This is a genomic window from Nocardioides luti (assembly GCF_014212315.1).
Classification (GTDB): domain Bacteria; phylum Actinomycetota; class Actinomycetes; order Propionibacteriales; family Nocardioidaceae; genus Nocardioides; species Nocardioides luti.
Map to the genome: position 1 here is coordinate 1 of NZ_JACKXE010000002.1, position 227202 is coordinate 227202.

211 protein-coding genes, 4 tRNA genes, 1 pseudogene and 2 riboswitches (1 of these 218 only partly in view) are annotated in these 227202 nt (G+C 72.6%); of the genes and pseudogenes, 50 read left to right on the forward strand and 166 right to left on the reverse strand.

The features are described from left to right. Positions 1–457 precede the first annotated feature (457 nt). The 10 genes from H5V45_RS18975 to argC are packed head-to-tail and all read right to left on the reverse strand — an operon-like array spanning position 458 to position 10240. Positions 458–1045: a DNA-3-methyladenine glycosylase gene (locus H5V45_RS18975; RefSeq protein ID WP_185254748.1), complete on the reverse strand. Its 588-nt coding sequence runs from the start codon at positions 1043–1045 to the stop codon at positions 458–460. Continuing rightward, positions 1029–2456 carry an argininosuccinate lyase gene (gene argH / locus H5V45_RS18980; RefSeq protein ID WP_185254749.1) on the reverse strand — a complete coding sequence of 476 codons (1428 nt, stop codon included), beginning with the start codon at positions 2454–2456 and terminating at the stop codon, positions 1029–1031. The genes H5V45_RS18975 and argH overlap by 17 nt, the downstream gene beginning before the upstream one ends. Then, complete coding sequence (gene argG, locus H5V45_RS18985) at positions 2456–3886, reverse strand: argininosuccinate synthase (protein ID WP_185254750.1); 1431 nt, start codon at positions 3884–3886, stop codon at positions 2456–2458. Before argG ends, argH begins: the two co-directional genes overlap by 1 nt. 54 nt (positions 3887–3940) lie before the next feature. Beyond that, complete coding sequence (locus tag H5V45_RS18990; RefSeq protein ID WP_185254751.1) at positions 3941–4468, reverse strand: arginine repressor; 528 nt, start codon at positions 4466–4468, stop codon at positions 3941–3943. After that, complete coding sequence (argF, locus tag H5V45_RS18995; RefSeq protein ID WP_185254752.1) at positions 4465–5391, reverse strand: ornithine carbamoyltransferase; 927 nt, start codon at positions 5389–5391, stop codon at positions 4465–4467. The genes H5V45_RS18990 and argF overlap by 4 nt, the downstream gene beginning before the upstream one ends. Beyond that, a complete protein-coding gene (locus tag H5V45_RS19000) occupies positions 5388–6686 on the reverse strand; it encodes an acetylornithine transaminase (protein WP_185254753.1) in 1299 nt (432 codons plus the stop codon). Before H5V45_RS19000 ends, argF begins: the two co-directional genes overlap by 4 nt. Then, positions 6683–7618, reverse strand: a complete 936-nt coding sequence (gene argB, locus H5V45_RS19005; protein WP_185254754.1) for an acetylglutamate kinase — start codon at positions 7616–7618, stop codon at positions 6683–6685. The genes H5V45_RS19000 and argB overlap by 4 nt, the downstream gene beginning before the upstream one ends. Continuing rightward, positions 7615–8766 (reverse strand): bifunctional glutamate N-acetyltransferase/amino-acid acetyltransferase ArgJ, encoded by a 1152-nt coding sequence (gene argJ / locus H5V45_RS19010; RefSeq protein WP_185254755.1) that lies wholly within the window; start codon positions 8764–8766, stop codon positions 7615–7617. The genes argB and argJ overlap by 4 nt, the downstream gene beginning before the upstream one ends. Next, entirely contained in the window at positions 8763–9215 is a 453-nt protein-coding gene (locus tag H5V45_RS19015) for an ACT domain-containing protein (RefSeq protein WP_185254756.1), read from the reverse strand. Before H5V45_RS19015 ends, argJ begins: the two co-directional genes overlap by 4 nt. Beyond that, positions 9212–10240 carry an N-acetyl-gamma-glutamyl-phosphate reductase gene (gene argC, locus H5V45_RS19020; RefSeq protein ID WP_185254757.1) on the reverse strand — a complete coding sequence of 343 codons (1029 nt, stop codon included), beginning with the start codon at positions 10238–10240 and terminating at the stop codon, positions 9212–9214. Before argC ends, H5V45_RS19015 begins: the two co-directional genes overlap by 4 nt. A 90-nt stretch (positions 10241–10330) precedes the next feature. Here argC and H5V45_RS19025 point away from each other — a divergent pair, with 90 nt between their 5' ends. Next, on the forward strand, positions 10331–11125 hold the full coding sequence (locus H5V45_RS19025; protein ID WP_185254758.1) for a maleylpyruvate isomerase family mycothiol-dependent enzyme: 795 nt from the start codon (positions 10331–10333) through the stop codon (positions 11123–11125). Here H5V45_RS19025 and pheT read toward each other — a convergent pair whose 3' ends face one another. The 8 genes from pheT to H5V45_RS19065 form a co-directional block, all read right to left on the reverse strand. Beyond that, entirely contained in the window at positions 11126–13609 is a 2484-nt protein-coding gene (gene pheT / locus H5V45_RS19030) for a phenylalanine--tRNA ligase subunit beta (RefSeq protein WP_185254759.1), read from the reverse strand. It lies immediately after the preceding gene. Then, complete coding sequence (gene pheS / locus H5V45_RS19035) at positions 13609–14712, reverse strand: phenylalanine--tRNA ligase subunit alpha (protein WP_185254760.1); 1104 nt, start codon at positions 14710–14712, stop codon at positions 13609–13611. The genes pheT and pheS overlap by 1 nt, the downstream gene beginning before the upstream one ends. Positions 14713–14806: 94 nt before the next feature. Next, positions 14807–15868, reverse strand: a complete 1062-nt coding sequence (locus H5V45_RS19040) for a sensor histidine kinase (RefSeq protein ID WP_343061646.1) — start codon at positions 15866–15868, stop codon at positions 14807–14809. 32 nt (positions 15869–15900) lie between these two features. Next, positions 15901–16719 (reverse strand): TrmH family RNA methyltransferase, encoded by an 819-nt coding sequence (locus tag H5V45_RS19045; protein WP_343061647.1) that lies wholly within the window; start codon positions 16717–16719, stop codon positions 15901–15903. Between the two features lie 8 nt (positions 16720–16727). Then, a complete protein-coding gene (gene rplT, locus H5V45_RS19050; RefSeq protein WP_185254761.1) occupies positions 16728–17114 on the reverse strand; it encodes a 50S ribosomal protein L20 in 387 nt (128 codons plus the stop codon). A gap of 69 nt (positions 17115–17183) precedes the next feature. Next, complete coding sequence (rpmI, locus tag H5V45_RS19055; RefSeq protein WP_185254762.1) at positions 17184–17378, reverse strand: 50S ribosomal protein L35; 195 nt, start codon at positions 17376–17378, stop codon at positions 17184–17186. A gap of 84 nt (positions 17379–17462) precedes the next feature. Then, positions 17463–18146, reverse strand: coding sequence for a translation initiation factor IF-3 (infC, locus tag H5V45_RS19060; protein ID WP_185255110.1), 684 nt, complete (start codon positions 18144–18146; stop codon positions 17463–17465). Positions 18147–18451: 305 nt separating this feature from the next. Then, positions 18452–18964, reverse strand: coding sequence for an SseB family protein (locus H5V45_RS19065; RefSeq protein ID WP_185254763.1), 513 nt, complete (start codon positions 18962–18964; stop codon positions 18452–18454). A gap of 143 nt (positions 18965–19107) precedes the next feature. On the opposite strand from H5V45_RS19065, the gene H5V45_RS19070 reads away from it, so the two are divergent. Genes H5V45_RS19070 through H5V45_RS19100 form a run of 7 tightly spaced genes read left to right on the forward strand, consistent with a single transcriptional unit; the run spans position 19108 to position 25233 of the window. Next, complete coding sequence (locus H5V45_RS19070; protein WP_185254764.1) at positions 19108–19920, forward strand: ABC transporter permease; 813 nt, start codon at positions 19108–19110, stop codon at positions 19918–19920. Next, positions 19908–20717 (forward strand): ABC transporter ATP-binding protein, encoded by an 810-nt coding sequence (locus H5V45_RS19075; RefSeq protein WP_185254765.1) that lies wholly within the window; start codon positions 19908–19910, stop codon positions 20715–20717. Before H5V45_RS19070 ends, H5V45_RS19075 begins: the two co-directional genes overlap by 13 nt. Beyond that, positions 20714–21760, forward strand: a complete 1047-nt coding sequence (locus H5V45_RS19080; RefSeq protein ID WP_185254766.1) for an ABC transporter substrate-binding protein — start codon at positions 20714–20716, stop codon at positions 21758–21760. Before H5V45_RS19075 ends, H5V45_RS19080 begins: the two co-directional genes overlap by 4 nt. A 1-nt stretch (position 21761) precedes the next feature. Then, positions 21762–22940 carry an LLM class flavin-dependent oxidoreductase gene (locus tag H5V45_RS19085; protein WP_343061648.1) on the forward strand — a complete coding sequence of 393 codons (1179 nt, stop codon included), beginning with the start codon at positions 21762–21764 and terminating at the stop codon, positions 22938–22940. 43 nt (positions 22941–22983) lie between these two features. Beyond that, entirely contained in the window at positions 22984–23427 is a 444-nt protein-coding gene (locus H5V45_RS19090) for a cellulose synthase (RefSeq protein ID WP_185254767.1), read from the forward strand. Then, entirely contained in the window at positions 23427–24647 is a 1221-nt protein-coding gene (locus H5V45_RS19095) for an amino acid deaminase/aldolase (RefSeq protein ID WP_185254768.1), read from the forward strand. The genes H5V45_RS19090 and H5V45_RS19095 overlap by 1 nt, the downstream gene beginning before the upstream one ends. Further along, entirely contained in the window at positions 24631–25233 is a 603-nt protein-coding gene (locus H5V45_RS19100) for a uridine kinase family protein (RefSeq protein WP_185254769.1), read from the forward strand. The genes H5V45_RS19095 and H5V45_RS19100 overlap by 17 nt, the downstream gene beginning before the upstream one ends. On the opposite strand, the gene H5V45_RS19105 is transcribed toward H5V45_RS19100, so the two are convergent. Both H5V45_RS19105 and H5V45_RS19110 read right to left on the reverse strand, forming a co-directional pair. After that, positions 25184–26167 carry a GNAT family N-acetyltransferase gene (locus tag H5V45_RS19105; RefSeq protein WP_185254770.1) on the reverse strand — a complete coding sequence of 328 codons (984 nt, stop codon included), beginning with the start codon at positions 26165–26167 and terminating at the stop codon, positions 25184–25186. The genes H5V45_RS19100 and H5V45_RS19105 overlap by 50 nt on opposite strands. Positions 26168–26182: 15 nt before the next feature. Beyond that, positions 26183–27283: a TDT family transporter gene (locus H5V45_RS19110; protein WP_185254771.1), complete on the reverse strand. Its 1101-nt coding sequence runs from the start codon at positions 27281–27283 to the stop codon at positions 26183–26185. A 93-nt stretch (positions 27284–27376) separates the two neighbouring features. On the opposite strand from H5V45_RS19110, the gene H5V45_RS19115 reads away from it, so the two are divergent. Together H5V45_RS19115 and H5V45_RS19120 are read left to right on the forward strand one after the other, a co-directional pair. Continuing rightward, complete coding sequence (locus tag H5V45_RS19115) at positions 27377–28315, forward strand: LysR family transcriptional regulator (RefSeq protein WP_343061649.1); 939 nt, start codon at positions 27377–27379, stop codon at positions 28313–28315. A 9-nt stretch (positions 28316–28324) separates the two neighbouring features. After that, on the forward strand, positions 28325–29248 hold the full coding sequence (locus H5V45_RS19120; RefSeq protein WP_185254772.1) for an aldose 1-epimerase family protein: 924 nt from the start codon (positions 28325–28327) through the stop codon (positions 29246–29248). On the opposite strand, the gene H5V45_RS19125 is transcribed toward H5V45_RS19120, so the two are convergent. The 10 genes from H5V45_RS19125 to rpe form a co-directional block, all read right to left on the reverse strand. Next, the gene (locus H5V45_RS19125; protein ID WP_185254773.1) at positions 29245–29709 is read right to left on the reverse strand and encodes a PH domain-containing protein; all 465 of its coding nucleotides are present in this window, start codon (positions 29707–29709) and stop codon (positions 29245–29247) included. The two genes, H5V45_RS19120 and H5V45_RS19125, sit on opposite strands and share 4 nt — an antisense overlap. Beyond that, positions 29693–30565, reverse strand: coding sequence for an ATP phosphoribosyltransferase (gene hisG / locus H5V45_RS19130; RefSeq protein ID WP_185254774.1), 873 nt, complete (start codon positions 30563–30565; stop codon positions 29693–29695). The genes H5V45_RS19125 and hisG overlap by 17 nt, the downstream gene beginning before the upstream one ends. Before the next feature lie 6 nt (positions 30566–30571). Then, on the reverse strand, positions 30572–30835 hold the full coding sequence (locus H5V45_RS19135; protein WP_185254775.1) for a phosphoribosyl-ATP diphosphatase: 264 nt from the start codon (positions 30833–30835) through the stop codon (positions 30572–30574). 70 nt (positions 30836–30905) lie between these two features. Next, on the reverse strand, positions 30906–31394 hold the full coding sequence (gene ribH / locus H5V45_RS19140; protein WP_185254776.1) for a 6,7-dimethyl-8-ribityllumazine synthase: 489 nt from the start codon (positions 31392–31394) through the stop codon (positions 30906–30908). Beyond that, on the reverse strand, positions 31391–32689 hold the full coding sequence (locus tag H5V45_RS19145) for a bifunctional 3,4-dihydroxy-2-butanone-4-phosphate synthase/GTP cyclohydrolase II (protein WP_185254777.1): 1299 nt from the start codon (positions 32687–32689) through the stop codon (positions 31391–31393). Before H5V45_RS19145 ends, ribH begins: the two co-directional genes overlap by 4 nt. After that, a complete protein-coding gene (locus H5V45_RS19150) occupies positions 32686–33384 on the reverse strand; it encodes a nicotinamide mononucleotide transporter family protein (RefSeq protein ID WP_185254778.1) in 699 nt (232 codons plus the stop codon). The genes H5V45_RS19145 and H5V45_RS19150 overlap by 4 nt, the downstream gene beginning before the upstream one ends. Further along, positions 33384–34019, reverse strand: coding sequence for a riboflavin synthase (locus H5V45_RS19155; protein ID WP_185254779.1), 636 nt, complete (start codon positions 34017–34019; stop codon positions 33384–33386). The genes H5V45_RS19150 and H5V45_RS19155 overlap by 1 nt, the downstream gene beginning before the upstream one ends. Beyond that, positions 34019–35080, reverse strand: coding sequence for a bifunctional diaminohydroxyphosphoribosylaminopyrimidine deaminase/5-amino-6-(5-phosphoribosylamino)uracil reductase RibD (gene ribD, locus H5V45_RS19160; RefSeq protein ID WP_246416617.1), 1062 nt, complete (start codon positions 35078–35080; stop codon positions 34019–34021). The genes H5V45_RS19155 and ribD overlap by 1 nt, the downstream gene beginning before the upstream one ends. Before the next feature lie 87 nt (positions 35081–35167). Then, a riboswitch (FMN riboswitch) is annotated at positions 35168–35320 on the reverse strand. Between the two features lie 63 nt (positions 35321–35383). Then, positions 35384–35854, reverse strand: coding sequence for a maleylpyruvate isomerase N-terminal domain-containing protein (locus H5V45_RS19165; protein WP_246416634.1), 471 nt, complete (start codon positions 35852–35854; stop codon positions 35384–35386). 21 nt (positions 35855–35875) lie between these two features. After that, positions 35876–36541, reverse strand: a complete 666-nt coding sequence (rpe, locus tag H5V45_RS19170; RefSeq protein ID WP_343061651.1) for a ribulose-phosphate 3-epimerase — start codon at positions 36539–36541, stop codon at positions 35876–35878. Positions 36542–36633: 92 nt separating this feature from the next. Between rpe and H5V45_RS19175 the strand changes: the two genes are divergently transcribed. Beyond that, entirely contained in the window at positions 36634–37266 is a 633-nt protein-coding gene (locus H5V45_RS19175) for a phosphatidylserine decarboxylase (protein ID WP_185254782.1), read from the forward strand. Then, a complete protein-coding gene (locus H5V45_RS19180) occupies positions 37263–37982 on the forward strand; it encodes a CDP-alcohol phosphatidyltransferase family protein (protein ID WP_185254783.1) in 720 nt (239 codons plus the stop codon). The genes H5V45_RS19175 and H5V45_RS19180 overlap by 4 nt, the downstream gene beginning before the upstream one ends. Positions 37983–37993: 11 nt before the next feature. Here H5V45_RS19180 and ligD read toward each other — a convergent pair whose 3' ends face one another. Beyond that, positions 37994–38962, reverse strand: coding sequence for a non-homologous end-joining DNA ligase (gene ligD, locus H5V45_RS19185; RefSeq protein ID WP_185254784.1), 969 nt, complete (start codon positions 38960–38962; stop codon positions 37994–37996). 59 nt (positions 38963–39021) lie between these two features. On the opposite strand from ligD, the gene H5V45_RS19190 reads away from it, so the two are divergent. Together H5V45_RS19190 and H5V45_RS19195 are read left to right on the forward strand one after the other, a co-directional pair. Continuing rightward, the gene (locus H5V45_RS19190) at positions 39022–39762 is read left to right on the forward strand and encodes an AAA family ATPase (protein WP_185254785.1); all 741 of its coding nucleotides are present in this window, start codon (positions 39022–39024) and stop codon (positions 39760–39762) included. Between the two features lie 49 nt (positions 39763–39811). After that, on the forward strand, positions 39812–40423 hold the full coding sequence (locus H5V45_RS19195) for a hypothetical protein (RefSeq protein ID WP_185254786.1): 612 nt from the start codon (positions 39812–39814) through the stop codon (positions 40421–40423). 12 nt (positions 40424–40435) lie between these two features. On the opposite strand, the gene H5V45_RS19200 is transcribed toward H5V45_RS19195, so the two are convergent. The 21 genes from H5V45_RS19200 to H5V45_RS19300 all read right to left on the reverse strand — a co-directional run bounded on the left by H5V45_RS19200 (position 40436) and on the right by H5V45_RS19300 (position 62254). Continuing rightward, complete coding sequence (locus H5V45_RS19200) at positions 40436–41830, reverse strand: RsmB/NOP family class I SAM-dependent RNA methyltransferase (protein WP_185254787.1); 1395 nt, start codon at positions 41828–41830, stop codon at positions 40436–40438. Then, positions 41823–42227 carry an MmcQ/YjbR family DNA-binding protein gene (locus tag H5V45_RS19205; protein WP_185254788.1) on the reverse strand — a complete coding sequence of 135 codons (405 nt, stop codon included), beginning with the start codon at positions 42225–42227 and terminating at the stop codon, positions 41823–41825. Before H5V45_RS19205 ends, H5V45_RS19200 begins: the two co-directional genes overlap by 8 nt. 25 nt (positions 42228–42252) lie before the next feature. Beyond that, entirely contained in the window at positions 42253–43179 is a 927-nt protein-coding gene (fmt, locus tag H5V45_RS19210; RefSeq protein WP_185254789.1) for a methionyl-tRNA formyltransferase, read from the reverse strand. A 1-nt stretch (position 43180) separates the two neighbouring features. Further along, on the reverse strand, positions 43181–43726 hold the full coding sequence (gene def, locus H5V45_RS19215) for a peptide deformylase (protein WP_185254790.1): 546 nt from the start codon (positions 43724–43726) through the stop codon (positions 43181–43183). Between the two features lie 51 nt (positions 43727–43777). Further along, positions 43778–45838 carry a primosomal protein N' gene (locus H5V45_RS19220; protein ID WP_343061652.1) on the reverse strand — a complete coding sequence of 687 codons (2061 nt, stop codon included), beginning with the start codon at positions 45836–45838 and terminating at the stop codon, positions 43778–43780. A 173-nt stretch (positions 45839–46011) separates the two neighbouring features. Beyond that, a complete protein-coding gene (metK, locus tag H5V45_RS19225; protein ID WP_185254791.1) occupies positions 46012–47202 on the reverse strand; it encodes a methionine adenosyltransferase in 1191 nt (396 codons plus the stop codon). Between the two features lie 83 nt (positions 47203–47285). Continuing rightward, on the reverse strand, positions 47286–48545 hold the full coding sequence (coaBC, locus tag H5V45_RS19230) for a bifunctional phosphopantothenoylcysteine decarboxylase/phosphopantothenate--cysteine ligase CoaBC (protein WP_185254792.1): 1260 nt from the start codon (positions 48543–48545) through the stop codon (positions 47286–47288). A gap of 24 nt (positions 48546–48569) precedes the next feature. Further along, positions 48570–48902, reverse strand: a complete 333-nt coding sequence (gene rpoZ, locus H5V45_RS19235; protein ID WP_185254793.1) for a DNA-directed RNA polymerase subunit omega — start codon at positions 48900–48902, stop codon at positions 48570–48572. Between the two features lie 9 nt (positions 48903–48911). Beyond that, on the reverse strand, positions 48912–49526 hold the full coding sequence (gmk, locus tag H5V45_RS19240) for a guanylate kinase (protein ID WP_343061653.1): 615 nt from the start codon (positions 49524–49526) through the stop codon (positions 48912–48914). Beyond that, on the reverse strand, positions 49519–49839 hold the full coding sequence (gene mihF / locus H5V45_RS19245) for an integration host factor, actinobacterial type (RefSeq protein WP_185254794.1): 321 nt from the start codon (positions 49837–49839) through the stop codon (positions 49519–49521). Before mihF ends, gmk begins: the two co-directional genes overlap by 8 nt. A 143-nt stretch (positions 49840–49982) precedes the next feature. Beyond that, positions 49983–50438 (reverse strand): hypothetical protein, encoded by a 456-nt coding sequence (locus H5V45_RS19250; RefSeq protein WP_185254795.1) that lies wholly within the window; start codon positions 50436–50438, stop codon positions 49983–49985. Then, positions 50435–51265: an orotidine-5'-phosphate decarboxylase gene (gene pyrF / locus H5V45_RS19255; RefSeq protein WP_185254796.1), complete on the reverse strand. Its 831-nt coding sequence runs from the start codon at positions 51263–51265 to the stop codon at positions 50435–50437. Before pyrF ends, H5V45_RS19250 begins: the two co-directional genes overlap by 4 nt. Continuing rightward, complete coding sequence (locus tag H5V45_RS19260; RefSeq protein WP_185254797.1) at positions 51262–52104, reverse strand: tRNA-dihydrouridine synthase; 843 nt, start codon at positions 52102–52104, stop codon at positions 51262–51264. The genes pyrF and H5V45_RS19260 overlap by 4 nt, the downstream gene beginning before the upstream one ends. A gap of 8 nt (positions 52105–52112) precedes the next feature. After that, positions 52113–52934 carry an iron-sulfur cluster-binding protein gene (locus H5V45_RS19265; RefSeq protein ID WP_185254798.1) on the reverse strand — a complete coding sequence of 274 codons (822 nt, stop codon included), beginning with the start codon at positions 52932–52934 and terminating at the stop codon, positions 52113–52115. Then, the gene (locus tag H5V45_RS19270; RefSeq protein WP_185254799.1) at positions 52931–53977 is read right to left on the reverse strand and encodes a quinone-dependent dihydroorotate dehydrogenase; all 1047 of its coding nucleotides are present in this window, start codon (positions 53975–53977) and stop codon (positions 52931–52933) included. Before H5V45_RS19270 ends, H5V45_RS19265 begins: the two co-directional genes overlap by 4 nt. Further along, on the reverse strand, positions 53974–57303 hold the full coding sequence (gene carB, locus H5V45_RS19275; protein ID WP_185254800.1) for a carbamoyl-phosphate synthase large subunit: 3330 nt from the start codon (positions 57301–57303) through the stop codon (positions 53974–53976). Before carB ends, H5V45_RS19270 begins: the two co-directional genes overlap by 4 nt. A gap of 1 nt (position 57304) precedes the next feature. Next, positions 57305–58648 (reverse strand): glutamine-hydrolyzing carbamoyl-phosphate synthase small subunit, encoded by a 1344-nt coding sequence (gene carA / locus H5V45_RS19280; RefSeq protein ID WP_246416618.1) that lies wholly within the window; start codon positions 58646–58648, stop codon positions 57305–57307. Further along, positions 58648–59949: a dihydroorotase gene (locus H5V45_RS19285; RefSeq protein ID WP_185254801.1), complete on the reverse strand. Its 1302-nt coding sequence runs from the start codon at positions 59947–59949 to the stop codon at positions 58648–58650. The genes carA and H5V45_RS19285 overlap by 1 nt, the downstream gene beginning before the upstream one ends. After that, positions 59946–60887, reverse strand: coding sequence for an aspartate carbamoyltransferase catalytic subunit (locus tag H5V45_RS19290; RefSeq protein WP_185254802.1), 942 nt, complete (start codon positions 60885–60887; stop codon positions 59946–59948). The genes H5V45_RS19285 and H5V45_RS19290 overlap by 4 nt, the downstream gene beginning before the upstream one ends. Continuing rightward, positions 60884–61477 (reverse strand): bifunctional pyr operon transcriptional regulator/uracil phosphoribosyltransferase PyrR, encoded by a 594-nt coding sequence (gene pyrR / locus H5V45_RS19295; RefSeq protein WP_185254803.1) that lies wholly within the window; start codon positions 61475–61477, stop codon positions 60884–60886. Before pyrR ends, H5V45_RS19290 begins: the two co-directional genes overlap by 4 nt. Before the next feature lie 132 nt (positions 61478–61609). Beyond that, entirely contained in the window at positions 61610–62254 is a 645-nt protein-coding gene (locus tag H5V45_RS19300) for a TetR/AcrR family transcriptional regulator (RefSeq protein WP_185254804.1), read from the reverse strand. 60 nt (positions 62255–62314) lie between these two features. Here H5V45_RS19300 and H5V45_RS19305 point away from each other — a divergent pair, with 60 nt between their 5' ends. Next, positions 62315–62914 carry a class I SAM-dependent methyltransferase gene (locus H5V45_RS19305; RefSeq protein ID WP_185254805.1) on the forward strand — a complete coding sequence of 200 codons (600 nt, stop codon included), beginning with the start codon at positions 62315–62317 and terminating at the stop codon, positions 62912–62914. A 22-nt stretch (positions 62915–62936) separates the two neighbouring features. On the opposite strand, the gene H5V45_RS19310 is transcribed toward H5V45_RS19305, so the two are convergent. The 31 genes from H5V45_RS19310 to H5V45_RS19460 form a co-directional block, all read right to left on the reverse strand. Then, entirely contained in the window at positions 62937–63482 is a 546-nt protein-coding gene (locus tag H5V45_RS19310) for a cytochrome b/b6 domain-containing protein (RefSeq protein WP_185254806.1), read from the reverse strand. Next, a complete protein-coding gene (locus H5V45_RS19315) occupies positions 63479–64186 on the reverse strand; it encodes a molybdopterin-dependent oxidoreductase (RefSeq protein WP_185254807.1) in 708 nt (235 codons plus the stop codon). Before H5V45_RS19315 ends, H5V45_RS19310 begins: the two co-directional genes overlap by 4 nt. Continuing rightward, positions 64170–65195: an NADPH:quinone reductase gene (locus H5V45_RS19320; protein WP_185254808.1), complete on the reverse strand. Its 1026-nt coding sequence runs from the start codon at positions 65193–65195 to the stop codon at positions 64170–64172. The genes H5V45_RS19315 and H5V45_RS19320 overlap by 17 nt, the downstream gene beginning before the upstream one ends. Before the next feature lie 48 nt (positions 65196–65243). Continuing rightward, positions 65244–66692 carry a MinD/ParA family ATP-binding protein gene (locus H5V45_RS19325; RefSeq protein WP_185254809.1) on the reverse strand — a complete coding sequence of 483 codons (1449 nt, stop codon included), beginning with the start codon at positions 66690–66692 and terminating at the stop codon, positions 65244–65246. A gap of 126 nt (positions 66693–66818) precedes the next feature. Then, positions 66819–68183, reverse strand: coding sequence for a dihydrolipoyl dehydrogenase family protein (locus tag H5V45_RS19330; RefSeq protein WP_185254810.1), 1365 nt, complete (start codon positions 68181–68183; stop codon positions 66819–66821). 42 nt (positions 68184–68225) lie between these two features. Next, positions 68226–69056: a DUF1206 domain-containing protein gene (locus H5V45_RS19335; protein WP_185254811.1), complete on the reverse strand. Its 831-nt coding sequence runs from the start codon at positions 69054–69056 to the stop codon at positions 68226–68228. A gap of 36 nt (positions 69057–69092) precedes the next feature. Next, a complete protein-coding gene (locus tag H5V45_RS19340) occupies positions 69093–70481 on the reverse strand; it encodes a dihydrolipoyl dehydrogenase family protein (RefSeq protein WP_185254812.1) in 1389 nt (462 codons plus the stop codon). 50 nt (positions 70482–70531) lie between these two features. Next, positions 70532–70942 carry a transcription antitermination factor NusB gene (gene nusB, locus H5V45_RS19345; protein WP_185254813.1) on the reverse strand — a complete coding sequence of 137 codons (411 nt, stop codon included), beginning with the start codon at positions 70940–70942 and terminating at the stop codon, positions 70532–70534. After that, positions 70942–71505, reverse strand: a complete 564-nt coding sequence (gene efp, locus H5V45_RS19350; RefSeq protein WP_185254814.1) for an elongation factor P — start codon at positions 71503–71505, stop codon at positions 70942–70944. Before efp ends, nusB begins: the two co-directional genes overlap by 1 nt. Positions 71506–71600: 95 nt before the next feature. Further along, the gene (locus H5V45_RS19355; protein ID WP_185254815.1) at positions 71601–72392 is read right to left on the reverse strand and encodes an SIMPL domain-containing protein; all 792 of its coding nucleotides are present in this window, start codon (positions 72390–72392) and stop codon (positions 71601–71603) included. 87 nt (positions 72393–72479) lie between these two features. Beyond that, positions 72480–73235: a class I SAM-dependent methyltransferase gene (locus H5V45_RS19360; protein WP_221634656.1), complete on the reverse strand. Its 756-nt coding sequence runs from the start codon at positions 73233–73235 to the stop codon at positions 72480–72482. Positions 73236–73416: 181 nt separating this feature from the next. Next, a complete protein-coding gene (locus tag H5V45_RS19365; RefSeq protein ID WP_185254816.1) occupies positions 73417–73857 on the reverse strand; it encodes a type II 3-dehydroquinate dehydratase in 441 nt (146 codons plus the stop codon). Next, a complete protein-coding gene (gene aroB / locus H5V45_RS19370; protein WP_185254817.1) occupies positions 73854–74954 on the reverse strand; it encodes a 3-dehydroquinate synthase in 1101 nt (366 codons plus the stop codon). The genes H5V45_RS19365 and aroB overlap by 4 nt, the downstream gene beginning before the upstream one ends. Then, positions 74951–75457, reverse strand: coding sequence for a shikimate kinase (locus H5V45_RS19375; RefSeq protein WP_185254818.1), 507 nt, complete (start codon positions 75455–75457; stop codon positions 74951–74953). The genes aroB and H5V45_RS19375 overlap by 4 nt, the downstream gene beginning before the upstream one ends. Further along, positions 75454–76632 carry a chorismate synthase gene (aroC, locus tag H5V45_RS19380; RefSeq protein ID WP_185254819.1) on the reverse strand — a complete coding sequence of 393 codons (1179 nt, stop codon included), beginning with the start codon at positions 76630–76632 and terminating at the stop codon, positions 75454–75456. Before aroC ends, H5V45_RS19375 begins: the two co-directional genes overlap by 4 nt. A gap of 34 nt (positions 76633–76666) precedes the next feature. After that, positions 76667–77410 carry a prepilin peptidase gene (locus H5V45_RS19385; RefSeq protein WP_185254820.1) on the reverse strand — a complete coding sequence of 248 codons (744 nt, stop codon included), beginning with the start codon at positions 77408–77410 and terminating at the stop codon, positions 76667–76669. Further along, positions 77407–78255, reverse strand: coding sequence for a shikimate dehydrogenase (locus tag H5V45_RS19390; RefSeq protein ID WP_185254821.1), 849 nt, complete (start codon positions 78253–78255; stop codon positions 77407–77409). The genes H5V45_RS19385 and H5V45_RS19390 overlap by 4 nt, the downstream gene beginning before the upstream one ends. Then, positions 78255–79397: an endolytic transglycosylase MltG gene (gene mltG / locus H5V45_RS19395; protein WP_185254822.1), complete on the reverse strand. Its 1143-nt coding sequence runs from the start codon at positions 79395–79397 to the stop codon at positions 78255–78257. The genes H5V45_RS19390 and mltG overlap by 1 nt, the downstream gene beginning before the upstream one ends. After that, a complete protein-coding gene (ruvX, locus tag H5V45_RS19400; RefSeq protein ID WP_185254823.1) occupies positions 79390–79851 on the reverse strand; it encodes a Holliday junction resolvase RuvX in 462 nt (153 codons plus the stop codon). Before ruvX ends, mltG begins: the two co-directional genes overlap by 8 nt. Further along, on the reverse strand, positions 79851–82535 hold the full coding sequence (alaS, locus tag H5V45_RS19405) for an alanine--tRNA ligase (RefSeq protein ID WP_185254824.1): 2685 nt from the start codon (positions 82533–82535) through the stop codon (positions 79851–79853). The genes ruvX and alaS overlap by 1 nt, the downstream gene beginning before the upstream one ends. Further along, the gene (locus tag H5V45_RS19410; RefSeq protein ID WP_185254825.1) at positions 82535–82855 is read right to left on the reverse strand and encodes a DUF6167 family protein; all 321 of its coding nucleotides are present in this window, start codon (positions 82853–82855) and stop codon (positions 82535–82537) included. Before H5V45_RS19410 ends, alaS begins: the two co-directional genes overlap by 1 nt. Beyond that, entirely contained in the window at positions 82852–83376 is a 525-nt protein-coding gene (locus H5V45_RS19415; protein WP_185254826.1) for a hypothetical protein, read from the reverse strand. Before H5V45_RS19415 ends, H5V45_RS19410 begins: the two co-directional genes overlap by 4 nt. 253 nt (positions 83377–83629) lie before the next feature. Next, complete coding sequence (locus H5V45_RS19420; protein WP_185254827.1) at positions 83630–84997, reverse strand: AAA family ATPase; 1368 nt, start codon at positions 84995–84997, stop codon at positions 83630–83632. 45 nt (positions 84998–85042) lie between these two features. After that, complete coding sequence (locus tag H5V45_RS19425) at positions 85043–86152, reverse strand: ABC transporter ATP-binding protein (protein WP_425491474.1); 1110 nt, start codon at positions 86150–86152, stop codon at positions 85043–85045. A gap of 170 nt (positions 86153–86322) precedes the next feature. Further along, the gene (locus tag H5V45_RS19430) at positions 86323–87423 is read right to left on the reverse strand and encodes an oligopeptide/dipeptide ABC transporter ATP-binding protein (RefSeq protein ID WP_185254829.1); all 1101 of its coding nucleotides are present in this window, start codon (positions 87421–87423) and stop codon (positions 86323–86325) included. Further along, positions 87420–88427 (reverse strand): ABC transporter permease, encoded by a 1008-nt coding sequence (locus H5V45_RS19435; RefSeq protein WP_185254830.1) that lies wholly within the window; start codon positions 88425–88427, stop codon positions 87420–87422. Before H5V45_RS19435 ends, H5V45_RS19430 begins: the two co-directional genes overlap by 4 nt. Before the next feature lie 120 nt (positions 88428–88547). After that, positions 88548–90305 carry an ABC transporter substrate-binding protein gene (locus H5V45_RS19440; protein WP_185254831.1) on the reverse strand — a complete coding sequence of 586 codons (1758 nt, stop codon included), beginning with the start codon at positions 90303–90305 and terminating at the stop codon, positions 88548–88550. Between the two features lie 65 nt (positions 90306–90370). Beyond that, complete coding sequence (locus tag H5V45_RS19445; protein ID WP_185254832.1) at positions 90371–91399, reverse strand: ABC transporter permease; 1029 nt, start codon at positions 91397–91399, stop codon at positions 90371–90373. Between the two features lie 147 nt (positions 91400–91546). Then, on the reverse strand, positions 91547–93325 hold the full coding sequence (aspS, locus tag H5V45_RS19450; RefSeq protein ID WP_185254833.1) for an aspartate--tRNA ligase: 1779 nt from the start codon (positions 93323–93325) through the stop codon (positions 91547–91549). Next, the gene (gene hisS, locus H5V45_RS19455) at positions 93322–94668 is read right to left on the reverse strand and encodes a histidine--tRNA ligase (protein ID WP_185254834.1); all 1347 of its coding nucleotides are present in this window, start codon (positions 94666–94668) and stop codon (positions 93322–93324) included. The genes aspS and hisS overlap by 4 nt, the downstream gene beginning before the upstream one ends. A 5-nt stretch (positions 94669–94673) precedes the next feature. Beyond that, positions 94674–95384, reverse strand: coding sequence for an MBL fold metallo-hydrolase (locus H5V45_RS19460; protein ID WP_185254835.1), 711 nt, complete (start codon positions 95382–95384; stop codon positions 94674–94676). 148 nt (positions 95385–95532) lie between these two features. Here H5V45_RS19460 and H5V45_RS19465 point away from each other — a divergent pair, with 148 nt between their 5' ends. Together H5V45_RS19465 and H5V45_RS19470 are read left to right on the forward strand one after the other, a co-directional pair. Further along, on the forward strand, positions 95533–96762 hold the full coding sequence (locus H5V45_RS19465; RefSeq protein WP_185254836.1) for a DUF349 domain-containing protein: 1230 nt from the start codon (positions 95533–95535) through the stop codon (positions 96760–96762). 303 nt (positions 96763–97065) lie between these two features. Next, the gene (locus H5V45_RS19470; protein ID WP_185254837.1) at positions 97066–97347 is read left to right on the forward strand and encodes a GIY-YIG nuclease family protein; all 282 of its coding nucleotides are present in this window, start codon (positions 97066–97068) and stop codon (positions 97345–97347) included. A 279-nt stretch (positions 97348–97626) separates the two neighbouring features. Here H5V45_RS19470 and H5V45_RS19475 read toward each other — a convergent pair whose 3' ends face one another. The 18 genes from H5V45_RS19475 to H5V45_RS19560 form a co-directional block, all read right to left on the reverse strand. Beyond that, positions 97627–99858 carry a RelA/SpoT family protein gene (locus H5V45_RS19475; protein ID WP_185255117.1) on the reverse strand — a complete coding sequence of 744 codons (2232 nt, stop codon included), beginning with the start codon at positions 99856–99858 and terminating at the stop codon, positions 97627–97629. Positions 99859–99958: 100 nt separating this feature from the next. Continuing rightward, positions 99959–100516 (reverse strand): adenine phosphoribosyltransferase, encoded by a 558-nt coding sequence (locus H5V45_RS19480; protein ID WP_185254838.1) that lies wholly within the window; start codon positions 100514–100516, stop codon positions 99959–99961. Then, positions 100513–101745 carry a protein translocase subunit SecF gene (gene secF, locus H5V45_RS19485; RefSeq protein ID WP_185254839.1) on the reverse strand — a complete coding sequence of 411 codons (1233 nt, stop codon included), beginning with the start codon at positions 101743–101745 and terminating at the stop codon, positions 100513–100515. Before secF ends, H5V45_RS19480 begins: the two co-directional genes overlap by 4 nt. Continuing rightward, positions 101745–103490, reverse strand: a complete 1746-nt coding sequence (gene secD / locus H5V45_RS19490) for a protein translocase subunit SecD (protein WP_185254840.1) — start codon at positions 103488–103490, stop codon at positions 101745–101747. Before secD ends, secF begins: the two co-directional genes overlap by 1 nt. Position 103491: 1 nt before the next feature. Next, positions 103492–103812 carry a preprotein translocase subunit YajC gene (gene yajC, locus H5V45_RS19495; protein WP_185254841.1) on the reverse strand — a complete coding sequence of 107 codons (321 nt, stop codon included), beginning with the start codon at positions 103810–103812 and terminating at the stop codon, positions 103492–103494. A 117-nt stretch (positions 103813–103929) separates the two neighbouring features. After that, the gene (ruvB, locus tag H5V45_RS19500; protein ID WP_425491475.1) at positions 103930–104958 is read right to left on the reverse strand and encodes a Holliday junction branch migration DNA helicase RuvB; all 1029 of its coding nucleotides are present in this window, start codon (positions 104956–104958) and stop codon (positions 103930–103932) included. A gap of 51 nt (positions 104959–105009) precedes the next feature. Then, positions 105010–105606: a Holliday junction branch migration protein RuvA gene (gene ruvA, locus H5V45_RS19505; protein WP_185254843.1), complete on the reverse strand. Its 597-nt coding sequence runs from the start codon at positions 105604–105606 to the stop codon at positions 105010–105012. After that, entirely contained in the window at positions 105603–106130 is a 528-nt protein-coding gene (gene ruvC, locus H5V45_RS19510) for a crossover junction endodeoxyribonuclease RuvC (RefSeq protein ID WP_185254844.1), read from the reverse strand. Before ruvC ends, ruvA begins: the two co-directional genes overlap by 4 nt. A gap of 86 nt (positions 106131–106216) precedes the next feature. Then, positions 106217–106981: a YebC/PmpR family DNA-binding transcriptional regulator gene (locus tag H5V45_RS19515; protein WP_185254845.1), complete on the reverse strand. Its 765-nt coding sequence runs from the start codon at positions 106979–106981 to the stop codon at positions 106217–106219. A 44-nt stretch (positions 106982–107025) separates the two neighbouring features. Then, on the reverse strand, positions 107026–107628 hold the full coding sequence (pdxT, locus tag H5V45_RS19520; RefSeq protein WP_185254846.1) for a pyridoxal 5'-phosphate synthase glutaminase subunit PdxT: 603 nt from the start codon (positions 107626–107628) through the stop codon (positions 107026–107028). Positions 107629–107654: 26 nt separating this feature from the next. Next, positions 107655–108641: a signal peptidase I gene (locus tag H5V45_RS19525; protein ID WP_185254847.1), complete on the reverse strand. Its 987-nt coding sequence runs from the start codon at positions 108639–108641 to the stop codon at positions 107655–107657. Beyond that, positions 108638–109264 carry a TasA family protein gene (locus tag H5V45_RS19530; RefSeq protein ID WP_185254848.1) on the reverse strand — a complete coding sequence of 209 codons (627 nt, stop codon included), beginning with the start codon at positions 109262–109264 and terminating at the stop codon, positions 108638–108640. Before H5V45_RS19530 ends, H5V45_RS19525 begins: the two co-directional genes overlap by 4 nt. A 2-nt stretch (positions 109265–109266) precedes the next feature. After that, on the reverse strand, positions 109267–109773 hold the full coding sequence (locus tag H5V45_RS19535; RefSeq protein ID WP_185254849.1) for a hypothetical protein: 507 nt from the start codon (positions 109771–109773) through the stop codon (positions 109267–109269). Then, positions 109773–110330, reverse strand: coding sequence for a signal peptidase I (locus H5V45_RS19540; RefSeq protein WP_246416619.1), 558 nt, complete (start codon positions 110328–110330; stop codon positions 109773–109775). The genes H5V45_RS19535 and H5V45_RS19540 overlap by 1 nt, the downstream gene beginning before the upstream one ends. 49 nt (positions 110331–110379) lie before the next feature. Then, positions 110380–110943 carry an alternate-type signal peptide domain-containing protein gene (locus H5V45_RS19545; RefSeq protein ID WP_185254851.1) on the reverse strand — a complete coding sequence of 188 codons (564 nt, stop codon included), beginning with the start codon at positions 110941–110943 and terminating at the stop codon, positions 110380–110382. A gap of 158 nt (positions 110944–111101) precedes the next feature. Then, entirely contained in the window at positions 111102–112016 is a 915-nt protein-coding gene (gene pdxS, locus H5V45_RS19550; RefSeq protein WP_185254852.1) for a pyridoxal 5'-phosphate synthase lyase subunit PdxS, read from the reverse strand. A gap of 49 nt (positions 112017–112065) precedes the next feature. After that, positions 112066–112683 carry a phosphatidylinositol phosphate synthase gene (pgsA, locus tag H5V45_RS19555; RefSeq protein WP_185254853.1) on the reverse strand — a complete coding sequence of 206 codons (618 nt, stop codon included), beginning with the start codon at positions 112681–112683 and terminating at the stop codon, positions 112066–112068. A 12-nt stretch (positions 112684–112695) separates the two neighbouring features. Then, entirely contained in the window at positions 112696–113490 is a 795-nt protein-coding gene (locus tag H5V45_RS19560) for an inositol monophosphatase family protein (RefSeq protein WP_185254854.1), read from the reverse strand. A 93-nt stretch (positions 113491–113583) separates the two neighbouring features. On the opposite strand from H5V45_RS19560, the gene H5V45_RS22475 reads away from it, so the two are divergent. Both H5V45_RS22475 and H5V45_RS19565 read left to right on the forward strand, forming a co-directional pair. After that, on the forward strand, positions 113584–113706 hold the full coding sequence (locus tag H5V45_RS22475) for a hypothetical protein (protein WP_281386068.1): 123 nt from the start codon (positions 113584–113586) through the stop codon (positions 113704–113706). Next, positions 113703–114650: pseudogene (locus tag H5V45_RS19565) on the forward strand (Rossmann-fold NAD(P)-binding domain-containing protein); the annotation flags it as partial. The gene H5V45_RS22475 and the pseudogene H5V45_RS19565, both read left to right, overlap by 4 nt. 221 nt (positions 114651–114871) lie before the next feature. Here H5V45_RS19565 and H5V45_RS22070 read toward each other — a convergent pair. Further along, positions 114872–115414 carry an HIT family protein gene (locus tag H5V45_RS22070; RefSeq protein WP_185254855.1) on the reverse strand — a complete coding sequence of 181 codons (543 nt, stop codon included), beginning with the start codon at positions 115412–115414 and terminating at the stop codon, positions 114872–114874. A 23-nt stretch (positions 115415–115437) separates the two neighbouring features. Here H5V45_RS22070 and H5V45_RS19575 point away from each other — a divergent pair, with 23 nt between their 5' ends. Then, positions 115438–115920 (forward strand): GNAT family N-acetyltransferase, encoded by a 483-nt coding sequence (locus H5V45_RS19575; RefSeq protein ID WP_185254856.1) that lies wholly within the window; start codon positions 115438–115440, stop codon positions 115918–115920. 13 nt (positions 115921–115933) lie between these two features. Here the strand turns inward: H5V45_RS19575 and H5V45_RS19580 are convergent, their stop codons facing one another. The 5 genes from H5V45_RS19580 to H5V45_RS19600 all read right to left on the reverse strand — a co-directional run bounded on the left by H5V45_RS19580 (position 115934) and on the right by H5V45_RS19600 (position 122632). After that, positions 115934–116890, reverse strand: coding sequence for a glycoside hydrolase family 25 domain-containing protein (locus H5V45_RS19580; RefSeq protein WP_185254857.1), 957 nt, complete (start codon positions 116888–116890; stop codon positions 115934–115936). A 14-nt stretch (positions 116891–116904) separates the two neighbouring features. Continuing rightward, the gene (gene thrS / locus H5V45_RS19585; RefSeq protein WP_185254858.1) at positions 116905–118893 is read right to left on the reverse strand and encodes a threonine--tRNA ligase; all 1989 of its coding nucleotides are present in this window, start codon (positions 118891–118893) and stop codon (positions 116905–116907) included. Positions 118894–118996: 103 nt separating this feature from the next. Next, positions 118997–121171: a glutamine synthetase III domain-containing protein gene (locus H5V45_RS19590; protein ID WP_185254859.1), complete on the reverse strand. Its 2175-nt coding sequence runs from the start codon at positions 121169–121171 to the stop codon at positions 118997–118999. A gap of 137 nt (positions 121172–121308) precedes the next feature. Beyond that, positions 121309–122004, reverse strand: a complete 696-nt coding sequence (locus H5V45_RS19595) for an NADPH-dependent F420 reductase (protein WP_185254860.1) — start codon at positions 122002–122004, stop codon at positions 121309–121311. 28 nt (positions 122005–122032) lie between these two features. Next, positions 122033–122632: a TetR/AcrR family transcriptional regulator gene (locus H5V45_RS19600; RefSeq protein ID WP_185254861.1), complete on the reverse strand. Its 600-nt coding sequence runs from the start codon at positions 122630–122632 to the stop codon at positions 122033–122035. A gap of 26 nt (positions 122633–122658) precedes the next feature. Between H5V45_RS19600 and H5V45_RS19605 the strand changes: the two genes are divergently transcribed. Then, the gene (locus H5V45_RS19605) at positions 122659–124887 is read left to right on the forward strand and encodes a lipase family protein (protein ID WP_185254862.1); all 2229 of its coding nucleotides are present in this window, start codon (positions 122659–122661) and stop codon (positions 124885–124887) included. Positions 124888–124948: 61 nt separating this feature from the next. On the opposite strand, the gene H5V45_RS19610 is transcribed toward H5V45_RS19605, so the two are convergent. After that, a tRNA-Val gene (locus H5V45_RS19610) sits at positions 124949–125020 on the reverse strand. A gap of 179 nt (positions 125021–125199) precedes the next feature. On the opposite strand from H5V45_RS19610, the gene H5V45_RS19615 reads away from it, so the two are divergent. After that, positions 125200–125634: an SsgA family sporulation/cell division regulator gene (locus tag H5V45_RS19615; protein WP_343061654.1), complete on the forward strand. Its 435-nt coding sequence runs from the start codon at positions 125200–125202 to the stop codon at positions 125632–125634. A 6-nt stretch (positions 125635–125640) separates the two neighbouring features. On the opposite strand, the gene H5V45_RS19620 is transcribed toward H5V45_RS19615, so the two are convergent. Next, the gene (locus H5V45_RS19620) at positions 125641–126462 is read right to left on the reverse strand and encodes an aminotransferase class IV (protein WP_185254863.1); all 822 of its coding nucleotides are present in this window, start codon (positions 126460–126462) and stop codon (positions 125641–125643) included. Between the two features lie 137 nt (positions 126463–126599). On the opposite strand from H5V45_RS19620, the gene H5V45_RS19625 reads away from it, so the two are divergent. From H5V45_RS19625 to H5V45_RS19640, 4 genes are all read left to right on the forward strand, one after another. Further along, positions 126600–126672 (forward strand) — tRNA-Gly (locus tag H5V45_RS19625). A 21-nt stretch (positions 126673–126693) separates the two neighbouring features. After that, positions 126694–126764 (forward strand) — tRNA-Cys (locus H5V45_RS19630). 33 nt (positions 126765–126797) lie between these two features. Further along, a tRNA-Val gene (locus tag H5V45_RS19635) sits at positions 126798–126872 on the forward strand. 267 nt (positions 126873–127139) lie between these two features. Beyond that, positions 127140–128798: a CHAP domain-containing protein gene (locus tag H5V45_RS19640; protein WP_185254864.1), complete on the forward strand. Its 1659-nt coding sequence runs from the start codon at positions 127140–127142 to the stop codon at positions 128796–128798. A gap of 117 nt (positions 128799–128915) precedes the next feature. Here the strand turns inward: H5V45_RS19640 and H5V45_RS19645 are convergent, their stop codons facing one another. Together H5V45_RS19645 and H5V45_RS19650 are read right to left on the reverse strand one after the other, a co-directional pair. Continuing rightward, entirely contained in the window at positions 128916–129221 is a 306-nt protein-coding gene (locus tag H5V45_RS19645) for a hypothetical protein (protein ID WP_185254865.1), read from the reverse strand. A 487-nt stretch (positions 129222–129708) separates the two neighbouring features. Continuing rightward, complete coding sequence (locus H5V45_RS19650) at positions 129709–130380, reverse strand: helix-turn-helix transcriptional regulator (protein ID WP_343061655.1); 672 nt, start codon at positions 130378–130380, stop codon at positions 129709–129711. Positions 130381–130507: 127 nt separating this feature from the next. On the opposite strand from H5V45_RS19650, the gene H5V45_RS22775 reads away from it, so the two are divergent. Then, positions 130508–131119, forward strand: coding sequence for a response regulator transcription factor (locus tag H5V45_RS22775; protein ID WP_343061656.1), 612 nt, complete (start codon positions 130508–130510; stop codon positions 131117–131119). Here the strand turns inward: H5V45_RS22775 and H5V45_RS19660 are convergent. The 5 genes from H5V45_RS19660 to H5V45_RS19680 form a co-directional block, all read right to left on the reverse strand. Next, positions 131116–131721, reverse strand: a complete 606-nt coding sequence (locus H5V45_RS19660) for a LuxR C-terminal-related transcriptional regulator (protein WP_185254868.1) — start codon at positions 131719–131721, stop codon at positions 131116–131118. The two genes, H5V45_RS22775 and H5V45_RS19660, sit on opposite strands and share 4 nt — an antisense overlap. 371 nt (positions 131722–132092) lie before the next feature. After that, positions 132093–132380: a hypothetical protein gene (locus H5V45_RS19665; protein WP_246416620.1), complete on the reverse strand. Its 288-nt coding sequence runs from the start codon at positions 132378–132380 to the stop codon at positions 132093–132095. A 73-nt stretch (positions 132381–132453) separates the two neighbouring features. Next, positions 132454–134505: an ATP-binding protein gene (locus H5V45_RS19670; RefSeq protein ID WP_185254870.1), complete on the reverse strand. Its 2052-nt coding sequence runs from the start codon at positions 134503–134505 to the stop codon at positions 132454–132456. Positions 134506–134581: 76 nt separating this feature from the next. Continuing rightward, on the reverse strand, positions 134582–135682 hold the full coding sequence (locus H5V45_RS19675; RefSeq protein ID WP_185254871.1) for an NAD-binding protein: 1101 nt from the start codon (positions 135680–135682) through the stop codon (positions 134582–134584). A gap of 9 nt (positions 135683–135691) precedes the next feature. Continuing rightward, positions 135692–136708, reverse strand: a complete 1017-nt coding sequence (locus H5V45_RS19680; protein ID WP_185254872.1) for a YihY/virulence factor BrkB family protein — start codon at positions 136706–136708, stop codon at positions 135692–135694. 18 nt (positions 136709–136726) lie between these two features. On the opposite strand from H5V45_RS19680, the gene H5V45_RS19685 reads away from it, so the two are divergent. Further along, on the forward strand, positions 136727–138385 hold the full coding sequence (locus H5V45_RS19685; protein ID WP_185254873.1) for an acyl-CoA dehydrogenase family protein: 1659 nt from the start codon (positions 136727–136729) through the stop codon (positions 138383–138385). A gap of 722 nt (positions 138386–139107) precedes the next feature. On the opposite strand, the gene H5V45_RS19690 is transcribed toward H5V45_RS19685, so the two are convergent. Together H5V45_RS19690 and H5V45_RS19695 are read right to left on the reverse strand one after the other, a co-directional pair. Then, positions 139108–139407 (reverse strand): GIY-YIG nuclease family protein, encoded by a 300-nt coding sequence (locus H5V45_RS19690; RefSeq protein ID WP_185254874.1) that lies wholly within the window; start codon positions 139405–139407, stop codon positions 139108–139110. A 290-nt stretch (positions 139408–139697) separates the two neighbouring features. Continuing rightward, positions 139698–141041: a cation:dicarboxylate symporter family transporter gene (locus H5V45_RS19695; RefSeq protein ID WP_185254875.1), complete on the reverse strand. Its 1344-nt coding sequence runs from the start codon at positions 141039–141041 to the stop codon at positions 139698–139700. A 122-nt stretch (positions 141042–141163) separates the two neighbouring features. Here H5V45_RS19695 and H5V45_RS19700 point away from each other — a divergent pair, with 122 nt between their 5' ends. The 3 genes from H5V45_RS19700 to H5V45_RS19710 are packed head-to-tail and all read left to right on the forward strand — an operon-like array spanning position 141164 to position 143872. Continuing rightward, positions 141164–142780: a sensor histidine kinase gene (locus tag H5V45_RS19700; RefSeq protein WP_185254876.1), complete on the forward strand. Its 1617-nt coding sequence runs from the start codon at positions 141164–141166 to the stop codon at positions 142778–142780. After that, positions 142777–143457: a response regulator gene (locus tag H5V45_RS19705; protein WP_185254877.1), complete on the forward strand. Its 681-nt coding sequence runs from the start codon at positions 142777–142779 to the stop codon at positions 143455–143457. Before H5V45_RS19700 ends, H5V45_RS19705 begins: the two co-directional genes overlap by 4 nt. A 40-nt stretch (positions 143458–143497) precedes the next feature. Then, positions 143498–143872, forward strand: a complete 375-nt coding sequence (locus H5V45_RS19710; RefSeq protein ID WP_185254878.1) for a DUF4267 domain-containing protein — start codon at positions 143498–143500, stop codon at positions 143870–143872. 4 nt (positions 143873–143876) lie between these two features. Here H5V45_RS19710 and H5V45_RS19715 read toward each other — a convergent pair whose 3' ends face one another. After that, positions 143877–145319 (reverse strand): glycine hydroxymethyltransferase, encoded by a 1443-nt coding sequence (locus H5V45_RS19715; RefSeq protein WP_185254879.1) that lies wholly within the window; start codon positions 145317–145319, stop codon positions 143877–143879. A 428-nt stretch (positions 145320–145747) separates the two neighbouring features. On the opposite strand from H5V45_RS19715, the gene H5V45_RS19720 reads away from it, so the two are divergent. From H5V45_RS19720 to H5V45_RS19735, 4 genes are all read left to right on the forward strand, one after another. Next, positions 145748–147463, forward strand: coding sequence for a nitrite/sulfite reductase (locus H5V45_RS19720; protein WP_185254880.1), 1716 nt, complete (start codon positions 145748–145750; stop codon positions 147461–147463). Further along, positions 147460–147657, forward strand: coding sequence for a hypothetical protein (locus H5V45_RS19725; RefSeq protein WP_185254881.1), 198 nt, complete (start codon positions 147460–147462; stop codon positions 147655–147657). Before H5V45_RS19720 ends, H5V45_RS19725 begins: the two co-directional genes overlap by 4 nt. After that, positions 147654–148400, forward strand: coding sequence for a phosphoadenylyl-sulfate reductase (locus tag H5V45_RS19730; RefSeq protein WP_185254882.1), 747 nt, complete (start codon positions 147654–147656; stop codon positions 148398–148400). Before H5V45_RS19725 ends, H5V45_RS19730 begins: the two co-directional genes overlap by 4 nt. Before the next feature lie 61 nt (positions 148401–148461). After that, a complete protein-coding gene (locus H5V45_RS19735) occupies positions 148462–149205 on the forward strand; it encodes a sirohydrochlorin chelatase (RefSeq protein WP_185254883.1) in 744 nt (247 codons plus the stop codon). 3 nt (positions 149206–149208) lie between these two features. Here H5V45_RS19735 and H5V45_RS19740 read toward each other — a convergent pair whose 3' ends face one another. The 13 genes from H5V45_RS19740 to H5V45_RS19800 all read right to left on the reverse strand — a co-directional run bounded on the left by H5V45_RS19740 (position 149209) and on the right by H5V45_RS19800 (position 159026). Continuing rightward, positions 149209–149592 (reverse strand): DUF3037 domain-containing protein, encoded by a 384-nt coding sequence (locus tag H5V45_RS19740; RefSeq protein WP_185254884.1) that lies wholly within the window; start codon positions 149590–149592, stop codon positions 149209–149211. After that, positions 149589–150368: a HipA family kinase gene (locus H5V45_RS19745; RefSeq protein WP_185254885.1), complete on the reverse strand. Its 780-nt coding sequence runs from the start codon at positions 150366–150368 to the stop codon at positions 149589–149591. Before H5V45_RS19745 ends, H5V45_RS19740 begins: the two co-directional genes overlap by 4 nt. Before the next feature lie 7 nt (positions 150369–150375). Beyond that, complete coding sequence (locus tag H5V45_RS19750) at positions 150376–151218, reverse strand: PPK2 family polyphosphate kinase (protein ID WP_185254886.1); 843 nt, start codon at positions 151216–151218, stop codon at positions 150376–150378. Positions 151219–151230: 12 nt separating this feature from the next. Further along, on the reverse strand, positions 151231–151704 hold the full coding sequence (locus tag H5V45_RS19755; RefSeq protein WP_185254887.1) for a phosphoribosyltransferase family protein: 474 nt from the start codon (positions 151702–151704) through the stop codon (positions 151231–151233). Between the two features lie 34 nt (positions 151705–151738). After that, positions 151739–152350, reverse strand: coding sequence for a regulatory protein RecX (locus tag H5V45_RS19760; RefSeq protein WP_343061657.1), 612 nt, complete (start codon positions 152348–152350; stop codon positions 151739–151741). Next, positions 152340–153389, reverse strand: a complete 1050-nt coding sequence (gene recA, locus H5V45_RS19765; RefSeq protein WP_185254889.1) for a recombinase RecA — start codon at positions 153387–153389, stop codon at positions 152340–152342. Before recA ends, H5V45_RS19760 begins: the two co-directional genes overlap by 11 nt. A 214-nt stretch (positions 153390–153603) precedes the next feature. Further along, complete coding sequence (locus H5V45_RS19770) at positions 153604–154749, reverse strand: sensor histidine kinase (protein WP_185254890.1); 1146 nt, start codon at positions 154747–154749, stop codon at positions 153604–153606. Next, on the reverse strand, positions 154746–155429 hold the full coding sequence (locus H5V45_RS19775) for a response regulator (RefSeq protein ID WP_185254891.1): 684 nt from the start codon (positions 155427–155429) through the stop codon (positions 154746–154748). The genes H5V45_RS19770 and H5V45_RS19775 overlap by 4 nt, the downstream gene beginning before the upstream one ends. After that, a complete protein-coding gene (locus H5V45_RS19780; RefSeq protein WP_185254892.1) occupies positions 155404–155856 on the reverse strand; it encodes a hypothetical protein in 453 nt (150 codons plus the stop codon). Before H5V45_RS19780 ends, H5V45_RS19775 begins: the two co-directional genes overlap by 26 nt. After that, positions 155853–157013: a molybdopterin-dependent oxidoreductase gene (locus H5V45_RS19785; RefSeq protein WP_343061658.1), complete on the reverse strand. Its 1161-nt coding sequence runs from the start codon at positions 157011–157013 to the stop codon at positions 155853–155855. Before H5V45_RS19785 ends, H5V45_RS19780 begins: the two co-directional genes overlap by 4 nt. After that, a complete protein-coding gene (locus H5V45_RS19790) occupies positions 157010–157699 on the reverse strand; it encodes a methyltransferase domain-containing protein (protein WP_185254893.1) in 690 nt (229 codons plus the stop codon). Before H5V45_RS19790 ends, H5V45_RS19785 begins: the two co-directional genes overlap by 4 nt. After that, complete coding sequence (locus H5V45_RS19795) at positions 157696–158370, reverse strand: TIGR04282 family arsenosugar biosynthesis glycosyltransferase (RefSeq protein ID WP_221634659.1); 675 nt, start codon at positions 158368–158370, stop codon at positions 157696–157698. The genes H5V45_RS19790 and H5V45_RS19795 overlap by 4 nt, the downstream gene beginning before the upstream one ends. Next, positions 158367–159026, reverse strand: coding sequence for a glycosyltransferase family 2 protein (locus H5V45_RS19800; RefSeq protein WP_185255120.1), 660 nt, complete (start codon positions 159024–159026; stop codon positions 158367–158369). The genes H5V45_RS19795 and H5V45_RS19800 overlap by 4 nt, the downstream gene beginning before the upstream one ends. Positions 159027–159138: 112 nt before the next feature. Between H5V45_RS19800 and H5V45_RS19805 the strand changes: the two genes are divergently transcribed. Then, a complete protein-coding gene (locus H5V45_RS19805) occupies positions 159139–160488 on the forward strand; it encodes a hypothetical protein (protein ID WP_185254894.1) in 1350 nt (449 codons plus the stop codon). A 15-nt stretch (positions 160489–160503) separates the two neighbouring features. Here H5V45_RS19805 and H5V45_RS19810 read toward each other — a convergent pair whose 3' ends face one another. From H5V45_RS19810 to H5V45_RS21590, 5 genes are read right to left on the reverse strand one after another with little or no spacing between them, the layout of a single operon-like run. Beyond that, positions 160504–161547: an NAD-dependent epimerase/dehydratase family protein gene (locus H5V45_RS19810; RefSeq protein WP_185254895.1), complete on the reverse strand. Its 1044-nt coding sequence runs from the start codon at positions 161545–161547 to the stop codon at positions 160504–160506. Further along, complete coding sequence (locus H5V45_RS19815; RefSeq protein WP_185254896.1) at positions 161544–162362, reverse strand: S-methyl-5'-thioadenosine phosphorylase; 819 nt, start codon at positions 162360–162362, stop codon at positions 161544–161546. The genes H5V45_RS19810 and H5V45_RS19815 overlap by 4 nt, the downstream gene beginning before the upstream one ends. Further along, positions 162352–163614 (reverse strand): MFS transporter, encoded by a 1263-nt coding sequence (locus tag H5V45_RS19820; protein ID WP_185254897.1) that lies wholly within the window; start codon positions 163612–163614, stop codon positions 162352–162354. The genes H5V45_RS19815 and H5V45_RS19820 overlap by 11 nt, the downstream gene beginning before the upstream one ends. After that, on the reverse strand, positions 163611–163805 hold the full coding sequence (locus H5V45_RS19825; RefSeq protein ID WP_185254898.1) for a DUF3046 domain-containing protein: 195 nt from the start codon (positions 163803–163805) through the stop codon (positions 163611–163613). Before H5V45_RS19825 ends, H5V45_RS19820 begins: the two co-directional genes overlap by 4 nt. 24 nt (positions 163806–163829) lie before the next feature. Then, positions 163830–164975, reverse strand: a complete 1146-nt coding sequence (locus H5V45_RS21590; protein WP_221634660.1) for a class I SAM-dependent DNA methyltransferase — start codon at positions 164973–164975, stop codon at positions 163830–163832. A 35-nt stretch (positions 164976–165010) separates the two neighbouring features. Between H5V45_RS21590 and H5V45_RS19840 the strand changes: the two genes are divergently transcribed. After that, positions 165011–165499: a GNAT family N-acetyltransferase gene (locus H5V45_RS19840; protein ID WP_185254899.1), complete on the forward strand. Its 489-nt coding sequence runs from the start codon at positions 165011–165013 to the stop codon at positions 165497–165499. On the opposite strand, the gene H5V45_RS19845 is transcribed toward H5V45_RS19840, so the two are convergent. Genes H5V45_RS19845 through H5V45_RS19855 form a run of 3 tightly spaced genes read right to left on the reverse strand, consistent with a single transcriptional unit; the run spans position 165492 to position 168065 of the window. Further along, positions 165492–166304 (reverse strand): ABC transporter permease, encoded by an 813-nt coding sequence (locus H5V45_RS19845; RefSeq protein WP_185254900.1) that lies wholly within the window; start codon positions 166302–166304, stop codon positions 165492–165494. The two genes, H5V45_RS19840 and H5V45_RS19845, sit on opposite strands and share 8 nt — an antisense overlap. A gap of 1 nt (position 166305) precedes the next feature. Next, complete coding sequence (locus H5V45_RS19850) at positions 166306–167121, reverse strand: ABC transporter permease (protein ID WP_185254901.1); 816 nt, start codon at positions 167119–167121, stop codon at positions 166306–166308. Continuing rightward, the gene (locus tag H5V45_RS19855; protein WP_425491467.1) at positions 167121–168065 is read right to left on the reverse strand and encodes an ABC transporter ATP-binding protein; all 945 of its coding nucleotides are present in this window, start codon (positions 168063–168065) and stop codon (positions 167121–167123) included. The genes H5V45_RS19850 and H5V45_RS19855 overlap by 1 nt, the downstream gene beginning before the upstream one ends. 71 nt (positions 168066–168136) lie before the next feature. On the opposite strand from H5V45_RS19855, the gene H5V45_RS19860 reads away from it, so the two are divergent. Beyond that, a complete protein-coding gene (locus H5V45_RS19860) occupies positions 168137–169285 on the forward strand; it encodes an MFS transporter (RefSeq protein ID WP_185254902.1) in 1149 nt (382 codons plus the stop codon). 164 nt (positions 169286–169449) lie between these two features. Here H5V45_RS19860 and H5V45_RS19865 read toward each other — a convergent pair whose 3' ends face one another. Further along, complete coding sequence (locus H5V45_RS19865; protein ID WP_185254903.1) at positions 169450–170916, reverse strand: protein adenylyltransferase SelO family protein; 1467 nt, start codon at positions 170914–170916, stop codon at positions 169450–169452. A gap of 88 nt (positions 170917–171004) precedes the next feature. On the opposite strand from H5V45_RS19865, the gene H5V45_RS19870 reads away from it, so the two are divergent. Genes H5V45_RS19870 through H5V45_RS19880 form a run of 3 tightly spaced genes read left to right on the forward strand, consistent with a single transcriptional unit; the run spans position 171005 to position 177093 of the window. After that, positions 171005–171661 (forward strand): VOC family protein, encoded by a 657-nt coding sequence (locus H5V45_RS19870; protein WP_185254904.1) that lies wholly within the window; start codon positions 171005–171007, stop codon positions 171659–171661. 49 nt (positions 171662–171710) lie between these two features. Beyond that, entirely contained in the window at positions 171711–176285 is a 4575-nt protein-coding gene (locus tag H5V45_RS19875) for an ATP-dependent helicase (protein ID WP_185254905.1), read from the forward strand. Continuing rightward, positions 176278–177093: an Fpg/Nei family DNA glycosylase gene (locus H5V45_RS19880; protein ID WP_185254906.1), complete on the forward strand. Its 816-nt coding sequence runs from the start codon at positions 176278–176280 to the stop codon at positions 177091–177093. The genes H5V45_RS19875 and H5V45_RS19880 overlap by 8 nt, the downstream gene beginning before the upstream one ends. Here H5V45_RS19880 and H5V45_RS19885 read toward each other — a convergent pair. Genes H5V45_RS19885 through H5V45_RS19895 form a run of 3 tightly spaced genes read right to left on the reverse strand, consistent with a single transcriptional unit; the run spans position 177090 to position 181744 of the window. Then, positions 177090–180878 (reverse strand): reprolysin-like metallopeptidase, encoded by a 3789-nt coding sequence (locus H5V45_RS19885; protein ID WP_221634662.1) that lies wholly within the window; start codon positions 180876–180878, stop codon positions 177090–177092. The two genes, H5V45_RS19880 and H5V45_RS19885, sit on opposite strands and share 4 nt — an antisense overlap. A gap of 18 nt (positions 180879–180896) precedes the next feature. Then, entirely contained in the window at positions 180897–181214 is a 318-nt protein-coding gene (locus H5V45_RS19890; protein WP_185254907.1) for a helix-turn-helix domain-containing protein, read from the reverse strand. Between the two features lie 44 nt (positions 181215–181258). Continuing rightward, a complete protein-coding gene (locus H5V45_RS19895; protein ID WP_185254908.1) occupies positions 181259–181744 on the reverse strand; it encodes a CinA family protein in 486 nt (161 codons plus the stop codon). Between the two features lie 34 nt (positions 181745–181778). Between H5V45_RS19895 and H5V45_RS19900 the strand changes: the two genes are divergently transcribed. Then, positions 181779–183587: a glycoside hydrolase family 15 protein gene (locus H5V45_RS19900; RefSeq protein ID WP_185254909.1), complete on the forward strand. Its 1809-nt coding sequence runs from the start codon at positions 181779–181781 to the stop codon at positions 183585–183587. Here the strand turns inward: H5V45_RS19900 and H5V45_RS19905 are convergent. The 7 genes from H5V45_RS19905 to H5V45_RS19935 form a co-directional block, all read right to left on the reverse strand. Further along, positions 183574–186705: an ExeM/NucH family extracellular endonuclease gene (locus tag H5V45_RS19905; RefSeq protein WP_185254910.1), complete on the reverse strand. Its 3132-nt coding sequence runs from the start codon at positions 186703–186705 to the stop codon at positions 183574–183576. The two genes, H5V45_RS19900 and H5V45_RS19905, sit on opposite strands and share 14 nt — an antisense overlap. Positions 186706–186816: 111 nt before the next feature. Further along, complete coding sequence (pgsA, locus tag H5V45_RS19910) at positions 186817–187434, reverse strand: CDP-diacylglycerol--glycerol-3-phosphate 3-phosphatidyltransferase (RefSeq protein ID WP_185254911.1); 618 nt, start codon at positions 187432–187434, stop codon at positions 186817–186819. Continuing rightward, positions 187431–188936: a 30S ribosomal protein S12 methylthiotransferase RimO gene (gene rimO / locus H5V45_RS19915; protein WP_185254912.1), complete on the reverse strand. Its 1506-nt coding sequence runs from the start codon at positions 188934–188936 to the stop codon at positions 187431–187433. Before rimO ends, pgsA (H5V45_RS19910) begins: the two co-directional genes overlap by 4 nt. Positions 188937–188998: 62 nt before the next feature. Continuing rightward, positions 188999–189397 (reverse strand): universal stress protein, encoded by a 399-nt coding sequence (locus H5V45_RS19920; protein WP_185254913.1) that lies wholly within the window; start codon positions 189395–189397, stop codon positions 188999–189001. Then, positions 189394–190935, reverse strand: coding sequence for a tripartite tricarboxylate transporter permease (locus H5V45_RS19925; RefSeq protein WP_185254914.1), 1542 nt, complete (start codon positions 190933–190935; stop codon positions 189394–189396). Before H5V45_RS19925 ends, H5V45_RS19920 begins: the two co-directional genes overlap by 4 nt. Next, positions 190935–191447: a tripartite tricarboxylate transporter TctB family protein gene (locus tag H5V45_RS19930; protein WP_185254915.1), complete on the reverse strand. Its 513-nt coding sequence runs from the start codon at positions 191445–191447 to the stop codon at positions 190935–190937. The genes H5V45_RS19925 and H5V45_RS19930 overlap by 1 nt, the downstream gene beginning before the upstream one ends. Further along, the gene (locus H5V45_RS19935; RefSeq protein ID WP_185254916.1) at positions 191444–192451 is read right to left on the reverse strand and encodes a Bug family tripartite tricarboxylate transporter substrate binding protein; all 1008 of its coding nucleotides are present in this window, start codon (positions 192449–192451) and stop codon (positions 191444–191446) included. Before H5V45_RS19935 ends, H5V45_RS19930 begins: the two co-directional genes overlap by 4 nt. A gap of 111 nt (positions 192452–192562) precedes the next feature. Here H5V45_RS19935 and H5V45_RS19940 point away from each other — a divergent pair, with 111 nt between their 5' ends. Together H5V45_RS19940 and H5V45_RS19945 are read left to right on the forward strand one after the other, a co-directional pair. Further along, on the forward strand, positions 192563–194155 hold the full coding sequence (locus tag H5V45_RS19940) for a sensor histidine kinase (RefSeq protein WP_185254917.1): 1593 nt from the start codon (positions 192563–192565) through the stop codon (positions 194153–194155). Continuing rightward, the gene (locus H5V45_RS19945; RefSeq protein ID WP_185254918.1) at positions 194152–194841 is read left to right on the forward strand and encodes a response regulator; all 690 of its coding nucleotides are present in this window, start codon (positions 194152–194154) and stop codon (positions 194839–194841) included. Before H5V45_RS19940 ends, H5V45_RS19945 begins: the two co-directional genes overlap by 4 nt. 19 nt (positions 194842–194860) lie before the next feature. On the opposite strand, the gene H5V45_RS22780 is transcribed toward H5V45_RS19945, so the two are convergent. Together H5V45_RS22780 and H5V45_RS19955 are read right to left on the reverse strand one after the other, a co-directional pair. Next, positions 194861–196792 carry a helix-turn-helix domain-containing protein gene (locus H5V45_RS22780; protein WP_221634663.1) on the reverse strand — a complete coding sequence of 644 codons (1932 nt, stop codon included), beginning with the start codon at positions 196790–196792 and terminating at the stop codon, positions 194861–194863. After that, positions 196789–199452: a DNA translocase FtsK gene (locus H5V45_RS19955; protein ID WP_185254919.1), complete on the reverse strand. Its 2664-nt coding sequence runs from the start codon at positions 199450–199452 to the stop codon at positions 196789–196791. The genes H5V45_RS22780 and H5V45_RS19955 overlap by 4 nt, the downstream gene beginning before the upstream one ends. A gap of 237 nt (positions 199453–199689) precedes the next feature. On the opposite strand from H5V45_RS19955, the gene H5V45_RS22480 reads away from it, so the two are divergent. Both H5V45_RS22480 and H5V45_RS19965 read left to right on the forward strand, forming a co-directional pair. Next, positions 199690–202587, forward strand: a complete 2898-nt coding sequence (locus H5V45_RS22480) for a M4 family metallopeptidase (RefSeq protein ID WP_185254920.1) — start codon at positions 199690–199692, stop codon at positions 202585–202587. A 222-nt stretch (positions 202588–202809) separates the two neighbouring features. After that, positions 202810–207594 (forward strand): Ig-like domain repeat protein, encoded by a 4785-nt coding sequence (locus tag H5V45_RS19965; RefSeq protein WP_185254921.1) that lies wholly within the window; start codon positions 202810–202812, stop codon positions 207592–207594. 236 nt (positions 207595–207830) lie between these two features. On the opposite strand, the gene H5V45_RS19970 is transcribed toward H5V45_RS19965, so the two are convergent. From H5V45_RS19970 to gcvT, 10 genes are all read right to left on the reverse strand, one after another. Continuing rightward, complete coding sequence (locus H5V45_RS19970) at positions 207831–208280, reverse strand: hypothetical protein (RefSeq protein WP_185254922.1); 450 nt, start codon at positions 208278–208280, stop codon at positions 207831–207833. An 82-nt stretch (positions 208281–208362) separates the two neighbouring features. Continuing rightward, positions 208363–210048: a ribonuclease J gene (locus tag H5V45_RS19975; RefSeq protein WP_185254923.1), complete on the reverse strand. Its 1686-nt coding sequence runs from the start codon at positions 210046–210048 to the stop codon at positions 208363–208365. A gap of 9 nt (positions 210049–210057) precedes the next feature. After that, positions 210058–210957 (reverse strand): 4-hydroxy-tetrahydrodipicolinate synthase, encoded by a 900-nt coding sequence (dapA, locus tag H5V45_RS19980; protein WP_185254924.1) that lies wholly within the window; start codon positions 210955–210957, stop codon positions 210058–210060. A gap of 29 nt (positions 210958–210986) precedes the next feature. Further along, entirely contained in the window at positions 210987–211913 is a 927-nt protein-coding gene (locus H5V45_RS19985) for an LLM class F420-dependent oxidoreductase (RefSeq protein WP_185254925.1), read from the reverse strand. Between the two features lie 138 nt (positions 211914–212051). After that, on the reverse strand, positions 212052–212534 hold the full coding sequence (locus tag H5V45_RS19990; RefSeq protein ID WP_185254926.1) for a dihydrofolate reductase: 483 nt from the start codon (positions 212532–212534) through the stop codon (positions 212052–212054). Beyond that, a complete protein-coding gene (locus H5V45_RS19995) occupies positions 212531–213325 on the reverse strand; it encodes a thymidylate synthase (RefSeq protein ID WP_185254927.1) in 795 nt (264 codons plus the stop codon). Before H5V45_RS19995 ends, H5V45_RS19990 begins: the two co-directional genes overlap by 4 nt. 17 nt (positions 213326–213342) lie before the next feature. Further along, positions 213343–214170: a PhzF family phenazine biosynthesis protein gene (locus H5V45_RS20000; RefSeq protein ID WP_185254928.1), complete on the reverse strand. Its 828-nt coding sequence runs from the start codon at positions 214168–214170 to the stop codon at positions 213343–213345. Between the two features lie 33 nt (positions 214171–214203). Continuing rightward, a complete protein-coding gene (locus H5V45_RS20005; RefSeq protein WP_185254929.1) occupies positions 214204–215751 on the reverse strand; it encodes a SigE family RNA polymerase sigma factor in 1548 nt (515 codons plus the stop codon). A gap of 7 nt (positions 215752–215758) precedes the next feature. Beyond that, complete coding sequence (locus H5V45_RS20010) at positions 215759–216016, reverse strand: hypothetical protein (protein WP_185254930.1); 258 nt, start codon at positions 216014–216016, stop codon at positions 215759–215761. Positions 216017–216021: 5 nt separating this feature from the next. Then, on the reverse strand, positions 216022–217149 hold the full coding sequence (gene gcvT / locus H5V45_RS20015) for a glycine cleavage system aminomethyltransferase GcvT (RefSeq protein ID WP_185254931.1): 1128 nt from the start codon (positions 217147–217149) through the stop codon (positions 216022–216024). A gap of 56 nt (positions 217150–217205) precedes the next feature. Between gcvT and H5V45_RS20020 the strand changes: the two genes are divergently transcribed. Next, complete coding sequence (locus tag H5V45_RS20020; RefSeq protein WP_185254932.1) at positions 217206–218702, forward strand: leucyl aminopeptidase; 1497 nt, start codon at positions 217206–217208, stop codon at positions 218700–218702. Positions 218703–218730: 28 nt separating this feature from the next. Here H5V45_RS20020 and H5V45_RS20025 read toward each other — a convergent pair whose 3' ends face one another. Continuing rightward, positions 218731–219099, reverse strand: coding sequence for a hypothetical protein (locus H5V45_RS20025; RefSeq protein WP_246416621.1), 369 nt, complete (start codon positions 219097–219099; stop codon positions 218731–218733). 130 nt (positions 219100–219229) lie between these two features. Between H5V45_RS20025 and lpdA the strand changes: the two genes are divergently transcribed. Further along, positions 219230–220609 (forward strand): dihydrolipoyl dehydrogenase, encoded by a 1380-nt coding sequence (gene lpdA, locus H5V45_RS20030; RefSeq protein ID WP_343061659.1) that lies wholly within the window; start codon positions 219230–219232, stop codon positions 220607–220609. Between the two features lie 50 nt (positions 220610–220659). Then, entirely contained in the window at positions 220660–222480 is a 1821-nt protein-coding gene (gene sucB, locus H5V45_RS20035) for a 2-oxoglutarate dehydrogenase, E2 component, dihydrolipoamide succinyltransferase (protein ID WP_185254934.1), read from the forward strand. A 140-nt stretch (positions 222481–222620) separates the two neighbouring features. Here sucB and H5V45_RS20040 read toward each other — a convergent pair whose 3' ends face one another. Both H5V45_RS20040 and H5V45_RS20045 read right to left on the reverse strand, forming a co-directional pair. Then, positions 222621–223652, reverse strand: coding sequence for a ribonucleotide-diphosphate reductase subunit beta (locus H5V45_RS20040; RefSeq protein WP_221634664.1), 1032 nt, complete (start codon positions 223650–223652; stop codon positions 222621–222623). Then, positions 223649–226018, reverse strand: coding sequence for a ribonucleoside-diphosphate reductase subunit alpha (locus tag H5V45_RS20045; RefSeq protein ID WP_185254935.1), 2370 nt, complete (start codon positions 226016–226018; stop codon positions 223649–223651). Before H5V45_RS20045 ends, H5V45_RS20040 begins: the two co-directional genes overlap by 4 nt. A 131-nt stretch (positions 226019–226149) precedes the next feature. Next, a riboswitch (cobalamin riboswitch) is annotated at positions 226150–226391 on the reverse strand. A 72-nt stretch (positions 226392–226463) separates the two neighbouring features. Between H5V45_RS20045 and H5V45_RS20050 the strand changes: the two genes are divergently transcribed. Beyond that, on the forward strand, positions 226464–227202 hold the 5' portion of the coding sequence (locus tag H5V45_RS20050) for a TIGR01777 family oxidoreductase (RefSeq protein ID WP_185254936.1). The gene runs 152 nt beyond the window's last position; the window shows 739 of its 891 coding nt (coding positions 1–739); the start codon lies at positions 226464–226466; the stop codon falls past the right edge of the window.

The window sequence follows — 227202 nt, forward strand, 5'->3', positions numbered from 1 at the left end:
CAACCACCCAAAGGCGACTGCGGAAAAAGAGATGCCCCTGACAAGAACAAAACCCTGACAAAATTTTGCCAGAATCATTGTCTTACCAAAGAAACCATCAACCACCACCACCACAACCCCAAAAGAGCTGCAAAAGCAATGATCGACGGGGCATAACAAACTAATTCGTCGACTATGACACACTGTTGAGTTCTCAAGAATCAGACGCTCTCCGTCTCCGGTCCTGGTGGACCGGCGGCGGGGCAACCTGCAGAAACTTACCGGTGATGATCGAGCGAGTCAACTCGGTTCGATCTGAGCCGGTGCCGGGCGCGCAACTACCCACCGTTTTCGGCCTCTCGGCCCGGGTGGGAGTCGCTTGCGGCGACAAGAAGAACGTTAACAGCATGTGTCCGGGGAGCTCAAATCGGGGGTCCCGGAGGGGTCCCTCCACGCTCAGCGCACGCTCCGGGGGCCGTCAGCGAGGCTTCGCGGGACGGTAGGCGGACACCGTCGGCTCCCCCGTGAGCCAGAACCGCCACGGCCGGTCGGGTGCCCCGCGCAGGCCCACCCGTGGGCCGGTGCTGACCAGACCAGTCGACGCGCCGCAGCCCTCGAGGACGACCGGACCCGACACCAGGTCGGCTCCGTCCAGGTCGAGGCCGATCCCCAGGGCGTTGCACAGCCGGGCCGGGCCGCGCGCGAGGTCGCGGTCCGACGAGCGGGGCCGGCGCTCCCGGACGAGGTCCACGCCCTCGACCACCTCACCCGCGCGCAGGAGCACGGCGCCGGGGACGCCCTCGCCGCCGGTGACGACGTTCGCGCAGACGTGCATGCCGTAGGTGAAGTAGCAGTACAGGTGCCCGGCCGCCCCGAACATGGTCGCGTTGCGACGGGTCCGGCCCCGGTAGGCGTGCGAGCCCGGGTCGTCGGCCCCGGCGTACGCCTCCACCTCGGTGATCCGGACGGCGACGGCCCCGTGGCGGAGCACCGCACCGAGCAGCGTCGGGGCGACCTCCGGCACGGGGCCGTCGAGGAGCGCGGCGAGGTCAGGCGAGGCGCTCACGGTGTGCGGCGACCACGCCGCCCAGCTCGTCGAGCTGCTCGCGGACCCGCTGGGGGGCGGTGCCGCCGCGACCGTTGCGCGAGGCCACCGACCCCTCCGCGGTGAGGACGTCGCGCACCGCGGGGGTCAGCTGCGGGGAGATCTCCGCGAACTGGTCGTCGGTGAGGTCGGCCAGCTCGATGCCGAGCTCCTCGCACCGGCGCACGCAGGCGCCCGCCACCTCGTGGGCCACGCGGAACGGCGTGCCCTCGCGCACCAGCCACTCGGCGACGTCCGTCGCGAGCGAGAAGCCCTGGGGGGCGAGGTCGGCCATCCGGGCGGTGTTGAACGTCAGCGTCGCGACCATGCCGGAGAACGCCGGCAGCAGCACCTCGAGGGTGTCCACGGAGTCGAAGACCGGCTCCTTGTCCTCCTGCAGGTCGCGGTTGTAGGCGAGCGGCAGGGCCTTGAGCGTGGCGAGCAGCCCGGTGAGGTTGCCGACCAGGCGGCCGGCCTTGCCCCGGGCGAGCTCGGCGATGTCGGGGTTCTTCTTCTGCGGCATGATGCTCGACCCGGTCGACCAGGAGTCGTGCAGCTTCACGAAGTCGAACTCCCGCGTCGACCAGAGGATGACCTCCTCGGCCAGCCGGCTGACGTCCACGCCGATCATCGCGGTCACGAACGCGAACTCCGCGACGAAGTCGCGAGCCGCCGTGCCGTCGATGGAGTTGGCCGACGAGCCCGTGAAGCCCAGCTCCCGCGCCACGGCGGTCGGATCGAGGCCGAGGCTCTGGCCGGCGAGCGCACCCGAGCCGTACGGCGAGTCCGCGGCCACGCGGGCGTCCCAGTCCCGCAGCCGCTCCACGTCGCGCAGCAGCGGCCAGGCGTGGGCCAGCAGGTGGTGCGCGAGCAGCACGGGTTGCGCGTGCTGCAGGTGCGTCCGCCCCGGCATGATCACGTCCAGGTGCCCCCGCGCCTGCGTCGCCAGCACCTCCACGAGGTCGAGCACCTGCGCCGCGACCACCCGGGCGTGGTCGCGCAGGAAGGCCTTGAACAGCGTCGCCACCTGGTCGTTGCGGCTGCGCCCGGCCCGGAGGCGGCCGCCGGTGTCGGCGCCGACCTCCTCCAGCAGCAGCCGCTCGAGCGCGCCGTGCACGTCCTCGTCCGAGGGGTCGGGCAGCAGCGTGCCGGCGGCGTACCGCTCCCCCAGCGTGTCCAGGCCGCGGTGCAGCTCGGCGTGGTCGTCGTCGGTGAGCAGGCCGGCCGCGTGCAGCACGTTCGCGTGGGCGCGCGACCCCGCGAGGTCATACGGCGTGAGCCGCCAGTCGAAGTGGGTCGAGCGCGACAGGGCCTCCAGCTCGGGGGACGGTCCGCCCTCGAAGCGACCGCCCCAGAGCTTGCCGGTGTTGGTGCCGCCGGGGTGCTGGGCCATCAGTCGGTCCCGAACTCCATCGCGGCGTGGTCGAGGGCCTCGTCCTCGGCCGACCGCGCGGTGGGGTTGGACGCGATCCGGTCCGCTCCCCCGGCCTCGAGCTCGCCGTAGAGGGTGCCGTGCTCGACGAGCACCTGGCCCTGGTCGAGCGGCTGGGCGGCGTACAGCTCCAGCTTGGCGCGCGAGTCGGCGATGTCGAGGTTGCGCATCGTGAGCTGGCCGATCCGGTCGTTCGGGCCGAACGCGGCGTTCTCGGTGCGCTCCATCGAGAGCTTGTCGGGGTGGTAGGAGAACGCGGGGCCGTCGGTGCGCAGCACGGTGAAGTCCTCGCCACGGCGCAGCCGCAGCGTCACCTCGCCGGTGACCAGCGAGGCGATCCAGCGCTGGATCGACTCTCGGATCATCAGCGACTGCGGGTCCAGCCAGCGGCCCTCGTAGAGCAGCCGGCCGAGCTGGCGGCCCTGGGCGTGGTAGTTCGCGATCGTGTCCTCGTTGTGGATCGCGTTCAGCAGCCGCTCGTAGGTGTTCCAGAGCAGGCCCATCGCCGGCGCCTCGTAGATGCCGCGGGACTTGGCCTCGATGATGCGGTTCTCGATCTGGTCGGACATGCCGAGGCCGTGGCGACCGCCGATCACGTTCGCCTCGTGGACCAGGTCGACGGGGTCGTCGTAGCGGACCCCGTTGATCGCGACCGGGCGACCGGCCTCCCAGCGGACGGTGACGTCCTCGGTGGGGATCTCGACGGCCGGGTCCCAGAACTTCACGCCCATGATCGGCTCGACCATCTCGAGCGAGGCGTCGAGGTGCTCGAGGACCTTGGCCTCGTGGGTGGCGCCCCAGATGTTGGCGTCGGTGGAGTACGCCTTCTCCTGGCTGTCGCGGTAGGGCAGGCCCCGCTCGACGAGCCACTGGCTCATCTCGGCGCGGCCACCGAGCTCGTGCACGAACTCGGCGTCCAGCCACGGCTTGTAGATCCGCAGGTCCGGGTTCGCGAGCAGGCCGTAGCGGTAGAACCGCTCGATGTCGTTGCCCTTGAAGGTCGAGCCGTCGCCCCAGATGTCGACGCCGTCCTCGTGCATCGCCCGCACCAGCATCGTGCCGGTCACGGCGCGGCCGAGCGGGGTGGTGTTGAAGTACGCACGGCTGCCGGAGCGGATGTGGAAGGCGCCGCACGCGATCGCGGCGAGGCCCTCCTCGACCAGCTGGCGACGGCAGTCGACGGCGCGCGCGATCTCGGCGCCGTACTCCTTCGCGCGGGCGGGCACGCCCGAGATGTCGGGCTCGTCGTACTGCCCGATGTCGGCGGTGTACGTGCACGGCACGGCGCCCTTCTCGCGCATCCAGGCCACGGCGACGGAGGTGTCGAGGCCGCCCGAGAAGGCGATGCCGACGCGTTCGCCGACGGGGAGGGAGTTGAGGACCTTGCTCACAGCGTGGGTTTCCTTCGTTCGGGGATGTCCGGTGGTCCGGGGAGTCAGCGGGGGTCAGGGCGCGGGCGGCACGTGCGTGTCGGCCAGCGCCAGGAATCGTCGGGCCAGGGCCTCCCCGCCGAGCGGGTCGCGCCCGATCACGAGGACCGTGTCGTCGCCGGCGATGGTGCCGAGCAGGTCGGGGAGGTCGGCCTTGTCGAAGGCCGAGGCGAGGTACTGCGCGCCGCCGGGCGGCGTGCGCAGCACGACCATGTTGGCGCTGGCCTCCGCGCTGACGAGCAGCTCCGAGCAGAGCCGGGCCAGCCGCTGGGAGCCGGCCGCGGTGTCGCCCGGTGCGGCGGGGCGCCGGTCGCCGCCCTCGGCCGGGACGGCGTAGACCAGCCCACCCGCCGACGAGCGCACCTTGATCGCGTCCAGTTCGACGAGGTCGCGCGAAAGTGTGGCCTGGGTGACGTGCACGCCGCCCTCGGCGAGCAGCGCGGCGAGCTCGGACTGCGAGCGCACCTCGTGGTGGGTGACCAGCTCGACGATGCGCTGGTGACGGGCGTTCTTGGTCGCGGGGCGCAGGGAGGCGTCGCTCATGACGGCTCCTCCAGCAGCCAGGCCAGGATCGCCTTCTGGACGTGGCGGCGGTTCTCGGCCTCGTCCCACACCACGCTGCGCGGACCGTCGAGGACGGCGGCCTCGATCTCCTTGCCGCGGTACGCCGGCAGGCAGTGCAGCACGATGGCGGCGGGGTCGGCGAGGGCCAGGAGCGACTCGGTGACGGCGTACGGACCGAACACCTCGGCGCGGGCGGCGGCCTCCTCCTCCTTGCCCATCGAGATCCAGGTGTCGGTGACGACGACGTCGGCCCCCGCTGCGGCGGCCTGCGGGTCGCGCTCCAGGACGGCCGAGCCGCCGGTGCCCGCGGCGATGGCGGCGGCGGTCGCGACCACCGCGGCGTCGGGCTCGTAGCCCTCGGGCGAGCTGACCCGGACGTGGAGTCCGGCGGTCGCGCCGGCGAGCAGCCAGGAGTTGCCCATGTTGCAGGCGCCGTCGCCGAGGAAGGCCACGGTGAGCCCGGCGAGCTCGCCCCGGTGCTCGCGGATCGTGAGCAGGTCGGCGAGCAGCTGGCAGGGGTGGAAGTCGTCGGTCAGCGCGTTGACGACCGGCACGGCGGCGTGCTCCGCCATCTCCTCGAGCCGGGCCTGCGCGTAGGTCCGCCAGACGATGGCGCTGGCCTGGCGGTCGAGGATGCGGGCCACGTCGGCGACCGACTCCCGCACGCCGATGCCGGCCAGGGCGCCGTCGACGAGCATCGGGTTGCCCCCGAGCTCGGCGATGCCGGCGGCGAACGACGACTGCGTGCGCAGGGTCGGCTTGTCGAAGATCATCGCCACGGTGCGCGGGCCGGCGAGCGGCTTGGCGTCGTACGGCGCCTGCTTCATCGCGGCCGCGAGGTCGAGGACCCGGGCCTGCTCGGCGGGCGACAGGTCGTCGTCGCGGAGGAAGTGCCGGGTCATGGCTGCTCCCCCGGCACCGGCCCCAGGGCCTCGTCGAGGATCGCGGGCCAGGCGGCGAGGAAGGCGGAGGCGTCGTCGTCGGTCAGGACCAGCGGCGGCGCGAGCCGGATCCGCCCGGGCGTGGGGTTGTTGACGATGAAGCCGTGCCGCATGGCCGCCGCGAACACCTCGGCGGACGCGTCGGTGGCGAGGTCGAGCCCGATGAGGAGTCCCTCGCCGCGGACCTCGGTGACCCGCGGGTCGGCGGCGAGGCCGTCGCGCAGCTTCTGGCCGAGCACCGTGACGTGCTCGAGCAGGTCCTCGGACTCGATCGTGCCGATCACCGCCAGCGCCGCGGCGCAGGCGACCGGGTTGCCGCCGAAGGTGGTCCCGTGGTTGCCCGGGTCGAAGAGCGTCGCCGCGTCGCCGAGGCCCAGGCAGGCGCCGATCGGGAAGCCGCCGGCAAGGCCCTTGGCGACGGTGACGATGTCGGGGGTGACCTGGTTTCGAGCCCTTCGAGACGGGCGCAGAGCGCCCTCCTCAGGAACCAACGGTTGCTGCGCAACCTCCTCAACCGGCGAGTGGTGCGCGAACCAGCGGCCGGTGCGGCCGATGCCGGTCTGCACCTCGTCGAGCCACAGCAGCGCGCCGTGCCGCGTGGTGATCTCGCGGGCGGCCCTCAGGTAGCCGTCGGGCGGCAGCACGACGCCGGCCTCGCCCTGGATGGGCTCGAGGAGGACGGCCGCGGTCTCGTCGGTGACGGCCGCGGCGAGCGCCTCGACGTCGCCGTAGGGCACGAAGGTCACGTCGCCGGGGAGCGGCTCGAACGGGGTCCGGTACGCCTCCTTGGAGGTCAGCGCGAGCGCGCCCATGGTGCGCCCGTGGAAGCCGCCCTCGGCCGCGACGACGTGGGTGCGGCCGGTGCGCCGGGTCAGCTTGAAGGCGGCCTCGTTGGCCTCGGCGCCGGAGTTGGTGAAGAAGACGCGCCCGGTCGCGACGGGCCCACCGGCAGCGGAGACCAGCTCGAGCAGCTTCTCGGCGAGGCGGACCTGAGGCTCGCTGGCGAAGAAGTTCGAGATGTGGCCCAGGGTGCCGAGCTGGGCGGTGACGGCCTCGACCAGCGCGGGGTGCGCGTGGCCGAGCGCGTTGACGGCGATGCCGCCGAGGAGGTCGACGTACTCCGTGCCGTCCTCGTCCCACACGTGGGCTCCGGAGCCGCGCACGAGCGTGGCCTTGGGCGGCCCGAAGGTGTTCATCAGGGCGCCCTCGTAGCGGCCCTGCCAGGCGGCGTTGGTGGCGTCGGTCGCGTCGCTCATGCGCGGGCCTTCCTGATCTTGGTCGTCACACCCGGGAGCACCTGGGTGCCGACGCCCTCGTCGGTGAACAGCTCGAGGAGGACGGCGTGCGGGGTGCGGCCGTCGACGACGGTGGCCCGCGGGACGCCGTCGCGCACGGCCTTGAGGCAGGCGCCCATCTTCGGCACCATGCCGCTGGCCAGCGAGGGCATCAGATCGGCGAGCGACTCGGGGCTGATCTCGTAGATCACGTCGTCGCTGTCCGGCCAGTCGCGGTAGAGGCCCTCGACGTCGGTGAGGACGAGCAGCTTCTCGGCTCCGAGGGCCGCAGCCAGCGCGGCGGCAGCGGTGTCGGCGTTCACGTTGTGGACGGTGCCGTGCTCGTCGGGGGCGACGCTCGAGACGACCGGGATCCGGCCGGCCTCGATGAGGTCGACGACGGACTCGGGCCGAACCGAGGCGACCTCGCCCACGAGGCCGAGGTCCACCTCCTCGCCGTCGACGACGGTGTTGGTCTGCTGGGCGGTGAAGAGGCCCGCGTCCTCGCCGGAGCAGCCGACGGCCAGCGGGCCGTGCTCGTTGATCAGGCCGACCAGCTCGCGCTGGACCTGGCCGACGAGGACCATGCGGACGACGTCCATCGCCTCGGGGGTCGTGACGCGCAGGCCGCCGCGGAACTCCGACTCGATGCCGAGCTTGTCGAGCATCAGGGAGATCTGCGGACCGCCGCCGTGCACGACGACCGGCTTGAAGCCGGCGAAGCGCAGGAAGGCGATGTCCTCCGCGAAGGCGCGCTTGAGCACGTCGTCCGTCATGGCGTTGCCGCCGTACTTCACCACCACGATCTTGCCGTGGTAGCGCTTGAGCCACGGCAGGGCCGCGGCCAGCGTGGCGGCCTTGCTCGGGTCGGCCGGCGTCGGCTGGTAGGGCTTGTCGTCGGTGTGGTCGCTCATGAGGAGTACGCGCTGTTCTCGTGGACGTAGGCGTGGGTCAGGTCGTTGGTCCAGATCGTGGCCCGCTCGGGACCGGCCTTGAGGTCGATGGTGACGCTGACCTCGCGCGGCTCGAGGTCCACGGTGGCGGGGTCCGCGTGCGGGGTGGACGTCCGGCAGACCCAGACGCCGTTCATGGCGACGTCGAGGTCCGCAGGGTCGAACGCGGCCTGCGTCGTGCCGATGCTCGCCAGCACGCGGCCCCAGTTGGGGTCCTTGCCGAAGACGGCAGCCTTGAAGAGGTTGCTGCGGGCCACGCTGCGACCCACCTCGACGGCGTCGTCCTCGCTCGCGGCGTTCAGCACCGTGATCGCGATCTCGTGGTCGGCGCCCTCGGCGTCGCGGAGCAGCTGCATGGCCAGGTCGGTGCAGGCCTGGGTGAGCGCCTCGGTGAAGTCGGGCAGCGCGGGCGTGATGCCACTCGCTCCGCTCGCCATGACCGTGACCGTGTCGTTGGTCGACATGCAACCGTCGGAGTCGAGGCGGTCGAAGCTGACCCGGGTCGCTGCGCGCAGCGCCTGGTCGAGGTCGGCGGCCGGGACCACCGCGTCGGTCGTGAGGACCACGAGCATCGTGGCCAGCTGGGGCGCCAGCATGCCGGCGCCCTTGGCCATCCCGCCGATCGTCCAGCCGGCGCCCTCGACGACGACCTTCTTCGAGACCGAGTCGGTCGTCATGATCGCCTCGGCGGCGTCGTCGCCGCCGGCGGTGCCGAGGCCGGCGTACGCCGCGTCGACCCCGTCGAGGAGGTGCTGGCGCGAGTTGGCCAGGCCGATCAGCCCCGTCGAGCAGACGACGACGTCGATCGCACCGATGCCGAGGTGGCCCGCGACCTGCTCGGCGACCGCGTGGGTCGTCTGGAAGCCGTCGGCGCCGGTGTAGCAGTTGGCGCCGCCGGAGTTCAGGACGACTGCGCGGACGGTGCCGTCCTTGACGACCTCCTGGCTCCAGAGGATCGGGTTGGCCTTGCAGCGGTTGGCGGTGAAGACGCTGGCGGAGTCGTGGGTCGGCCCGTCGTTGACGACGAGCGCGAGGTCCTTGGCTCCGGTGGACTTGAGGCCGGCGGCGACGCCGGCGGCACGGAATCCCTGCGGGGTGGTGACGGTCATTTCTTGTTCTTCCTGGGCGGCTTGACGGGGACGGCGGCGACGACGGTGTGGCCTCGTCGTCGCCAGGCCTCGGCCGCGCGGTCACCGTCGGTGACCGGCACCAGGAACCAGTTGGTCTCGTGGGTGGAGATCGTGAAGACGCTGATCTGCTCCTCGGCCAGCGGGGCGAGCAGCGCCACCAGGACGCCGGCCTCGGTGGGGTCGAGGTCGCCCTGCAGCGCGAAGCCGGTCAGGCCCTTCACGCCCGTCACCTTGGTGGGGATGCTGCGGCCGGCGCAGACGACCGAGGTCTCGGTCGCCGTCGCGGTGATCGAGAAGAGCGAGGACGACTCGGCCCAGGTCGGGATCTCGGCGCCGGGGGGCAGCTTCACGACGGCCAGCTTCTCCGGGAACTGCTGCAGCGTGTGGACCCGGGCGGTCGCGTCGGTGGAGGTGGCGTCGTCGGTCATGGGGCGAGTCCGATCGTCGTGAGGCCGAGGCCCTCGGGGAGTCCGAGGGCGAGGTTCATGCACTGGACCGCGGCGCCCGCGGTCCCCTTCGCGAGGTTGTCGACCGCGCCGACGGCGACCAGCTTGCCGGCCGCCTCGTCCACGGTGACCTGGACGTGCACGGCGTTCGAGCCGATCACGGACTTGGTCTGGGGCCACTGCCCCTGCGGGAGCACGTGCACGAACGGCTCGTCGGCGTACGCCTCCCGGTAGGCGGCGTACGCGTCGTCGGCGCTGAGCGGAGCGGCGAGCGGCGCCGTGCAGGTGGCGAGGATGCCGCGGGGCATCGGCACCAGCAGCGGCGTGAAGCTGACCTTCACGGTGCCGTCGACGAGCCGCGAGAGGTTCTGGGTGATCTCGGGGGTGTGGCGGTGGCTGCCGCCGACGCCGTACGCGCTGGCGTTGCCCATGATCTCGGAGCCGAGCAGGTGGGCCTTGGCGGCCTTGCCCGCGCCGCTGGTGCCGGAGGCCGCGACGACGGTGACGTCGGGCTCGACCAGGCCCGCCGCGACGGCGGGGGCCAGGGTGAGCGTCGAGACCGTCGGGTAGCAGCCGGGGACCGCGATCCGGGTCGCGCCGGCCAGGAGGGCACGCTGCCCGGGCAGCTCGGGGAGGCCGTAGGGCCAGGTGCCGGCGTGCTCGCCGCCGTAGAACTGCGCCCAGGCGGCGGGGTCGGCGAGCCGGAAGTCGGCGCCGCAGTCGATGACGACGACGTCGTCGCCCAGCTGCGCGGCGATCGCGCCCGACTGGCCGTGCGGGAGCGCGAGGAAGACGACGTCGTGGCCGGAGAGCGTGTCGAGGTCGGTGGGCTCGAGCACCCGGTCGGCCAGCGGCACCAGGTGCGGCTGGAGGGAGCCGAGCGCCGTGCCGGCGTTGGAGGCCCCGGTCAGCGCCCCGATCTCGACCTCGGGATGGGCCAGCAGGTGGCGGAGGAGCTCTCCCCCGGCGTAGCCGCTGGCACCGGCTACGGCGATGCGTGTCGTCATGTGCATGACTATACGGGCATGCGCATGGGTATGTGTAGCCGGGTCTGGTCCGGCTGCGGCCGTCGGCGCCCCCGACTAGGTTCTGCGGTCATGGCGATGCTGACCTCCACCGACTACCTCGGCCACCTGCGCACCGAGTCGCGACGCTTCCGCGACGTGCTCGCTGCCTGCGACCCTACGGCGCCCGTACCCACCTGTCCCGCGTGGAATGCGTCCGACCTGCTCTGGCACCTGACCACCGTGCAGGGCTTCTGGGCCGAGATCGTCGCGACGCGGCCGGCCGCGCCCGGCGAGCGCGTCCCGACCGAGCGCCCGGACTCCCACGAGGCGATGCTGGCCCTCTTCGACGAGGCGTCGGCCGCGCTGGTCACCGTGCTCGGGACCGCGGACCCGGCCGAGCCGGCCTGGACCTGGGCCCGGGAGCAGACGGTGGGGTTCACGTTTCGCCGCCAGGCGCACGAGGCGCTCATCCACCGCCTCGACGCCGAGCACGCGACCGGCCTCTTCTCGCCGCTGGACCCGGCGCTGGCGGCCGACGGCGTCCAGGAGGCGCTGGACGTGATGTTCGGCGGCACCCCGGCCTGGGGCGAGTTCCACCCGCTCCCCCGGCACGTGCGGGTCGACTGCACCGACACCGGCGACGCCGTGTGGGTCCAGCTCGGAACGTTCACGGGCACCGACCCCGACACCGGGACGTCGTACGACGAGGGCGACATCGGCGTCGTGCCCGATCCCGGCACCCCGCCGGACGCGGTCGTCGCCGGTCCGGCGGGGGCGCTCGACGCCTGGCTGTGGCGTCGTGGGGACGACCGCGACGTGAGCGTCACGGGCGACCGGGAGGTCTACGACCGCTTCCGGGCCGCGGTCGACCACCCCATCGACTGATCAGCGCTGGACGGCGCCCGTCCGCTCCGCCGCCAGGGCGACGGCAGCGTCGCGCGCGGCGCTGGTCTCCTGCTCGGTCAGGGTGCGGTCCGGGGCCCGGAAGCGCAGGGCGAACGCCAGCGAGCGCTTGCCCGCACCGATCTGCTCGCCGGTGAACACGTCGAAGAGCCGCAGGGACTCCAGCAGCTCGCCGGCCCCCTCGCGCAGCGCCGCCTCGACCTCGGCTGAGGTCACCCGCTCGTCGACGACGAGGGCGACGTCCTCCTTGGCGACCGGGTAGCTCGAGAACTCCGGGCCGGGCACCACGTCGCGGGCGTGCCGCATGAGGAGGTCCAGGTCGATCTCGACCGCCGACGTCCGCGGCGGCAGCCCGAAGGCCTGGCAGACCCGCGGGTGCAGCTCACCGGCGTGACCGAGCTCGAGGTCGCCGACCAGCACCCGGGCGCAACGCCCGGGGTGCCACGGCATCCGGGCCGCCGAGGCCACCTGCACCTCGACGCCGAGCTCGTCGCCGAGACGGCGTACGACCCCGACGGCGTCGGACCAGGCCGCCGCGCGACCCTCGCCCCACCAGCCCGAGCGCTCGCGCTCGCCGGCCAGGACGACCGCGAGGTGCAGGGGCTGCTCCGGGACGGCGTCGAGGAGCTTCGCCAGCTCGTCGTCGCTGGGGCGCCAGTCGACGCCGTAGATCGGGGCCGGGCCGCGGTCGGCCGGGAAGGCGACCGTGCCGGTCTCGAAGAGCGCGACGCCGGGTGCACCACGACTGAGGTTGCGGGCGGCGGCCTTGAGCAGGCCGGGCAGCAGCGTGGTGGTGTAGCCCGGCTCCTCGCTCGACATCGGGTTCGCGAGCCGGACGGTGTGCCGCAGCACGTCGTCGTCGGGCAGCCCGAGCGCGTCGAAGGCGGCGTCGCCGACGAAGGGGAAGCTCAGCACCTCCACGCAGCCGGCGCCGGCCAAGGTGCGGCCGATCCGGCGACGCAGCCGCTGCTCACGGGTGAGCCCGCGACCGGCACCCGCGTTCGGCAGCACCGAGGGGACGTTGACGTAGCCCTCGATCCGGGCGACCTCCTCGACGAGGTCGAAGGGGTCGGTCACGTCCGGGCGCCACGGGGGCGGGGTGGCCTCGAGCCGGTCGCCGTCGACGACGACGGCGCAGCCGACGGCCTCGAGGTTGCGGACGGTCGTGGCGGCGTCGATGGCCATGCCGCTCACGCGCGCGGGCAGGTCGACGGCCATCGCGATCGCGGGGACCGACGGGGCCGTGCCGACCACGGTCACGCCGGGCTCGGCGGTGCCGCCGCCGTGCTCCACGAGCAGCTCGACGACGCGGTCGGCGGCGGCCTCGCAGATGAGCGGGTCGACGCCGCGCTCGTTGCGCTTGCCGGCCTCGGAGGAGATCTTGTGGCGCTTGCCCGTGCGGAACATCGAGGTCGCGTCCCAGTGCGCCGACTCCACGAGCACGCGGGTGGTGGTCCCGGACATCTCCGTGGTCTGGCCGCCCATCACGCCGCCGAGGCCGATGATCCCGGAGTCGTCGGTGACGACGAGGTCCTGCTCGGAGAGCTCGCGGCGGGTGCCGTCGAGCGTGGTGAGCCGCTCCCCCGCGCTCGCGCGGCGGACCCGGACCGTCCCGGCCAGCTTGTCGGCGTCGTAGCCGTGGATCGGTCGCCCGAGCTCGAGCATCACGTAGTTGGTGACGTCGACCGCCAGCGAGATCGGCCGCATCCCGGCCTGGGTCAGGCGGTGCGCCATCCAGTCCGGGGTCGTGGCGGCCGGGTCGAGGTCGCGCACCGTGCGCGCGACGAAGACCGGGCAGCCCGCCGGGTCCTCGACCACGATCGGGTGGCCCGCGACGTCGGCGGCGGGGGTCGGGCGCTGCGCGGGGTCGCGGTACGGCGCGTCGTACGCCAGCGCGGCCTCGCGGGCCACGCCGCGCAGGGACAGCGCGTAGGCGCGGTCGGGGTTGATCTCGAACTCGATCACCTCGTCGCGCAGCCCGAGCACGTCGAAGGCGTCGTCGCCCGGCTGGCCGGCGTCGGCCGGCAGCACGATGATGCCGCCCTGGCCGTCGTCGCCGAGCCCGAGCTCGGCCGAGGAGCAGATCATGCCGGCCGAGACGTGGCCGTAGGTCTTGCGCGCGGCGATGGCGAAGTCGCCGGGCAGCACGGCGCCGGGCAGCACCACCACCACGAGGTCGCCGACCCCGAAGTTGTGGGCGCCGCAGACGATGCCCTGGGGCTCGCCGGTGCCGTTGGCCTCCCCCACGTCGACCGTGCACCAGTTGATCGTCTTGCCGTTCTTCTGCGGCTCCGGCTCCTGCGTCAGGACGCGGCCGAGCACCAGCGGACCGGTGATCTGGTCGCCGGGCTTCTCGATCGCCTCGAGCTTCAGCCCGAGGGCGGTGAGCTCGGCGGCCAGCTCCTCGGTGGTCACGTGCGCCGGGAGGTCGACGTACTCCTTGATCCAGGAGACAGGGGCCTTCATCAGATTTCCGTTCCGAAAGCAGTGGTGAAGCGGACGTCGCCCTCGAAGAACCCGCGCAGGTCCTCGATGCCGTGGCGGAACATCAGCGTGCGGTCGATGCCCATGCCGAAGGCGAAGCCGGTGTAGCGCTCGCTGTCGACGCCGCAGGCGGTCAGGACGCGCGGGTTGACGATCCCGCAGCCGCCCCACTCGATCCAGCCCTCGCCCCGGCAGGTCCGGCAGGACTCGACCTCGCCCGGGACCCCGCGGCACACGAAGCAGATGAGGTCGACCTCGGCGCTGGGCTCGGTGAAGGGGAAGTACGACGGGCGGAACCGCGTCGTGATGCCCTCGCCGAACATCGCGGTCGCGAAGTGGTCGAGGGTGCCCTTGAGGTGGGCCATCGTGATGCCCTCGTCGACCACCAGGCCCTCGACCTGGTGGAACATCGGGCTGTGGGTGGCGTCGTACTCGTCGGTGCGGAAGACCCGGCCGGGGCACACGACGTAGATCGGGGGCTCGCGCGTGAGCATGGTGCGGGCCTGGACCGGCGAGGTGTGGGTGCGCAGCACGATGCCGTTGTCCTGCGGGTCGGTCCAGAACGTGTCCTGCATGGTGCGGGCCGGGTGGTCCGGGCCCAGGTTGAGGGCGTCGAAGTTCAGCCACTCCGCCTCGATCACCGGCCCCTCGGCGACCTCCCAGCCCATCGCGAGGAAGACGTCGGCGATCCGCTCGGAGCCGGTGGTGATCGGGTGCCGGGCGCCGCGGGCGACGCGCTCGGTGGGCAGCGTGACGTCGACGGTCTCCTCGACGAGCATCCGCTCCTCGTGCTCGACCTCGAGCACCGCCTGACGCTCCCCCAGGGCCTTGTTGACCGCGCCCCGGGCCTGGCCGATCCGCTGGCCGGCCTCCTTGCGCGCCTGCGGCGGCAGCGCGCCGATCTCGCGGTTCGCCAGGGCGAGCGCCGACCGGTCGCCGGCGTGCTCGAGGCGGACCCGCTTGAGGTCCTCGAGGTCGGTCGCGGCGGCGATGGCCGCGAGCGCGGCGTCGCGGGCGGACTCCACCTCCTCGGGCTTCAAGGGAGTGACCTCCACGGGGTCGTAATCGGTGTTCGGTCCCGACATGGCTGCCTTTCGGGCTGGTGCTCGCGGGCGGGGGCTGCCCGCCAAGTCTAGGAAGCGCGCACGCCGTGCCGCGACCGGGTTGCCGCGCGCGGGATCAGGCGGCGCGTCGGTCCTCGGTGGGCCACGCGATCACGATGCGCGCGCCGCCGCCGGGGGCGTCGTCGATCACGAGCGTGCCGCCGTGCGCGCGGATCAACCCGTTGACGAGGTACATGCCCAGGCCGGAGCCGCCGCGCTCGCCGTGCTTCCAGAACTTCGTGAACACCCGGCGCCGGATCTCGGGGGCGATCCCCTCGCCCTCGTCGTCGACCGTGACGCGGACCCCGGGGAACTCCGCGTCCTCCCCGAGGGCGTCGAGGGTGACGAGCACCCGACCCTCCCCGTGGCGCACGGCGTTCTCGATCAGGTTCGTGACGACCTGGGTGAACTTGTCGGGGTCCGCGTGGACCTCCGGCAGGTCGTCCGGTGCGGTCAGCTCGATCGGGCGCGAGGTGCTGGCCCGCACCGACTCGACCACGCGCCCGACGAGGAGTGCCGCGTCGGAGGGGCGCGGGTAGAGCGCGAGCCGGCCGGTGTCGATGCGCGCGACGTCGAGCAGCTCGGCGATCAGCCTGCTGAGCCGCTCCGAGTCGGCGTGGACGGTGGTGAGCATCAGCTTCTTCTGCTCGTCGTTGAGCTTGTCCCAGCGGTTCAGCAGTGCCTGGACGAACCCCTTCACGCCGGTCAGCGGCGAGCGCAGCTCGTGGGCGACGGTGGCGACGAGGTCGGAGCGCTCGCGGTCCAGGCGGGCTCGACCGCGTCCCGACCGCAGGGTCAGCGCGACCTGGTCCACGGGGCCGTCGAGGGCGGGCCGGTGGATCCGGGCGGAGACGAGGACCTCGGTGCCGTTGGGGAGCAGCCACGGCTGCTCGGGCACACCGGTGCGGGTCACCAGGCCGTCGTACGGGCAGTTCGTGGCGCACCAGGTCTGGCCGTCCTGGTCCTGCAGGCGGAGCACGTCGGCGAGGGGCAGCCCCAGGCTGGCGACAGGATCGAGGGCGAGCATCCGCGCGGCGACCGAGGACACCAGCGTCACCTGCCCGCGGGTGTCGGCCAGCACGACGCCGTCGGGCAGCACGTCCGCCAGGGCCTGGGCGCTTGCTCGGGCGTCGTCCACCCTCGCAGCCTACTGGCGCACGAGCGGTGGGGTCAGGCGCGTTGGGCGCGGGCCGAGGCGAAGAGGCACAGCGCCGCGGCCGTGGAGAGGTTCAGGCTCTCGGCGCGCCCGTGGATCGGGATCCGGACCCGGTGGTCGGCCAGCGCGGCGAGCTCGGCGGGCAGGCCCCAGGCCTCGTTGCCGAAGAGCCAGGCGGTGGGGCGCGCCAGCAGGTCGTCGGCACGGTCGAGGTCCACCTCGCCGGCACCGTCGGCCGCGAGCACCACGAGGCCGGCCGCCTGCGCCGCCCGGACCGCGGCGACCGGGTCGGGCTCCGTGGCGACGGGCAGGTGGAAGACGCTGCCGACGCTGGCCCGCACGGTCTTGGGGTTGTAGAAGTCCACCGACTGCCCGGCGAAGACGACCGCGTCGGCTCCGGCCGCGTCGGCGCAGCGCACGACGGTGCCGGCGTTGCCGGGGTCGCGGATGTCCGCGCAGAGCGCGACGAGGCGCGGGTCGCGGTCGAGGACGTGGTCGACCGGCCGATCGAGGAACCGGCAGACGGCGACGACGCCGGCGGGGCTGACGCTGTCGCTGAGCGAGGCCAGGGCCCGCTCGTCGACAAGGGTCCACGCGTCCCCCGCGGCCGCGGCCAGCGGGGCGTACGTCGTGGTGGCGGCGGGCGTCGCGAAGACCTCGACGACACAGCCGTCGACGCCGAGCGCGCCCTCGACGGCCTTCGGGCCGTCGGCAAGGAAGAGCCGCCGCTCGGAGCGTTCCGAGCGGCGGCTGAGCTTCCGTGCGTCCTTGACGCGGGCGTTGCCCGCCGTCAGGGGGTGTCGAGACGGGTGCTGCGCACCCTCCTCAACCACCGATGGCCTCAGGCCGAGACCTTGGGCGCGTTGACGTCCTCGGGCAGGGCGGCCTTGGCGGCCTCGACGAGCGCGTTGAACGCGGCGACGTCGTTGACGGCCAGCTCGGCCAGGATCTTGCGGTCGACCTCGATGCCGGCGAGGTTGAGGCCCTGGATGAAGCGGTTGTAGGTCATCCCCTGGGCGCGGGCCGCAGCGTTGATCCGCTGGATCCACAGCTTGCGGAAGTTGCCCTTGTTCTTGCGCCGGTCGTTGTAGCTGTAGACCAGCGAGTGGGTGACCTGCTCCTTCGCCTTGCGGTAGAGCCGCGAGCGCTGCCCGCGGTAGCCGCTGGCGCGCTCGAGGACGACCCGACGCTTCTTGTGGGCGTTGACTGCCCGCTTGACGCGTGCCATGAGTGTTACTCCTTCAGATCTGTGCTGCGTGGTCGAGACAGAGCGACCACCGCTGGGGGTGGGGCTCGGTCAGCGACCGAGAAGCTTCTTGGCTCGGGCGTTGTCGTTCTTGGCGACCTCGACGGTCCCGGTCAGGCGACGGGTCACCTTGGAGGCCTTCTTCTCGAGGTTGTGACGCTTGCCGGCCTTCTCGCGCAGGATCTTGCCCGAGCCGGTCACGCGAAAGCGCTTGCTGGCACCGGAGTGCGGCTTGTTCTTCGGCATCTTCTCTTCCTCTACTGGGTGCGGGTGGTCGTGCCGTGGCGCGACCACCGCGGTCTGGTGGTCAGGACCACCGTCGGGGGTGGGTCAGGCTTCGATCTCGGGGTCGAGGTTCTCGGAGCGACCCCGCTCCTTCTTCTGGGCGACCGGGCCGGCGGCGTGCGCCGCGTCCCGCTCGGCGCGCTCGTCGGCCTCGAGGGCGGCCCGCTCGGCGGCCTTGGAGTCCTTCTCGGCCTTCATGTCGACCTTGGCGTCGGCCTTCTTCTTGTGCGGGCCGAGCACCATGATCATGTTGCGGCCGTCCTGCTTGGGGGACGACTCCACGAAGCCCAGCTCCGTGACGTCCTCGGCCAGGCGCTGGAGCAGGCGGTAGCCCAGCTCCGGGCGGTGCTGCTCGCGGCCGCGGAACATGATCGTGATCTTGACCTTGTCACCGGCACGCAGGAAGCGGACGACGTGACCCTTCTTGGTCTCGTAGTCGTGCGCGTCGATCTTGGGACGAAGCTTCATCTCCTTGATGATCACGTTCGTCTGGTTGCGCCGGGCCTCACGGGCCTTCTGCGCGTTCTCGTACTTGAACTTGCCGTAGTCCATGAGCTTGCAGACCGGCGGGCGCGCCATGGGGGCGATCTCGACGAGGTCGAGGTCGGCTTCCTGCGCAAGGCGCAGCGCGTCGGCGGTGGGAACGATGCCGACGGTCTCGCCACTGGGGCCAACGAGCCGGACCTCGGAAACCCGGATCCGGTCGTTGATACGGAGCTCGGTGCTGATGTGTCCTCCTGAAAGAGCGTGGTCGGAGGTCGTCGCCCGGTCCGGGGGGAACCCCCGAAATCAACAACGGCTTCCGCTGAGTCACAAGCGGAAGCCAGTCATGACACGTCCCCCTGGGGGGAAAGCATCGCGAGTGCCACGGCCTGTCGTGGCGGGTGCCACGGCCGGAGCCCTCGGACCGGACCCGACGACCTGAGGCGGCCGATGCGGGTGGGAGGACGGATCGTGCTCGACCTCCGCTTGTCAGATCGGTCCTGCCGTGCGGGCACGGCGGAACTGATCGGTCAACACGGGATGCTAGCGGATCATTCCGGCGCCGGGCCAATCCACGCCGGCCGGTCGCCCGCGCGCGTGAGGACCCACCGGGACGCCAGGCCGCGCAGGTCGTCCCCCTCCACCACCAGGGTCGTGGGACCCGCGACGTCGACGACCAGGGCCGCCGCGTCGTCCTGCAGGGCCGCCTGGGCCGCGAGGTCGGCGGTCACCGGGACCGGACGCGCCTCGGGGTTCCAGCGCGCCAGGGTCTCGGTGCTCGTGAAGGCGAGCAGCGCCAGCCGGCCGTCGGCACCCCGGAGCAGGACGGCCGCCATGTCGCTGGACTTGTCGCGCGCCAGGCCGTCGGCGCCGACCTCGACCTCGCCGAGGACCGCCACGACCGGCACCAGGAGCCGTGACTGCCGCAGCTCGTCCAGCGCGTCGACGTACGCCTTCGGATCGCGGGCGTACGCCGCCAGTGCCTCGACCAGGTCGGGCGAGGCCGCTCCGGAGTCGTCGCCGAAGCCGGTGTCGAGCAGCTCGCGGGGCGGCGGGAGGTCCATGCCGACGATTGTCCCGCAGGGCTCTCCGCGCGGCCCAGCCGCACCGGCCGGGCGTGGCGTGCGCCACACCCGCCACGTAAAGTCCGTGTTAAGTCGAGTGTTCAACTTGATTTACGCGGCTTACTTCCGTAGACATGCTCGCCATGACCACCACGACTCTGGCGGCTCCGACCGCTCCACCGCGACAACGGCGCGCCCGCTCCCGCGGCTCGCGCCTGTCCTTCCTGAGGCGCTGGATCTCCCCCGTCGTCCTCGTCGGGCTCTGGCAGCTCCTGAGCAACGCCGGGGTGATCCCCGAGCGCAAGCTCGTGGCCCCGAGCCAGGTCTTCGCGACCGCCGTCGAGCTCGTCCGCAACGGCACCCTCGGCTCCGAGACCCTGGTCTCGGTGCAGCGTGTCTTCATCGGCTTCGCGATCGGCGCCAGCGTGGCGCTGGTGCTGGCGGTCGTCGCCGGGCTCTCGCGGATCGGTGACGACGCCATCGACCCGCCGATGCAGATGCTGCGGACCCTGCCCCACCTCGGCCTGGTCCCGCTGCTGATCATCTGGATGGGCCTGGGCGAGACCCCGAAGGTCACCCTGATCTCGCTGGGCGTCGCGTTCCCGCTCTACCTCAACACCCTCGCCGGCATCCGGGGCATCGACCGCAAGACCGTCGAGGCGGCCCGGTCGATGAACCTCAGCTGGTCGCAGCGCATCCGCCACGTCATCGTCCCGGGCGCCCTGCCGCAGACCCTCGTCGGGCTGCGCCAGAGCCTGGGGATCGCGTGGCTCACCCTCATCGTCGCGGAGACGATCAGCGCCAGCTCGGGCATCGGCTACATGATCAACCACGCCCGCGACTTCCTGCAGACCGACGTCATCGTCGTCGGTCTCGCCGTCTACAGCATCCTCGGCCTCCTCACCGACGCCGTGGTGCGACAGCTCGAGAGAAGGGCACTCGCATGGCGTTCCTGAAGTCCAGCCCCGACCCCGGCCCGACGACCGACGGCGCGACGGACCACGTCGCCCGCGTCCGGTCGCACAACCGGTCGTTCGGCTCCACCCACGTCCTGAGGTCGATCGACCTCGACATCCGCCCGGGCGAGTTCGTCGCCCTGCTCGGCCGCAGCGGCTGCGGCAAGTCGACGCTGCTGCGCAGCCTGTCGCGCCTCGACAAGGCCCCGGCCAGCGAGGTCCAGGTCAACGGCCGCTCGGCCGTCGCCTTCCAGGAGCCGCGGCTGCTGCCCTGGCGCAAGGTGCACGAGAACGTCGCGCTCGCGCTGCTCAACACCCCGCAGCGCAAGGACCGCTTCGAGCTCGCCGAGCAGGCGCTGGCCGAGGTCGGCCTCTCCGACAAGCTCGACGCCTGGCCGCTGGAGCTCTCGGGCGGACAGGCGCAGCGCGTCTCCCTGGCCCGGGCCCTGGTCAGCAACCCGTCGCTGCTGCTGCTCGACGAGCCGTTCAGCGCCCTCGACGCGCTGACCCGGATCGAGATGCACCAGCTCGTCATCGAGCTGTGGCGCCGCCACTCGATGGCGATCCTGCTCGTCACCCACGACGTGGACGAGGCCCTCGCCCTCGCCGACCGGCTCTACGTGCTCGACGAGGGCAAGGTCCGGCAGAGCTGGGACATCAGCCTGCCGCGCTCGGACCGCGCCCCCTCGCAGCCCGAGATCGCCGGCGCCCGCGCCGAGATCCTCGCCTCCCTGGGCGTCAAGCCCACCCCGCCCAACCCCAAGCGGAACCCCCTGAAGAACCAAGGAGCAGCATGAACACGCACCACGCCCGACGACGTACGGTCCTCACCTCGGCGGTGGGCCTCGTGGCCGCGGCCGTCCTCGCCGCCTGCGGCGGCTCGTCCACCGGCAACGAGTCCGCGATCAAGGACGACGGCAGCGTGGACCTGTCGAAGGTGACGCTGATCGTCGGTGACCAGAAGGGCACGAGCGCGAAGGCGCTGCTCGAGGCCGCCGGTCTCGACGACACCGACTACACGATCGAGTGGAAGGAGTTCACCTCCGGTCCCCCGATGCTCGAGGGGCTGAACGCGAACGCCATCCACGTCGGCATGGTCGGCAACACCCCGCCGATCTTCGCTGCCGCCGCCAAGGGCGAGTTCAAGATGGTCCAGGCGATCACCTACACCGGCAAGGGCGACGCGATCCTGGTCCCCGCCGACTCCCCGCTCAAGAGCGTCGCGGACCTCAAGGGCAAGAAGGTCGGCGTGGCCGAGGGCAGCTCCGCCAACTACAACCTGCTGGCGCAGCTCGACAAGGCCGGCCTGAAGTACAGCGACGTCTCGGTCGAGAACCTCCAGCCCGCCGACGGCCTGGCCGCCTTCACCTCGGGCCACCTCGACGCCTGGGCCGTCTGGGACCCCTTCACCTCGCAGGCGGTCGAGTCCGGTGACGCCCGGGTGCTGGCCGACGGCGCCGACGTGGTCAACGGCTACAACTTCCAGGTGGCCTCCGACGCCGCGCTGGACGACAAGGCGACCAAGGCCGCCCTCCAGGACTACCTCGGCCGGATCACGCAGGCCCAGCTCTGGGCGAGCACGCACCAGGACGAGTGGTCGAAGGTGTGGGCCGAGCAGACCGGTCTGACGCCGGACGTGACCCTCGCGGCCGCGAAGCAGCGCCCCGTCACCGTGGTCCCGATCTCGCAGGAGGTCATCGACTCCGAGCAGGAGATGGCCGACGCGTTCAGCGAGAACAAGCTGCTCCCCGGCGAGGTCAACGTGTCGGACTACTTCGACGACGAGTTCAACGACTACATCACCGAGCAGGCCGACAAGGCCAGCCAGGCCGGTAGCTGACGTGCCGGGACCGACCGGACCGATGCGGCTGCACTGGTTCCTCCCCACGTCCGGCGACAGCCGGTCCCTCGTGGGGGCGGGTCAGGGAGTCCCGCAGGACGTGCGCAACGGCCTGCGGGACACCGCGACCCACGGCTTCCGTGACCCCTCGATCGACTACCTCGCCGACGTCGCCCGCACGGCCGAGAAGCTCGGCTTCGAGGGCGTGCTGACGCCGACCGGGACCTTCTGCGAGGACGCCTGGCTCACGACCGCGGCCCTGCTGCGCGAGACGACGACGCTGAAGTTCCTCGTGGCCTTCCGGCCGGGCGTCATCAACCCCGTCCTCGCCGCGCAGATGGCAGCGGCCTACCAGCGGATCTCCGGCGGCCGGCTGATGCTCAACATCGTGACCGGCGGCGAGCCCGTCGAGCAGGCCCGCTTCGGGGACGACGCGCCCAAGGACGTGCGCTACGCCCGGACCGACGAGTTCCTGTCGGTCCTGCGCGGCGCGTGGCACGAGGCGCCGTTCGACTTCTCGGGCGAGCACTACAGCGCCACCGGCGCGATGGTCAGCGGCGGGGTCGACCCGGCCCCGGACATCTACTTCGGCGGGTCCTCGGGCCCGGCCGGCCCGGTGGCGGCCCGGCACGCCGACGTCTACCTGACGTGGGGCGAGCCCCCGGAGCTGGTGGCCGAGAAGATCGCCTGGATGCGGGAGCTCGCCGCGGCCGAGGGGCGCACGCTGCGCTTCGGGCTGCGGATCCACACGCTCTCGCGCGACACCAGCGAGGCCGCGTGGCAGCACGCCCAGTGGCTGCTGGACGGGCTCGACCCGGCGACGATCGCCAAGGCCCAGGAGGCGCTCAGCAAGAGCGAGTCGACGGGCCAGCAGCGGATGCTGTCGCTGCGCGGCGGCCGGTCGTCGTACGCCGACGCGCACGACCTCGAGGTCGCCCCCAACCTGTGGTCGGGCGTCGGCCTGGTCCGCGGCGGCGCCGGCACGGCGCTCGTGGGCAGCCACGAGGAGGTCGCCGACCGGCTGGAGGAGTACCACCGGATCGGGATCGACGAGTTCATCCTGTCGGGCTACCCCCACGTCGAGGAGGCCTACTGGTTCGGCGAGGGCGTCATGCCCGTGCTGCGCCGGCGCGGTCTCTTCGGCCGGACGGCCGCCGCGCCGGTGGCCGTGTCGGCCTGACGCAGTCCGCTCCACGCCCCCAGCCGTGTGTCAGGCTGGGGGCGTGGACGACGTGACCTGGGGCGCCCTCACCCTGACCCTCACCGTCCTCGGGGCGATCTGGACCTGGCTGTCCTTCCGCCGACGGGGACTCGCCTCCGGCCTGCGCGCGCTGGCGTTCACGCTGCTGCCCGCCGCGGCGTACCTCACCAAGACCCTGCAGATGTTCACCCGCATCGTCGACGCGGTGGCCGACTGGGCCACCAACCTCGTCTTCAACCCGTTCGTGTGGACCGGTGTCGTCCTCGCCGGCGTCTCCGCTCTGCTCCTCAGCGTGTCGTCGGTCCTGCGGGCCCGGCAGCTGGCGCGCACGCCCGACGCCGGCAGCACGAAGCGCACCCGCGGCACCGCGCTGCCGCCCGCGGGCCGCGGCCAGGGCACGCCCGCGGTCGGCGACGACGACATGGCGGACATCGAGGCGCTGCTGCGCCGGCGCGGCATCTCCTGATGGGCGCCTCCCCCGTGGATCGCAACCGGCTGCGGTCCCGGCTCGACGCGGCCGTCGCCCAGCACGACGGACCCCTGCCGACGCCGCTGATGCTCGTCGACCTCGACGCCTTCGACGCCAACGCCGACGACCTGGTCCGCCGGGCCGGCGGCAAGCCGCTGCGCGTCGCCTCCAAGTCGCTGCGCGTCCCGGCCCTGCTGCAGCGCGCCCTCGCCCACGACGGCTTCTCGGGCGTCCTCGCCTACACGCTGCGCGAGGCGCTCTGGCTGCACGAGCAGGGCCTCAGCGACGACATCGTGGTCGCCTACCCCTCGGTCGACCGCGGTGCCCTCGCCGACCTGGTGGCCTCCCCGTCGGCGGCCGCCCAGATCACGCTGATGGTCGACGACCCGGCCCACCTCGACCTCGTCGACTCGCTCCGCGCCTCGCGAGCCGTGCCGGTCCGGGTCGCCCTCGACGTGGACGCCGGCCTGCGGATGGGCGGCCAGCACGTCGGCCCCAAGCGCTCGCCGCTGTACGACGCCGGCTCGGTCGTCGCGATGGCCCGGACCGTCGCGGGGCGCGAGGGGTTCCGCCTCGTCGGCGCGATGACCTACGAGGGCCAGGTGGCCGGCCTGCCCGACGACCTGCCGGGCGCGGGCCGCGCCCGCTCACTCGTGGTGCGCCGGATGAAGTCGCTCTCGATGCACCAGGTGGAGGCGCGGCGCCGCGAGATCGCCGACGCGCTGGCCGCGGTCACCGAGCTGGAGTTCTGGAACGCAGGCGGCTCCGGCTCGGTCGAGGCCTCGTCCGCCGACCCGGTCGTCACCGAGGTCGCCGCGGGCTCCGGCCTGCTCGTGCCGACGCTGTTCGACCACTACCAGGCCTTCGAGCCGCGCCCGGCGTCGTACTTCGCACTCCCGGTGGTCCGCCGACCCTCCGCGGAGGTCGCGACCGTGCACGGCGGCGGCCTGGTCGCCTCCGGCCCGGCCGGCGACGACCGCCTGCCCCAGCCGTGGGCGCCCGCGGGGCTGCAGCTGCTGGGTCTCGAGGGGGCCGGCGAGGTCCAGACGCCGTTGACCGGCCACGCCGCGTCGCTGCTGGCGATCGGCGACCTCGTGTGGTTCCGCCACGCCAAGTCCGGCGAGCCCTTCGAGCACACCACCACCGTGCACCTGCTGGCCGCCGACCGGATCGTCGACTCGGTGCCGACCTACCGCGGGCATGGCCTCGCCTTCTGACCCGTCCGCCGTCGTGCTGGCGCTGGCGGAGTCCCGTCCGCCCACCCTGGGTGCCGGACGGCTCGTGTGCGTCGACGGCCCCGCCGGCTCGGGCAAGACCACGCTGGCGGCGGCGCTGCTGGCGGCGCGCCCGGACGCCCGGGTCGTGCACCTGGACGACCTCTACGACGGGTGGGACGGGCTCCCCCGCATCACCGACCAGCTCGACAGCCTGCTGCGCCCGCTCGCGGCCGGGGGGCCTGGCCGCTACCGGCGCTACGACTGGGTCGCCGGCGCCTACGCCGAGACCGTGGTGGTCGAGCCGTCACCGCTGCTGGTGCTCGAGGGCGTGGCCTCCGGCTCGCGCGCGCACGCCGACCTGGCGACCGTGCTGGTGTGGGTCTCGGCCCCGGCGGACCTGCGGCTCGCCCGCGGCCTCGAGCGGGACGGCGCCGAGCTGGCCGGGCCCTGGCGGCGCTGGATGGCCGACGAGGCCGCGCTGTTCCTCCGGGAGGGCACCGAGGCCCGGGCCGACGTGCTCGTCGACGGGACCGGCGTCAGGCCTCCGCGGGCGCCGGGTCCTCCGGCTCCGGGGCCGACTCCCTGAGGGCGTACTCCACGAACGTGTGGTGCACCCGGAAGCCCGACCGCTCGTAGATGCCGGACGCGCCGTCGGGGTTCTCCATGTCGACGTCGAGGCTGGCCGCGGTGAACCCCTCGGCGGCCGCGGCGTGCAGCGTGCGGGCCACGAGAGCCGAGGCGAGGCCCCGCCCGCGGTGCGGCCGGGCGGTGCCGATGTAGGGGAAGTAGACCTCCCGGTCCTCCGCGCGGCCGGACGCCGGGGCGCCGTACTCGTGCGCGAAGGCGTAGGCCGCCACCGCGCCCCCCGCGTCGCTCAGGACGTACGACAGGTGGTGACGCGCGTGGCCGGCCAGCATGAAGCCGGCCCAGTTGTCCTCGTCGGCCGTGGCGCCGTTGGGGTAGTCGCGGAACACCTCGTTGTGGGCCCGCCGCAGCCGCTCGCTGTCGTCGTCGGAGAAGGTCGTCAGCACCAGGTCGTCGGGCAGCGCGGGCGGCTCGGGCACGTCCGCGAGGTCGGCCAGCATGAGGTAGCGGTAGCGCTCGGGGGCGAAGCCCAGGCCGGTGACGAGGCGTTCGTGCGCGGTGCGCCCCTGGGCGGCCCGGTTGACGAACAGCACCGGCAGGTCCGGCTCGGTGTCGACGTGCCAGGCGCGGGCCGCGTCCAGCGCGGTGGCGAGCAGGGCGGCCGGCAGCTCACCCGCGGGACGGGCGGGGTCGTGGTCGCCGTCGACGAGGAACCGCTGGCAGGCCGGCTGGACGCTGGCGAGGAAGCCGGACCACCCCACCATCGTCGGGCCGTCGAAGGCGCCGAAGAAGCGGGTCCCGGGCATCTGGCCCATCTCGCGGAAGTCGTCGGCGGTGAGCCGCAGCGGTGTCGGGTGGTCGCGCTCGACGGCGGCGCACAGCCGCCCGAACTCGTCGGCGTCGGTGCTGGTCAGCGTGCGGATGTCGTCCCCCATGGGGCGGAGGCTAGGTCACGACAGCAGCGAGCGGTCGAGAACCCCACGGATCGTGCGCACGGCCACGACGCCCCAGGCCACGACGAGCCCGGCGTAGAGCGCGACCGCCGCGACGACGAGCACCGTGGCCCCGGTCAGGTCCGCGAGCCCGGAGGTGCCCGTCACCAGGGTGCCGACCGGGAAGGTGAAGGACCACCACGTCATCGAGAACGGCAGCCCGGCGCGCAGGGTGCGCACCGTGATCGCGGCGGCCAGCGCGAGCCAGAGGAGGGCGAAGCCCCACATCGGGAGCCCGAAGGCGAGGGCGAGGACCGGGAGGCCGGCGCCGTACGGCGCGGGCAGCACGCCCGGGGCCGCCAGGGCGATGGTGTGGGCAGCCGTGACCGACTGGCCGAGCGGGCCCAGCACGATCCAGAACGTGGGAACCGCGGCCGCCGCGCCCACGCCGTGGTGGACCAGCCGCGACCAGACCTGGCCGATGACCACCAGGCTCGCGACGAGCGTGAGGCCGAAGAGCGCGGCACAGAGCACCAGCAGGGTCAGTCGTGGCTGCCCGGCCGGCAGGTGCGGCAGCAGGAGCGGTCCCGTCGCGGCGCTGACCATCGGGGGCACGACCGGCATGAGCCACCCGCCGAAGGCGGAGTCGGGCGCGTTCTCGTGGCGGGTGAACGCCTGGAACGGGACGACCACCGCGGTGCCGATGCCCAGCAGGGTGCCGGCACTCCACAGGACCGCGTCGAGGGTGACCGCCGCGGTGTGGCCGACGACGGGGACCCCCAGGAGCAGCGCCCCGGCACCGACCGTCATCAGCGCCATCGCGGGCGCGCCGTAGAAGTGCGCCATCACCGGGTCGGCGAGGTGACGGCGTGCGCGCTCGCGGTGGTGGACCCAGTGCCCGGCGGTCGCCGCCGAGACCACCACCAGCAGCAGGGCCGCCAGCACCCACACCACCCGAGCGGCCAGCACGAGGCCCGGCACCTGCAGCGGCAGGGTCGCCACGGCGTTCGCCACGATGCCCGTGCCCATCACGGTCGCGAACCAGTTCGGCCCGAACGACGCCAGGAGGCCGACCGGTGCTGTCGTCGTCGGGCGGGGAGCGGTCGTCGTCGTGGTCATGCCTCCAGCCTGGGTGCCACGGTGCGGACGCAGTAGACGACCTCGTCCTGTGGGTCCACAGGTTCCCCCTGTGTGTGCACCTAGGATGTGCCTGTGACCAGCCTGAGCTCCCACCTCCCGGACCTCGCCTCGCTCGACCTGCTCGTCGCCGTGGCCCACAGCGGGAGCATCGGCGCCGCCGCGCGCCGGCAGGGCATCAGCCAGCAGGCCGCCTCCGAGCGACTGCGCGGGGTCGAGTCCCAGGTGGGCGTCACCCTGCTCGACCGCGGCGCCCGTGGCACCGCGCTCACCGCGGCCGGGGCGGTCCTGGTCGAGTGGGCCGAGCGGATCCTCGAGGTCGCCCAGGAGGTCGACGGCGCCATCACCGCACTGCGCTCCGACGTACGCCGGGAGCTCAACGTGGCCGCGAGCATGACCGTCGCCGAGCAGCTGCTCCCCCGCTGGCTCGTGCACCTTCGGGCCCGCCAGGTCGCCACCGGCGTGGAGCCCGCCTCGGTGAGCCTGGTGGCCACGAACTCGCGCCACGTCGTCGAGGCCGTGCTCGACGGGAGCGCCGACGTGGGCTTCGTGGAGGGCGCCCAGCGCGAGCGGCGGCTGCGCAGCCGCGAGATCGGCACGGACGAGCTGGTCCTGGTCGCTCCCCCGGACCACCCGTGGGCACGACGCCGCGGCGGCGTGCTCGCCGAGGAGGTCGCCGCGGTGCCGCTGGCGAGCCGCGAGCAGGGATCCGGGACGCGTGAGGTGCTGGAGCAGGCGCTCGCCGCGCACGGGCTGGCGCTGCGGACCCCGACCGTGGAGCTCTCGACCGCGACCGGGCTGCGGCAGGCCGTCCGCGCCGGGAGCGCCCCGGCCTGCATGAGCCGGCTGCTCGTCGCGGCCGACCTGGCGTCCGGCGCCCTCGTGGAGGTGCCGATCCGGGACCTGGTGCTGACCCGCTCGCTGCGCGCCGTGTGGCGGGGCAGCGCCACGCCCCCCGCGGGACCGGTCCGCGACCTGCTGGACATCGCCGAGGCGGGCCGCCGGACTCCCTAGGGTGGGGGCATGCTTCCTCCCAGCGGCGACCAGTTCGAGATCTCCGGCGGCGGCTACCGCGCCGTCGTGACCGAGAGCGGCGGGGCCCTCCGGCACCTGTCGTACGCCGGCCGGCCGCTGCTCGACGGGTTCGAGGAGGACCAGATGTCGTCCGGGGGCCGGGGGCAGCTGCTGATGCCGTGGCCGAACCGGATCCGCGACGGCTCCTACTCCTTCGGTGGCCGGGACCTCCAGCTCGCCCTGTCCGAGGCCTCCCGGCACAACGCCTCGCACGGCCTGGCCCGGTGGGTGGCCTGGTCCCGCGAGGAGCACTCCCCCGGCTCGGTGTCGCTCGTCTACCGGCTGATGGCGCAGAGCGGCTACCCGTGGACCCTCGACCTGCACGTGCTCTACGACCTGTCGGCCGACGGCCTGACGGTCACCCAGACCGCGACGAACATGTCGGGCGAGCCGGCGCCGTACGCCTCGGGGGCCCATCCCTACCTGACGCTCGGGACGGCGACGGTGGACGGGGTCGAGCTGACGCTGCCGGCGGCCACGCGCTCCGAGGTCGACGACCGCCTGCTGCCCGTCGGACGGTCGGGCGTCGAGGGCACGGCGTACGACTTCCGGGTGGCGCGACCGGTCCGCGACACCGTGCTCGACCACGCCTTCACCGACCTCGAGCGCGACGAGCAGGGCATCGCCACGACGGTCCTGCACGACCCGGCCTCGGGGCACGCGGTGGCGCTGTGGGTCGACGAGCACCACCGCTGGCTGCAGGTCTACACGGCCGACGACGTGCCCGCGACCGCGCGCCGCTCGGTGGCGGTCGAGCCGATGACGGCCCAGGCCGACGCGTTCCGCACCGGCGAGGACCTGCTCACGCTGGCGCCGGCCGGGGAGGACGGCGACGAGGTGTCGGTCTCCTGGGGCGTGCGCGCCCTGGACTAGGAGTCGCGCGAGGCCGACGACGCGGCGACGAGGGTCCGCAGCGTGCGGACCGCGCGCTGGGCGCGCCCGCCGTCGGAGCCCTGGATCGCCAGGGCGGAGGCGGTGGTGCCGTCGGCGAGGTCGAGGGTCACCCAGGGGGCGCCCGGGGGCAGCCGGACCGCGATGATCTCGGCCCAGTCGTACTCGTGGTGGCGGTAGCCGTTCACGACGACGAGCCGGTCGGTCGTGGCCACGACGCGCGAGCGCACCAGCGCGAACCACGCCGAGAACGCCAGCAGGCCGAGGAAGACGAGCGTGCCGCGCTGGAAGACCGTGAACTTCGCCCTGGTCTCGTCGTCGAAGCCGAACCAGGCTGCGGCGCAGACGACCAGCAGCATCCCCCCGAACAGCACCCCCGCCACCCGGGCGCCGAAGGGGCGCCAGGTGTGCGGGAGCCGCACGGGCTCAGAGCCGGCAGGCATGGATGTCGGTGAGCAGGATGCCGCGGGCACCCAGGTCGAAGAGGTCGTCCATCAGGCGCTGGGAGCCGGCGCGCGGCACCATCGCGCGGACCGCGACCCAGCCCTCGCGCCGCAGCGGGGCGATGGTCGGGCCCTCGATGCCGGGGGTGAGGGCGACGGCGGCGGAGACGTGCTCGTCGCGGACGTCGTAGTCCATCATCACGTAGCTGCGCGCCACCAGGACGCCCTCGATGCGCCGGCGGAAGACGTCGAAGCCGGCGGGCACCGAGCCGGCGCGGGTGATGAGGACCGCCTCGGACTCGAGGATCACCTCGCCGAAGACCTCCAGCCCTGCCTGGCGCAACGTGCTGCCGGTCTCGACGACGTCGGCGATCACGTCGGCGACGCCGAGCTGGATGCTGGTCTCGACCGCGCCGTCGAGGCGGGTCACGGTCGCGTCGATGTTGCGCTCGGCGAGGAACGACTGCACGACCCCGACGTACGACGTGGCGATCCGGGTGCCCTGGAGCTGGGCGAGGTCGGTGAACCGGCCGGCAGGCCCGGCGAAGTGGAAGCGGCTGCGACCGAAGCCGAGCCCCAGCACCTCGTCGGCCTTGGCACGGGAGTCGAGCAGCAGGTCGCGGCCGGTCACGCCGACGTCGAGGGTGCCCTCACCGACGTACAGCGCGATGTCGCGCGGGCGCAGGTAGAAGAACTCGACGCCGTTCTCGGCGTCGATCAGCGTCAGCTCCTTGGAGTCCTGGCGCTGGCGGTAGCCGGACTCGCGCAGGATCTCGGAGGCGGACTGGGACAGCGACCCCTTGTTGGGGACGGCGACCCGCAGCGGGCGACCGGCGGGGGCAACGGGTGTCGACATGGTTCCTCAGAGGTGGGCGTAGACGTCGTCGAGCGAGAGGCCGCTGGCGATCATGAGGCACTGGGCGTGGTAGAGCAGCTGGCTGATCTCCTCGGCCGCGCGCTCCTTGCCCTCGTGCTCGGCCGCCATCCAGGACTCGGCGGCCTCCTCGACCAGCTTCTTGCCGATGGCATGGACGCCGGCGTCGAGCTGTCGGACGGTGCCGGACCCCTCGGGTCGGGTCTCGGCCTTCTCGGTGAGCTCGGCCCAGAGCTGCTCGAACGTCTTCACGGTCGACCAGCCTAGGCGGTCCGCCGCCCCGGCTCCTGCGCGGGACCGGGACGCGGACCTCCGGCGTGACTCAGGCCTCGTAGCCGCGCTTGATCGTGCGGATCGTCTGCGCGGTGACGAGTGCGGCGGAGGCCGCCTCGTAGCCCTTGTCCTCGTGCGAGCCGTCGAGCCCGGCCCGGTCCAGCGCCTGGTCGTCGGTGTCGCAGGTGAGTACGCCGAAGCCGACCGGCACCTGGTGGTCGACCGCCACCCGGGTCAGGCCGTCGGTCGCGGCGTTGCAGACGAAGTCGAAGTGCGGGGTGCCCCCGCGGATCACCACGCCGAGGGCGACGATCGCGTCGTACCCCTGGGCCGCGAGGGCCGCGGCGACGACGGGGAGCTCGAAGGCGCCCGGGACGCGCACGACGTTCGGGGCGTCGACGCGGTAGTCGCGGCAGGCGCGGAGCGAGCCGTCGAGCAGCCCGTCCATCACCTCGGTGTGCCAGCTCGCCGCGACGATCGCGACCCGGAGGTCGTGGCAGTCGACGGGCTTCTGGTCGGGTGCTCCGGCGCCGCTCATGCGTGGTCTCCTTCGTGGGTCGGGTCGTTCAGCGAGGCCGCGGAGGCGGCCAGGTCGGGCATCTCGTGCCCCATCCGGTCCCGCTTGGTCAGCAGGTAGGCGAGGTTGTGGTCGTTGGGCCGCGGGGTCAGTCCGACCCGCTCGGCGACGTGCACGCCGAAGTCCTCGAGGCTGGTGGTCTTGTCGGGGTTGTTCGTCATCAGTCGGACGCTGCCGATGCCCAGGTCGCGCAGCACCTGGGTGGCGGTGCCGTAGTGGCGCGCGTCGGCGGGCAGCCCGAGGTCGAGGTTGGCGTCGACGGTGTCGCGGCCACCGTCCTGGAGCTGGTAGGCCTGCAGCTTCGCCACCAGCCCGATCCCCCGGCCCTCGTGGCCGCGGAGGTAGACCACGACGCCGCGGCCCTCCTCGACGATCCGCTCGAGCGCCTCGTCCAGCTGCGGGCCGCAGTCGCAGCGCGCGCTCCCGAAGACGTCACCGGTGAGGCACTCGCTGTGCACCCGGGTCAGCACCGGCTCGTCGCCGCTGACGTCGCCGTGCACGAGCGCGATGTGCTCGGAGTCGTCGACGGTGATGCGGTAGCCGTACGCCGTGAAGTCGCCGTGCCGCGTGGGCAGCCGGGTCTCGGCGACGCGCTTCACCAGCACCTCGTGCCGGCGGCGGTAGCGGACCAGGTCCTCGATCGAGATCATCGCCAGGCCGTGCTCGTCGGCGAACGCCCGCAGTTCGGGCGCGCGCTTCATCGTGCCGTCGTCGTTCACGACCTCCACGAGCACGCCCGCAGGCGTGAGACCGGCCAGGGTGGCGAGGTCGACGGCGGCCTCGGTGTGCCCCCGGCGTACGAGCACGCCACCCTCGCGGTAGCGCAGCGGGAAGACGTGGCCGGGCCGGGTGATCTCCCACGGCTCGGTGGCCGAGTCGGCGAGGACCCGGGCGGTGTGGGCGCGGTCGGCGGCGCTGATGCCGGTGGAGACGCCGTCGCGGGCGTCGACCGAGATGGTGTACGCCGTGCGCAGCTTGTCCTTGTTGTGCGGCGTCATCAGCGGGATCTCGAGACGGTCCAGCATGTCGGCCGGCATCGGCACGCAGATCACGCCGCTGGAGTGCCGGATCGTGAACGCCATCAGCTCGGGGGTGGCCTTCGAGGCCGCGAAGATGATGTCGCCCTCGTTCTCGCGGTCCTCGTCGTCGACGACCACGACGGCCTTGCCCTCCGCGATGTCGGCGATCGCGCGCTCGACCGTGTCGAGACGCACCTTCTCGTGCGGCGCGGGGCTGTCCGGGGCGGGCTCGGTCATGCGCGTGCTCCTTGCTGGGGGGTGGTCCCGACGGGCGGGACCGTGGGGGTGCGGGCGGCGCGCTCGGCGCGCCACCACGTGATCAGGCCGACGACGCAGAAGCCGCCGTAGAAGAGGTACATGCCGGCGGTCGGGTAGTAGCCGGCCCGGACCAGCGTGGTGACGCCGACGACGTCGACCGCGATCCAGACGAGCCAGAACTCCACCCAGCCGCGGGCCATGCCGTAGGTCGCGAGCAGCGAGCCGGCCAGGATCCAGGCCTCGGTGGCCGGGCTGTAGGAGCCGATCCGGAGCAGCAGCGCGTAGGCGAGGCCGTAGCCGGCCGCGGCGAGGCCCAGCAGGACCAGGCGCTCGGGCCCGGTGGCCCAGCGCGGGGTGAGGACGGCCCCGTCGGTGTCGCCGGCCGCGCGCAGGCTGCGCCAGCGCCACCAGCCGTAGACGCTGGCGACCACGAAGAAGACCTGGCGGCCGGCCTGGCCCCACAGCGGCTCGCCGCCGGTGTGGCCGCTGAGCTCGCCGCTCACGAAGACCGTGAAGAGCAGGACGTTGCCGACCAGGCCCACGGGCCAGGCCCAGACCAGGCGGCGCATCCCGAGCAGCGCGCTGGCCAGCCCGAAGAGGTTGCCGACGACCTCGCGCACCGAGAGCGCGCCGTCGCCGACGGGGATGGTGCCGTGCAGCAGCCAGTCCAGCATCAGGCGTCCCCGTCCCGGTCGTCGGCCGGGGCCGTCGGGGCCGCGTCGCGCCAGGCCAGGAGCTTCTCGACGTGCTTGGCGAGGATGTCGACCTCGAGGTTGACCCGGTCACCGACGCGGCGGGTGCCGAGGGTGGTCCGGGCCAGGGTCTCGGGGATCAGGCTGACGGTGAACCGGTCGCCGCGGGTCTCCACGACGGTCAGGCTGACGCCGTCGACGGTGATCGAGCCCTTGTCGACGAGGTAGCGGCCGAGGTCGGCCGGCATCGTCACCTCGACCAGCTCCCAGTGCTCGCTGGGCGTCCGGGAGGTGATGGTCCCGACGCCGTCGACGTGGCCCTGCACGATGTGGCCGCCGAGCCGCTTGTCGGCGGTGACGGCGCGCTCGAGGTTCACGCGGTCGCCCCCGCTGACGCCGTACAGGCTGGTCTTGTCGAGCGTCTCCTGCATGACGTCCGCGGTCCAGAGGTCGCCCTCGAGCGTCGCGACCGTGAGGCAGCAGCCGTTGACGGCGATGGAGTCGCCGAGCCCGGCGTCCCCGAGGACGGTGGTGGCGCGGATGGTGAGGCGGATCGCGTCACCCTGGTCCTCGACGGACTCGACGGTGCCGAGCTCCTCGACGATGCCGGTGAACATCAGGTCTCCGTTCGTGGTGCGGGGGTCAGGGTGAGGCGGACGTTCGGCTGCTCGCCGTCGAGGCCGGGCAGCACGGTGATGTCGGTGACCGTGGGACGGAACGCCTGCGTGATCGTGGTGATTCCGAGGTCGGCGACGGCCGGGAGGCCGGCGCCGAGCAGGGCGGGTGCGACGTAGACGACGATCTCGTCGACGAGGCCCGCGGCGAGGAAGGCGGCGGCCAGCGTCGGGCCGCCCTCGAGGAAGACGTGCTGACGGTCCCGGACGAACAGCTCGGCCAGGGCCACGTGCGGGTCGCGGGTGCGCAGGTGGACGGTTTCGGCGCCGCCGGCGAGGGCGGCGTCGAAGATCCGTCGGTCCGCCGCGAGGTCGCGCAGCCCCATGACCGCCCGCAGCGGCTGCCGGGCGAGCGGCTGGTCCTCCTCGTCGCGGACGGTCAGGGCGGGGTCGTCGACGGCGACGGTGGCCGTGCCGACCAGCATCGTGTCGCTGAGCGCCCGGAGGCGGTGGGTGTCGAGGCGGGCGGCCCGGCTGGACACCCAGCGGCTGGTGCCGTCGGCCGCGGCGCTGCGGCCGTCGAGCGTGGTGGCGAACTTCCAGGTGACGAACGGGCGGCCGTGCTCGACCGCGAAGGTCCAGACGCGGTTCAGCGCCCGCGCCTCGTCGGCGAGCAGGCCGGTGGCCACGTCGACGCCGGCCGCGGCGAGCGTCGCCGCTCCCCCGGCGGCGACCGGGTTCGGGTCGCTCTGCGCGAGCACCACCCGTCGTACGCCGGCGGCGAGGAGCGCCTGCGCGCACGGGCCGGTGCGTCCGGTGTGGTTGCACGGCTCGAGCGTGACGACGGCGGTCGTGCCCCGGGCGGCGGCACCGGCCCGGGCCAGCGCGTCCGCCTCGGCGTGGGGCGTCCCCGCACCCCCGTGGAAGCCCTCGGCCACGACGGAGCCGTCGTCGGCCAGCAGGACGCAGCCGACGCGCGGGTTCGGGCCGAGGGGGACGCCCGGGGTGGCCGCGAGCTCGAGGGCGCGCGACATCGCGCGCTGCTCGGCAGCGGTGAACGTCATGGGCCCCTCCGGTCCGTCACGGACTCCGGGGCCTCAGGAAAGGGTCGCCGCGCGCTCGTCGGGGACGGACGTCGGGGCGGACCTCACCTGCGTGCGCTTCCCATCCGGACTTTCACCGTCGGTCCAGGATTCCCACCTGGTCAACCGCTCACTGGCTGTGAGCGGGTCGCGGACTTCGGGGCGAAGGATCTCCGCCTCGTCACCGCCGGCTCGGAATTACACCGACCCCAGAGCACGCGAGCTTTGGTCAACTCGATCGGTCCAGTTTGCCACAGCAGCCGGGCGGGGTCGGCATGACCCGGGTCACAGGCGGCGGCCGAAGGGCAGCAGGGCCAGCCCCTGGCGGTCCAGGCCGCTCGGGTCAGCCCGCTCACCCTCGAGCCGCACGAAGCCGTCCTCCTCGACGTAGAGCCGGTCCCCCGCCTCCGCGGCGAACGCCTCGAGGAAGGCCAGCTGGTCGTCCCCGAGACGCAGCTCGACGCCGCAGGCCAGCGCGATGTCCCAGGCGTGCAGGGTGAGGTCGACGGTGTCGAAGGCGGCGCTCGCAGCCAGGTCGGGGGCGTCGGGGATCGCCAGGGCGTACGCCGCCATCACGTCGTCCACGTCCGAGCGCTCGGGACCGAGGGCGACGACGTGGTTGTCGTGGACGTGGGTGACCACGTCGGACACCGTCCACCCCGGGCAGGACGGGACCGGTCGCGTGAGGTCGTCGGCGCGGAGCTCGTTGAGGACCTGGCGGAACAGGTCGGCACCGCGGACGTAGACGGTCTGCATGTTGGGCACGGTCGGCTCCCCTCAGCCCGCGACGGCGGCCTCGGCCGCGGCGCGCAGCTCGGCGACCATCCGGTCGGGGTCCTCGGCGGAGTAGACGGCCGACCCGGCGACGAACACGTCCGCCCCGGCCTCGGCGCAGCGCTCGATGGTCTCGAGCGAGACGCCGCCGTCGACCTGGAGCCAGGTCTCCACGCCGTGCTTGCCCATCATCGCCCGGGCCCGGCGGATCTTGGGGAGGACGAGGTCGAGGAACTTCTGGCCGCCGAAGCCGGGCTCGACGGTCATCAGCAGCAGCATGTCCAGCTCGCCGAGCAGGTCCTCGTAGGGCTCGATCGGCGTCGCCGGCTTGAGCGCCATCGAGGCGCGCGCCCCGTGCGCCCGGATCTCGCGGGCCAGCCGCACCGGCGCGGCCGCCGCCTCGACGTGGAAGGTCACCGACGCGCAGCCGGCCTCGACGTACGTCACGGCGTGCCGGTCGGCGTCCGCGATCATCAGGTGCGCGTCGAGCGGCAGGTCCGTGGAGCGGGCCAGCGCCTCGACCATCGTGGGCCCGAAGGTGAGGTTCGGGACGAAGTGGTTGTCCATGACGTCCACGTGCACCATGTCGGCGCTGCCGATGCGCGCCACCTCCGCCCCGAGGTCGGCGAAGTCGGCGTTCAGGATGCTCGGCGTGATCTGGATACCCACGAGGAACGATCCTAGAGGTGGGGGGATCCACATGCCGGGAAGGCCTCGTGGATGCCTCGCAGGACACCTCGCTGTGCCACACTTCGGCGGTCATGAATGCACTCCCGGCCCGTGGAACCCCGTGGTGGATCGCCCTGTTCTGGGTGCCCGCCGCGGTCGTCCGACCCCGCGTGCTGCGCCTGCTCGCCGTGCTCGGCGCCGGCGCCGTGACCTCCTTCTTCCGCGATCCCGACCGCACCCCCCGGGGCGAGGGCCTGCTGGCCGCCGCCGACGGGCTGGTGCGCGAGGTGGAGCAGCGCGAGGACGGCCGCTGGTTCGTCTCGACCTACCTCGCGCTCTACAACGTGCACGTCGGCCGGATGCCCTGCGACGCCACGATCGTGTCGCAGGAGCACTTCGAGGGTGAGCACCGGATGGCCTTCGACTCGAACGCGCACGTCAACGAGCGCCTCGAGTGGCGCATGGAGACGGAGTACGGCGACCTCGAGATGGTCCAGTTCTCCGGGGCCGCCGCGCGCCGGATCGTGCCCTACGTCGGCGTCGGCACCCGGGTGCGCCGGGGCGAGCGGATCGGCCTGATCCGCTTCGGCTCGCGCGTCGACCTCCTGCTCCCCCGCGGCCTGCGGCCCACCGTCGCCGTCGGCGACCGGCCCCGCGGCGCCCAGGACGTGATCGCGGTGCCCGACGGCCCGCACGCCGTCGACAGCTCGGCAGGGGTCGCATGAGGCTCCTCGGCATCGAGCGCCCCTCCTCCGCCGACGTGATGACGCTCGGCAACGCCGCCTGCGGTGCGGCCGCGGTGCTCGTGGTGATGTCGTACGCCGGCCGGCCGGTGCACGAGCTGACCCACTCCGGCGTCCGCCTGGTCGTGATCCTGCTGATGGTCGGCACCATCTTCGACGTGCTCGACGGCCGCTTCGCGCGCCGCAGCGGCGGCAGCCGGCTCGGCCCCGTCCTCGACTCGCTCGCCGACGCCCTGTCCTTCGGCCTCGCGCCCGCCGCCCTGCTCGCCGAGGTCGCGATCAGCGGCGCCAGCCGGGCCGGGCACGTCGCGGTCTTCGCCGGCTTCGTGCTGTACGTCTGCGGGGCGCTCCTCCGCCTCGCGGACTTCTCGTCCTGCCGGCAGGGCGACACCCGCTTCACCGGGCTCCCATCGCCGCTCGCGGCCGTGATGCTGCTGTCGCTCGCCCTGCTGACCGCCAACACCGCGGTCATCGCCGTGGGCATGGGCGTGGTCGGGCTGATGATGATCAGCCGGCTGTCCTACCCCCTCCAGCGCGGCCCGGTCGTCGGCATGGCCGTGGTGGGCTGGGTCTTCGGCTTCGCCGGCACCCTGGGCGTCTACGACGTGCGGATCTTCGCGGTCTTCGTGCTGCTGCTCGTCGGACTCGTCATGCCGCTGATGCCGCGGCTGCGGCCGCACTTCCGCCACGCCACCTGAGGGCCTGCGGGTCAGTCCTCGTCGGGCTCGGCGGGGGTCTCCTTGCCGTCCCGCTCGTCGCGCTCGGCCCACGCCAGCAGCGGCGCGAGGTCGAAGACGTGGTCGTCGATGTCGGCGTGCAGGTCGCCGAGCGCGGCGAACCGCTCCGGGACGGTGAAGATCGTCAGGTCGTGGGGGTCGACGTCCGCGACCTCGTCCCACCGGATCGGCGTGGAGACGCGGGCGTCGGGCACGCCGCGGACGGAGTACGCCGCCGCGATGGTGTGGTCGCGGGCGTTCTGGTTGTAGTCGACGAACAGGTGGTGCGGGTCGCGGTCCTTGCGCCACCACGCCGTCGTGACGTCCGCGGGGGCCCGCCGCTCGATCTCGCGGGCGAACGCGAGCGCCCCCCGTCGTACGTCCTGGAAGCCGTGGTCCGGCGGGATCCGCACGTAGACGTGCAGGCCCGAGCCGCCGCTGGTCTTCGGGAAGCCGGTGGCGCCGAGCTCGTCGAGCACCTCCTCGACGACGCCCGCGACCCGCTGCACGGTGGCGAAGTCGCAGAGGGGGCCGGGGTCGAGGTCGATGCGCCACTCGTCGGGCTTCTCGGTGTCCGCGCGGCGGCTGTTCCACGGGTGGAACTCGACGGTGGACATCTGCACCGCCCAGATGACGCTCGCGAGCTCGGTCACGCAGAGCTCGTCGGCGGTGCGGTTCCAGCGCGGGAAGTGCAGCCGGACGGTCTCCAGCCACGGCGGCGCACCGTGCGGGACGCGCTTCTGGTGCACCTTGTCCCCGGCGAGGCCCTTCGGGAAGCGGTGCAGCATGCACGGCCGCTCGAACAGCGCGTTGACGATGCCGGGCCCCACTGCGAGGTAGTACTCCACCAGGTCGAGCTTCGTGGCCCCCGACTCCGGGAAGTAGACCCGGTCGGGGTTGCTGACCCGGACGACCTTGTCGTCGACCTCGATCTCGACGGACGGCGACTTCGCGGCAGGCACGAGGACGACGGTACGGCGTCGCCGGGTGCCGTGTCGGCGGCACGACGTAGCGTGCGCGCATGAGGTTCGACCAGTCGCCCGTGGTGCGGGTCAGCCACGACCCGGCGTCACCTCTCGAGCCCGGCGCCTGGCCGCTGACGGTCCCGGCCGTCGCCCAGCTGGTGCGCGACGGGCTGGACCTCGACCCGGGCGTCACCTTCCTCGTCGGCGAGAACGGCTCCGGCAAGTCCACGCTGGTCGAGGCGGTGGCGACGGCGTACGGCCTGGGCGCCGAGGGCGGCTCGACCGGCAGCCGGCACAGCACGCGGGCGTCGGAGTCCCCCCTGGGCGACGCGCTGCGGCTCCAGCGCGGGCTCGGTGCCGGGCGGTGGGGCTTCTTCCTGCGGGCCGAGACGATGCACGGCTACTACAGCTACCTCGAGGAGAACCCCGGCGGACCTCGGCGCGGTCCGCCCGAGCCGGTCTTCCACGAGATGAGCCACGGGGAGTCGTTCCTGGCGGTGCTGGCGACCCGCTTCGACTCCGCGGGGTTCTACGCCCTCGACGAGCCCGAGGCGGCGCTGTCCTTCTCCTCCACGCTCGGGCTCATGTCGACGCTGGCCGGCGTGGTCGCGGACGGCGGCCAGGTGCTGTGCGCGACGCACTCCCCCGTGCTCGCCGCGATGCCGGGCGCCACGATCCTCGAGGTCGGCGAGTGGGGGCTGCGGCGCACGACGTGGAACGACCTGGAGCTGGTGCAGCACTGGAAGGCCTACCTCGACGCCCCGGGGCGCTACCTGCGGCACCTGCTCGAGCCGTAGGCGGCGTCCTGCCGCTGCTGCCGTCGGGAACCCCGCTATCGTCGCGGTCGTGTCCGGCCACCAGCGCATCTACGTGGTGAGCACCGGGGCGAGCGACACCGAGCTCGTGGACGTCCGTCGAGGCGTGGGGCGGGCCCCCGTGGTCCTCACCGCCCCGACGGCCGAGGCGAAGCGCGTGGTGAGCGGTGTCGGGGTCGAGCCCCGCGTGGAGGTCCTGCTGGCACCGGTGCGCTTCCCCCCGACCGACCGGGGCCACCGGCTCGACGAGCTGGTCCGGCGCCACGCCCTGCAGGACCGCTTCCGCGACGTCGTGGTCGTGACGGACCCGGCCAGCGCCACGCTGCTGCTCCGGGTGCTGGCCCCCGACCAGCTGGCCGCCGGCGGAGCCGTGACGATCGTGGGGCTCGCCCGCGGCGACCGCCCCGTGCCGGTCCGCCGCGCGCTCGCCGCCGGTGTCGTGCTGGGGCTGGTCGCCGGGACCGCCGAGCCGCTCGCGCCGATCCTGCTGCTGCCCGCGCTCACGGCCCTGGTGGGGCTGGTCCTGCTGCTGGTCCCCCCTGCCCGCCACCTCGGCCGCGCCGCGCTGCTCGCGGCCGCCGTCGCCCTGGGCCTCGAGCTCCTGGCGATCGCCAGCTCCGCGCGCTTCCCGGGTGGGTGGTGACGGCCCGGGCCGTCAGACCTTGCGCAGCAGCGCGACGAACATCGCGTCGGTGCCGTGGCGGTGCGGCCAGAGCTGGACGGTGCCGGGGACGGGCCCGGCGCAGCCGGGGATGTCGGGGAAGAGGGCCGTGGCGTCCTCGAGGACGACGTCCGAGCGGGTCTGCAGGACGGAGTCCACGACTCCCCCGGTCTCGGCGACCACGGGCGAGCAGGTGGCGTAGACGACGACGCCGCCGGGGCGGGTCAGGTCGAGGGCCGAGCCGACCAGGCTGCGCTGGAGGAGCACCAGGGTGAGCACGTCGTCGGCCTTGCGCCGCCAGCGTGACTCCGGGCGGCGGCGCAGGGCGCCGAGGCCGGTGCAGGGTGCGTCGACGAGCACGCGGTCGAAGGAGCCGTGGGCGTACGGCGGGTGGGTGCCGTCCGAGGTGACGATCCCCAGCACGCCGGGGGCACCCGCCAGCGAGCGCGCGACGAGGGTCGAGCGGTGCGGCTGGCGCTCGTTGGCCACCAGGCGCGCGCCCTGCTGGTCGGCCAGTGCGGCGAGCAGCGCGGCCTTGCCGCCGGGCCCGGCACACAGGTCCAGCCAGGTCGCGTCGGGGCCGGTGAGCGGGGCGGCGGCGAGCGCCATGGCGACCAGCTGGGAGCCCTCGTCCTGGACGCCGGCGCGCCCGTCGCGGACGGCCGGGAGCTCACCGGGGTCGCCGCCGTCCAGCACCACGCCGTACGGCGAGAAGGCGGTCGGCTCGCCGGGCAGCTCCTCGCGCGTGGCGCGACCGGGACGGGCCACGAGGGTGACCTTGGGCGGCTCGTTGTCGGCCGCGAGCAGGTCGTGCAGCTCGGTCCAGCCGACGGCCTGGCGCAGCTCCTCGACGATCCACTGGGGGTGGCTGTAGGCGATCGAGGCGAAGCGGACCGGGGCGACGCGGGGGTCCGGTGACACCAGCCCGATCCACTCGGCCAGCTCGTGCGCGGTCACCTTGCGCAGCACCGCGTTGGTGAAGCCGGCCGCACCGGAGCTCACCTTGGCGCGGACCAGGTCGACGGTGGTGCTGATCGCGGCGTGGCTGGGCACCCGCATCGACAGCAGCTGGTGGGTGCCGAGCCGGAGCGCGTCGAGGACCTTCGCCTCGACCTTGCTCAGCGGGCGGTCCACGCAGGCGGCGAGGATCGCGTCGTAGGTGCCGCGGCGCCGGATCGTGCCCGAGGCCAGCTCGGTGACGAAGGCCGCGTCGCGCCCCGACAGCCCGTGGTGGCGGAGCACTGCGGGCAGCACGAGGTTGGTGTACGCGTCGTCGACGCGGACCGCCTTGAGGACGTCCAGCGCGGCGGCGCGGGCGGGGTCGAACGCGGGTCGGGCGGCCGCCGGCCGTCCTCCCTGTCGCGTCCCCCGACGACGGGGGTCACTCATCAGCGAAGAACTTCTTCACCAGCGTCTTCGGCGCCTTGGCGGCCCAGGCGTCCGTGATGACCTCGGCGAGCTCGTCACGGTCGATCTCGCCCAGCCGCGACTGCTGCACGAGCACCGCGTTGTAGCTGCGGAAGTGGTCGATCGTGAAGAACGGCAGCCGCTCGTCGTCGACCAGCGCCTGCTTCTCGACGGCCGTCGGCGTCGTGATGACCACCAGGTCGTCGTACATCTCCCCCGTCGCCGGGTCGACGGCCGTCGCGTGCGGGGCGCGGAAGAGCAGGAAGCCCTTGCCGCGGACCTTGTACGTCGGGCGGTCGCCCCACGAGGTGCCGAGCTCCACCTCGGGCAGCGACGAGCAGATCGCGTCGAGGTCGTCGACCGTGGCCCGGCGGGTCATGGTGGAAACGGTAGTCCCCGGCACGTCACACGTCCCCGAAACGGGTGCCGGTGGCCAGCCGTGCGCCACGCGCCCAGTCCGCGGCCGACATCTGCTTCTTGCCGAACGCCTTGACGTCGCCGAGCATGACGGCGGTCGAGCCGGTGCCGACGATGACGTAGTTCTTCGCGACCTCGACCAGGCCGGGCTCGAGGGTGACGTCGGTGTGGCGCACCGGGCCGATCTTGATCCGCTCGCCCTCGTGGGTCGACCAGGCCCCCGGACCGGGCGTGCAGGCACGGATCCGCCGGTCGACGGCGACCGCGTGCTCGGTCCAGACGACGCGGGCGTCGTCGACCTGGATCTTCGGCGCGAGGCTGACCCCGTCGAGGGGCTGCTCACGGGCCTCGAGCGCGCCGTCCTCGATCCCGTCGAGGGTCGCGACCAGCAGCCCGGCGCCGCCCTCGGCGAGCCGGCCGAGCAGGTCGCCGGCGGTGTCGGTCGGCCTGATCGTCTCGGTCATCAGGCCGAAGGTCGGGCCGGCGTCGAGCTCCTTGACGATGCGGAACGTCGTGGCGCCGCTGACCTCGTCGCCGGCCCAGATCGCGTGCTGCACGGGAGCCGCGCCGCGCCAGCTGGGCAGCACCGAGAAGTGCAGGTTGATCCAGCCGTGCGGCGGGATGTCGAGGGCGCTCTGCGGGAGGAGGGCGCCGTACGCCACGACCGGGCAGGCGTCGGGCGCCAGGGCGCGCAGCGCCTCCTGGAAGTCCGGGTCGCGCGGGTGCGCCGGCTTCAGGACGGGGAGGCCCAGCTCCTCGGCGCGCAGGCCGACCGGGCTGGCGACCAGCTTGCGGCCGCGGCCGGACGGGGCGTCGGGGCGGGTGACGACGCCGACGAGCTCGTGGCGCGAGTCGGCGAGCGCGTCGAGCGCGGGGACGGCGACCTCGGGGGTGCCGGCGAAGACCAGCCGCACCTCAGAAGCCCAGCCCGTTGGTGGCGTGCGGGGAGACCTTGACGGTGGGCTTGTCGAGGCCGAACCACTCGGCCTCGCGGATCGCCTTCATCGCGGCCTTGCGGGCCTCGGTGTCGAGCCGGTCCACGAAGAGGATGCCGTCCAGGTGGTCGGTCTCGTGCTGGATCGCGCGGGCGAGGTAGTCCGAGCCCTCGATGGTCACGGGCTCGCCGTGCAGGTCGAAGCCGCGGGCGACGACGTGGAGCGCCCGCTGGGTGTCGAACGTCAGGTCCGGGATCGACAGGCAGCCCTCGGGACCGTCCTGGCACTCGACGCTGAGGTCGAGCTTCGGGTTGACGAGGTGGCCGAGCTCGCCGTCGACGTGCCACGTGAAGACCCGCAGGCCGACCCCGATCTGCGGGGCCGCGAGGCCGGCACCGGGGGCCGCCAGCATCGTGTCGGTCAGGTCCTCGACGAGCTTGCGCAGCTCCTTGTCGAAGTCCACGACCTCGACGGCCGGCTTGCGCAGGACCGGGTCGCCGAAGAGGCGGATCGGCTGGATGGGCACGGAACTCCTCGAGCAGGCAAACGACAGAAGCCCCAGTCTAGGGAAGGACGATCACGCGATCGACTGCGGATCGACCTGGATGCGCACGGCGTCCAGCTTGCGGCTGGAGCGCAGCCGCTGGAGGTCGCCGAGGGCGGCGCTCAGCTCCGCGCCGTGGCTGCGCGGGACCCGGATCACGACGCGGTTCTCCCCCTCGTCGCCGACGTCGACCGGGCCGAGCACCTCGGCGGACGGCGGTGCCACCAGGAGCGTCAGCGCGTCGTCGACGGCCCCCGGGTCGCCGACCACCGTCGCGAGCCGGCTGGCGGGCGGCAGGTGCGCCTCGACGCGCTCGCGGGTCTCGCGGGCGGCGTACCCGCCCATGTCCCAGCGGACCAGCGCCTGCACGGCCGGGTGGGCGGGGTCGCCGACGACCACCGCGGACCCACCGGGCCGGACCAGGCCGACGGCGTTCGCCCAGCGGCGCAGCGCCTCCTCGTCGGCCCGCAGGTCGATCCGGCCGAGCGTGAGCCAGCTGTCGAGCAGCACGACGGCGGCGTACCCGCCGGCCGCGACCGGCTCGGCGCCCGGCGTCGCGACCACGATCGCGGGAGCGTCGTCCACGTCGGTCAGCACCCGGTCGCCGCTGGAGGTGCGCACCCGGGTGCTCGGGAAGGAGCGCCCCAGCTCCTCGGCGGTGCGGGCGTCGCCCAGCACCGGCGCCCGCAGCCCGCGGTGCCCGCAGGCGGAGCAGGCCCAGGCCTCGTCGGGGGTGCCGCACCAACGGCAGGCGGGCGACTGCGTCGGGGCCGGGATCGCCAGCGGTCCGGTGCAGGTCGTGCAGCGGGCCGGGGTGCGGCAGCGCTCGCAGGCCAGCGAGGTGGCGTAGCCCAGGCGCGGGGTCTGCACCAGCACCGGCCCCGTGGCCAGGGCCTCCCGCAGGGCCGCGTGCACCTGCCGGGGCACCCGCGAGGCCCGGGCGTGCGTGTCGCGCTCGAGGTCGACGTCGGTGGCCCCGGTGACGCTGACCCGGACCCGCCCGCGCAGCACGCCGCGACCGACGCTCAGCTCGTGGGCCCAGCCGGTGCGGAGGAGGTACTCCGCCTCGACGGTACGGGCGAAGCCACCGAGCAGCACCGCCGTGTCCTCGTGCTCGGCACGCAGGAGCAGCGTCTCCCTGGTGTGGGGGTACGGAGCGCGCGGCTCGGCGTGCAGGTCGTCGCCGTCGTCCCAGATCACCACGAGCCCGAGGTCGTGCACGGGCGCGAAGGCGGCGGCACGGGTGCCGACCACGACCCTGCGGGCCCCCCGGCTGACCGCCAGGAAGTCGCGGTAGCGGCGGGCCGGACCGGCGTCGGCGGTCAGCGTGACGTGGTGCCCCTCGCCGAGGACGGCGGTCAGGGCCGCGTCGACGCGGGCGACGTCCTTGCCGTCGGGCACGCAGACGAGGACGCCGCGGCCGGAGGCGTACGTCGCGGCCACCGCGTGGGCGACCAGCGTGGGCCAGTCGGCGCCGGGGGCGACCCCCCAGACCGCGCGCGGGCTGCCCCCGCCGGCGAGGTGGTGCAGGAACGCCTCGGCGTGCTCGTGCTCGCCCCAGGCCGCGGCCGCGGCCGTGGGGTCGTACGCCGTGGGCGGGGGCGCCGGGGCCGACGGCTCCTTCTCGCTGGTGGCGTGCCGGGGCGGCACGGCCAGCCGCAGCACGTCGGACCGCGTGCCCGCGTAGCGCGCGGCGATCTCCGCGCTGAGCCGCTCGACGGCGGGGCTCAGCACCGGCTCGGCGCTGACGACCCTGCGCAGGTGCGTCAGCCGGCCCTGGTGGTCGGTCGTGGCGGCCCGCTCGACGACGTACCCGTCGACGTCCTGCCCGGCGAAGCGGACCTTGACCCGGGCACCCGGGACCGCGGTGGCGCCCATCGCGGCCGGGACGGAGTAGTCGAAGGGCCGGTCGAGGTGCGCGAGGGGGACGTCGACGAGGACCCGGGCGACCGGGTCCTCGTCGGTGGTCTGCTGCTCGGCGGCCTTCGTGGCGCGGGTGGCGCGGGCCTTCGCCCGGGACGCCCTGACCGTCGCCCGGACCATCCCGGGCAGCAGCTCGGGCTGCTCCTCGGAGGGTCCTGGCGGCGCGGTCACGGGCAGATGTCTACCAGCCCTCGCCGACGGTGGTTTCGAGACGGTTGCTGCGCAACCTCCTCAACCACCGGGAGGCCGCTGCTGCGCAACCTCCTCAACCACCGGGAGGCCGGTACTGCGCAACCTCCTCAACCACCGGGAGGCCGGTACTGAGCGACCTCTTCGACCACCGATCAGCCGGCGACGGCGGCCTTGAGCGCGTCGGCGCGGTCGGTGCGCTCCCAGGTGAACTCCGGCAGCTCGCGGCCGAAGTGGCCGTAGGCGGCCGTCTTGGCGTAGATCGGCCGGAGCAGGTCGAGGTCGCGGATGATCGCGGCGGGACGCAGGTCGAAGACCTCGAGCACGGCCTGCTGGATCTGCTCGTCGGGGACGGTGCCGGTGCCGAAGGTCTCGATGAAGACGCCGACCGGCTGGGCCTTGCCGATGGCGTAGGCGACCTGCGCCTCGCAGCGACGGGCCAGGCCGGCGGCCACGACGTTCTTGGCGACCCAGCGCATGGCGTAGGCGGCCGAGCGGTCGACCTTCGACGGGTCCTTGCCGGAGAAGGCACCGCCACCGTGGCGGGCCATGCCGCCGTAGGTGTCGACGATGATCTTGCGGCCGGTGAGGCCGGCGTCGCCCATCGGGCCGCCGACGACGAAGCGCCCGGTCGGGTTGACCAGCAGGCGGTAGCCCTCGGACGGCAGCGAGAAGGTGTCGAGCACCGGGTCGATGACGTGCTTCTTGATGTCGGCCTCGAGCGTGTCGAGCTCGGTCTCCTCGGAGTGCTGCGTGGAGAGGACGACGGTGTCGATGCGGACGGGGGTGTTCTCGGCGTCGTACTCGATGGTGACCTGGGTCTTGCCGTCGGGACGCAGGTAGTCGAGCGTGCCGTCCTTGCGGACCGCGGTGAGCTGCTCGGCGAGGCGCTGGGCGATCACGATCGGCAGCGGCATCAGCACGTCGGTGTCGTCGCAGGCGTAGCCGAACATCAGGCCCTGGTCGCCGGCACCCTGCTTGTCCATCGCGTCCACGGAGCCGGTGCGGCTCTCGTGGCCGGTGTCGACGCCCTGGGCGATGTCGCCGGACTGGCCGCCGATCGCGACCATCACGCCGCAGGAGTCGCCGTCGAAGCCCTTGAGGGAGGAGTCGTAGCCGATCTCGAGGATCCGCTCGCGCACGACCTTCTTGATGTCGACGTAGCCGGTCGTGGTGACCTCGCCCGCGACGACGACCAGGCCGGTGGTCAGGAGCGTCTCGACCGCCACCCGGCTGTACGGGTCCTGCTCGAGCATCGCGTCGAGGACGCTGTCGCTGATCTGGTCGGCGATCTTGTCCGGGTGACCCTCGGTCACGGACTCCGACGTGAAGAGACGTCCAGGCACAGTGCTACTCACTCCCAGTTGTTGGCGGGCGTTGCGGGTGGTGCGGAAACGATATACGGCGTCCCGGATGGCGGAACGCGGTCTCAATCCTGCAGCCTCGCAGCAACTTCGTCCCAAATGACGTGCGCGAGGGCGGACTTCGAGCCGCGGGGCACCTCGGTCGCGGCCCCGTCGGCGCCGAGGATCACGCCCTCGTTGTCCGGGCTCCCGAAGACCGCTCCCCCGCTGACGTCGTTGACGACGAGGAGGTCGCAGCCCTTGCGGGCCAGCTTGGCGCGGGCCAGGTCGAGCACGGACCCGGTGTCGTCCCCGGTCTCGGCCGCGAAGCCGACGACCACCTGGCCGGCGCGGGCGCGCTGGGTGCTGATCTCGTGGAGGATGTCGGGGTTCTGCTCGAGCTCGATCGCGGGCGCCGAGCCGTCGGCGGCCTTCTTGATCTTGCTCGTGCTGACGCCGGTGGGGCGGAAGTCGGCGGGCGCCGCCGCCATCACGACGGCGTCGGCGGACGCGGCGGCCGAGACGACCTCGTCGCGGAGCTGGGCCGTGGTCTCCACCCGGACGACCTTGACGCCGGCGGGGTCGGCCAGGGCCACGTTGGCGCTGACCAGGGTCACCTCGGCGCCGCGCGCGACGGCGGCGCGGGCCAGGGCGTAGCCCTGCAGGCCCGAGGAGCGGTTGCCGAGGAAGCGGACGGGGTCGAGGTACTCGCGGGTGCCGCCCGCGGAGACGACGACGTGGCGCCCGGCGAGGTCGTGGCCGGCCACGGCACCGCGGGCGAGCACCTCGAGGCAGACCTCGAAGATCTCGGCCGGCTCCGGCAGCCGGCCCTTGCCGGTGTCGGCGCCGGTCAGCCGGCCCTCGGCCGGCTCGACGACCAGGGCGCCCCGGGCGCGGAGCGTGGCGACGTTCGCCTGCGTGGCCGGGTGCTCCCACATCTCGGTGTGCATCGCGGGCGCGAACACCACCGGGCAGCGGGCGGTGAGGAGCGTGCTGGTGAGCAGGTCGTCGGCGAGGCCGTGCGCGGCCTTCGCGAGCAGGTCGGCGGTCGCCGGGGCGACCACGACGAGGTCGGCCGACTGGCCGATCCGCACGTGCGGCACCTCGTGGACCGAGGTCCAGACGTCGGTGGCGACCGGCTTGCCCGACAGCGCCGACCACGTGGGTGCCCCGACGAACTTCAGGGCGGCGGCGGTCGGGACGACGGTGACGTCGTGGCCGGACTCGGTGAAGCGGCGGAGCAGCTCGCAGGACTTGTACGCCGCGATGCCGCCGGAGACCCCGAGAACCACACGGGGCCGCGCCCCGGTGGGGGGCACGGCCTCGGGTGCGGTGCTGGTGCTCATGGAGAGCAGCCTGTCAGACGTGGGTCACTCGGTGCCGCGCGACGACGCGTCGGCGGCGGCGGCCTTGGCCGCGGCCTCCTCGGCGGCGAGCTCGGCGGGGTCGACGTCCTCGCAGGTCAGGAGGTCCTCGTTGATCTCGCGGAGCGCGATCGAGAGGGGCTTCTCCTGCACGTGCGTGTCGACGAGGGGGCCGACGTACTCGAGCAGGCCCTCACCGAGCTGCGAGTAGTAGGCGTTGATCTGGCGCGCCCGCTTGGCGCTGTAGAGGACCAGCTTGTACTTGCTGTCGGTCTTGGTGAGCAGGTCGTCGATCGAGGGGTTGGTGACACCCTCGGCGGCGATGTTGGGCGAAGACACGCGTGAGCCTCACAGATTGTTGATGGTGGGACCGTCCTGGTGGGGATGCACGGACGGGTGCACCATCAAGGCTACCAACTCGTCGGCTGCAGCGTGAACTTCGTGGTTCACGATGGTGACGTCGAACTCCGGCTCGGCGGCCAGCTCCTCCTCGGCGGTGGCCAGGCGGCGGGTCCGCTCCTCCTCCGTCTCGGTGCCCCGGCCGACCAGCCGGCGCACCAGCTCGTCCCACGACGGGGGCTTGAGGAAGACGAACAGCGCCTGCGGCATGGTCTCGCGGACCTGCCGCGCGCCCTGCAGGTCGATCTCCAGCATGGCGGGGCGGCCGGACGCCAGGGCCAGGTCGACGGGCTGGCGCGGGGTGCCGTAGCGGGCGGCCTTGTGGACGACGGCCCACTCGAGCAGGTCGTCCTCGGCGATCATCCGGTCGAACTCCTCGTCGGAGACGAACCAGTAGTGGACGCCGTTCTCCTCCCCCGGCCGCGGCGCGCGCGTCGTGGCGGACACCGAGATCCAGACCTCGGGGTGGGTGGCGCGGACCTGGGCCGCCACCGTGCCCTTGCCGACCGCGGTGGGCCCGGCGAGCACGACGAGTCGCGAGCGGCCCGCGGCGGGCTCAGTCACGCCCGGCGAACTCGCGCTCGAGCGCAGCGACCTGCTTGGTGCCGAGCCCGCGGACCCGGCGGCTCTCGGCGATGCCGAGCCGCTCCATCACCTGGCGGGCGCGGACCTTGCCGAGCCCGGGCAGCGACTGCAGCAGGTCGACGACCTTCATCTTGCCGATGACCTCGTTGCGCTGGCCCTCGTGCAGGACGTCGACGATGGAGGCGCCGGAGTTCTTGAGGCGGTTCTTCACCTCGGCCCGTTCCCGACGGGAGGCGGCGGCCTTGTCCAGGGCCGCCTGGCGCTGTTCGGGGGTGAGCGGGGGCAGGGCCACGAGCGGGGTCCTTCGGTCGGCGGTCGATCACCGGATGGGGCCGGTGAAGGGGCCAATCTAGTCAGAAGCGGGACGAGCGAGCAATTGCCCTGTCGGCCATGCTCGGAGCCGCCGGTGCGACCACGGGCAGGACGGCACCGGGACTACGACGGGGCCGACAGCGTCAGGGGCGTCTGGCAGACGTCCCGGGCCTCCTGGTCGACGGCCTGGAGCGCCGCGAGCGTGGGGCCGCTGCCCAGCTCGCGCGCCGCGGCGTCGATGGCGGCCCGCTGGTCGTCGTCGAGCCCGGCCGGCGGCTTGTCACGGTCGTACGACGCCGGGTCGACGCCCGCGTCCTCCAGCGCGCCCTGCAGCGCCTTGATGCGGGAGACCACCTGCTGCCACTCGTCGGCGATGTCGCTCAGCGCCTTGTCCTGCAGCTCCTCGAAGATCGGCAGCGCCTTGATCAGCGCGTCGTCCCCGCCGCTGCCGACGAGGTCGGTGAGCTCGGCCTGGTGGTCCTTCACCGCCGCGCAGTACTCCTCCTTGGGCGTGCCCCCGCAGGCCGAGGCCAGGGGCAGCAGCGCCAGCACGGCGACGGCGACCGCGGTGCGCCTCACCGGGCCAGCCCCGCCAGCTCGTCGTTCGTGCGTCGGGCGGCGTCGGCCAGGCGGCCCACGTCCGGCCCGTGCCGGAGCAGCTCGCGTGAGGAGGACGGCAGCACCGAGCCGGCCGCGCGGCCGAAGATCCGGCGCAGGTCGGCGACGGTGCCACCCTGGGCGCCGTAGCCGGGCGCCAGGACCGGCCCGTCGATGTCCAGGTCCTCGTGGGTCTCCCCGATCGTCGCGCCGACGACCGCGCCGAACGAGCCGAGCGGGTCGGCGCCGGCATTGAGGGCCCGCAGGTGGTCGAGGACCCGGCCGGCGACGGTGCCGCCCCCGGACGCGACCGCGTGCTGGACCTCCGGCCCCTCCTTGTTCGAGGTGAGGGCCAGGACGAACACCCCGGCCCCGTGGGTGCGGGCGGTGTCGATCATCGGGGTCAGCGAGCCGAAGCCGAGGAACGGGCTGGCGGTGATCGCGTCGCAGGCGAGCGGCGACGTCGGGTCGAGGTAGGCGTCGGCGTACGCCTGCGACGTGGAGCCGATGTCGCCGCGCTTCACGTCCAGCAGGACCAGCGCCCCCGCCGCGCGCGACTCCGCGACCACCCGCTCGAGGACGGCGACGCCGCGGCTGCCGAAGCGCTCGTAGAACGCCGACTGCGGCTTGACGACCGACACGTGCGGGGCCAGCCCCTCGACGGCCGTCAGCGCGAACCGCTCGAGGCCGGCGACGTCGTCGTCGAGCCCCCACTCGCGGAGCAGGCCGGCGTGCGGGTCGATGCCGGCGCACAGCGGCCCGCGGGCGGCGACGGCGGCGTGCAGGCGGGTGCCGAACGGCTCGGTCATGGCGCTCCTCGGAGGTCGGCCGCGATCCGCGCGGCGGTGGTGGGGTCGTGCAGGAGGGCGGCGCCGACCTGGACGGCGGTCGCGCCGGCGGCGAGGAAGGCCCGGGCGTCGTCAGCGGTGGCGATCCCGCCGGCCCCGACGACCTGGGCGTCGGGCAGCCCCGCGCACACCTCGGTCACGCAGCGCAGCGCCAGCGGGGCGATCGCCGGGCCGCTGAGCCCGGCCGGACGCCCGTCGGGCATCGCGGCCGGCAGGGCGTTGCCGACCACGACCGCGGCCGCGCCGGCGTCGAGGACGCTGCGCGCGGACTCCACGACCCGCACGAGGTCGGTGCGCACCTTGGCGAGCACCGGCATCCCGCGCGGGAGGTCGCGGTGGACGGCCGCGACGACGCTCGCGGCGTGGAACGGCTCGCGGACGTCGAAGACGCCGGTGGTGGTCGCGTCGGGCGCGGAGAGGTTGACCTCGATCGCGGACACCCCCGGCGAGCGGCCCAGCCGACGGGCCAGCTCGGCGTACTCCCCCAGCGTGGCGCCGGCGATCGACACGATCACCCGGGTGCCCTGCTGCGCCAGCCACGGCAGCTCGAGGCTGAGGAAGTGCTCGAGCCCGGGATTCTGCAGGCCCACGGCGTGCAGCAGGCCGGACGGGGTCTCCACGATGCGCGGCAGCGAGCCGCCCGCGCGGGCGTTGAGGGTGATCGAGCGGGTGACGAAGCCGCCGAGGTCGGCGAGCGGGCCGTACGCCGTCAGCTCGCGCCCGCTGCCCCCGCAGCCGCTCGCGACGAGGACCGGGCCGGACAGCGTCAGGCCGGCGAGCTCGGTCACGGGGTCACTCACGCGGTCACTCACTGGGCCTCCAGGTCGTCCCAGCGGACCCGGTCCCCGCGGAAGACGGGACCGTCCACGCAGCCGCGGACCAGGCGCGCGACGCCGTCCTCGCCCACGACCGGCACGGGGCAGCCCTGGCACAGGCCCGTCGCACAGGTGAGCGGCCGCTCCACGGCGGTCTGGCTCCAGGCACCGTGCCGCTCGGCCGCGGCCGCGACGGCGTGCAGCGTCCGTGAGGGGCCGGCGGCGTAGACGACCTCGGCGCCGGAGCGGGTCAGGACCTCGTCGATCACGTCGGCGACCTCGCCGCGCTGGCCGACCGAGCCGTCCCGGGTCACGACCGTCACCGAGCGGGCCGAACGGCGGGCCTCCAGGGCCGAGAGCAGGTGCGCCTCGTCGTCCCCGGCGACCACGAGGGTGACCGGGCAGTCCCGCTCGCGGAGCCGCTCGGCGAGCGGGAAGAGCGGCGCGGCGGCGTACCCCTCGCCGACGAGGAGGCAGCCGACCTTCTCCTGCGGCAGCGCGAAGGCGCGGCCGAGCGGACCGGTGACCTCCAGGCGCGCGCCGGGTGCCAGCGCCGCGAGCCAGCCGGTGCCGACCCCGACGGGCTCGACGACGATCTCGAGGGTGGCGCCGTACCCGCCGACGGGCTTGACCCGGTGGATCCAGAACGCGCGTCGGGCCAGCCGGGAGCGGGCGGCCTCGCCGCCCACCGACAGGGCCACGAACGTCCCGGGGCGGAAGCGCTCGGGGATGCCGGGCGCGACCAGCGTGAGGTGCCGGTAGGCGCCGACCTTCTTGCTGGCCAGCACCTCCCCCGTCACGTGCAGAGGCTTCATGCAGGCTTCCGGGCGCCGGGGTCGCCGAGACCCCGCACGATCCGGGCCGGCCAGGTCGGCCCCTCGTAGATGAAGGCGGTGTAGCCCTGGAGCAGGTCGGCCCCGGCGTCCAGCCGGGCCCGGGCGTCCGCGACCGAGGTGATGCCGCCGACGCCGACCAGGGTGAGCTCGGGTCCGACCCGGCCGCGCAGCAGCCGGAGCACGTCGAGGCTGCGCTCGGTGAGCGGCTGCCCCGACAGGCCCCCGGCACCGGCGGCCTCGACCACGGAGTCCGGGGTGTGCAGGTCCGCGCGCGAGATCGTGGTGTTGGTGGCGATCACGCCGTCGAGCCCGATCGCACCGGCGAGGTCGGCGACCGCGAGGACGTCGTCGTCGTCGAGGTCGGGCGCGATCTTCACCAGCAGCGGGATCCGGCTCGCGGTGACCGCGTCGGCGGTGCGCCGCACGTGCTCGAGCAGCGGCTGCAGCTTCTCCACGGCCTGGAGGTTGCGCAGGCCCGGGGTGTTCGGCGAGCTGACGTTGACGACCAGGTAGTCGGCGTACGGCGCGAGCAGGCGGGCGCTCTTCGCGTAGTCCGCCTCGACCGCCGCCTGGTCGTCGTCGGGGACCAGCTTGGTCTTGCCGATGTTCACGCCGAGCACGACACCCGGGCGCCGGCCGCGCGCCGCGAGGCGGGCGGCGACCACCTCGGAGCCGTCGTTGTTGAAGCCCATCCGGTTCACGACCGCCCGGTCGGCGGGCAGCCGGAACAGCCGCGGCTTCGGGTTGCCGGGCTGGGCCTCCCCCGTCACCGTGCCGATCTCGACGTGCCCGAAGCCCAGGGCCGCGAGCGCGTCGATGCCGACGGCGTTCTTGTCGAAGCCCGCCGCCAGCCCGAGGACGTTGGGGAACGTCAGCCCCATCGCCTCCACGGGACGGCTGCGCCGCGGCAGCCGGCCCAGCACCGGCGCCGCCGCGCGGATCCCCGCGAAGCCGAGGTGGTGCGCCTGCTCGGGGTCGCTGCGGGTGAGGACGTGGTCGAACAGGAGGCGGTACGGCGTCACGACGACACCCGGGACCCGCCGCGCTCCCGGGCCCAGTCCTGCAGGCTGCGGACGCCGATCTCGCCGCGCTTCATGGCCTCGATGCCCTGGACCGCGGCGCCCAGCCCCTGCACGGTGGTGATGCAGGGGATGTTCGCCATGATCGCGGCCGTGCGGATCTCGTAGCCGTCGACGCGGGCCGAGCCCCCGCCGGACGAGCCGTGCGGGGTGTTGATGACCAGGTCGATCTCGCCGGCCAGGATCATCGCCACGGTGGTGGGCTGGCCCTCCGGGCCGGTGCCCTCGAAGTGCTTGCGCACGACCTCGGCCCGCACTCCGTTGCGGCGCAGCACCTCGGCGGTGCCCTGCGTCGCGAGGATCTCGAAGCCGTGGTCGGAGAGCACCTTGATCGGGAAGATCATGTGCCGCTTGTCCCGGTTGGCCATCGACACGAAGACCCGGCCGGTGGTCGGCAGCGGGCCGAACGCCGCGGCCTGCGCCTTGGCGAAGGCGGTGCCGAAGTCGGCGTCGAAGCCCATCACCTCGCCGGTCGACTTCATCTCCGGGCCGAGCACGGTGTCGACCTGCTGGCCGTCGGCGGTGCGGAACCGGTTGAACGGCATCACCGCCTCCTTGACCGCGATCGGCTGGTCGCCGGGCAGCGTCCCGCCGTCGCCGGTCGCCGGCAGCACGCCCGCGGTCCGCAGCGAGGCGATCGACTCCCCCAGCATCACCCGGGCGGCCGCCTTCGCGAGCGGCGTGGCCGTCGCCTTGGAGACGAACGGCACCGTCCGGCTGGCGCGCGGGTTGGCCTCGAGGACGTAGAGCACGTCGGAGCCCAGCGCGAACTGGATGTTCAGCAGCCCGAGCACCCCGACCCCGCGGGCGATCCGCTCGGTCGCCTCGCGGATCCGCAGGATCTCGGCCGCACCGAGGGTGATCGGCGGCAGGGCGCACGAGGAGTCGCCGGAGTGGATCCCGGCCTCCTCGATGTGCTCCATCACGCCGCCCAGGAACAGCTCCTCGCCGTCGAAGATCGCGTCGACGTCGATCTCGACCGCGTCGTCGATGAAGCGGTCGACCAGCACCGGGTGCTCCGGGCTGATCTCGGTCGCGCGCTCGATGTAGCCCTCGAGCGCCGCGTCGTCGTAGACGATCTCCATGCCGCGGCCGCCCAGGACGTACGACGGGCGCACCAGCACCGGGTAGGCGATCTCGGCCGCGATCCGCTTGGCGTCCTCGAAGCTGGTCGCCATGCCGTGCTTGGGCGCGGGCAGCCCGGCCTCGGCGAGCACCCGGCCGAAGGCCCCGCGCTCCTCCGCCAGGTCGATGGCCTCGGGCGAGGTGCCGACGATCTGGACGCCGTTCGCCTTGAGCCCGGCCGCGAGGCCGAGCGGCGTCTGGCCGCCGAGCTGGCAGATGACGCCGGCGATCGGGCCGGCCTGCTCCTCGGCGTGCACGATCTCGAGCACGTCCTCGAGCGTCAGCGGCTCGAAGTAGAGGCGGTCGGAGGTGTCGTAGTCGGTCGACACGGTCTCCGGGTTGCAGTTGACCATGATCGTCTCGTAGCCGGCCTCGCTGAGCGCCAGCGACGCGTGCACGCAGGAGTAGTCGAACTCGATGCCCTGGCCGATCCGGTTCGGGCCCGAGCCCAGGATGATCACGGCGGGCTTGGTGCGGGGCAGCACCTCGCTCTCGTCGTCGTACGACGAGTAGTGGTACGGCGTCGCCGCCGCGAACTCGGCGGCGCAGGTGTCGACGGTCTTGTAGACCGGGCGCACGCCGAGCGAGTGCCGCACGCCGCGGACCACGTCGGCGCTCATGCCGCGGATCCGCCCGATCTGCTCGTCGGAGAAGCCGTGCCGCTTGGCGCGGCGCAGCAGCTCGGGGGTGAGCTGCGGGGCGGCGGTGACCTCGGCGGCGACCTCGTTGATCAGGAAGAGCTGGTCGACGAACCACGGGTCGATCTTCGTGGCGTCGAAGACCTCCTCGGGGGTCGCACCGGCCCGGATCGCGTCCATCACCCGCTTGAGTCGGCCGTCGGTCGGGACCTTGACCTCCTCGAGGATCGCCTCCTTGTCGAGCTCGACCCACTCCTTGCTCCAGTCGAAGACCGCGCTGCGGCTCTCGAGGGAGCGCAGGGCCTTCTGCAGGGACTCGGTGAAGCTGCGGCCGATCGCCATCGCCTCGCCGACCGACTTCATGTGCGTCGTGAGCGTGGGATCGGCGCCGGGGAACTTCTCGAACGCGAAGCGCGGCACCTTCACCACGACGTAGTCGAGGGTGGGCTCGAAGGCCGCCGGGGTGCTGGAGCCGTCGGCGCGCATCGTGATGTCGTTGGGGATCTCGTCGAGCGTGTAGCCGATCGCGACCTTGGCGGCGATCTTGGCGATCGGGAAGCCGGTGGCCTTCGACGCGAGCGCCGAGGACCGCGAGACGCGCGGGTTCATCTCGATCACGATCAGCCGGCCGTCGGCCGGGTTGACGGCGTACTGGATGTTGCAGCCGCCGGTGTCGACGCCGACCGAGCGGATGATGCCGATGGCGAGGTCGCGCATCGACTGGTACTCCCGGTCGGTGAGCGTCATCGCGGGCGCCACCGTGATCGAGTCGCCGGTGTGCACGCCCATCGGGTCGAGGTTCTCGATCGAGCAGATGATCACCACGTTGTCGGCGGTGTCGCGCATGACCTCGAGCTCGTACTCCTTCCAGCCGATGATCGACTCCTCGAGGAGCACCTCGGTGGTCGGGCTGGCGGCCAGGCCGGCGCCGGCGATGCGGCGCAGGTCGGTCTCGTCGTAGGCCATGCCGGAGCCGGTGCCGCCCATCGTGAACGACGGCCGCACCACCATCGGGTAGCCGAGCTCGTCGGCCGCGCCGAGGCAGTCCTCCATCGTGTGGCAGATGACCGACTTGGAGCACTCGCCGCCGAGCTCCTCGACGATCTTCTTGAAGACCTGGCGGTTCTCGCCGCGGTCGATCGCCTCGATCGAGGCACCGATCAGCTCGACGCCGTACTTCTCCAGCACGCCGGCGGCGTCCAGCGCCATCGCGGTGTTGAGGGCGGTCTGGCCGCCGAGCGTCGCCAGCAGCGCGTCGGGGCGCTCCTTGGCGATCACCTTCTCGACGTACTCCGCGGTGATCGGCTCGACGTAGGTCGCGTCCGCGAACTCGGGGTCGGTCATGATCGTGGCCGGGTTGGAGTTCACCAGGATCACCCGGATGCCCTCGGCCTTCAGGACCCGGCACGCCTGGGTGCCGGAGTAGTCGAACTCGCAGGCCTGGCCGATGATGATCGGCCCGGAGCCGATCACCAGGACGCTGTTGATGTCCTCGCGCTTGGGCATGTCAGTCCTCGCTTCGTTGGTCGAGCGGGGCGCCCTGACCCTCGCCTCGTTGGTCGAGCAGAGCGCCCTGACCCTCGCCTCGTTGGTCGAGCAGAGCGCCCTGACCATCGCTTCGTTGGTCGAGCAGAGCGCCCTGACCATCGCTTCGTTGGTCGAGTAGAGCGCCCTGACCATCGCTTCGTTGGTCGAGTAGAGCGCCCTGGCGCTCGTATCGAGACCCCATGAGCTCCACGAACCGGTCGAAGAGGTACGCCGCGTCGTGCGGGCCGGCGGCGGCCTCGGGGTGGTACTGCACGGAGAAGCTCCGCAGCGCGCCGTCCGGCGCGCGCAGCTCGAGCCCCTCGACCACGTCGTCGTTGAGGCAGACGTGGCTCACCGACGCCACGCCGTACGGCGTCTCGACCGTGTCGTCGAGCGAGCGCCCCTCGGGCCACGCGACGGCGAACCCGTGGTTGTGGGCCGTGACCTCGACCTTGCCGGTGGTGCGGTCCAGCACCGGCTGGTTGATGCCGCGGTGGCCGTAGACCAGCTTGAAGGTGCCGAGCCCGAGGGCCCGGCCGAAGAGCTGGTTGCCGAAGCAGATCCCGAAGTAGGGCAGGCCCTCGGCGAGCGCGCCCTGCAGCAGCTCGACCTGGCCGACGGTCGCCGCCGGGTCGCCGGGGCCGTTGGAGAAGAAGAGCCCGTCGGGGCGCACCGCGAGGACGTCGTCGAGCGAGGCGGTCGCGGGGAGCACGTGCACCTCGATCCCCCGCTCGGCCATCCGCTGCGGCGTCATCGCCTTGATCCCGAGGTCGAGGGCCGCGACCGTGAAGCGCTTCTCGCCGACCGCGGGCACGACGTAGGCCTCGGTCGTCGAGACCTCGGCGGCCAGCTCGGTGCCGGCCATGCCGGCCTGCTCGCGCACCCGCGCCAGCAGCGCGGCGGCGTCGGTCTCCGTCGAGGAGATCCCGACCCGCATCGCGCCGCGCTCGCGCAGGTGGCGGGTCAGCGCGCGGGTGTCGATGCCGGAGATCCCGACGACGCCCTGGGCGCGCAGCTCGTCGTCGAGGCTGCGCTGCGAGCGCCAGTTGGACGGGCGGCGGGCAGGGTCGCGGACGACGTACCCGGCCACCCAGATCCGCGACGACTCGCCGTCCTCGTCGTTGACGCCGGTGTTGCCGATGTGCGGGGCCGTCATGACGACCACCTGGCGGTGGTACGACGGGTCGGTGAGCGTCTCCTGGTAGCCGGTCATGCCGGTGTTGAAGACGGCCTCGCCGAAGGTCTCGCCCTCGGCGCCGTAGGCGTCGCCGTGGAAGGTGCGCCCGTCCTCGAGGACGAGGATCGCGGGGCTCGTCGCGCCCATCAGGCCAGCTTCCCGTCGAGCACGGTCGCGGTGCCGCGGAGGAAGGTCGCGACCACGCGCCCGGGCAGCTCGCGGCCGGCGTACGGCGTGTTGCGCGAGAGCGAGGCGCTCTCGGACGCCTCGACGGTGCGGCGGACGCTCGGGTCGTAGAGCACGACGTTGGCGGGGGCGCCGACCTCGATCGGGCGGCCGTGGTCGGTGACCCGGCCGATCCGGGCGGGGGCGTAGGAGAGCCGCTCGGCGACCCCGGCCCAGTCGAGCAGGCCGGTGTCGACCATCGTCTCCTGCACGATCGACAGCGCGGTCTCGAGGCCGAGCATGCCGAAGGCAGCCGCGGCCCACTCGCAGTCCTTGTCCTCGTGCGGGTGCGGCGCGTGGTCGGTCGCGACGATGTCGATGGTGCCGTCGGCCAGCCCGGCGCGCAGCGCCTCGACGTCGGCCTGGGAGCGCAGCGGCGGGTTGACCTTGTAGATCGGGTCGTAGGTCGCGGCCAGCTCGTCGGTCAGCAGCAGGTGGTGGGGGCAGGCCTCGGCGGTGATCTCCCAGCCGCCCTCGCGCTTCGCCCGCGCCTTGGCGTCGCGGACGATCTCCACCGACCCGGCGGTCGAGACGTGGCAGACGTGCAGCCGCGAGCCGACGTGCGCGGCGAGCAGGCAGTCACGGGCGATGATCGCCTCCTCGGCGACGGCCGGCCAGCCGGTCAGCCCGAGGCGGCCGGACAGCTCGCCCTCGTTCATCTGGGCGCCCTCGGTGAGCCGCGGCTCCTGGGCGTGCTGGGCGATGACGCCGTCGAAGGCCTTGACGTACTCCAGCGCCCGGCGCATCAGCACCGCGTCGCTCACGCACTTGCCGTCGTCGGAGAAGACCCGGACGCGCGCGGCCGAGTCGGCCATCGCACCGAGCTCGGCGAGCCGCTCGCCCTGCAGGCCGACCGTGACGGCACCGACGGGGTAGACGTCGCAGTGGCCGGCCTCGCGGCCGAGCCGCCAGACCTGCTCGACGACGCCGGCGGTGTCGGCCACCGGCTCGGTGTTGGCCATCGCGTGCACGGCGGTGAAGCCGCCCAGCGCCGCCGCCTGGGTGCCGCTGTCGACGGTCTCGGCGTCCTCGCGGCCCGGCTCGCGCAGGTGGGTGTGCAGGTCCACCAGGCCGGGCAGGGCGACCAGTCCGGTCGCGTCGACGACCTCGGCACCCGCGGCCTCGAGACCGCTGCCGATCTCGGCGACGACCCCGTCGGCGAGCAGCAGGTCGGTCGGCTCACCGCCCAGGATCGCGACGTTCTGGATGAGGTAGCTGGTCACTCGGCTTCTCCGATCGACGGCTCGGACCCACCGAGCAGGAGGTACAGGACGGCCATCCGCACGGCGACGCCGTTGGTGACCTGCTCGACGATCACGGAGCGGTCGGAGTCGGCCACGTCGGCCGTGATCTCCATGCCGCGGACCATCGGGCCGGGGTGCATCACGATCGTGTGGTCCTGGAGCTGGCGCATCCGCTTGCCGTCCAGGCCGTAGCGGCGGGAGTACTCGCGCGCGGTGGGGAAGAACGAGGCGTTCATCCGCTCGCGCTGGACCCGCAGCATCATCACGACGTCGGCCTTCGGGAGCACCGCGTCGAGGTCGTACGACGTCTCGACCGGCCAGCCCTCGATGCCGACCGGGAGCAGCGTCGGCGGCGCGACGAGCGTGACCTCGGCGCCGAGCGTGCGCAGAAGCAGCGCGTTGGAGCGGGCCACCCGGCTGTGCAGGACGTCGCCGACGATGGCGACCCGGCGGCCGTCCAGCGAGCCGAGGTGCCGCCACATCGTGAAGGCGTCGAGCAGCGCCTGGGTGGGGTGCTCGTGGGTGCCGTCCCCGGCGTTCACGACGCTGGAGCGGACCCAGCCCGAGTGCGCGAGCCGGTGCGGGGCGCCGCTGGCACCGTGCCGCACGACGACCGCGTCGGCGCCCATCGCCTCGAGCGTGAGGGCGGTGTCCTTGAGGCTCTCGCCCTTGGAGAGCGAGGAGCCCTTGGCCGAGAAGTTGATGACGTCGGCCGAGAGCCGCTTGGCGGCGGCCTCGAACGAGATCCGGGTGCGGGTCGAGTCCTCGAAGAAGAGGTTGACCACGGTGCGGCCGCGCAGGGCGGGCAGCTTCTTGATCGGCCGGTCGGCCAGGGAGCGCAGCTCCTCGGCGGTCTTCAGGACCAGCTCGGCGTCGTCGCGGGTCAGGTCCGCGGCGCTCAGCAGGTGGCGCTTCACCGGTCGCTCCGCTCGTGGATGGTGACCGCGTCGACGTCGTCGATCCCGGCCATGGTCACCCGCACCCGCTCGACGAGCGAGGTGGGGAGGTTCTTGCCGACGAAGTCGGCGCGGATCGGCAGCTCGCGGTGGCCGCGGTCGACCAGCACCGCGAGGCGTACGGCGGTGGGCCGGCCCAGGTCGTTGAGCGCGTCCAGGGCCGCCCGGATGGTGCGGCCGGAGAAGAGGACGTCGTCGACCAGGACGACCGTCCTGCCGTCGATGCCGCCCGCCGGGATCTGGGTCGGCAGCAGGGCCCGCGCCGGCTTGAGGCGGAGGTCGTCGCGGTACATCGTCACGTCGAGCGAGCCGACGGGGACGTCGTACCCCTCGACGGAGGCGATCCGCTCGGCGATCCGCTCGGCCAGCGGCACGCCCCGGCTGGGGATGCCGAGCAGCACGAGGTCCTGGGCGCCCTTGTTGCGCTCGAGGATCTCGTGCGAGATGCGGGTGAGGGCCCGGGTGATGTCACGGGCGTCGAGCACGGTGCGACCGGTCTCGGGGCTGCCGGGTCCCGAGGGATCGGCGGGGGTTTCCTGGGGCGCGGACATGCGAACCGCGGACCTCCTTCTCCGCCTCACAGGACGGCTCGTTAAAGGATGTCGAACGCCGCCCACCCTAGCCCGCGCGGACGGTCGCGGGCCAACCGCCGCCCCGGCTTCTCGTCCTGCGGACCGATCCGCTCACCCGAGGAGCGCGGCCTCGAGGTTGGTGCGCAACCAGGCGACGTACTGCTCGGGCGCCCAGCCCCAGCCGTCGGTGAGCATGTGGTGCACCTCGGGGCTGGTGAGCGTCCAGACCAGGGCCGCCGCCTCGTCGACCTCCTGGCGCAACGGGCCGCGCGCCGCGATCCAGCGGGTGATGGTCGTCATCGCCTCGCGGCGCTGGCGCAGCTGCAGGTCGGCGCGAAGCCCGGCGAGCTCGTCGTCGACGACGGCGGCGCTGCGCAGCATGTCGTCGAGCGGGCGCACCCGCTCGAGCTGGGCGCCGACGCCGGCGGCGAAGACCTCGATCTGGCGACGCTGGTCCACCTCGTCGCGCACCAGCAGCGGCTCGGGCCGCTCGAGCAGGGCGACGTCGGCGTCGTCGCCGCCGATCCCGACGTCCATGACCTCCTTGAGCAGCCCCCGCTTGCTCTTGAAGAGGTGGAAGACCAGGTCCTCGCTGACCGCGGCGTCCTCGGCGATCCGGCGGATCGGCGCCCGGGCGTAGCCGAGCTCGAGGAAGCGGGCGGCCGCCGCGTCGAGGATGCGTCGGCGCGTCTCCCGGGCCCGCTCGTCGCGCACGGCGGAGCGGTAGGGGCGGCGTTGCTTGACAGGCTCGGTCATCGCGATCACTGTAGACACAGATTCATTCCAGTAGCACCCGAATCAATGATGGAGCCCGCCATGAGCACCGGATACGCCCTCGCCTACCGCCTCGGAGTCACCCCCTGGGAGAAGGCCGGAGCCGGTGCGGACGCGGCCTTCCAGGCGCTGCTCGACCGCGAGGAGGCGGACCGGGTGCGGCCGTGGGGCCGGGCCCTCGACCTCGGCTGCGGCACCGGCGCGCACACCCGCCAGCTCGAGGCCCGCGGCTGGGACGCGCTCGGCGTCGACAACGTGCGCCAGGCCGTCGACACCGCCGTACGCCGGGGCGGACCCGACAGCCGCTTCGTCATCGGCGACGTGGCGCACCTCAAGGGCTGCGGCGTGGGTGCCGACTTCTCGCTCTTCCTCGACGTCGGCTGCTTCCACGGCCTCAAGGACGCCCAGCGGCTCGCGATGGGCCGTGGCGTCACCTCGATCGCGGCCCCGCACGCGACGCTGCTGATGCTGGCCTTCACCCCGCACCGCAACAAGCTCCTCCCCCGCGGCGCGGACACCGCCGCCGTCACGACGGCCTACCCGGACTGGGACGTGCTGAGCGTCGACGACGCGGACACGTCGGGGATGCCCGCACCGCTGCGCAAGCACACCCCGCGCTGGTTCCGGCTCCGCCTGCGCTGAGGGCCGCCCTCGCTGCAGCGGCTCAGTCGCCGGTCCCGTAGCGCATCGCGAACCACACGTGGCCGGCGACGAGCAGCCCGAGCCCGAGCGCGAACCAGTCGTGCACGAAGGTCGCCCCGGAGCGCCACGACAGCCGCACGAGGCCGGTCCAGCCCATCAGCACCCCGGTGCCGAGCAGCACGAGCACCGACCCCACGACCAGCGCGGCGTTCAGCTTCTGGCCGGCGTTGAACCTGTCGACGGGAATGCTCCCGTCGCGCCGCCGCCGGCTGCGCAGCCACCGCCAGTCGTCGCGCGTGAGGCGCTCGAGGCGCAGCACGTCGGCGCGGTAGGCCGCCGACGCCGCACCCAGCAGCATCGGCACGGGCAGGGCCAGGCCGCTCCACACGTGGACCAGCTCGACGAGGTGGCGGTGCCCCACGAGCAGCGCTAGGGAGCCGTTGTAGAGCACGGCCGCGGTGGCCATGCAGGTGAACATCAGGACGGCCACCGCGCGGTGCACCTCGCGCTCCGCCCGGCTGAAGCGGGGCGTGCTCGGTGCGGCGGCGCTCGGGCGGGACGCGCTCACGTCTCGATCGTCCCGTCGAGGGAGTAGCCGCGGCGCTCCCAGTAGCCGGGCACGTTGGTGTCGGTCAGCTCGATGCCGGACAGCCACTTGGTGCTCTTGTAGCCGTAGAGCGAGGCGGCGTAGACCCGGACCGGGCCGCCGTGCGCGTGCGTCACGGGGGCGCCGTACATCCCCAGCGCGACGAGGACGTCGGAGCGACGGGCCTGCTCCAGCGTCATGTTCTCGGTGTAGGTGCCGTCGAAGGAGCGGAACCTGATCGCGACGGCCTCCGACGTCGGGGCCGCCGCGTCGAGCAGCACCGACAGCGGCACGCCGCTCCACGGCACGTCCGGCACCCGCCAGCCGGTGACGCACTGGAAGTCCCAGGTGTGGTCGACCTGCGGCAGCGCCCGCAGGTCGGCGAGCGAGTACGTCGTCGGGTGCTCGACCAGGCCGGTGACGGCGAGCTCGTAGGTCGACGCGTCGCGCGGCGTGACGCCGCCGGTGACGGAGTAGTAGCGGAACGCGTCGCCCAGCGGGACCAGCGACGTGAGCCCGGTGGGGTCGTGCAGCTGGACCGGCGCCAGCGCCCGGCTCAGGGCGTCGGGCACGGTGCGGCCGCCGAGCACGCCGGCCGCGCCGAGACCGAGCAGGCCGAGCACGACGCGTCGGCCGACCGGTGCGCCGCGGGGGCCCTCACCCGGAGGGTCAGGCGGGGTCGGCATCGCCGACCTCGAGCAGGACCTTGCCGACGGCCCCGCCCTCGACCGCGTCGTGCGCGGCGGCGGCGTCCGCCAGCGGGAAGTGGTGAAGCGGGACGCCGGCCTCGTCGCCGACCCGCAGGGCGCCGGCCGCCACGGCCGCGTTGATGTCCGCCGCGGCCGCGTCGACGAGGTCCCGGCCGAGCGTGTAGAGCAGGAGGAACTGGTAGCGCAGGTTCTTCGAGAAGGTCGGCCGGATCGGGATCGTGAACTCCTCGCCGCCGTTGTTCGCGTAGATCGCGATCGTGCCGCGGTTGCGGACGACCGCGAGGTCGAGCGCGTTGTTCGGGGCGGGCGCCACCTCGACGGCGATGTCGACGCCGTCCGGGGCGATCGCCAGGATCGCCTCCTCGGCGCCGCCGGCCGTGTAGTCCACGGTGTGGTGCGCGCCGGCGGCCGTCGCGAGGGCGGCCTTCTCGGAACCGCTGATCGTCGTGACCACGGTGGCACCGGACCAGCGGGCCAGCTGGATCGCGGCGTTGCCGACCGCCCCGGCTCCCCCGTGCACGAGCACGACACGGCCGTCCAGGGCGCCCGGCCCGAGGCGCGTGGGGCCGCCGTCGGACGCGGTCAGCGCCCGGTGCGCGGTCACGGCCGGCACGCCGAGGCTGGCGCCGAGGTCGAAGGACGCGTTGTCGGGCAGCGGGACGACCCGCTCGGCCAGCTGGACGGTGTGCTCGCCGGCCGAGCCGTACGCCCGGCCCGACTGCGCCAGCACCAGCCAGACCCGCTGGCCGACCTCCAGCCCCTCGACGCCCTCACCCACCGCGTCGACGACACCGGCGCCGTCCTGGCCGGGGCTGACCTCGTCGTACGCCGGCGTCGCGCCGGCACGGAACTTCCAGTCCGTGGGGTTGACCCCGGCCCGCACCACGCGGACCCGCACCTCGCCCGGACCGGGCTCGGGCAGGTCGCGCTCGACGAGCCGCAGGACGGAGGAGGGACCGGTCTCGGAGTAGACGACTGCACGCATGACGTCGACGCTACCCGGGGCCGGTCAGCCCCGCCCGGGCCCGGCCGCTCAGAGCGCGGAGGCCATCCCGGCGCACGCCTTGAGCCACTGCATCCGGGTGTTCGACGACAGCTGGGCGTAGGGCATCGCGGAGCCGGCGACCAGCGCCGGGTCGTAGGGCACGCGGTAGACCCCGCGGGTGCGCTGCTGGTAGACGTCGACCAGGTCGGCGGCCAGCTTGCTGTCCACCTGCGCGGACGGGTCCGAGAGCACCGTGACGGTCTTGTGCTTGAGGTTCTGGTAGCCCGCGTCCTGCAGCGCGTCGAGCATCCACAGGCCGCTGTAGCCGGTGTCCTCGCGCACCGTGCTGGTCACGACGAGCAGGTCGGCGGCGTCGGCGGCGGCCAGCCAGTTCTCGGCCCGCATGTTGTTGCCGGTGTCGACCAGGATGATCCGGTAGAACCGCTCGAGCAGCTTGTGCACCGCGTTGAAGTCGCCGGCGTGGATCATGCCGGTCACGTCCGGGCGCTCGTCGGAGGCGAGCACGTCGAAGTGTGCGTCGCCCTGGGAGCGCACGAACGCACCGAGGTCGCCGATGCGCGACTGGTAGACGTCGCTGAACTTCTCGAGGTCCTCGAGCAGCTCGCGGGTGGTGTTGCGGTGCGTGCTGCGGGTGCCCCGGATGCCGAGCGTGCCGCGGGTCTCGTTGTTGTCCCAGGCCACGACGCCCCCGCCGCGGACGGTGCCGAAGGTGTAGCCGGCCGCGAGCACGCCGGTGGTCTTGGCCGCGCCGCCCTTGGGGTTGATGAAGGCGATCGTGCGCGGGCCGTCGAAGTCGCGCTGGATCGTCGAGCGGTCCTGCTCGTAGGCCAGCTCGGCCGGGCCCATGCGCGGCTTGATCAGGCCGCCGCTCCAGCGGCGCACGTTGCCGCGCCAGCCCCAGGTCGCCGGGCCGGTCTCCTTGTCCTCGTCGCGCCGGTCGAGGAAGTCGGTGGCGCTCATGAAGCGCCGGACGTCGCCCTCGTCGCCCTGCTGCCCCTGCTGGTCCGCGGTCGGCACCAGGGCCGAGCCCGGCACCACGGCCGGGGACGTCGACACCGGCGGCCGCGGCGGTGCGGGCTGCTGCGCCTGCACCGGCGGCTGGGCCTGGACGGGCGGCTGGGCCGGCTGCTGGGGGTAGAGCTGCGGCACCTCGCGGGTGCCGCCGTCCTCGGGGACCGGCGGCTGGGCGGCCGGCTGGGTGGGCGGCTGCACGGGCGGCTGGGCGGCGGCCTGCGGGGCCGGCGGGGTCCAGCCGGCGGGCGGCGCGGTCGGCCGCTGCCCCGGCAGCGGGTCGGTGAGCGGGTCGCCGTACACGCGCGACTGCGGCGGACCCGAGGGCGGCTGGCCGAGGCGGGCCTGCTGGCCGGCGGCGTAGGCGTTGAGCTCCTCGGGCGTGTAGAGCCGGTCGCTCGTGTCCGAGAGGTCGTGCTCGGCACGGCCGCCCGCGGGGGCGGGGTCCTGCGGCGTCTGGCTCATCGGGGGTCCTCCGTGTGGTGCGTGACGGTGCACTCGCGGTGCAGTGCTGGTCTTCCCACTTCCGGGGCGGCCCACACGCGAACGCGGGGTCGACCTCGGGGCAGGGGCACAGGCTAGTTGGTCGGGTCAGGCGAGGTCGCGGAGCGCGGTCAGGATCGCGCTGTGCAGGGTGGGGAACGCGTAGTGCATCTCGAGCAGCACCGCGACCGGCACCTCGGCGTGCACGGCGGTCGTCAGCAGGCCGACGATCTCGCCGGCGTACGGCGCCACGACCGTGGCCCCGACGAGGATCCCCCGGTCGGCGTCCGCGACCACCTTGACCACGCCCTCCGCGCCGTGGATCCAGCCGCGGCTGGAGTCCGAGACGTCGGAGGTGCCGGTGAGCACCCGGATCCCCGCCTCGCGGGCCTGCTCTTCGGTGAGGCCCACGCCCCCGACCTCGGGGTCGGTGAAGGTCACCCGGGCGACCGCCCGGTAGTCCGCCCACGGGCCGTCCTCGCCGAGCAGGTCGCGGCAGGCGATCCGGGCCTGGTAGGTCGCGACGTGCGTGTAGGCACCCTCGCCGGTGATGTCGCCGAGCGCCCAGAGCCGCTCCCCGGCCCGCATCCGCTCGTCGGTCGCGAGCCGGTCGGCGTCCTCGTCGAGGCCGAGGGTGTCGAGGCCGATGCCGGTGAGGTTGAGGTGCCGGCCCGCGGCGACCAGGACCTGCTCGGCGGTCAGCGTCTCGTCGTCCAGGCGGACGTGGAAGCCGTCGTCGTCGTGGTCGACGCGGCCGACCTCGACCCCGGTGCGCACGGTCACGCCCTCGGCCTCGAGCACCGACCGCACGACGCGGGCGGCCTCCGGCTCGTCCTTGCCGAGCAGCTGGTCGAGCGTCTCGACCAGCGTGACGTCGACGCCGAAGCGCGCGAACACCTGGGCGAGCTCGGCGCCGATCGGCCCACCACCGACCACGACCAGGCTCGCCGGCAGGTCGGTGACAGCGACGACCTCGCGGTTCGTCCAGTACGGCGTGTCCGCCAGCCCGTCGATCGGCAGCACGGCCGGCGCGGTCCCGGTGCCGAGCACGACGCCGCGCCGGGCGACGTACGTCGTGGTGGCGCCGTGCGACGCGACGAGCACCCGTCCGGGTCCGTCGAGCCGGCCGCGGCCGTGCACGACCGTGGCACCGGCCTTCTCCAGGTCGGCGACGTGGTCGTCGTCGGTCCAGTCCGCCGTGACCTCGCGGATCCGGGCCGCGACCGGCGCCCAGTCGGGGCGCACGTCGGCCGCCCCGGCGAACCGCGGCACGCGGCGGGCCTCGGCGAGCACGTCGGAGGCGCGGATCATCAGCTTCGAGGGCGTGCAGCCGTAGAACGGGCACTCGCCCCCGACCAGGTTCTCCTCGATCCCGACCACGTCGAGACCCGCCTCGGCGAGGGTGCGGACGGCCGCGGAGCCACCCGGTCCCAGTCCGATGACCACGACGTCGACCTCGCGCTGGTTCGTCATGCCCGCCAGCCTGTCATCCCCCCGGTGACGGCGAGGGCCGCGTCAGCGCGCCATGTAGCGGGCGCGGGCGAAGCAGAACAGCCCGTAGCACCCGATGCCGATGCCCATCAGGATCAGCAGCACCTGGCCGAACGGCTGCTGCAGGACCTTGTGCAGCGCCGTGTCCAGCCCACCGGACTTGCCGGCCTCGTGCGTGATGCCGGCGTAGGCGAACAGGCCGCCGACGATCACGGTGGCGATGCCCTTGGCCATGTAGCCGGCCTTGCCGAACCAGATGTACGCCGTGCCGGCGTCGCCGCTGGTGCCCTCGGCGGTGAGGTTCTCGCGGAACTTCTCGGTCCAGGCGCGGACCATCAGGCTGATGCCGTAGCCGATGATCGCGAGGCCGACGACGGTGATGATGAACTGGCCACCGGGCCAGTTCATGACCGTCGCGGTGGTGTCCCCGGAGCTGCCCTTCTTCTTGCCGCCGCCGCCGCTGCCGACCGCGATCTTGAGCGCGCTGAACGCGATGGCACCGTAGATGACGGCCTTGCCGACGTCGACGGCCTTCTTGCGCGCCTTCTTGCCGCCGTCCTCCTCCTGGTGGCCCAGCGCCGCGTCGAGCAGCTTCCAGATCACCAGCAGGACCATCCCGAGCGCGACCAGCCACACCAGGAGCTTGCCGAAGCCCTGCTGCGCCAGCTGGTGCAGCGCTCCCGTGCTGCTCGCCTTGCCGGAGCTCTCGCCCAGGGCCAGCTGGATCGCCAGCCAGGCGATCACGAGGTGCACGACGCCGTACACGACCATGCCGAAGCGGATCCCCCGGTCGACCCACTCGTTGTTCTGCGCGCGTCGGCCCGCGGCCTCGGCGCTGCTCTTCATGTCTCCCATGCCGCTGACCCTAAGGCGTCCGGGGTCGGCGGTGCGTCAGGCGAGCTCGCCCAGCGCCGTCTCGATCGCGCGGTGGAAGGTCGGGTAGGCGTAGATCATCGAGCGCAGCGTGTCGGTCGGCACCGCGGCGTGCACGGCCACCGCGAGGAAGCCGAGGATCTCGCCGCCGGCCGGTCCGACCGCGGTCGCGCCCACGAGCACCCCGCGGTCGGCGTCCTCGACCACCTTGACCAGGCCCGTGGCCCCCGGTCCGTGGGTGAAGCCGCGCGACGACTGCTCCAGGGGCGTGCTCCCGACCCGGACGGTCAGTCCGGCGTCGCGGGCCTGCTGCTCGGTCATGCCGACGCCGCCGACCTCGGGATCGGTGAAGGTGGCGTGCGGGACGGCGTGGTATGCAGCCGGCGGGCCGTCCTGGCCGAGGACGTCGCGCAGCGCGATCGCCGACTGGTACATCGACACGTGGGTGAAGGCGCCCTTGCCGGTCACGTCGCCGATCGCCCAGAGCCTGTCCCCCGCACGCATCCGCTCGTCGACCTCGACGGTGCGGGCGGTCGGGTCGAGGCCGACCGTCTCGAGGCCGACGTCGTCGAGGTTCGGGGTGCGGCCCGCGGCGACGAGCAGCTTGTCGGCGACCACCTGCTGGTCGCCGTCGTCCCCGTCGAGGGTCAGCGTGAAGGCGCCGTCGGCGTAGGAGACCGCGCTCAGCTCGACCCCGGTCAGCACCCGGATCCCCTCGTGGGCGAACACGTCGGCGAGCAGCGCCGAGGCCTCGGGCTCGTTGGCGGGGATCAGCCGCGGCCCGTGCTGGACGACGGTCACCCGGACGCCGAAGCGCGCGAAGACCTGGGCCAGCTCGCAGCCGATCGGGCCGCCCCCGACGACCGCCAGGGAGCCGGGCAGCTCGGTGACGCGGACCGCGTCGCGGTTGGTCCAGTACGGCGTGTCCGCGAGCCCGTCGACCGGGAGCTGCGCCGGGCGGGTGCCCGGGTTGAGCACGACGCCGCGGCGGGCGGCGTACGTCGTGGTGGTGCCGTCCGGGAGCTCGACCGCGACCCGGCCGGTGCGGGCGAGGCGCGCGACGCCGTGGTGCACGGTCGCGCCGGCGTCCGCGAGCCGGTCGACCGCGATGGTGTCGTCCCAGCCGGTCGTGGCCTCCTCGTCGATGCGCTTCGCGACCGGCGCCCACGACGGGGTGACCGTCACGTCCCCGGCGAGCTGCGCGACGCGACCGGCCTCGGCCAGGGCGTCGGCGGCGCGCACCATCATCTTCGAGGGGATGCAGCCGTAGTACGGGCACTCACCGCCGACGAGGTGCTTGTCGACGACGACCACCTCGAGCCCCGCCTTCGCTGCTCCCGTGGCCAGGGCCTCGCCCCCGGGTCCTGCGCCGATCACGACCAGGTCGACCTCGATGTCCTCGCTCATGGCCCCAGCATGGCCGAGGGGTCAAGCGCGTGGTGCCGCCGGCGTACGTCTCAGGCGGTGTGCGTGGCCTTGTCGCGCTGCACGGCGCCGAGGACGCCGTTGACGAAGGCCGGCGACTCGTCGGTCGACAGCTCGCGCACGAGCGTCATCGCCTCGCTGACGGCGACGGCGTCCGGGACGTCGTCGGCGTACAGCAGCTCGTAGACGCCGAGCCGCAGCACGTTGCGGTCCACGGCCGGCATCCGCTCGAGCGTCCAGCCCTCGGAGAACGAGCGCAGCAGCTCGTCGATGCGGGCCTGGTGCTCGACGACGCCGCGCACCAGCACGGCGGTGTAGTCGTGGGTCGGTCCCTCACCGTCGGCGATGGCGCGGTCGAGCGCGACGACCGCGCTCTCCGAGCGGAGCTCGGAGGCGAAGAGGACGTCGAGGGCGCGCTTGCGGGCCTTGGTGCGAGCACTCATCAGGACTTGACGCGGCCCATGTAGGACGAGTCGCGCGTGTCGACCTTGACCTTCTCGCCCTGGTTGATGAACAGCGGCACCTGGATCTCGTGACCGGTCTCCAGGGTGGCCGGCTTGGTGCGGCCGGTGGCCGAGTCGCCGGCCAGGCCGGGCTCGGTGAAGGTGATGACCAGCTCGACCGAGGCGGGCAGCTCGACGAAGAGCACCCGGCCCTCGTTGGTCGCGACCACGACCTCCTGGTTCTCGAGGAGGAAGTTGGCGTTGCCGCCGAGGATCTCGGGGGTCACCTCGAGCTGCTCGTAGCTCTGCACGTCCATGAAGACGTACGACGAGCCGTCGTTGTAGAGGTACTGCATCGAGCGACGGTCGACCGTGGCGGTCTCGACCTTGGTGCCGGCGTTGAAGGTCTTGTCGACGGTCTTGTTCGACTCGACGTTCTTCAGCTTGGTGCGCACGAACGCGGGGCCCTTGCCCGGCTTCACGTGCTGGAACTCCACGACGGCCCAGAGCTGACCGTCGATGTTGAGAACCATGCCGTTCTTGAGGTCGTTGGTCGATGCCATGCGCGCGTGTCAGCCTTCGTGTCGTCAGATCGGGGACGTCGCCCCAGGACCTCGCTACGGGGTCCGGGCAACAGCCGCCGAGTCTATCGCCAGACTCACTCAAACTCCCAGACGACCTGCACCGTCACGCCCAGGTCGTCCTTGCCCGCCCGGATCGGCACCGGCAGCGCCGCCGCGGCCCGGTCCATCAGGCCGTTGAGCTCGTAGGTGTTCGTGAGCGCCGAGCGGTTGCTCGTGGTGACCTCCTTGAGGGTCAGCACGTCCCCGAGGTCCTGGCCGGCGGCGGCGGCGTACTGCTCGGCCTTGGCGGTCGCCGCCTTCACCGCGGCGGCCCGGGCCTTCGCCATCACCGCGTCGGGGTCGCCGACCTGCAGCCGGATGTCGTTGACCCGCACCGCGTTGCCGCCCGCCGCGACGGCGGCGCTGACCGCCTTGCCGCCCTGCTTCAGGTCCTTCACGAGCACCCGCGCCCGCTGGTTGACCTTGTAGCCGCGGAGCGTGGGCGGGCCGTAGGAGTGGTAGTCGTAGACCGGGTACATCGACAGTCCCGTCGTCTGCACGTCGGCCTTCGCCACGCCGTACGCCGTCAGCGAGCCGAGCACGCGGTCCATGGTCCGGCTGGCGTCGGCCAGCGCCGTCTCGAGGTCGTCGCGCGTGGCGCCCACCGCCAGCGCGAAGCTCAGCTCGTCCGGCACCGCGCTGGCCTCGCCCTTGCCGACCATCGTCAGCGTCCGGGCCTGAGCCGCGGTCGTGCCCGCGGCGGCCGGTGCCGCGAGCGGCTGCCCCGCCGCCTGCGCCGGCGCGGCTCCCCCGTCGTTCCCCAGCAGGTAGGCGACCACCAATGCCAGGAGCACCAGACCCGCCAGCAGCACGCTCTTCACGCTCACCGTCATCGTCGAGTTCATGGGGCTGGGACGGCCGCCGTCGCCGGCGGGTTCCGCCGAGTCGGCGCATCTGCAGACGCGGGAGGGTCCTCAGCGGGGCTCGCACACGCAGAGCTGGAGCGGCGAGGCTCCGTCGAACGGCGTGCCCGACCAGTCGCCGTACCTGCTGACGAGCCGCAGGCCGCCGAGCTCCAGCAGCAGCGGCAGCTCCTGCGGGAAGATGCTCCGGAGCTCCAGAGGGGCGACCACGACCGCCGGGTCGGTGTCGGTCGACAGGTGCCAGGTGCCGCGCGTCACTTGGGCGAGCGCGTCGTACGTCTCCGCCACCTCGACCCGCACCCGGCCCAGGTCCGGGTCGGTGAACGAGAGCGACTCCCGGTTGCGACGCACGCCGTCGGCCTCCGCCAGCATCCGCACGCTCGGGTTGAACACGTCGAGGACGAGGCGTCCCCCGGGTGCGAGGTGGCGCCGGACGGACGCGAGGCAGCTCACGAGGTCGTCAGCCTCGAGCAGGTGCAGCAGGGAGTTGGCCGCGATGACCACGAGGTCGAACGTGCGGCCCAGGTCGAAGGCCGTCATGTCCCCCTGCACCCACTCGAGCACGACACCGTGCTCGTCCGCCTTGCGACGGGCCTCGGCCAGCATCGACGCGGACAGGTCCAGGCCCACGCACGAGCTCCCGTCGGCGGCGATGGGGATCAGCTTGTGCCCGGTGCCGCAGCCGAGCTCGAGCACCCGGCCTCCCGACCCGGCCGCCTGGGCGCGATAGAACTCCACCGAGGCACCGCCGCCCGGGAACATCAGGTCGTAGAGCCGCGCCTCTGCGTAGAACGCTTCCTCCACCACGACGTGTGCTCCTGTTCGACGGCTCCGCAGGCAGGCTCCTGCACCAGGACTACATCACGGGCTGGGGTGCGGCGCCGGCACGACGCACGCGACCCCGAGTCGGCGCGTCTGCAGACGCCAGTTTCTGCAGATGCGCCGACTCGGCGGTCCTGGGAGCTGCAGATGCGCCGACTCGGCGGGCTCAGGAGCGGGCGACGACCTCGAGGGCCAGGCGGTAGCCCTCGACGCCGTGCCCGGCGATCACCTCGACGGCGTGCGGGGTGACCACCGAGGTGTGGCGGAACTCCTCGGGCCGCTGGAGCGGCTCGGAGAGGTGCACCTCGACGAGCGGGGCGACGAGCTGGGAGCAGGCGTCGTACAGCGCGTAGGAGTAGTGGGTCCAGGCGCCGGCGTTGAGGACGACCGGGACGACGTCGTCGGCGGCGGCGTTGAGCCAGTCGAGCAGGTCGCCCTCGTGGTTGGTCTGGCGCACCTCGACCTCGAGCCCGAGGTCGGCGCCCCAGGTGACGCACCGGTGCGCGAGCTCGGCGTGGGTGGTGGTGCCGTAGATCTCGGGCTGGCGGCGGCCGAGGCGACCGAGGTTCGGCCCGTTGAGCACCAGCACCCGCCGCGGCGTGCTCACGCGCGCCCGCCCACGAGGACGTCGAAGGCGCTGCGGAGGTCGACCTCCGACGGCCCGGCGAGCACGGTCGGCACCGCGAGGTCGGAGAGCACGACGAAGCGCAGCTGCGAGCCGCGGGTCTTCTTGTCCACCTTCATGGCGGCGTGCAGCTCGTCGAAGGAGGCGCCGTCGTACGTCGTGGGCAGGCCGACCCGCGCGAACGCCGCGTGGTGCCGCGCGACGATCTGGGGCGCGAGGGTGCCGGCCCGGCTGGCCAGCTCGGCGACATAGACGCAGCCGAGCGCCACCGCCTCGCCGTGCCGGATGCCGTAGTTCTCGGCGCGCTCGATCGCGTGCGCCATCGTGTGGCCGTAGTTGAGGACCTCGCGTCCGGGGTGGCCGCCGAAGCCGCCGGTCTCCTTGAGGTCGGCCACCACGACGTCGATCTTGACGCGGATCGCGCGCTCCACGAGCTCGCGCAGGACGGGCGAGTCCGCGGTCAGCGTCTCGGGATCGGTGGTCTCGACCAGCTCGAGGATCCGGGGGTCGGCGATGAAGCCGCACTTGACCACCTCGCCGAGCCCGGCGACGAGCTCGGGGCGCGGCAGCGTGGCCAGCGTGGCGAGGTCACAGAGCACGCCGGCGGGCTCGTGGAAGGAGCCGACCAGGTTCTTGCCGCTGCGCGTGTTGACGCCGGTCTTGCCGCCCACGGCCGCGTCGACCATGGCCAGCAGCGTGGTCGGCACGTGCACGACCCGGACGCCGCGCAGCCAGGTCGCGGCGACGAACCCGCCGAGGTCGGTGGTGGCGCCGCCGCCGAAGGTCACGATCGCGTCGGAGCGGGTGAATCCCGCCTCGCCGAGCGCGTCCCAGCACGCCACGGCCACCGCGGCGCCCTTGGCGCGCTCCCCGTCGGGGATGGGCAGCACCATGACGTCGTACGCCGCCGCGAGCGAGTCCAGGACGGGTCGGACCAGGTCGCCGAGCGCGTCGGAGAAGACCACGGCGACCCGCTGGACGCCGACGCCGAGCATGCCGGGCAGCCGCTCGGCGAGGTCGCTGCCGACCACGACGTCGTACGGCGACGCTCCGCCCACCGAGAGCACGGTGTCGTTCATGCGAGCCCCTCCCTGATCTCCCTCGCGACATCCTCGGGGGTGCGCCCATCGGTGTCCACGACCAGCATGGCGACCGAGGCGTACACCGGGGCGCGTTCGTCGAGAAGGGCCTTGATCCGGGAGCGGACGTTGCCCAGCAGCAGGGGCCGGCCGGTGCCGAGGCCGACCCGCTTCACCGCGTCGGCGAGCCCGACGCGGAGGAAGACCACGCGGTGCCCGGCGAGCAGCGCCCGGGTGTCGGGGTCGAGCACGGCGCCGCCGCCGAGCGACAGCACGCCGTCGTGCTCGGCCAGGGCCGCGGCGACCGCGGCCTTCTCGAGCGACCGGAAGTGCGCCTCGCCGGGGTCGAGGAAGATGTCGGCGATCTCCCGGCCCTCGGCGGCGACGATGTCGGCGTCGGTGTCGCGGGCGGCCACGCCCCACTCACGGGCCAGCAGGCCGGCCACCGTGGACTTGCCGGCTCCCGGCGCTCCGACGAGGACGGCGCGCGGGGCGCCGGTCACCGGAACCTCAGCGTGTCCAGGTAGCTCTGGTGGTTGCGGCGGGTCTCGGCCACGGAGTCGCCGCCGAACTTCTCCAGCACGGCGTCGGCCAGCACCAGCGCGACCATCGCCTCGGCGACGATGCCGGCGGCGGGAACCGCGCAGACGTCGGAGCGCTGGTGGTTCGCGACGGCTTCCTCACCGGTCGCGACGTCGACGGTGCGGAGCGCCCGCGGGACGGTCGCGATCGGCTTCATCGCGGCCCGCACGCGCAGCACCTCACCGGTGGTCATGCCGCCCTCGGTGCCGCCGGAGCGGCCGCTGACCCGACGGATGCCGTCGGCGGTGGGGACGATCTCGTCGTGCGCCTTCGAGCCGGGGGTGGCCGCGAGCTCGAAGCCGTCGCCGACCTCGACGCCCTTGATCGCCTGGATGCCCATCAGGGCGCCGGCCAGCCGCGAGTCGAGGCGGCGGTCCCAGTGCACGTGCGAGCCGAGGCCCGGCGGCAGGCCGTGGACGACGACCTCGACGACGCCGCCGAGGGTGTCGCCGTCGGTGTGCGCCTGGTCGATCGCGGCGACCATCGCGGCCGCGGCGTCGCGGTCCAGGCAGCGGACCGGGTCCTCGTCGAGGCGGGCCACGTCGTCGGGCTCGGGCCACAGGCCGGCCGGGGCGCGGACGCCGCCGAGCTCGATCACGTGCGACACGATCCGGGCGCCGACGGCCTGCTCGAGGAAGTTGCTGGCCACACGGCCGAGCGCCACGCGTGCGGCGGTCTCGCGGGCGGAAGCGCGCTCGAGGACCGGGCGGGCCTCCTGGAAGTCGTACTTCTGCATGCCGGCCAGGTCGGCGTGGCCGGGGCGCGGACGGGTCAGGGCGGCGTTGCGGGCCAGCGCCTCGAGCTCGACCGGGTCCACGGGGTCGGCCGACATGACCTTCTCCCACTTGGGCCACTCGGTGTTGCCAACCTCGATCGCCACCGGACCACCCATGGTCCGGCCGTGGCGGATGCCGCCGGTGAGGGTGACCTCGTCCTGCTCGAACTTCATCCGGGCGCCGCGGCCGTAGCCGAGGCGGCGCCGCGCGAGCGACTCCTGGATGTCGGCGGTCGTCACCTCGACGTGGGCCGGGAGCCCCTCGAGGATCGCGACCAGGGACGGGCCGTGGGACTCGCCCGCGGTGAGCCAACGCAGCATGCGGTCAGTCTTTCACGGGTGGCGGGCGCCGCCCTCAGGCTCCCCCGCCGACGAGATGCGACCAGAGCGCCCCGCCCCAGACGATGCCGACCAGCGCGCCCACCAGCATCGCCGGGCCGAAGGGGAACGGCGTCCGCAGCAGGGCCCGGTCCCGCCGGACGACCGCTAGGAGGAGCCCGGGCAGCCCGAACACGACGAACGCCGCGTAGGTCCCCACGACCACCTCGCCCCACCCCAGGTGGCCCAGGACGAAGCCGAGCAGCGCGGAGAGCCGCACGTCGCCGTACCCCATCCCCGTGGAGCGGACGAACCACAGCACGAAGAAGAACGCCCCGACCACGGCCATGGCGACCAGCCCGCGCAGCAGGGGCCGCGCGTCCTGCTGGACCAGCGCGAGCACCCCCGCCAGCACCACCACCGTCACGTGCACCGGTCGGACCACCCTGGTCGGCAGCAGCCGGGTCCGCAGGTCGACGTACGCGAGCAGCACCCCCGCAGGGACGACGGGTACGACGACGAGCAGCGCCCACGTGGCCCCGAGCGCACCCCCGACGACGGCGCCGGCCAGGCCGGCGACCGCGGCGCAGCGGACCGCCAGGCCGGGAGCGGCGGCCAGGTCGGTGTAGAGCGGCTTGAGGCCCTCGCGGGCGACCTGCTCGGGGTCCTCGTCGGGATCGGGCGCCGGCTCCGGCAGCAGCGCCAGGACCCGCGGCACCATCAGCCCGGCCAGGGCGCACCCCAGCGCGACCAGGACCGCCGTGAGGACGGCGCTGCTCACCCCGCGGCCCGGCGTCCGGCGAGCGCCTCCTCGCCCGCGGCGCGCATCGCGTCGCGGGGGCACGGGAGCCCGGTGAACAGCTCGAACTGCAGGGCGGCCTGGTGCACGAGCAGGTCGAGCCCGCCCACGAGCACCGCGCCCCGCGACGCGGCAGCCGCGGCGAGCGGCGTCGGCCACGGGTCGTAGAGCACCTCGAAGACCACCAGCGCACCGGAGCAGCGCTCCACCAGCCCGGAGTCCTGGGCCTCGGGCGGGATCGTGGAGACCACGACCTCGCCGTCGACGACGCCGTCGGCGAGCGAGCCGACCTCGACCCGGGGACGCGCGGGGTGGCGGCCGAGGGCGGCCAGGGCCTCGGCGGCGCGCTCGGGCGACCGGACGAGCAGGGTGACCCGCTCCGCGCCCAGGTCACAGAGGGCCAGCCCCGTCGAGGCGGCCGTGGCGCCGCCGCCCAGCACGGTGCCGGCGGTGACGGGTCCGGCGTACCGCTCGCGGACCGCGGCCGCCGCACCCGGCAGGTCGGTGTTGTCCGCAAGGACCACCGCGCCGTCCTCGAGCAGCAGCGTGTTCGCGGCACCCGCCAACGCGGCCCGCTGCGAGACGACCGGTGCCAGCGCCATCGCGGTCCGCTTGAGCGGCATGGTCAGCGAGAGGCCCCGCCAGTCGGCACCCAGCCCGGCGAGGTGCGCCGCCAGGTCGTCCTCGCCGACCCGCTCGGCGCCGTACGACCAGCCCAGCCCCGTCGCGGCGTACGCCGCCCGGTGCAGCACCGGCGACAGCGAGTGCGCGATCGGGTCACCGAGCACCCCGCAGCGTCGGGCCTGGCCCGGGTCGACGGCCGCCATCAGCAGGCGTCGGACGTCTCGCAGTACTGCTCGAACTCCCGCTTGTACGACAGGAACTCGTCGTAGGTCGTGGCGAACTTGGTCTCGCCCGTGCGCAGGTTGACCGTCACGTAGTAGAACCACGGGCCCTCGGTGGGGTTCGCGGCCGCCGCGATCGCGGCGTCGCCCGGCGCCTCGATCGGCGTGGGCGGGAGGCCGGGGCGCGTGTAGGTGTTGTACGGCGTGTCCTGCTGCAGCTGCTCGGTCGTCAGCGCGACGCCCAGCTTCTGCTGCAGGCCGTAGTTCACCGAGGCGTCGATCTGGAGCAGGCCGTTGGTCTCGTCGCCCTCGAGGCGGTTGTAGATCACCCGGGCGACCTTGCCGCGGTCGTCGTCGCTGCCGGCCTCGGCCTCGACCAGGCTGGCGACGATCATGATCTGCGCCGGCGTATAGCCCAGCCGATCGGCGGCACCGGTGAGGTCGGCGTCGTCCGCCGCCTGCTGCCAGCGCTTGACCATCGTCTGCAGGATCGACTTGGCGGTGGCGTCCGGCCCGAAGTCGTAGGTCGAGGGGAAGAGGTAGCCCTCGGCGTTGCCGTTGGCGTAGTCCGGCAGCCCGATCGAGGACGGGTTGGCCAGCAGCTTGTTGTACGCCGCCGCGGAGAAGTCGGTCTTGTCCGCCAGCAGCGCGACGATGTCCTTGACCCGCAGGCCCTCGGGGATCGTCACGGTGCTCTTGATGATGTTGCCGGGGTCGACGAGGATCTTCAGGGCGTCGGCCGCCTGCATCTCCTTCTTGAGCTGGTAGTAGCCCACCTGGATCCCGGTCGAGTCCGGGTTCGCGTTCGCGGCGTCGAGGAACGCCTGCACGGAGGCGACGACCTTCTTGTCCTTCAGGTCGCGCCCGATCTGGGCGATGCTGTCGCCCTGGCTGACCTGGAAGGTGACCTTGCCGCGTCCCGGACCCTCGAAGTCCTGGGCGGAGGAGAACTGGCTGCGCAGCAGGTCCACGCCCTTGGTCACGACGAAGTAGAAGCCGCCCACCACGACCGCCAGGGCCACGAGCACCGCGAGGCAGCTCTTGAAGCCGCGCCGCTTGCGGCGCCGACCACCCACCGTGGGCTGGTCGTCGTCGTGCTCGGGTTCCAGGATCTGGTCAGTCATGCGTCTCCTCGACGATCTCACCGGGCGCGGCCCCCGTCGCACGTTCGGTGTCCAGGGCGTTCTGCAGGATCACGACGGCCGCTGCCTGGTCGACCACGGCTCGCCGTTTGCCGCCCTTGCGGCCACGGTCGCGCAGCATAGCCTCCGCGGACACGGTGGTCAGGCGCTCGTCGCACAGACGCACCGGCACGGGGGCGATCCGACGGGCCAGCTGGGCGGCGAAGAGCCGCACCTTCGCGGCCGAGGGACCCTCCCCGCCGGACAGCGAGCGGGGCAGCCCCATCACCACCTCCACGGCCTCCTCCTCGGCGAGGATCTCGACGAGCCGGGCGAGGTCGCCACGACCGCGCTTGACCGTCTCCACCGGGGTGGCGAGGAAGCCGGACGGGTCGCTGCGCGCGACCCCGATCCGGGCGTCCCCCGGATCGAGGCCGAGCCGTACGCCGTGGCGCATCAGGCCCCGGCTGCGCGGGCGATCTCGGTGATCACCAGCGCCAGCGCCTCGTCGATCCGCGAGGCGTCGGTGCCGCCACCCTGCGCGACGTCGTCCTTGCCGCCGCCCTTGCCGCCGACCAGCGGGCCGATCGCACGGACCAGGCCGTTGGCGCTGATGCCGCGGCTGCGGGCCTCGTCGTTGACGGCCGCGACCACGGCGACCTTCCCGTCGACGGCCCCGATGACCACGACGGCACCCGGCTGCCCGGCGGGCAGCCGGCCACGGACGTCGAGCGCCAGCGTGCGCACGTCCCCGCCGCCGGCGCCGTCGGCTCGGTGGGCCACGACCTGGACGCCGTTCACGTCCTGCGCCGCGGCCGCGAGCTGTCCCGCCGCGGCGAGCAGCTGGCCGACGCGGACCTTCTCGATCTCCTTCTCGGCGGACTTCAGCTTCTCGACGAGGTCGCCGACCCGGCCGACCAGGTCGTCGGGCTGCGTCTTGAGCAGGCCGGTCAGCTGCGCGACCACGTCCCGCTCGCGGGCGAGGTAGGCGAAGCCCTCGACGCCCGTCAGCGCCTCGATGCGCCGGTTGCCGGAGCCGACCGAGGACTCGCCGGTGAGCACGATCGTGCCGATCTGCGAGGAGTGGTCGACGTGGGTGCCGCCGCAGAGCTCGCGCGACCAGGGGCCGCCGATCTCGACGACCCGCACCTGGGTGTTGTCGTAGGTCTCGCCGAAGAGCGCGATCGCGCCCCAGTCCTTGGCCTCCGACAGCGTCATGTACTGCCAGCCCACGGGCAGGTCGGCGCGCAGCGCCTGGTTCGAGACCTGCTCGAGGTCGTGCAGCTGCTCGGGCGAGAGGCCCGAGGTCCAGCCGAAGTCGAGCCGCAGGTAGCCGGGCCGGTTGTAGGAGCCGGACTGCAGCGCCGTGGGCCCGAGCACCTCGCGCAGCGCGGCGTGCACGACGTGGGTGCCGGAGTGCGCCTGGCGCGCACCGGTCCGCCAGTCCGGGTCGACCCGGGCGTGCAGGGGGCTCCCGGGGACGAACTCGCCGTCGAGCACGCGCACCTGGTGCACGACGAGGCCGCGCACCGGCCGCTGCACGTCGAGGACCTCGAGGCTGCCGCCGTCGAAGGTGATCGTGCCGGCGTCCGCGACCTGACCGCCCGACTCGGCGTAGAACGGCGTGCGGTCGAGGACGAGCTCGCCGACCTGGCCGGCCGTCAGCGCCGGGGTCGGCGCGCCGCCGCTCAGCAGCGCGAGCGCCGAGGACTCGGTCTCGAGGGTCTCGTAGGCCAACCAGGTGGTCGGACCGTGCGCGTCGAGGATGCCGCGGTAGACGGACGTGTCGGCGTGCTGGCCCTTCTTGGCGCGCGCGTCGGCCTTCGCCCGCTCGCGCTGCTCGAGCATCAGGCTGCGGAAGCCGTCCTGGTCGACCGAGAGCCCCGCCTCGCTCGCCATCTCCAGCGTGAGGTCGATGGGGAAGCCGTAGGTGTCGTGCAGCGCGAAGGCCTGCGGGCCCGACAGCAGGGTGCCGCCGCCGGACTTCACGTCGCGCGCGGCGAGGTCGAAGATCTGGGTGCCCGCCTGCAGGGTCTTGCGGAAGGCGTCCTCCTCCGCGAAGGCGACCTGCGCGATGCGGTCCCAGTCGCGGTGGAGCTCGGTGTAGGTCTCCCCCATCTTGTCGCGGCTCACCGGCATCAGCTCGGGCAGCGCGGGGTCCTCGTAGCCCAGCAGCCGGACCGAGCGCACGGCCCGGCGCAGCAGGCGGCGCAGCACGTAGCCGCGGCCCTCGTTGCCCGGCGTGACGCCGTCGCCGATCAGCATCATCGCGCTGCGCACGTGGTCGGCGACCACGCGGAAGCGGACGTCGTCCTCGTGGCCCTGCGCGCCGCCGGCGCCGTACCGCCGGCCGGTCAGCTCCATGGCGCGCTCGATGACGGGAAACATGACGTCGATCTCGTACATGTTCTCGACGCCCTGGGTCATGAACGCGACGCGCTCGAGGCCCATGCCGGTGTCGATGTTCTTCTTCGGCAGCGAGCCGGAGATGTCGAAGTCGGTCTTGCTCCGGACGGCGCTCAGCTCGTCCTGCATGAAGACGAGGTTCCAGAACTCGAGGTAGCGGTCCTCGGCCGAGAAGTCGCCGTCCGCGCCGTACGCCGAGCCTCGGTCGATGAGGATCTCCGAGCACGGGCCGCCGGGGCCGGGGACGCCCATCGACCAGTAGTTCTCCGCCTTGCCGAGCCGCGCGATCCGGTCGTCGGGCAGCCCGGTGATCTTCTTCCAGAGCTCGACGGCCTCCGGGTCGTCCTCGTAGACGCTCGGGTAGAGCTTGTCCTCGGGGAATCCCCAGCCGCCGTCCGCGACGGACTTCGTGACCAGGTCCCAGGCGAGCTCGATGGCCCGCTCCTTGAAGTAGTCGCCGAAGGAGAAGTTGCCGCACATCTCGAAGAACGTGCCGTGGCGCGTGGTCTTGCCGACGTCCTCGATGTCGGGCGTGCGCACGCACTTCTGGATGCTCGTGGCGCGGTCGTACGGCGGGGTCTCCTGGCCGAGGAAGTACGGCTTGAACGGCACCATGCCCGCGTTCACGAACAGCAGGTTCGGGTCGTCGAGGAGCAGCGAGGCCGAGGGGACCGGGGTGTGTCCGGCGCGCTCGAAGTGCGCGACGAACCTCCGGCGAATCTCCGCGGTGTCCATCAGGTGCTGCCTTCCTCGTTGTCGTGCCCAGTAGTGAGATCAGTGGTGAGATCGGTGGTGCCCGGCGCGACCGCCCGGTGGCGGCCGCTCCCGAGCTCGGGGCGTCCATGAGGCACGAGGCCGTAGCGCTCCCGCAAGTCGGTTTCCTTCTCGGCGCTGCCCTGGGCGACCTCGTCGCGGAAGAGGCGTACGCCGTGGGCGACGCCGCTCACCCGGTCCCGGAGCCCGTCCACGGTCAGCGCCTCGGCGGCGCGGCGTCCCCGCACCATCGCGTAGACCCCTGCACCGGCCCCGGCGACGAACCAGAGCCCGCGGCTCACGTCGCGGTCCCGGCGGGGACGTCGAGGTCGGCGCGCTGCCGGGCCTCCCAGTCGCGGCGGGCGACCTTGAGGTCGGAGCGGCGCTGCTTGCGTGCCCGCTTCACCTCGCGGCGCACCTCGAAGCGGATCCGGTTGCGGGCCTCGGGCGCCAGGGCCGTGCGGACGCCGTGCGCGAGCGACGCCGCCCGGACGACCGTCTCGCGGAGCACGAGGTCGGCGAAGAGCGCACCCTCGATCCGCGCCGGCGGCTCGTCAGCCGCGTGCCGCGGAAGACGCAGGTCCTGCCCGACGGCGGTGATCACGTAGTCGGTGTCGTCGGGAGCGGCCCGGCGCGGGGCGCGGGCGCCCTCGGCCACCCGGCGCTCCAGGTCGTCCATCTGGGCGCGCAGGGACGCGGTCTCGGCGTGCGCGCGCGCCAGCTCGCGGCTCGTGCGGGACCGGCCGACGACGAGCGCGACGACCAGCACGAGCGCCAGCAGTGCGAGCGCCCCGAGGACGGCGGGGACGATCCACTCCTGCATCACAGTCCCCGACCCTATCGCGGGTCTCGATACGGCCACTCCTCCGTCGTGGCCTACTCGACCAACGATCATTTCGTTGGTCGAGTAGCGAGCGCCAGCGAGCGTATCGAGACCTCAGCGCCCGTTTCGTTGGTCGAGTAGCGAGCGCCAGCGAGCGTATCGAGACCTCAGCGCCCGTTTCGTTGGTCGAGTAGCGAGCGCCAGCGAGCAATTCGTTGGTCGAGTAGCGAGCGCCAGCGAGCGTATCGAGACCTCAGCGCCCGCGGATCAGGCGTCGGACCCGCTCCCACCGCTCCTTGATCGCGGCCTCGGCGCCGAGGCTGGTCGGCTGGTAGTACGCCGCGTCGGCGACGACGTCGGGGGCGTACTGCTGCTCCGCGATGCCGTACGGCGCGTCGTGGCTGTACTGGTAGGTCGAGCCGTGACCGAGCTTCTTGGCGCCCGCGTAGTGCGCGTCGCGCAGGTGGGGCGGCACCGGCCCGATCTTGCCGGCGCGGACGTCGGCCTGCGCGAGCCCGATCGCCGTGGTGACGGCGTTCGACTTGGGAGCGACCGCCAGGGCGATGGTGGCGTGCGCCAGGTTGAGGCCGGCCTCGGGCATGCCGATCAGCTGGACGGCCTGGGCGGCGGCCATCGCCGTCGGCAGCGCGGTCGGGTCGGCGAGGCCGATGTCCTCGCTGGCCAGGATCACCAGCCGGCGGGCGATGAAGCGGGGGTCCTCCCCCGCCTCCATCATCCGGGCGAGGTAGTGCAGGGCCGCGTCGGCGTCGGAGCCGCGCACGGACTTGATGAAGGCGCTGGTGACGTCGTAGTGCTGGTCGCCCTGCCGGTCGTAGCGCACCGCGGCCTGGTCGACGGCGGTCTCCGCGGTGGCCAGGGTGATCCGCGGCCGCTCGTCGCCCGTGCTGGTGGACACGGCGGCGCCGGCCGCCGCCTCGAGGTAGGTCAGCGACCGGCGGGCGTCGCCGCCCGCGAGCCGGACCAGGTGGTCGAGGGCGTCGTCGTCGAGGTCCAGGCGCCCTCCGAGACCACGCTCGTCCGTGAGCGCCTGGTCCACGACGGCCCGGATGTCGTCGTCGTCCAGGGACGAGAGCTTGAGGAGCAGGCTGCGGGAGAGCAACGGGGAGATCACGGAGAAGAAGGGGTTCTCCGTCGTCGCGGCCACCAGCGTGACCCAGCGGTTCTCGACCCCGGGCAGGAGGGCGTCCTGCTGGGCCTTGCTGAAGCGGTGCACCTCGTCGACGAAGAGCACCGTCTCCCGGCCGCCGCCGACCAGCTCGGCCCGGGCACCGTCGATGGCGGCGCGGACCTCCTTGACCCCGGCCGAGACCGCCGAGACCTCGACGAAGCGGCGGTCGGTCTGCTGGCTGACGATCGAGGCGATCGTCGTCTTGCCGGTGCCGGGCGGGCCCCACAGGAGCAGCGACATCGACTGGTCGCCCTCGATCAGCCGCCGCAGCGGGGAGCCCGGGGCGCGCAGCTGCGCCTGGCCGACGAGCTCGTCCAGGGTGCGCGGCCGCATCCGCACCGCGAGCGGCGCCGAGGCGTGCGTGTTGGCGACGAGCGAGCCCGCGCCGGTCCGGTCACGGGCGGCACCGGGTGCGTCGAAGAGTCCCTCCACACCGGTCACCGTATGCGGTGGTGACCGGTGGGAGGGAGGCAGGCGTCAGGAACCGACGACCTGCTGCGTCTTGACGTCGAACCAGGTCTTCGCGAAGCCCGGGCCCAGGTCGACCGGGGTCGGGGTCTGGCCCGGCTCCGGGCTGCCCTGGCGGTCGACACCGAGGAGGCCGGCCGTCACCGGGGTCTGCGGGTGGGCACCCAGCTCGCCCGGGAAGTGGCACGCGACCTTGTGGCGCTTGCCGATCTGCAGCAGCGGCGGCTCGACCTTGGCGCAGATCTCCTGCGCCATCGAGCACCGGGTGCGGAAGCGGCAGCCCGAGGGCGGGTTGATCGGGCTCGGGACGTCGCCCTCGAGCCGGATCCGCTCGCGCCGACCGCCGATGGCGGCCTGCTTCACGTCGGGCACGGCCGAGAGCAGCGCCTGGGTGTACGGGTGGTGGGCGTGGCCGTAGATGGTCTCCCGGTCGGCGATCTCCACGATCTTGCCGAGGTACATCACCGCCACCTCGGGGCAGAAGTGCCGCACGATCGCCAGGTCGTGCGCGATGAAGAGGAAGGCCACGTCGAACTCGCGCTGGATGTCCTGGAGCAGGTTGATGACCTGCGCCTGGATCGAGACGTCGAGGGCCGAGACCGGCTCGTCCGCCACGAGGAGCTTCGGGTTCAGGGTCAGCGCGCGGGCGATGCCGATGCGCTGGCGCTGGCCGCCGGAGAACTCGTTGGGGTAGCGGTTGTAGTGCTCGGGGTTGAGCCCCACGACCTCGAGGATCTCCTGGACCCGGCCGAGGATCTTGTTCTTCGGCATCACCTTGTGGACCGCGAGCGGGGCACCGACGATCGAGCCGACGGTGTGGCGCGGGTTCAGCGAGGTGTAGGGGTCCTGGAAGATCATCTGCACGTTGCGGCGCAGCGGCTTCAGCTCGCGGTTCGACATCGCGGCCAGGTCGACCTGGTCGTGGCCGAAGCGCATCGACCCGCCGGTGGGCGTGTAGAGCCGCGTGATCAGGCGCCCGGTCGTGGACTTGCCGCAACCAGACTCACCCACGAGCCCGAGGGACCCGCCGGAAGGGACCTGGAAGGAGATGCCGTCGACCGCCTGGACGTGGCCGATGGTGCGGCGCACGACCCCGGACGACTTCACCGGGAAGTACATCTTGAGGTTCTCGACCTCGAGCACCGGCTCGGCGTCGGGGTTGAACTGGGCCGGCTTGTGGCCCTGCTCGGCGACGTCCGAGAAGGACAGCTTCGAGACGTCCTCGGCGGGGGTGCTGACGAGCTCGCCCTCGGGCTGGGCGGCGCTCTGGTCGGGCTTCACGTCGGACATCAGTTCGTCTCCTCGACCAGCTCGGGCGCGATCTCGGGGAGCACCTCGGCCTGGTAGATGGCATCGGCGTTCGCGAGGTGGCAGCGCTTGACGTGACCCGCACCGCGAGCGCCGGGCAGCAGCTCGGGCATCTCGGTGGAGCACAGCTGGCCGGGCACCTTGTCCACGTGGACGCACCGGGGGTGGAAGGCACACCCGCTGGGCGGGCTGAGCAGGCTCGGCGGGTTGCCGGGGATCGGGATCAGGCGCGCGTCGGTGTCGGCCGTGACGTCCGGGACGCTCGAGAGCAGACCCCACGTGTAGGGCATCTCCGGGTGCGTGAGGATCTCCTTGCCGGGGCCGTACTCGACCGCGCGGCCGGCGTACATGACCAGCACGTCGTCGGCCATCTCGGCGATGACGCCGAGGTCGTGCGTGATGATGATGACGGCGGAGTTGAACTCGCGCTGCAGGTCCTGGAGCAGGTCGAGGATCTGCGCCTGGACGGTCACGTCGAGGGCCGTGGTCGGCTCGTCGGCGATCAGCAGCGACGGGTCGTTGATCAGGCCCATCGCGATCATCGCGCGCTGGCGCATGCCGCCGGAGAACTGGTGCGGGAAGTCGTCCACGCGCCGGTCCGGCTGCGGGATCCCGACGCGGTCGAGCATCTCGATCGCCTTGCGGCGGGCGTCGCGCTTGCTGGCGCTCGGGTGGTGCACGACGTACGCCTCGGCGAGCTGCGCCCCGATCTTGTAGAACGGGTGCAGGGCCGCGAGGGCGTCCTGGAAGATCATCGCGACCTGGTTGCCGCGGAGCTTGCGCATCCGCTGCTCCGACAGGCCGACGACCTCCGTGCCACCGACGCGGATCGAGCCGGTGATCCGGGCGGACTTGGTGTCGTGCAGGCCGAGGACGGCCATGCTCGACACGGACTTGCCCGAGCCGGACTCCCCCACGATGCCGAGCGTCTTGCCCAGCTCGACGCTGTAGCTCAGGCCGCTCACGGCGGTCAGGTAGCCGTCCTCGGTCGGGAAGCGGACCGTGAGGTCCTCCACCTGGAGGTAGGGCGCACCCGTATCGGCACCGGCCGTCGTACGGGCGGTGCTGGTCTGCTCGGTCACGAAAGCCTCACCCTCGGATCAAGAACGCTGTAGACGACGTCGACCGCGATGTTGCTCAGGATCAGGACGACGGCACTGAAGAGTGCAGTCGCCGAGACTACCGGCAGGTCACGGGCGTAGACGGCGTTGAGGCTCCAGAAGCCGATGCCGTCGATCTCGAAGATCCGCTCCGTGAAGATGGTGCCGGCGAGCAGCGTGCCGAAGTCGATGCCGAAGATCGTCACGATCGGGACCAGCGCGGCGCGCAGGCCGTGCTTGTAGACGACCGTGCGGGGCGGGAGCCCCTTGGCCTTGGCGGTGCGGATGTAGTCCTCGCTCAACGCCTCGACCATGGCACCGCGGGCGTACCGGGTGTACTGCGTGCAGCCGAAGATCCCCAGGGCCACCCACGCGAGCAGGAGACCCGAGAACCACTTGGCCGGGTTGTCGGTGATCGGGAAGTATCCCGTGTCGCTGAACCCCGGTATCTCGAAGATCACCGTGAGGTACAGCCAGGTCAGGAGTGCGAACAGGTAGTACGGGATCGAGCTCAGGAACAGGAAGCTCGACACGAGGGCCTTGTCCGCGACGGACCCTCGTCTTCGGGCCGCGGCGACGCCGATGGGCACACCGAAGGCCAGGTAGAGGAACGCGCCGCCGATGGCCACGGAGAAGGTCGCGGGCAGCCGCTCCTTCATCTCACCCCAGACCGGGACCTTGGTCCGGTAGGAGTAGCCGAGGCAGGGGGCGGGGCAGTCGTACGTGGTCGGGAAGATCTCGACCTTGCGGCCGACGAAGATGCCCTTGGCGAACTTGCCGTACTCCTCGTAGACCGGGTTGTCGTACCCGAGGGACTTCTCGAAGCGCGCGAGCTTCACCGGACTGCAGCGGTTGTTGGTCTCGCGGTCGCAGATCGGCTGGGCGGGACTGGAGGGTCCGTACCAGAACAGCAGGAAGATCGCCATCGAGACGAGGGCGACGACCACGGCGCCGGCAATCAGGCGCTTGACCACATAGGCAAACATCGGGGGGCTTCTCTCCGGGTAGACACAGACCGCGGGCTGGCAGGTGGGGGCTCCCGGTTCGGAAGCCCCCACCCGACAGTGTGGAACGTGTGGAACTCGATCAGCTCACGAAGGAGTTGATCACTGCGTCACGTACAGGTCCTTGTAGTCAGGAGCGGCGATCTCGCCGTCACCGACTCCGTTGCCGATCTTGGACCCGAACACGAAGAGCTCGTTGCGGAACGCGGTGGGGATGATCGGGAAGTACTTGGTCGAGATCTCCTCGTCCAGGGCACCCCAAGCATCGGCCTGCTCCTCGAGCGGCTTCGCCGTGATGGCGTTCATCTCGTCGTCGATCGACTTCTCGGAGAAGAACGCGGTGTTGTACGCGGCACCCGTCTTGGTCAGCGGCGGGACCATGGTGAGGCCCGACGGCCAGTCGGAGCACCAGTTGACGCCACGCATGTTGAGCGTCTTGTTGAGCTTGTCGTCCGGGTTCAGCCAGATGTTGTACGGCGAGTCCTGCACCGGAACACCCTTGATGCTGAAGCCGGCCTCTTCCATGCCCTTGACCAGGACCTTCTGGCTGGCGACGGCGAGCGGGTCGGCCTCGTAGTAGATCATGGTGATCTTGAACTCGCCGGGCTCGTAGCCGGCCTCCTTCAGGAGCTCCTTCGACTTCTCCGGGTTGTAGGTGAACTGCTCACCGTCGACGAAGTAGTCGTGCTTGCCCGCCATGCCGGGAGGCATGATCGAGTTCGCGGGAACGCGCGTCACACCGGGGACCTCGCCACCGGCGAGCCACATGTCCTGGTAGGGGTACGCGTAGGCGATCGCCTTGCGGACGTTGATGTCCGTGATCTTGGTGTAGTCGGGCGACAGGAAGCTGGTGCACTGCGCCGACTGCTGGACGAGGCGGTCACCGAGCTCGGTGTTGGCCTTGTCGTAGTTGTTCGAGCCGAGCGAGGTCGACAGGGAGGTCTGCGACTCCGTGTTGTCGCTCAGCATGATCTGGTCGACCTTGGCCTGGTCCTGGTTGAACTTGAAGATCCACTTGTCGGCGTACTGGTGACGCGCCGGGTCGGTGTTCGGGTCCCACTGGTCGTTCTTGACCAGGACGAGCTCCTCGTTCGGGCGGAAGGACTCCACCTTGTAGGGGCCGTTCGACAGGATGTTCTGGCCGTAGTCCGGCGGGTTGCTGGCCTTGCCGAGGGGGGCCGGGCCCATGGCCATGAAGGCGCCCCAGTAGTCCATGTCCGGGAAGGGCTTGGCCATCTTGATGGTGATGTCGTTGCCGGAGACGGTGACGCCGTCCCACTTCTTGCCCTTGTCGGTGTACGGGCCCTTGTACTCGCCAGCCTGCGAGAAGTAGGTCTGGGAGTACTCGGTGCCGGGACCGGCCGGGAAGGTGTCGGAGTCCATGGAGCGCTGGATGCCCCAGGCGACCTCCTCCGCCGTGATCGGCTTGCCGTCCTGCCACTTGGCGTCGTCACGGATGGTGAACTTCCACTCCGTGAAGTCGTCGTTCGGCGTGCCGAGGTCGGTCGCGAGGTCGGGGACCAGGACCATCTCGCCGGTCTTCGGGTCGCGGGCGTACTGCGTCAGCGAACGGCTCGTGAGGGCCTGCTGGATCGAGTTGCCGGTGACCGACCACCCGTCCGTCGGGTCCATCGAGTCCGGGCCGGGGTCGCCGGGCAGGTAGACCGTGATGGTCCCGCCGGCAGCGGCACCGTCGACCTCCGCGGCGGGACCCTGACGGGTCGCGTCCTTGGTGACCTCGGGGGCTTCCGTGAACTTCTTGTCAGGGTTCGCGCTGTTGTCGCCACCCGAGCCGCCACACGCGGCAAGGGCGAACAGAGCAGCACCGGCGACGACCGCCAGTGGCTTGGTCCGTCTCATTGTCCAGCCTTTCTTATCTGTGTTCGTGCCGCCGAGGAGGATCGGGGGCAACGTCTGTGGTCGCGTCAGCGACGGGTCTTGGGGTCGAGCGCGTCGCGGACGGCGTCCCCCAGGAGGTTGAGCGCCAGCACCAGGGCGACGATGCCGATCATCGGCTCCCAGAGGTACAGCGGGTAGGTCTCGAAGAACTTGGTGGCGAGGTTGATCGTCTGGCCCCAGGAGATGCCCGAGGTGACGCCGATGCCGAGGTAGGCCAGGCCGGCCTCGGCGGCGACGAACGCCGGCAGCATCAGCGAGATCGAGATGACGATCGGAGCGGCGAGGTTCGGCAGCAGCTCCTTGATCAGGATCCGGCTGGTCGGCATGCCGAGCACCCGGGCGGCGAGCACGAACTCGCGCTCGCGCAGCGAGAGCACCTCACCGCGGATCAGGCGGGCGACGCCCATCCAGCCGAAGCCGGCGAGCACGACGATCAGCGCCCAGAACTGGATGCGCGGGTAGTTGTCGCTGGAGGCGAAGCGCTGGTTGATGATCGGCGCGATCACCAGGGCGGCCAGCAGGAAGGGGATCGTGAGGAACAGGTCGGTGAGGAACGAGACGACCTTGTCGACGACGCCGCCGAGGAAGCCGGCGACGAGGCCGAGCACGATGCCGAAGATCGCGGCGAAGAACGTCGCGGTCGCCGAGATCTCCAGCGAGGTGCGTGCGCCGTAGATCCAGTAGGCGAGGTTGTCGGTCGCCGAGTTGGGCGCGATGCCGAACGGGTGGTCCATGGTGAACGGGCCGTTGGGCGGGCCGTACTCCGGCAGCGGCAGGCCGCCGCCGAGGGCGTTGAGGTACTGGCTCGGCAGGACGGTCTCGGTGGAGACACCGAAGATCGCGCAGATCGGGCCGGCGAACACGGCGATCAGGATGAAGAACAGGGTGACGGCCGCACAGACCATCGCGATCTTGTCCTTGCGCAGACGTCCGAGTGCGATCCGCATGGGCGACTTGCCCGTGATCGCCTTGGCCTTCTTGCTGGTGGGATCGACCGGAGGCGGTTCATCGCTCAGGTGTCCCAGGGTCTCAGGCCCGGCAGTCTGTGCCGACATGCTCTCCCCATACATCGTTCGAGACCGGGCTGCTCCCGGCCTGCTCCTGTGCGCGCCGTCGGTGACTCTATGTGACACAGACCGCACGGGCGATCACCTGCGCGTAACGATCTGGTCTCGCCGGACGGCGCGTGATTCTGTGGTGGTTCAGCTCTCCGGCGCGACGATCTTCGGGGGCGGGGCGTCCACGCCCGCCTCCTTGCGCTGCTCCGGCGTGATCGGGGCCGGGGCCGCCGTGAGCGGGTCGAAGCCGCCTCCGGACTTCGGGAAGGCGATGACGTCGCGGATCGAGTCGGTGCGTGCCAGGAGCGCGCAGATCCGGTCCATGCCCACCGCGATGCCGCCGTGCGGGGGCGCGCCGAACTTGAAGGCGTCGAGCAGGAAGCCGAACTTCTCCTCGGCCTGCTCCTCGCTGAGCCCCATCACGGCGAAGACCCGCTTCTGGACGTCCTCGCGGTGGATCCGGATCGAGCCGCCGCCGAGCTCGTTGCCGTTGCAGACGATGTCGTAGGCGTAGGCCAGCGCGCTGCCGGGGTCGGTGTCGAAGGTGTCGGCGAACTCCGGCTTCGGACCGGTGAACGCGTGGTGCACGGCCGTCCAGGCGCCCGCCCCGACCGCGACGTCGCCGCTGGCGACGGCGTCGGAGGCCGGCTCGAACATCGGAGCGTCGACGACCCAGGTGAAGGCGAAGGCGTCCTCGTCGATGAGGCCGCAGCGGCGCCCGATCTCGAGGCGCGCCGCGCCGAGCAGCGCCCGGCTGGACTTGGTGGCGCCGGCGGCGAAGAAGATGCAGTCACCGGGCTGGGCACCGACGTGGGCGGCCAGGCCGGCCTTCTCCTCGTCGGTGATGTTCTTGGCGACCGGGCCGCCGAGCTCGCCGTCCTCCTGGACCAGCACGTAGGCCAGTCCCTTGGCGCCCCGCTGCTTGGCCCACTCCTGCCAGGCGTCGAGCTGCTTGCGGGGCTGGCTCGCGCCTCCCGGCATGACGACGGCGCCGACGTACTCCGACTGGAACACGCGGAACGTCGTGTCGGCGAAGTACGCCGTGCACTCGACCAGCTCGTTGCCGAGCCGGAGGTCGGGCTTGTCCGAGCCGTACTTCTCCATCGCCTCGGCGTAGGTCATCCGCGGGATCGGCCGCGGGATGTCGACGTCGATGAGCTTCCACATCGCGGCGAGGACGTCCTCCATGAGGGCGATGACGTCGTCCTGATCGACGAAGCTCATCTCGACGTCCAGCTGGGTGAACTCCGGCTGCCGGTCGGCGCGGAAGTCCTCGTCGCGGTAGCAGCGGGCGATCTGGTAGTAGCGCTCCATGCCGGCGACCATGAGCAGCTGCTTGAACAGCTGCGGGCTCTGGGGCAGGGCGTACCAGCTGCCGGGCTGCAGGCGGGCCGGCACCAGGAAGTCGCGGGCACCCTCGGGCGTGGAACGGGTCAGGGTCGGCGTCTCGATCTCGACGAACGCGTGCTGGTCGAGCACGTCGCGGGCCGCCTTGTTGACCTTGCTGCGCAGGCGCAGGGCGGCGTTCGGGCCGGAGCGGCGCAGGTCGAGGTAGCGGTGCTTGAGCCGCGCCTCCTCCCCCACGTCGATGTGGTCGCTGATCGGGAACGGCAGCGGGGCGGCGGCGCTGAGCACCTCGACGTCGGTCGCGACGACCTCGACCGCACCGGTCGCCAGGTTGGGGTTCTCGTTGCCGTCGCGGCGGGCGGCGACCTCGCCGGTCACCCGCAGGCAGAACTCCGAGCGGAGCTGGTGGGCGACGTCCTCGTCGCGGATCACGACCTGCACGACGCCGCTGGCCTCGCGCAGGTCGATGAAGGCCACCCCGCCGTGGTCACGACGGTTGGCCACCCACCCGGCGAGGGTGACGGTCTGGCCGACGTGCTCGGCGCGGAGGGCGCCGGCGTCCTGGGTGCGCATCACTGCTGTGTCTCCTTGATCAGGACCTGCGGGTGCAGGTCCTCGGTGGGTGGGGTCCAGGAGGCCGGGTCGGCCCCGACCTGGTCCCCGCTGCGGATGTCCTTGACCTGGTGCCCGTCGTCCCCGGCGAACCAGACGAACGGGATGCCGCGCCGCTCGGCGTACCGGATCTGCTTGCCGAACTTCTGCGGGCTGGCCGCGACCTCGCAGGCGATGTCGCGGGCACGCAGGGCGTCGGCGGTCGCGTCGGCGTCCGCGCGGGACTCCTCGTCGGCGAGGGCGACCAGCACGACACTGGGCACGGAGCGGTCGGCGGTGAGCTCGCCCTTGTTGAACAGCGGCACCAGCACCCGGCTCACGCCGAGCGAGATCCCGACGCCGGGGTACGTCGTACGCCCGTCGCTGGCGAGGGCGTCGTAGCGACCGCCCGAGCAGATCGAGCCGAGGGACTCGCGCCCCACGAGCCGGGTCTCGAAGACCGTGCCGGTGTAGTAGTCGAGCCCGCGCGCGATCGACAGGTCCGCGACGACGGTGACCTTGTCGCTCACGAGCGGGGCGCAGCCGCGCACCAGGGCGGCAAGCTCCTCGAGCCCCTCGTCGAGGAGCGGGTGGGAGACGCCCAAGGCGCGCACCTGCTCGACGAAGGAGTCGTCGGTGGCTTTGATCGTCGCGAGCCGCAGGCACTGGTCGGCCTGGTCGTCGCGCAGGCCGACCTCGTCGACGAGGAGCGTGCGGACGGCGTCGACCGGCAGCTTGTCGAGCTTGTCGACGACCCGCATGACCTCGTCGAGGTCCTCGGCGCCGAGACCGGCGTAGAACCCCTGGATCAGCTTGCGGTTGTTCACCTGCAGCCGGAACGCCGGCAGGAAGTCGAGGCGGCTGAGCGCGTCGATCATCACCCGGGCGATCTCGACGTCGTGGTGGAAGGGCAGGACGTCGCGGCCGACGATGTCGATGTCGGCCTGGGTGAACTCGCGGTAACGGCCGTCCTGCGGCCGCTCCCCCCGCCAGGCCTTCTGGATCTGGAAGCGCCGGAACGGGAACTCGAGCTTGCCGGCGTTCTCGAGCACGTAGCGCGCGAACGGGACGGTCAGGTCGAAGTGCAGCCCGAGGCCGGCGTCGCTGGTGCTGTCGTCCGCCTGCAGCCGGCGCAGGACGTAGACCTCCTTGGAGGTGTCGCCCTTGCGCAGCAGCTGGTCGAGGGGCTCCACGGCGCGCGTCTCGATGCCGGCGAACCCGTGCAGCTGGAAGGTGTGGCGCAGCGAGTCGATCACCTGCTGCTCGACGAAGCGCTCGGCGGGCAGCAGCTCGGGGAACCCGCTGAGCGGGGACGGCTTGTTGGCCATGGTGTTCAGAGACCTCGGGTGACTCGACCCGCGTCGCCCTCGCCGAGGAGGTCGAGCAGGTAGGGGTTGGTCGCGCGCTCGCGGCCGATGGACGTCTGGTCGCCGTGGCCCGGCAGCACGACCACGTCGTCGGCGAGCGGCAGCACCTTGGTGGTGAGGCTGCGCAGCATCGTCGGGTGGTCGCCGCCGGGCAGGTCGGTGCGGCCGATCGACCCCTGGAACAGCAGGTCGCCCGAGAACATCAGCTCGGAGATGTCCGCGTCGGCGTACGGCGTGCGGAACGTGACCGAGCCCTGGGTGTGCCCGGGGGTGTGGTCGACGACGAAGCGGAGGCCGGCGAGCTCGAGCTCCTGGAGGTCGTCGAGCTCCTGGACGTCGTCCGGCTCGGCCCACTGGTAGTTGCCGCCGAGCAGCATCTGGGTGGTCTCGCGGGACATCCCGGCCATCGGGTCGGACAGCAGGTGCCGGTCGCTGGGGTGGATCCACGCGGTGGCGTCGTAGGTCCCCGCGACGGGGGCGACGCACCACATGTGGTCGACGTGGCCGTGGGTGACGAGGACCGCGACCGGCTTGAGCCGGTGCTCGCGGACGACCTCGGCCACCCCGTCGGCGGCGTCCTTGCCCGGGTCGATGACGACGCACTCGGCACCCGGGCCGGTGGCCGCGACGTAGCAGTTCGTCCCCCAGGGCCCAGCGGGGAATCCGGCGATCAGCACCGGACCACACTATCCGTGGCGGGGCCCGCCCGTGCCACCGGTGCGCGCGCACCGGGGTGGTCGCGCCGGGAGCGGCGTCCGCGGCCATGACTAGCATGGGTGCCTGTTCCATCCAGAGGCACGCGGACGAATCGAGTGGAGTGCACCAGTGACGAGTCATCAGTGGGGTCGGGTCGACGACGACGGGACCGTCTACGTGAAGACCGCCGAGGGCGAGCGCTCGGTCGGCCAGTACCCCGAGGGCACGCCCGAGGAGGCACTCGCGTTCTTCACCGAGCGGTACGCCGCGCTCGCGTTCGAGGTCGAGCTGCTCGAGAAGCGCATCAACTCCGGCGTCATGTCGCCCGAGGAGGCCGTCGAGTCGGTGAGGACGGTCACCGCGCAGGTGAGCGACGCCAACGCCGTCGGCGACCTCGCCAGCCTGGTGACGCGGCTCGAGGCGCTCGCGCCGGTCATCGACAAGCAGCGCGAGGCGCGCAAGGTCGAGAAGGCGCAGAAGGCCGCCGAGTCGCGGGTGCAGAAGGAGAAGATCGTCGGCGAGGCCGAGAAGCTCGCCGAGGGCAGCGACTGGCGCAACGGCGCGAACCGCCTCCGCGAGCTGCTCGACGAGTGGAAGGCACTCCCCCGCATCGACCGCTCCAGCGACGATGCGCTCTGGCGCCGCTTCTCGACCGCGCGGACGGCGTACACCCGGCGCCGCAAGGCGCACTTCGCCGAGCAGCACGAGAAGCGCGACACCGCGCGGGTCGTCAAGGAGCGGCTCGCCACCGAGGCAGAGGCGCTCGCCACGTCCACCGAGTGGGGCCTGACCGCCGGCCGGTACCGCGACCTGATGCGCGACTGGAAGGCCGCCGGCCCCGCGCCGCGCGACGTCGACGACGCGCTCTGGAAGCGCTTCCGCGGCGCCCAGGACACCTTCTTCGGCGCCCGCGACGCCGCTGCCGCCGCCGAGGACCAGGAGTTCGCCGCGAACGCCGAGGTCAAGGAGAAGCTGCTTGTCGAGGCGGAGGCGCTGGTCCCCGTGACCGACCTCGAGGCCGCGAAGAAGGCCTTCCGCGACCTCGCCGACCGCTGGGACGCGGCCGGCAAGGTCCCCCGCGACCGGATGAAGGAGCTCGAGGGCCGGATCCGCGCCGTCGAGAACGCCATCCGCGGCGTCGAGGACGACCAGTGGCGCAAGTCCGACCCCGAGAAGTCCGCCCGCGCCGACGACATGGTCTCCAAGCTCGAGGCCGCCATCGCCGACGTCGAGGCCGACCTCGAGAAGGCCCGCGCCGCCAGCAACGACAAGTTGGTCAAGGACCTCGAGGAGAACCTCGCCTCCCGCCAGTCCTTCCTGGAGATGGCCAAGCGCGCCAGCGCCGACTTCTCCGGCTGACCTCGAGCGGGTCGTTGGTCGAGTAGGTCGCGCCATTCGTTGGTCGAGTAGGTCGCGCCATTCGTTGGTCGAGTAGGTCGCGCCAGCGACCGTATCGAGACCCCGCCGCTCGCCGGTCGCGTCGTTCGTCGGTCGAGTAGGTCGCGCTAGCGACCGTATCGAGACCCAAGGGTGGGGTCGCTGGTCGAGTAGGTCGCGCCATTCGTTGGTCGAGTAGGTCGCGCCAGCGACCGTATCGAGACCCTCTCCACAGGCCGCACATCGACGATGGCGAGCGGCCGCAAGCGCGACGAGACTGGCCCGATGGCCTACACCTACATGCTCGAGTGCTCGGACGGGAGCTTCTACGTCGGCAGCACGAGGAACCTGGAGCGGCGCCTGCACGAGCACGCCACCGGGATGGGAGCGGAGTACACCCGGGAGCGACTCCCCGTGCGACTGGTCTGGATCGAGGAGTTCGAGAACGTCGGTCTGGCCTTCGCCCGTGAGAAGCAGGTCCAGAACTGGAGCAGGAAGAAGCGGCTCGCGCTCATCGCCGGGTCGTACGGCGAGCTGCCGGCGCTCGCCAGGAAGCACTTCGACTGAGGGTCTCGATACGGTCGCTGCGCGACCTACTCGACCAACGAGACGCGGCACCTGCTTGACCAGCGATCCCACCGACGTGGTCTCGATACGGTCGCTGCGCGACCCACTCGACCAACGAGACGCGGCACCTGCTCGACCAGCGATCCCACCGACGTGGTCTCGATACGGTCGCTGCGCGACCTACTCGACCAACGAAACGCGGCACCTGCTCGACCAACCCTCACTGCCCGGGTCTCGATACGGTCGCTGCGCGACCTGGTCGACCAACGAAGCGTTGGGTTACTGGGTGACGCGGTAGGCATCGAAGACGCCGGGGACGCCGCGGACGGCGCGGAGGACGTTGTCGAGGTGCTTGGCCTCGGCCATCTCGAAGGTGAAGCGGCTCTTGGCGACGCGGTCGCGGGTGGTGGAGAGGCTGGCGCTGAGGATGTTCACGTGGGCGTCCGAGAGGACCATCGTGATGTCGGACAGCAGGCGGTTGCGGTCGAGCGCCTCGACCTGGATGTTGACCAGGAAGGTGGACTGGGCCGTGGGGGCCCACTCGACGTCGAGGAGGCGCTCGGGCTGGGTCTGGAGGCTGGCGGCGTTCGTGCAGTCCTGGCGGTGCACCGAGACCCCGCCGCCCTTGGTGACGAAGCCCAGGATCGCGTCGGGCGGGACCGGCGTGCAGCACTTGGCCAGCTTCACCCAGACGTCCGGGACGCCCTTGACGATGACGCCGGAGTCGCCGCCCGCCTGCACCTTGGTGCGGCCGCGGGAGCCCGTGATCGTCACGCCCTCGGCGAGGTCCTCGGCGGCCCCGTCGTTGCCGCCGTGGAGCTCGATGACGTGGCGCACGACCGCCTGGGCGCTGAGGTTGCCCTCGCCGACGGCGGCGTACAGCGCGGAGACGTCCGCGATCTTGAAGTGGCCGGCCGCCAGCATCAGCGACTCGTGCGACATCAGGCGCTTGAGGGGCAGGCCCTCCTTGCGCATCATCCGGGCGATCTGCTCCTTGCCCTGCTCGATCGCCTCCTCGCGCCGCTCTTTGGTGAACCACTGGCGGATCTTGGAGCGGGCCCGCGGGGACTTCACGAACGTGAGCCAGTCGCGCGACGGCGCCGCGGTCTGCGCCTTCGAGGTGAAGACCTCGACGACGTCGCCGTTCTCGAGCGTCGACTCGAGCGGGACCAGCCGGCCGTTCACGCGCGCACCGATCGTGTGGTGGCCGACCTCGGTGTGCACGGCGTAGGCGAAGTCCACGGGCGTCGCGTCGACGGGCAGCGCGATGACGTCGCCGCGCGGGGTGAAGACGTAGACCTCGGCGCGGTTGATCTCGAAGCGGAGCGACTCCAGGAACTCGCCCGGGTCCTCGACCTCGCTCTGCCAGTCCAGCAGCTGCCGGACCCACATCATGTCGTCGAGGTCGCCGCGGCTCTCGGTGTCGACGCCGTTGCGGCCGTTCTCCTTGTACTTCCAGTGCGCGGCCACGCCGTACTCCGCACGGCGGTGCTGGGCGAAGGTGCGGATCTGGAGCTCGACCGGCTTGCCCTGCGGGCCGATGACCGTGGTGTGGAGGGATTGGTACATGTTGAACTTCGGCATCGCGACGTAGTCCTTGAACCGCCCGAGGACGGGGTTCCAGCGCGCGTGCAGGACACCGAGGACGGAGTAGCAGTCGCGGTCCTCCTCGACGAGGATCCGGATGCCGACCAGGTCGTAGATGTCGGAGAACTCGCGGCCGCCGACGATCATCTTCTGGTAGATCGAGTAGTAGTGCTTGGGCCGCCCGGTGACCGACGCCTTGACCTTCGCCTCGCGCAGGTCGGTCTCGACCTGGTCGATCACCTGGGCGAGGAACTGGTCGCGCGACGGCGCGCGCTCGGCGACCATCCGCACGATCTCGTCGTAGATCTTGGGGTGCAGCGTCGCGAAGGCGAGGTCCTCGAGCTCCCACTTCAGCGTGTTCATGCCGAGGCGGTGCGCGAGCGGGGCGTAGATGTCGAGGGTCTCGCGCGCGGTGCGCTCCTGGCTCGCCTGCGGGACGTAGCGCAGCGTGCGCATGTTGTGCAGCCGGTCGGCCAGCTTGATGACCAGCACGCGGATGTCGCGCGACATCGCGACGATCATCTTGCGGATCGTCTCGGCCTGCGCGGAGTCGCCGTACTTCACCTTGTCGAGCTTGGTGACGCCGTCGACGAGGACCGCGACCTCGTCGCCGAAGTCGGCGCGCAGCTGGTCGAGGGTGTACGGCGTGTCCTCGACCGTGTCGTGGAGGAGCGAGGCGACGAGGGTCGGCTCGGTCATGCCGATGCCGGCCAGGATGGTGGTGACGGCGAGCGGGTGGGTGATGTACGGGTCACCGCTCTTGCGCATCTGGGTGCCGTGCTTCTCCTCGGCGACCAGGTAGGCCCGCTCGAGCAGCGCCAGGTCCGCCTTGGGGTGGTTCGCCCGCACGGCGCGGAACAACGGCTCCAGCACCGGGTGCCCGCCCTGGTTGCTGCGACCCATCCGGGCCAACCGCGCGCGCATGCTCCGGCTCGTGGCGACGGGCTCGGACACAAGCTCCCGCCGGGGCGGCAGGGTGCTCTCGTCGGTCACGTCACCAGTCTAGTGGCGAGGTCGAGGTCGTTCAGACCGTCATCAGCGTGGTCACGGGCAGGTCGCCGACGGTCTCGCGGCCCGGCAGGAAGCCGAGCTCCATCAGCACCGCGACCGCATGGGCGGACCCGCCGCACGCCTCGACCAGCTCGCGCGTCGCCTTGACCGTGCCGCCCGTGGCGAGCACGTCGTCGACGAGCAGCACCCGCTCCCCCGGCGCGACCGCGTCGCGGTGCAGCTCGAGGGTCGCCTCGCCGTACTCCAGCGCGTACGAGACCGCGTGCGTCTCGCGCGGGAGCTTGCCCACCTTGCGGACCGGGACGAAGCCGATCCCGAGGGCCAGGGCGACGGGGGCGGCGAGGATGAAGCCGCGCGCCTCCATGCCGAGCACCTTGTCGACGACGACGTTGCCCTCGGCATCGCGCCCGGCCTCCGCCAGCGCCGCCACGACGGCGGTGAGGCCGGCGTGGTCGGCCAGCAGAGGGGTGATGTCCTTGAAGACGATCCCCGGCTCGGGGAAGTCCGGCACGTCGAGGACCAGGCGCGCCAGGGCGGCGCGGGCGGCCTCGACGGCCGGGCTGTCCGTCACTTCTTGCCGCGCTTGGAGCGGGTCTGCCGCGTCGGCTGGACGCGACCCGACGCACCGCTCTCGCGGACCGGGCCACGCGCCGGCGGCGCGATCCGGCCGCGGCCGGACGCCTCGGGGCGACGCGGCGGCGCGGTCGCCACGGGAGCCGTGCCGTCCTCGTCGTCGCGGCCGCGCTCACGCTCGCCGGGCTCGTCGACCAGCGGCATGTCCTCCTTGAAGACCGGGACCGACGCGTAGCGGTCGGCCTCGTGGCGCTTGCGGGAGGCGTCGCGCTTCTCGGCGAGCTTGACCTCGGACTCGTTCGACTTCAGCTGCACCAGGAGCGGCGTCGCGATGAAGATCGAGGAGTAGGCACCGGCGGCCATGCCGACGAACAGCGCGAGCGCCAGGTCTTTCAGGGGGCCGCTGCCGAGCTGGACGGCACCGACGTACAGGATCGCGCCGACCGGGATCAGCGCCACGATCGAGGTGTTGACCGACCGGACCAGCGTCTGGTTGACCGCGAGGTTGGCCTGGGCGGCGTACGTCGTGCGCCGGTCGCGGAGGTTCTTGGTGTTCTCGCGGACCTTGTCGAAGACGACGACGGTGTCGTAGAGCGAGAACCCGAGGATCGTCAGCACGCCGGTGACGGTGGCGGGGGTGACCTCGAACCCGGACAACGCGTAGATGCCGACGGTGATGATCAGGTCGTGCGCCAGGGCGACGATCGCGGCGACCGACATCTTCCACTCGCGGAAGTAGGCCCAGATGAAGAGCACCACCGCGAACAGGAAGACGACCAGGCCGATGATCGAGCGCTTGGCGACGTCCTTGCCCCAGCTGGCCCCGATCTCGCTCTGGGAGATGTCGTCGGTGGGGTCGGCCCCGGTGACCCCGACGATCGCGTCGATGACCGTGGAGTTCTCCTCCTCGGTCAGCGGCTCGGTCTGGATGATGACCGAGTCGGTGCCGGCGGTGGTGACGATCGGCGACGCGGCCGAGGGGATCCCCGTGTCCGCGACCGCCTTCTGCAGCTTGTCCGCGGTGTCCTGCGAGGCCGAGGTGGTCACCTGGTACTGCGCACCACCGGTGAACTCGATGCCCATGTTCAGGCCCTTGGTGGACAGGCCGATCACCGCGAGCAGCACGATGACGCCGGAGACGGCGTACCAGATCCACTTGCGGCCGATGAAGTCGATCGAGCGGCGACCGTTGTAGAGGTCGTTGCCGAGACGTGAGAACTTGCCCATCAGGCCCTCCCTCCCGCGGGAAGTCGGTTGATGCCCAGCGCCTCGGGATCGAGCCCCGAGAGCTTGTGGCCCTTGTTGAAGAAGCGGTACCTCGCGAGGTACGACACCATCGGGTGCGTGAACCAGAAGAAGATCGCGAGGTCGATGAGCGTCGAGAGGCCGAGCGCGAACGCGAAGCCCTTCACGACGCCCGCGGCGAAGATGTAGAGCACGACCGCGGCCAGCAGCGAGACCGTGTCGGCGGCCAGGCAGGTGTTCCGCGCGCGGACCCAGCCCGTCTCGACCGCGACCCGCATCGACTTGCCGTCGCGCATCTCGTCCCGGATGCGCTCGAAGAAGACGATGAACGAGTCGGCCGTGATGCCGACGGCGACGATCAGGCCGGCGATGCCCGGCAGCGAGAGCGTGAAGCCGGCTCCCTTGCTGAGCAGCAGGACCATGGAGTACGTCGCGGCGGCCGCGACCACCAGCGAGGCGATCACGACGAGTCCGAGACCGCGGTAGTAGATGAGGCAGTAGAGCATCACCAGGAACAGGCCGGCGAGGCCCGCGGTGATGCCGGCGGAGAGCTGGTCACCCGCGAGCGAGGGCCCGATGACGTCGGTCTGCGTGCCGGCGTCGTCGAACGAGATCGGCAGAGCGCCGAACTTCAGGCTGGTCGCGAGGCTCATCGCCGTGGCCTCGGTGAAGTTGCCCGAGATCTGGGCCTGGCCGTTGGTGATCAGGCCGTTCATCGTCGGTGCGGAGAGGACCTGGCCGTCGAGGACGACCGCGAACTGCCCGTCGGTGTTGTAGAGCTCGCGGGAGATCTTGGTGAACTCGTCGGTGCCGGTGCCGTTGAAGGCCAGCGAGACGACCCAGTTGACCTGCTGCTGCGGGATCTCGGCGGCGGCGCTCTTGAGGTCCGTGCCCTCGATGAGCGCGCTGGAGAGGAGGTACTTGATGCCGGCCTCGTCACCGGTGCCGCAGGTGATCAGCGGCTTGTCCGGGTTGTCGTCGACGATCGGCGCCTTGCCGTCGGCCGGGCACTCGAACTTGTTGAACGCCTTGACCGAGGCGTCGTCGGGCTGCTTGTACCACTTGATCGGCTGGTCGACGAGGTCACCGCCGTCGGGCGACGTGGTCGTCGACTCCGAGGCCGAGGGGTCGGCGGACGGCGAGGCCGACTCCGACGCCGCGTCGCTCGGCGAGGCCGACGGGCTGGCGGCGGCCTTCTTCTTCTTGTCCAGCAGGAGCGGGGCGCGGTTCTTGCCGCTCGACTCGCTGGACGGGGCCGTCGGGTCGGCCGACGGCGAGGCCGCACCACTCGGCGTGCTCTCGGGGGTGGTGACCCCGGGCAGCTGCGTGGTGGGGTCGGTGGCGGTGCTGCCGCCGCAGGCGGCCGTCTGGGAGGAGCAGGCGACCAGGCGGAAGCGCAGCTGCGCCTGGCGCTTGACCGTCTCGACCAGGTCGCGCCGGCTCTTGCCGGGGATCTCGACGACGACGTACCGGTTGCCCTGGGTCGTGACCTCGGCCTCGGTGACACCGGAGCCGTTGACGCGCTGGTCGATGATGCCGCGGGCCTCGTTCAGGCTCTCGGCGGTCGGGTTGCCCTTGGCGGTCAGCGTGATCCGGGTGCCGCCCTGGAGGTCCAGGCCGAGCTCCGGCTTCCACGTGCCCCCGAGAGCGACCAGCCCGTAGGAGATCGCCAGGCCCAGGAAGAACACCACGAGGGTGCGTCCGGGGCGAGCGGTCTTGCGTGCCATGTCAGTTCTCCTCCGGCTCGTCCGAGGCGAGCCCTGCCTGGTCGTTCGGCTGCGCCGCCGGGGCGATGGAGCCGATCGCGCCGCGCACGACCTTGATGGTCACGCCGTCGGCGATCTCGACGCGCACGTGGTCCGGGTCGCCGTCGGTGTCCCGGAGGACGCCGAAAATGCCGGAGGTCAGCATGACCTCGTCACCTGTCTTCAACGACGACTGCATGCGCCCGAGTTCCTTCTGCCGCTTGGAGGCCGGCCTGATGATCAGGAGCCAGAACAGGAGTGCGATGCCGACCAGGGGCACCAGCGTGGAGACAGCCTCCGGCACGAAACAACCTCTCGAGCGCGCAGAAATGGGATGGGTGGGCCGGGACGCGCCCGACCGACGGGCAAGTGTAGCCGTGACTGTGACGCAGGCCGCTATCAGGCAGGGCTCGGCGCGGGGTCAGTCCTCGAAGAGCGCGGCGTCGCCCTGGCCGACGCCGGGCGTCGACGGCGCGGGCAGCCCCAGGTGGCGCCAGGCGGCCGCCGTGGCGATCCGGCCGCGCGGCGTGCGGGCCAGGAAACCCATCCGGACCAGGAAGGGCTCGGCGACCTCCTCGACCGTCTCCCGCTCCTCGCCGACCGCCACCGCGAGCGTCGAGACGCCGACCGGTCCCCCGCCGAAGCGACGGCAGAGGGCGTCGATGACGGCACGGTCGAGCCGGTCGAGGCCGAGGGCGTCGACCTCGTAGAGGTCCAGCGCGGCGTGACTGACGGGCAGCGTCACGACGCCGTCCGCGCGCACCTGGGCGAAGTCCCGCACGCGGCGCAGCAGCCGGTTGGCGATGCGAGGCGTGCCGCGGGAGCGCGAGGCGATCTCGGCGGCACCCTCGTCGGTCAGCTCGACGCCGAGGAGACCGGCAGAGCGGTGCACGATCCGGTCGAGCTCGTGGGCCTCGTAGAACTCGAGGTGGCCGGTGAAGCCGAAGCGGTCACGCAGCGGACCGGGCAGGAGACCGGCGCGGGTGGTGGCGCCGACCAGCGTGAACGGCGGGATCTCCAGCGGGATGGCGGTGGCCCCGGGACCCTTGCCGATGACGACGTCGACCCGGAAGTCCTCCATCGCCATGTAGAGCATCTCCTCGGCGGGCCGCGACATCCGGTGGATCTCGTCGACGAAGAGGACGTCGCCGTCGTTCATGCCCGACAGGATGGCCGCGAGGTCGCCCGCGTGGGTGATGGCCGGGCCGCTGGTCAGCCGGAGCGGGGCGCTCATCTCGGCGGCGATGATCATCGCGAGCGTGGTCTTGCCGAGGCCGGGTGGACCCGACAGCAGGACGTGGTCGGGCGCGCGGCCGCGCTGCCGGGCGGCCTCGAGGACCAGGCCGAGCTGTTCGCGCACGCGGGTCTGCCCGACGACCTCGTCGAGGCTCTTGGGTCGCAGCGCGGCCTCGACGGCTCGCTCGTCCCCCTCCGCCTCGGCGGCGGTCAGCGAGCGGAGGTGCTGCTCCTCGGCCAGGTCCAGGTCGTCGTCACGCACGGGTCACGCCTTGCTCAGGGTCTGGAGGGCGGCACGCAGCAGCAGCCCGACGTCGGGGCTGTCGCCCGCCTGGGGCGCGACGGCCTCGACCGCCTGCTCGGCGTCACGGACCCCCCACCCGAGCCCGACGAGGCCCTGGTGCACCTGGTCGCGCCACGGGGCCGAGCCGACCACGCCGGCGTGGCCGCGCGCGCCGACGGGGGCGCCGATCCGGTCCTTGAGCTCGAGGATGATCCGCTGGGCGCCCTTCTGCCCGATGCCGGGCACCCGGGTCAGGGTCTTCACGTCGTCGCTCGCGATCGCCGTCCGCAGGTCGTCGGGGGCGAGCACCGCGGTGATCGCCTGCGCGACCTTGGGGCCGACCCCGGAGGCCGTCTGCACGAGCTCGAAGATGGTCTTCTCGTCGTCGTCGAGGAAGCCGAAGAGGGTGAGCGAGTCCTCGCGCACGACCATGCTCGTCGGCAGGGTGGCGGTGTGGCCCGGGCGCAGGGTGGCGAGCGTGCCCGGCGTACACATCAGCTCGAGCCCGACTCCCCCGACCTCCAGCACGGCGCTGGACAGCGTGACGGCGGCGACCTGGCCGCGGACGAAGGCGATCATGCGGGGCTCCTCCTGCCGGCAGCGGCCAGCGCGGCGTCGATGCGCGCCTGCGCGCCACCGCGCCAGATGTGGGTGATGGCCAGCGCCAGCGCGTCGGCGGCGTCGGCGGGCTTGGGCGGGGCGCTGAGCCGCAGGATCCGGGTCACCATGGCGCCCACCTGGCTCTTGTCGGCCCGGCCGCTGCCGGTGACGGCCGCCTTGACCTCGCTGGGCGTGTGCATGGCGACCGGCAGCCCGCGGCGGGCGGCGCAGACCATCGCGATGCCGCTGGCCTGGGCGGTGCCCATGACGGTGCTGACGTCCGAGCGCGCGAAGACCCGCTCGATCGCCACGACGTCGGGCTCGAACTCGTCGAGCCAGGCGTCGATGCCCTTCTCGATCGTCACCAGCCGGCGCGGCACGGGCTCGGTCGACGACGTGCGCAGGACGTTGACGTCGACCAGCGTGAGCGGCCGGCCGACCTCGCCGTCGACCACGCCCACCCCGCACCGGGTCAGGCCGGGGTCGATGCCGAGCACGCGCATGGGGGTCGCCTTCCGTCGAACGTATGTTCGTCAGGCAACGCTAACGCGCGACGTACGCCGGAACGGGCACGACACGCGGCGTTCGATCACGCGTCGAGCGACTCCATGACCTCGTCGGAGACGTCGTAGTTGGCGTAGATGTTCTGCACGTCGTCGAGGTCCTCGAGCACATCGATGAGGCGGAAGAGCTTGCCCGCGCCGTCGCCGTCGAGCTGGACCTGCATGTCGGGGACGAAGGACGCGTCGGCCGAGTCGTAGTCGATGCCGGCGGCCTGGAGCGCCGTGCGCACGGCCACGAGGTCGGTGGCCTCGGAGACGACCTCGAAGGACTCCCCCAGGTCGTTGACGGCGTCCGCGCCGGCCTCGAGGGTCGCCTCGAGGACGTCGTCCTCGGTGACCGTCCGGCCCTCCTGCTCGGTCGGGACGACCACGACCCCCTTGCGGTTGAAGAGGAACGAGACCGAGCCGGGGTCGGCCAGCGAGCCACCGTTGCGGCTCATGGCGGTGCGGACCTCCATCGCGGCACGGTTCTTGTTGTCGGTGAGGCACTCGATCAGCATCGCGACGCCGGCCGGTCCGTAGCCTTCGTACATGATCGTGGTGTAGTCGGCGCCGCCCGCCTCGGCACCGGAGCCGCGCTTGACCGCGCGGTCGATGTTGTCGTTGGGGACCGACGACTTCTTGGCCTTCTGGATGGCGTCGTAGAGCGTCGGGTTGCCGGAGACGTCACCGCCGCCCATGCGGGCCGCGACCTCGATGTTCTTGATGAGCTTGGCGAACATCTTGCCGCGCTTGGCGTCGACGATCGCCTTCTTGTGCTTCGTGGTCGCCCATTTGGAGTGGCCGGACATGACGGTTCCCTACCTCAACTGATCGCTTCGCCTGCGCTGACTGCCTAGCGGGCCTGCCGGACGAGGTCCACGAAGGTGCCGTGGACCCGGTGGTCCGTGCCGACCTCGGGGTGGAACGAGGTGGCCATCAGCTGGCCTTGTCGAACCGCGACGATCCTACCCACCGCCGGTCCGGACGGGACGGTGGCGAGGGTCTCGACGCCCGGACCGACCGCCTCGACCCAGGGGGCGCGGATGAAGACCGCGTGCACCGGGGCGTCGAACCCGTCGAAGTCGAGGTCCCCCTCGAACGAGTCGACCTGGCGTCCGAAGGCGTTGCGGCGCACGGTGATGTCGAGGCCGCCGAGGGTCTCCTGGCCGGGCGCCCCGTCCTCGAGCCGGTCGGCCAGCAGGATCATGCCCGCGCACGTCCCGAAGGCCGGCATGCCCTGCCGGATCCGCTCGCGCAGCGGCTCGAGGAGCTCGAAGGTCCGCGCCAGCTTGGCCATCGTCGTGGACTCGCCGCCCGGCAGCACCAGCCCGTCGCAGGCGTCGAGCTCGACGGGACGGCGTACGGCGATCGCGTCGACGCCCAGGGAGCGGAGCGCGACGAGGTGCTCGCGCACGTCGCCCTGGAGGGCGAAGACGCCGATGGTGGGGGAAGGCACGGCGGACAGCCTAGGAGCAGGTCCCGTCAGCAGAGACTGCCGGTGTAGGTCAGGTGCGGGCTGTCGGCGGACGTCCACACCTGCGAGTTGATCGTGCGCTTCGCGACCACCCAGACGACGCCGTTGGCGTTGCCGTTGGCCGTGGTGAAGCTCGTGGTGCCCGCGGCGACCGTCTGCACCGTGCCGCCGCTGGCCCCGTAGTGCAGCTCGTAGCTGGCGCTCGGGACGGCGTTCCAGGAGAACTGGGTGCGCCCGTTGCCCTGCTGGACCGTGGCGCACGTCATCCCGGTCGGCGCGTCGAGGCCGGCGAGGTACACCGACCCGGTGACGGGCACGGGATTGGTGAAGGCCGCCATCGTCGGCGTGATGCTCTGCTCGACGACCAGCCCGGAGGACGCGCCGACCAGCGTGACGGCGGCCAGCCCGCTCCGCGCCAGCCGGTGCCCGCCACCGACGACGCGCCGTTTGCCGCCCCCCTCGTCGGTTGGTCCTTCGCTGCGCGGGTTGTCGTCGTCGGGCTTGCGGGGCGAGCCCTTCAGGATCACGGAGAGCAGGAAGGCGGCGTACAGCCCGAGCAGGAACAGCCCCACCGGGCCGATCAACCAGGCGATGACATAGCCGAGCAGGGGGACGGCGAACAGCACCCGGTCGGCGTGCCGCACGGTGTACGGGTCCGCGTCGGCGACCTCGTTCGCGTCGCCCTTCAGCACGAGGGTCGCGACGCCGTCGGTCACGTCGATCTTCACGATCCGGTGGGTGACCCGGGTGCCGGTGGCGGTGGGGACCGAGACGACATCTCCCTTGCGAAGGTCGTCAGCCGGGACCTCGCGGGAGATCGCCAGCGAGCCGGTGCTGATCGTGGGTGCCATCGACCCGGACTGGAAGACCAGGGGACGCACCCCGAAGGCTGCGGCCGTGATCGCCACCACGACGCACAGTCCGCCCAGCACAGCACCGACCGTGAGCAGGGTCTGACGACCCCACCACAGCGCCCGGCGCGGTGTCAGGGTCATGAGACGTCCGAGGTCCCCAGCAAGGAGAAGGTGGCGGTGGCGGTCTTGTTGATCAGCGAGTTGCCGGCCGTCGAGATGAAGTCCACCTGGAAGCAGAGCGACTCGGTGGCACTGGCAGCCAGCCCGGCGGCGGGCCGCCTGGTGCCGATGAGCGCCGTCGAGGTGACGTTGGTGAGCGCGGTCGGACCGTAGAGCACCGTCCCACCGGTGCAGGTGAAGGCGTTCGCGCTGCCGCCGCGCGTGCCACCCAGCCGGACCGTCAGGCGGAGCTCCGCGGCCGTGTTGTACGCCGCCGCGTCCGTGCCGGTGAGCCCACCGGTCATCGTGTACTTCAGCGGGACGTTGCCGTTGTTCTTGACCGTGAGGACCTGGGCCGAGCTGTAGCCGGGCAGCATGAGCGACATGCCGAGGGTGGTGGTGGCGACCGTGTCGCCGTTGTCCACCTGCAGGTCGAGGTTGGCGGCCGAGAACGTGGTGCCGGTGACGTCGACGCTGTCCGTGAAGAACGCGAAGGTCCCGGTGACCCCGACCGTGAGGACCACGCCGAGGCTCAGCGCCGCGCGGACCCGCGCCGAGCGCAGGGCCCCGAGGAGGCCGCGCGCGGAGATCGTGGAGTTCGTCATGGTCATCGTCCTGTCTTGTACGAGTGGGTCAGGCGCAGGTGGACCTTCATCACCAAGCGCCGGTCCATCAGCTTGTTGCCGGCGTTGGGCCGCATGCGGGCCTTGATCCGGAGGGGCACCACGTCACCGGAGCGGGTGAGCAGCTTCGCGACCCGCTGCCGTCCGCCGGCCATGGTGTGCCACACGCCGTCCACCAGCAGCGAGAGGGCGAAGTGCTTCGAGCTGATCATCCGGCCCTGGTCGGTGACCTTGACGACCACCTTGAGGTAGGCCTTCTGCCCGCTCTGGTTGCGGACGTAGAACGTGCGCGACTGCTCGCGGCCCGGCACGAACGGGTGGTGCTTGCTGATGAGCGGCTGGACGATGTCCGTGCTCCACGTCTTGCCGTCGCGGCTCACCATGATCCGCGACCAGGTCGAGCCGGTCCCCGCCGTGGCCGTGGGCGTCACCAGCATCGTCGCGAGGACCACGACGGTGAGCAACAGGCCGGCAACGGCGGAGGGCTTCATCAGGAGGTCTCGACTGTCTCTGTCTTCGCGCGGCGTTCCTTGAGGGAACCCCGGAACTGGTTGGCGGCGTAGCCCAGGAGGCCGAGGACCACGACCGCGATGAGCACGCCGCGCTGCTGGCCGGTGACGAAGGAGGTCACGTAGCCGACGTACGGCACGGCGTACCACTCACGTCCCTTGACCTGCTGCGGCAGGACCCAGCCCTCGTCGGCCGCGTCGTTCGCGTCGCCCTGGGTGTGCCAGCGGACCTGGCCGGTCATGTCGACGCCCTGGTCGATGACCCGGTGGGTCACGACCGTCGGGTCACCCGACTTGATCTGGTAGGTGATCACGTCGCCCGGGGCGATCTGCTCCGGGGCGACCGGCTTGACGACCACGAGCGTCCCCGGGGGGAGCTTCGGGGTCATCGAGCCGGTCTCGATGACGTACGGGGTCGCACCTGCGAGCCGAGGCACGAGCAGCGCTACGGCGAACAAGGCACCCACCCCCAGGATGACCAACCACGACACGACCTGGCCCGTCCAGCTGAGCCAGCCAGGAACCGACGATGACTTCATGCAACGCATCCTCCCCGAGAACCCGCCCGAAAGGCGGGAGGATCAGCGATCAGTGGTCCTGTGTCAGCGAGACGGTCGTCGTGGCGAGGGCCTCGGCCAGCGCGTTGCCGGTGTTCGAGTTGTAGGTGTTGTCCGTCGCCGGAGCGCGGTCGGCCCACTTGACCTCGAGGTTCAGCACGATGGCGTTGCCGTCGGCGACGGTGGTGGGCGTGCCCGGGGTGACGGGGCTGCCGCCGGCGACGGTGAAGCGGGTGCCGGCGGTCGAGAGCGAGGACCCGAGGTCACCGGTCAGGGCGCCCACGGCCACGTCGAGCTTCGCGCTGAGCGAGGAGCCGACCATGTCGACCGAGTAGGTGCAGGTGCGGGAGAGGACGTCACCGGGCGAGATCGTGCCGGTGGCCGGGTCGAAGTCCTGGGAGTCCAGCTTCCAGGAACCGCACTCCGTGCCGGGCACTGCCCCCACGAGCGTGGGCACCAGCTTGAGGTGGCCGGAGGTGATGTTCGTGGCGTTCACGTCCGAGGTGCTGGTCCAGTACGCCAGCGATCCGGCGCCGCCCAGCATCAGGCTGCCAGCGGCTGCGGCGGCGAGTGCGCCCTTCGTTGCCTTCTTCATGATGGTCCCCTTCGTGTGGGGAACTCGCGAGTGGCTCCCCTCACGCAGAGCATGGGGCCGGATTCCGGGATGTGGACCGTCAGTTACCCAAGTGTGGAGAAGACGTGGATCGACTGTGGATCTTCACCCCTGGGGGTGACCCCCCGGCGAGGGCGGGACTACCAGCCGCGCTCGGCGAGCCGGTGCGGCTGGGGGATCTCGTCGACGTTGATGCCGACCATGGCCTCGCCCAGACCGCGCGAGACCTTGGCGACGACGTCCGGGTCGTCGTAGAACGTCGTGGCCTTGACGATGGCCTCGGCGCGCTGGGCCGGGTTGCCGGCCTTGAAGATGCCGGAGCCGACGAAGACGCCCTCGGCGCCGAGCTGCATCATCATCGCGGCGTCCGCGGGCGTCGCGATGCCACCCGCGACGAACAGCACCACGGGCAGCTTGCCGTTGACCGCGACCTCCTTGACGAGGTCGTACGGCGCCTGGAGCTCCTTGGCGGCGACGTACAGCTCGTCCTCGTCCAGGGCGCCGAGGCGACGGATCTCGCGGCGGATCGTGCGCATGTGGGTCACGGCGTTCGACACGTCACCGGTGCCGGCCTCGCCCTTGGAGCGGATCATCGCCGCGCCCTCGGTGATCCGGCGCAGGGCCTCGCCGAGGTTGGTCGCACCGCAGACGAAGGGGACGGTGAAGTTCCACTTGTCGATGTGGTTGGCGTAGTCCGCGGGCGTCAGCACCTCGGACTCGTCGATGTAGTCGACGCCGAGGCTCTGCAGGACCTGGGCCTCGGCGAAGTGGCCGATCCGGGCCTTGGCCATGACCGGGATGGAGACCTGGTCGATGATCCCGTCGATCATGTCCGGGTCGCTCATCCGGGAGACGCCGCCCTGGGCGCGGATGTCGGCCGGGACGCGCTCGAGCGCCATCACGGCGACCGCGCCGGCGTCCTCGGCGATCTTGGCCTGCTCGGCGTTGACGACGTCCATGATGACGCCGCCCTTGAGCATCTCGGCCATGCCGCGCTTGACGCGCTGGGTGCCGGTGCCGTCGTTCGGGGTGCCTGCGGGGGAAGTCTCGACCATGCCTGGATCGTAGTGCTGGGCGGCCGCTCGGCCGCATTCGGGGAGGCCCTCAGGAGGCGGCGCGGGCGAGCGCCTGTCGGCGTACCACCCAGACCCGCTGGACCACGGTCACCGTGGCCGCCACCGCGAGCACCCACAGCGCGACGTGCAGCAGGATCGGCAGGTCCAGGACGTCGGCGAAGAACGCCGGGACGAGCAGCCCCACGAGCCGGTCCGGGCGTTCCGCGATGCCCACCTTGGCGTCGTAGCCCAGCACGTCCGCCTTGGCGCGGGCGTACGACGTGCAGGCGCCCATCGCCAGGATCACGAGCGACAGGGCGAGGTAGAGCCGGCTCTCGGCCTGCCACGCGAAGTAGCACGCCAGCCCGCCGAACAGCGCCGCGTCGGCCACCCGGTCGAGCGTCGAGTCGAGGAACGCCCCGAAGTCGTCGGTCCGACCCATCTTGCGGGCCATCGCGCCGTCGACGAGGTCGCTGAACACGAACAGCGTGATCACCAGGACGCCCTGCCAGATCATCCCCTGGGGGAAGAAGACGAGCGCACCTGCGGACACGCCGAGGGTGCCGACGACCGTCACCGCGTCGGGGCTGATGCCGAGACGGATGAACAGGTTGATGAAGGGCGCCAGCATGACGCCCTGCCAGAACTGCTTGAAGCGATCCAACATGGTGGGCGCAGGCTACCGGTCCGCGAGCAGGTCCCGGACCTCCGCCACAGCCGTGGGCGATCCGGCCACCGACCAGACGACGCCGGCGGCCTCGATCCGGGAGGCCTCGCCGCCCGCTCCGCGGATGATCGCCGCGCCCGGGAGCCGGTCCCAGTCGGCCACCGTGTGCTGGAAGCTGACGCCCAGCTGGCCCTGGGCGATCGCCATGGCGTCCATCGACCCGGAGCCCAGCATCCGCACCGTGGCGGCGTGTCCGGCGACCCGCGCGAAGGCCGTCGCGATGTCAGGGGTCGCCCGCGGGTAGTGCAGGTACGTCGTCGCGCAGACCTCCGCGAGCGGGAGGTCCGGCACCCGACCGAGGGGCGCGCCGTCGCGCGTCGAAGGAAGGTCGGGGCCGCCGAGGAAGAGCGTGTCGTCGTGCGGGTGGTGCACCGCACCGAGCAGGACGTCGTCGGCGTCGACCAGCGCCAGGGCCGAGCACCACCACGGCAGGCCGCTGTGGAAGTTGTAGGTGCCGTCGACCGGGTCGATCACCCAGGTCCGGCCGCTGGTCCCGGTGGCGCGGCTGCCCTCCTCGGCGAGGATGCCGTCCCCCGGTCGCTCCCGGGCCAGCCGCTCGACGATCATCCGCTCCGCGGCGTGGTCGGCGGCGGTGACGATGTCGGAGACCGAGGTCTTCTGCTCCGACCCCAGTCCCCCGGCCGCGGCGCCCTCCGCGCGCATCCGCAGGGCGAACTGGCCGGCCGCGCGCACCAGCTCTCCGGCGAGGCGGGCGTCGGCTGCGAGGTCGTGCGCGTGTCCAGACATGTCCCCGCAGGCTAGCGAGCGGTCGGGAGGTCGTGACAACAGGCGTACTGTCGCAGCACGGGGCCATCCAGGCCCTACAGCAGAGGACCGCACATGAGCGACAAGTCGCCGCGGCAGGGCATGACCAAGAAGACCGGCAAGTCCATCAAGGAGAAGCGCGCCGACAAGCGCGCGGAGAACAACCCGGACACCTCCCTCGTCACGAAGAAGAAGTGACGCTCCTGGGACTCGGCGTCATCGGTTCCTCCGCGAAGGAGAACGAGCACCGGCTCCCGCTCCACCCCGAGCACCTCCCCCACCTCGACGCCGACCTCCGCGCCCGGATCACGCTCGAGCACGGCTACGGCGAGAAGTACGGCGCCCCGGACAGCCAGCTGGCCGAGCACGTCGCCGGCTTCGCGTCCCGCGACGAGATCCTCGCGACGTCCGACGTCGTGCTGCTGCCCAAGCCGCAGCACTCCGACATCGCCGCACTGGGGCCGGGCCAGGTGCTGTGGGGCTGGCCGCACTGCGTCCAGGACCCGGAGCTGACCCAGCTGGCGATCGACCAGGAGCTGACGCTGATCGCCTTCGAGGCGATGAACCACTGGACGAGGGACGGCCGGGTCGGGCTGCACGTCTTCCACAAGAACAACGAGCTCGCGGGCTACTGCTCGGTGCTGCAGGCGATGGAGCTGGCGGGGATCACCGGCGACTACGGCCGGCGGCTGTCCGCGATCGTGATCGGCTTCGGGGCGACCGCCCGGGGCGCCGTCACCGCCCTCAACGCGCACGGGGTGCACGAGGTCGCGGTGCTCACCAACCGGGACGTGGCCGCGGTCGGCTCACCCATCCACTCGGTGCGGATCCGGCAGTTCGACCACGAGCCGGACGGCCAGCACCTCAGCCACGTGATCACCGAGCGCGGTCGCGAGCCGCTGGCGGCCTACCTCGCCGAGAACGACATCATCGTGAACTGCACGCTGCAGGACACGGCGGCGCCGCTGACCTACCTGCGGACCGAGGACCTGGCGGCCTTCCGGCCCGGCAGCGTGGTCGTCGACGTCTCGTGCGACCTCGCGATGGGCTTCAGCTGGGCGCGTCCGACGACGTTCGACGACCCGACGTTCGTGGTCGGCGACCACGTCCTCTACTACGCGGTCGACCACAGCCCGTCGTACCTCTGGAACTCCGCGACGTGGGAGAACAGCAACGCGCTGATCCCGTTCCTGCGTCCGGTGCTCGAGGGGCGGCGTCGTGGGACGCCAGCGAGACGCTGTCGCGCGCCATCGAGATCCGGGCCGGGCACGTGGTCAACCCCGCGATCCTGGCCTTCCAGGGGCGCAGCGCCGAGCACCCGCACGCCGTGGGCTGAGCCCGGCGGGTCCGGCCCGGGTCCGGCTCAGGTCGGCCAGGCGGCTGCCAGCAGCCCGCGGGTCTCGCCGAGGAGCTCGGGCAGGGTCTTGGTGCGCCCGATGATCGGCATGAAGTTCTGGTCGCCGGGCCACCGCGGCACGACGTGCTGGTGCAGGTGGGCGGCGATGCCGGCGCCGGCGACGTGGCCCTGGTTCATCCCGATGTTGAAGCCCTCGGCGCCGGAGACGCCGCGGACGACCCGCATCGCGGTGCGGGTGAGGTCGGCGATCTCGGCCGCCTCGGCGTCGGTCGTCTCCGTGTAGTCGGCCAGGTGGCGGTAGGGGCAGACCATCAGGTGGCCGGGCGCGTAGGGATACAGGTTGAGCACGACGTAGGCGAGCTCGCCGCGGTGCACGACCAGGCCGTCCTCGTCGCCCAGCTGCGGCACCCGGCAGAAGGGGCACTCCCCCGACGACGCGTCGGCGGGCTTGTTCTCGCCGCGGATGTAGGCCATCCGGTGCGGGGTCCAGAGCCGGTCGAGCTCGTCGGGGTCCCCGATGCCGTCCTGGTGCAGGGGCGCGTCGCTCATGGTGGCGATCCTAGAGTGGTGCCGTGCCCGAGCCCCTGCTGCGCCCCGCCACGGACGAGGACGCCGAGGCGGTCGCCGACCTGTGGCACCGCGGCTGGCACGACGCCCACCCGGGCCACGTCCCCGACGGCCTCACCGCCGGCCGCACCCGCGCCGCCTTCGGCGAGCGCACGCCGGCGATGCTGCCGGTCACGACCGTGGCCGAGGCCGACGGAGCCGTCGCCGGCTTCGTGATGGTCGTGGGCGACGAGGTCGAGCAGGTGTACGTCGCCGCCGCGCACCGCGGCACCGGCCTGGCCTCGACGCTCCTGGACGAGGCGGAGCGCCAGGTCGCCGCGCTCGGGCACGACGAGGCCTGGCTGGCGGTCGTCGAGGGCAACGCCCGCGCCCGCCGGTTCTACGAGCGGCGCGGCTGGTCCGACGGCGGGGCGCTGCCCTACGAGGTCACCGCCGGGGGCGCGACCTTCGTCTCCCCGTGCCGCCGCTACGTGAAGCGGGTCCGCTGAGCGGGCGGTCGGGCTAGTACTGGTGGAACCAGCGGCCCAGGTCGCGGTGCACGGTCCCGCAGGTGACGTTCTGGTCCCGCGCCTGCTCCACCCACTGGGCGAGCACGGCCTCGCCGCCCTGGATCACCCACTCGTCGCCGCAGCGCCGGGTTGCCTCGGCCCGCGACGTCTCCCCCGCCGCGCGCCACTCGGGCACGCCCAGCGACAACCCGCCCACGACGCCCGACCAGAGCGTCGGGGTGGAGTAGACGCCGATCGCGAAGCCGCTGTCGGTGTAGCCGCGGGCCGCGCCCTGCACGACCGCCGCGTTCGCCACCACGTCGGTGCTCCAGTCGAAGTCCGGCACCGGCTCGACGTCGATCCACACCACCGGGCTGACCAGCCCGACGCGCTGCATCGAGGCCACGTTGAACAGCGCCTGCTGGTAGCCGACGTTCCCGAGCGCCCCCAGCGCGGTCGAGCCGTCGTACGGCCCCTGGTCGGCGAAGCGGGCGACGGTCGCGTCGTCGGGGTAGCTCGCCACGGCGTACGCCCCGGCCAGCAGCCGCCGGTCACGGACGTACGCCGTCTGCTCGGCGAGGCAGGGGTTCGGCGTGAACCCTGGGCCGTTGGTCAGGCCCAGCACGACGTAGCGCGCGGCCGGGAGCGGCCCGGGCGACCCGTTGGACCGCTTCTGCGGGATCCCCATCCCCTTCGGGCACTGCGGCCAGCTGATGTCCGAGCCCAGCACCGGGGCGCGGAAGGACGGGACGGGGTTGGTGGGGACGGCGGCCGCGGCCTGCTCGGCCTGCTTGCGCAGCGCGGCCAGCCGCTTCGCCTCGGCGTCCGCCCCCTTCTTGAGCGGGGGCGCGGGCGGCGACGCGCTCGCCGCCGCACCGGAGGTCGGGGGCGACGCCCCGGGTTCGGAGCCGCCCCCGCACCCGGTCAGCAGGACCGAGACGGCGGCGAGCCCGGCCAGCGCCCGCCGCACGTCGCTCCCCGTCCCTAGACCTGCTCGCGCGAGGCGACGGCGGCCTGCACGCGGGCGATGGCCTCGTCGAGCGGGACGCCGTTGTCCTGGCGCCCGTCGCGGTAGCGGAAGGACACCGCACCGGCGGCGACGTCGTCGGCACCGGCGATCAGCATGAACGGCACCTTCTGCAGCTGCGCGTTGCGGATCTTCTTCTGCATCCGGTCGTCGGAGTCGTCGACCTCGACCCGCAGCCCCTTCGTCCGCATCGTCCGGGCCACGTCGTGCAGGTAGTCCGCGAACGCGTCCGCGACGGGGATCGCCTGCACCTGCACCGGCGCGAGCCAGGGCGGGAAGGCGCCGGCATAGTGCTCCACGAGCACCCCGAAGAAGCGCTCCAGCGAGCCGAACTTCGCGGAGTGGATCATCACCGGCTGCTGCCGCGAGCCGTCGGCCGCCTGGTAGGCCAGCTCGAAGCCCTTGGGCTGGTTGAAGTCGTACTGGATCGTCGACATCTGCCAGGTCCGGCCGATCGCGTCGCGCGCCTGCACCGAGATCTTGGGGCCGTAGAACGCCGCGCCGCCCGGGTCCGGGACCAGCGCGAGGCCGGAGCCCACGGCGACGTCCTCGAGGACCTTCGTGGCGACCGCCCAGTCCTCGTCGGTGCCGACGAACTTGTCCGGCTTGGAGTCGTCACGGGTCGACAGCTCGAGGTAGAAGTCGTCGATCCCGAAGTCGCGCAGCAGCCCGAGCACGAAGTCGAGCAGGTGCTTGACCTCCGCCGGCGCCTGCTCCGGGGTGACGTAGGAGTGCGAGTCGTCCTGGGTCAGCCCGCGCACGCGGGTCAGGCCGTGCACGACGCCGGACTTCTCGTAGCGGTAGACCGACCCGAACTCGAAGAGCCGCAGCGGCAGTTCGCGGTAGGACCGCCCCCGCGACTTGAAGATCAGGTTGTGCATGGGGCAGTTCATGGCCTTGAGGTAGTAGTTCGCGCCCTCGAACTCCATCGGCGGGAACATCGTGTCCGCGTAGTACGGCAGGTGCCCGGAGGTGTGGAAGAGCCCCTCCTTCGAGATGTGCGGCGTCCCGACGTACTGGAAGCCCTCCTCGATGTGCCGCTGGCGGACGTAGTCCTCCATCTCACGCTTGATCACGCCACCCTTGGGGTGGAAGACCGCGAGGCCGGAGCCGATCTCGTCGGGGAAGCTGAAGAGATCCAGGTCGCGCCCGAGCTTGCGGTGGTCGCGGCGCTCGGCCTCCTCGATGCGGTGCAGGTGCTCCTCCAGCGCCTCCTTGGTCTCCCAGGCGGTGCCGTAGATGCGCTGCAGCATCTTGTTCTTCTCGTCGCCGCGCCAGTACGCCGCCGCCGACCGCATCAGCTTGAAGGCGGGGATCCGCTTCGTGGTGGGCAGGTGCGGGCCGCGGCACAGGTCGCTCCACGCGACGTCGCCGTTGCGGCGGACGTTGTCGTAGATCGTGAGCTCGCCGGCGCCGACCTCGACCGAGGCCCCTTCGGCAGCGTCCTCGGACTTGCCCGACCCCTTGAGCCCGATCAGCTCGAGCTTGTAGGGCTCGTCCTTCAGCTCGTTGAGGGCGTCCGCGTCGGTGGTGACCCGGCGGTCGAACTTCTGCCCCTCCTTGATGATCTTGCGCATCGCGGTCTCGATCTTCGCGAGGTCCTCGGGCACGAAGGGCTTCTCGACGTCGAAGTCGTAGTAGAAGCCGTTCTCGACCGGCGGCCCGATGCCGAGCCGGGCCTCGGGCCACAGCTGCTGCACCGCCTGCGCCATCACGTGGGCGGTCGAGTGCCGCAGGATGTCGCGGCCGTCCTTCGAGTCGATGGCCACACCCTCGACCTCGGCGCCGTCGGTGAGCTCGTGGGCGAGGTCGCGCAGCTGGCCGTCGACGCGGGCCGCGATCACGGCGGCGTCGTCCTTGAACAGCTCCCAGGCCCGGGTGCCCGTCGTGACCGTCGTGTCCTGACGCGCATCGGCGTGGACGAGGACGATCTTGAGGTCGGACACAGGAGTTCTCCTTGGCGGTGCGGGAGGTACGGACGTCACGATCGTATCGACGTCCGTACCTCCGGCGCGCGCGAGATACCCCCGGCCGACCGTGGGAGCGGTCTCAGAGGATGTAGAGCATCTCCTGGTAGGTCGGCAGCGACCACAGGTCGTCGGCCACGAGGCCCTCGAGGGCGTCGGCGCTGGTGCGCACCGCGGCCATCGCGGGGAGCACGGCGTCGCGGCAGTGGACGGCCTCGGCCATCGCGTCGCCGTCGACCTCGTGGTCCAGCGCCTCGGCCAGCGTCCGCAGCGCCGAGCACAGGGCCGCGACCGGGGCCGACACCTCGAGGAGCAGGGAGGTGTCGGCCTCGACGCCGGCCGCCGTGAGCGCGGCGACGTTCTGGGCCAGCTCTGTCTGGTAGCGGACGGCGGCGGGCAGAACCGTCGTCGTCCCCATCTCCAGGGTGAGCCGGCCCTCGACGCCGATGCTCAGGACGTACTGCTCGAGCCCGATCTCGTAGCGGCTGTGCATCTCGCGGTGGTTGAAGACGCCGTACGTCTCGAACAGCGCGAGCGCGTCGTCGGAGACCAGCTCCGGGAGCGCGTCGACCGTGGTCCGCAGGTTCTTCAGGCCCCGCTGCTCGGCCTCGACCTGCCACTCGTCGGAGTAGCCGTTGCCGTTGAAGATCACCGCACCGTGGTCGGCGATGATCGCGGCGAGCACGTCCTGGACGGCCTCGTCGAAGTCGGTGCCGGCCGCGACCGCGGTCTCGAGCGTGGTCGCGATGTGGTCGAGCGCCTCGGCCATGATCGTGTTGATCACGACCATCGGGCCGGCCACGGTCTGCAGCGAGCCCGGCGCGCGGAACTCGAAGCGGTTGCCGGTGAAGGCGAACGGGCTGGTGCGGTTGCGGTCGCCCGGGTCGGTCGGCAGGTCGGGCAGCGAGTCGACGCCGATCATCATCGTGCCCTTCTCCTTCGACCGGGTCGCACCGCCCTTGGCGATCTGGTCGAAGACGTCGGCGAGCTGGTCGCCGAGGAAGATCGAGATGATCGCCGGCGGCGCCTCGTTCGCGCCGAGCCGGTGGTCGTTGCTGGCCGAGGCGACCGACGAGCGCAGCAGGCCGCCGTACTTGTGCACCGCGCGGATCACGGCGGCGCAGAAGACGAGGAACTGCGCGTTGTCGTGCGGGGTGTCGCCCGGCAGCAGGAGGTTGCCCTCGGTGGCGTTGCCGAGGGAGAAGTTCACGTGCTTGCCCGAGCCGTTGACGCCGTCGAAGGGCTTCTCGTGGAAGAGGCACTCCATGCCGTGCTTGCGCGCGACGCTCTTGAAGGTCGTCATCAGCAGCTGCTGGTGGTCGGAGGCGACGTTCGCGCGCTCGAACATCGGCGCGATCTCGAACTGGCCGGGGGCGACCTCGTTGTGGCGGGTCTTGGCCGGGATGCCGAGCTTGAAGAGCTCCCGCTCCGTGTCCATCATGAAGCCGAGCACGCGCTCGGGGATCGCCCCGAAGTAGTGGTCGTCGAACTCCTGGCCCTTCGGCGGCTTCGCCCCGAAGAGCGTGCGGCCGGCGTTGATCAGGTCGGGCCGCGCCAGGAAGAAGTGGCTGTCGACGAGGAAGTACTCCTGCTCCGGCCCGCAGTAGGACACCACGCGCGACGGCTCGTGACCGAAGAGCCGCAGCACCCGCTCGGCGTGGTCGGCCATCGCGCTCTGCGAGCGCAGGAGCGGCGTCTTGTGGTCGAGCGCCTCCCCCGTCATCGAGACGAAGACGGTCGGGATGCAGAGCGTGTTGCCGTTCGGGTTCTCCAGGACGTACGCCGGGCTCATCACGTCCCAGCCCGTGTAGCCGCGCGCCTCGAAGGTGTTGCGCAGACCGCCGTTCGGGAAGCTCGAGGCGTCCGGCTCGCCCTGCACCAGCGTCTTGCCGGCGAACTCCGCCAGCGCGGTCCCGTCGCCGACCGGGTCGAGGAAGCTGTCGTGCTTCTCGGCCGTCAGGCCGGTGAGCGGGTAGAAGACGTGCGCGTAGTGGGTCGCGCCCTTCTCCAGCGCCCAGTCCTTCATGGCGCTCGCGACCGCGTCCGCGACCAGGGGGTCGAGCGGCGCCGAGCCCTCGATGGTGGCCAGCACCGACTTGTAGACCGACTTCGGGAGCCGCTTCTGCATCACCGTGGTACTGAAGACGTTCTCCCCGAAGATCTCTCCCGGCGCCTCGCCCGGCGTGAAGCTGACGGCCGGCGGGACGTACGCCTCGACGTCCTTGATCGCCTGGAGACGAACCTTGTTTCCACTCACGCGACATTCCCCTGCGATAGAGCCTCTGACGGCTGACGGCCCGAGATCTCCGTCAACGTAGGTGGCCCAGGTGCACCGTCCGGGGTCGCGCGTGTTTCGGCTGCGTGAAACTTCAACAGCCGTCGTGACGGGGCGGGTCAGCCCTCCATGTCGCGGTAGCGCTGCGACTGCGCGAGCAGGTCCCGCACCGTCGCCGCGTCGCCGGTCCTCATCGTCATCTCGTCGGTGCCCCAGCCCGTGGTGTACGGCGTGCCGTACGCCGCCGTGTCGCGCTGGTAGCGCCACCCCTCGGCCAGCGGGCCGGCGTCGACGACGTCGTACCCCAGGTCGTCGAGCAGGTCGGTCACGGTCTTCTTGGCGCCCTCGTCGTCGCCGGCGATGGCCAGCGCGCTGCGGTCGTCGGCGCCACGGGGCCGCGCCAGGCCGAGGAGGTGCTCGAAGTAGATGTTGTTGAAGGTCTTCACCACGTGCGACTCCGGCAGGTGCGCCTGGAGCAGCTCGCTCACGGTCGTCGACTCGTCGTCGAGCTCGGCGATGTGCCCGTCGCGCTGCGGGTAGTAGTTGTTGGTGTCGATCACGACCTTGCCGCGCAGCGGCTCGACCGGGACGTCGCGGTAGGCCTTGAGCGGCACGGTCACGACGACGACGTCGCCGGCCTCCGCGGCCTCGGTCGAGGTGGCGGCCCGGGCGTGGTCGCCGAGCTCCGCGACGAGGTCGGCCAGCGTCTCCGGACCCCTGCTGTTGCTGAGCACGACGTCGTGGCCGGCCGCGACGGCCAACCTCGCGACGGTGCTGCCGATGTGTCCTGCGCCGATGAGTCCGATGGTGGTCATGCGAGACCGAACGGCGCGGAGCGGCGGATCATTCCGTGCCGGTCACCAGCCCGCGCAGCACCGCGGTCACCGTCTCGACGCCGACGAGCGCCTCGTCCGTGCCGACCTGCTCGAGGGCGAGCCCGTTGACGAGCGCCAGCAGCACCACCGCCGCCTCACGGGCCGGCACGACCAGCTCCAGCCCCCACGCCGCTGCCGCGCCGGACAGCAGCTCGGTGGAGGCGTCGACGGTCGCGCCGCGGACCTCGGCCAGCCGTCGCGCCAGGGCGGCGTCGCCGTCGGCGAGGCCGCGGAACTCGGCGAGCACCAGGATCGGTCGGCTCGCGGCCGCCAGGGCGAGCAGGCCCTCCGCGACGGCGGCGAGGTCGGGCTCCGTCCCCGGCCCCGACAGCTGCGCGAGGGCCTCCGTGCGCTGAGCGTTCTCCCGCACCAGGAGGGCGAGGAAGAGGTCCTCCTTGCTGGCGAAGTTGGAGTAGACGGCCCCCTTGGAGAAGCCCGCTCGCGCGGCGATCCGGGCCAGCGTCGCGCCGTGGTAGCCGTCGGCGGCGAAAGTCTCGTGGGCCGCGGCGAGCACCGCCTCCCGGACGCTGTCCCGGGTCGGGCGGGTGCGTTCGCGTCGTGTCGTCATCGGGCCCCGAGTGTAGGGTGCCGCATATGAATACCGTTGGTATCGAGTTGCATCGGCGCCGGCGCGGACCCCTGGCGGTGCTGACGCTGGTCGTGGGTGTCGCCCTGGGTCCCGCCTTGACGACCGGCGTGCCGTCGTACGCCGCGTCGGCGGCCGGCACGACGACCTCCTCCCCCGCGGCCGCCCCGCGGGCCGAGGGCCGCTGGGTGTCGTTCCGGACCACCGAGTCCGACCGGGAGCCGACGGCCGCCCACACGGCGGCGTGCCGCGAGCACCTCGGCCCGGTCCTCGGCCAGGCCGTGCCGATCCAGCTGGAGGCGGACCTCTTCAGCTTCACCACCGGTCGCCGGGACGCCGTGGTGCGCGACGAGACCGCGCGCCGCGTCGGCCGCGGCTACCTCTGCACCAGCGGTCCCGACCCGGCCGACACCGCCGACCCCGGCACCAACGCCGGCTACGCCGTCGTCCGGCTGCCGGGGGTGGGCCGGGTCGAGGCGCTCGGCGGCTGCGAGCTCATCCCCGAGCCGTCCCAGCCCGGCACGGCCTTCTTCAACTGCCGCCTGCGGCTGCTGCCCGACCCCGCGCACGGGGTCGTCGGCGGGTTCGTGACGAGCAACTCGGTGCTCAACCCGGCGCAGGTCCCGGGCAACGCCACCGGCTCGATCTGGACGGCGTACGTCGAGCGCACGGCCTGGCCGACGAGCCGGCACCGCTCGCCCCACGTGCCGGGGCTGGTCGCCGGCGACGTGTCGGGCGCCCGGGTCACCTTCGCCTCGACGCGCGGCCACCCGCGGCCGGTCACCGACGCGTCGTGCACGGGCACTGCGGAGCGGGTGCGGCTGACCCGCGTCCAGTCGCGCCTGCGGACCAGCCTCTTCCCCGTCCGGCAGCGCGGTCACCGGGCCGGCGTGCTGCGGCTGTGCGCGCCGGCCGGCTCCATCGGCACCTTCGAGACCACCGGCACGGTCCGCGTGACCGGCCCCCTCGGCGATCCTGTGACGCTGCCGGTGAGCGGCACCTGCCGCACCCCGAGCCCCCACGGCAGCGACGTGCGCGCGTGCACGCTCGAGGTCACGCCCGACCCGACGGCCGGGGTCCAGGGCGGGTTCGTCACCACGATCGGTCCCGACCGCCCCGCCTCACGGGTGACCGGGCACCGCCCCGTCGTCACCGTGGCCCTGCTGCCGGTGGCCGCCGGTCAGCAGCGGGCGCGCGCTCCGCGCCGCCCCGGGACGCTGCTGTCCGCGCACCGGCTCGCGGCCCAGAGTGCGCCGGGCGTGCCGCTGGCGGGCGCCCGCGCCTGGCGGGTCCGCTACCTCAGCCGCGACCTCCACGGCGCGCTCGTCCCGGTGACCGGCACCGTGCTGGTCCCCGACGCCGCACCGGCGACCGCCCTCGTCGGCTTCGCCGCCGGCACCCAGGGCCTGGCCGACCGCTGCGCGGTGTCCCACCAGCTCGCCGCCGGCACGGAGTACGAGATCGCGAACATCGGCGCCCTGCTGGCCCGCGGGTACGCCGTGGCGGTGAGCGACTACCCGGGCCTCGGCACGCGCCCCGAGCACACCTACGTCGTCGGTGAGGCACTCGGCCGGTCCGTCCTGGACTCGATGCGGGCGGCGCGCCAGCTGCGCCGAGCCCACCTCGGCACCGACCTGCCGACCGCGGTGACCGGCTACTCCGAGGGCGGCGGCGCCGCGGGCTGGGTGGCGCAGATCGCGCCGGCGTACGCCCCCGACCTCGCGCTGCGGGCGGTCGCCGTCGGCGGCGTCGTCGCCGACCTGCCCGCGACCTTCCACTACGTCGACGGCGGGCCGGTCTCGTTCCTGACGGCGTACACGCTCAGCGGCTTCATCGCGGAGTACCCCCACCGCCACCTCGGCCGCTCCCTGACCCCGCGCGGGCACCGGGTGCTGGACGACCTGCGCGACACCTGCATCGACGAGGCCGCGGCGCACTACCCGCCGCTCACCAGGGCGCGCGAGCTCACCCGCGTCCCGGTGCTGCAGATCTCCGGTCTGCGCCACCTGCTGCGGCACCAGAGCCTCGGCCGCACGGCCCCGACCATGCCGGTGCTGCTCCAGCACAGCCCGACGGACGAGGTGCTGCCGTACGCCGCCGCCACCGCGCTCGCCACGACGTGGACCGACGCCGGCGCCGACGTGGACTTCCGCCCCGTCGCCGGCGACCACGTCACGGCCGGCTTCGCCGCCGACCAGGTGGCCTACGCCTGGCTGGCCGAGCACCTGGCGCCCTGATCCCGGACGAGCAACGAGCCCCTGCTCCCGGCTTGTTCGCGGGATCAGGGGCTCGTGTCGGTGGGCGATACTGGGTTCGAACCAGTGACCTCTTCGGTGTGAACGAAGCGCGCTACCACTGCGCCAATCGCCCGTTCTCGCGCCGCGGGACGTGTCCCGGGTGCGGTCGCAGACTCTAACGCATCGCCGGAGCGTCTTCACACTTCGGGCCGCGGACGGGCTCCGCGCGCCAGTCCCCGCGTCATGGACGGCGCCCTCGCCCGTCCCATCAGCACCTGCGGCCGTCCCGGGCCGCCTCGTGCAAGGAGCGACGTGCCCCAGCAGCCCATGTCACGGGCCCTCTCCCAGGAGCTCGCCCTCCAGTGCCTCGACCCCCAGGGCCGGGCGGTCGAGCTGACGGCCTCGTTCGGGTACGACCCCACCGACCCGTACGCCGTGTGGATCACCTTCCCGTCGCGTGACGGTGACGTGAGCTGGGCGATGTCCCGCGCGGTGCTCCTGCAGTCGCTCACCGACCCGGCCGGCCAGGGCGACCTGCGACTGTGGCCGAGCATCGACGAGCTCGGCCGGGCCGTCGTCGTGCTGGAGTTCCAGTCCCCCGACGGCCGGCTGATCGCGCAGGCGAACACGCAGGAGGTCTACCGCTTCCTCAGCCGGACCCTCGCGGCCGTGCCGGCCGGCACGGAGAGCGCGCGGCTCGACGTCGACGCGATGATCGCCTCGATCCTCGACCGCCCCGGCGACTGAGCGGGCTCAGCGCCCCAGCAGCTCCGGCTCGCGCCGGCGCCACAGCTCGGCCACCTCGCGGGTCACGGGACCCGGCGCCTCGAGCGACCGGTCGTCCCACTGGTGGACGCCCTGCACGTCGCGGGTCGTCGACACGAGGAACACCTCGCTCGCGGACCCGACGACCTCGATCGGCTCGTCGACCTCGGTCCCGCCGTACCACTCGAGCACCAGAGCGCGTGTGACGCCCGCGAGGCAGCCGCTGGCCAGCGTCGGCGTGCGCAGCTGCCCGTCCACGACGTAGAAGACGTTGGAGCCGGTGCCCTCGCACAGGTGGCCCGCGAGGTTGGCGAAGATCGCCTCGGACGCCCCCCGGCGGTGCGCCTCGGCGAGCGCGACCACGTTCTCGGCGTACGACGTGGTCTTGAGGCCCGCGAGCGCGCCCCGCTCGTTGCGCGGCCACGGGACGCTCGCCACGGACGTGCTCGCCGGCCACGGCTTCATCGCGTCGGCCACGACCACCAGGGTCGGCGCGGCGTCACCGCGTCCCGAGCCGAGTGGTGCCGGCCCGCCGGTCAGGGTGATCCGGATCCGGCCGAGCGGCAGCACCTGGTCCTCCAGGACGGCGTCCACCCCCCGGCGTACGGCGTCGAGGTCGACCTCCGGCAGCCCCAGCCCGGCCGCCGACCGCTCCAGCCGCTCGAGGTGCGCCTGCAGGGCGAACGGCTCGCCGTTCACGACCTTGATCGCCTCGAACACCCCGTCCCCCACGGTCAGCCCGTGGTCGGTCACCCCGATGGCGGGGGCCGTGGGGTCAGGCAGCAGGTCTCCGTCGATCCAGGCGCGCATGGCCTCACTCTAGGAGCGCTCCGGGAGCCTCGACGGGACCGCAACACGCCTGCCGAACCCGGATTTTGCACCCCCAGAGGCATCGGCTACTGTTCTCACGCACGCCGACACCGGGTCAAAAGCCCGGACGGAAGCATGCGGACATAGCTCAGTTGGTAGAGCGCAACCTTGCCAAGGTTGAGGTCGCGAGTTCGAGTCTCGTTGTCCGCTCGGAGAGGTCTCATCCTCCACGGTGGAGTGGCCGAGAGGCGAGGCAACGGACTGCAAATCCGTCTACACGGGTTCAAATCCCGTCTCCACCTCGATCGCCCAGACGTTAGATTGATGGGCGACACGGGCGATTGGCGCAGTGGTAGCGCGCTTCCTTGACACGGAAGAGGTCACTGGTTCAAACCCAGTATCGCCCACCAGCACGAACAGCCCCTGACAGCGGAGACGCGGTCAGGGGCTTTGTTGTTCCCGTTGAGCGCTACGAGGCTCTGAAGGCGCCACTCCTTTTGCGAAGGAGGGTTGAGCGGCGACCCAAGGTAAAGACTCCGCCATTCGCCAGTCCGCCTTCACTGCCGTTGCTCTACTTGCGCCGGAACATCGCGCTCGGTTCTCACGGGGGAAACATGCAGGCACGTGACTCGGTCATTCTTCGACGCTGTCTTCCCCACCGCTCGAGGTCGCACCTCATGCGCGGGCTCGGCGCGGTTGTCGCGTCGTTCTTCATGGTGCTGGCCGGCACCGCCCTGGCGCCCCCGGCCCAGGCAGCAGAGATCGTGCTCTGTACCGGCTTCAACGGGTGCAACAGCGCAGGAATGGGCAACGCCGGCTACCAGAACGTCTACACCCAGTCCTTCTGGGGTGCCTACGGCGGTCACAACTGCACCAACTACGTGTCCTTCCGCATGCAGCAGGCAGGTGCCGCCAAGCCGCTCAGCGGACCCATGGGCAATGCGAACCAGTGGGGCCACAATCTCGCATCGATCACCAACCAAACGCCCGCCGTCGGATCCATCGCGTGGTGGGACTCCGGCGCTGGTCAAGGGCAGGACGGCCATGTGGCCTACGTCGAGCAGGTCACGTCCGACGGCATCATCACCTCCGACGACAGCTTCGGCGGCGACTTCCACTGGCACAAGTACACGCGAGGCAGCCTGTGGCCCTCAGGTTTCATCCACATCAAGGATGCCGCTCCGAGCGGCGACGGAAGTCTCATCAACCACGCCGGCATGGTTTACCGAGTGGTGGGCGGGGCGCCGTTGTACGTCTCCAGCTTCGATGCCATCGGTGGGTCCCAGCCCTCCACCACGGTGAGTGACGCTCAGTTCGCGGCGCTGCGCCAGTACCCGGCTGATGGAACCGTGGTGAGCGTCAAGGCCGGGTACGTCTACCGGTTCGCGGGAGGCGCGCCCCTCTACGTGTCCAGCTGGGATGCGATCGGTGGATCGCAGGCCGCCCCGATGGTGGACCAGGCAGCGTTGGAGAACCATGGTGGCGAGCCGTGGAATCACACGCTCGAGTACCCCTCGGACGGGACGCTGGTCAACGCCGGGGGCGACGTCTACCGATTCGCCGGCGGCGCTGCGCTCTACGTGTCCAACTTCGACAACATCGGTGGATCTGCGCCGTCGACGACCGTTGACAGGGCAGCGCTCGACAACCAGGGCGGAGCCCCGTGGAACCACTCCCGTGCCTACCCCGCGGATGGGACGCTGGTGAACGCGGCCGGGAACGTGTACAAGTACGCCGGCGGCGCTCCCCTGTACGTGTCCAACTTCGATGCCATCGGAGGTTCTCAGCCGTCGACGACGGTCGACGAGTTCGCGCTAACCCACGCAGGTGGGGTGCCCATCAATCACTCGTTGATCGTGCCGGCGGACAACACCTTCCTTCGATCGATGGTGACGGGTGAGGTCTACGCCGTCACTGGCGGGCTCGCGCGGTACGTACCCTCGTGGGATGCCTACGGTGGGCCTCAGCCCACGATCGACGTGGACATCGAGGCGATCCGCAATGCCGGTCTCCCGGGCGTATGGGCCCACCTGTCGAGTCAGCGTCCTGAATCGCAGTTGGACCGGCTGACCAGGTCGGGTGGGCGACTGCAGGCCCTCTTCTCGGCTCCGGCACAGTCGAGTGCCGTCACGAGCTTCGACGTGCGATACCGATTCACTCGGCCCCACCACCGGAGCCGGGCCTGGAGCTACCCAGCCGCTTGGCAGGCAGTCACGGGTATGTCGGTGTCTCGGTCTGCCACTCGCGCCGGCAAGTACTGCGTCGCTGTCCGGGCCCACAACCGGGCCGGACTGACCGAACCGTGGAGCGCACCTGTGTGCAAGAGAGTGAGCTGAGCGCGAACCAGCCGCCAACCAGCGGCAGGCCGCGACCGAGACACTGCCGAACGCCTGCTGTTGCACGTTCGGACCCTCGCATGAGCTTCGGGAGGGTCCGAACGTGCAGGGACGTGCTCACGGCTCCTGGAAGACCTCGATGATCTGGGCGTCCTCGCCGTACAAAATGCCGGTCACCCACTGCCCCGACTTCACGGGCGGCCCGTGCACGACCAGCGCCCCGCCCACGTCGCCGTACGCCGTGGTGCGGACGCCGATGGCGCTCTGGTCGGAGTTGACGGCCTTGACGCGGCCGGAGAAGTGGCGCTGCTGGATCCCGTCGGGGTGCAGCGCCCAGCCGATCCCGGCGCTCGCGCCGGCGATCAGCACGCCGGCCAGCGTGAGGGACACCACCGTGGCCCGGGCAGGAGAGAACTCGGTCATGGCGCGACTCTAGGAGCGCGCGGCCGGAAATGGAGCGACACCCCGGTCCCCCCTACAAGGACGGGGTGTCGAGAGCCGCCCACGCACGCGGGGACGACCCGCGAGAAGTCTGCGACGGACGCCCGGGCCCGGGCATCCTCCGATCGGTCAGGACCGACGGGGCATGAGGAACCGCCAGGGGCTAGGGGGGACGCGGCTCCTGGCGGTTCCTCTGCAGCATAGGCCGTCGGTCGCAGGAGACCGCATCGGTGGCGCCGGAGTCCCCCGCCGCACGTCCCAGCGGCCCCACAGCCTCGGACGGGGACCGGGACCATGGGGCCGCGCAGGGAGTGGCGATCGACCAGCTCGCGACGGGTCGAGGCACCAAGGGTGCCGGGACGGTGGTGTCTGCAGCACCCCGGTGTCTCGGCGTGACCAACAGTAGGCCGGGCGGCGGCTCGGCGAGGGGCGATCGGCCCCACCTCATCCCCAGGGGTGGGGCACCCGTCTAGAGCGGCCCGCCGGTCGGAGGGCGGACGAGGAGGGACCCGTCGACGGTGCGCAGCGTGTCGGGCTCGAAGCCGTTCCTCACGCCCCACAGCACGGCCTGCGCCCGGCTCTGCACGCCGATCTTGCGGTAGGCGATGCGGACGTAGGTCTTGACCGAGTTGATGCTGAGGTAGGCCCGGTCCGCGATGGCCTGGTTGCTGAGGCCCTGCGTGATGAGGGCGATCACCTCGGCCTCGCGCGGCGACAGCCCGGCGGCGCGACCGGGCCAGTCGCCCTCGCTCCCGACGCTCGTCTCGTGGTCGCCGGGCATGACCACGACCTCACCGTCCATCACGCGGCGCAGCGCGGCCACGATCTCCGGGCCGGTCAGGACCTTCGACAGGTAGCCCCGCGCCCCCCGGTCGACCGCCTGCTGGATCAGCTGGGCGTCGAGGTTCCAGCTGTAGATCACGACGGGAGCGCCGCTGTCGCGGACGAAGTCCTCGAGGTCGAGCTGGCTGCCCTGGATCTGGGCGAAGGTGTCGTAGAGGACGACGTCGACGTCGGCGACGACCGGGAGGCAGGCCTCGGTCTCGACGACGTCGATCTGCTCCTCGGCGAGGATCGCCGCCACCCCGGCGACGACGACCGCGTAGTCGTCGACGATCGCCAGGCGGAGGGGACGTGTCACGTGAGGTCCATGCGCAGCACTGTAGCGACAGTCCGGCGTACGGCGTGGGCTCGTCCGGACGACTGCTGCGAGCCGGATCACGTCCGGAGCAGTGATCCGCGGGGTGGGGTCGCTCCGAAGGAGGAAGGTGACCACCTCTCCCCCGCTGCTCGTGACCGCCCTGCACGCCGGCGACCTCGTCGGCGCCGGGCTCCGGGTCGTGCTGGCCCGGCACGCGGACCGGGTCCGGCTGGTCGACAGCGACCGGGTGGGCGAGGCGGACGTGGTGCTCATCGACTCGATCGGCCTGCTGACCCGGCTGAGCGAGGTGCCCACGACCACGCGGACCGTGGTGCTGTCCACCGAGCGCACCCATGCGCTGGTGACGGTCGCGCTGGCGGCGGGGGCGAGCGGCTACCTGTCCATGACGCTGTCGCCGGCCGAGCTCGTCGACGCGCTCGTCGCCGTCGCTGCGGGCGACACGGTGGTCGCGCTGGGACCGGAGCCCGAGCTCCTCCCCGTCGTCCCGCCCGGCGAGCTGTCGCGACGCGAGCTCGAGGTGCTGACCCTCATCGGCAGCGGCTACAGCAACGGCGAGATCGGGCTGCGGCTCTACCTCTCGGAGAACACCGTGAAGACCTACGTGCGGACGGCCTACCGCAAGATTGGCGTGACGCGCCGGGCGCACGCCGTCCGCTGGGCCGTCGACCACGGCCTGCGGCTCAAGCCGCTGGGCGAGCGGGCACGCAGCCGCGTCTAGGTCTTGTCGGTGGTGAAGCCGTGGTCCATCGCCCAGCCGACCGCCTGCGAGCGCCGGGTGGCGCCGATCTTGCGGTACGCCGAGCGGATGTAGGTCTTGACCGAGTTGATGCTCAGGTAGAGACGCTCGGCGATCTCGGGGTTGCTGAGGCCCTGGGTGATGAGCCCGAGGACCTCGGCCTCGCGCTCGGAGAGCCCTTCCGCCTGGGCCAGCCACTCCTCCGCGGGGACCAGGTCGGCGGTCTCCCCGGCGTACACCGCCTCGATGGCCGCGACCAGGCGTGCGGCGTCGGTGCCCATGGGCACGGTGGTCACGGCGCCCAGCTGGACGGCGCGGGCCGCGAGGTCGGGCCGCAGGTCGCGACCGAGCGCGATCACGCCCTTGCCGAGCTCCACGAGGCGGGTGAGCTCCTCGCTGTCGCGGTCGACCATCCCGAGCACGTCGTACACGACGACGTCGACCTGGCGGTGGAAGGTGGCCAGCCCGTCGTGCGGCGTCAGCACCTCGATGCGGTCCCCGAACGGCGCCAGCATCGAGACGATGCCGGCGGTCACGATGTGCTGGCTGCCCACGATGAGCAGCCGGATCGGCCCTCCACTCACGACGCGATTATGACAAGCAGGCCCGGCGGGCACCAGCACCCTTTCGGGTTGTCCGTCCACCTCGGAACGCGGGCTGACCAGCCGGAACTGCCCGGAAAGAGGACGAACCGCCGGGGTCTCGGGTCCCCGGCGGTTCGTCGGTGAAACCGTAGCGCGACGGTCCCGACGAAGGCGAGGGCCGCGGGCTCAAGGTTTCCACAAGTTCGCGGAGGGACCGGCCGGCACGGCTGAAATAAGTAGAACCGCCGGGGTCTCGGGTCCCCGGCGGTTCTGAGAGAAACGTACCTCCCGAAACCCTTAGATTCCCTGAGGATTTCCCTCAAGGTTTCCTCAAGTTGACCCGGATCTTGTGATTCAACCCCCGACCGCGGTCACCGCTGGGTCAGCTGGTCGGCGGGCAGCCACTCCTCGACGAGCGCCCACTCCCCGGGCCGCAGCGTCACGGCGTAGACCACCCGTCCCTCCCAGGACACGGTCGTGCGACGCCACTCGACCAGCAGGCCGGGACGCTTGACGCCACGCAGGTCGACCGCGTCGGCCACCCAGCAGTGCCGCACGGGGCAGGTGTCCTCGACCGGCTCCGCGCCGACCACGGGTCCGGTGGCCGCACCGGCGCGCCGGCGTTCGCCGAGCGGGATCCCGCTCCCCTGCCTGTTCATCCCGCCAGCCATGCCGACCATCATCGCACCTCGTTCGAACACCTGTTCGCACGACGGTGGATCCGGTGCCTTCTCAGGCGGAGCGGCTGGCCGGCGGATCCGGCAGTGCGACGTTGTCGGCCTGGAGGTAGCGCGGCAGCGTGAACTCGAAGACGGTGCCGCGGCCCTCGGGGTTGTCGCGCGCGACGATCGTGCCACCGTGCCGCGCGACGATGCGGCGCACGATCGACAGGCCCAGGCCGCTCCCCTCGAAGTCGCGGTGGTGGGCGCGGTGGAACTCCTCGAAGATCCGGTCGTGCTCCCCCGCGGGCATCCCCACACCGTTGTCGGCGACCCGGATCGTCACCGCGTCGCTGCCGCCGTCGTCGACGACCGCCGTCACGGTGATCCGGGGGGCACGGTCGGGGTCGACGTACTTCAGCGCGTTGCCGAGCAGGTTGTCGAGCACCTGCCGGACCAGGACCGGGTCGGCCGCGACGGGCGGGATCCGGCCCCAGGTGACGGCCGCCTCGGCGTGCCGCGCCGCGACCACCTCGGCCACCTCGGCGGCGACGTCGACGCGGGTCACGTGCAGGTCCCGGGCGCTGCTGGTCGCGTGGGCCAGCAGGTCGCGGATCAGCTCGCGCATCCGGCGCGAGGAGTCACGCACCTTCGAGACGAACTCGCGGGCCAGCTCCGGGTCGAGCTCCCCCGCCTCCAGCTCGTCGCCGATCATCTCGGTCCACCCGTCGATGGCCGCCAGCGGGTTGCGGAGGTCGTGGGCCACGACGCCGGCGAACGACGCCAGCTCCTCGCGCCGCGCCCGCTCGACGGTGACGTCGCGGCACAGCATCAGCGCCCGGGACCGCCCGGTCTGGGCGTCGGGCGGCAACGGCGAGGCCGAGATCGCGAGGATCCGGGGCCCGAGCGCCGGCACCTCCACCAGCACCTCGAGGTCGTGCACGGTCTCGCCGCGCAGGGCGCGGTACGACGGCCGCTCGTCGTCGAGGAGTGGCGAGCCGTCCGGGTGGGTCGCGCCGATGCCGTAGAGCGAGGCCGGTCCGGTGCCCACGGGCTCGAGGATCGCGGCGGCGGCGCCGTTGCGGACCAGCAGGTCGCCGCTCTCGTCGAAGACGACAAGCGCCTCGTCCATCGAGCTGATGATCGCGTCGCGCAGGCGGGCCTCGTAGACCGCCTGCTCCTGGGTGCGGCGCAGGGTCGCCGCCAGCGCCTGCCGCTCATCGCGCCCGGTCGACAGCGCCAGCGCGGTCACGACGATCGTGGCGACGTAGAACTGGGCGAGCAGGGCGCCGACCTCCGCGCCCGGCACGTCTGCGAACGGACCGATCCCGCGCAGGGTGAGCGCGACGGTCGCAGCGCCGATGAGGGTGGCGTGCAGGGCGCTGAGCAGCGTCGCGAACCGGAGCCCGACCCAGGTCGTGGCGGCGAGCAGCGGGAAGGCCAGCGGCAGGTCCTCGAAGACGAAGGCCAGGACGTACATCCCGCTGGTGAAGACGATCGCCGCGAGCAGCTCGAGGTGGCCGGCGGCGGCCGACGCGGCGATCGGTGCGCGGGGGCCGGGGCTGGTGACCCGCTGCCCGACCAGCAGCCCGACCGTGGTCAGCGTGAGAACGCTGCAGAGGTTGCGGCCGAACCACAGCAGCCCGCCCAGTCCGTCGAGCCGGCCGTTGATGAGCCCGAACGCGAGCGTCCCCAGCAGGGCCGCCGCGCCGGTGGCCAGCAGCGCAGCCCCGATGTAGCGCGCGAGCGACCGCGGGGAGTCCAGCGGTCGTCGGCCGCCGCAGCCCCACAGGTGCGGGCACCAGCGGCGCATCAGGGTGACCGCCACGAGGGTCTGGAGGACGTTGGTGACGACCAGCACGAGGCTGACGTCGAGGGAGGCGCCGGTCACGAAGTTGACGCCCAGCACGGAGCCGGCGAGCAGCGCCGTGTCGAGGCTGCGGGCTCCGGCGCCGCGGACGAGGAACCACAGGACGGCCGCGCCACCGGCCGGCCAGACCAGCGCGAAGGTCGTGCCGTCGAACAGGGTGGCGCGCCCGGCGAACCCGAGCGCGACGTACAGCAGCACGAAGGCGGCCAGCACCTGCCACTGCTCAGCACGGGGTCGTGCGTCGCTCTGCGGCATCCACACCCCTGTCTCATGCCCCCAGCACTTGTCGACGAGGCTAGACCTGCGGCGGCCCGCGCGTGCGGGAACGCGCTCAGTCGTCGTTCGCGAGCTCCTCGCCGTGCGTCCCGGGACGCGGGGCCCACGGCAGCTCACGGGCCGGGCGTACGACGATCAGCCGGTCACCGCGGGCGAGCTGGGTGACCACCGGGTCGAAGTAGCGGTAGACCTTCTCGTCGCGCACGACCGAGATCACCTGGTCGGGCAGCGTCTGCGGCTGCTTGCCCACCTCGGTGACCAGCAGGTCGCGCTCGGCGACCTCGAGGCCCTCGCCGTACGTCAGCAGGTCCTCCATCACGGAGCCGAGCGTCGGCGAGAGCGACGAGAGGCCGAGCAGGCGGCCGACGGCGTCCGAGGACGTGATGACGGAGTTCGCGCCGGACTGCTTCATCAGCGGCGCGTTCTCCTGCTCGCGCACGGCCGCGACGATCCACGCGTCCGGGTTGAGCTGGCGCACGGTGAGGGTCGCCAGCACGTTGGAGTCGTCGCGGTTGGTCGTGATGATCACCTGGCTGGCCTCGGCGACGCCGGCGCGGCGCAGCACCTCGCGCCGGGTGGCGTCGCCCGAGACGACCGCGAGCCCGTCGGCGTGCGCGTCGGACATGGCGGAGGCGCTGGGGTCGACCACCACGATCGCCTCGCGGTTCTGCCCGTTGTTGATCAGGGTCTCGACCGCGCTGCGGCCCTTCGTGCCGTAGCCGACGATGACGACGTGCTGTCCCATGTTCTTCCTCCAGCGTGCGACCCGGAACATCTCGCGGCCCTGGGAGGCGAGCACCTCCAGGGTGGTACCGATCAACAGCACCAGGAACGCGATGCGGAGCGGCGTGATGACGAACGCGTTGATCAGCCGGGCGTGCTGGGCGACCGGCGCGATGTCGCCGTACCCGGTCGTGCTCAGCGTGACGGTCGTGTAGTAGATCGAGTCGACCAGGTTGACCTTGAAGTACGGCGGGTCGTTGCCGTCGCGGTACCCGTGACGGTCGAGGTAGACCAGCAGCACGGTGCCGACCAGGATCGCCAGCGCGGCCAGGAGCCGGCGCCCGAGCTCCCACCACGGTGAGCGGCGGTTCTCGGGGAGGGCGACCTTCCCGCGGGCGCGCCCGGGGGTCAGGTCGCTGCTGGCGTCGGACACGGGGCGAATCTAGTCCACGGGGTCGGCGGTCCCGGGGACATCCGCACCCCGGTCCTTGGTCATCGCCGTGCGCAGGCGCGTCATCAGCTCCAGGCGGGCCCGGGTGGTCGCCTTCTGCGGGAAGACGGTGTCGAAGGCGGCGTTGACGGCCGCGCCGATGAGGACCGCGATCGCGACGAGGTAGAGCCAGATCAGGATCGCGATCGGGGCGGCCAGCGGGCCGTAGATCGAGCGCGAGTCGTGCGCGGTGACGGTCAGCACCCAGCGCAGCAGGTAGGAGCCCAGCACCCAGGCGATGAGCGAGAAGGTCGCCCCCGGGAGGTTGAAGCTCCAGTTCGTCCGGACCGGCACGGACACGTGGTAGAGCGTCGCGAGGAAGCAGACGCAGATGACGACGACCACCGGCCAGTAGAAGCCGAGCAGGAAGTCGAAGCGCGGGGGCAGCCAGTCCCCGACCAGCGACGGCCCGGCCACCACGAGCGGGATCGAGATGACGCCGGTGATCATCGCCAGGATGTAGAGGAGGAACGACAGCGCCCGCGTCTTGACGATCCCGCGGTGCCCGCCGAGCCCGTGCATGATCGTGATGGTGTCGACGAAGACGTTGAGGGCACGCGAGCCGGACCACAGCGCGAGCACGAAGCCCAGCGAGATCACGTCGAAGCGGCCGCCCTTGAGGACGTCGTTGATGGTCGGGATGATGATCCGCTCGACGGCGCTCTCGGTGAGCGCCCGCTGGGAGAGCTCGATGATCGCCGAGCGCACGTCGGCCACCTCGGCCGGGCTGAACCGGTCGGTGACGTAGCCGATCGCCCCCGCCATCGCGAAGATCAGCGGCGGCACGGACACGACGGCGAAGAAGGCCGCCTCGGCGGCCAGCCCGGTGACCCGGTAGCGCAGGCACGAGCTGACGGTCGTGACGATCAGCCGCCACACCACCTCGCGGGCCTGGTCGACCCAGGTCGGTGCGGCCGCGGGCCCGGCGGCCGGAGACGCAGCGGACGGCTGGGTCTCCGAGGGGGGCATGGCTCTACGGTATCCACCATGGAACGCCGCACCGCTGCCGACATTCGGACCGACGACATCAGGATCGTCACGAACCAGGCTCCCCCGCTGGTGGGCCACAACGTCGTCACGGCCGACCTGGCGCTCGTGGAGGCCGTCACCCGTCACGGCTCCGCCGAGGTCGTCGAGGACCTCGCCCCGCTGGGCGCCGAGGCCGGCACCGCCGAGGCCCGCGAGCACGGGATCCTGGCGAACGAGCACCACCCCGAGCTGACGCCGTACGACCGCTACGGGAACCGCATCGACGAGGTCGCCTTCCACCCGTCGTGGCACTGGCTGATGGAGCGCGCCGTCGGGCACGGGCTCGCCGCCGCGCCCTGGGAGACCGATGCGCCGCACGCGCACGTGCGCCGGGCGGCCGGCTTCATGGCGTGGTCCCACACCGAGCCCGGCCACGGCTGCCCGATCTCGATGACGTACGCCGCCGTGCCGGCGCTCCGGGCCGACGACGCGATCGCCAAGGAGTGGACCCCGCTGCTGGCCTCCACGACGTACGACCCCGGCCTGCGCACCCCCTCGACCAAGCGCGGTGCGCTGGCCGGGATGGGGATGACCGAGAAGCAGGGCGGCTCGGACGTCCGGGCCAACGTGACGGTGGCGCGGCCGACGTCGACCGACGGGGAGTACACCCTGCACGGCCACAAGTGGTTCACCTCGGCGCCGATGAACGACATGTTCCTCGTGCTCGCGCAGGCGCCCGACGGCGTCACCTGCTTCGTGGTGCCGCGCGTGCTGCCCGACGGGACCCGCAACCAGCTCGACGTGGTCCGCCTCAAGGACAAGCTCGGCAACCGCTCCAACGCGTCCTCCGAGCTGGAGTTCCGCGGCACCGTCGCCCAGCGCCTCGGCGACGAGGGCCGCGGCGTGCGGACGATCATCGAGATGGTCGCCGCCACCCGCCTCGACTGCGTGCTCGGCTCGACCTCGCTGATGCGCCGGGCCCTCAACGAGGCGTCCTGGCACGCGGCGCACCGCTCGGCCTTCGGCTCCCTGCTCGCGGACAAGCCGCTGATGCAGAACGTCCTGGCGGACCTCGCCGTCGAGACCGAGGCCGCCACCGCGCTGGCGATGCGGCTGGCCGCGGCCGTCGACCGCGCCCACGACCCGCACGAGGCGGCGCTGCGCCGCATCGCCCTGCCGCTGGCGAAGTTCTACGTGTGCAAGCGGACGCCGTTCATGGTCGCCGAGGCGCTCGAGTGCCTCGGGGGCAACGGGTACGTCGAGGAGTCGGTGATGCCGCTGCTCTACCGCGAGGCGCCGCTGAACTCCGTGTGGGAGGGCTCCGGCAACGTCAACGCCCTCGACGTCCTGCGCGCGCTGTCCCGCGAGCCGGAGGCGCTGGCCGCCTGGATCACCGAGGTCGGCCTGGCCCGCGGGGCCGACGCCCGGCTAGACCGCGCCGTCGACGAGACCCTGGCCCTCCTGGGTGACGAGGCCACCCTCGAGGTGTCCGCCCGCCGCCTGGCCGGCCGGATGGCCGCCTGCCTGCAGGGCTCGCTGCTGGTCCGCTTCGCCCCGGCCGAGGTGGCCGACGTCTACTGCGCCTCCCGGCTCGGTGGCTCCGAGGGCACCTTCGGCGCCCTCCAGGGCGGCGACCTGGCCGCCATCGTGGCCCGGGCCACGCCCACGCTCCCCTGATCGTCGGCCGCGGCTCCCCCGGTGGTTGAGGAGGTTGCGCAGCACCGCTCCCCCGGTGGTTGAGGAGGTTGCGCAGCAACCGTCTCGAAACCACCCACCCCGTCCCCAGCAGGTGGTTTCGAGACAGGCGCCAGAGCGCCTTCCTCAACCACCGGGTCACCGTGGTTGGGGAGGTTGCGCAGCACCGCTCCCCCGGTGGTTGAGGAGGTTGCGCAGCAACCGTCTCGAAACCACCCACCCCGTCCCCAGCAGGTGGTTTCGAGACAGGCGCCAGAGCGCCTTCCTCAACCACCGGGTCACCGTGGTTGGGGAGGTTGCGCAGCAACGCCCCTCCGGTGGTTGAGGAGGTTGCGCAGCAACCGTCTCGAAACCACCCGACCCGTCCCCAGCAGGTGGTTTCGAGACAGGCGCGAGAGCGCCTTCCTCAACCACCGGGTCACGGTGGTTGAGGAAGTTGCGCAGCAACGCCCCTCCGGTGGTTGAGGAGGTTGCGCAGCAACCGTCTCGAAACCACCCGACCCGTCCACAGCAGGTGGTTTCGAGACAGGCGCCAGAGCGCCCTTCCTCAACCATCGGGTCACGGTGGTTGGCGAGGTTGCGCAGCAACGCCCCTCCGGTGGTTGAGGAGGTTGCGCAGCAACCGTCTCGAAACCACCTAACCCGTCCACAGCAGGTGGTTTCGAGACAGGCGCCAGAGCGCCTTCCTCAACCACCGGGCCCGGTCACGACCTCGCGCGCAACGCCGCCCACGACCGGCTGGACAGCTCCGGCAGCGCGGCCCAGTCGCCGCGGATGAGCGCGTCACGCTTGCGTCGGTTCCAGCCCTGCACGCGCTTCTCGAAGGCGAACGCCTCTTCGATGCGGGCGAAGTCGGCCGCCCAGACCAGTCGCACCGGTCGGCGGTGGCGTGTGTACGCCGCCCCCGCTCCCAGGTTGTGCTGGCTGATGCGGCCCTCGAGGTCGATCGTGCTGCCGACGTAGTACGAGCCGTCGGCGCACTCGACGATGTAGGTCCACGCCATGCCCCCACCTCAGGTCAGGTGGGGGCACGGCGTCCAGGGGTCGTCCGGCTGCCTGTGGACGACCGCCTGCGGTCGAGGTGGTTTCGAGACGGTTGCCGGAGCAACCTCCTCAACCACCGGTCGCCTTCGTGGTGGTTTCGAGACGGTTGCCAGGGCAACCTCCTCAACCACCGGTTGCCTTCGTGGTGGTTTCGAGACGGTTGCCAGGGCAACCTCCTCAACCACCGGGTGCCTTCGTGGTGGTTTCGAGACGGTTGCCGGGGCAACCTCCTCAACCACCGTGCCGGGCCTCAAACCGTGGCGGGGACCCGCTCCGGCTCGACGGGCTCGTGGTCGTCGACCATGGTGAGCTCGTCGAAGGGGTCGTTGCCGCCGAGCACGCGGTCGAGCTGGGGGCGGTCGAGGCCGCCGGTCCAGTGCGCGATCAGGAGGGTGGCGATGGAGTTGCCGGCGAAGTTCGTCAGCGCGCGGGCCTCGGACATGAAGCGGTCGATGCCGACGATGAGGCCGACGCCGTCGAGGAGCTCCGGGCGGTGCGAGCTGAGGCCACCGGCCAGGGTGGCCATGCCGGCGCCGGTGACGCCGGCGGCGCCCTTGGAGGCGATCATCATGAACAGCAGCAGCGAGATCTGCTCACCGATGCTCAGCGGGTCACCGAGGGCCGAGGCGATGAAGAGCGAGGCCATCGTCAGGTAGATCGCGGTGCCGTCGAGGTTGAACGAGTAGCCGGTCGGCACGACGATGCCGACGGTCGGCTTGTCGACGCCCGCGTGCTCCATCTTGGCGATCAGCCGGGGCAGGGCGGACTCGGAGGACGAGGTCGAGAGGATCAGCAGGAACTCGCGGCCGAGGTACTTGAAGAGGCTGAAGACGTTGACGCCCGTGACGACCTTGAGCAGCGTGCCCAGCACGAGGAAGACGAACAACGCGCAGGTGATGTAGAAGCCGATCATCAGCACCGCGAGGCTCTTGAGCGCGTCGACACCGGTCTCGCCGACGACGGCGGCCATCGCGCCGAAGGCACCCACCGGGGCCGCCCACATGATCATCGAGAGCACCCGGAAGACCACGCGCTGGACGTGACCGATGCCGCGCAGGATCGGCTGGCCCGAGCGGCCCATGGCCAGCACGGCGAAGCCGACGAGCAGGGCGACGAGGAGCGTCTCGAGGACCTCGCCGGAGGTCAGCGCGGAGAACAGCGAGGTCGGAATCAGGCCCAGCAGGAAGTCGGTCGTGGTGCCGGCGCCCTCGGCCTGCGCGGCGCCCGCCGCGGCGGTCTCCTCGGTCAGGTTGAGGCCCGATCCGGGGTGCAGGACGTTGCCGACGACCAGTCCGATGGCCAGGGCCACGGTCGACATCGTGAGGAAGTAGCCGAGCGCGAGCCCGCCGACCTTGCCGACCCGGGCGGCGCTGGCCACGGAGCCGACGCCGATCACGATCGTGCAGAAGATGACCGGCTGGATCATCATCTTGATGAGCGCCACGAAGGCGGTGCCGATCGGCTTGAGCTGGACGGCGAAGTCGGGAGCGACCAGCCCGACCAGGATGCCGAGCGCCACCGCGACGATGACGGCGATGTAGAGGTAGTGGGTGCGGTTGCGCGGCGGCGCAGGCGCGGGGGTGCTGACACTCATCGGATTCCTCCTGGTTCGGACCGGGCGCTCCCCGGCTCCCGCCATGGTGGTGGCCCGTGTGACCGGGGTCACCCTTGTGTTCGTTGAGTTCGCACCCGCCCGCGGTGCGGCACAATCGCGCCATGCGCTGGCGACGAGGCACCCGGGAGCCGTCGGTCGCACGGCAGGTGCTGCTGCTCCAGGTGCTGGTCGTCGTCGTGCTCGTGATCGTCTCGCTCGCGCTGGCGGCGTACGACGCCCGGCGCGACGCCCGCTCGACCGCGACGGTCCGCTCGGTGGCCGTGGCGCAGACGCTGGCGGACGACCCCACCCTCGTCGGCGCGCTCGACGACCCGGTGCCCAGCGACACCATCCAGCCGCTCGCCGAGCGGGTCCGCGGCGACGCCGAGGTCGACTTCATCACCGTGATGAACCTCGATCTGATCCGCTACAGCCACCCCGACCCGTCCCTGATCGGTCAGCACTTCATCGGCGACGTCGGGGACGCCCCGCAGGGCCGCACCTTCACCCAGGAGTACGCCGGCAAGCTCGGCCCCAGCATGCGCGCGGTCGTGCCGGTGCTCGACGACGGCGGCAAGGTCGTCGCGCTGGTCTCGGTCGGCATCACCATCGAGCGGATCGACCGCGGCCTGCGCGGCGACGTGCTCCTGGTCGCGCTGGCCGCGCTGCTCGTGCTGGTCGTCGGGCTGGCCGGGACCTGGCTGGTCGGGCGCCGCCTGCGCCGGCAAACCCACGGGCTCGGGGAGCGCGAGATCACCCGGATGTACGAGTACTACAGCGCCGTCCTGCACGCCGTGCGCGAGGGCCTGCTGCTCATCGACGACGCGGGGCGCGTCCAGCTGGTCAACGACGAGGCGGTCCGGCTGCTGCACCTGCCCGACGACGTGGTGGGGCGCTCGATCCACGACCTGGGCCTCCCGCCCGGGCTCGTCGCGGCGGCGCTCGGACGGACGCGCGAGAGCGACGACCTGTACGTCCTCGACGAGCTGGTCCTCGTCGTCAGCTCCTCCCCCGCCTCGTGGGACGGGCGCGAGGTGGGAGCCGTCGTGACGCTGCGCGACCACACCGAGCTGCGCTCGGTCACCGGCGAGCTCGACGTCGTACGCGGGCTCACCGACTCGCTCCGCTCGCAGAACCACGAGGCGGCGAACCGGCTGCACACCGTGGTCTCCCTCATCGAGATGGGCCGGGCCGAGGAGGCCGTCGACTTCGCCACCGAGGAGCTCCAGATCGCCCAGCTGCTGACCGACCAGGTGGTGGGCGCCGTCGGCGACCCCGTGGTGGCCGCCCTCCTCCTCGGCAAGACCTCCGAGGCCGCCGAGCGGGGCACCCGGCTCACGATCACCGGCGCCGTCCCCAGCGGCGGGGCCGGCGTCGCCTCGCGCGACCTCGTCACCGTGCTCGGCAACCTCGTCGACAACGCGCTCGACGCCGTGCACGGCCAGGACCTGCGCCGGGTGGACGTCGCCCTGGCGGCGGACGGCGACGCGCTGCGCGTCGTCGTGGGCGACAGCGGCCCCGGCCTGAGCGAGGAGCAGGCGGCCCGGGCGCTCGAGCGCGGCTGGACCACGAAGGCCTCCGCCCGCGACGTCGGCGGGCGCGGGGTCGGCCTGGCCCTGGTCGGCCAGGTGGCGCGGCGCTACGGCGGCGAGGTGCGGATCGGGCGCTCCCCGCTGGGCGGTGCCGAGTTCACGGTCACCTTCCACCCGGCCCCCGTCCCCACTGGCGGTGCCGGATGACGGTCCGCGTCCTCGTCGTCGAGGACGAGGCCCTGGCGGCCGAGGCGCACGCGGCATACACCGCCCGCGTCCCCGGCTTCGAGGTCGTCGGCGTGGTCCGCTCCGCCGGCGACGCGGCCCGCTTCCTCACCGCAGACCGGCACGTCGACCTGGTGCTGCTCGACATGCACCTGCCCGACGGCCACGGCCTCGGGCTGCTGCAGAAGCTGCGGGCCGCCGGCCACCTCTGCGACGTGATCGCCGTGACCTCCGCCCGCGACGCCGACGTGGTGCGGCACGCGGTCGCGCAGGGCGTCGTGCTCTACCTCCTCAAGCCGTTCACCTTCGCCACCTTCCGCGGCAAGCTCGAGCAGTACGCCGCCTACCGCGCGCGCCTCGCCGCCGCACCGCACGAGGTTGCCCAGGACGAGGTGGACCAGCTGTTCGGCTCGCTGCGCCAGGGCGGCGGCAGCGCCGAGCTGCCCAAGGGGATGAGCACCGAGACGCTGCGCGAGGTCACCGCCGCGCTCCGCGACGCGGCCACGGCCCTCTCGGCGACCGAGGCGGCCGAGGTCGTCGGCACCTCCCGCGTCACCGCCCGCCGCTACCTCGAGCACCTCGCGGACTCCGGGCAGGCCGAGCGGCGCCCGCGGTACGGCGGCAGCGGCCGTCCCGAGGTGGAGTACCGCTGGCGCTGACCTGTGGACGCCGTCCACCGCGCGTCCTAGGGTGCCGGGCATGAGCGCATCCACCGACCTCGACGTCGAGCAGGTCCGTCAGTCCCTCTCCATCGGCTCGATCGGGTTCGGGGCCGTCGCCGTCGCGACCCCCGGCCTGTTCACCACGTTCTACGGCCTCAAGGGCGACGGGAACCTCCGCGCCATGGTGCAGCTGTGGGGCACCCGCAACCTGGTGCTGGGCGCCATCGGTCTGATGACCGAGGACCCCGCCCAGCGCAAGACGCTGGCCACGCTGTCCGCCGCGCTCAACGTCGCCGACACCGTGATCGTGGCGCGCGGCGGCAGCGACGTGGCCCTGCGGGCCCGCGTGGGCGGCGCGCTCACCACGGCCGCCTTCGCGGCGGCCGCGGCGTACGTCGCCACCAACCTCTGAGAGGTCAGCTCAGCTCGAGACCGGGGTAGAGCGGGTGCTTGTCGAGCATCTCGGCCGAGGCGTCCTTGACCTTGTCCGCGACCCCGTCGGCGAGCGTGTACGACGCCTTCGACGGGCCGCCGGCCTTGGTGGTGCCGGGCTGGGTGTTCGACAGCACCTGCACGATCAGCTCGGCGACGTTGTCGAACTCGTCGTGCCCGAAGCCGCGGGTCGTGAGCGCGGGCGTGCCGAGGCGGACGCCGGAGGTGTACCACGCGCCGTTGGCGTCGTTCGGCACCGAGTTGCGGTTCGTGACGATGCCGGCGTCGAGCAGCGCCGACTCGGCCTGACGACCGGTCAGGCCGAACGACGACACGTCGAGCAGCACCAGGTGGTTGTCGGTGCCTCCGGTCACGAGGTTCGCGCCGCGGGTCAGGAAGCCGTCGGCGAGCGACTTGGCGTTGTCCGCGATCGCCTGCGCGTAGGTCTGGAAGCCGGACTGGCGGGCCTCGGCGAACGCCACGGCCTTCGCGGCCATCACGTGGGACAGTGGGCCGCCGAGCACCATCGGGCAGCCGCGGTCGACCGACGGGGCGTACTCCTCCTGGGCCAGCACCAGGCCGCCGCGCGGGCCGCGCAGCGACTTGTGGGTGGTCGAGGTCGTGAGGTGGGCGTACGGGACGGGGTTCTCCTCGCCGGTGAACACCTTGCCCGCGACCAGACCGGCGAAGTGCGCCATGTCGACCATCAGGGTGGCACCGACCTCGTCGGCGATCTCGCGCATCTTGGCGAAGTTCACCCGGCGGGGGTAGGCCGAGTAGCCGGCGACCAGCACCAGCGGCTTGAACTCCTTGGCCTTGGCGCGCACCACGTCGTAGTCCAGCAGCCCGGTCTCGGGGTCGGTGCCGTACTGCTGCTGGTGGAACATCTTGCCGCTGATGTTGGGGCGGAAGCCGTGGGTCAGGTGGCCGCCGGAGTCCAGGGACATGCCCAGCAGCCGCTGGTTGCCGAACTCGTGGCGCAGCGACTCCCAGTCCTCCTCGGTCAGCTCGTTGACGTTCTTGGCGCTCAGGCGCTCGAGCGCGGGTGTCTCGATGCGGTGCGCGAGGATCGACCAGAAGGCCACCAGGTTGGCGTCGATGCCGGAGTGCGGCTGGACGTAGGCGTACGGCGCCCCGAACAGCTCCCGGGCGTGCTCGGCGGCCAGCGACTCGACCGTGTCGACGTTCTGGCAGCCCGCGTAGAAGCGGTGACCGACCGTGCCCTCGGCGTACTTGTCGCTGAACCAGGTGCCCATCGTGAGCAGCACGGCCGGCGAGGCGTAGTTCTCGCTCGCGATCAGCTTGAGCGAGCTGCGCTGGTCGGCGAGCTCCTGGCGGGTCGCCTCCGCGATGCGGGGTTCGACCGAGGCGATGACCTCGAGGGCCTGGGAGTACGCCGAGCTGGTGAGCTGCGAGAGGTCCGTCATGCGCCCCAGACTAGTGAGCCCCGGCGACCGGGTCGAAGCGGCTCCACCGCAGTTGGACGTGGGGGTCGGGTGTGACGTGGGCCGCACCCGGCGCCGCCCGCCGCGTCGCCTCACGCCTGGTGTCTCGCATCATGGACACTGATCTCACTGCATGAGATTTCGCCTTGTGGATCAGGTGTCCGGAGCGTGAGACTCCTTCCCATGATCACTGCTGTGAGCGCCTTCCTCGTGGTTCGACGCCACGTGGACCTCGGTCGCACCCGCAGCATGATGTGTTGGCCTTCCTGACCGGCGTCCCTCCCCTGCGAGCATGACGCCACCGCCGCCCGAACCTCACTTCCGGGCGCACGGTCCGGAGGGCCAACCCGACGACGAGGTCGGGCCCCTGACGAGTCGCGCGTCTCCCAACCGCCAAGGATCCGAACGTCATGTCCGACCAGGCAGCTCCCTCCCCCGCCCCCGCCAAGCGCCCGCGCCCCAAGCGCGGTGAGGGCCAGTGGGCCCTCGGCTACCGCGAGCCGCTGAACAAGAACGAGCAGTCCAAGAAGGACGACAACCCGCTGAACGTGCGGGCCCGCATCCTCAACGTCTACTCGAAGCGCGGCTTCGCCTCGATCGACCCGGCCGACCTGCGCGGCCGCTTCCGCTGGATGGGCCTCTACACCCAGCGCGCCCCGGGCTTCGACGGCGGCAAGACCGCGATGCTCGAGGAGGAGGAGCTCGACGACGAGTTCTTCATGCTCCGCGTCCGCTCCGACGGCCAGCTGCTGACCGCGGCCGCCGTGCGCGCCCTCGGCACCATCGGCGTCGACTTCGCCCGGGACACCGCGGACGTGACCGACCGCGAGAACATCCAGTACCACTGGATCCGCATCGAGGACGTCCCCGCGATCTGGGAGCGCCTCGACGAGGCCGGCCTGAGCTCGCTCGAGGCCTGCGGCGACTCGCCGCGGCCGTTCCTCGGCTCGCCGGTCGCCGGTGTCGCCCGGGACGAGATCATCGACGGCACGCCCGCGCTGGAGGAGATCGGCCGCCGCTACCTCGGCGACCCGGAGTACTCCAACCTCCCGCGCAAGTTCAAGACCGCAATCACCGGCCACCCCTCGCACGACGTCTCCCCCGAGACCAACGACGTCTCGTTCGTCGGCACGGTCCACCCCGAGCACGGCCCCGGCTTCGACCTCTGGGTCGGCGGCGGGCTCTCCACCAACCCGATGCTGGCGCAGAAGCTCGGCGTCTGGATCCCGCTGGACGAGGTCGCCGCGGCCTGGGAGGGCGTCATCTCGATCTTCCGGGACTACGGCTACCGCCGCCTGCGCTCGCGGGCCCGGCTGAAGTTCCTGGTCCAGGACTGGGGCGTCGAGAAGTTCCGCGAGGTCCTCGAGACCGAGTACCTCCAGCGGGAGCTCGTCTCGAACCCGTCTCCGCCTTCGCCCGTCGGGCACCGCGACCACATCGGCGTGCACGAGCAGAAGGACGGCAAGTTCTACATCGGCATCGCGCCGACGGCCGGCCGCGTCTCCGGCACCCTGCTGGTCCAGCTCGCCGACCTGATCGAGGAGTTCGGCGTGGCGGGCGCCCGCCTGACGCCGTACCAGAAGATCGTGCTGATCGGGGTCGACGGCGACCGCGTGCAGCCGCTCCTGGATCGCCTCGACGCGATCGGTCTCTCGGGCCGGCCCTCGCAGTGGCGCCGCAACACGATGGCGTGCACCGGCATCGAGTTCTGCAAGCTCGCGATCGTCGACACCAAGAACCGCGCCCGCGACCTGGTGGCCGAGCTCGAGCGCCGCTTCCCCGACCTCGACACCCCCATCACGGTCAACGTCAACGGCTGCCCCAACGCCTGCGCCCGCACCCAGGTCGCCGACATCGGCCTCAAGGGCCAGCTGGTGATGTCCGACGGCGAGCAGGTCGAGGGCTTCCAGGTCCACCTCGGTGGCGCGACCGGCCTGCACGCCAACTTCGGCCGCAAGCTGCGGGCGCACAAGGTCACCAGCGCCGGGCTCGACGACTACATCACCGCCGTCGTGGAGTCCTTCCTGGCCGAGCGCACCGAGGGCGAGCTGTTCGCCGCCTGGGTGCTGCGGGCCGACGAGGAGCAGCTGCGCGGCGAGCGGACGCTGGCCGGGGTGCCCTCATGAGCGGCCGCGGCATCCCCTTCCACTGCCCCTACTGCGGCGACGAGGACCTCCGCCCCCACGAGGTCGTCTCCGAGGACGGCGAGGTCTCCTCCCCGCACGGGACCTGGGAGTGCCGCGCCTGCCTGCGCGCCTTCTCGTTGAAGATGCTCGGCCTGGTCCGTCCGACCGGCGCCGGGACGGGAGCACCGTCATGACCACCGCCACCACCCAGAAGGCCCGCGACTTCCGGGGCACCCACACCGCGGGCCGCACGCCCGAGGAGCTGCGCGAGCTGGTCTCGCACGTGGGCGCCGAGCTCGAGCTGGCCCCGGCCGAGAACATCATCGAGTGGGCGGTCGCCAGCTTCGGCGAGCGCTTCTGCATCACCTCGTCGATGGGCGACGCTGTCCTGGCGCACCTCGCCGCGAAGGTCGCCCCCGGCGTGGACGTGGTCTTCCTCGACACGGGCTACCACTTCGCCGAGACGATGGGCACCCGCGACGCCGTGGAGGCCACGCTCGACGTCAACCTGATCACGATCACGCCGGTGCAGAGCGTGGCCGAGCAGGACGCGGCGTACGGCAAGGACCTCTACAAGACCGACCCCGACCTGTGCTGCAAGCTGCGCAAGGTCGCGCCGCTGGCCGACTCGCTCGAGCAGTACGACGCCTGGGCGACCGGCCTGCGGCGGGCCGAGACGCACAACCGGGTGATCGCGCCGGTCGTCGGCTGGGACGCCAAGAAGGGCAAGGTCAAGGTCTCGCCCCTGGCGCGCTGGTCCGACGAGCAGATCGAGCAGTACATCCACGACAACGGCGTCCTGGTGAACCCGCTCGTGTACGACGGCTACCCGTCCATCGGGTGCTGGCCGTGCACGCGCCGCGTCGCTCCCGGCGAGGACCCGCGCAGCGGGCGCTGGGCCGGCACGAACAAGACCGAGTGCGGCATCCACTCATGACGACCGCACCCCTGGACACCGCTCCCACCCTCTCCACCCACCACACGAGGAGGCCGCTCTGATGGCTGCTCCCGCCCTGGTCGCCCTGGCTCACGGAAGCCGTGACCCCCGGTCCGCCGCAACGATCACCGCCCTCGTCGACGAGGTCCGCGCCCTGCGCCCCGACCTCCGCGTCGAGCAGGCGTTCCTCGAGCTGTCGCGCCCGTCGTTCCAGACGGTCGTCGACCGGCTCGTCAAGGCCGGCCACGACGAGATCGTCGTCGTGCCGCTGCTCCTCACCGAGGCCTACCACGCGAAGGTCGACGTGCCGTCCGCGATCGCGGCCGCCGCCGAGCGCCACCCGGGCCTGCAGATCCGCGCCACCTCGATCCTCGGCCTCGAGGCCGCGTTCCTCGAGGTGCTCGACGTGCGGATGCGCGAGGCCCTCAAGGAGCTCCGCGTCCGCGAGCTCGACGCCCTGGTGCTCGCCGCCGCCGGCTCCAGCGACCCGCTCGCCAACCAGGCCGTGGCGCGGCTGGCCCGGGTCTGGGGCCAGCGCCACAAGCTGCCGGTGACGGCCGCCTTCGCCTCCGCCGCTCCTCCGGCGACCGGCGAGGCGGTGCGCCAGTTCCGCGCCGAGGGCCGCCGTCACATCGCGGTCGCGTCGCTGTTCCTCGCGCCCGGCTTCCTGCCGGACCGCGCGGCCGAGCTGGCCCGGGAGGCCGGCGCCATCGCGGTGTCCGCCCCGCTGGGCGCCCACCCGGAGCTGGCCCGCACGATCCTCGCGCGGTACGCCGTCGGCGCCGTCGAGCTGGTCCCGGTCTAGGACTCAGCCGACCAGCGTGTGCAGCAGGCGCTCCAGCTGACGGGCCGGGTCCTCGGTGACACCACCGTGGACCGGCCCGGGCTGGAGCACCGTGCTCTTGGGCGCGCGCAGGAAGCCGAAGCGCTGCCCGATCGGGGTGCCCGCGGCCACGCCGCCGCGCTCGTCGCCGGCGCAGACCCCCTCCACGAAGGCCAGGGCGTCGCAGACCCGGTCGAGGTCGAGCGCCGGGAAGAGCGCCGCCAGCCGCTCGCGGTCGACCTGCCACGCGACGTCGAGGTAGTCAGCCGCCTGGCAGTGCAGGACCACGCCGACGTTGACGAACTCCTCGCGGTCGACGCGGGGCACGCAGCGCAAGACGACGTACTGGTACGACAGGCGGGCGCTCACGCGGGCACCCCGTCAGGCAGCCAGGCACGACTGCCCAGCCGTGCCACGAGGAAGGCGACGTACGCCGCCCGCACGGCGTCCGGGGTCTCCGCGCCCGGCACCGGCTCGAGCCACTCGTCCGGCACCTCGGCGAGCACCTCCGCGAAGACCGAGGCGTCGAGCTCGTCGCGCACCCGGGCGTCCACGGCCGCGAGGTCGCCGACGTGCTGGAGCAGCACGTGGTCGGCGGCGTTCCAGGGCTGCGCGGCGAACCGGTCCGCTGCCCCGTCCTTGAGCAGCGCGCCGCCGGGCCAGCCGTGGTGGAAGTACAGCGCCGCGCCGTGGTCGATCACCCACAGGTCGCGGTGCCAGACCAGGAGGTTGGGGTTGCGCCACGACCGGTCCACGTTGGCCACGAAGGCGTCCAGCCAGAGCACCCGGGCCGCCAGGTCGGAGCCGACGGGGACGTCCCCGTCGAAGCCGAACGCACCCGGCAGGAAGTCCACGCCCAGGTTGAGACCGGGGCTGGCGTTGAGGAGGTCCTGGACCTCCTCGTCGGCCTCGTAGCGCGCGATCTCCGGGTCCAGCTCCAGCGCCACCAGCCGCGGGGTGCGCAGCCCGAGCCGGCGCGCGAGCTCACCCACGACGACCTCGGCCACGAGGACGCGCAGGCCCTGGCCGGCGCCGCGAAACTTGCAGACGTAGGTCCCGAGGTCGTCGGCCTCGACGATCCCGGGCAGGCTGCCGCCCTCGCGCAGCGGCGTGACGTAGCGCGTGACGGAGACGGTGGGGATCACGACCGCATCACGAGAGCGGTGCCTCGTCGGTCAGCCGCTGGCGCTCCACCTCGATGTCGAAGTCGGCCTCCGGCCACTGGGGGTCGAGCCGCTTCAGGGTGTCGTGCAGGAGCTGGCCGATGATCAGGTTGCGGTACCACTTCTTGTCGCTCGGGATCACGAACCACGGGGCGTGCTCGGTGTTGGTGCGCTCCAGCGCGATCTCGTAGGCCTCGCGGTAGCGCGGCCACTGGGAGCGCTCGTCGACGTCGGACGGGTTGTACTTCCAGTACTTCGTCTCGTCGCCGAGCCGCGCGAGCAGCCGGGCCTTCTGCTCGTCGGCCGAGATGTGCAGCATGCACTTGAGGATCGTGGTGCCGCTGTCGACCAGCTCGCGCTCGAAGTCGTTGATCTGGGTGTAGCGCTCCTCGATCTCCTCGGGCGACGCCAGCTCGCGGACCCGGCCGATCAGCACGTCCTCGTAGTGCGAGCGGTCGAAGACGCCGATGCACCCGGCCGCGGGCAGCGCCCGGCGGATCCGCCAGAGGAAGTCGTGCTCGCGCTCCTCGTCCGTGGGTGCCTTGAACGACGTGATCCGCAGGCCCTGCGGGTCGACCAGGCCGACGGTGTGCCGCAGCACGCCGCCCTTGCCGGAGGTGTCCATGCCCTGGAGCACCAGCAGCACCCGGCGCTCGGAGCCGCTGCGGCCCATCGCGAACAGTCGCTCCTGCAGGTCCGAGAGGTCGTCGCCCAGCGCGAAGAGGGCGGCCTTGCCCTTCTTCTTGCCGCCGTCGAACCCGGGGGCCTCGTCGGTCTCGATCGCGGTCAGGTCGACGGGGCCGGCCGGCAGGCGGTGCAGCGGGGAGGTCATGGCCCCATCATGTCAGCCGCGCAGCGGAGCCTCGCTCGACCACGGGAAGTCGATCCACGCCTCGGTGCGCCGCCAGACGTACGCCGGGCGCACGACGGACTGCGGCTTCTCGTAGACCACGGCCACCCGCGCCTCCGCGACGTGGTCGGCGCAGAAGTCCTGGACGATCTCCAGCGTCCGCCCCGTGTCGGCGACGTCGTCGGCGATCAGCACCTTCAGTCCGGACAGGTCCACGACGTCCGGGGTCGGCGGCAGCACGATCGGCATCTCCAGGCGCTGGTCGACGCCGGTGTAGAACTCGACGTTGATCACCGACAGGTTCTTCACTGACAGGGCGTAGCCCAGCCCCATGCCGAGCGCCAGACCACCGCGCGCGATCGACAGGACCAGGTCCGGCTCGTAGCCGTCGTCGACGACCTGCTGCGCGATCTCGCGCACGGAGGTCCCGAACATCGGCCAGGTCAGGATCTCGCGCTCGTCGCTCACCCGAGGATCATGCCGTGCCCGTGTTGCCGGGGGGTTACCGCGAGGTGGGCGGGTCGACCTCGTCGCGGCCGGCGGCCGCGAGCTCCTCGCGGACCACGGTGAACGCGACCCCGGAGCCGTAGCCCTTGCGGGCCAGCAGCCCCACCAGCCGGCGGGTGGCGGTCGCGTCGTCCACGCGGCTCAGGGTGCGCAGCTTCTTCTGCACCAGGCGCCGGGCCGCGGTCTCCTCGTCGGCCGGGTCGATGTCGTCGAGGGCCTCCTTGGCGATCTCGTCGTCGATGCCCTTGCGGCGCAGCTCCTGGGCCAGGGCCCGGCGGGCGAGCCCCTTGCCGGGCTGGCGGGAGGCGATCCACGCGCGCGCGAACGCGTCGTCGTCGATCAGCCCGACCTCCTCGAACCGGTCGAGCAGCCGGGTGGCGATCTCGTCGGGCACGAGCTTCTTGGCGAGCTTGTCGCTCAGCTCCTTGCGGCTGCGCGCCTGGCCGGTGAGCTGGTCGAGCAGGATCTTGCGCGCGACCGCCTCGGGGTCGGCCTCCGGCCCCTGGTGCACGGGGTCGGGCACGGCCTCGGCCGGCAGCGGCGTGGACCCACGGGTCCACGCCGCGACGCCGGCCGCGACGTCACCGCGCCAGGGATCAGAAGTCACCGACACCGACGGGGTCGGCCAGCGGCTCCGCCGGCATGTCCACCGTGGGGCCGACGCCGAGCTTCTCGAGGATCTTCTTCTCGAGCTCGTTGGCGAGGTCCGGGTTGTCCTTGAGGAAGGTGCGGGCGTTCTCCTTGCCCTGGCCGAGCTGGTCGCCCTCGTAGGTGTACCAAGCGCCGGCCTTGCGGACCAGGCCTGCCTCGACGCCCACGTCGATCAGGCCGCCCTCGCGGCTGATGCCCTTGCCGTACATGATGTCGAACTCCGCCTGCTTGAACGGCGGGGCGACCTTGTTCTTGACGACCTTGATGCGGGTCCGGTTGCCGACCATGTCCTGGCCGTCCTTGAGCGTCTCGATGCGACGGACGTCGAGGCGGACCGAGGCGTAGAACTTCAGCGCCTTGCCACCGGTGGTGGTCTCGGGCGAGCCGAACATGACGCCGATCTTCTCGCGCAGCTGGTTGATGAAGATCATCGTCGTGCCGGAGTTGTTGAGGGCACCGGTCATCTTGCGCAGCGCCTGGCTCATCAGGCGGGCCTGGAGACCGACGTGGCTGTCGCCCATCTCGCCCTCGATCTCGGCGCGGGGCACGAGCGCCGCCACGGAGTCGACGACGATCAGGTCGAGGGCACCGGAGCGGACCAGCATGTCCGCGATCTCCAGCGCCTGCTCACCCGAGTCGGGCTGCGAGACCAGCAGCGCGTCGGTGTCGACACCGAGCGCTTTGGCGTAGTCGGGGTCGAGCGCGTGCTCGGCGTCGATGAAGGCGACGATGCCGCCGGCGCGCTGGGCGTTGGCCACCGCGTGCAGGGCGACCGTCGTCTTGCCGGAGGACTCCGGGCCGTAGATCTCGACGACGCGACCGCGCGGCAGGCCGCCGATCCCGAGCGCCACGTCCAGGGCGATCGCACCGGTCGGGATGATCCCGAGCGCGGCCCGGGTCTCCTCGCCGAGGCGCATGATCGAGCCCTTGCCGAACTGCTTCTCGATGCCGGCGAGCGCGGCGTCGAGCGCCTTCTCGCGGTTTGCACCAGCCATGGGTGTTCCTCTTCTGTGTCGTCGGGTGTGAGGTACGTCGGCGACACTAGGAGGAGCCACCGACAGTGCCTGATCAGCGCCGTCGACCCTGTGGAAGACCTCGTCCCGGTGTCGTACCTGTGGACACAATCTAGCCCGAACACGTGTTCGACTCACGCAAGAGACCCCCGCGTGTCGCGGTCTCCCGAGCGGCCTGCGGCGCCCTCGGGCAGGCTCAGGCGGACTCGACCGGGAGGTGCACGAGGAACCGGCAGCCGGGGTGCTCGGCGTCGGGCACGTTCTCCACGCCGACCCGCCCGCGGTGCGCCTCCACGATCCCCTTCACGATCGCGAGCCCGAGCCCCGCGCCGCGCGGCGGCGCGGTCTCGTCCGGCTCCGGCGTCCGCGCCGCGCTCCCCTGCCAGGCCAGGTCGAAGACCCGGGTCATGTCGTCGGTGGACAGCCCGCCGCAGGCGTCGGTCACGCTGATCTCCACGCCCTCGGAGACGGTGCGACCGCGGATCTCGACCGCGCCGTCGGCCGGCGTGTGGCGGATCGCGTTCATGATCAGGTTCGACACGACCCGGCTCAGCCCGGCCGGGTCGACGACGACCTCGAGGCCGTCGTCGACGCTGCCGCCGAGGCGCACCCGGCGGGCCCGGGCCACCGGGTCCGCGGCCGCGATCGCGTCGCTGACGACGTCGACCAGCATCACCGGCTCCGGGCTCAGCCGGAAGACGCCGGCGTGGATCCGGGACAGCTCGAAGAGGTCGTCGACCATCCGCACCATCCGGTCCACCTCGGCGCGGATCTGGCGGTGGTAGCGCGCCGGGTCCGGCGCGAGGCCGTCCTCGAGCGCCTCGGTCATCGCCCGCATGCCGGCCAGCGGCGTGCGCAGGTCGTGCGACACCCACGACACCAGCTCGCGGCGCGACTCCTCGAGCAGGCCCTCGCGGCTGCGCGACTCCTCGAGCCGCTGGTTGGTGCGCGCCAGCTCGTCGGAGAGTGCCTGGAACTCGCTGGGGCCGCGCCGCTCGGCGACGAACGCGCCGCTCGTGCCGACGAGCCGGGCCTCCTCGCGCAGGGAGCGGGACCAGTGCACGATCGCGGCGCCCAGCAGCAGCGCCACCACCACCGAGACGACGCCGGCGACCAGCGCGACCAGGCTGACCACGCCCCAGTCGTGGTCGGAGATGAACATCAGCTGGGCCGAGCCGACGACACCGGCCAGCACGGAGGACACCGCGACCACGGCGACCAGGCCGAGCTGCCAGCGGATCGAGCGGTGCCGCAGCAGCCAGGCGACGAACAGCCCGAGCGCGCCGACCGCGACCGCGCAGGCGGCGGCGACCAGGACGACCTGTCCCTGGGCCTCGGTCATGCGCGGGCCTCCCAGCGGTAGCCGACCCCCCACACCGTGAGCAGGCGCTCCGGTCGGGTGGGGTCGCGCTCGATCTTCTCGCGCAACCGTCGCACGTGCACGGTCACGGTCGAGCGGTCGCCGATCGACCAGCCCCAGACCTGCTGCAGCAGGTCGTCGCGGGAGTACGCCGTCCCCGGGTGCGCGAGCAGGAAGCGCAGCAGGTCGAACTCGCGCGTGGTCAGCGCGAGCGTCTCGCCGCCGCGGGTCGCCACGTGGCTGGTGCTGTCGACGGTCAGGTCGCCGTCGGTGAGCAGCGCGGGCACCGCCGGGGCGACGTCGCCGGAGCGCCGGAGCACGGAGTCGACCCGCAGGGCCAGCTCACGCGGGCTGAACGGCTTGGTGACGTAGTCGTCGGCGCCGTGCTGGAGACCCACCACGCGGTCCACCTCGCCCCCGAGCGCGGTCAGCATGATGATCGGGACCGAGCCCTGCTCCCGCAGCCGGCGGCAGACCTCGAGCCCGTCGATCCCCGGCAGCATCAGGTCGAGCACGACCAGGTCGGCCGGGCGCTCGCGCATCAGGCGCAGCGCGGACTCGCCGTCACCCGCCTCGTCGACCTCGTGGTCGTGGGCCCGCAGGTAGGACACGACGACCTCGCGGACCGTGTGGTCGTCATCGACCACCAGGACGCGTGCCACCGGAGCCTCCTGACGGGGTCGTGCGGCGGTGCCGCGAGCGTCGGACGAGCGTGGCCACGACGGCGAGGAGCAGCACCAAGGCGACGAGCACCAGCCAGCCGGTGCCGTAGGAGCGGTCGAGCAGCGTGGGGTTGTCGGGGCGGGCGCCGAACCGTCCCAGGACGGGTACGGCGAGGAGCGAGACCGCACCGAGGACGACCAGCACCACGGCGGCGGGCGCGTGGGCGTGCCGCGGGAGCACCCGGCCGGCGAGCAGCACGAGCACCAGCACGACCGGCGCCAGCACGAAGTCGTGCACGACCACGCCGCCGGCCAGCCACACCGCGGCGCTCGTGAGCTGGGTCAGGTCCTGACGGCTGAGCAGCAGCCACGCGCCGTATGCCCCGGCCAGGACGCCGAGGGCGCCGACGGCGAGCCGCCCCGTCATGCCTGCACCTCGAGCCGGGTGACCCACTTGGTCTGGAGGACACCGGGCCGGTCCGGCGCGATCAGGCGGCACGGGAAGCCGTGGTCGATCGCGAGGGTGTCGCCGTTCAGCCCGAGGGCGAGCAGCGTGCGGTCGTCGTCGGCGAAGTTCGACTGCAGCAGCGTGACCCCGAAGGCGCCCCGCTGCTGGAGGGAGGTGACCACCACGTCGCGGCCCCGGGGGGCGTCGATCCGGTCGAGCAGGTCGCGCACGCGCACGCCCGTCCAGGTGGCCGAGGCGCTCCAGCCCTCGACGCACGCGATCGGCAGGGACTCGGTCGCCTGGGGCAGGTCGAGCAGGTCCTGCCGGGTCAGCTCCGTCTCGGTGCCGGCGTACGCCAGCGTGAGGCGGAAGCCCGACGAGACCGCGCTCGCGGTGACGCCCGCGGCCGAGGCCGAGCGGTTGATCGGCACGCCGGCCGGGCCCTCGCCGGACCGGACGCCGAAGATCGAGACGCCGCGCAGGAACGGGACGGTGCTGCCGGCGGTGGCCAGGACCGCGACCCCGGCGGCACCCCACGTCGTCCGCAGCAGGCCACGGCGGGTGAGCACGCCGTGCCGGGTGGCGGTGGGCCGGTCCTGCGAGGTGTCCTCGACGTCGCCGGTGAGCGCGCGCCGGATGATCGGCAGCTTCACCGCGACGTGGACGACCATCGCGCCGATGGTCACCCAGCCGACGGCGTAGTGGGTGGTGCGGAACGAGAAGCCCCACGGGTACCACTGCGAGGAGTTCATCAGGCCCGTGACGAGCTGGAAGACGGCACCCGCGACGAGCACGCCGATCGACGCGCGCTCGAGCGCCTCGACCGCGAGCTTCCGCGCCTCGCGTGGCGGGCGGATGAACAGCCGCGGGTAGACCGTCCAGAGCTTGACGAGCAGCAGCGGGACGGCGGCCGTCCCCGCCGCGACGTGCAGGCCCTGGGTGACGCGGTAGCCCCACACGGGGCTGGTCGGGAACGGGATCGGCTGGCTGTGGTTCTGGGCGTAGTGGCTGATCAGGCCGGTCAGGAACGCGATGCCGAAGCAGACGCCGAGCCACAGGCCGACGCGCGCTGCGACGGCCGCGCTGCGCAGCCGGGAGGGGAAGTGCGCCTCGGTGGGAGGAGCCGGCAGCTTCACGCAGGTTCCTCGAGGACGGCGCAGTACCGCTGCGCGCCGCCCGCCGGGCCGATGACGTGGGCGCCCGTGACGGCCAGCCCGGCCTCGGCGGCGACCTCGTGGATCGAGTCGGCGCCGACCACGGACCAGCGGAAGGGCCGGCTGCGCGCGTCGCCGCAGTGCAGCTGCGCCCACGACGACCGGAAGCCGACCTCGGGGGCCGCGAGCTCGACGACGACCCGACCGCGCGGGTCGAGCAGCTCCCGGGCACGCGCGAGCAGGGCGACGGGGTCGCCGCCGATGCCGATGTTGCCGTCCGCGAGGAGCGCGGTGCGCCAGCGGCCCTCGCCCGGCAGCGCGTCGAAGACGTTGCGCACGATCGCGGACACGCCGCGCGCGCGGGTCTGCAGGACCGCCTCGTGGACGACGTCGACGCCGAGCACGACGTGGCCCAGCTCGGCGAGCCGGGCGCTCAGCCGGCCTGGGCCACAGCCGACGTCGATGGTCGGCCCCTCGCAGAGCGCGAGCAGCGCGAGGTCGTCGTCGTCGGCGTCGCGGGTCCACTCGCCCATCGGCAGCGGCTGCGGCTCCTCGTCGAGGCCGACGACCGAGCACGGGTGCCCGCGCAGCGCCTGGGAGAAGACGTGGGAGAAGGAGGCGTCGCGCAGCCGCGGGGCCTCGGGTGACTCGAGTGGTTCCAGGCTCATCGGCGGGCTCCCGGGGTCGAACGGCAGGCGGACCAGGCCCGCGCGAAGTGGCTGCCAGGCGCGACCTCGGCGACGAGGTCGGCGTCCGGCACGGTGTCGACGTCGCGCAGCGTCGCCGTGGTGCTGACGGTGAGCCCGCGGTCCTCGAGGGCGCGGCGGGTGTCGTCGTACGTCGTGGGCGTGGACATCGGGACGTCGGCGAGGGCCGCGGCCGCTGCGGGGTCGCGCAGCACGAGCACCCACCAGCCACCGTCGTCGGCCGGCCCGAGCACGGCGTCGCCGTCCCCGAGGGCGCCGGCGGCGTCGAGCAGCAGGCCCGGCGTCACCTGGGGGGTGTCCATCCCGACCTGCACGACCGGCCCGGGACCGTCGGCGACACCGGCGTGGGCGTGGACCAGCCGGGCGGCGAAGTCGTCGCCGACCTGCGGGTGGACCGCCCACCCCTCGACGAGGTCGAGCAGCTCGTCGCCGCGGACGGCGTCGGCGAGGTCGCCGTCGAGCGAGAGCGTGCACTGCTCGGCCCCGACCGCGTCGCGGCAGGCGGCCAGTGTGTCGACGAGCGCGGCCGCGGCGATCCCGGCGGCCTCGTCCATCCCGATGTCGGCACCGAGCCGGGTCTTCACCCGGCCGGGGACCGGCGCCTTGGCGACGACGAGCATCCGGGCGCTCACGAGAGCACCTTCCAGAAGTCGCGGGCGGTGCGGAAGGTGCCCTTCACGGAGCCCGAGACCTTGGAGCGGGTGCCCTCGGCGCGCGGGTGGTAGGACACGTCGCGCTCGTCGAAGCGCCAGCCCGCGCGGGTGGCCTTCTGCAGCAGCTCGACGGGGTAGCCGAAGCGCCGGTCCTGCACCCCGAGGGCCAGCAGGTCCTCGCGGCGGCAGACCCGCATCGGCGCGATGTCGTGGGCCGGCATGGCGATCCGGCGGCGCAGCCAGGCGACGATCAGGGCGTTGCCCGCCCGCGCGTGCCACGGCCAGACGCCCCGGCTCACCGGGCGACGACGACCGACGGCGAAGTCCGCCTCCCCCGAGCGGACCACCTCGAGCATCGGCAGCAGCTCGGCGGGGTCGAAGGAGCCGTCGCCGTCCATGAAGGCGACGTACTCGTGGGTGGCGGCGAGCAGTCCTGCGTGCACGGCTGCGCCGTACCCGGGAACGCCCTCCTTCACCACCTCGGCGCCGAGATCGGTCGCGACGGTCGCCGTGTCGTCGCTCGAGCCGTTGTCCACGACGATCACCGCGAAGGTGTCGGGGACGAGCGGCAGCAGCCCGCGCAGGGCAGGGCCCTCGTCCTTGCAGGGCAGGACGAGGTCGCACACGGGGGGCATGGTGCTCACGCTAGGGCTCGTGTCCTCCCAGCGACCTCCGCAAACCCTTACGGCCCGGTGACGTGACAGGACCAGACCGGTCGCGGCTGGGCCGCCCCCGTAGGGTCGCGCCATGTCGAGGTCGACCGTCTCTCCCCTGGCCCCGTGGGCCGGGCTCGTCACCGGGCTGCTCCTCGTGCTCGCGGCGATCGTCGTGCCGCCGCTCTTCGGCTGGGACGTCCACGCGCGCGCGTCCGGCGACTCGTTCTTCCCGCCGCTGCACGGCTACTGGGAGCCCAAGGTCGGCCCCGGCACCGTCCCGGCGCTGCTCCTCGCTGCGCTCGGCTGGAGGTACGCCGCCGGGCTGGCCGAGCGGCTCAGCTGGCGCACCCTCCTGCTCGCGTCGTACGCCGCTGGGCTGGCGTGGCTGCTCTCGCTCGCGTTCGTCGACGGCTCCAGCGGCATCTCGCGGGTGCTGGGCAACGACGACGAGTACCTCCAGACGGCCCGCCAGGTCACCGACGTGCACGCGATGCTCCAGGGCTTCATCGACAAGATCCCCTACGGCACGCCCGACAACTGGGTCACCCACGTCGCCGGCCACCCGCCGGGCGCGCTGCTCGTCTTCGTCGGGCTGGACCGGGTCGGGCTCGGCGGCGACTTCGCGGCCGGGATGGTCGTGACCGTCCTGGTCGCCACGACCGCGCTGGCGGTGATGACCACGCTGCGTGCCCTCGGTGCCGAGGCGATGGCCCGCCGGGCCGCGCCGTTCCTTGTGCTCGGGCCCGCCGCCGTCTTCATGGCCGTCTCGGCCGACGCGCTCTTCGCGTGCGTCGCCGCCTGGGGCCTGGCGGCACTGGCGATCGGCGCCACGCACGCCGACCGGGCCCGCGCGTTGGCGTGGACCGTGCTCGCCGGGCTGCTGCTCGGGGCCGCCGTGATGATGTCCTACGGCCTGCCGCTCATCGGGCTGGTCGCGCTCGTCGTCGTGGCCCACGGTCGCCGCTGGGTGCAGCTGCCGGTCGCCGGGGCGGCCGCGCTGGCGGTCGTCCTGGGGTTCGCGGTGGCGGGCTACGCCTGGTGGGAGGCCTACCCCGTCCTCAACGACCGCTACTGGGCGGGCATCGCGAAGGACCGCCCGGCGTCGTACTGGCTCTGGGGGAACCTCGCCGCGCTCCTCATCAGCGCGGGGCCGCTGCTGGCCGCCGGGCTGGCGTGCGTGCGCCGGCTCCGGGCCCGGGGTGGCTCGGACGGGCTGGTCCCGCCCGTCGTCACCCAGCTCGCCGTCGCCGCCGCGGCGGCGGTGGCGGTCGCCGACGCGTCCCGGATGAGCAAGGCCGAGGTCGAGCGGATCTGGCTGCCGTTCGTGCCGTGGCTGCTGCTGGCGGTCTGCCTGCTGCCCGAGCGCTGGCGCAAGTGGGGCATGGCCCTCCAGCTGGTCACCGCGCTCGTCGTGCAGCACCTGCTCTACACGAGCTGGTAGCCCGCCGGGGGTCCGTCAGGCGCGCAGCGGGGCGGTCGCGAACTCGGCCAGCCCCTGCTCGGGCAGGATCTCGGCGCTGAACCCGAGCTCGCGGCGCGCGCGCTCGGGCGACGCGACGATGTGCCGCACGTCGCCGAGCCGGTAGCCCCCGGTCACCTCCGGGGCGATGGCGCGCCCGGTGCCGGCGGCGACCTTCTCGGCCACCTCCTTGATCCCGACCGGGTGCCCCGAGGCGACGTTGTACGCCGCGTAGTGGCCGCCGCCCTCCTGGGCGATCGCGCGGATCGAGGCGACGTTGGCGCGGGCCACGTCGGCGACGTGGACGAAGTCGCGCATCTGCCCGCCGTCCTCGTAGACCTGTGGCGCCTCGCCGCGCTCCAGCGAGGAGCGGAACATCGCGGCCACGCCGGAGTACGGCGTGTCGCGGGGCATCCCGGGGCCGTAGACGTTGTGGTAGCGCAGCGAGATGGCCGCCGCGTCGGCCTGCCGCACCCAGGCGTAGGCGTAGTGCTCCTGGGCGACCTTGCTGGCGGCGTACGTGCTGCGGGGGTCGAGCCGGGCCGACTCGTCGACCAGCTCCCAGGTCAGCGTGCGGCCGCAGGACGGGCAGTGGTTGTCGAAGTCCCCGCCGTCGAGCGCGGCGCGCTCGCGGGGCGGCGGCGTCTGATCACCGTGGTCGGGGCAGGCGTAGCGGCCCTCGCCGTACACCACCATCGAGGAGGCCTGGACGAGCCGCGAGACCCCGGCCTCGTGCATGGCGGCGAGCAGCGCCGCCGTGCCGTAGTCGTTGTGGCCCGCGTAGTCGGGCAGGTCGGCGACCCGCACGCCGGCGCCGACGAGCGCGGCCTGGTGGCAGACGACGTCCACGCCCTGCAGCAGGTCGGTCCACTCCCCCGCCCGTCGCACGTCGAGCAGCTGGGTGTCCGCGGGCGGGACGGCCTCACCGTGCGCCATCTCGAGCATCAGGTCGACCTTGACGACCTCGTCGCCGGCCTCTTCGAGCTGGGCGGCGATGGCGGTGCCGATGAAGCCGGCCGAGCCGGTGAGCAGGACCTTCACGCGCCGCCGCCGATCGTCGTGCCGGGGACGTCGTAGGTGAGCTCCATGCCGTCGGCCCACGTGGAGCACGAGCAGCCGTCGGGGTCCGGCAGCGCGGCGACGGTGTCGGTCAGCAGGCCCTTGAGCCGCTCGAGGTTCGCCTTGAACAGCGCGAAGACCTCCTCCTGGCCGACCCCGGAGCCGGTCTCGGCGCCCGCGTCCATGTCGGTGACGAGCGCGATGGCGGCGTAGCACTGGCGCATCTCGCGCGCGAGCATCGCCTCGGGCGCCCCCGTCATGTTGATCAGGTCCCAGCCCTGCTGGGCGTAGTGCTGCGACTCGGCGCGCGTCGAGAAGCGCGGCCCCTCGATCACGACCATGGTGCCGCCCTTCTTGATCCGGGCGTCGGCCGCCGCGACCGTGGCGGTGATCCGGTCGCAGTAGGGGTCGGCGAAGGGCAGGTGCACCGCGCCGGTCTCGACGTACGACGACACCCGGCCCTGTGTGCGGTCGACCAGCTGGTCCGGGACGACGACGTCGCCGGGCTCGACGGTGTGGCGCAGCCCGCCGACCGCGCAGGGGGCCAGCACCTGCCGGACGCCGAGCGAGCGCAGCGCCCACAGGTTGGCGCGGTGGTTGATGCGGTGGGGCGGGAACTCGTGGTGGTTGCCGTGCCGCGGCAGGAACGCCACGCGGCGGCCGGCGACGGTGCCGACGGCGATCGCCGCGGACGGGGCGCCGTACGGCGTCTCGACGGTGTGCTCGTCGGGGTCGTCGAGGAAGGAGTAGAAGCCGGTGCCGCCGATCACGGCGACGTCGGCGATGTCAGCGCTCATGCGGGGCAGTCTGCCAGTCCGCCCCAGCGGCCAGACCGGCCGTGACGACGACCGCGACCAGGGCCAGGCAGAGCAGCGCGAGCGTGGCGTAGCCCCAGACGCCGACGACGACCCCGGCCAGGCCGCCGGCGGCTGCGGCGGTCAGCCCCATCACGAGGTCCGCGGCCCCCTGGACGTCGGTGCGGGCGTCGAGCGGCGCGTGGTCGGCCACCAGGGTCGAGCTCGCCACCGTGGCGAAGGACCAGCCGAGGCCCAGCAGGAAGAGCCCGACGAAGATCTGCCACGAGCTGCCCTCCGGCGACCGGGACGCGATCACCAGGGAGACCAGCAGCAGGACGCCGCCGGCGACGAGCACCGGCGGTCGGCCGTGGCGGTCGGCGAGCCAGCCGACGACCGGCGAGAACGCGAACATCCCGAGCACGTGCACGCTGATCACCACGCCGATCACGCGCAGCTCCGCGCCGCCGTGCTCCATGTGCAGCGGCGTCATCACCATCACCGCGACCATCGCGGCGTGGGCCGCGGCCAGCCCGGCCACGGCGCAGCCGAGGACCGGTCGCTCGCGGACCGCGGCGACCGCGCGCCCCCACGACGTGCCGGTCGGCGCCGTGGCCGGCGCGCCGGCCTCGGCCCGGGCCAGCAGCAACGGGTCCGGGCGCAGGAAGACCCCGATGACCACCGCGGCGGCCAGCATCCCGATGCTGCCGACCGCGAAGGGACCGGTGAGCTCAGGGATGCCGAGGACGCGGGCCAGGCCGCCCGCGGGGCCGGTCAGGTTCGGGCCGGCGACCGCGCCGATCGTGCTCGCCCACACGACCGTGGACAGGGAGCGGGCGCGGGTCCGGGCCGGGGCGAGGTCCGTGGCGGCGTACCGCGCCCCGCTGTTGGCGGCCGAGGTGGCGCCCAGGAGCAGCGCGCCGACGAGCAGCAGCGCCATCGAGCCGACGACGCCGGCGACCACCGCGGTGACGGCGCCCGCGGCACCGAGCAGGTAGCCCGTCACCAGCCCCGCGCGCCGGCCGCGCCGCGACATCAGGCGGGCGAGGAGGAAGGCCGCCACGGCCGTGCCCAGGACCTGGAAGGTCTGCGAGAGGCCGGCCAGCTTCTCCGAGCCGGAGAGGTCGCGGGCCAGCAGCGAGGCGGTCGCGATCCCGATCGTGATGCCGGTCGCGCCGACGACCTGGGCGGCGATCAGGGTCGCGACGGTGCGCCGCTGGACGGCGACGACGTCGGGGGTGACGGTGGTGGTCACCGCTCGGTGGCCGGCAGGTCGAGCGCGCGCCAGACCGAGGCCCACACCTCCTTGGGCGGGACGCCGGCGTCGAGGGCCTCCTCGGCGGTGCGGCCGCCGAGGTCGCCCATGACGTACTGGCTGGCCCACGCGCCGGCGTACGCCCGCCCGAGCGCGTGCTCGAGCCGCGACCAGAACTCCGTGTGTCTCATGGGGTGTGCCTCATCGCCCCGTCCTCATCGCTCGGCCCTCGTGGCGCGGACGTCGAGCCACCGGGTGCCGTTCCAGCCCTCGCGCTGCTCGATCGTCGCGACCTCCCAGCCGGCGGCGGCCAGGACGGCGCGCAGCGGCTCGGGCCGCCAGTAGGTGAAGTGCCGCGGGCCGCTGACGTGCCCGTGCGTCGACCACGCGTCGCCGTCGCCCTCCTTGAGGGTGACCTCCAACAGGCCGCCGGGCCGGGTGACGTCGGCGAGCCGCCGCAGCACCACGACGAGGTCGGGCCGGACCACGTGGAGCAGCGAGGCGTTCGCCCAGACGCCGTCGTACGGCGTCCCGGGGCGCTCGGGGTCGGTGAGGTCGTCGACGAGCGGGTCGAGGACGTCGACACGGTGTCCGTCGGCGCGCATCAGCTCGGCGAAGCCGCGGCTGACGTCGGTGCGGCGCACGTGCAGGCCGAGCCGCTCCAGCAGGGCCGCGTCGTGGCCGGGACCGCTGCCGATCTCGAGCACCCGGGCGTCGGGCGCCAGGCCCGCGGCGAAGCGCGCCGCCATCGCCTCGACGTCGGCCGAGAGGCCCACCCCGTCGGCGAAGGCGACCGCGCTCGCGTCGTACGACGCCACGGTGGCGTGCCGGGCGGCCCGGGCCACGTCGTGGAGGTGGTGGACGACGTCGTGCAGGTGGTAGCGGCCGAGGCTCTCGACGGTGAACTCGCTGCCGTTGCTGCGGACCCCGCGGCGACCCCAGGCGTCGGCGCCGCGCTCGGGCACGGCGGCGTAGGTCGCGGCGACGGCGGCGGCCGCCTCCAGCAGGGCCGGCCCGACGTCGGCGGGGTCCTGCCGGTCGTACCGCTCGGTGCGAGCGGTCTCGTCCTGGTCCCAGTTGGCGAAGTGCGGCTCGTCCTCGTCCAGCATCGCGCGGACGCGCTGGTCGAAGAGGACGTGGACGTCGCGGACGTGGCAGGCGTACTCCGTCACCGACCAGGTCCCCGGCGTCGGGCGCGTGGTGACCTCGGGCCCGGCGAGGGCGACCGCGAACGACGCCGCGTTGTCGAGGATCTCCTGCGGCAGGCGCCCGACCGGCACGTCGGCCGCGACGAAGCCGCAGTCCGGGCAGGGGCGGTCGAGCACCCACGTCCAGTCCTTGGTGTCCGGCTCGATGTCCATGCGCCCATCCTGCCAACCCCCGCGAGAATGGCGCCATGCGGATACGCCCGGCCACCCCCGAGGACCTGCCGTCGATCTCGGCGATCTACGACGAGCAGGTCGCGCACGGCATCGCGACCTTCGACGTCGAGCCGCCACCGCCGGCCTACTGGGCGGCACGACTCGCGAGCGCGGAGCCGGGTGACCACGTGCTCGTCGCCGAGGCCGACGGCGCCGTGCTGGGCTACGCCTACTCGTCGTCGTACCGCCCCCGCCCGGCGTACGCCCGCACCCGGGAGTCCTCGGTCTACCTCGCGCCCGCGGCCCAGGGCCGTGGGGTGGGCCGGCAGCTGTACGACGCCCTGCTGGACCTGCTGCGCGCGGACGGGGTGCACCTGGTGGTCGCGGTCGTCGCGCAGCCGAACCCCGCGAGCGCCGCGCTGCACCGCGCGTGCGGGTTCGCGTCCGTGGGCGTGCTGCCCGAGGTCGGCTTCAAGCTCGGCCGCTGGATCGACACCGAGCTCTTCGCGCTGCGGCTCAGGTGAGCAGCAGCTTGTCCAGGCGCCGGCGCACGATCATCAGGCCGACCAGCCCCATCGCGACGAGGTAGACGACGCTGGCGACCGAGCCCCAGCTGAGCGCGCCGGTCGTGAGCTCGCGGCACAGCACGACGCCGCGGTAGAGCGGCGTGAGCTCGACGATCCACCGCACCGCGGTCGGGAAGGCCGTGATCGGGAAGAAGGTCGCCGAGAACAGGAACATCGGCAGCGTCGCGAGGGTGACGAACTCGAAGTCCTGCCAGCTGCGCATGTAGGTCGTGAGCGCCATGCAGACACCGCCGAAGGCGAGCCCGATCAGCAGCGTCGCGGGCACCACCAGCAGCGCCCACCACGACGACACCAGGCCCATCGCGACCATGACGATGAGGAACGCCGCGGAGTAGATGCCGCCGCGCAGCAGCGACCAGCTCAGCTCGCCGCGCGCGATGTCCATCGTCGTCAGCGGCGTCGCCAGCATCTGGTCGAAGAGCTTGTTGTACTTCAGCTTGAAGAAGAAGTTGAAGGTCGAGTCGAGCAGCGAGCCGTTCATCGCGGACGCGGCGAGCATGCCGGGCGCCACGAACTCGGCGTACGGGATCGTCTGGCCGTTGAACTCGAAGCCGCTGATCAGCTGGCCGACGCCGACGCCGATCGAGAAGAGGTAGAAGACCGGCTCGAGGAAGCCGCTGACGAAGATGTACCAGGCGCGGCGGTAGGCCAGGTAGTTGCGGTAGAGCAGCAGGCCGGTGGCCTCGCCGGCCGAGACCGGGGAGGCGGCCGCGCGACCGACGGAGGTCGTGAGCATCGCCATGTCAGAGCACCATCCTGCGGCCGAGGCGGCGGACGGCCCAGAGCCAGCCAGCCAGCGCGAGCACGCCGAGGTAGGCGACGTGGACGGCCACCATTGACCAGTCGACGACGCCGAGCGTGAGCATCCGGGTGAGGTCGACGCCGTGCCACAGCGGCGTGACCCGGGCGAGCGACTCCATGACGGCGTTCAGGTTGGAGACCGGGAAGAACGCGCCCGAGAAGAGGAACAGCGGGATCATGCCGAGCCGGAAGACCAGCGAGAACGCGCTCTCGTCCTTGAGGCCGGCGGAGAACGCGTAGAGCGGCGTGGCGAACGCGAGGCCGATGAGCAGCTGCACGAAGAACGCCGCGATCACCCCCGGCACCGAGGAGAAGACGCCGAAGCAGGCCATCACCGCGATGAAGACCGCCGAGGTGGTGGCGACCCGGAACAGCACGAACGCCAGGTGGGACAGGATCACCTCGGGCACGCCGAGCGGGGTGGCGATCATCGAGAAGTACGTCTTGTGCCACTTGATCATGCCCATGACGGGGTAGGTCACCTCGCCGAAGACGGTCGTCATCGCCTGTGCGGCGACCATGCCGGGGGCGACGAAGGAGAGGTACGACGTGGCGCCCTCGAGCTTGCTGGGGTCGCCCTTGATGAAGCCGCCGAGCAGGACGCCCATCGCGAGGATGTAGAGCAGCGGCGTCACGAACGACGAGATCGCGCTGCCCTTCCAGGTGCGCTTGTAGGCGATCGCCCAGTAGTCGAAGAGGCGGGCCGCCCCGGCGAGGACGTTCGTCGGCGGACCGACCTGGGTGCTGCTGTCGGCCATCAGTCGACCAGCGTCCGGCCGGTGAGGCGCAGGAAGACGTCCTCGAGGGTGGAGCGGCGTACGAGCGTGACGGCCGGCTCGAGGCCGCGCTCGTGCACCTTGGCGATGATCTCCTCGCCGTCGTGGCCGTAGACGAGGAGCCGGTCGGGCAGCACCTCGACGCGCTCGCCGAGGTCGGCGACCTTCTCGGCGAGGGCCTCGTGGGTGTCACCCTCCCGGGAGACGCCGAAGCGGAGCTCGGCGACCTCGCGGGTGGAGTGCGTGCGGATCAGCTCGAGCGGCGAGCCCTCCGCGACGATCACGCCCTTGTCCATGACGACGAGGCGGTCGCACAGCTGCTCGGCCTCGTCCATGTAGTGGGTGGTCAGCACCAGGGTCACGCCCTGCTGCTTGAGGCGGAAGAGCCGGTCCCACACGACGTGACGGGCCTGCGGGTCGAGGCCGGTGGTCGGCTCGTCGAGCAGCAGCAGGTCGGGACCGTTGATCAGGCTGCGCGCGATCGTGAGGCGGCGCTTCATGCCGCCCGAGAGGTCGTCGACCATCGCGTCGGCCTTCTCGGTGAGCTGGACGAACTCGAGCAGCTCGTCGACCCGGGCGCGCACCTCCTTGCGCGGCAGGCCGAAGTAGCGGCCGTAGACGAAGAGGTTGTCGCGCACGGTCAGCTCGGTGTCGAGGGTGTCCTCCTGGGGACACACGCCGAGGCGCGCACGCACCGCGGGACCGTCGTTGGCGGGGTCCATGTCGAGGATCCGCAGCTCGCCGCCGCTGATCGGCGAGACGGCCGCGATCATCCGCATCGTGGAGGACTTGCCGGCGCCGTTCGGGCCGAGGAACCCGAAGGCCTCGCCGCGTCGCACGGTCACGTCGATGCCCTTCACGGCCTCGAAGTCGCCGAAGGACTTGCGGAGCCCGCGGGCATGGATCATCGAATCGTTCTCAGGCACGAGCGGCACCCTAACTTCCTGCGACGACAGTGCCGAACGGGTTTGCGTCACGACCACGTTACGGTGGCGCGATGACGCGCAGCTCGGAGCGACGCCTGGGACTGCTGCTGCTCGCGGCGGCGGCCGGGACGAACATCCCCACTCCCCTGCTGCTCGTCTACCGCGCCGAGCTCGACATGTCGTCGACGTCGGTGACGGCGCTGTTCGGGGTGTACGCCCTGGGACTGATGCCCGCGGTCGCCCTGGCCGGGCCGGCCGCCGACCGCTGGGGCCGGCGCCGGGTGGCGATCCCCGTCACCCTGTTCTCGGCGCTGACCTCGCTGCTCTACGTCACCGTGGCGCACCACGAGCCGCTGCTGTTCCTCGTCCGCTTCCTGCAGGGCGCCGGTGCCGGCGCGGTGTTCACGGTCGGCAGTGCCTGGCTGGTCGAGGCGGCGGTGCGCGAGGGCAGCCGGTCGGGCCCGCGGACCGCGGCCGTCGCGATGACCGGTGGCTTCGCGATCGGGCCCGCCATCGCCGGGCTGATCGGGCAGTGGGGGCCGTGGCCGCTGATCCTGCCGTACCTCCTGCACGTGGTGGCGCTGCTGCTCGCCCTGGCCGCCGCCTGGACCGTCACCGAGACGCTGGTCCCGCGGGCCGTCGACGTGCATGACGTGGTCTCGCGCAGCCCGTTTCTCCCCGGCCGGCTCTCGGCCGCCGTCCTCGTCGTCGCCCCGCTCGCGGTGTGCGTCTACGCCTTCCCCGCCAGCGCGATCGCCGGGGTGCCGGTGCTCATCGGCCTGCCCGCGGCGCCGGTCGCGCTCACCGGCCTGCTCGCCGGCGCCACCCTCGGCGCCGGCAGCCTCGCGGCTCCCCTGCAGGGCCGGCTCGGTGCGCGCACCGCCCCCGTCGCCGCCGCCTGCGGCTTCGTCGGCTTCGCCCTCACGGCCGTCGCGGCCGCCGTGCCCGCGCTGCTGCTCCTCGCCGTCCCGGCCGCGGTGGTCCTGGGGGCCGGCGGCGGACTCTCGCTCGCCAGCGGCCTGGCCCGCCTGCCCACCGTCGCGGCCGAGGGCCGGCTCGGGACCGTGTCGGCGGCGTTCTACGCGACGGCGTACGTCGGGTTCGGCGTGCCGCTCCTGCTCGCCGCGCTGGCGTCCGTGGCCGACGTGTCCGTGTGGCTCGGCGTGCTCGCCGTGACGTGCGGCGTGCTGGCCGTGCAGCAGGCGCGGGCGCGGCTGTGATGGCGGGCGCTCGCCGGGGGCGGTGACCAGGCCACCGGATCACCGGCTCGAACGGTGGCCCACCCACCGCCGACCCGCAGCGCGCCCGCGCAGCGGTGACCTGTCCACCGAAACCGCGGCAAGAACGGTGGCTACCCCACCGCCGGCCCGGCCGACAGCCGCCCTCAGGTGCCGCAGAACGTCCGGTACGTCGCGCCGAAGTCGCCCGGGGCGGGCTGGGCGAAGCGCTCGAGACCGGGCCGCTCGTCGAACGGCTGCGCCAGCACGTCCAGGAGGGTGGTGAGCGGTCCGAGGTCTCCCCCGGTCGCCGCCGTGAGCGCCTCCTCGACGAGGTGGTTGCGCGGGACGTAGACGGGATTGACCCGGTCCATCGTCGCAGCCGACGGCGCGACCGCCAGCCATCGCGCGAGCCAGGCATCGAAGCCCGCGAGGTCGAGGAAGAGCCCGCGCGCCGGCTCGAGGTCACCGGCCGCCGCGGCGCCCAGGGCCCGGAAGCAGCCCGTGTGGTCCACGTGCCCAGCGACCATCAGCCCGGTCAGCTCGTCGACCAGCCCGGATGCCACGTCGGCGGAGAGCCCCGCGGGGAGTCCGAGCTTGGCCGCCATGCCGGCGGACCAGGCGTCGGCGTACGCCACACGGAACCGGCCCAGCGACGCGACCGCGATCTCGACCGCCCGCTCCTGCTCGTCGTCCAGCAGCGGCAGCAGCGACTCGGCGAGGCGGGCGAGGTTCCACTCCGCGACCACGGGCTGGTTGCCGAACGCGTAGCGGCCCTGCTCGTCGATCGAGCTGAAGACCGTCGCGGGGTCGTGGGCGTCGAGGAACGCGCACGGGCCGTAGTCGATCGTCTCCCCCGAGATCGTCATGTTGTCGGTGTTCATCACGCCGTGCACGAAGCCGACCAGCATCCACCGCGCGACGAGCGCGGCCTGGGCGGCGACGACGGCGTCGAAGAAGGCGAGGTACGGCGACTCCGCGTCCGCAGCGGCCGGGTGGTGGCGCGCGATCGCGTGGTCGGCCAGCCGGCGCGTCAGCGCGACGTCACCCGAGGCCGCGGCGTACTGGAAGCTGCCCACCCGCAGGTGGCTGCTCGCCACCCGCGCCAGCACGGCACCCGGCAGCAGCGTCTCGCGCCGGATCGTGCGCCCGGTCGCCACGACCGCGAGCGACCGCGTGGTGGGGATGCCCAGCGCGTGCATCGCCTCGCTGATCACGTGCTCGCGCAGCATCGGCCCGACCGCGGCCAGGCCGTCGCCCCCGCGCGCGAACGGCGTCCGTCCGGAGCCCTTCAGGTGCAGGTCGCGCAGCTGCCCGTCGGGACCCGTGAGCTCCCCCAGCAGCAGCGCCCGCCCGTCCCCCAGCCGCGGCGAGAAGCCGCCGAACTGGTGCCCGGAGTACGCCTGCGCCACCGGCCGCGCCCCCTCCGGCACCACGGTGCCGGTCAGCAGCCCCAGCCCCTCGGGCGAGCGCAGGTGCTCCGGGTCGAGACCGAGCTCGCGCGCCAGCGGCTCGTTGAGCACCAGCAGCTGCGGGTCCGGTGCCTCCTCGGCCTGCCACGGCACCGCCATCTCCGGCAGGTCGCCGGCGAAGCGGGCGCTCAGGGCGATGGTGGTTGCGGGTACGACGCTCACGTCCTCGAGCGTACGGGCCGGTCGGAGCGGGTCACCACCGCGACGAGGTACGGCGCGTGGGCGCCGGTCGAGGCCTACGATGCCGGGCATGAGCGAGGAGGGGTGGCGGCAGTTCCTCGCCGCCGAGGACGTCGACGACTGGGTGGTGCTCCACGGCGGTCCAACGGCGGTGTTCCGCGTCGACAGCCTGCAGGAGGCCGCGCTCCTGGCAGCCGCGGTGGCCGACGTCGAGGGCCTGCCCCCACGGACGGTGCTGAGCGCCGCGTCGGACCGCCTGACGGTCAAGCTCACCCGGGAGATGTGGGGCACGGAGGCCGACCACGTCGACGTCGCGCGCACGATCTCGGCGGTGGCGCGGCAGCGGGGCGCGACGGCCGACCGGGGAGCCGTCCACGAGGTCCAGCTGGCGATCGCGGCCAGGCCGGAGTCGATCGACCTCGGCTTCTGGCGGACGGTCCTGGGGTACGCGAGCCTGCACGACGACAACTGCCTCGACCCCCTCGGCCAGGGCTCGACCGTGTGGATGCAGGACCTCGATCCCGACAAGCCGTTGCGGCACGCGATGCACGTGGACGTCTCGCTGGCCCGCGACGAGGCGGAGGCGCGGGTGGCGGCGGCCGTCGCGGCCGGTGGCCGCATGGTGGACGACTCGAACGCCCCCGGCGCGTGGATCCTCTCCGACGCCTCGGGCAACAAGGTCTGCGTCGCCGCCTGGCCGGACGGCGCTCCCCTGCCCGACTCGTAGCGAGCCGGCCCGTACCCCCACTGTCGGTGCCGTCGGCAAGGATGGGCCCGTGCCCGATGTCCTCGCCCGGTTCAGCGAACCCACGCGCACGTGGTTCGCGGCTGCCTTCGCCGAGCCCACGCCCGCCCAGGCGGGCGCGTGGGAGGCGATCGGCGCGGGTCGGCACGCGTTGGTGGTGGCACCGACGGGGTCCGGCAAGACGCTCAGCGCGTTCCTCTGGTCCATCGACCGCCTGCTGACGGAGCCGCGTCCCGACGACAAGACGAAGCGCTGCCGGGTGCTCTACGTGTCACCGCTCAAGGCGCTGGCCGTCGACGTCGAGCGCAACCTGCGTGCGCCGCTGACCGGGATCCGGCACACTGCCGACCGGCTCGGCGCATCCGTGCCCGAGGTGAGCGTGGGTCTGCGGTCCGGGGACACCTCGGCCGCCGATCGCCGCAAGCTCGTGACCGCCCCGCCGGACATCATGATCACGACGCCCGAGTCGTTGTTCCTCATGCTCACCTCGCAGGCGCGCGAGTCGCTGCGCGGCGTCGAGACCGTGATCGTCGACGAGGTGCACGCGGTCGCCGGCACCAAGCGCGGGGCCCACCTGGCGCTGACCCTCGAGCGCCTCGACTCGCTGCTCGAGAAGCCGGCGCAACGGATCGGGCTGAGCGCGACCGTGCGTCCGCTCGAGGAGGTGGCCCGCTTCCTCGGCGGCACCGCGCCGGTCGAGATCGTGGCGCCCCCGTCGGCCAAGGAGTGGGACCTTGAGGTCGTCGTCCCGGTCGAGGACATGACCGCGCCCGACGGCGGCGCCTTCGACGAGGACGCCGAGGACGGGGCGCGCAACACCTCCATCTGGCCGCACGTCGAGGAGAACGTCGTCGACCTGATCGAGGCGCACCGCTCGACGATCGTCTTCGCCAACTCGCGCCGCCTCGCGGAGCGGCTGACCGCGCGGCTCAACGAGATCGCGACGACCCGGGCCGGGGAGCGAGCCGCTGGTCTCGAGACGGTTGCTGCGCAACCTCCTCGACCGGCGAACGGCTCCCCCGCCGAGATCATGGCGCAGTCCGGGGCCACCTCCGGCGCCGAGACGGTCATCGCCAAGGCCCACCACGGCTCGGTCTCCAAGGAACAGCGGGGCCTGATCGAGGACGACCTGAAGCGTGGCCGCCTCCCGGCGGTCGTCGCGACCAGCTCGCTCGAGCTCGGCATCGACATGGGCGCGGTCGACCTGGTCATCCAGATCGAGTCCCCGCCCAGCGTGGCCAGCGCCCTGCAGCGGGTGGGGCGCGCCGGTCACCAGGTCGGCGAGATCTCGCGCGGCGTGCTCTTCCCCAAGCACCGCGGCGACCTCGCCCAGACCGCCGTGGCGGTCGAGCGGATGCGCTCGGGCTCGATCGAGTCGCTGCGGGTGCCGACCAACCCCCTCGACGTCCTCGCCCAGCAGGTCGTTGCGGTCACCGCGCTCGAGGCGGTCGACGCCGATGAGCTCTACGCCCTGGTCCGTCGCAGCGCGCCGTTCACCCAGCTGCCGCGCTCGGCGTACGACGCCACGCTGGACCTCCTCAGCGGCCGCTACCCCTCCGACGAGTTCGCCGAGCTGCGGCCCCGGATCGTGTGGGACCGCGTTACCGGCACCCTCACCGGCCGGCCGGGTGCCCAGCGGCTGGCCGTCACCAGCGGCGGCACCATCCCCGACCGCGGCCTCTTCGGCGTCTTCCTCGTGGGCGGCGAGGGGCCGGGCAAGCGCGTCGGCGAGCTCGACGAGGAGATGGTCTACGAGTCCCGCGTCGGCGACATCTTCGCGCTCGGCGCGACCAGCTGGCGGATCCAGGACATCACCCACGACCGGGTCCTGGTCACGCCCGCACCCGGCATCCCCGGGCGGCTGCCGTTCTGGAAGGGCGACGCCCTCGGCCGCCCCGCCGAGCTCGGCGCCGCGATCGGCGCGTTCACCCGCGAGCTCGGTGCGCTGCCGAAGGACAAGGCCGAGGCCCGCGCCCGCGAGAACGGCCTCGACGACTGGGCCGCCGGCAACCTCGTCACCTACCTCCACGAGCAGCTCGAGTCGACCAACATCCTGCCGAGCGACACCACCCTGCTCGTCGAGCGCTTCCGCGACGAGCTCGGCGACTGGCGCCTGGTCGTTCACTCCCCCTACGGCACCCCGGTGCACGCGCCGTGGGCGCTGGCGATCAACGCGCGGCTGCGCGAGCGGTACGGCGTCGACGGCCAGGCGGTCGCCTCCGACGACGGCATCGTGATCCGGATCCCCGACACCGACGCGGAGGCACCCGGCGGCGAGGTGATCGTCTTCGACGCGGACGAGATCGACGACCTCGTCACCCAGGAGGTCGGGGGCTCGGCCCTCTTCGCCGCACGCTTCCGCGAGTGCGCGGCCCGCGCGCTGCTGCTCCCCCGCCGCGACCCCGGCCGCCGGTCCCCGCTCTGGCAGCAGCGCCAGCGCGCGGCCGCCCTGCTCGAGGTCGCCAGCAAGTACCCCTCCTTCCCCATCGTGCTCGAGGCCGTCCGTGAGTGCCTCCAGGACGTCTACGACCTGCCGTCGCTCGTCGGCCTGATGCGTCGTGTCGAGCGCCGCGAGGTCCGCGTCGTCGACGTCGCCACCCACGCGCCGTCGCCCTTCGCCCGCAGCCTGCTCTTCGGGTACGTCGCCCAGTTCGTCTACGAGGGCGACTCCCCCATCGCCGAGCGCCGGGCCGCCGCGCTGTCGCTCGACCAGGGCCTGCTCGCCGAGCTGCTCGGCCGCGCCGAGCTGCGCGAGCTGCTCGACCCCGAGGTGCTCGCCGAGGTGGAGGCCGAGCTGCAGCGGCTCGCCCCCGACCGGCTGGCCCGCGACGCCGAGGGCGTGGCCGACCTGCTCCGGATGCTCGGCCCGCTCTCGACGGCGGAGGTGACCGCCCGCTCGGTCGTCGACGGCGACCCGGCCGCCTGGCTCCAGGCCCTCGCCGACGTACGCCGCGTCACGCAGGTCCGGATGGGCGGCGACGAGCGCTGGACCGCCATCGAGGACATCGGCCGGCTGCGCGACGGGCTCGGCGTCCCCGTGCCGCCCGGCACCCCCGATGCCTTCGCCGACCCGGTGGAGGACCCGCTCGCCGACCTCGTCTCGCGCTTCGCCCGCACCCACGGCCCGTTCACGACCGACCAGGTCGCCGAGCGGCTCGGGCTGGGTGCCGCGGTCGTCCGGCACACGCTCCAGCGCCTCGCGGCGCAGGGACGGGTGCTCGACGGCGAGTTCCGTCCCGCCGGCTCCGGCTCGGAGTGGTGCGACGCCGAGGTGCTCCGCAAGCTGCGCCGCCGCTCGCTGGCCCGGCTCCGCAAGGAGGTCGAGCCGGTCGACCCGTCCGCCCTCGGCCGCTTCCTGGCCGCCTGGCAGCACGTCGCGGCGGCCGGCACCGGCGGGCGCGGCGGCCTGCGCGGGGTCGACGGCGTGCTGAGCGCGATCGACCAGCTCGCCGGCTGCCCGGTGCCCGCCTCCGCGCTCGAGCCACTGATCCTCGCGGCCCGCGTGCGCGACTACGAGCCGTCGTACCTCGACGAGCTGACGGCGAGCGGCGAGGTCCTCTGGGCCGGCCACGCCGCGCTGCCCGGCGCCGACGGCTGGGTCTCGCTGCACCTCGCCGACCAGGCCGCGCTGACGCTGCCCGACCCCACCCCTTTCGAACACTCCGAGCTGCACCAGGCGGTCCTCGACGCGCTCGCCCCCGGCGGCGCGTGGTTCTTCCGCCAGCTCGCGCAGGCCGTGGAGTCGACCGACGACCGGGCGCTGTCCGCCGCGCTGTGGGAGCTCGTCTGGTCGGGGCGCATCAGCAACGACACCCTCACGCCGCTCCGCGCGCTCACCCGCGCCGGCACCCCGAGCCACCGCAGCAAGCGACCCCCGCCCCGGCTGCGGATGTCGTCGACCACCGGCGCCCGGGGTCGGATGCCGGCCCGCACCGGTCCGCCCGAGACCGCGGGCCGGTGGGCGCTGCTGCCCGAGCTCGACACCGACCCCACCCGGCGCGCGCACGCGACCGCCGAGCGCCTGCTGGACCGCCACGGCGTGGTGATCCGGGGCGCCGTGATGAGCGAGCGCGTGGCGGGCGGCTTCGCCGCCGTCTACAAGGTGCTCTCCGCCTTCGAGGACTCCGGCCGCTGCCGGCGCGGCTACTTCGTCGACGGGCTCGGTGCCGCGCAGTTCGGCACGTCCGGTGCGATCGACCGGCTGCGCACGTTCTCGGAGGTGCCGCCCGACGCCAAGCCCGTCGCCGTCGCGCTGGCCGCGACCGACCCCGCCAACCCGTTCGGGGCGGCCCTGCCCTGGCCGGAGGGCAGCGGCCACCGGCCCGGCCGCAAGGCCGGCGCGATCGTGGTGCTGGTCGACGGCGACCTCGTGCTGTACGTCGAGCGCGGCGGCCGGACCCTGCTCACGTGGAGCGACGACGCGGACCGGCTCACCCCGGCCGCGGAGTCGCTCGCCGAGGCGGCCCGCCGGGGCTCGCTGGGCAAGCTGACCGTCGAGAAGGCCGACGGCGAGCAGCTCCTGGGCTCGGGCGACACCCCGCTGCGCCAGGCGCTGCAGGCCGCCGGCTTCGTCTCCACGCCGAGGGGGCTGCGACTCCGTGCCTGAGGGTGACACCGTCTATCGCGCCGGGCGGCTGCTCGACCGCTCGCTCACGGGCCACGAGCTGGTCCGCAGCGACTTCCGCGTTCCGCAGCACGCCACCGCGGACCTCAGCGGCGGCACCGTCGTCGGCACCGTCTCCCGCGGCAAGCACCTGCTCACCCGGGTCGACCGCGGCAGCGAGTCCTGGACGCTGCACACCCACCTCAAGATGGAGGGCGCGTGGCGGGTCCTCGACCACGGCAGGAAGTGGCCGCGCCCGGTCCACCAGGCCCGGGTGGTGCTGCACACGGACACCAAGGTCGCCGTCGGCTTCTCGCTCGGCATCGTCGAGCTGATCGAGCGGTCCGCCGAGGACGACGTGGTCGGCCACCTCGGCCCCGACCTGCTCGGACCGGACTGGGACGAGGCCGAGGCGCTGCGCCGGCTGCACGAGCACGACGACCTGCCGATCGGCGAGGTGCTCCTCGACCAGACCCGGCTGGCCGGCATCGGCACGATGTACCGCGCCGAGCTCTGCTTCATCAGCGGCGTGCACCCGACGCTGCCGGTCGGCGACGTGCCCGACCTGACCCGGCTCGTCCGGCGGGCCAAGCAGATGCTCGAGCTCAACAAGGAGCGGGCGATCCAGTCGACGACCGGCGACCTGCGCGAGCGCGAGCGGATGTGGGTCTTCCGCCGCGACCGCAGCCCGTGCCGGCGGTGCCGCACCCCGATCGCCGTCGACATGTTCGGCGTCCCGGGGCGCGAGCGGGCGGCGTACTGGTGCCCGTCCTGCCAGCCCGCACCCGCGGCCCCGGGCCGGACCGGCTAGAGCAGGCCCAGCCCCTCGATCCGCACCGGCCGCTTGCTCAGCGCGCGCACGGTCACCTTGCCCGAGCGGGGCGCACCGAACGTCGCGACCCGGACCAGCACCTTCACGTGCCGCTGCGCCGAGGCCAGCGAGACGGTCCCGACCCGCTTCCCGGCGACCAGGACCGCGACCCGGCCGAGCCCGGGACCGGTGGAGACGACGAGCGCCACGTCGGTGAAGCGCTTGCCCTTCAGCGAGACCTGCGCGCCCTTCGAGGTCGCCTCGAGGTAGCCGTGGTGGTAGCTCTTCGGGCTCCGGTGCCGCGTCCAGTCCCGCGGGGAGCGGCCCAGCGCCGAGGTGTCGTACGGCGTCGCGAACACGCGCCGGGCCGGGCTCGGGTCCAGGTTGCCGGCCGCGTCCCGCGCCGCCACCGTCACGACGTGGCGGCCGGCCGACAGCCCGGTGACCCGGACGCGGTCGCCGGAGCAGGCGACGACGGCGCCGTCGAGCGCACAGCGGAAGGTGGTGCCGGCCTCGCTGGCCCGGAACCGGACCGTCGCCGTGCGGGCGAGCGAGAAGCTGCCCGGACCGGCGGTGATCTCGGTGTCGGGGGCGGTGGTGTCGGCGGCGCCCCGGTGGATCGTCACGTCGGCGTCGTCGGCCGGGTCGTTGCGGGTGTAGCTGCCGCCGACCACGCTGCCGACGGAGTACGTCGTCGTGTCGTCGTCCCCGACGGCGAGGTCCGCGGTGCAGGTCGCGACGCCACCGGCGTCGGCGCCCGCGGTGCACAGCTCACCCCCGGTCGCGCGGTCGACGAACGTGACCGTCGCCTGGGAGACGTCGCCCGCCTCGGGGCTCGTGTCGCTGACGGTGGCCCGCAGCGCGACCGTCGCCGTCGGGTCCGAGGCGTCGTCGGTGGTCGCCGAGGTGGGGCCGGTGTAGGCCACGCCAGCGGCGTCCGGGGTGACGGTCGTGGTGAAGTCGTCGGTCGCGGTCGCTCCCCCGGCGCCCGGCTCGGACACGCTGAGCGTGCCGACGTGGCTGCCGGGCGGCGCGAGGACCGGACCGCTGATCGTGAAGGTCGCCGTGCCCGGACGGACGCCGTCCGCCGACGCCGACGTGCGGGTGACCGTCAGGCCGGCGACGCCGCTGAGGGTGCCGGTCAGCTGGTCGCCGTCGACGCTGGCCGAGGTCGCGTCGACCGTGACCGGCGCGGCGAAGGGGTGGCTGTACTGCGCCGACTGGTCCGGCACGTCGCCGAGCGACATGGTCGAGGCGATGGAGAAGTCGGCGTCGTTGACGTCGAAGAAGTAGTTGTCGACGGCCTCGACGCGGATCCGCGCGTGGCTCGTGCTCACCTGCGGCAGCGTGACCGCCTCGGACCCGTCGTTGGCCGTCGCGGCCACGAGCTCGCGGGGGTAGGTCTGGCCGCCGTCGGTCGACAGCAGGATCCGCACCTGCGGCGCCAGGCCCGCCGCCGCGGTGCCGTTGACGGCCCACGTCACGGTCTCGGGCGTCCCGCCCTGCGCCGGCTGCCCGGCGGTGGGACGCGACGTCACGAGGAACGGTCCGGCGCTCGGGGAGGTCGTCAGCACGACGTCGTCGTGCGCGGTGCCGCCACCGGTCGGGAAGCCGTCGCGCGCGGTCAGCCGGAAGTGCATCGCACCGCCCGTGACCGAGTTGCCGTAGCTCGAGGTGGGGAGGAACTCCGAGTAGCAGTCCACGGTGGCGGCCGGCACCTCGGCCGAGGTGTCGGCGGGGGCGGCGGGGCAGGTCCCGCTGGCGGCGTTGGTGTTGCCGGCCAGCACCTGGGTCAGGTCGGGGAAGGTCCGGCTGGTGGTGCCGTCGGCGAGGTTCTCCCCCGGCGAGGGCGAGACCAGCGCGTCGTCGTCGGAGACCTGCGCGGCGGTGCCGAAGACCCGGAAGAGCGGGCCGTCGGTCTTGGTGTTGCTGACAAGGGCGGTGCCGCCCGCGACGGAGACGCTGCCGGTGTCGTTCTGCTCCCACAGGTAGGTCAGCGCGTCGCCGTCCTCGTCCGCGCCCGACCCGGTCAGCGTGAACGGCGTCCGGATCGGGAGGGTGCGGTCCGCGGGTGCGGTGACGGTGGGCGCGTGGTTGCCGGTCGCGTTGACGGTACCGCCGTTGGTGCGCGGCCCGCCCTGGACCTGCACGCCGACGAAGCCCGTCACCCCGCCCGTGACCGCACCGATGCCGAGCCGCGACAGGTCGGTGTTCCGGCAGCCGGTCCCGGTGTTGAAGGTCGCCTCGAAGCCGTCGTCGCTGAGCTGGGGGCTGTCGGAGTCGTAGCCGCTGAGCACCGGACGGCAGCCGGTCAGCTGGAAGATCTGCGAGGACACGTTGAGGGCGGTGTACGTCGTGGTGCCGCGCACCACGGTCACCGGCGCGTGCCCGGGGTAGGTGAGCTGGAACGAGTCGCCGTCGGTGTCGAAGCCGGCGAGCGCGACCGTCTGCGACTCGCTGCTGGTGCCCGGTGCCGCGGCCGCGGTGGTGCTGATCTCGTCGATGCTGCGCTGGGAGAAGTAGGGGTCGGTGTGTCGCTGCAGGTCGTCCTGCCCGCAGATACCGGCGTACGCCATCACCGAGGAGCCCGACCCGGGCTCGACCGACGTGCCGCCGTTGCGGTTGAGCGACGAGCAGTTGACCTGGGTCCCGTTGAAGGTGTGGTTGCCGCCGAACTGGTGGCCCATCTCGTGCGCGACGTAGTCGATCGCGTAGAAGTCGCCCTTCGGGAACGGCAGCCCCGTGCAGCCGTCGGCCTTGCTCGGCCCGCCGACGACGCCGAGGCCGGCGATCCCGCCGCCGTTGACGCCCAGGCCGATGTGGCCGATGTCGAAGGTGTCCGCGCCGACCAGCTGCCCGAGCACGAACTCGTTGCGGTCCAGGGTGCCGCCGCCGCAGGAGGCGAGGTCGTCCGCCGTGAAGCAGGCGCTCGCGCCGCACGGGCCGTCGGGCCCGGTCGCCTTCGCGTCGGTGTCGAGGTTGAGGCGGTCGGTGCCGTCGATCAGGACCAGCTTGATCGCGAGGTCGTCGTTGTAGACCTGGTTGACGCGGTTCATCAGCGTCGCCTTCTCGGCCAGCACGTTCGCGCTGCCGAAGTAGGCGGCGTACGTCGGATCCGTCAGGAACGCGAGCCGGTAGGTCCGCCGCTGGACCTCGGCGGTCCGCTGCGCGGTCGGCGCCGCGGGAGCGGCCGCGAGCGCCGCGGCCGTGTCGGCCGCGTCGCGCTCGACGAAGGTGCCCTCCGGCTGGCGCAGGGCGGCGCCGTAGTAGCTCAGGTGCGTGGTCGCGCCGCGCTGGTCGTACGCCGGGTCGACGTACCACGCCCGGTCGCCGCCGGGACCGCGCACGGAGGCGTGGAAGCCGGACGGCGTGACGTCCAGGCGGATCGTCCGGGTCGGGTCATCGACGCCGCGGCCGGCGTAGGTGCGGATCTCGGGGTGCCGGGCCTGCAGGCCGGGCTCCATGACCGAGTCCTCCTGCACCCGGAAGCGCACCAGGTCCCCGCTCGGGTCGGGCACGCGGAGCGTGGCGGGGGCCGCGGCCCGCGCCCCGGCGAGCGTCGCCCGCACCCCCGCGAGGTCGAGGTGGTAGGCGGCGTACGCCGTCGGGGTGACCCGGGTCCGGACGCCGCGCGGGGCGTCACCGACCGTGAAGCCGCTCAGCGGCGTGAACAGGTCCGAGCCGCCGGGTGCGGCGGCGCGGGCCGGCGCGGTGAGGGCCGTCGGCAGCAGCACGGCGGCGACGGCGAGGACGACCAGGACGACGAACGACCGCAGCGACGACATGGCCGCAGTGTGTCAGGATCAGGCGGCCGAGGCGACCACGTCGCCACCACGGGCGGCGCGGGAGGTGACGCTGATCGGCGTCGCCACGAGGGCCGCGGCGGCCTCCTCGACGGCGATCGCGTCGGAGACCTCGCGCAGCACGTCGGAGAGCGGCACGTCGAGCGCCGAGCACAGCGAGGCGAGCAGCTCCGAGGACGCTTCCTTCTGGCCGCGCTCGATCTCGGAGATGTAGCCCAGGCTGACCCGGGCCTCGGCGGAGACCTCGCGCAGCGTCATGCCGCGCTGCATCCGCTGGTCGCGGAGGACGTCGCCGAGCAGCCGCCTGAACAGCACCATGCGCGTCTCCCTCCGAGGTCTCACCTGCTACGTGGAGCCCAACGCTACCCGAGAGGGGTTTCTTCCCTCACGAGGATCGCGGCAAGGAGGGTCACGGCTTCGACACAGGTCCGCTCCTGGATCGCCTCGCGGGACCCGCTGAGCTCCAGCGCCGCCGTCTCCACGCCTCGCGGACCGGCCACCGCGACGTGGACGGTGCCCGGCGGATGGCCCTCCTGCCGGTCTGGTCCAGCGACGCCGGTCGTGCTCAGGGCGTAGGTCGCTCCCGTCAGCCGCCGCACGCCCTCCGCCATCGCCCGGGCGCAGGGCGCCGACACCACGCCGTGCTCGGCCACCAGCTCCTCGGGCACCCCGAGGAGCGAGACCTTGAGCTCGGTCGCGTAGGTGACCACGCCGCCGACGTACGTCGCCGACGCGCCCGGCACGCCGGTCAGCAGCGCCGCGAGGCGACCGCCGGTCAGGGACTCCGCGGTCGCCACGCTCGCGGCGCGCTCGCGGAGCAGGGCGTGCAGCCGGTCCGCGGAGGTCATGCGCCGATGCTAGGCGGGTCAGTAGCCTCACCGCATGGCCCTGCCCATCGAGGACTACGCGCTCATCGGCGACCGACGCACCGCCGCCCTCGTCGGGCTCGACGGCTCCATCGACTGGCTCTGCCTGCCGCGCTTCGACGCGTCGGCCTGCTTCGCCGCGATCCTCGGCACCGAGGACCACGGGCACTGGCAGTTTCGGCCCGACGGGGACTACGAGGTCAGCCGGCGCTACCTCGGCGCGTCCGCGGTGCTCGAGACTACCTTCACCACCGCCGACGGCGTCGTCACGCTCACCGACCTGATGCCGCGCGGGGACGGCCGGGCCGACGTCGTACGCCGCATCCGCGGGGTGAGCGGCACCGTGCACCTGCGCCACGAGTGGATGGTCCGCCTCGACTACGGCAAGGTCCGCCCCTGGGTGCGTCGCCAGACGATCGGCGGCGAGAAGGTGATCACCGCGATCGGCGGGCCCGACAAGCTGATCCTCCGCGGGCCGCGGCTGCCGGTGGCGACCGACCACCGGCACAACGACGACTTCGACGTCCACGAGGGCGACGAGCTCGTCTTCTCGACGACCTGGGTCCCCTCGCACGTCGAGCTCCACGACCTCGGCGACCTCGACGACCGGGTCCGCGTCTCGATCGACGAGGACGAGGAGTGGGCCGCGCGCTGCCGCGACGACCTCCCCCACCTCGACGTCGTGCGCCGATCGCTGCTGACCCTGCGGATGCTGACCCACGAGGCGACCGGCGGCATCGTGGCGGCGCCGACCACCTCGCTGCCGGAGGAGTTCGGCGGCGAGCGCAACTGGGACTACCGCTACTGCTGGCTGCGGGACGCGGCCCTGACCCTCAGCGCCCTGGTCGGCTCGGGCTACACCGAGGAGGCCCGGCTGTGGCGCAGCTGGCTGCTCCGCGCGGTCGCCGGCGACCCCGACGACCTCCAGATCATGTACGCCGTCGACGGCGCGCGCCGGCTGCCCGAGATCACCCTCGAGCACCTCCCGGGCTACGAGGGCTCGGCGCCCGTGCGGATCGGCAACGGGGCGGTCGACCAGCGGCAGTCCGACGTGCTGGGCGAGGTGATGATCGCGCTCGAGCACACCCGGCAGGCGGTCGGCCACTCCGACGACAACGCCTGGGCGCTCCAGCGAGCACTGGTCGACACGCTCGTGTCGAGCTGGCGGGAGCCGGACAACGGGCTCTGGGAGATCCGGGGCGAGCCGCAGCGCTTCACGCACTCCCGCGCCATGGTCTGGGCGGCGTTCGACCGCGCGGTCCGCGCCGTCGAGGAGTTCGACCTGCCCGGGCCGGTCGCGGAGTGGCGCCGGGTGCGCGACGAGGTGCGCGAGGAGGTGCTGAGCAAGGGGTTCGACGAGGAGCGGAACACCTTCACCCAGCACTACGACACCACCGAGGTCGACGCCTCGCTGCTGGTGCTCGCGCAGATCGGCCTGATCGCGCCGGACGACCCCCGGATGCTCGGGACCATCGCCGCCGTCGAGACCGACCTCCTCCACGAGGGCCTGGTCCGGCGCTACCGCACGAGCTCGGGCGTCGACGGGCTGGCCGGCGAGGAGCACCCGTTCCTCGCGTGCTCGTTCTGGCTGGTGACGGCGTACGCCGCGGCCGGCCGGCTCGACGACGCGCACGCGCTGTTCGACCGGCTGGTCGGGCTCGTGAACGACGTGGGCCTGCTGTCGGAGGAGTACGACCCCGTCGTCGGCCGGATGGCCGGCAACTTCCCGCAGGCGTTCAGCCACCTGGCCCTGGTGCAGGCGGCGATCCACCTCGCCGACGCGCAGGGCGCCGGCGAGGTGGATCGGGCACCTACTTCTTCGTGACCGTCAGGGTGACCTGACGGGTGACCGGCCGGGCGAGGTCCGAGCCGCCGTACGACGCCGTGACGACGTAGGTGCCGGCCTGCTTGAACACCCCGAGGTCCACGGCTGCGGACCCGTCCGTGAGCTGCACGACCCGGGTGCCGTTGACCGACTGCACGGTGACCTGCCCGGTCACCGTCTGCTGCGGCGCCGTGAGGCCCACGTCCAGCCCCGCCCGGGTGTTCTTCGGGATGCTGCTGCGGGGGGTGAGCGTCAGCGCGAGCGTCGGCGTGGCCTTGGCGACCCCGACGGTCACCGGCGCCTGCGACGCGTGGTTGCTGTCGTCACCGGAGTACGCCACGACCAGGTCGTGCGAGCCCGGCGTCAGTGCCGTGCCCGGGACGCTGATCGTCGCGGTGCCGTCCTGGGCGACCGGCGCCGAGGCGAGCTCGGTGGTGCCGTCGAGCAGCGTCACCGTGCCCGTCGTCGGCTCGGTGGAGGTGACCTGGACCGCGACCGACCCGTCGGTGCCGTACGTCATCGGCGACGAGGTGGCCGCCGTCGTGGTGTCCACCGCCGGGAAGCCCGGCACGTCGACCCCGATGATCTCCGGGTCGTGGTCGGACGCACGGAACTGGTTCGGCACGTAGAAGTCCGTGGCGTTGTAGTTGGCCCGGCTGTACTCGTAGGCGACGGACTCGTCGGCGTTGTTGTTCCAGATGTCCACGCCGGTGACGTCACCCAGCGCCGCCGCGTTGGCGAAGACGTGGTCGAGCGAGCCGGAGGAGCCGCTGAAGTTGTACGTCCACTCGTCGGCCTGGTCGGACTCCAGGCTGGTGTAGCCGGCCTTCTCGAGCTCCTGGACCGGGTCCTCCATCGAGTAGGAGTTGAAGTCACCGGTCAGGAAGAGCTTGCTGATGCCGCGCTCGGCCGTGAACTGGTCCGCGAACGCGGCCAGCGCCTTCGCCTGGGCGATCCGGTCGGGGTTGGCGTTGCCCTGGCCGGTGCCGTCGTTGGCGCCGGAGCCCTTGGACTTGAAGTGGTTGACGATCACGCCGAAGGTCGTCCGGTCGGGCGCACCCTTCGGCTTGAAGGTCTGGGCCAGCGGCTCACGCGCGTTGTTGAACGCGGACGACCCGACGAGCACCTTCGAGACCCCGACGGGCTGGACCGTCGCGGGGTCGTAGATGAAGGCCGTGCGGATGACGTCCTGCTCCGACGTGGGCGGCAGGTCCGACGCGGGCGGGGACGGGACGAACGCCCAGCGGTCGACGCCGGCCGCGGTGTTGAGGTGGTCGACCAGGTCGGACAGGGCGTCGTCGCGGTCGGCCTCGCCGAGGGCGACGGAGTTCTCGACCTCCTCCAGCGACACGATGTCGGCGTCGAGCGTGTTGATCGCGGCGACGATCTTGTCCCGCTGGCGGACGAGGTCGTCGGCCTGCGCCGCGCCCCGCGGCCCGTTGGGGGTGCAGGTGTCGTCGGTGACCGGCTGGTCGTCGCGGTCGACGTAGTAGGTGCAGCTGCGACCGGCGCCGCCGGCGACGTAGTCCTCACCCGTGGTGTTGAAGAAGTTCAGCACGTTGGAGGTGGCCAGGGTCAGGTCGCCGCCGACGTCCTGCGGACGCTGGTTCTCCGCGCGGGTGTCGCTGAAGGTCACGACGTCGGTGCCCTCGTCGGTGACCTGGTGGGTGGGCTGCAGCTTCCAGGTGTTGTTGCGGTAGTCCAGGACCACCGGCTGCCGGAAGGTCGCGGCCGAGGAGACCCGGACCGTGTTGGTGGGGCTCAGCCACGGCAGGGGGATGTCCTGGTTGGCACCCCCGCCGAACGGCAGGAAGTTGGTGCTGGAGCCGTCGTCGAGCGTGATCGCCCGCGCCGCGTTCGCCGCGGTCGCGGCGGCGATGGCGGCCGTGTCCTGGGCGTCGTACTCCTCGGTGGGGGCGACGAGCGGGGTGGTGCCGGTCGCGAGCCCGATCTCGGCGTACTGGTTGGTGGCGTAGTTGCTGCTCACCGTGAACCGCTGGCCGCTCAGGTCGAGCAGCTCGCTCTCGTGCGCCTCGCGGTCGGCCGTGGTGGTCGGCAGGTCCGCGGCGAGCGGCGTGACGGGGCCGTGCGCGTCCGGCAGGACCGTGAGCGTGGAGCGGGTGTCGCTCGGGTCGTAGGTCAGCTCGGTCAGGCCGCCGCTGAACTCCGACACCAGGCCCGAGACCTCGACGTAGTCGCCGACCTTCGCCCCGACGCCGCCGGAGGTCTGGTAGACGTACAGCCCGTCCGAGGCGCCCGGGGTCGCGTCGGTGCCCGCTCCGGTGCCGGGCGTCTGGATGACGAACCCGTAGAAGCCGCCCTTCGGGTACGCCGCCGTGACGACGCCCCGGGTGCGGACGTAGGTGGTCGTGTCGCCGGCGTAGGGGCTGGCGCTGCCGGTGCCCTGGACCTCCGCGATCGTCCTGTCGACGGTCGTGGGCTCCTGCGGCGGAGCGGCCGGGCCGGAGTTCTGCGGGTCGGGTGCCGCCGTGGTGAGGTCCGCGGAGTTGTTGTCGGTGTCCGTGCCGGTGGCGTCACGGGTGACGGCCGTCGTGTTGGACGGCGCGGGCGCCGGGGCGGTCTCGTAGGAGTAGGCGCCGCTGCTGGCGCCGACGAGGTCGACGATGCCCGGGGTGCCGGCCGGCACCTTCGACGCGGGCGGCGTCAGCGCGGTCTGACCGTTCGACAGCCACACCTGGAAGCCGGTGCCGCCCATCGCGATCGTGCCCGTGGCGTCCGGCGTCGGGAGGGCCGTCGTGCCGCCGGCGCCGGCCGCCTCCTGGACCAGGTAGTGGCCGCCGGGAGCGATCGAGCCCGTCAGCTTCGTGACGGTGCCGGCCCCCGTCCCGGTGGCACCGCGGTACTGGACCGACCAGGTGCTCAGGTCGACCGCCGAAGCGGTGGGGTTGTAGAGCTCGATGAAGTCGTTCTTGTACGTCGCGCCGGAGTTGCCGCCGCCGCCGTACGCCTCGCTGATGACGAGGTGGTCGGCGGCTGCTTGCGCGGGTGCGGCGCCGAGTGCGACGCCGGAGCAGACGAGGGTCAGGCCGGCCGCGGTAGCGGCGAGCCTCCGTGCTGAGGGCAGGGTGAAGCCCGGTTCCCGAGAGTTGGAGAGCACGTGCGAAACCTTTCGGCCGAGAAGGAAAGGGAGGCGGAACGCGTCACCCTAACCCGCTCGTCCGACACCGGATCGTCACGACCTGACGAACGTCGGGCCAACGATCGGTGATCAGTTGCTGGTGACGGTGGCGCGCTGGCGCCACACGTCGCGGAAGAACTCGTAGCCCGACCAGAGGGTCAGCGCCACGGCCGCCGCGAGGGCCACCTCGGACACGTAGAACAGCACCTCGCCCGGCGTCTGCAGCGCGTCGGGGAGGTCCGGGTCGCGCAGCGGCAGGGTCAGCCCGCCGAGGGCCAGGGCCTGCACGGTCGTCTTCAGCTTGCCGAGGTCCTTGGCCGCGATGACGACGCGCTTGGCGATCGAGAGCCGCAGCAGCGTCACGCTCCACTCGCGCAACAGCACGACGACCGTGACCGCCCACCAGATGTCGCCGACGATGGACAGCCCGATGAAGGCCATGCCGGTGATCGCCTTGTCGGCGATCGGGTCGGCGATCTTGCCGAAGTTCGTGACCAGGTTGCGGGCCCGGGCGATGTCGCCGTCGATCTTGTCGGTGATCATCGCGACCGCGAAGAGCACGTAGGCGATGCAGCGCCACAGGATCGAGTCGCCGCCGTCGACGAGCAGCGCCCAGCCGAAGAACGGCACCATCACGATGCGCAGGGTGGTGAGCGCGTTGGGGAGGTTCCAGTTGCTGGGCTGGGTGCGGGCCGGGGCCTCGGTCATCGCAGTGCTCCGATCAGGTCGACGCCCTCGGTCGCGACGACCGTGGCGGTGAGCAGGTCGCCGATGCGGGTGCCGGCCGGGACGACGTCGACCGTGGTGGTGCCGTCGACCTCGGGGCCCTGGTGGGCGGCACGCCCCTCGGCGCTCTGCTCGCCCTCGGGGCCCGCGAGCGCCTCGACCAGCACGCTGACGGTCTCGCCGATCCGCTCCTCCGCGCGCTGGGCGTTGAGCTCCTCGACCAGGGCGGTGACGTGCTCGGTGCGGGCGCGGACCTCGTCCTCGTCGAGCTTGCCGTCGAAGGACTCGGCCTCGGTGCCGTCCTCGTCGGAATAGCCGAACACGCCGGTCACGTCCATCCGGGCGGCGATGAGGAAGTCGCAGAGCGTCTGGAGGTCGTCCTCGGTCTCGCCGGGGAAGCCGACGATCACGTTGGACCGGACGCCCGCCTCGGGCGCGAGGGCCCGGACCCGCTCGAGCAGGCCGAGGAAGCTCTCGGGGTCGCCGAAGCGGCGCATCCGGCGCAGCACGGTGGCGCTGGCGTGCTGGAAGGAGAGGTCGTAGTACGGCGCCACGCCGGGCGTGGTCGCGATCGCCTCGACCAGGCCGGGGCGCGTCTCGGCCGGCTGGAGGTAGGACACCCGCACCCGCTCGATCCCGTCGATGCTGGCCAGCTCGGGCAGCAGCGTCTCGAGGAGGCGGATGTCGCCGAGGTCCTTGCCGTACGACGTGGAGTTCTCGCTCACGAGGAACAGCTCGCGGGCACCCTGCTCGGCCAGCCAGTGCGCCTCCTGCAGGACGTCGCTGGGGCGGCGGCTGACGAAGGAGCCGCGGAAGGACGGGATCGCGCAGAACGAGCAGCGCCGGTCGCAGCCGCTGGCGAGCTTGAGCGGCGCCATCGGGCCGCCGTCGAGACGGCGGCGTACGGCGCGGGGGCCGGTCGCCGGGGCGTTGGAGCCGATCTCGTCGAGCCCCGCCTGGTCGAGCCCGTGCCCGGGGACGCTCAGCGCGCCCGCGTCGCGCTCGACGGGCGAGATCGGCAGCAGCAGCCGGCGGTCCTGCGGGGTGTGCGGGTGGTGGGTCTCCCCCGCCACGATCGAGCGCAGCCGCGCGGCGATGTCGGGGTAGTCGTCGAAGCCGAGCACGGCGTCGGCCTCGGGCAGCGACTCGGCGAGGTCCTTGCCGTAGCGCTCGGCCAGGCAGCCGACGGCCACGACGGCCTGGGTGCTGCCGCCGTCCGCGCGGACCTGCCCCTTGAGGTCGGCCGCCGCGAGTAGCGTGTCGACGGAGTCCTTCTTGGCAGCCTCGACGAAGCCGCAGGTGTTCACCACGACGGTGTCGGCGTCGGCCGGGTCGTCGACGAGGACGAAGCCGCCGGCCTCGAGCCGTCCGGCCATCTCCTCGGAGTCGACCTCGTTGCGGGCACAGCCCAGGGTCACGAGGGCCACCGAGAGGGGGGCGCCCGTCGTCGGAGGGGCCAGAGGGCGGGTGTCGGAGGCAGTCATGATCCCCCCGAGTATGACCGTCCCGGGCACCTGCGGGCGAACTCGCGGCGACGAGTCGCCCGTCACGCAGGCTTGACCGCCAGCACCGGGCAGTCCGCGCCCAGCAGGATGCGCTGCGCGACGCTGCCCATGATCAGCTTCCCGACGGGCGTACGCCGGCGCAGACCGATCACGACGAGCGCGGCCGACACCTCCTGCGCCACCCGCAGGACCTGGTCGCCCACGTCGGCCCCGAGCGACTGGCGCACCTCGCTCTCGACGCCCGAGTCCGCGAGCAGCCGCTCCAGCGCCTGCACGTCCTCGCCCCGGGCGTAGTGCTCGTCCACGAGGGCGTCCCCGCGGGTCGCGTTCACGACGACCACCCGGTGCCCGCGCAGGCGCGCCTCCCCGAGGGCGGCGTCCACCGCCGCCGTGCCGTACGGGCCCGGGGCCCAGCCCACCACGATCGCCTGCTGGCTCATCGGTCCACCTTCTGTCGGTCGTCGGTCGGCTCGGTCGGGGTCGTGACCGGTGCCGGGGTGCGGGGACGCAGCCGCCGGGTCACCAGCGGTGCGAGGAGCAGCAGCGCGATGATCAGGTAGACCACGACCGCGAGCGGCTCGTTGACCAGCCCCGACGGCGAGCCGTCGGAGATGGCCAGCGCCTCGCGCAGCTTCGACTCCATCAGCGGGCCGAGGATCACACCCAGGATGAGCGGCAGCACCGGCACCGCGAAGCGGCGCATGGCGAGGCCGATCAGCCCGAAGACCAGCAGCAGGAAGAGGTCGAACGCCTCCTGGTTGGCGGCGTAGGCCCCCAGCGAGGCGAAGAACAGGATGCCCGCGTAGAGGTAGGGCCGCGGGATCCGCAGCAGCCGCGCCCAGAGCGGGGCGAGCGGCAGGTTGAGCACCAGCAGCAGCGTGTTGCCGATCAGCAGGCTGGCCAGCAGCGTCCACACCAGGTCGGCGTGCTCGGTCATCAGCTGCGGCCCCGGGTTGATGCCGTAGCCCTGCAGCGCCGCCAGCATGATCGTGGCCGTCGCCGTGACGGGCAGCCCGAGGGCGAGCAGCGGGACGAAGGTGCCGGCGGCCGAGGCGTTGTTCGCGGCCTCCGGGCCGGCGACGCCCTCGATGGCGCCTTTGCCGAACTCGTCGCCGTTGCGGGCCAGGCGCCGCTCCAGCACGTAGGAGAGGAACGTCGGGGTCTCGGCACCACCGGCCGGGATCGCGCCGAAGGGGAAGCCCAGGGCGGTGCCGCGCAGCCACGGCTTCCACGACCGGCGCCAGTCGTCGCGGCCCATGAACGGCCGGCCCACGGGGATGATCTCGAGCGGGCGGCGGCGCAGGTGCGCAGCGACCCAGAGCGCCTCGCCCAGGGCGAAGATGCCGACCGCGACCACGACGATGTCGAGCCGGTCGGCCAGCTGCGGGGTGCCGAAGCTGAGCCGCGGCTGCCCGGTGTTGAGGTCCAGGCCGACCAGGCCGATGGTGAGGCCGAGGAACAGCCCGATGAAGCCGCGCAGCCGGGAGGAGCCGAGCACGCTGGTCACCAGGACCATCGCCATCAGCGTCACGGCGAGGTACGACGGGGCGCCGATCTCGACCGCGATCCGGGCCAGCGGCGGGGCGAAGAAGACCACCAGCAGGGTGCCGATGGTGCCGGCGACGAACGACCCGATGGCGGCGGTGGCGAGCGCCTGGGCGGCGCGACCCTTCTTGGCCATCTTGTTGCCCTCGATGGCCGTCATGACCGAGGCGGACTCCCCCGGTGTGTTGAGCAGGATCGAGGTCGTCGACCCGCCGTACATGCCGCCGTAGTAGATGCCCGCGAACATGATGAACGCCGGGGTGGCGTCCAGGCCGAAGGTGACCGGGAGCAGCAGGGCCACGGCCATCGCCGGGCCGATCCCGGGCAGGACGCCGACGAAGGTGCCGAGCAGGACGCCGATGGCGGCGTACATGAGGTTGGTGGGCGTGAGCGCGGCCTCCAGGCCGCCCCACAGCAGGTCGAGGCTGCCCATCAGAGGACTCCGTCCAGGAGGCCGGGGCTGAGCGGGATGCCCAGGCCGACGTAGAAGGCGTACCAGCTCGTCACGGAGAGGACCGCGCCGATCAGCACGTCGCGCACCAGGGTCCGGCTGCCGAGCGCCCAGGTGGCGCCGGCGAACAGCGCGGCCCCGGTGATCGCCCAGCCGAGGAAGCCGACGGTGGCGATCGTGAAGACCAGGACGCCGACGAGCTTGAGGACGGTCTCCCAGTCCGCGGGCTGGGTCAGGTCGATGTCCTCCCCGCCCTCCTCCTCGGGCCGGTCGCCGCGCAGCGTGGCCAGGACCAGGAGCGCCGCGAGCACCAGCAGCACGGCGCCGACGACGTACGGGAAGACCCGCGGCCCGACCGGGTCGGCGAAGCCGACCTCGAGCGTCGAGGCGTCGTAGACCGTGTAGCCACCGGTGACCGCGAGCAGGGCCGCGAGGCCGAGCTGCGGGAGGTCCCGCACCGCTCCGTCGGTGGGTCGTGTGGTGGTCGTGCTCATATGAGTCCCAGCTCCTTCAACGTCGACGCGACGCGCGCGTCCTGCTCCTCCAGGAAGGCCTCGAAGTCGTCCCCGGTGCGGAACGCGTCGATCCAGCCGTTGTCCTCCAGCGCCTGCTGCCACTCCGGGCTGTCGTGCATCTCCTGCAGGTAGCCGATCAGCTCGTCGCGCCGCTCGTCGGAGATGCCCGGGGGCGCGAGCACCCCGCGCCAGTTGGTGAAGACCAGGTCGATGCCCGACTCGGTCAGGGTCGGCACGTCCTTGACCGACGCGCCGGTGAGCCGCTCGTCGCCGGAGACGGCCAGCGCCCGCAGCTCGCCGGCCTCGATCTGGCCCTCGAACTCGCCGAGCCCGGAGAAGCCGACCTGGATCTTGTGGCCGAGCAGGGCGCTCGTGAGCGGGCCGCCGCCGTCGTACGGCACGTAGCGGACCTTCTTCGGCTCGATGTCGAGCGCCTTGGCCAGCTGCATCGGGAAGAGGTGGTCGGGGCCACCCGGCGAGGAGCCGCCGCCGACGACGATGCCGTGCGGGTCGGCCTGCCAGGCCTTCACGAAGTCCTCGATCGTGCGGTACGGCGAGTCCGCCGGCACCAGCACGCCCTCCTGGTCCTCGATCAGCTGGGCCAGCGGGGTGGCGTCCTGCAGCCGGTAGTCGAGGCCGAACGAGTAGAGCGAGCCGACGACCCCGAGGCCGACGGTCATCATGGTGTTCTCGTCGCCCTCGGCGTTCATCAGCCGGGTCATCGCGACCGAGCCGCCCGCGCCCATGATGTTGGTGACCTCGAAGGAGCCGCCGGTGATGCCGTCCTGCTCCAGCACCGTCACCGCGGCCCGGCCGGTCTGGTCGTAGCCGCCGCCGGGGCTGTTCGGGATCATCATCGCGAGGTCGCGGTCGTCGGCGCCGCGCGTGACGCCGCAGCCGCTCACCGTGACCGCGGCGAGCGCCAGGGCCAGCGCGGTCGCCAGGGACCGCGGGCACCGACGCCGTCGGGTGGTGCGTGCCATCCGGGGGGTCCTCTCGTCGTGGGTGGATCGGGTCGATCGTCACGGACCCTGTGTCGTGCGTCACCATTAGGCAACCAATGGAGGTTGTGGAACTTGTGGTCACCTGCGTCGATGCGCCCCGGGCGGAGCCGTGCCCGGGTCAGCCTCGCCGGGCAGTTCCTCGTGCTGCAGCTGGTCGTGCTGCTGCTCGCGCTCGCGGTGACCAGCGTCGTGTCGGTGCGCCAGAGCGACGCGGAGTTCAGCGACACCCGCGGTGCCCGGCTGCGGGCCGGCGCGGAGAACCTCGCCGGCAACCCGGCGGTCCGCACGCTGCTGGCCGAGGACCGGGTGCCGGCGTCGCTGGCGTACTACCCGGCCCAGACGCAGCGGACGTACGTCGCCAGCTCGGTGTACGTCGCCCGCGCGGACGGCACCGTCGTGGCGGGCACCGGCCCGGCCCCGGTCGGTGGCGCGCTGGACCTCTCTTCCAGCGACGTGCGGCAGGGCCGGTCCTGGACCGGTGACGTGGACGACGACGGCCGCCGGTCGATCGCGGCCCAGGTCCCCGTGATCAGCAACCAGGGCCGCGTGGTCGGGATCGTGATGGTGGCCGAGGCCTACCCCTCGCTCGGCCAGCGCCTCGTCGCCGCAGCGCCGGACCTGCTGTCGTTCCTCGGGCTGGGACTCGCGCTCGGCGTGGCCGGGTCCTGGCTGCTCGCGCGCCTCATCAAGCGCCGCACCCGCGGCCTCGAGCCGGCCGAGATCGGCGCCCTGGCCGACCAGCGCGAGGCGCTGCTCCACTCGATCCGCGAGGGGGTCGTGGCCGTCGGCAACGACGGCGCCGTCACCGTGATGAGCGACAGCGCCTGCGAGCTGCTCGGCCTGCCCGAGGGCACCGCCGAGGGCCGGCAGCTGGCCGCCCTGCCCCTGGCCGACTCGGTCCGCGACGTCCTCCTCGACGACTCCGACGTGCGCGACGCCGTCCTGATGGTCGCCGGCCGCGTGATCGTGCTCAACCGCAACCGGGTGCTCCACGAGGGGCGCCAGGTCGGCACCGTCGCCACCCTGCGCGACCGCACCGAGCTGCTCGCCATGCAGAGCGAGCTCGCCGCCCGCGAGAGCGTGACGCGGACGCTGCGCGCCCAGACGCACGAGTTCAGCAACCAGCTGCACACGATCTCCGGGCTCCTCCAGCTCGAGGAGTACGACGAGGCCTCCCGCGTCATCGGGGCGCTCAGCCGGCGTCGCGCCGAGATCAGCCGGCAGGTCACCGACCACGTCGACGACCCGTCCGTGGCGGCGCTGCTCATCGCGAAGGTGAGCCTGGCCGCCGAGCGCGGCATCGGGCTGGTCCTCGACGACCTGTCCGCCCTCCCGCGGCTCGAGCACGAGCTGTCCGCCGACGTCGGGACGGTGCTCGGCAACCTCGTCGACAACGCCGTGGACGCCACCGTCGACGCGGGCGGCTCCCGGGTCGTCGTACGCCTCTCCCGGGACGGGGACGTCGTCCTCGTGCAGGTCGCGGACACCGGGGCGGGCGTGCCGGAGGACGCGGCGGTCTTCGAGCGCGGCTACACGACCAAGCCCGGCGACGCGAGCGGCCGGGGTGTCGGGCTGGCCCTCGTGCAGCTGGTGTGCGAGCGTCGCTCCGGCTCCGTGTCGGTGCACAACGACGGCGGCGCCGTCTTCACCGCCCGCCTCCCCCAGCGACCAGGACCCGCATGACCACCCCCGCCCCGCGCGACGACCTCGCCGTGCTGATCGTCGACGACGACTTCATGGTCGCCTCGATCCACACGCGCTTCGTCGAGCGCGCGCCGGGCTTCCGCGTCGTGGGGGTCGCGGCGACCGGCACGACGGCACTGGCCGAGATCGAGCGGCTGCGGCCCGACCTGGTGCTCCTCGACGTGCACCTGCCCGACCTCAGCGGGGTCGACGTGCTGCGCCGGCTGCGGGGCGCCGGCAACGACGTCGGCGTGATGATGGTGACCGCCGCCAGGGAGGCCGACACCGTGCGGGCCGCGGCGGCGGCCGGGGCGGCGCACTACCTGGTCAAGCCGTTCGAGTTCGACGACCTGCTCACCCGGCTCGAGTCGTTCCGGCAGGCGCACCTCGCGCTGGCCGGCGTGGCGACTGCGGGCCAGGAGGACATCGACGCGGTCTTCGCGCCGCTGGGCCGCGGTCGCGAGGCGCTGCCCAAGGGGCTGAGCGTCGAGACCGCGGCGGCCGTGCTGGAGGCGCTGGCGTCGGGCCGGGAGCTCTCCGCGGCCGAGTGCGCCGACGAGGTCGGCGTCTCGCGGGTCAGCGCCCGCCGCTACCTCGAGCACTACGTGGCCCAGGGGCGGGCGGCGGTCCGGCTGAAGTACGGCGGGGCCGGCCGGCCCGAGCGCCGCTACCGGGCGTCGGGCTGACCGGCCCCGTCAGGTGCCGTCAGCTGCCGTCCTTGCGGACGGTGAACGTGTTCTGCGCGGGCTGGCCCTCGGCGCCGACCGCGCCGCGGCTGGTGCCGTCGACCTCGACCTCGAGCGCGCCGTCCGAGCTCTGCACCCGGACCGGCGGGGCGACCCCCTTGACCTCACGGCTCTCGCCGTAGGCCAGGTCGCCACGGAAGGCGACCTCACCGGCGCCGTCGTAGACGACGACGTGGGCGCCGCCGGCCTTGGCGGTCAGCACGACCGGCACCGGGTCGCCGAGCATGTTCAGCGTGTTGTCCGGGCCGTTGGAGCCGTTGAGGATCGGCGCCTGCTGGCGCAGCTCCACGGGGCTGTCCATGACCAGGCGGGCGATCGACCACACCAGCACGACCGCCATCACGGCCGCCACCAGCACCGACCAGTTCGGGCCGCCGCGGGTGCCGCGGATCGAGCCGTGCGCGCCCGTGGCGAGCTCAGCCTCGAAGACGCGGCGCGGGTTGATCGGCGCGTCGGCGTAGCGCTCGTCGTACGACGTCAGGAGCGGAGCGACGTCGATGCCGAGGACCCGCGCGAGGGTGCGCAGGTGGCCGCGGGCGTAGAAGTCGCCGCCGCACGGGACGAAGTCGTCGACCTCGATCGACTCGATGACGTGCGGGCGGATCCGGGTGCGGTCGGCGAGCTGGTCGACCGTGAGGCCCAGGCGGGTGCGGGCCGCGGCGAACTCGGGACCGATGATCGGGTCCTCGGCCGGCTCGGCGGAGAAGTCGTCGATGACGATCGGCTCGACCGAGGCGCCGGCGCGGGCGATCGGGCGGACCCGGTCGCCCCACAGCACGGTGTCCTCGACCAGGTTGACGCTGCCGGGGCGGCGCAGCTCGCGGGCCTCGGGGAGCTCCCGGCGGCTGCCGTCCTCGTCGTCGGCGTGGTCGTGGGCCAGGGCGGTGGCGCCCAGCACCGGACCACCCAGCGTCAGGTCGCTGCGGATCTCGGCGCGGATCGCGGTGACGGGGTCGCGCAGCGGGCTGGGCGTGGCGCTCGCGATGATCGGCATCGCCACGGTGGGCTCACCGACCTCGTCGTGCTCCGCGCGCAGGGCGGGCGCGACCTCGGGCTCGGCCCCGATGGCCTCGCGGCGGCGCTGGAGCGCCGCGGAGAGCACGCCGATGCCGTGCGCGAGCGCGGGGCGCGGGTCGTGCCAGGCGCGGGTGCGGGGCTCGTCGAGCCACTCCTCGTCGTGCTCGTCGACGTCGACGTCGACCTCGGAGTCGTGCCACGACTCCGGCTCGGCGTCGTGCTCGTCGAGGACGTCGTCCTCGAGCAGGTCGTCCTCGAGCTCGTCGACGGCCTCGTCGACCTGCGGCTCGATCTCGACGACGGCCGACGCGCTGCCGGCGAGCCGCGCGAGCGCGTCCGTCAGGTCCTCGCCCGCGCCGGTGACGCGGGTCGAGAGGGCCAGCGGGACGGCGAACGGGGCGCCGTACAGCTTCTCGGCGAGGCGGGACTGGCGGCGGCCGCTGGCGTCGAGCTCGCCGAGCACCCGGTCGGGGGCGTGGGCGACCAGGACCAGCCGGCCGTCGTGGAACGGGCCGCGGCGGGGCGTGTGCTCCACGCGGGCGAGGGCACCCCACGGCATGCCGCGCCAGGTCCGGCCGAGCCGGATCCGGACACCCTGGCTGTCGGCGACGAGCAGCGGCGTGCGGGCGTCGACGAGCGCCGCGAGGTTGCTGACGCCGAGGACGCCCATCACCGCGAACAGCGTCCAGTCGAGCACCGAGCCGGTGCCGGTGGCCCGGGCGAGGTAGGCGATGGCCACGGCCGAGGCGACCGCGCCCACGAGGGCGGCGAGGCCCGCGTTGCGACGGATCTCGACCGGCTCCGGGGCCAGGCCCAGGGGCTCGGGGGTGGGGTCGTCGTGGTGGTCGAGCCGGTCGGCGTGAACGGTACTCACATCTCCCCCTGGAGCGTCGCGATGACGCCATCGATCTCGTCGGGCTTCACGAGCACGTCACGCGCCTTGGAACCCTCGCTGGGTCCCACCACGCCGCGGCTCTCCATGATGTCCATCAGCCGGCCCGCCTTCGCGAAGCCGACGCGGAGCTTGCGCTGCAGCATCGAGGTCGAGCCGAACTGCGTCGACACGACCAGCTCGATGGCCTGGATGACCAGGTCCATGTCGTCGCCGATGTCGTCGTCGAGGTCCCGCTTGGCGGCCGCCGGTGCGGTGACGTCGTCGCGGTACGTCGGCTCGAGCTGCGCCTTGCAGTGCTTGACGACCTGGGCGATCTCGGTCTCGGTGACCCAGGAACCCTGGACGCGCACGGCCTTGGACGAGCCCATCGGCAGGAACAGGCCGTCACCCTGGCCGACCAGCTTCTCGGCACCGGGCTGGTCGAGGATGACGCGGCTGTCGGTGACCGACGACGTGGCGAACGCGAGGCGGGACGGCACGTTGGCCTTGATCAGGCCGGTGACGACGTCGACGCTGGGTCGCTGCGTGGCGAGCACCAGGTGGATGCCGGCGGCACGGGCCAGCTGGGTGATCCGGACGATCGCGTCCTCGACGTCGCGCGGGGCGACCATCATCAGGTCCGCGAGCTCGTCGACGATCACCAGCAGGTAGGGGTAGGGCGACAGCTCGCGCTCGCTGCCCGGCGGCACCTCGACCTTGCCCGCCCGGACGGCCTTGTTGAAGTCGTCGATGTGGCGGAAGCCGAAGTTGGCCAGGTCGTCGTAGCGCATGTCCATCTCGCGCACGACCCACGCCAGGGCCTCGGCGGCCTTCTTGGGGTTCGTGATGATCGGCGTGATCAGGTGCGGGACGCCCTCGTAGGCGTTCAGCTCGACCCGCTTGGGGTCGACCATGATCATCCGGACCTCGTCGGGCGTCGAGCGCATCAGGATCGAGGTGATCATCGAGTTGATGAACGACGACTTGCCCGAGCCGGTGGCGCCGGCGACGAGCAGGTGCGGCATCTTCGCCAGGTTGGCGACGACGAAGCCGCCCTCGACGTCCTTGCCGAGCCCGACCACCATCGGGTGGTGGTCGGAGCGGGCGGTGTTCGAGCGCAGGACGTCGCCCAGCGAGACGACCTCCTTGTCGGTGTTCGGGATCTCGATGCCGATCGCGGACTTGCCGGGGATCGGGCTGAGGATCCGCACGTCGGCCGACGCGACGGCGTACGCGATGTTCTTCGACAGGGCGGTGACCTTCTCGACCTTGACCGCGGGGCCGACCTCGACCTCGTAGCGCGTGACCGTCGGGCCGCGGGTGTAACCGGTGACCTGGGCGTCGATGTTGAACTCGTCCATCACCTGGGTGAGGCGCTCGACGACGGCGTCGCTGGCCTTGGAGCGGGCCTTGTGGACCGACCCGGGCTTGAGGACCTCGTTGGCCGGCAGGGAGTAGGTGATGTCGCCGGACAGCGCGAGCTGCTCCACGCGCGGCGGGAGCGGGGTGTGCGGCGGCGGCTCGAGGTCGGCCTTGTCGACCTTCTCCTCGCGCTCGTGGGCGACGACGTCGGGCGCGAAGATCGAGATCCCGGCGTCGGTCTCCGCCTCGGCCATCGCGACCTCGATGGGGTCGGGCTTCCGGTCGCGGCGCTTCTTGACCTCGCGGTCCTCGAGGACCGGGCTGTCGTACGCGGGGTCGCCCTCGGGGTCGAAGTCGTCGGCGAGCTTGCCCCGGCGGGTGCGCACGGGCTGGGTGGGCTCCTCGTCCGCGACGTCGAGGTCGCGGCCGAGCATCCGGTCGCGGGTCTCGGCGAGGCGGTGGGGCACCTGGTAGAGCGGCGTCCCGGTGATCACCAGCAGGCCGAACAGGCCGATCAGCACGAGCAGCGGCACCACGACGTACGGCGTGCGCAGCAGGTCCAGCAGCAGCGAGGAGACGACGAAGCCCACCGCTCCCCCGGCGTCCTGCAGCTTGCTGGCGTCGCCGCGGACGGGCTGCGGGTTGCCGTTGGCGATGTGGACGATGCCGAGGAGGCCGAAGCCGAGAGCGGTCCAGCCGACGACCTGGCGACCGGCGGGGCCGTTCTGCTGCGGGTCGCGCATCGTGCGCCAGCCGGCGTGGACCAGGGCGAGCGGGACCAGCCAGCCCACCTTGCCGACGGTGCCGGAGGTGACGGTGCGGGCGAGGTCCATGACGCCGCCGGGCAGCTGGAACCACACCGCGGCCGCGGCGACGACCGCGAGGCCGAGGAGGAAGAGGCCGGCACCGTCACGACGGTGCTCGGGGTCGAGGTCGCGGGCGGTGCGCCCGATCCCCCGGGCCGCGGCGCCCACGGCGTGCGCGACCGCCAGCCAGACCGCGGCGAGGCCGCGGCCCAGGGCCAGGAAGGTGCGCGCGATCGGGCCGGGGCCGTTGCGGACCGCCCGCGGCGCGGGCCGCCGGGCGGCGGGCCGCTTCTTCGCGGTGCTGCGGGCAGGGGCACGCTTGGACGACGACGAGCGGCCGGTGCTGCGGCTCGTCGTGGAACGCGTGCTGGAGGGCTTCGTGCCGGTACTCCGGGATCGGGTGCTCGAGCTGCCTCGACCGCTGCTGCCGGCCGTGGATGAGGACGTGCTCTTGCTCCGCGAACCCGGCGGGGAAGACGTACGGGTCGCCATGCTCAGACCCTAATCCCAAGTCACACCCGTCACAGGGATCACAGAGAGCGTGTCGGCGGGGAGGTCGGCAGCGACGTCGGCGGGGAGGTGGTCCGGACCCCCGGACCACGGTCCGGGACGCGGTCGGCGAAATCTCGCGACACACGTCCCTACGCCTGCGCGGTCCCCTAGGGTGCGCTACGAGGGTGGCGTGGGTCACTGCGCCCGGGAGAACATTCGATCTGAGGGGATCAACACGTGAAATTCCTCATGCAAGGGCTGAGCCTCGCGCTCCTGGGAGCCGGCCTCGCCGCCGTCCCGGGGCTGCAGACGGCCGCCGTCGGCGAGACGGCCCCCACGGCCGCGCCGGGCACCGCCCAGCTGCGCAGCGCGGCCGACGGCCGCGTCACGATCACGAAGGACCCGGCCACCGGGCGGATCGCGTTCGTCCGGGTCTCCCGGGGCGGCGACCTGCTGCCCCGGCTGGGCGGCAGCTCCCAGGCCGGCGCGATCGCCAAGGCCGACGCGTTCGTCACGACGAACGCCGCCGCGCTCGGCGCCGGTCCGGGCGAGCTGGTCCGCTCGCGGGTGACCACCAGCCCCTACGGCCGCACGGTCGTCTACACGCAGCAGTACCACGGCGTCCCGGTCTTCGGTGCGATGGTGAAGGCCAACCTCGACGGGCAGGGCGACCTGACCTCGGTCAACGGCTACGCCGCCCCCGACCTCGATCTCGCGGTCACCCCGGCCGTGCCGGCGAGCACCGCGGCGTCGTACGCCGTCGCGAACGTGAAGGCGGACCCGCCGGGCCTGCGCGGGCGCACCGCGGACGTCAGCACGGTCCGCGCCACCGCCTCGAAGCTCCTCGTCTACCGCACCGGCTCCACCAAGGGCGTGCCCGGCAAGGCCGTCCTGGCCTGGCAGGTCTCGGTCGGCAACGGCGCCGGCGTCAACGAGTCGGTCCTCGTCGACGCCGCGACCGGCAAGCTCGTCAACCGCTACACCGCGAGCGAGGCCGCCGACTTCGCGACCGACCGCGAGCTGTACGAGAAGCAGTCGAAGCCGGCCAACCTCGTCTGGAAGGACGGCGACGCGTTCCCGGGCTCGCTGACGACCGAGCAGCAGAACCTCATGTACGACGCCGGCAACACCTACTGGCTGTTCGCCAACACCTTCGACTACGACTCCTTCGACGGGGCCGGCGCGAAGATGGTCACGGTCGCCAACCTCGACGACCCGGACGGCACCTTCTGCCCGAACGCCCAGTGGACCGGCACCGAGATCAACATGTGCCCCGGCTCCGAGGCCGACGACATCGTGTCCCACGAGTGGGGCCACGCCTACACGCAGTACACCTCCGGCCTCGTCTACCAGTACCAGTCCGGCGCGCTCAACGAGTCGTACTCCGACGTGTGGGGCGAGACGATCGACCTGATCAACAACCGCGAGGACGGCGGCGAGGGCAACATCTCCGCCGCGCGCCCCGTCGGCGCCTGCTCGACCTCCACCCGCGGTGAGGTGGGCGTCAAGATCAACGCTCCCGCCTCGATCGCGAAGGAGTGCGACGCGGCCGCCGCGAGCTTCGGCCCGACGATCGACAAGACCGGCATCACCGGCGACGTGGTCCGGGCCAAGGACGTCGCGGAGTCGGACGGCGGCACGACCAACGACGGCTGCTCGCCGTACACCAACGCAGCCGCGGTCAACGGCCACATCGCCCTGGCCTACGAGCGCCCGGGCTGCGACTACGGCACCCAGGCGCGGAACGCCCAGGACGCCGGCGCGACCGCGATCATCGTCGGCAGCTACGACGAGAACGTCATCCCGATGAGCACCCAGGAGCAGGGCATCACCATCCCCGCGGTAATGATCAAGAGGTCCGACCGGGCGACGATCGCCTCCAAGCTCGGCTCCGGCCCGGTCAACGTCACGATCCGCGACATCGACCCGGCCCAGCGCACCGCCTCGACGCGCTGGCTCGTGGGTGAGCAGGGCAAGGTCTTCGGCGGCGCCCTGCGCGACATGTGGACCCCCACCTGCTACGGCAACGCCGGCAAGGTCTCCGACGCCGAGTACTACTGCGGCACGGGCGACAGCGGCGGGGTGCACCTCAACTCCGGTGTCCCGAACCACGCCTACGCGTTGCTCGTGGACGGCGGCACCTACAACGGCGTCACCGTGCCCGGTATCGGCCTCGACAAGGCGGCCAACCTCTGGTGGCTGACCCAGCTCGACCACCTGACGCCCACGTCGGACTTCGCCGACATGGCCGACGGCCTCGACGCCGCGTGCGCGACCCTGACGGGCCAGCCGATCCGCCAGCTCTCGGTCAAGCGGGTCACCCCGGGTGCCGCGGCCGCGCCGATCACCACGGCCGACTGCGCGGCGGTCAAGGCCGTCGCCGCCGCCGTCCAGCTGCGCAAGAAGCCGACCCAGTGCAACTACAAGCCGCTGCTGAAGAAGGGCTCGCCCTCGGTCTGCGGCAAGCAGTTCACCACGAAGACGGTCTTCAAGGACGGCTTCCGCCACGGCCTGCAGAAGTGGACGAAGTCGAAGGTGCTCAGCACCGGCAAGGCGCGCAGCTTCCCGTGGAAGGGCACGAAGAACACGCCCGGCAAGCACCGCGGACGCGTCGTCATGAGTGCCGACCCCGACGCGGGCACCTGCGCGCGCAACGACAACGTGGCCAGCAGCAACGCGATCACGTCGCGGGCGATCCGCCTGCCGTCGGGCGCCGCGCCGCGGCTGTCGTTCCAGCACTACCTGGCCACCGAGGCCGGCTACGACGGCGGGAACGTCAAGATCAGCGTGAACGGCGGGAAGTTCAAGGTGGTGCCCAACGGCGCCTACGCCTTCAACAAGCCCAACAGCGCGCTGCTCGCCGCCGACCAGGGCAACAGCAACCCGATGGCCGGCCAGAAGGCCTTCAACGGCACGGACGGCGGCACGGCCACCGGCTCGTGGGGCACGTCGATCGTGAACCTCGCCAAGGCCGGCGCCAAGCCGGGCGACAAGGTCAAGATCCGCTTCGACATGGGTCGTGACTGCGCCGCGGGCCTCGACGGCTGGTACGTCGACAACGTGAAGGTCCAGGTCTGCAAGAAGAAGGCCGGCGCCACCGTCGCCGACCGCCGCCGCACCAGCGGGCGGCGCTGACCGCACGCAGCACCCCGCGACGACCCCGTCGGACCCCGGTCCGGCGGGGTCGTCGCACGTCCGGGGCGGACCATCCACCCCTGCCCCGAACGGACTACCCGCGCCTGGTGCGGATGGCACGAACGGGCCATCTTCGCGTGATCGACCGAAGGGCCCGGCCGCGGCCTGCCTAAGGTGCCCGCGGGTTCACGACGGACCCCGTCCGCAACCTCGGGAGACACCGTGAGAATCCTCCGCCAGACGCTCGGCCTCGTCCTGGCCACCACCGGGCTCGCCCTCGTCCCGGTGGTCCAGGCCTCGGCGGTCCAGGCCCCCTCGGCGCCGGCCGCGAGCCCGAGCCGGAGCATCGTGCAGCAGCTGAGGAGTGCCGCCGACGGCGACGTCCGGACCTCCGTGGAGCGGGCCACCGGCCGGCTGGACTTCGTCCGCGCGACGCGCGGGGGTGACCTGCTGCCGGGTCGTCCGGGTCGCACGGCGGCCGCGGCAGCCGCCAAGGCCGACAGCTACCTCGCCCGCTACGCCCCGGCGTTCGGGGCGCCGTACTCCCAGCTGCAGCGGACGGCGACGACCGCCGACCGCTACGGGCGCACGGTCACCTACACCCAGCGCTACCGGGGAGTCCCGGTCTTCGGCAGCGAACTTAAGGTGAACGTCGACCGCGTGGGCCGACTCACCTCGGTCAGCGGCTTCGCCGTCCCGGACATCACGGTGTCCACCACCCCGGCGTTCACGGCGGCCCAGGCGCGCGCCCACGCCGTGGCCGCGGTGCGCGCCGACCCGCCCACCGGGCACCGCGGTCGGCCGGCCCGGGTCCGGGGGCTGCACGCCTCCTCGAGCGCGCTCGTCGTCTACCGGATCGGCGCTGTCCGGGCTCAGGTCGGCGAGAGCGTGCTGGCCTACCGTGTCGAGGTGCGCGCCGGCACCACCGTGCGCGACGTCGTGATCGTCGACGCGCGGACCGGCAAGCCGGTCAACCGGTGGTCCGAGATCACCGACGCCCTGGACCGTCACCTCCAGGAGGCCGCCGGATCGAGCAACCCGGCCACCTTCACCGAGGTCTGGAAGGAGGGCGACGCCTACCCGGGTTCGCTGACCACCGACCAGCGCAACGAGGTCGAGGGCACCGGCGACGCCTACTGGTTCTTCAAGGACACCTTCGGGCGGGACTCCTACGACGGTGCCGGCCACTCCATGACGACGGTCAACAACGACGGCCGGATCGCCTGCCCCAACGCCAACTGGAACGGCACGACGACCAACTACTGCAACGGCGTCAGCTCCGACGACGTCGTCGCGCACGAGTGGGCCCACGCCTACACGGAGTACACCTCCGGCCTGATCTACCAGTGGCAGTCCGGGGCCATGAACGAGGCCTACTCCGACATCTGGGGCGAGACCGTCGACCTCATCAACGGCCGCATGGACGAGGGCGAGGGCGACATCACGGCGCCCCGTCCGGACGGGGCCTGCGCCGCCCAGTCGCCGGGCGTCCCGGCCCTGAAGGTCCAGACGCCGTACACCCAGGACTGCCCGGCCGGTACCGCGTCCTTCGGTCCGCGAGTCCCCTCGCAGGGGGCTCTCAGCCAGGTGGTCCAGGGCTTCACCGCGTCGGGATCGACCCTCGGGTGCGACACGATCACGACCGCCCTCACCGGCAAGATCGCCCTCCTGGACCGGGGCGGCTGCCCCTTCGTCACGAAGGTGAAGAACGCCCAGATCGCCGGGGCCACGGGCGTCGTCATCGGCGACAACGTGGCGGGCCCGATCTCCAACATGGGCGGTGCCGACTCCTCGATCACCATCCCCTCGGTGAAGATCCGCCTCAGCGACCGCAACCAGATCGTCACCGCCCTCGCGTCGGGACCGGTCTCGGCCCGCCTCGAGGACACCGTCCCCCGCACCGCATCCACGCGGTGGCTGGCCTCGGAGAAGTCCACGAGCTACGGCGGTCCGATCCGCGACATGTGGACCCCCACCTGCTACGGCGACCCCGGCAAGGTCTCGGACGCGCAGTACAAGTGTGGCCCCGCCACCAGCGACAGCGGCGGCGTCCACAGCAACTCGGGCGTCGTCAACCACACCTACGCGCTGCTGGTCGACGGTGGTTCCTACAACGGCCAGACCGTGACCGGGCTGGGCCTGGACAAGGCCGCGAACATCTTCTTCCGCGCCCAGACGAACTACCTCACACCGACCTCCGACTTCGCGGACCTGGCCGACGCGCTGCAGTCCTCGTGCACCGACCTGGTCGGCCAGCCGATCAACAAGGTGCGGCTGGTCCCGGGCGGCTCCGCGGTGGCCGCCGACCCGATCAGCTCCGCCGATTGCGACTCCGTCGCAGCGGTCACCGCGGCCACCGAGCTGCGGCTCCCGCCGACCCAGTGCAACTTCACCGCCGTCCTGGCACCGGGCAGCCCGTCGGCCTGCGGCGCCGGCACCTACACCCGGACCGACTGGAGCGAGGACTTCGCGGACGGCCTCGAAGGCTGGACGACGAGCAGCCAGGTCGTCGACGGCCAGCACACCCCCTGGGTCGCGACGACCCGGCTGCCGCGCGGGCGCACCGGCTCGGCGGCGTACGCCGCCAACCCCGACAGCAGCGTGTGCACCCCCGGGCCCTCCGGGCACGCCAGCCGCGAGTCGCTCACGAGTCCGGTCCTGACGGTGCCGGCGGGGCAGTCGCCGCGCGTCGTCCTCGACCACTACATCGCCACGGAGCCGGGCTACGACGGCGGCAACATCAAGGTCAGCGTCAACGGCGGCCCCTTCACGGTGGTCCCACCGGCCGCCTACGTCCAGAACGCACCGAGCACGACGCTGACCCCCGCCGCCGGCGGCAACAACAACCCGATGGCCTCTGAGCGGGCGTGGAGCGGCGTGGATGCCGGTAGCAACGCGGGAAGCTGGGGCACGAGCCAGATCGACCTGGCCTCCCTCGCCGCCGCGGGTGACCACGTGCAGCTCCGCTTCGACCTCGGCCAGGACGTCTGCTCCGGCCGGGTCGGGTGGTACCTCGACAACGTCAAGATCGTGCACTGCGAGTCCCTGCGCGGCGTCGACCTCGCCGTCGAGCCCACCGGCCCGACGACGTACGGCGCGAACCGCTCGCTCGCGGTCACCGCGACCAGCGCCACCACCCCGACCGGCACGGTCACCGTCTCGGAGGGCTCCACGACGTTGGGCACCGTCGACCTGGTCGACGGGGCGGCCAACGTCCCTCTGCCCACGGATCTCGAGGTCGGCACGCACGACCTGACCGTGGACTACTCCGGCGACGCCGATCACGACGCGACCCAGAAGACGCGGACCATCGCGGTCGAGCGGGCTTCCTCGACCCTGGGCGTGGTGCACAGCCCCGAGCCGGCCGCCCTCGACAGCGCGCACGAGGTGCAGGTCGTCGCGACCGGTGGAGGTGTTCCCTCGGGAACCGTCACCGTCTCCGAGGGCTCGACCGTCCTGGGCACCGCCGACCTCAGCAACGGCCACGCGAGCGTGCCGCTGCCGACGGACCTCGGCGTCGGCACCCACACGCTGGTCGTCGACTACCCCGGGGACGCGCACAACCTCGCGTCCTCCGAGCAGGTCGTCGCGACGATCGGTCGGCGGGTCTCGACCACCACGGCCACCCTGGCCCAGGACCCGACGGCGTACGGCGCACCGGCGCACCTCGGCGTCCAGGTCGCCGGTCACGGCACCCCGGCCGGGCTCGTGACCGTGTCGGAGAACGGCACCGTCCTCGGCACGGCCGACCTGGTCGGCGGCGCCGCGGACCTCGTCCTGCCGGCCACGCTGGAGCCCGGCAGCCACCAGCTCGTCGTGGCCTACCAGGGCGACGACACCAACGACCCGTCCTCCACCGGGGTGCTCGCGACGGTGCGCCGTGCCGACTCGACGACCAGCGCCGGGCACACGCCCGACCCCGTCGTCCTCGGCGGCGACCACGCCGTGCAGGTCCTGGTCTCCGGCGCCTCCCCCACGGGCGTCGTCTCGGTCAGCGAGGGCGAGGGCGTGCTGGGCACGGCCACGCTCACCGACGGTCACGCGACCGTCGCGCTGCCGCCCGAGATGGCGGTGGGCACGCACACCCTGCGCGTGACCTACGCAGGCGACGCCCACAACGCCGGCTCCACGAGCGACGTGACGGCCTACGTGGCCAAGGTCGTGTCGACCACCACCGCCACGCTGTCCGGCACGTCGACGTACGGCACCCCCGCGCACGTCACGCTGACGGTCACGGGCCACGGCACCCCCACCGGCACGGTGAGCGTCGCCGAGGGCCAGACCGTCCTCGCGACGGGAAGTCTCGTCGGGGGCGAGGCGGACCTCTCGCTGCCGGCCGACCTCGAGCCGGGCCAGCACCAGCTGGTCCTCGCCTACGCAGGGGACGCGGACAACGATCCGTCCTCGACCACGCGGCTGCTCACCGTCGACCGGGCGGGCTCGACCACGACCGCGACCCACGCGCCCGAGCCCGCCACGTTCGGCAGCGCCCACGACCTGCAGGTCCTGGTGTCCGGGGTCGGTGACCCCGTGGGCTCCGTGACCGTCTCCGAGGGCGACACCGTGCTCGGCACCTCCGCGATCGACGGCGGGCACGCGACCATCGCCCTCTCCCCGTCGATGACGGTGGGCGGTCACCAGCTGGTCGTCTCGTACCCCGGCGACGCGCACCACACGGGCTCCACCGTGACCGTCAACGCCACCGTCGCCCGCGCCGCCTCGACCACCAAGGCGGTCCCGAAGAGCGACCGGGTCCGGGTCGGCAAGCCGGTCAAGGCGACCGTGACGGTGAGCGCACCCGGGCTCGTCCCGAGCGGCACCGTGCGGGTCGTCGAAGGCAAGAGGACCGTGGCCACCGGGGTGCTGTCCGCCGGCAGGGTGGTTGTCTCCGTCACCCGGAAGCTCGGGCCGGGCAAGCACACGTTCACGGTGACCTATCCCGGCTCGACCACCGTGGCACCGAGCCGGACGACGTTCATCGTTCGGGTCGTGAAGCGGAAGGGCTGACGGTCCGGTCCACGTGCGACGCCGGCCGCCCGGGTGTGGGGGCCGGCGAGGTGCGGAGGAGCCGGACCTGCGCCTGTCGCTCGTGTGGTTGATCCGGTTCACCTGGTGAACCGGATCAACCACCCAAGCCCACCGGATCTCGTGTCGCACTCCGCTGACTCGTCGGAGCGTCACGACTGTGTGGTGGATCGGTGTCACCACGTGACACCGATCCACCACACAGACAGCAGGTCAGCTCACTGCCAGTAGAGGACCACGCCAAGCCCGCCGAGCCGCTCCACGCAGGTGCGCGCCGCGGCCAGCCCGTCGCCCTCGAGCCCACCGAGGCCCGCGTCCACGTCGAAGAAGCCGCCCCCGCCGTCCACCCGCTTGCCCACGGCCACACCGTCGCCGGCCGGGAAGGTGACGCTCCCCCGACCCGACGGGTCCCAGACCGAGCCGTACACGAACACGACCGGCGAGCCCGCGATGGTCAGGCACCCGTCCGTGTCCAGCAGCACTCCCCGGACGCCGGCGGTGGGATAGACCTCGAGCTCCCGGGCGAGCGTGATCATCGGCCCGTCCACGGTCGCGACCGCGGGCGTCCCGCTGCGGTCCCGGCCCGCCAGCCCGAACCCCCACACCCCCGCCAGGACGACGAGCAGCAGCGCCGTCCCCACGACCAGCACCCACCGACCGAGCCTCATCCCCCGATGATCACACCGGCGCGCCCAACGCGCAGGTCACATCTCCACATCGATCCCCGCCAGGGCACCGAGCGCCGCGGCGTCAGGCCTCGATCACCACGGGAATGATCATCGGCCGGCGCCGGTGCGTGTTCGATACCCAGCGCCCGACGACGCGGCGCACCGTCTGCTGCAGCTGGTAGCTGTCGGTGTTGCCCTCGGCGATGGCGCGGTCGAGGGCGTCGACGATCGGCTGCTTGATGTCCTCGAAGGACGCCTCGTCGAGCGCGTTGCCGCGGGCATGGATCTCAGGCCCGCTGGAGACCTTCCCGGTGACGGAGTCGACGACCACGATGATCGAGATGAAGCCCTCCTCGCCGAGGATGCGCCGGTCCTTGAGGTCCGACTCGGTGACGTCGCCGACCGAGGAGCCGTCGACGAAGACGTAGCCGCAGTCGACCTTCCCGGCGATCGAGGCGACGCCGTCCACGAGGTCGACGACCATGCCGTCCTCGGCGATGACGACGTTCTCGACCCCGGTCGCCCGGGCCAGCGCGGCGTTGGCGAGCAGGTGCCGGATCTCGCCGTGCACGGGGAGGACGTTCCTCGGCTTGACGATGTTGTAGCAGTAGAGGAGCTCGCCCGCGCTGGCGTGCCCGCTCACGTGCACGAGCGCGTTGCCCTTGTGGACGACGTTCGCGCCCCAGCGGGCCAGGCCGTTGATGACGCGGTAGACGGCGTTCTCGTTGCCGGGGATCAGGCTGGAGGCGAGCAGGACGGTGTCGCCCTCCTCGATGTGCACGAAGTTGTGGCTGCGCTGGGCGATCCGGCTCAGCGCGCTCATCGGCTCGCCCTGCGACCCGGTCGAGACGAGCACCTGCTTCTCGGGCGGCAGCGCCGCGAGCTCCTTGGTGTCGACGACGACGCCGGGCGGGACGTGGAGGTAGCCGAGGTCCGAGGCGATCGCCATGTTGCGGACCATCGAGCGGCCGACGTACCCGACCTTGCGGCCATGCCGGTCGGCGGCGTCGAGGACCTGCTGGACGCGGTGCACGTGGGAGGCGAAGCAGGCCACGATGATCCGCTGGTGGGAGTCGCGGAAGACCTGGTCGATGACCGGGGTGATCGACTTCTCGGTCGGCGTGAAGCCGGGGGTCTCGGCGTTGGTCGAGTCGGTCAGGAAGAGGTCGACGCCCTCGTCGCCGAGGCGGGCGAAGGCGTTGAGGTCGGTGATCCGGCCGTCGAGCGGCAGCTGGTCCATCTTGAAGTCGCCGGTGTGCAGCACCAGGCCGGCGCCGGTGCGGATCGCGACGGCGAGGGCGTCGGGGATCGAGTGGTTGACCGCGACGAACTCGAGGTCGAACGGGCCGAACGAGATCCGCTCCCCCGCCACGACGACGTGGTGGACGGTCTCCCGCAGGCGGTGCTCACGCAGCTTGCTGCCGAGCAGGGCGAGCGTGAGCTCGGAGCCGACGAGCGGGATGTCGCCGCGCTCGCGGAGGAGGTACGGCGTGGCGCCGATGTGGTCCTCGTGGCCGTGGGTGAGCACCAGCGCCTCGACGCGGTCCAGGCGGTCCCGGATCGAGTCGAAGTCGGGCAGGATCAGGTCGATGCCCGGCTGGTGGTCCTCGGGGAAGAGCACGCCGCAGTCGACGATCAGCAGCCGGTCGTCGTACTCGAAGACGGTCATGTTGCGGCCGACCTCGCCGAGCCCGCCCAGCGGGGTGATCCGGAGACCCCCCTTCGCCAGCTCGGCGGGTGTGGAGAGCTCGGGATGCGGGTGACTCAAGTGGGTTCCTTAGGTGAGGAGACCGGCCTCGACGAGCCCGGCGCGCAGGGCGGCGACCTCGTCGTCGTCGAGCGGCACCAGGGGTGCGCGGACGAACCGGTTGTCGAGGACGCCGAGGAGCTGGAGCGCTGCCTTGGCGGTGGTGGCTCCGTAGTTCGGGACGCCCATGACGGCGTCGATCGCGGGGAGCATCCGCGTGAAGAGGGTGAGGGCCTCGGCGTGGTCGCCGGCCAGGAAGGCGTCGGTCATGGCGCGGATCTGGTCGCCGGCCACGTGCCCGACGACGGAGACGACGCCGGAGCCGCCGTGCGCCAGCCAGCCCAGGGTGCTGACGTCGTCGCCGGAGTAGAGCGCGTAGCCCAGCTGCATGATCTTCACGCCGCGCGCCAGGTCGCCGACGGCGTCCTTGACGGCCACGACGGTGTCGAGCGCGATGGCCTTCTCGTAGGTCTCGAGCGAGATCTGGGTCGCGGTGCGGCCGGGGACGTCGTACAGCATCACCGGGACGCCGGTGGCCTCCGCGACGGTCCGGAAGTGGTGGAGGACGCCGGCCTGGCTGGGCTTGTTGTAGTACGGCGTGACGAGGAGCAGGCCGTCGGCGCCGATCTTCTCCGCCTGCCGCGCCAGCTCGACGGAGTGGGCGGTGGCGTTGGTGCCGACGCCGGCGACGACCTGGGCGCGGTCGCCGACCGCGTCCTTGACCGCGGCGAGGATCTGGCCGTCCTCGGCCACCGTGGTCGTCGGCGACTCGCCGGTGGTGCCCGAGACGACGACGCCGTCGTGGCCGTGGTCGACGAGGTGGGCGGCGATCCGCGCGGTCCCGTCGAGGTCGACCGACCCGTCCTCGTGGAACGCGGTGGCCATCGCGGTCAGCACGCGCCCGAACGGCGCGGCAGGCAGGGACGTCATGAGGGACAGGCTATCGCGGACCGCGGCTCTCAGACGTGCGGCATGACCTCCGCGGCCACGAGCGCGAGGTGGTCCAGGTCGGTGAGGTCGAGCACCTGCAGGTAGGCGCGGTCGGCGCCCAGGGCGGCGAACCGGCCGAGCTTGTCGACGACCTCCTGGGGCGTCCCGCCGAGGCCGTTCTCGCGCAGCTCGTCGGGCTCGCGGCCGATGGCGGCGGCGCGGCGGGCGTACTCCGCCTCGTCGGCCCCGCAGCACAGCACGAGCGCGTTCGACCAGGTCATCGTCGCGGGGTCGCGCTCGATCGCCTCGCAGGCCGCGGCGACCCGGGCGAACTGCGCCGCGGTCACCTCCTCGTCGACGAACGGCAGGTTGAACTCGTCGGCGTACCGCGCGGCCAGCGCCGGGGTCCGCTTCTTCCCGCGGCCACCGATCAGCACCGGCGGGCGCGGCGACTGGACCGGCTTCGGCAGCGCGGGCGAGTCGGTGACGGGGTAGTGCGTGCCGGCGTACGAGAACGTCTCGCCGGGCGGCGTCTCCCACAGGCCGGTGATGACGGCCAGCTGCTCCTCGAAGCGGTCGAAGCGCTCGCCGGTGGAGGGGAAGGGCAGGCCGTACGCCGTGTGCTCCTGCTCGAACCAGCCCGCGCCGATCCCCAGCTCGACGCGGCCGCCGCTCATCTGGTCGACGTTGGCGACCGAGATCGCCAGCGGACCGGGGTGGCGGAAGGTCGCGCTGGTCATCATTGTGCCGAGCCGGATCGTGCTGGTCTCGCGCGCGAGCCCCGCCAGCGTCACCCACGCGTCGCTCGGCCCGGGCAGCCCGTCCCCGCCCATCGTGAGGTAGTGGTCGGAGCGGAAGAACGCCCCGAACCCGAGCTCCTCGGCCTTCAGCGCGACCGCGAGGAGGTCGTCGTACGTCGCGCCCTGCTGGGGTTCGGTGAAGATGCGCAGCTCCATGGCACCACCCTGCCAGAGGGCCGGGCACCGGCCGCATGGACAGGACGAAGTCCGGCGCCGGGGCATGGCTGAGCGGCGCGATCGGCCTCGCGGCCGACTTCCTCCTGTCGGGCGGGCCGCCCTCGGCGACCCAGCGGGTCAGGCCCGGCGCAGCCAGACCCGGTCGTAGCCGTCCAGCTCGTCGCGGCGCGTCTCGACCCAGTCGGCGTCGTCGAGGTCGGGGTAGAACGTGTCGCCGTCGGGGCGCTGGTGCACCAGCGTGAGCACCTGCTCGTCGGCGAGCGGCAGCGCGGCGGCGTACACGTGCGCGCCGCCGGCCACCATCACGTCGCCGGGCAGGGCGCGGGCGAGCACCAGCGCCTCCTCGAGGGAGGCGGCCACCAGCACCCCCTCCACGGACCAGTCGGGCGCCCGCGTGAGCACGATGGTGGTGCGGCCGGGCAGCGGCCGGCCGATGGAGTCGTACGTCGCCCGGCCCATCACCAGCGTGTGGCCGAGGGTCGTGGCCTTGAAGTGGGCGAAGTCCTCGGGGATCCGCCAGGGGATGCCGCCGGCGGCGCCGATCACGCCGTTGTCGGCGACGGCCGCGACCAGGACGACCCGTTTGTCGGGAGCGGTCATACGGCGATGGGCGCCTTGATCCCCGGGTGCGGGTCGTAGCCCTCGAGGGTGATGTGCTCGAGGTCGAAGGCGTCCAGCTCCGTGACCGACGGGTCGAGGTGCAGCGTCGGCAGGGCGCGCGGCTCGCGGGTCAGCTGCAGCCGGGCCTGGTCGAGGTGGTTGGAGTAGAGGTGCGCGTCGCCGAGCGTGTGCACGAAGTCGCCGACCTCGAGGCCGGTCACCTGGGCCACCATGTGCGTGAGCAGGGCGTACGACGCGATGTTGAACGGCACGCCGAGGAAGACGTCCGCGGAGCGCTGGTAGAGCTGGCAGCTCAGCCGGCCCTGCGCGACGTAGAACTGGAACATCGTGTGGCAGGGCGCCAGCGCCATCTGCGGGATGTCGGCGACGTTCCAGGCCGAGACGATGTGGCGGCGGGAGTCGGGGTTCGTGCGGATCTGGTCGACGACCTGGGCGATCTGGTCGACGTGCGCGCCGGACGGGGTCGGCCAGGAGCGCCACTGGTAGCCGTAGACCGGCCCGAGGTCGCCGTCCGCGTCGGCCCACTCGTCCCAGATCGAGACGCCGCGGTCCTGCAGCCACTTCACGTTGGTGTCGCCGCGGAGGAACCACAGCAGCTCGGCGAAGACCGAGCGGGTGTGGATCTTCTTCGTCGTCACGAGCGGGAAGCCGGCGCCGAGGTCGAAGCGCATCTGGTGGCCGAAGACGCTCAGCGTCCCGGTGCCGGTGCGGTCGCCCTTCTCGGCGCCGTCGTCGAGGATCCGCTGGAGGAGGTCGAGGTACGGCTGCACGCGTCCGAGCCTAGTGCTCAGAGGTCGACCGTTCCGGACACCGTGGTCCGGGTGTCGCCCCCCACCCACACCTGCTGTCCCTCCAGCACCACGTGCACCCGGCCCCGGCGCTCCAGGGCGGTGCCCTGGCTCGCGACGTACGACGTGGGCAGCGTCGTGCCGGCCAGCCACTGGCCGATCCCGGCGTTGAGGCTGCCGGTGACCGGGTCCTCCGCGGGGCCGTAGCCGGGGCAGAAGGCACGCACCTCGACCGCGGCGGGCCCGCCGGCGGCGTACTCCCCCACGACCCCGATCTTCAGGTCGTCGAACGCCGCCCAGTCCGGGTCCAGCGCCAGCACGGCGTCCGCGTCGCGCAGCCGCACCCCGACCCAGCCGGGGCCGTTGTCGATCCAGGCGGAGTCGAGCAGGTCGTCGCGGGCGACCCCCAGCGCGCGGGCGATGCGGACGAGGTCGCCCTCCTCGACCGGCCCGGAGCGCATCAACGGCGGCGCGGCGAACGCCAGCGGCCCGTCGCCGCGCCGGATCGTGACCAGCCCCGCGCCGCACTCCTGCAGCACGGCATCGGCCTCGGCCGGCACGCCGCCCGCGCCCAGCCACGCGTGGCACGAGCCCAGCGTCGGGTGCCCGGCGAACGGCAGCTCGCCGCCCGGCGTCCAGATCCGCAGCCGGTAGTCCGCGCCGGGGTCGGTCGGGCGCAGCAGAAACGTCGTCTCGGAGAGGTTGGTCCAGCGCGCGAACGCCGCCATCTCCTCGTCGCTCACGCCGTCGGCGTCGTGCACCACCGCGACCGGGTTGCCGAGCAGCGGCTCGGCGGAGAACACGTCGACCTGGCTGAACCTGCGCATGGGGCGACACTAACGAGCCGGCAACGGGGCCCGTCAGCGCGCCAGCACGGGCAGCTGGCCGGTGTGCGGGAACTGCAGGACGGTGGTGCACGACCGCAGCCGCAGCCGGCAGGTCCGCAGCTCGTAGGGACCGGAGAACGACGAGCGCACGAACTCCCCCGACCCGGGCAGGTCCTGCTCCCGCGCGACCACGTAGTGCACCTCGTCGTCGGCTCCCAGCGACGCGGCCACGGCGATGTCGCCGGCCCGCAGCCCGGTCCACGCCCGCTCGCCCGAGCGGGCGTCGTAGATCCGCACCCGTCCGAACTGGTCGTCGCCGCCGCTGCCCGGGCGCCGGGTCAGGGCGTACGCCGCGTCCGGCGACAGCTGGGCGCCGTCGCCGGGCACGGCGTAGGTGACGCTGAAGAACGGCTGGACGATCTGGATGGTGCGCGGGCTGATCTGGAAGACCAGGGTCTTCTGGACCGCGGCGACCAGGCCGCGGCCGGCGACCGCACCGCCGACGTCGTCGCGCACCTGCCACTCCCGCTCCCCCGAGGCGTCGGCGTAGTAGAGCGTGTCACCGTCGAGGGCGATCGGCCGGGGACTGACGAGGAACTCACGGTCGACCACGATGCTCCGGCGCCCCAGCTCCTTCCCCGCGGCGACGTCGAAGGCCACGAGCTCCAGCGAGTCGCCTTGCACGTCGATCCAGGCCGCGAGCCCCGACTCGTCGGACGCGACGATCGGCTGGCCCGCCCCGGTGCGACCGATCTCGCGCACGGCTCCGTCGGCCGTGACCGCGAAGACGCGTCCCCGGTCGTCGGCGTAGACCGCGCCGTCGTCGATCCCGACCAGGCCGACCACGCGCGGCAGCTCGACCTCGACGTGCGCCAGGTGCAGCACGCCGTTCGCCCACCACGCGGTCCCCGCGGCGCTCTCGACGCGCGTCACCCGCGGCGGCGCGTCCGCCGGGGCCGGCTCCGGCGACGACCGCGTCCCGAGCCAGGTGGCCAGGCCGACCACGACGAGCAACCCGGCGAGGGCGTACGCCGTCAGCCGGACGGTCCGGCGCCGCTGGGCACGCCCCTCCGCGACCACCGCGGGCAGCGGCGGCGCGAGCACCTCGACGGTCTCGGCCGCCTCGCGGAACGTGTCCTCGTCGCCCCGCTCGGGCGGCACGTGCCTGCCCAGCACCAGCGCCACCTGCCGGTCGTCGAGGCCGGCGACGTGCCGCAGCACCACGGCGGCCCGGCCGTCGCGGGTCAGACGGTCGAGGTCGTGCTCGAGCGCGGCGAGCGGCTGGGGGTCGGCCTCGTCGCCCGGCCCCGGCTCGTGGTCCGGCTCGACCTCCCGCGCCGCCGGCACCCGCAGGCGGAGCCGGGCCCAGCTGTCCAGCAGCGCGGCGTACACCTCGGCGTCGAGGTCCTCACCACGCTGGACCACCGACCAGCGCCGGTGGCAGCGCGCCAGCGCGGACCGCGTGGCGGCCTCGGCCGCGGGCTGCGGGGCGCCCAGCAGGACCAGCGTGCGGACCAGCGTGGGCCAGCGCGCCGCGACGTACGCCGCGAAGTCCCCGTCCGGGGCACGGTCCGGGCGCATGCGGGCCTCAGGCGTGCAGCGACATCGGTCCGTAGACGCGGCGCTCCAGCTCGAAGAGCGTGACGGCGTCGACGCCCTCCTCGGCGAGGTCGCCGAAGACCTCGCCCACCCAGGACTCGGCGTCGGCCTGGCTGGCGAAGCGCTGACCGGCGAGGTCGCCCTCGACGGTGACCTCCTCGCCGGCGGCGTTCTCGGTGCGCCACCACCAGGGGCGCTCGGTCGGCGTCGGCGGGCGGAAGGTGCTCGGCTGGTCGGGGAGGTTCACGTGGCTCACGCCTCTCGGACGGACGGCTGAACGAAGGGGGGCGGGGTCAGCTGGAAGATCTCGCGCCGCCCGCGCACGTCGACGCCCACCTCGGCCTCGGCGTTCACGAACGACGGGACGAGCGCCAGGCCGATGCCCTTGCGCAGGGTCGGGGAGAAGGTGCCGGAGGTGATCTCGCACAGCAACACGTCGGGCGTCAGGCTGACGCTCATGCCGGGGCGCGGGATGCCGCGGCCGGTGGCGACCAGGCCGCGCAGCACGCGCTGCGGGCCGGCCTCCTTCTCGGCCAGGAGGGCCTCGCGGCCCCAGAAGGCCTCCTTCTTCCAACCGACCGCCCAACCCAGGCGGGCCTGGTTGGGGGTGACGTCGAGGGAGATGTCCTGGCCGTGCAGCGGGTAGCCCATCTCGGTGCGCAGCGTGTCACGGGCGCCGAGCCCGCACGGGAGGATGCCGTGCTCCTCCCCGGCCGCCACCAGCGCGTCCCACAGCGCGCCGGCCACGTCGTTGCGGGCGATCAGCTCGTAGCCGCGCTCGCCGGTGTAGCCGGTGCGGCAGACCACGACGCCGCTCTCGCCGTCGACGCCGTCGGGCAGCGGGCCGACGACGAAGCTCATGTAGTCGTGGCCGGCGGGCAGGCCGACCGCCTCGAGCACCTCGTCAGACTTGGGGCCCTGGACCGCGAGGACCGCGTAGTCGCGGTGGTGGTCGACCACCGAGACGCCCTCGGGGGCGCTCGCCTGCAGGCGGCGCACGACCTCGGCGGTGTTCGCGGCGTTCGGCACGAGCAGGACGTGCTCGTCGTCGTGGAAGTAGGCGATCAGGTCGTCGACGATGCCGCCGGTCGCGTCGTCGCAGCACAGGGTGTACTGCGCCTTGCCGGGCTGGATCTTGCCGAGGTCGTTGCTCAGCGTCGCGTTGACGTACGCCGCGGCGCCGGGGCCCGTGACCATCGCCTTGCCCAGGTGGCTGACGTCGAAGATGCCGACGGCCTCGCGGACGGCGGTGTGCTCCTTGACCACGCCGGAGGGGTACTCGAGGGGCATCGACCACCCGCCGAACTCGGCGAGCTTGGCGCCGAGCGCCACGTGCCGGTCGTGCAGGGGGGACGTCAGGAGCTCGGCGGAGTCGGACATGGCGCGAACCTACCGCAGCGACCGGTGCCGCTCGGACGGCTGGCTATCCTGCGCGGGTGACCTCGTACACCTTGCGCACCGCCAACCCCGCCAAGACCCGGGCCGACGCCGTCGTCGTCGGTCTCGTGACCACCGAGAAGGGCGTCGAGGTGGCACCCGGGGGCGAGGAGGTCGCCAAGGCCTACGGCCGGACCTGGCGTCCGCTGCTCGCCACCCTCGGCGCCACCGGCAAGGCGGGCGAGACCGTCAAGGTCCCCACCTCCGGCACGCTCTCCTCGCCGTTGCTGGTGCTCGTCGGGCTCGGCAAGCACGCCGACGCGGACGCCGTACGCCGGGGCGCCGGTGCGGCCGCGCGCGGCGCCACCAACGCGGCCTCCGTGGCCCTGGCGCTGCCGGCGGACACCCCGGCGCTGGTGCGCGCGGTGACCGAGGGCCACCTGCTGGGCGGCTACTCGTTCACGACGTACAAGAAGAAGCCCGCCCCCGAGGGCCCCGGCACCGTCGTGGTGCTGAGCCCCGTCGCCCGCAAGAAGGACGCCGTCGCGGCGTTCGAGGAGGCCCAGGTCGTGGCGGCCGCGGTCGCGACGACCCGCGACTGGGTCAACACGCCGCCCGGCGACCTCACCCCGCCGGTCTTCGCCGACGCCGTGGTCGCGGCCGGCAAGGAGCTCGGCAAGGGCCGCGGCGCCCCCAAGGTCTCGATCACCGTCCACGACGAGAAGGCGCTCGCCGACCTCGGCTGCGGCGGCCTGCTCGGCGTCGGCGCCGGGTCGTCGGCCCCGCCGCGCCTGGTCGAGCTGTCGTACTCCCCCAAGGGCGCCAAGCACCACCTCGCCCTCGTCGGCAAGGGCATCACCTTCGACAGCGGCGGCCTGTCCATCAAGCCTGCCCAGAGCATGACCACGATGAAGTCCGACATGGCGGGCGCCGCGGCCGTCGTGCAGGCGACCTTCGCGATCGCCGCGCTGGGCCTGCCCGTGCGGGTCAGTGCCTTCGCCCCGATGGCGGAGAACATGCTGTCCGGCGCGGCGACGCGCCCCGGCGACGTGCTGTCGATCTACGGCGGCACGACCGTCGAGATCACCAACACCGACGCCGAGGGCCGGCTGGTCCTCGCCGACGCCCTGGCCCGCGCCACCGAGCTCGGGCCCGACGTCATCCTCGACGTCGCGACCCTCACCGGCGCGATGGTCGTCGCGCTCGGCGAGAAGGTCGCCGGCGTGATGGGCAGCGACGGCATCGTCGAGCGGGTGCTCAGCGCGTCGGCCACGGCCGGCGAGCCGCACTGGCCGATGCCGATCCCCGAGGAGATGCACGAGCGCATCACCAGCAGCAAGATCGCCGACCTGATCCAGTCCGACTGGGTGCGGTGGGGCGGCGGCTCGTTCGCCGGCGCGTTCCTGCGCGAGTTCACCGGCGGGCTGCCGTGGGCGCACCTCGACATCGCCGGGCCGTCGTTCAACTCCGGCGGGGCCAGCGGGCACCTGACGCCGGGCGGCACCGGGTACGCCGTCGCGACGCTCGTCGACTACGCGCGCCAGCTCGCGGACTGATCCTCGACGGACCGGTCGGGGTGGGCGCTCAGCGCCCGCCCTGCAGCTTCTGGCGTCGGATGTAGTCGCGCATCCGCTGCGGGATGCCGACCACCGCGGCGTCGTACGACGGCACCTGGTGCTTGTTGCAGAACTTGTGCGCCCAGTCGACCGACGGGACGCGGCGGCGGGTCCACTCTCCGTCGTGCGCAACCAGCAGCAGCGTCACGTCGCTGACGGCCGTGCGCGGCTCCACGAACCCCTCGACACCGTGCCGCGCGGTCACGAACCCCTCGAGGTACTCCTCGTCGGCCCGGCTGGAGGCGCGCACCGTGGTCGAGCCCGTCCGGGCGGCATCACGAGCGGGACGGCGCATGCGGGGTCGCGAGCCCCGGCTGAAGCGGTCGAACAAACCCATGGCACCAGTGTGCCCTGTTGCTACTGACCAGTCGCCCCAGGCCGGTGTGGACACGGTTGCCAGAAGTGCAAAGATGGGGCGACCTCGCAGCCGGAGCACTCCGCGGCTGCACCTCTTGGGAAGGACCAGCGTGGCCGACGCCGACTTCGACGTACTCATCCTCGGTGCGGGTTCCGGCGGCTACGCCTGCGCCCTGCGCGCGGCCCAGCTGGGGCTGAAGGTCGGGCTCGTCGAGAAGGGCAACCTCGGCGGCACCTGCCTCCACGTCGGCTGCATCCCCACCAAGGCACTGCTGCACGCGGCCGAGGTCGCCGACTCCGCCCGCGAGTCCGGCCAGTTCGGCGTCAACGCGACCTTCGACGGCATCGACATGCCCGGCGTGAACGCCTACAAGGACGGTGTCGTCTCCCGGCTGTTCAAGGGCCTGACCGGGCTGATCAAGGGCCGTGGCATCACCGTGATCGAGGGCGAGGGCCGGCTGACCGGGCCGAAGCAGGTCACCGTCGACGGCCGGGCGTACACCGGCACCAGCGTCGTCCTCGCCTCCGGCTCCTACTCCAAGTCGCTGCCCGGCCTCGACATCGACGGCACGCGCGTCATCACCTCCGAGCACGCCCTGCGCCTCGAGACGGTCCCGTCCTCGGTGATCGTGCTCGGCGGCGGCGTGATCGGCTGCGAGTTCGCCAGCGTCTGGAAGAGCTTCGGCGCCGACGTCACGATCGTCGAGGCGCTCCCCCGTCTGGTGGCGGTCGAGGACGAGGCGTCGTCGAAGGCGCTCGAGCGCGCCTTCCGCAAGCGCAAGATCGACTTCCGGGTCGGCACGCCGTTCCAGAGCGTCAAGGTCACCGACGACGGCGTCGCCGTCACCGTCGAGGGAGGCGACGTGATCGAGGCCGAGCTGCTGCTCGTCGCCGTCGGTCGCGGCCCGTCGACCTCCGGCCTCGGCTACGAGGATCAGGGCGTGGCGATGGAGCGCGGCTTCGTGCTCGCCGACGAGCGCTGCCGCACCAACGTCGAGGGCGTCTTCGCCGTGGGCGACATCGTCCCCGGCCTCCAGCTCGCGCACCGCGGCTTCCAGCAGGGCATCTTCGTCGCCGAGGAGATCGCCGGGCTCGACCCGCGGCCCATCGACGAGGCCGGCATCCCGCGGGTCACCTACTCACACCCCGAGATCGCCTCGGTCGGGCTCGACACCGCGAAGGCCGAGGAGAAGTACGGCGCCGACGGCATCGAGACGGTCACCTACGACCTCGGCGGCAACGGCAAGAGCCAGATCCTCAAGACCCAGGGCTTCGTGAAGCTGATCCGGCAGAAGGACGGCCCCGTCGTGGGCGTCCACCTCGTCGGTGACCGGGTCGGGGAGCTGATCGGCGAGGCGCAGCTGATCTACAACTGGGACGCCCACGCCGAGGACGTCGCTCCTCTGGTGCACGCCCACCCCACCCAGAACGAAGCGCTCGGCGAGGCCCACCTGGCCCTCGCCGGCAAGGCCCTGCACGCCCACTCCTGACACCACGAACCCCCACCACGACCTGTACAGACGCGAGCGAAGGAACTCCATTGGCCACCGAAGTCAACCTGCCGGCACTCGGCGAGTCCGTCACCGAGGGCACCGTCACCCGCTGGCTCAAGCAGGTCGGTGACACCGTCGCCGTCGACGAGCCGCTGCTGGAGGTCTCGACCGACAAGGTCGACACCGAGATCCCCTCGCCGGTCGCGGGCACGCTGCTCGAGATCAAGGCGAACGAGGACGACACCGTCGAGGTGGGCGCCGTGCTGGCGGTCATCGGCGACGAGGGCGAGGGCGGTGGCTCCGGGGGTGACTCCGAGGACGCCGACGAGGCGCCCGCGGAGGAGCCCGCCGCCGAGGAGCCGGCCGAGGACGAGGCCGCCGAGGAGGAGGCCGAGGAGCCCGAGGCCGCGTCCGAGCCCGCCCCCGCCGGCGAGGAGGCCGAGAAGCCGGTCGCCGACACGAAGTCGTCGGGCGGCGAGGGCACGTCGGTGACCCTGCCCGCCCTGGGCGAGTCCGTCACCGAGGGCACCGTCACCCGCTGGCTCAAGCAGGTCGGCGACGACGTCGCCGTCGACGAGCCCCTGCTGGAGGTCTCGACCGACAAGGTCGACACCGAGATCCCCTCCCCCGTCGCCGGCACGCTCCTGGAGATCAAGGTCGAGGAGGACGAGACCGTCGAGGTCGGCGCCGAGCTCGCCGTGATCGGGTCCGGCGACGCCGCCCCGGCCCCGGCCGAGGAGAAGGAAGCCGAGCCCGAGCCCGAGCCGGAGCCCGAGCCCGAGCCGGAGCCCGAGCCCGAGTCGGAGCCGGAGCCCGCCAAGGAGGAGCCCGCCCAGGAGGAGCCGAAGCCGGCCGCCAAGGCGCCGGAGCCGGAGAAGGCCCCCGAGCCCGAGCCCGAGTCGCCCGCCGAGCCCACGTCGGGCCGCGGCGACGCGTCCGGCTACGTCACCCCGCTGGTGCGCAAGATGGCCGGCCAGCACGGCGTCGACCTGGCGTCCGTGACCGGCACCGGTGTCGGTGGCCGGATCCGCAAGCAGGACGTCCTCGACGCCGCCGCGAAGGCGAAGGAGGCCGCCGCCCCGGCTGCCGCCGCTCCCGCCGCTGCTGCGCCGGCCGCCTCGGCCGCCCCGGCCGCGGTGTCCACCTCGCCGTCCCCGCTGCGCGGCACGACCGAGAAGATGTCGCGCCTGCGCAAGATCATCGCCACCCGGATGGTCGAGTCGCTGCAGACCTCGGCCCAGCTCACCCAGGTGATGGAGGTCGACGTCACGAACATCGCGCGACTGCGCGAGAGCGTGAAGGCCGACTTCCTGGCCCGTGAGGGCGTGAAGCTGACGTACCTCCCGTTCTTCGCGAAGGCGGCGATCGACGCGCTCAAGGTGCACCCGAAGCTGAACGCCGCGATCGACACCGAGAAGGGCGAGGTGACCTACTACGACCGCGAGAACGTCGCGTTCGCGGTGGACACCGAGAAGGGGCTGCTCACGCCGGTCGTCAAGGAGGCGGGCGACCTCTCGATCGCCGGCCTGGCCAAGAAGATCGCCGACGTCGCCGAGCGCACCCGCACCAACAAGATCGGTCCGGACGAGCTGTCCGGCGGCACCTTCACGATTACGAACCTCGGCAGCTTCGGGGCGCTCTTCGACACCCCGATCATCAACAAGCCGCAGGTCGCGATCCTCGGGCCGGGCGCGGTCGTCAAGCGCCCCGTGGTCATCGACGACCCGAACCTCGGCGAGACGATCGCCGTGCGCCACATGGTCTACCTGGCCCTGTCCTACGACCACCAGCTGGTCGACGGCGCCGACGCCGGCCGCTTCCTCAAGGACGTCAAGCAGCGCCTGGAGTCCGGCCAGTTCGAGGTCTGACCCCGCCGAGTCGGCGCATCTGCCGACGCTGAGCACGCCGAGTCGGCGCATCTGCAGGAGCAGATGCGCCGACTCGTTGCTTTCCGTCTGCAGTAGCGCCGACTCGACCCCTCTGGATCTGCAGTTAGCGCCGACTCGGCTCAGAAGTCGTCGTCGAAGGAGACCTGGCCGCTCACGCCGACCTGGTACGCCGAGACCCGGCGCTCGAAGAAGTTCGAGAGCTCCTGGACGTCCTGCAGCTCCATGAACAGCAGCGGGTTGGCCGAGCCGTAGATCACCGGGAGGCCGAGCCGCTCCATCCGGCGGTCGGCGACGTACTCCAGGTAGAGCCGCATGTCGGCGGTCGAGAGGCCGGCGACGCCGCCGCCGAGGAGGTCCTCGGCGAACTGCGCCTCCGCGTCGACCGCCTCGGTGATCATCTCCCGCACCCGGGCGGCGAGCTCGTCGTCGAAGAGGTCCGGCTCCTCCTCGCGGACGGTGTCGACCACGTCGAAGGCGAAGGCCATGTGCATCGACTCGTCGCGGAAGACCCAGTTGGTGCCGGACGCGAGGCCGTTGAGCAGGCCGCGCGAGCGCAGGAAGTAGACGTAGGCGAAGGCGCCGTAGAAGAACAGGCCCTCGATGCAGGCCGCGAAGCAGATGAGGTTCAGCAGGAAGCTGCGCCGGTCCTCGCGGGTCTGCAGGCTGCGGACCTCGAACAGCTCGTCGATCCAGCGGAAGCAGAAGTCGGCCTTGTGCTTGATCGACGGGATGTTGTCGACCGCGGCGAAGGCCTCGTGCCGCTCCTGCTCGTCGGGGACGTAGGTGTCGAGCAGGGTCAGGTAGAACTGCACGTGGACGGCCTCCTCGAAGAGCTGGCGGGACAGGTAGAGCCGGCCCTCGGGCGAGTTCACGTGCTGGTAGAGGTTCAGCACCAGGTTGTTCGCGACGATCGTGTCGCCGGTCGCGAAGAACGCGACCAGCCGCGACACCAGGTGCCGCTCGGCGTCCGAGAGCTTCTTCAGGTCCTTGAGGTCGGTGTGCAGGTCGACCTCCTCGACCGTCCAGGTGTTCTTGATCGCGTCGCGGTAGCGCTCGTAGAAGTGCGGGTACTGCATCGGCCGCAGGGTGAGGTTCATCCCCGGGTCGAGCAGGTTGCGCGGGGTGGTGGGGGTGGCGTCGGTCGTGGTCACTGGCAGGCCTCGCAGGAGTCGGGGTTCTCGAGGGAGCAGGCGACGGCCTCGGCGGGGTCCGGCGCGGGGACCGCGGCGGCACCGATCGTCGTCTGCTGGATGCGCGTCGCGGGTCGCGAGCGCAGGTAGTACGTCGTCTTCAGCCCGGCCTTCCAGGCGTAGAGGTACATCGAGCTGAGCTTGCCGATGGTCGGGCTCAGCAGGAACAGGTTGAGCGACTGGCTCTGGTCGACGTAGGGCTGGCGCGCGGCCGCCATCTCGATGAGCGCCTTCTGCGGCAGCTCCCAGGCCGTGCGGAAGAGCTGGCGTACGTCGGCGGGGATCGCCTCGATGCCCTGCACCGAGCCCTCCTGCCGCTTCACCTGCTCGCGGACCTCGGCGGTCCACAGGCCGCGCTCGCGCAGCTCGCGGGCCAGCCAGGCGTTGACCTGGAGGAACTCCCCCGACAGCGTCTCGCGCTTGAACAGGTTCGACACCTGCGGCTCGATGCACTCGTAGCAGCCGACGATCGAGGCGATCGTCGCGGTCGGCGCGATCGCGACCAGCAGCGAGTTGCGCAGGCCGTGCTCGGCGACCCGGTCGCGCAGCGCCTGCCACCGGTCGGTCTGGGTGGGCGTCACCGACCACAGGTCCGGCTGGAGGTCCCCGCGGGCCGCCCGGGTGTCGGCGTACGCCGGGTGCGGGCCGTGCGCCTGCGCCAGCTCGCACGACCGCTCGAGCGCGGACAGGTAGATCTCCTCCTGGACCCGGGTCGACAGCTCGCGCGCCTCGTCGGAGTCGAACGGCAGGCGCAGCGCGAAGAACACGTCCTGCAGCCCCATCACGCCCAGCCCGACCGGGCGCCAGCGCGGGTTGGACGCCGCCGACTCCGGGCTCGGGTAGTAGTTGATGTCGATGACGCGGTCGAGGTAGGTCACCGCGGTGCGGACGGTCGCGCGGAGCTTGTCCCAGTCGAGGGCGTCGGCGAGCAGGTGCTGGGCGAGATTGACCGAGCCGAGGTTGCACACGGCGGTCTCGTCGTCGCTGGAGACCTCGACGATCTCGGTGCAGAGGTTCGACAGGTGCACGACGTTGCCGGGCACGGCAGTCTGGTTGCAGGTGCGGTTGCTGGCGTCCTTGAAGGTCATCCAGCCGTTCCCGGTCTGCGCCAGGGTCCGCATCATCTTCGCGTAGAGCTCGCGCGCCGGCAGCTGCCGCACGACGCGCCCCTCGGCCTCGGCGGCGAGGTAGGCCCGCTCGAAGTCGACGCCCCAGAGGTCGGGCAGCTCGGGCACCTGGTCCGGGTCGATCAGGCTCCACGTCTCGTCCGCCTCGACCCGCTGCATGAACAGGTCCGGCACCCAGTTCGCCAGGTTGAGGTTGTGGGTGCGGCGGGCGTCCTCGCCGGTGTTGTCGCGCAGCTCGAGGAACTCCTCGATGTCGGGGTGCCACGGCTCGAGGTAGACGCAGGCGGCGCCTTTGCGCCGCCCGCCCTGGTTCACCGCCGAGACCGAGGCGTCGAGCGTGCGCAGGAACGGCACGATCCCGTTGGAGTGGCCGTTGGTGCCCCGGATCAGGGCACCGCGCCCGCGCACCCGGGAGAACGCGATCCCGATGCCGCCGGCGAACTTCGACAGCGCCGCCACCTGGGCGTAGCGCGCGTAGATCGACTCCAGCCGGTCGACCGGGCTGTCGACGAGGTAGCACGACGACATCTGGGTGTGCCGGGTGCCGGAGTTGAAGAGCGTCGGCGAGCTGGGCAGGTAGGCCAGCGACGACATCAGGCGGTAGAAGTCGATCGCCTCGGCCGGGGTGGTGGCCAGGCCGCAGGCGACCCGGAGCAGCCAGTACTGCGGGGTCTCGACGACGAGCCGGGTCTCCGGGTGGCGCAGGAGGTAGCGGTCGTAGACCGTGCGGAGCCCGAAGTACTCGAAGCGCCGGTCGTTGTCGGGGTCGATCGCCTGGTCGAGCTTGCGGGCGTTGGCCTCGACGAAGGCCGCGGTGTCGTCGCCGACCAGCCCCTCGAGGTGCGCCAGCCGGACGGCCTGGCTGAAGGAGGCGACCTGCTGGCCCGCAACCTCCTTCTCGATGTAGCCGGCGAGCAGCCGGGCCGCGAGACGGGAGTACTCCGGCTCGGTGGCGGTGAGCTCCGCGGCCGTCTGGATCGACAGCCGGTCGAGCTCGGCGGTGGTGGCGCCGTCGTACAGCCCGGCGATGGTGCGGGTGGCCACGGTGAGCGGCTCGACGTACGCCAGGCCGGTCGCGCAGCGCTCGACGGCCCGGACGATCTTGTTCAGGTCGACGGGCTCGAGGTCGCCGTTCCTCTTCCGCACCCCCATCGGGCTGCGCGTCGTGGTCGGTGGTGCTGGGATGTTCGTCTGCGTCATTGCTGCTCTCTCCTCGCGAGCTGGCCGGAGGCCGGGAGCGCGAGGAGGGGTCGACGACGCGGACCCACCCGCCAGGGGTCGGGTCCGGGCAGCCGGCCGACCCACCCTCGAGGTCCGCGACCACCGCGCACGGTCGTGCGCGGGCGCTGGCAGGTCTTCGGACTCGTGGGCACGCCGCACGGTGCCTCCCGGCACCGCTCGACCCCTACCGGCCGTCGCTTCCCAGGACCCGTGGAGGCATCCCAGTGCTTGTGTGACGGCTGTCGTTCCCACTCACCGCTGCGGGGCAGTCCCGGACTCGCACCGGGTTCCCTCTTGCCCCGGGAGACTCGCCTCGCAGCGCACCTCCCGGACCAGCAGGAGCACCATATCTAGGGATTTCTCGATTCCCCGACACCACATCTGGTGTCGGCGTGTCGCTTCGGTCGTCTGCAAGGCTGGACCCATGCGCATCGTCATCGCCGGAGCCTCGGGCTTCCTCGGCACCGCCCTCAGCACCGAGCTCGTCCAGCGTGGCCACGCGGTCGTCGCCCTGGTCCGCCGCCCCACCTCGAGCCCCGACGAGTCGACGTGGGACCCGTACGCCGGCAGCCTCGACCAAGCGGTCGTCGACGCCGCCGACGTCGTCGTCAACCTGGCCGGCACGCCCACCGCCGGCAACCCGCACTCGGCGACCTGGGCCCGCGAGCTGCGGGAGAGCCGGGTCACGACGACCCGCGTGCTCGCCGAGGCGATCGCCCGCTCCCCCGAGCCGGCGGCGTTCCTCGCCGGCAACGGCATCAGCTGGTACGGCGACCACGGCGCCCAGGTGCTGACCGAGGCCTCGGACAGCCGCGGCCACGCCCTGCTCACCGAGGTCACCCGCGAGTGGGAGGCCGCGACCGCGGCGGCCAGTGAGGCCGGCGCCCGCGTCTGCATCCTGCGCACCTCGCCGGTCATGGACCGCCGCAGCGCCCCGCTCAAGCAGCTCCGCCTGGTCTTCAAGGCCGGCTTCGGCGCCCGCCTGGGCGACGGCCGGCAGCACATGGCGATGGTCTCGCTGCGCGACTGGGTCGGCGGCGTCGCGCACCTCGCCGAGCACGCCTCGGCCAGCGGTGCCTTCAACCTGTGCTGCCCGCGCACGCCCACCAACGCCGAGTTCACCCGGGCGCTCGCGGACGCCGTGCACCGCAAGGCGTTCGTCG

Coding starts and splice junctions, on each gene's coding strand:
- H5V45_RS19695 (WP_185254875.1), bottom strand. CDS start 141,041: ATGAGTGTCAGCACCCCCGCGCCTGCGCCGCCGCGCAACCGCACCCAC.
- H5V45_RS19890 (WP_185254907.1), bottom strand. CDS start 181,214: ATGGTGCTGTTCAGGCGGCTGCTCGGCGACGTCCTCCGCGACCAGCGG.
- H5V45_RS19720 (WP_185254880.1), top strand. CDS start 145,748: ATGTCCGACCAGGCAGCTCCCTCCCCCGCCCCCGCCAAGCGCCCGCGC.
- H5V45_RS19530 (WP_185254848.1), bottom strand. CDS start 109,264: ATGACGAACTCCACGATCTCCGCGCGCGGCCTCCTCGGGGCCCTGCGC.
- H5V45_RS19645 (WP_185254865.1), bottom strand. CDS start 129,221: ATGACCGAGTTCTCTCCTGCCCGGGCCACGGTGGTGTCCCTCACGCTG.
- H5V45_RS19540 (WP_246416619.1), bottom strand. CDS start 110,330: ATGAAGTCATCGTCGGTTCCTGGCTGGCTCAGCTGGACGGGCCAGGTC.
- H5V45_RS19900 (WP_185254909.1), top strand. CDS start 181,779: ATGGCCCTGCCCATCGAGGACTACGCGCTCATCGGCGACCGACGCACC.
- H5V45_RS19080 (WP_185254766.1), top strand. CDS start 20,714: ATGAACACGCACCACGCCCGACGACGTACGGTCCTCACCTCGGCGGTG.
- H5V45_RS19670 (WP_185254870.1), bottom strand. CDS start 134,505: ATGCCGCAGAGCGACGCACGACCCCGTGCTGAGCAGTGGCAGGTGCTG.
- H5V45_RS19850 (WP_185254901.1), bottom strand. CDS start 167,121: ATGGCCGACAGCAGCACCCAGGTCGGTCCGCCGACGAACGTCCTCGCC.
- H5V45_RS19730 (WP_185254882.1), top strand. CDS start 147,654: ATGACCACCGCCACCACCCAGAAGGCCCGCGACTTCCGGGGCACCCAC.
- H5V45_RS19620 (WP_185254863.1), bottom strand. CDS start 126,462: ATGCGCGCCTGGATCGACGGAGACCTGCTGCCTGACCCCACGGCCCCC.
- H5V45_RS19705 (WP_185254877.1), top strand. CDS start 142,777: ATGACGGTCCGCGTCCTCGTCGTCGAGGACGAGGCCCTGGCGGCCGAG.
- H5V45_RS19770 (WP_185254890.1), bottom strand. CDS start 154,749: ATGACCGAGGCCCAGGGACAGGTCGTCCTGGTCGCCGCCGCCTGCGCG.
- secF (WP_185254839.1), bottom strand. CDS start 101,745: ATGGGCAAGTTCTCACGTCTCGGCAACGACCTCTACAACGGTCGCCGC.
- H5V45_RS19640 (WP_185254864.1), top strand. CDS start 127,140: ATGCGCGGGCTCGGCGCGGTTGTCGCGTCGTTCTTCATGGTGCTGGCC.
- H5V45_RS19940 (WP_185254917.1), top strand. CDS start 192,563: ATGCGCCCCGGGCGGAGCCGTGCCCGGGTCAGCCTCGCCGGGCAGTTC.
- H5V45_RS20000 (WP_185254928.1), bottom strand. CDS start 214,170: ATGCGCAGGTTCAGCCAGGTCGACGTGTTCTCCGCCGAGCCGCTGCTC.
- ruvC (WP_185254844.1), bottom strand. CDS start 106,130: ATGCGCGTGCTCGGCATCGACCCCGGCCTGACCCGGTGCGGGGTGGGC.
- H5V45_RS19930 (WP_185254915.1), bottom strand. CDS start 191,447: ATGAGCACGACCACCACACGACCCACCGACGGAGCGGTGCGGGACCTC.
- H5V45_RS19075 (WP_185254765.1), top strand. CDS start 19,908: ATGGCGTTCCTGAAGTCCAGCCCCGACCCCGGCCCGACGACCGACGGC.
- pdxS (WP_185254852.1), bottom strand. CDS start 112,016: ATGGTCGAGACTTCCCCCGCAGGCACCCCGAACGACGGCACCGGCACC.
- H5V45_RS19025 (WP_185254758.1), top strand. CDS start 10,331: ATGGCGATGCTGACCTCCACCGACTACCTCGGCCACCTGCGCACCGAG.
- H5V45_RS19445 (WP_185254832.1), bottom strand. CDS start 91,399: ATGTCGGCACAGACTGCCGGGCCTGAGACCCTGGGACACCTGAGCGAT.
- dapA (WP_185254924.1), bottom strand. CDS start 210,957: ATGACGTCCCTGCCTGCCGCGCCGTTCGGGCGCGTGCTGACCGCGATG.
- H5V45_RS19955 (WP_185254919.1), bottom strand. CDS start 199,452: ATGGCGACCCGTACGTCTTCCCCGCCGGGTTCGCGGAGCAAGAGCACG.
- H5V45_RS19525 (WP_185254847.1), bottom strand. CDS start 108,641: ATGACCCTGACACCGCGCCGGGCGCTGTGGTGGGGTCGTCAGACCCTG.
- hisS (WP_185254834.1), bottom strand. CDS start 94,668: ATGGCCAACAAGCCGTCCCCGCTCAGCGGGTTCCCCGAGCTGCTGCCC.
- alaS (WP_185254824.1), bottom strand. CDS start 82,535: ATGGACACCGCGGAGATTCGCCGGAGGTTCGTCGCGCACTTCGAGCGC.
- H5V45_RS19515 (WP_185254845.1), bottom strand. CDS start 106,981: ATGTCCGGCCACTCCAAATGGGCGACCACGAAGCACAAGAAGGCGATC.
- H5V45_RS19805 (WP_185254894.1), top strand. CDS start 159,139: ATGTCGAGGTCGACCGTCTCTCCCCTGGCCCCGTGGGCCGGGCTCGTC.
- recA (WP_185254889.1), bottom strand. CDS start 153,389: ATGGCTGGTGCAAACCGCGAGAAGGCGCTCGACGCCGCGCTCGCCGGC.
- H5V45_RS19015 (WP_185254756.1), bottom strand. CDS start 9,215: ATGACCGACGACGCCACCTCCACCGACGCGACCGCCCGGGTCCACACG.
- H5V45_RS19750 (WP_185254886.1), bottom strand. CDS start 151,218: ATGACCTCCCCGCTGCACCGCCTGCCGGCCGGCCCCGTCGACCTGACC.
- H5V45_RS19325 (WP_185254809.1), bottom strand. CDS start 66,692: ATGAGCCAGACGCCGCAGGACCCCGCCCCCGCGGGCGGCCGTGCCGAG.
- gcvT (WP_185254931.1), bottom strand. CDS start 217,149: ATGTCCGACTCCGCCGAGCTCCTGACGTCCCCCCTGCACGACCGGCAC.
- H5V45_RS19190 (WP_185254785.1), top strand. CDS start 39,022: ATGAGGTTCGACCAGTCGCCCGTGGTGCGGGTCAGCCACGACCCGGCG.
- H5V45_RS19920 (WP_185254913.1), bottom strand. CDS start 189,397: ATGAGCCAGCAGGCGATCGTGGTGGGCTGGGCCCCGGGCCCGTACGGC.
- H5V45_RS19335 (WP_185254811.1), bottom strand. CDS start 69,056: ATGGGAGACATGAAGAGCAGCGCCGAGGCCGCGGGCCGACGCGCGCAG.
- H5V45_RS19305 (WP_185254805.1), top strand. CDS start 62,315: ATGAGCACCGGATACGCCCTCGCCTACCGCCTCGGAGTCACCCCCTGG.
- argJ (WP_185254755.1), bottom strand. CDS start 8,766: ATGACCGTCACCACCCCGCAGGGATTCCGTGCCGCCGGCGTCGCCGCC.
- H5V45_RS19700 (WP_185254876.1), top strand. CDS start 141,164: ATGCGCTGGCGACGAGGCACCCGGGAGCCGTCGGTCGCACGGCAGGTG.
- hisG (WP_185254774.1), bottom strand. CDS start 30,565: ATGTCGACACCCGTTGCCCCCGCCGGTCGCCCGCTGCGGGTCGCCGTC.
- H5V45_RS19150 (WP_185254778.1), bottom strand. CDS start 33,384: ATGCTGGACTGGCTGCTGCACGGCACCATCCCCGTCGGCGACGGCGCG.
- H5V45_RS19780 (WP_185254892.1), bottom strand. CDS start 155,856: ATGACGGGGCGGCTCGCCGTCGGCGCCCTCGGCGTCCTGGCCGGGGCA.
- H5V45_RS19205 (WP_185254788.1), bottom strand. CDS start 42,227: ATGACCCGCCGGGCCACGGTCGACGACCTCGACGCGATCTGCTCGTCG.
- pgsA (WP_185254853.1), bottom strand. CDS start 112,683: ATGTTGGATCGCTTCAAGCAGTTCTGGCAGGGCGTCATGCTGGCGCCC.
- H5V45_RS21590 (WP_221634660.1), bottom strand. CDS start 164,975: ATGGACATCGAGCCGGACACCAAGGACTGGACGTGGGTGCTCGACCGC.
- H5V45_RS19340 (WP_185254812.1), bottom strand. CDS start 70,481: ATGAGCGAGGACATCGAGGTCGACCTGGTCGTGATCGGCGCAGGACCC.
- H5V45_RS19070 (WP_185254764.1), top strand. CDS start 19,108: ATGACCACCACGACTCTGGCGGCTCCGACCGCTCCACCGCGACAACGG.
- H5V45_RS19155 (WP_185254779.1), bottom strand. CDS start 34,019: ATGTTCACCGGCATCGTCGAGGAGCTCGGCACCGTCGAGTCCGTCGAG.
- H5V45_RS19970 (WP_185254922.1), bottom strand. CDS start 208,280: ATGAGGCTCGGTCGGTGGGTGCTGGTCGTGGGGACGGCGCTGCTGCTC.
- H5V45_RS19860 (WP_185254902.1), top strand. CDS start 168,137: ATGACGCGCAGCTCGGAGCGACGCCTGGGACTGCTGCTGCTCGCGGCG.
- aroB (WP_185254817.1), bottom strand. CDS start 74,954: ATGAACGACACCGTGCTCTCGGTGGGCGGAGCGTCGCCGTACGACGTC.
- ruvA (WP_185254843.1), bottom strand. CDS start 105,606: ATGATCGCCTTCGTCCGCGGCCAGGTCGCCGCCGTCACGCTGTCCAGC.
- H5V45_RS19545 (WP_185254851.1), bottom strand. CDS start 110,943: ATGAAGAAGGCAACGAAGGGCGCACTCGCCGCCGCAGCCGCTGGCAGC.
- pheT (WP_185254759.1), bottom strand. CDS start 13,609: ATGAAGGCCCCTGTCTCCTGGATCAAGGAGTACGTCGACCTCCCGGCG.
- H5V45_RS19895 (WP_185254908.1), bottom strand. CDS start 181,744: ATGACCTCCGCGGACCGGCTGCACGCCCTGCTCCGCGAGCGCGCCGCG.
- H5V45_RS19095 (WP_185254768.1), top strand. CDS start 23,427: ATGGGCGCCTCCCCCGTGGATCGCAACCGGCTGCGGTCCCGGCTCGAC.
- secD (WP_185254840.1), bottom strand. CDS start 103,490: ATGGCACGCAAGACCGCTCGCCCCGGACGCACCCTCGTGGTGTTCTTC.
- aroC (WP_185254819.1), bottom strand. CDS start 76,632: ATGCTGCGTTGGCTCACCGCGGGCGAGTCCCACGGCCCGTCCCTGGTC.
- H5V45_RS19990 (WP_185254926.1), bottom strand. CDS start 212,534: ATGACCGCTCCCGACAAACGGGTCGTCCTGGTCGCGGCCGTCGCCGAC.
- H5V45_RS19535 (WP_185254849.1), bottom strand. CDS start 109,773: ATGAAGCCCTCCGCCGTTGCCGGCCTGTTGCTCACCGTCGTGGTCCTC.
- rimO (WP_185254912.1), bottom strand. CDS start 188,936: ATGACTGCCTCCGACACCCGCCCTCTGGCCCCTCCGACGACGGGCGCC.
- H5V45_RS19065 (WP_185254763.1), bottom strand. CDS start 18,964: ATGGACCTCCCGCCGCCCCGCGAGCTGCTCGACACCGGCTTCGGCGAC.
- H5V45_RS19985 (WP_185254925.1), bottom strand. CDS start 211,913: ATGGAGCTGCGCATCTTCACCGAACCCCAGCAGGGCGCGACGTACGAC.
- coaBC (WP_185254792.1), bottom strand. CDS start 48,545: ATGAGCACCAGCACCGCACCCGAGGCCGTGCCCCCCACCGGGGCGCGG.
- H5V45_RS19105 (WP_185254770.1), bottom strand. CDS start 26,167: ATGGGGGACGACATCCGCACGCTGACCAGCACCGACGCCGACGAGTTC.
- H5V45_RS19415 (WP_185254826.1), bottom strand. CDS start 83,376: ATGCAGGAGTGGATCGTCCCCGCCGTCCTCGGGGCGCTCGCACTGCTG.
- H5V45_RS19710 (WP_185254878.1), top strand. CDS start 143,498: ATGAGCGCATCCACCGACCTCGACGTCGAGCAGGTCCGTCAGTCCCTC.
- carB (WP_185254800.1), bottom strand. CDS start 57,303: ATGCCCAAGCGCGAGGACATCAACAGCGTCCTGGTGATCGGCTCCGGG.
- pheS (WP_185254760.1), bottom strand. CDS start 14,712: ATGTCGGGACCGAACACCGATTACGACCCCGTGGAGGTCACTCCCTTG.
- argF (WP_185254752.1), bottom strand. CDS start 5,391: ATGACCCGGCACTTCCTCCGCGACGACGACCTGTCGCCCGCCGAGCAG.
- H5V45_RS19315 (WP_185254807.1), bottom strand. CDS start 64,186: ATGCCGACCCCGCCTGACCCTCCGGGTGAGGGCCCCCGCGGCGCACCG.
- H5V45_RS20005 (WP_185254929.1), bottom strand. CDS start 215,751: ATGCGCCCGGACCGTGCCCCGGACGGGGACTTCGCGGCGTACGTCGCG.
- H5V45_RS19300 (WP_185254804.1), bottom strand. CDS start 62,254: ATGACCGAGCCTGTCAAGCAACGCCGCCCCTACCGCTCCGCCGTGCGC.
- H5V45_RS18990 (WP_185254751.1), bottom strand. CDS start 4,468: ATGAGCGACGCCTCCCTGCGCCCCGCGACCAAGAACGCCCGTCACCAG.
- argC (WP_185254757.1), bottom strand. CDS start 10,240: ATGACGACACGCATCGCCGTAGCCGGTGCCAGCGGCTACGCCGGGGGA.
- nusB (WP_185254813.1), bottom strand. CDS start 70,942: ATGAGTGCTCGCACCAAGGCCCGCAAGCGCGCCCTCGACGTCCTCTTC.
- ribD (WP_246416617.1), bottom strand. CDS start 35,080: ATGACGTTCACCGCTGCCGAGCAGCGCGCGATGTCGCGCGCCCTCGAG.
- H5V45_RS19595 (WP_185254860.1), bottom strand. CDS start 122,004: ATGACCACCATCGGACTCATCGGCGCAGGACACATCGGCAGCACCGTC.
- H5V45_RS19840 (WP_185254899.1), top strand. CDS start 165,011: ATGCGGATACGCCCGGCCACCCCCGAGGACCTGCCGTCGATCTCGGCG.
- ribH (WP_185254776.1), bottom strand. CDS start 31,394: ATGAGCGGCGCCGGAGCACCCGACCAGAAGCCCGTCGACTGCCACGAC.
- H5V45_RS19665 (WP_246416620.1), bottom strand. CDS start 132,380: ATGAACAGGCAGGGGAGCGGGATCCCGCTCGGCGAACGCCGGCGCGCC.
- H5V45_RS19330 (WP_185254810.1), bottom strand. CDS start 68,183: ATGACGAACCAGCGCGAGGTCGACGTCGTGGTCATCGGACTGGGACCG.
- H5V45_RS20045 (WP_185254935.1), bottom strand. CDS start 226,018: ATGACGCAGACGAACATCCCAGCACCACCGACCACGACGCGCAGCCCG.
- H5V45_RS19120 (WP_185254772.1), top strand. CDS start 28,325: ATGCTTCCTCCCAGCGGCGACCAGTTCGAGATCTCCGGCGGCGGCTAC.
- H5V45_RS19825 (WP_185254898.1), bottom strand. CDS start 163,805: ATGAGACACACGGAGTTCTGGTCGCGGCTCGAGCACGCGCTCGGGCGG.
- efp (WP_185254814.1), bottom strand. CDS start 71,505: ATGGCATCGACCAACGACCTCAAGAACGGCATGGTTCTCAACATCGAC.
- H5V45_RS19715 (WP_185254879.1), bottom strand. CDS start 145,319: ATGACGGACCTCTCGCAGCTCACCAGCTCGGCGTACTCCCAGGCCCTC.
- H5V45_RS19320 (WP_185254808.1), bottom strand. CDS start 65,195: ATGCGTGCAGTCGTCTACTCCGAGACCGGTCCCTCCTCCGTCCTGCGG.
- H5V45_RS19560 (WP_185254854.1), bottom strand. CDS start 113,490: ATGTCTGGACACGCGCACGACCTCGCAGCCGACGCCCGCCTCGCCGGA.
- pyrF (WP_185254796.1), bottom strand. CDS start 51,265: ATGACCGAGCCGTTCGGCACCCGCCTGCACGCCGCCGTCGCCGCCCGC.
- H5V45_RS19390 (WP_185254821.1), bottom strand. CDS start 78,255: ATGGCGGCCGTCGACCCGGGCCAGGCCCGACGCTGCGGGGTGCTCGGT.
- H5V45_RS19470 (WP_185254837.1), top strand. CDS start 97,066: ATGGCCTACACCTACATGCTCGAGTGCTCGGACGGGAGCTTCTACGTC.
- argB (WP_185254754.1), bottom strand. CDS start 7,618: ATGAGCGACCACACCGACGACAAGCCCTACCAGCCGACGCCGGCCGAC.
- H5V45_RS19000 (WP_185254753.1), bottom strand. CDS start 6,686: ATGAGCGACGCGACCGACGCCACCAACGCCGCCTGGCAGGGCCGCTAC.
- H5V45_RS19790 (WP_185254893.1), bottom strand. CDS start 157,699: ATGAGCCTGGAACCACTCGAGTCACCCGAGGCCCCGCGGCTGCGCGAC.
- H5V45_RS19600 (WP_185254861.1), bottom strand. CDS start 122,632: ATGACGACACGACGCGAACGCACCCGCCCGACCCGGGACAGCGTCCGG.
- H5V45_RS19605 (WP_185254862.1), top strand. CDS start 122,659: ATGAATACCGTTGGTATCGAGTTGCATCGGCGCCGGCGCGGACCCCTG.
- H5V45_RS19815 (WP_185254896.1), bottom strand. CDS start 162,362: ATGAGCGCTGACATCGCCGACGTCGCCGTGATCGGCGGCACCGGCTTC.
- H5V45_RS19935 (WP_185254916.1), bottom strand. CDS start 192,451: ATGGCACGCACCACCCGACGGCGTCGGTGCCCGCGGTCCCTGGCGACC.
- H5V45_RS19725 (WP_185254881.1), top strand. CDS start 147,460: ATGAGCGGCCGCGGCATCCCCTTCCACTGCCCCTACTGCGGCGACGAG.
- H5V45_RS19145 (WP_185254777.1), bottom strand. CDS start 32,689: ATGACCGAGCCCGCCCCGGACAGCCCCGCGCCGCACGAGAAGGTGCGT.
- H5V45_RS19475 (WP_185255117.1), bottom strand. CDS start 99,858: ATGCGCGCGCGGTTGGCCCGGATGGGTCGCAGCAACCAGGGCGGGCAC.
- H5V45_RS20025 (WP_246416621.1), bottom strand. CDS start 219,099: ATGGGTTTGTTCGACCGCTTCAGCCGGGGCTCGCGACCCCGCATGCGC.
- H5V45_RS19110 (WP_185254771.1), bottom strand. CDS start 27,283: ATGACCACGACGACGACCGCTCCCCGCCCGACGACGACAGCACCGGTC.
- H5V45_RS19175 (WP_185254782.1), top strand. CDS start 36,634: ATGAATGCACTCCCGGCCCGTGGAACCCCGTGGTGGATCGCCCTGTTC.
- ruvX (WP_185254823.1), bottom strand. CDS start 79,851: ATGCGCCACGGCGTACGGCTCGGCCTCGATCCGGGGGACGCCCGGATC.
- H5V45_RS19440 (WP_185254831.1), bottom strand. CDS start 90,305: ATGAGACGGACCAAGCCACTGGCGGTCGTCGCCGGTGCTGCTCTGTTC.
- H5V45_RS19870 (WP_185254904.1), top strand. CDS start 171,005: ATGAGCGAGGAGGGGTGGCGGCAGTTCCTCGCCGCCGAGGACGTCGAC.
- mltG (WP_185254822.1), bottom strand. CDS start 79,397: ATGACTGACCAGATCCTGGAACCCGAGCACGACGACGACCAGCCCACG.
- H5V45_RS19425 (WP_425491474.1), bottom strand. CDS start 86,152: ATGTACTTCCCGGTGAAGTCGTCCGGGGTCGTGCGCCGCACCATCGGC.
- H5V45_RS19735 (WP_185254883.1), top strand. CDS start 148,462: ATGGCTGCTCCCGCCCTGGTCGCCCTGGCTCACGGAAGCCGTGACCCC.
- pgsA (WP_185254911.1), bottom strand. CDS start 187,434: ATGACCGAGGCCCCGGCCCGCACCCAGCCCAGCAACTGGAACCTCCCC.
- H5V45_RS19265 (WP_185254798.1), bottom strand. CDS start 52,934: ATGAAGCCTCTGCACGTGACGGGGGAGGTGCTGGCCAGCAAGAAGGTC.
- H5V45_RS19100 (WP_185254769.1), top strand. CDS start 24,631: ATGGCCTCGCCTTCTGACCCGTCCGCCGTCGTGCTGGCGCTGGCGGAG.
- H5V45_RS19165 (WP_246416634.1), bottom strand. CDS start 35,854: ATGCAGACCGTCTACGTCCGCGGTGCCGACCTGTTCCGCCAGGTCCTC.
- H5V45_RS19690 (WP_185254874.1), bottom strand. CDS start 139,407: ATGGCGTGGACCTACATCGTCGAGTGCGCCGACGGCTCGTACTACGTC.
- H5V45_RS19885 (WP_221634662.1), bottom strand. CDS start 180,878: ATGTCGTCGCTGCGGTCGTTCGTCGTCCTGGTCGTCCTCGCCGTCGCC.
- rpmI (WP_185254762.1), bottom strand. CDS start 17,378: ATGCCGAAGAACAAGCCGCACTCCGGTGCCAGCAAGCGCTTTCGCGTG.
- carA (WP_246416618.1), bottom strand. CDS start 58,648: ATGGGCGCGACGAGCCCCGCGATCCTCGTCCTCGAGGACGGGCGCACC.
- H5V45_RS19945 (WP_185254918.1), top strand. CDS start 194,152: ATGACCACCCCCGCCCCGCGCGACGACCTCGCCGTGCTGATCGTCGAC.
- H5V45_RS19800 (WP_185255120.1), bottom strand. CDS start 159,026: ATGCCCCCCGTGTGCGACCTCGTCCTGCCCTGCAAGGACGAGGGCCCT.
- H5V45_RS19180 (WP_185254783.1), top strand. CDS start 37,263: ATGAGGCTCCTCGGCATCGAGCGCCCCTCCTCCGCCGACGTGATGACG.
- H5V45_RS19845 (WP_185254900.1), bottom strand. CDS start 166,304: ATGGCGATGCTCACGACCTCCGTCGGTCGCGCGGCCGCCTCCCCGGTC.
- H5V45_RS19925 (WP_185254914.1), bottom strand. CDS start 190,935: ATGGGCAGCCTCGACCTGCTGTGGGGCGGCCTGGAGGCCGCGCTCACG.
- H5V45_RS19200 (WP_185254787.1), bottom strand. CDS start 41,830: ATGAGTGACCCCCGTCGTCGGGGGACGCGACAGGGAGGACGGCCGGCG.
- argH (WP_185254749.1), bottom strand. CDS start 2,456: ATGGCCCAGCACCCCGGCGGCACCAACACCGGCAAGCTCTGGGGCGGT.
- H5V45_RS19125 (WP_185254773.1), bottom strand. CDS start 29,709: ATGCCTGCCGGCTCTGAGCCCGTGCGGCTCCCGCACACCTGGCGCCCC.
- H5V45_RS22070 (WP_185254855.1), bottom strand. CDS start 115,414: ATGAGCGACGCGCCCCTGCACCAGGACGGCATCGGGGACCCCGACGAG.
- H5V45_RS22475 (WP_281386068.1), top strand. CDS start 113,584: ATGAGCGACAAGTCGCCGCGGCAGGGCATGACCAAGAAGACCGGCAAG.
- H5V45_RS19685 (WP_185254873.1), top strand. CDS start 136,727: ATGGAACGCCGCACCGCTGCCGACATTCGGACCGACGACATCAGGATC.
- rplT (WP_185254761.1), bottom strand. CDS start 17,114: ATGGCACGCGTCAAGCGGGCAGTCAACGCCCACAAGAAGCGTCGGGTC.
- pyrR (WP_185254803.1), bottom strand. CDS start 61,477: ATGTCCGCGCCCCAGGAAACCCCCGCCGATCCCTCGGGACCCGGCAGC.
- H5V45_RS19680 (WP_185254872.1), bottom strand. CDS start 136,708: ATGCCCCCCTCGGAGACCCAGCCGTCCGCTGCGTCTCCGGCCGCCGGG.
- H5V45_RS19435 (WP_185254830.1), bottom strand. CDS start 88,427: ATGTTTGCCTATGTGGTCAAGCGCCTGATTGCCGGCGCCGTGGTCGTC.